This is a genomic window from Brachybacterium sp. J144, assembly GCF_036321705.1.
Classification (GTDB): Bacteria; Actinomycetota; Actinomycetes; order Actinomycetales; family Dermabacteraceae; genus Brachybacterium.
In genome coordinates, this window is sequence record NZ_JAZDCG010000034.1 from 1 (window position 1) to 221,876 (window position 221,876).

General features: G+C 72.3%; 209 protein-coding genes, 8 tRNA genes and 2 riboswitches. Of the genes, 137 read left to right on the forward strand and 80 right to left on the reverse strand.

Features of this window, described 5'->3' with window-relative positions:
• Window positions 1-44: 44 nt before the first annotated feature.
• From V1260_RS13375 to V1260_RS13420, 10 genes are all read right to left on the reverse strand, one after another.
• A complete protein-coding gene (locus V1260_RS13375; protein ID WP_329746494.1) occupies window positions 45-1,331 on the reverse strand; it encodes an ISL3 family transposase in 1,287 nt (428 codons plus the stop codon).
• A gap of 176 nt (window positions 1,332-1,507) precedes the next feature.
• Complete coding sequence (locus V1260_RS13380) at window positions 1,508-1,945, reverse strand: hypothetical protein (protein WP_329747323.1); 438 nt, start codon at window positions 1,943-1,945, stop codon at window positions 1,508-1,510.
• Between the two features lie 615 nt (window positions 1,946-2,560).
• Entirely contained in the window at window positions 2,561-3,187 is a 627-nt protein-coding gene (locus tag V1260_RS13385; RefSeq protein ID WP_329747324.1) for a hypothetical protein, read from the reverse strand.
• A gap of 95 nt (window positions 3,188-3,282) precedes the next feature.
• The gene (locus tag V1260_RS13390; protein WP_329747325.1) at window positions 3,283-3,750 is read right to left on the reverse strand and encodes a helix-turn-helix domain-containing protein; all 468 of its coding nucleotides are present in this window, start codon (window positions 3,748-3,750) and stop codon (window positions 3,283-3,285) included.
• Window positions 3,751-3,817: 67 nt separating this feature from the next.
• Entirely contained in the window at window positions 3,818-4,273 is a 456-nt protein-coding gene (locus V1260_RS13395; RefSeq protein ID WP_329747326.1) for a hypothetical protein, read from the reverse strand.
• A 348-nt stretch (window positions 4,274-4,621) separates the two neighbouring features.
• On the reverse strand, window positions 4,622-5,869 hold the full coding sequence (locus V1260_RS13400) for a tyrosine-type recombinase/integrase (RefSeq protein WP_329747327.1): 1,248 nt from the start codon (window positions 5,867-5,869) through the stop codon (window positions 4,622-4,624).
• A 13-nt stretch (window positions 5,870-5,882) separates the two neighbouring features.
• Window positions 5,883-6,311: a hypothetical protein gene (locus V1260_RS13405; RefSeq protein WP_329747328.1), complete on the reverse strand. Its 429-nt coding sequence runs from the start codon at window positions 6,309-6,311 to the stop codon at window positions 5,883-5,885.
• Window positions 6,311-6,613 (reverse strand): hypothetical protein, encoded by a 303-nt coding sequence (locus tag V1260_RS13410; RefSeq protein WP_329747329.1) that lies wholly within the window; start codon window positions 6,611-6,613, stop codon window positions 6,311-6,313. The genes V1260_RS13405 and V1260_RS13410 overlap by 1 nt, the downstream gene beginning before the upstream one ends.
• Window positions 6,610-8,109 carry a site-specific integrase gene (locus V1260_RS13415; RefSeq protein WP_329747330.1) on the reverse strand — a complete coding sequence of 500 codons (1,500 nt, stop codon included), beginning with the start codon at window positions 8,107-8,109 and terminating at the stop codon, window positions 6,610-6,612. Before V1260_RS13415 ends, V1260_RS13410 begins: the two co-directional genes overlap by 4 nt.
• Window positions 8,110-8,222: 113 nt before the next feature.
• A tRNA-Gly gene (locus V1260_RS13420) sits at window positions 8,223-8,296 on the reverse strand.
• A gap of 155 nt (window positions 8,297-8,451) precedes the next feature.
• Here V1260_RS13420 and dcd point away from each other — a divergent pair.
• Window positions 8,452-9,045 (forward strand): dCTP deaminase, encoded by a 594-nt coding sequence (gene dcd / locus V1260_RS13425; RefSeq protein ID WP_329747331.1) that lies wholly within the window; start codon window positions 8,452-8,454, stop codon window positions 9,043-9,045.
• Window positions 9,042-9,872, forward strand: coding sequence for a hypothetical protein (locus V1260_RS13430; protein WP_329747332.1), 831 nt, complete (start codon window positions 9,042-9,044; stop codon window positions 9,870-9,872). The genes dcd and V1260_RS13430 overlap by 4 nt, the downstream gene beginning before the upstream one ends.
• 76 nt (window positions 9,873-9,948) lie before the next feature.
• On the opposite strand, the gene V1260_RS13435 is transcribed toward V1260_RS13430, so the two are convergent.
• Window positions 9,949-11,319, reverse strand: coding sequence for an MFS transporter (locus V1260_RS13435; protein WP_329747333.1), 1,371 nt, complete (start codon window positions 11,317-11,319; stop codon window positions 9,949-9,951).
• A 156-nt stretch (window positions 11,320-11,475) separates the two neighbouring features.
• On the opposite strand from V1260_RS13435, the gene V1260_RS13440 reads away from it, so the two are divergent.
• Genes V1260_RS13440 through mnhG form a run of 6 tightly spaced genes read left to right on the forward strand, consistent with a single transcriptional unit; the run spans window position 11,476 to window position 18,393 of the window.
• Window positions 11,476-14,409 carry a Na+/H+ antiporter subunit A gene (locus V1260_RS13440; RefSeq protein WP_329747334.1) on the forward strand — a complete coding sequence of 978 codons (2,934 nt, stop codon included), beginning with the start codon at window positions 11,476-11,478 and terminating at the stop codon, window positions 14,407-14,409.
• Window positions 14,399-15,058 (forward strand): Na(+)/H(+) antiporter subunit C, encoded by a 660-nt coding sequence (locus tag V1260_RS13445; RefSeq protein ID WP_329747335.1) that lies wholly within the window; start codon window positions 14,399-14,401, stop codon window positions 15,056-15,058. Before V1260_RS13440 ends, V1260_RS13445 begins: the two co-directional genes overlap by 11 nt.
• A gap of 2 nt (window positions 15,059-15,060) precedes the next feature.
• Window positions 15,061-16,620 carry a Na+/H+ antiporter subunit D gene (locus tag V1260_RS13450; RefSeq protein ID WP_329747336.1) on the forward strand — a complete coding sequence of 520 codons (1,560 nt, stop codon included), beginning with the start codon at window positions 15,061-15,063 and terminating at the stop codon, window positions 16,618-16,620.
• Complete coding sequence (locus V1260_RS13455) at window positions 16,617-17,153, forward strand: Na+/H+ antiporter subunit E (RefSeq protein ID WP_329747337.1); 537 nt, start codon at window positions 16,617-16,619, stop codon at window positions 17,151-17,153. Before V1260_RS13450 ends, V1260_RS13455 begins: the two co-directional genes overlap by 4 nt.
• Window positions 17,150-17,803, forward strand: a complete 654-nt coding sequence (locus V1260_RS13460) for a monovalent cation/H+ antiporter complex subunit F (protein ID WP_329747338.1) — start codon at window positions 17,150-17,152, stop codon at window positions 17,801-17,803. The genes V1260_RS13455 and V1260_RS13460 overlap by 4 nt, the downstream gene beginning before the upstream one ends.
• Window positions 17,800-18,393 (forward strand): monovalent cation/H(+) antiporter subunit G, encoded by a 594-nt coding sequence (gene mnhG, locus V1260_RS13465; RefSeq protein WP_329747339.1) that lies wholly within the window; start codon window positions 17,800-17,802, stop codon window positions 18,391-18,393. Before V1260_RS13460 ends, mnhG begins: the two co-directional genes overlap by 4 nt.
• 88 nt (window positions 18,394-18,481) lie before the next feature.
• Here the strand turns inward: mnhG and V1260_RS13470 are convergent, their stop codons facing one another.
• Together V1260_RS13470 and V1260_RS13475 are read right to left on the reverse strand one after the other, a co-directional pair.
• Entirely contained in the window at window positions 18,482-20,158 is a 1,677-nt protein-coding gene (locus V1260_RS13470; protein ID WP_329747340.1) for a formate--tetrahydrofolate ligase, read from the reverse strand.
• 136 nt (window positions 20,159-20,294) lie between these two features.
• Window positions 20,295-22,622, reverse strand: a complete 2,328-nt coding sequence (locus V1260_RS13475; RefSeq protein ID WP_329747341.1) for an MMPL family transporter — start codon at window positions 22,620-22,622, stop codon at window positions 20,295-20,297.
• A 99-nt stretch (window positions 22,623-22,721) separates the two neighbouring features.
• On the opposite strand from V1260_RS13475, the gene V1260_RS13480 reads away from it, so the two are divergent.
• Window positions 22,722-23,315, forward strand: coding sequence for a MarR family winged helix-turn-helix transcriptional regulator (locus V1260_RS13480; RefSeq protein WP_329747342.1), 594 nt, complete (start codon window positions 22,722-22,724; stop codon window positions 23,313-23,315).
• Window positions 23,316-23,331: 16 nt separating this feature from the next.
• Here the strand turns inward: V1260_RS13480 and V1260_RS13485 are convergent, their stop codons facing one another.
• The 3 genes from V1260_RS13485 to V1260_RS13495 all read right to left on the reverse strand — a co-directional run bounded on the left by V1260_RS13485 (window position 23,332) and on the right by V1260_RS13495 (window position 24,737).
• Complete coding sequence (locus tag V1260_RS13485) at window positions 23,332-23,562, reverse strand: hypothetical protein (RefSeq protein WP_329747343.1); 231 nt, start codon at window positions 23,560-23,562, stop codon at window positions 23,332-23,334.
• 178 nt (window positions 23,563-23,740) lie between these two features.
• Window positions 23,741-23,816: transfer RNA gene (locus V1260_RS13490), tRNA-Phe, on the reverse strand.
• Window positions 23,817-24,374: 558 nt separating this feature from the next.
• On the reverse strand, window positions 24,375-24,737 hold the full coding sequence (locus V1260_RS13495; protein ID WP_329747344.1) for a metallopeptidase family protein: 363 nt from the start codon (window positions 24,735-24,737) through the stop codon (window positions 24,375-24,377).
• Between the two features lie 158 nt (window positions 24,738-24,895).
• Here V1260_RS13495 and V1260_RS13500 point away from each other — a divergent pair.
• Together V1260_RS13500 and V1260_RS13505 are read left to right on the forward strand one after the other, a co-directional pair.
• Window positions 24,896-24,968 (forward strand) — tRNA-Glu (locus tag V1260_RS13500).
• Between the two features lie 108 nt (window positions 24,969-25,076).
• A tRNA-Asp gene (locus V1260_RS13505) sits at window positions 25,077-25,150 on the forward strand.
• Between the two features lie 230 nt (window positions 25,151-25,380).
• Here V1260_RS13505 and V1260_RS13510 read toward each other — a convergent pair.
• Together V1260_RS13510 and V1260_RS13515 are read right to left on the reverse strand one after the other, a co-directional pair.
• The gene (locus V1260_RS13510) at window positions 25,381-26,064 is read right to left on the reverse strand and encodes a response regulator transcription factor (RefSeq protein WP_329747345.1); all 684 of its coding nucleotides are present in this window, start codon (window positions 26,062-26,064) and stop codon (window positions 25,381-25,383) included.
• Window positions 26,046-27,182 carry a sensor histidine kinase gene (locus V1260_RS13515; protein ID WP_329747346.1) on the reverse strand — a complete coding sequence of 379 codons (1,137 nt, stop codon included), beginning with the start codon at window positions 27,180-27,182 and terminating at the stop codon, window positions 26,046-26,048. Before V1260_RS13515 ends, V1260_RS13510 begins: the two co-directional genes overlap by 19 nt.
• Window positions 27,183-27,302: 120 nt before the next feature.
• Between V1260_RS13515 and V1260_RS13520 the strand changes: the two genes are divergently transcribed.
• The 4 genes from V1260_RS13520 (at window position 27,303) to V1260_RS13535 (ending at window position 30,851) form a co-directional block, all read left to right on the forward strand.
• Window positions 27,303-28,211 carry an ABC transporter ATP-binding protein gene (locus tag V1260_RS13520; protein WP_329747347.1) on the forward strand — a complete coding sequence of 303 codons (909 nt, stop codon included), beginning with the start codon at window positions 27,303-27,305 and terminating at the stop codon, window positions 28,209-28,211.
• The gene (locus V1260_RS13525; RefSeq protein ID WP_329747349.1) at window positions 28,208-28,942 is read left to right on the forward strand and encodes an ABC transporter permease; all 735 of its coding nucleotides are present in this window, start codon (window positions 28,208-28,210) and stop codon (window positions 28,940-28,942) included. The genes V1260_RS13520 and V1260_RS13525 overlap by 4 nt, the downstream gene beginning before the upstream one ends.
• Before the next feature lie 70 nt (window positions 28,943-29,012).
• Window positions 29,013-30,647 carry an alpha/beta hydrolase gene (locus V1260_RS13530; protein ID WP_329747350.1) on the forward strand — a complete coding sequence of 545 codons (1,635 nt, stop codon included), beginning with the start codon at window positions 29,013-29,015 and terminating at the stop codon, window positions 30,645-30,647.
• A gap of 128 nt (window positions 30,648-30,775) precedes the next feature.
• Window positions 30,776-30,851: transfer RNA gene (locus V1260_RS13535), tRNA-Thr, on the forward strand.
• Between the two features lie 56 nt (window positions 30,852-30,907).
• On the opposite strand, the gene V1260_RS13540 is transcribed toward V1260_RS13535, so the two are convergent.
• Entirely contained in the window at window positions 30,908-31,594 is a 687-nt protein-coding gene (locus V1260_RS13540; RefSeq protein WP_329747351.1) for a response regulator transcription factor, read from the reverse strand.
• Window positions 31,591-32,775, reverse strand: coding sequence for a sensor histidine kinase (locus V1260_RS13545; RefSeq protein WP_329747352.1), 1,185 nt, complete (start codon window positions 32,773-32,775; stop codon window positions 31,591-31,593). Before V1260_RS13545 ends, V1260_RS13540 begins: the two co-directional genes overlap by 4 nt.
• 109 nt (window positions 32,776-32,884) lie before the next feature.
• On the opposite strand from V1260_RS13545, the gene V1260_RS13550 reads away from it, so the two are divergent.
• Together V1260_RS13550 and V1260_RS13555 are read left to right on the forward strand one after the other, a co-directional pair.
• Window positions 32,885-33,334, forward strand: coding sequence for a Fur family transcriptional regulator (locus V1260_RS13550; RefSeq protein ID WP_329747353.1), 450 nt, complete (start codon window positions 32,885-32,887; stop codon window positions 33,332-33,334).
• A gap of 110 nt (window positions 33,335-33,444) precedes the next feature.
• A complete protein-coding gene (locus V1260_RS13555) occupies window positions 33,445-34,938 on the forward strand; it encodes a catalase (RefSeq protein WP_329747354.1) in 1,494 nt (497 codons plus the stop codon).
• A gap of 108 nt (window positions 34,939-35,046) precedes the next feature.
• Here V1260_RS13555 and V1260_RS13560 read toward each other — a convergent pair whose 3' ends face one another.
• Together V1260_RS13560 and V1260_RS13565 are read right to left on the reverse strand one after the other, a co-directional pair.
• Window positions 35,047-35,430 carry a universal stress protein gene (locus V1260_RS13560; protein WP_329747355.1) on the reverse strand — a complete coding sequence of 128 codons (384 nt, stop codon included), beginning with the start codon at window positions 35,428-35,430 and terminating at the stop codon, window positions 35,047-35,049.
• An 81-nt stretch (window positions 35,431-35,511) separates the two neighbouring features.
• Window positions 35,512-36,186, reverse strand: a complete 675-nt coding sequence (locus tag V1260_RS13565) for a lysophospholipid acyltransferase family protein (RefSeq protein WP_329747356.1) — start codon at window positions 36,184-36,186, stop codon at window positions 35,512-35,514.
• Window positions 36,187-36,412: 226 nt separating this feature from the next.
• Between V1260_RS13565 and V1260_RS13570 the strand changes: the two genes are divergently transcribed.
• The 4 genes from V1260_RS13570 (at window position 36,413) to nrdE (ending at window position 41,434) form a co-directional block, all read left to right on the forward strand.
• Window positions 36,413-37,900 (forward strand): Gfo/Idh/MocA family protein, encoded by a 1,488-nt coding sequence (locus V1260_RS13570; protein WP_329747357.1) that lies wholly within the window; start codon window positions 36,413-36,415, stop codon window positions 37,898-37,900.
• A gap of 717 nt (window positions 37,901-38,617) precedes the next feature.
• Window positions 38,618-38,875, forward strand: a complete 258-nt coding sequence (gene nrdH, locus V1260_RS13575) for a glutaredoxin-like protein NrdH (protein ID WP_329747358.1) — start codon at window positions 38,618-38,620, stop codon at window positions 38,873-38,875.
• 22 nt (window positions 38,876-38,897) lie between these two features.
• Window positions 38,898-39,296 (forward strand): class Ib ribonucleoside-diphosphate reductase assembly flavoprotein NrdI, encoded by a 399-nt coding sequence (gene nrdI, locus V1260_RS13580; RefSeq protein WP_329747359.1) that lies wholly within the window; start codon window positions 38,898-38,900, stop codon window positions 39,294-39,296.
• 5 nt (window positions 39,297-39,301) lie between these two features.
• Entirely contained in the window at window positions 39,302-41,434 is a 2,133-nt protein-coding gene (gene nrdE, locus V1260_RS13585; protein ID WP_329747360.1) for a class 1b ribonucleoside-diphosphate reductase subunit alpha, read from the forward strand.
• Window positions 41,435-41,517: 83 nt separating this feature from the next.
• Here the strand turns inward: nrdE and V1260_RS13590 are convergent, their stop codons facing one another.
• Window positions 41,518-42,534, reverse strand: coding sequence for a permease prefix domain 1-containing protein (locus V1260_RS13590; protein ID WP_329747361.1), 1,017 nt, complete (start codon window positions 42,532-42,534; stop codon window positions 41,518-41,520).
• Entirely contained in the window at window positions 42,531-42,866 is a 336-nt protein-coding gene (locus V1260_RS13595; protein WP_329747362.1) for a PadR family transcriptional regulator, read from the reverse strand. The genes V1260_RS13590 and V1260_RS13595 overlap by 4 nt, the downstream gene beginning before the upstream one ends.
• A gap of 294 nt (window positions 42,867-43,160) precedes the next feature.
• Here V1260_RS13595 and V1260_RS13600 point away from each other — a divergent pair, with 294 nt between their 5' ends.
• Together V1260_RS13600 and V1260_RS13605 are read left to right on the forward strand one after the other, a co-directional pair.
• Entirely contained in the window at window positions 43,161-45,038 is a 1,878-nt protein-coding gene (locus V1260_RS13600; RefSeq protein WP_329747363.1) for a ribonucleoside triphosphate reductase, read from the forward strand.
• Window positions 45,035-45,769: an anaerobic ribonucleoside-triphosphate reductase activating protein gene (locus tag V1260_RS13605; RefSeq protein ID WP_329747364.1), complete on the forward strand. Its 735-nt coding sequence runs from the start codon at window positions 45,035-45,037 to the stop codon at window positions 45,767-45,769. The genes V1260_RS13600 and V1260_RS13605 overlap by 4 nt, the downstream gene beginning before the upstream one ends.
• Window positions 45,770-45,786: 17 nt before the next feature.
• Here the strand turns inward: V1260_RS13605 and V1260_RS13610 are convergent, their stop codons facing one another.
• Window positions 45,787-46,707, reverse strand: a complete 921-nt coding sequence (locus V1260_RS13610) for a WXG100 family type VII secretion target (protein WP_329747365.1) — start codon at window positions 46,705-46,707, stop codon at window positions 45,787-45,789.
• Between the two features lie 100 nt (window positions 46,708-46,807).
• Here V1260_RS13610 and V1260_RS13615 point away from each other — a divergent pair, with 100 nt between their 5' ends.
• Entirely contained in the window at window positions 46,808-47,224 is a 417-nt protein-coding gene (locus tag V1260_RS13615) for a hypothetical protein (protein WP_329747366.1), read from the forward strand.
• Here V1260_RS13615 and V1260_RS13620 read toward each other — a convergent pair.
• From V1260_RS13620 to V1260_RS13630, 3 genes are read right to left on the reverse strand one after another with little or no spacing between them, the layout of a single operon-like run.
• Window positions 47,208-47,786: a hypothetical protein gene (locus V1260_RS13620; protein WP_329747367.1), complete on the reverse strand. Its 579-nt coding sequence runs from the start codon at window positions 47,784-47,786 to the stop codon at window positions 47,208-47,210. The genes V1260_RS13615 and V1260_RS13620 overlap by 17 nt on opposite strands.
• Window positions 47,773-48,288: a hypothetical protein gene (locus V1260_RS13625; protein ID WP_329747368.1), complete on the reverse strand. Its 516-nt coding sequence runs from the start codon at window positions 48,286-48,288 to the stop codon at window positions 47,773-47,775. Before V1260_RS13625 ends, V1260_RS13620 begins: the two co-directional genes overlap by 14 nt.
• Window positions 48,289-48,297: 9 nt before the next feature.
• Window positions 48,298-49,710, reverse strand: coding sequence for a DUF418 domain-containing protein (locus V1260_RS13630; protein ID WP_329747369.1), 1,413 nt, complete (start codon window positions 49,708-49,710; stop codon window positions 48,298-48,300).
• Window positions 49,711-49,928: 218 nt separating this feature from the next.
• Here V1260_RS13630 and nrdF point away from each other — a divergent pair, with 218 nt between their 5' ends.
• The 3 genes from nrdF to V1260_RS13645 all read left to right on the forward strand — a co-directional run bounded on the left by nrdF (window position 49,929) and on the right by V1260_RS13645 (window position 52,291).
• Window positions 49,929-50,897, forward strand: coding sequence for a class 1b ribonucleoside-diphosphate reductase subunit beta (nrdF, locus tag V1260_RS13635; RefSeq protein WP_329747370.1), 969 nt, complete (start codon window positions 49,929-49,931; stop codon window positions 50,895-50,897).
• Between the two features lie 203 nt (window positions 50,898-51,100).
• Entirely contained in the window at window positions 51,101-51,385 is a 285-nt protein-coding gene (locus V1260_RS13640; RefSeq protein WP_329747371.1) for a GlsB/YeaQ/YmgE family stress response membrane protein, read from the forward strand.
• 201 nt (window positions 51,386-51,586) lie between these two features.
• Window positions 51,587-52,291 carry a hypothetical protein gene (locus tag V1260_RS13645; protein WP_329747372.1) on the forward strand — a complete coding sequence of 235 codons (705 nt, stop codon included), beginning with the start codon at window positions 51,587-51,589 and terminating at the stop codon, window positions 52,289-52,291.
• A 37-nt stretch (window positions 52,292-52,328) separates the two neighbouring features.
• Here V1260_RS13645 and V1260_RS13650 read toward each other — a convergent pair whose 3' ends face one another.
• Window positions 52,329-52,982: an IMPACT family protein gene (locus V1260_RS13650; protein WP_329747373.1), complete on the reverse strand. Its 654-nt coding sequence runs from the start codon at window positions 52,980-52,982 to the stop codon at window positions 52,329-52,331.
• 120 nt (window positions 52,983-53,102) lie between these two features.
• Here V1260_RS13650 and V1260_RS13655 point away from each other — a divergent pair, with 120 nt between their 5' ends.
• Window positions 53,103-53,672 (forward strand): hypothetical protein, encoded by a 570-nt coding sequence (locus V1260_RS13655; RefSeq protein WP_329747375.1) that lies wholly within the window; start codon window positions 53,103-53,105, stop codon window positions 53,670-53,672.
• 75 nt (window positions 53,673-53,747) lie between these two features.
• Window positions 53,748-53,820, forward strand: a tRNA-Lys gene (locus tag V1260_RS13660).
• A gap of 97 nt (window positions 53,821-53,917) precedes the next feature.
• On the opposite strand, the gene V1260_RS13665 is transcribed toward V1260_RS13660, so the two are convergent.
• The 7 genes from V1260_RS13665 to V1260_RS13695 all read right to left on the reverse strand — a co-directional run bounded on the left by V1260_RS13665 (window position 53,918) and on the right by V1260_RS13695 (window position 59,365).
• Complete coding sequence (locus V1260_RS13665; RefSeq protein ID WP_329747376.1) at window positions 53,918-55,198, reverse strand: tyrosine-type recombinase/integrase; 1,281 nt, start codon at window positions 55,196-55,198, stop codon at window positions 53,918-53,920.
• A gap of 264 nt (window positions 55,199-55,462) precedes the next feature.
• Window positions 55,463-56,167: a hypothetical protein gene (locus V1260_RS13670; RefSeq protein ID WP_329747377.1), complete on the reverse strand. Its 705-nt coding sequence runs from the start codon at window positions 56,165-56,167 to the stop codon at window positions 55,463-55,465.
• An 880-nt stretch (window positions 56,168-57,047) separates the two neighbouring features.
• Entirely contained in the window at window positions 57,048-57,638 is a 591-nt protein-coding gene (locus V1260_RS13675) for a helix-turn-helix domain-containing protein (protein ID WP_329747378.1), read from the reverse strand.
• Entirely contained in the window at window positions 57,635-57,895 is a 261-nt protein-coding gene (locus tag V1260_RS13680; protein WP_329747379.1) for a helix-turn-helix domain-containing protein, read from the reverse strand. Before V1260_RS13680 ends, V1260_RS13675 begins: the two co-directional genes overlap by 4 nt.
• Window positions 57,892-58,200, reverse strand: a complete 309-nt coding sequence (locus tag V1260_RS13685; RefSeq protein WP_329747380.1) for a hypothetical protein — start codon at window positions 58,198-58,200, stop codon at window positions 57,892-57,894. The genes V1260_RS13680 and V1260_RS13685 overlap by 4 nt, the downstream gene beginning before the upstream one ends.
• Before the next feature lie 17 nt (window positions 58,201-58,217).
• The gene (locus V1260_RS13690) at window positions 58,218-58,505 is read right to left on the reverse strand and encodes a hypothetical protein (RefSeq protein ID WP_329747381.1); all 288 of its coding nucleotides are present in this window, start codon (window positions 58,503-58,505) and stop codon (window positions 58,218-58,220) included.
• Window positions 58,506-59,155: 650 nt separating this feature from the next.
• Entirely contained in the window at window positions 59,156-59,365 is a 210-nt protein-coding gene (locus V1260_RS13695) for a helix-turn-helix transcriptional regulator (protein WP_329747382.1), read from the reverse strand.
• A gap of 498 nt (window positions 59,366-59,863) precedes the next feature.
• Between V1260_RS13695 and V1260_RS13700 the strand changes: the two genes are divergently transcribed.
• The 3 genes from V1260_RS13700 to V1260_RS13710 all read left to right on the forward strand — a co-directional run bounded on the left by V1260_RS13700 (window position 59,864) and on the right by V1260_RS13710 (window position 63,597).
• Window positions 59,864-60,241, forward strand: coding sequence for a hypothetical protein (locus tag V1260_RS13700; protein ID WP_329747383.1), 378 nt, complete (start codon window positions 59,864-59,866; stop codon window positions 60,239-60,241).
• A 572-nt stretch (window positions 60,242-60,813) separates the two neighbouring features.
• Entirely contained in the window at window positions 60,814-61,110 is a 297-nt protein-coding gene (locus tag V1260_RS13705) for a Dabb family protein (protein ID WP_329747384.1), read from the forward strand.
• Window positions 61,111-61,542: 432 nt separating this feature from the next.
• Window positions 61,543-63,597 (forward strand): HNH endonuclease, encoded by a 2,055-nt coding sequence (locus V1260_RS13710; RefSeq protein WP_329747385.1) that lies wholly within the window; start codon window positions 61,543-61,545, stop codon window positions 63,595-63,597.
• Here V1260_RS13710 and V1260_RS13715 read toward each other — a convergent pair.
• The 3 genes from V1260_RS13715 to V1260_RS13725 all read right to left on the reverse strand — a co-directional run bounded on the left by V1260_RS13715 (window position 63,505) and on the right by V1260_RS13725 (window position 66,785).
• Window positions 63,505-64,419 carry a carbohydrate ABC transporter permease gene (locus tag V1260_RS13715; protein WP_329747386.1) on the reverse strand — a complete coding sequence of 305 codons (915 nt, stop codon included), beginning with the start codon at window positions 64,417-64,419 and terminating at the stop codon, window positions 63,505-63,507. The two genes, V1260_RS13710 and V1260_RS13715, sit on opposite strands and share 93 nt — an antisense overlap.
• A complete protein-coding gene (locus tag V1260_RS13720; protein WP_329747387.1) occupies window positions 64,416-65,384 on the reverse strand; it encodes a carbohydrate ABC transporter permease in 969 nt (322 codons plus the stop codon). The genes V1260_RS13715 and V1260_RS13720 overlap by 4 nt, the downstream gene beginning before the upstream one ends.
• Before the next feature lie 120 nt (window positions 65,385-65,504).
• On the reverse strand, window positions 65,505-66,785 hold the full coding sequence (locus tag V1260_RS13725) for an ABC transporter substrate-binding protein (RefSeq protein WP_329747388.1): 1,281 nt from the start codon (window positions 66,783-66,785) through the stop codon (window positions 65,505-65,507).
• A gap of 101 nt (window positions 66,786-66,886) precedes the next feature.
• Between V1260_RS13725 and V1260_RS13730 the strand changes: the two genes are divergently transcribed.
• Window positions 66,887-68,230 (forward strand): ROK family protein, encoded by a 1,344-nt coding sequence (locus V1260_RS13730; RefSeq protein ID WP_329747389.1) that lies wholly within the window; start codon window positions 66,887-66,889, stop codon window positions 68,228-68,230.
• The gene (locus V1260_RS13735; RefSeq protein WP_329747390.1) at window positions 68,227-69,369 is read left to right on the forward strand and encodes a Gfo/Idh/MocA family protein; all 1,143 of its coding nucleotides are present in this window, start codon (window positions 68,227-68,229) and stop codon (window positions 69,367-69,369) included. The genes V1260_RS13730 and V1260_RS13735 overlap by 4 nt, the downstream gene beginning before the upstream one ends.
• A 109-nt stretch (window positions 69,370-69,478) precedes the next feature.
• Here the strand turns inward: V1260_RS13735 and V1260_RS13740 are convergent, their stop codons facing one another.
• The 4 genes from V1260_RS13740 to V1260_RS13755 form a co-directional block, all read right to left on the reverse strand.
• Window positions 69,479-70,390: a hypothetical protein gene (locus V1260_RS13740; protein ID WP_329747391.1), complete on the reverse strand. Its 912-nt coding sequence runs from the start codon at window positions 70,388-70,390 to the stop codon at window positions 69,479-69,481.
• 86 nt (window positions 70,391-70,476) lie between these two features.
• Window positions 70,477-70,878, reverse strand: a complete 402-nt coding sequence (locus V1260_RS13745; RefSeq protein WP_329747392.1) for a hypothetical protein — start codon at window positions 70,876-70,878, stop codon at window positions 70,477-70,479.
• Between the two features lie 10 nt (window positions 70,879-70,888).
• On the reverse strand, window positions 70,889-71,686 hold the full coding sequence (locus V1260_RS13750) for a YibE/F family protein (RefSeq protein WP_329747393.1): 798 nt from the start codon (window positions 71,684-71,686) through the stop codon (window positions 70,889-70,891).
• A gap of 36 nt (window positions 71,687-71,722) precedes the next feature.
• Window positions 71,723-72,055 carry a hypothetical protein gene (locus V1260_RS13755; RefSeq protein WP_329747394.1) on the reverse strand — a complete coding sequence of 111 codons (333 nt, stop codon included), beginning with the start codon at window positions 72,053-72,055 and terminating at the stop codon, window positions 71,723-71,725.
• A 39-nt stretch (window positions 72,056-72,094) separates the two neighbouring features.
• Here V1260_RS13755 and V1260_RS13760 point away from each other — a divergent pair, with 39 nt between their 5' ends.
• Window positions 72,095-72,676 carry a 4'-phosphopantetheinyl transferase family protein gene (locus tag V1260_RS13760; RefSeq protein WP_329747395.1) on the forward strand — a complete coding sequence of 194 codons (582 nt, stop codon included), beginning with the start codon at window positions 72,095-72,097 and terminating at the stop codon, window positions 72,674-72,676.
• Here V1260_RS13760 and V1260_RS13765 read toward each other — a convergent pair.
• From V1260_RS13765 to V1260_RS13800, 8 genes are all read right to left on the reverse strand, one after another.
• Window positions 72,591-73,901, reverse strand: coding sequence for a M1 family metallopeptidase (locus V1260_RS13765; protein WP_329747396.1), 1,311 nt, complete (start codon window positions 73,899-73,901; stop codon window positions 72,591-72,593). The genes V1260_RS13760 and V1260_RS13765 overlap by 86 nt on opposite strands.
• On the reverse strand, window positions 73,898-77,767 hold the full coding sequence (locus V1260_RS13770; RefSeq protein ID WP_329747397.1) for a Pls/PosA family non-ribosomal peptide synthetase: 3,870 nt from the start codon (window positions 77,765-77,767) through the stop codon (window positions 73,898-73,900). Before V1260_RS13770 ends, V1260_RS13765 begins: the two co-directional genes overlap by 4 nt.
• Before the next feature lie 202 nt (window positions 77,768-77,969).
• Window positions 77,970-78,266 (reverse strand): hypothetical protein, encoded by a 297-nt coding sequence (locus V1260_RS13775; RefSeq protein WP_329747398.1) that lies wholly within the window; start codon window positions 78,264-78,266, stop codon window positions 77,970-77,972.
• Window positions 78,263-78,871 (reverse strand): hypothetical protein, encoded by a 609-nt coding sequence (locus V1260_RS13780; protein ID WP_329747399.1) that lies wholly within the window; start codon window positions 78,869-78,871, stop codon window positions 78,263-78,265. The genes V1260_RS13775 and V1260_RS13780 overlap by 4 nt, the downstream gene beginning before the upstream one ends.
• 195 nt (window positions 78,872-79,066) lie before the next feature.
• Window positions 79,067-79,372, reverse strand: coding sequence for a hypothetical protein (locus tag V1260_RS13785; RefSeq protein ID WP_442878162.1), 306 nt, complete (start codon window positions 79,370-79,372; stop codon window positions 79,067-79,069).
• A gap of 142 nt (window positions 79,373-79,514) precedes the next feature.
• Complete coding sequence (locus tag V1260_RS13790; RefSeq protein ID WP_329747400.1) at window positions 79,515-81,572, reverse strand: S9 family peptidase; 2,058 nt, start codon at window positions 81,570-81,572, stop codon at window positions 79,515-79,517.
• A gap of 172 nt (window positions 81,573-81,744) precedes the next feature.
• Window positions 81,745-83,757, reverse strand: coding sequence for a heavy metal translocating P-type ATPase (locus tag V1260_RS13795; protein ID WP_329747401.1), 2,013 nt, complete (start codon window positions 83,755-83,757; stop codon window positions 81,745-81,747).
• Between the two features lie 30 nt (window positions 83,758-83,787).
• Complete coding sequence (locus V1260_RS13800; protein ID WP_329747402.1) at window positions 83,788-84,027, reverse strand: heavy-metal-associated domain-containing protein; 240 nt, start codon at window positions 84,025-84,027, stop codon at window positions 83,788-83,790.
• Window positions 84,028-84,194: 167 nt separating this feature from the next.
• On the opposite strand from V1260_RS13800, the gene V1260_RS13805 reads away from it, so the two are divergent.
• Complete coding sequence (locus tag V1260_RS13805; protein WP_329747403.1) at window positions 84,195-84,965, forward strand: Crp/Fnr family transcriptional regulator; 771 nt, start codon at window positions 84,195-84,197, stop codon at window positions 84,963-84,965.
• Here the strand turns inward: V1260_RS13805 and V1260_RS13810 are convergent.
• Window positions 84,966-85,041, reverse strand: a tRNA-Arg gene (locus V1260_RS13810).
• A gap of 77 nt (window positions 85,042-85,118) precedes the next feature.
• On the opposite strand from V1260_RS13810, the gene V1260_RS13815 reads away from it, so the two are divergent.
• Complete coding sequence (locus tag V1260_RS13815) at window positions 85,119-86,504, forward strand: nitrilase-related carbon-nitrogen hydrolase (protein WP_329747404.1); 1,386 nt, start codon at window positions 85,119-85,121, stop codon at window positions 86,502-86,504.
• The gene (locus tag V1260_RS13820) at window positions 86,501-87,130 is read left to right on the forward strand and encodes a copper resistance CopC family protein (protein WP_329747405.1); all 630 of its coding nucleotides are present in this window, start codon (window positions 86,501-86,503) and stop codon (window positions 87,128-87,130) included. Before V1260_RS13815 ends, V1260_RS13820 begins: the two co-directional genes overlap by 4 nt.
• 107 nt (window positions 87,131-87,237) lie before the next feature.
• On the opposite strand, the gene V1260_RS13825 is transcribed toward V1260_RS13820, so the two are convergent.
• A complete protein-coding gene (locus V1260_RS13825) occupies window positions 87,238-87,411 on the reverse strand; it encodes an antitoxin (protein WP_329747406.1) in 174 nt (57 codons plus the stop codon).
• 171 nt (window positions 87,412-87,582) lie between these two features.
• Between V1260_RS13825 and V1260_RS13830 the strand changes: the two genes are divergently transcribed.
• The 5 genes from V1260_RS13830 to proC all read left to right on the forward strand — a co-directional run bounded on the left by V1260_RS13830 (window position 87,583) and on the right by proC (window position 95,175).
• Window positions 87,583-88,392: a DeoR/GlpR family DNA-binding transcription regulator gene (locus tag V1260_RS13830; RefSeq protein ID WP_329747523.1), complete on the forward strand. Its 810-nt coding sequence runs from the start codon at window positions 87,583-87,585 to the stop codon at window positions 88,390-88,392.
• 26 nt (window positions 88,393-88,418) lie between these two features.
• A complete protein-coding gene (locus tag V1260_RS13835; RefSeq protein ID WP_329747407.1) occupies window positions 88,419-93,008 on the forward strand; it encodes a hypothetical protein in 4,590 nt (1,529 codons plus the stop codon).
• Window positions 93,005-93,217 (forward strand): hypothetical protein, encoded by a 213-nt coding sequence (locus tag V1260_RS13840; protein WP_329747408.1) that lies wholly within the window; start codon window positions 93,005-93,007, stop codon window positions 93,215-93,217. Before V1260_RS13835 ends, V1260_RS13840 begins: the two co-directional genes overlap by 4 nt.
• A 115-nt stretch (window positions 93,218-93,332) precedes the next feature.
• The gene (locus tag V1260_RS13845; protein WP_329747409.1) at window positions 93,333-94,307 is read left to right on the forward strand and encodes a DUF368 domain-containing protein; all 975 of its coding nucleotides are present in this window, start codon (window positions 93,333-93,335) and stop codon (window positions 94,305-94,307) included.
• Window positions 94,308-94,335: 28 nt separating this feature from the next.
• Window positions 94,336-95,175 carry a pyrroline-5-carboxylate reductase gene (gene proC / locus V1260_RS13850; RefSeq protein WP_329747410.1) on the forward strand — a complete coding sequence of 280 codons (840 nt, stop codon included), beginning with the start codon at window positions 94,336-94,338 and terminating at the stop codon, window positions 95,173-95,175.
• Between the two features lie 256 nt (window positions 95,176-95,431).
• On the opposite strand, the gene V1260_RS13855 is transcribed toward proC, so the two are convergent.
• Together V1260_RS13855 and V1260_RS13860 are read right to left on the reverse strand one after the other, a co-directional pair.
• Window positions 95,432-96,097 carry a potassium channel family protein gene (locus V1260_RS13855; protein WP_329747411.1) on the reverse strand — a complete coding sequence of 222 codons (666 nt, stop codon included), beginning with the start codon at window positions 96,095-96,097 and terminating at the stop codon, window positions 95,432-95,434.
• 121 nt (window positions 96,098-96,218) lie between these two features.
• On the reverse strand, window positions 96,219-97,601 hold the full coding sequence (locus V1260_RS13860) for a TrkH family potassium uptake protein (protein WP_329747412.1): 1,383 nt from the start codon (window positions 97,599-97,601) through the stop codon (window positions 96,219-96,221).
• A 91-nt stretch (window positions 97,602-97,692) separates the two neighbouring features.
• Here V1260_RS13860 and V1260_RS13865 point away from each other — a divergent pair, with 91 nt between their 5' ends.
• From V1260_RS13865 to V1260_RS13880, 4 genes are all read left to right on the forward strand, one after another.
• Window positions 97,693-98,943, forward strand: a complete 1,251-nt coding sequence (locus tag V1260_RS13865; RefSeq protein ID WP_329747413.1) for an acetoin utilization protein AcuC — start codon at window positions 97,693-97,695, stop codon at window positions 98,941-98,943.
• A 13-nt stretch (window positions 98,944-98,956) separates the two neighbouring features.
• Window positions 98,957-100,687 (forward strand): dynamin family protein, encoded by a 1,731-nt coding sequence (locus V1260_RS13870; protein WP_329747414.1) that lies wholly within the window; start codon window positions 98,957-98,959, stop codon window positions 100,685-100,687.
• Complete coding sequence (locus tag V1260_RS13875) at window positions 100,684-102,321, forward strand: GTPase (RefSeq protein WP_329747415.1); 1,638 nt, start codon at window positions 100,684-100,686, stop codon at window positions 102,319-102,321. Before V1260_RS13870 ends, V1260_RS13875 begins: the two co-directional genes overlap by 4 nt.
• 113 nt (window positions 102,322-102,434) lie before the next feature.
• Window positions 102,435-102,533, forward strand: coding sequence for a 30S ribosomal protein bS22 (locus V1260_RS13880; protein WP_019174583.1), 99 nt, complete (start codon window positions 102,435-102,437; stop codon window positions 102,531-102,533).
• Between the two features lie 94 nt (window positions 102,534-102,627).
• On the opposite strand, the gene V1260_RS13885 is transcribed toward V1260_RS13880, so the two are convergent.
• Both V1260_RS13885 and V1260_RS13890 read right to left on the reverse strand, forming a co-directional pair.
• Window positions 102,628-102,933: a glutaredoxin family protein gene (locus tag V1260_RS13885; RefSeq protein ID WP_329747416.1), complete on the reverse strand. Its 306-nt coding sequence runs from the start codon at window positions 102,931-102,933 to the stop codon at window positions 102,628-102,630.
• A gap of 73 nt (window positions 102,934-103,006) precedes the next feature.
• Entirely contained in the window at window positions 103,007-103,534 is a 528-nt protein-coding gene (locus V1260_RS13890) for a YceI family protein (protein ID WP_329747417.1), read from the reverse strand.
• A 119-nt stretch (window positions 103,535-103,653) separates the two neighbouring features.
• Between V1260_RS13890 and V1260_RS13895 the strand changes: the two genes are divergently transcribed.
• The 6 genes from V1260_RS13895 (at window position 103,654) to ccsB (ending at window position 108,886) form a co-directional block, all read left to right on the forward strand.
• Complete coding sequence (locus V1260_RS13895) at window positions 103,654-104,160, forward strand: MarR family winged helix-turn-helix transcriptional regulator (protein ID WP_329747418.1); 507 nt, start codon at window positions 103,654-103,656, stop codon at window positions 104,158-104,160.
• A gap of 134 nt (window positions 104,161-104,294) precedes the next feature.
• Window positions 104,295-104,942 carry a histidine phosphatase family protein gene (locus V1260_RS13900; RefSeq protein ID WP_329747419.1) on the forward strand — a complete coding sequence of 216 codons (648 nt, stop codon included), beginning with the start codon at window positions 104,295-104,297 and terminating at the stop codon, window positions 104,940-104,942.
• Window positions 104,939-105,520: a TlpA family protein disulfide reductase gene (locus V1260_RS13905; RefSeq protein WP_329747420.1), complete on the forward strand. Its 582-nt coding sequence runs from the start codon at window positions 104,939-104,941 to the stop codon at window positions 105,518-105,520. The genes V1260_RS13900 and V1260_RS13905 overlap by 4 nt, the downstream gene beginning before the upstream one ends.
• Entirely contained in the window at window positions 105,517-106,293 is a 777-nt protein-coding gene (locus V1260_RS13910) for a cytochrome c biogenesis CcdA family protein (protein WP_329747421.1), read from the forward strand. Before V1260_RS13905 ends, V1260_RS13910 begins: the two co-directional genes overlap by 4 nt.
• Window positions 106,293-107,861, forward strand: a complete 1,569-nt coding sequence (gene resB, locus V1260_RS13915; protein ID WP_329747422.1) for a cytochrome c biogenesis protein ResB — start codon at window positions 106,293-106,295, stop codon at window positions 107,859-107,861. The genes V1260_RS13910 and resB overlap by 1 nt, the downstream gene beginning before the upstream one ends.
• Window positions 107,858-108,886 (forward strand): c-type cytochrome biogenesis protein CcsB, encoded by a 1,029-nt coding sequence (gene ccsB / locus V1260_RS13920; RefSeq protein ID WP_329747423.1) that lies wholly within the window; start codon window positions 107,858-107,860, stop codon window positions 108,884-108,886. The genes resB and ccsB overlap by 4 nt, the downstream gene beginning before the upstream one ends.
• 63 nt (window positions 108,887-108,949) lie before the next feature.
• On the opposite strand, the gene V1260_RS13925 is transcribed toward ccsB, so the two are convergent.
• Window positions 108,950-109,270: a PLD nuclease N-terminal domain-containing protein gene (locus V1260_RS13925; protein WP_329747424.1), complete on the reverse strand. Its 321-nt coding sequence runs from the start codon at window positions 109,268-109,270 to the stop codon at window positions 108,950-108,952.
• A gap of 45 nt (window positions 109,271-109,315) precedes the next feature.
• Between V1260_RS13925 and V1260_RS13930 the strand changes: the two genes are divergently transcribed.
• On the forward strand, window positions 109,316-109,633 hold the full coding sequence (locus tag V1260_RS13930) for a DUF4229 domain-containing protein (protein WP_329747425.1): 318 nt from the start codon (window positions 109,316-109,318) through the stop codon (window positions 109,631-109,633).
• 14 nt (window positions 109,634-109,647) lie between these two features.
• On the opposite strand, the gene V1260_RS13935 is transcribed toward V1260_RS13930, so the two are convergent.
• The 3 genes from V1260_RS13935 to V1260_RS13945 all read right to left on the reverse strand — a co-directional run bounded on the left by V1260_RS13935 (window position 109,648) and on the right by V1260_RS13945 (window position 113,046).
• Window positions 109,648-110,532, reverse strand: a complete 885-nt coding sequence (locus tag V1260_RS13935; protein ID WP_329747426.1) for a 1,4-dihydroxy-2-naphthoate polyprenyltransferase — start codon at window positions 110,530-110,532, stop codon at window positions 109,648-109,650.
• A gap of 185 nt (window positions 110,533-110,717) precedes the next feature.
• A complete protein-coding gene (locus V1260_RS13940; protein WP_329747427.1) occupies window positions 110,718-112,076 on the reverse strand; it encodes an AMP-binding protein in 1,359 nt (452 codons plus the stop codon).
• A 1-nt stretch (window position 112,077) separates the two neighbouring features.
• On the reverse strand, window positions 112,078-113,046 hold the full coding sequence (locus tag V1260_RS13945; protein ID WP_329747428.1) for a 1,4-dihydroxy-2-naphthoyl-CoA synthase: 969 nt from the start codon (window positions 113,044-113,046) through the stop codon (window positions 112,078-112,080).
• 226 nt (window positions 113,047-113,272) lie between these two features.
• On the opposite strand from V1260_RS13945, the gene V1260_RS13950 reads away from it, so the two are divergent.
• The 4 genes from V1260_RS13950 to V1260_RS13965 all read left to right on the forward strand — a co-directional run bounded on the left by V1260_RS13950 (window position 113,273) and on the right by V1260_RS13965 (window position 118,785).
• Entirely contained in the window at window positions 113,273-114,592 is a 1,320-nt protein-coding gene (locus V1260_RS13950) for a DUF4352 domain-containing protein (RefSeq protein WP_329747429.1), read from the forward strand.
• A 157-nt stretch (window positions 114,593-114,749) separates the two neighbouring features.
• Entirely contained in the window at window positions 114,750-115,727 is a 978-nt protein-coding gene (locus tag V1260_RS13955) for an o-succinylbenzoate synthase (RefSeq protein WP_329747430.1), read from the forward strand.
• A gap of 14 nt (window positions 115,728-115,741) precedes the next feature.
• Window positions 115,742-117,418: a 2-succinyl-5-enolpyruvyl-6-hydroxy-3-cyclohexene-1-carboxylic-acid synthase gene (gene menD, locus V1260_RS13960; protein ID WP_329747431.1), complete on the forward strand. Its 1,677-nt coding sequence runs from the start codon at window positions 115,742-115,744 to the stop codon at window positions 117,416-117,418.
• A gap of 14 nt (window positions 117,419-117,432) precedes the next feature.
• On the forward strand, window positions 117,433-118,785 hold the full coding sequence (locus V1260_RS13965; protein WP_329747432.1) for a S1C family serine protease: 1,353 nt from the start codon (window positions 117,433-117,435) through the stop codon (window positions 118,783-118,785).
• Here V1260_RS13965 and V1260_RS13970 read toward each other — a convergent pair.
• A complete protein-coding gene (locus tag V1260_RS13970; protein ID WP_329747433.1) occupies window positions 118,746-120,050 on the reverse strand; it encodes an isochorismate synthase in 1,305 nt (434 codons plus the stop codon). The two genes, V1260_RS13965 and V1260_RS13970, sit on opposite strands and share 40 nt — an antisense overlap.
• A gap of 97 nt (window positions 120,051-120,147) precedes the next feature.
• On the opposite strand from V1260_RS13970, the gene V1260_RS13975 reads away from it, so the two are divergent.
• Entirely contained in the window at window positions 120,148-121,776 is a 1,629-nt protein-coding gene (locus V1260_RS13975; protein WP_329747434.1) for a cell division protein PerM, read from the forward strand.
• On the opposite strand, the gene V1260_RS13980 is transcribed toward V1260_RS13975, so the two are convergent.
• A complete protein-coding gene (locus tag V1260_RS13980) occupies window positions 121,754-122,164 on the reverse strand; it encodes a hypothetical protein (protein ID WP_329747435.1) in 411 nt (136 codons plus the stop codon). The genes V1260_RS13975 and V1260_RS13980 overlap by 23 nt on opposite strands.
• 75 nt (window positions 122,165-122,239) lie before the next feature.
• On the opposite strand from V1260_RS13980, the gene purN reads away from it, so the two are divergent.
• The 3 genes from purN to ppk2 all read left to right on the forward strand — a co-directional run bounded on the left by purN (window position 122,240) and on the right by ppk2 (window position 125,531).
• Window positions 122,240-122,812, forward strand: coding sequence for a phosphoribosylglycinamide formyltransferase (purN, locus tag V1260_RS13985; RefSeq protein ID WP_329747436.1), 573 nt, complete (start codon window positions 122,240-122,242; stop codon window positions 122,810-122,812).
• A riboswitch (ZMP/ZTP riboswitch) is annotated at window positions 122,809-122,885 on the forward strand. Its footprint overlaps the gene before it by 4 nt.
• A gap of 35 nt (window positions 122,886-122,920) precedes the next feature.
• A complete protein-coding gene (purH, locus tag V1260_RS13990) occupies window positions 122,921-124,546 on the forward strand; it encodes a bifunctional phosphoribosylaminoimidazolecarboxamide formyltransferase/IMP cyclohydrolase (RefSeq protein WP_329747437.1) in 1,626 nt (541 codons plus the stop codon).
• A gap of 79 nt (window positions 124,547-124,625) precedes the next feature.
• The gene (ppk2, locus tag V1260_RS13995; protein ID WP_329747438.1) at window positions 124,626-125,531 is read left to right on the forward strand and encodes a polyphosphate kinase 2; all 906 of its coding nucleotides are present in this window, start codon (window positions 124,626-124,628) and stop codon (window positions 125,529-125,531) included.
• A gap of 99 nt (window positions 125,532-125,630) precedes the next feature.
• Here ppk2 and V1260_RS14000 read toward each other — a convergent pair whose 3' ends face one another.
• On the reverse strand, window positions 125,631-127,199 hold the full coding sequence (locus tag V1260_RS14000) for an aspartate ammonia-lyase (protein ID WP_329747439.1): 1,569 nt from the start codon (window positions 127,197-127,199) through the stop codon (window positions 125,631-125,633).
• A gap of 82 nt (window positions 127,200-127,281) precedes the next feature.
• On the opposite strand from V1260_RS14000, the gene V1260_RS14005 reads away from it, so the two are divergent.
• From V1260_RS14005 to galK, 3 genes are read left to right on the forward strand one after another with little or no spacing between them, the layout of a single operon-like run.
• Window positions 127,282-127,572, forward strand: a complete 291-nt coding sequence (locus V1260_RS14005; RefSeq protein ID WP_329747440.1) for a DUF3017 domain-containing protein — start codon at window positions 127,282-127,284, stop codon at window positions 127,570-127,572.
• A gap of 28 nt (window positions 127,573-127,600) precedes the next feature.
• On the forward strand, window positions 127,601-129,028 hold the full coding sequence (locus tag V1260_RS14010; RefSeq protein WP_329747441.1) for a threonine/serine ThrE exporter family protein: 1,428 nt from the start codon (window positions 127,601-127,603) through the stop codon (window positions 129,026-129,028).
• A 45-nt stretch (window positions 129,029-129,073) separates the two neighbouring features.
• The gene (galK, locus tag V1260_RS14015; RefSeq protein WP_329747442.1) at window positions 129,074-130,273 is read left to right on the forward strand and encodes a galactokinase; all 1,200 of its coding nucleotides are present in this window, start codon (window positions 129,074-129,076) and stop codon (window positions 130,271-130,273) included.
• On the opposite strand, the gene V1260_RS14020 is transcribed toward galK, so the two are convergent.
• Entirely contained in the window at window positions 130,215-131,270 is a 1,056-nt protein-coding gene (locus V1260_RS14020; protein WP_329747443.1) for an adenosine deaminase, read from the reverse strand. The two genes, galK and V1260_RS14020, sit on opposite strands and share 59 nt — an antisense overlap.
• Before the next feature lie 13 nt (window positions 131,271-131,283).
• Window positions 131,284-132,555, reverse strand: a complete 1,272-nt coding sequence (locus tag V1260_RS14025; protein ID WP_442878163.1) for a pyridoxal phosphate-dependent aminotransferase — start codon at window positions 132,553-132,555, stop codon at window positions 131,284-131,286.
• A 233-nt stretch (window positions 132,556-132,788) separates the two neighbouring features.
• Here V1260_RS14025 and V1260_RS14030 point away from each other — a divergent pair.
• The 6 genes from V1260_RS14030 to V1260_RS14055 all read left to right on the forward strand — a co-directional run bounded on the left by V1260_RS14030 (window position 132,789) and on the right by V1260_RS14055 (window position 136,481).
• Window positions 132,789-132,861 (forward strand) — tRNA-Trp (locus tag V1260_RS14030).
• Between the two features lie 49 nt (window positions 132,862-132,910).
• Complete coding sequence (secE, locus tag V1260_RS14035; RefSeq protein ID WP_329747444.1) at window positions 132,911-133,198, forward strand: preprotein translocase subunit SecE; 288 nt, start codon at window positions 132,911-132,913, stop codon at window positions 133,196-133,198.
• Window positions 133,199-133,242: 44 nt separating this feature from the next.
• Complete coding sequence (nusG, locus tag V1260_RS14040) at window positions 133,243-134,193, forward strand: transcription termination/antitermination protein NusG (protein WP_329747445.1); 951 nt, start codon at window positions 133,243-133,245, stop codon at window positions 134,191-134,193.
• Window positions 134,194-134,364: 171 nt separating this feature from the next.
• Window positions 134,365-134,796 (forward strand): 50S ribosomal protein L11, encoded by a 432-nt coding sequence (gene rplK, locus V1260_RS14045; protein ID WP_329747446.1) that lies wholly within the window; start codon window positions 134,365-134,367, stop codon window positions 134,794-134,796.
• A gap of 5 nt (window positions 134,797-134,801) precedes the next feature.
• Complete coding sequence (gene rplA, locus V1260_RS14050) at window positions 134,802-135,521, forward strand: 50S ribosomal protein L1 (protein ID WP_329747447.1); 720 nt, start codon at window positions 134,802-134,804, stop codon at window positions 135,519-135,521.
• A 96-nt stretch (window positions 135,522-135,617) separates the two neighbouring features.
• Window positions 135,618-136,481, forward strand: coding sequence for a hypothetical protein (locus V1260_RS14055; protein WP_329747448.1), 864 nt, complete (start codon window positions 135,618-135,620; stop codon window positions 136,479-136,481).
• A gap of 124 nt (window positions 136,482-136,605) precedes the next feature.
• Here the strand turns inward: V1260_RS14055 and adhE are convergent, their stop codons facing one another.
• On the reverse strand, window positions 136,606-139,203 hold the full coding sequence (gene adhE, locus V1260_RS14060; RefSeq protein WP_329747449.1) for a bifunctional acetaldehyde-CoA/alcohol dehydrogenase: 2,598 nt from the start codon (window positions 139,201-139,203) through the stop codon (window positions 136,606-136,608).
• Between the two features lie 591 nt (window positions 139,204-139,794).
• On the opposite strand from adhE, the gene rplJ reads away from it, so the two are divergent.
• The 9 genes from rplJ (at window position 139,795) to tuf (ending at window position 155,468) form a co-directional block, all read left to right on the forward strand.
• Entirely contained in the window at window positions 139,795-140,310 is a 516-nt protein-coding gene (rplJ, locus tag V1260_RS14065) for a 50S ribosomal protein L10 (RefSeq protein ID WP_329747450.1), read from the forward strand.
• 120 nt (window positions 140,311-140,430) lie between these two features.
• Window positions 140,431-140,820, forward strand: a complete 390-nt coding sequence (gene rplL / locus V1260_RS14070) for a 50S ribosomal protein L7/L12 (RefSeq protein WP_329747451.1) — start codon at window positions 140,431-140,433, stop codon at window positions 140,818-140,820.
• 464 nt (window positions 140,821-141,284) lie between these two features.
• On the forward strand, window positions 141,285-144,773 hold the full coding sequence (rpoB, locus tag V1260_RS14075; RefSeq protein WP_329747452.1) for a DNA-directed RNA polymerase subunit beta: 3,489 nt from the start codon (window positions 141,285-141,287) through the stop codon (window positions 144,771-144,773).
• A gap of 97 nt (window positions 144,774-144,870) precedes the next feature.
• Entirely contained in the window at window positions 144,871-148,755 is a 3,885-nt protein-coding gene (locus V1260_RS14080) for a DNA-directed RNA polymerase subunit beta' (protein ID WP_329747453.1), read from the forward strand.
• A gap of 518 nt (window positions 148,756-149,273) precedes the next feature.
• Window positions 149,274-150,521, forward strand: a complete 1,248-nt coding sequence (locus V1260_RS14085) for a transglycosylase family protein (protein ID WP_329747454.1) — start codon at window positions 149,274-149,276, stop codon at window positions 150,519-150,521.
• A 551-nt stretch (window positions 150,522-151,072) separates the two neighbouring features.
• A complete protein-coding gene (gene rpsL / locus V1260_RS14090) occupies window positions 151,073-151,447 on the forward strand; it encodes a 30S ribosomal protein S12 (protein WP_329747455.1) in 375 nt (124 codons plus the stop codon).
• Window positions 151,447-151,917, forward strand: a complete 471-nt coding sequence (gene rpsG / locus V1260_RS14095) for a 30S ribosomal protein S7 (protein ID WP_329747456.1) — start codon at window positions 151,447-151,449, stop codon at window positions 151,915-151,917. The genes rpsL and rpsG overlap by 1 nt, the downstream gene beginning before the upstream one ends.
• Window positions 151,918-152,007: 90 nt before the next feature.
• Window positions 152,008-154,155 (forward strand): elongation factor G, encoded by a 2,148-nt coding sequence (gene fusA, locus V1260_RS14100; protein WP_329747457.1) that lies wholly within the window; start codon window positions 152,008-152,010, stop codon window positions 154,153-154,155.
• Window positions 154,156-154,280: 125 nt separating this feature from the next.
• A complete protein-coding gene (tuf, locus tag V1260_RS14105) occupies window positions 154,281-155,468 on the forward strand; it encodes an elongation factor Tu (RefSeq protein ID WP_329747458.1) in 1,188 nt (395 codons plus the stop codon).
• A 272-nt stretch (window positions 155,469-155,740) separates the two neighbouring features.
• On the opposite strand, the gene V1260_RS14110 is transcribed toward tuf, so the two are convergent.
• Window positions 155,741-156,682: a general stress protein gene (locus V1260_RS14110; protein WP_329747459.1), complete on the reverse strand. Its 942-nt coding sequence runs from the start codon at window positions 156,680-156,682 to the stop codon at window positions 155,741-155,743.
• Window positions 156,683-156,956: 274 nt separating this feature from the next.
• Between V1260_RS14110 and ngcE the strand changes: the two genes are divergently transcribed.
• From ngcE to rpsQ, 14 genes are all read left to right on the forward strand, one after another.
• Complete coding sequence (gene ngcE, locus V1260_RS14115; protein WP_329747460.1) at window positions 156,957-158,417, forward strand: N-acetylglucosamine/diacetylchitobiose ABC transporter substrate-binding protein; 1,461 nt, start codon at window positions 156,957-156,959, stop codon at window positions 158,415-158,417.
• Window positions 158,417-159,385 carry a carbohydrate ABC transporter permease gene (locus V1260_RS14120; protein ID WP_329747461.1) on the forward strand — a complete coding sequence of 323 codons (969 nt, stop codon included), beginning with the start codon at window positions 158,417-158,419 and terminating at the stop codon, window positions 159,383-159,385. The genes ngcE and V1260_RS14120 overlap by 1 nt, the downstream gene beginning before the upstream one ends.
• Window positions 159,382-160,248, forward strand: coding sequence for a carbohydrate ABC transporter permease (locus V1260_RS14125; protein WP_329747462.1), 867 nt, complete (start codon window positions 159,382-159,384; stop codon window positions 160,246-160,248). The genes V1260_RS14120 and V1260_RS14125 overlap by 4 nt, the downstream gene beginning before the upstream one ends.
• Window positions 160,249-160,649: 401 nt before the next feature.
• A complete protein-coding gene (gene rpsJ, locus V1260_RS14130; RefSeq protein WP_010550334.1) occupies window positions 160,650-160,958 on the forward strand; it encodes a 30S ribosomal protein S10 in 309 nt (102 codons plus the stop codon).
• 11 nt (window positions 160,959-160,969) lie between these two features.
• Window positions 160,970-161,650 carry a 50S ribosomal protein L3 gene (rplC, locus tag V1260_RS14135; protein WP_329747463.1) on the forward strand — a complete coding sequence of 227 codons (681 nt, stop codon included), beginning with the start codon at window positions 160,970-160,972 and terminating at the stop codon, window positions 161,648-161,650.
• A 5-nt stretch (window positions 161,651-161,655) separates the two neighbouring features.
• Window positions 161,656-162,594: a 50S ribosomal protein L4, sunset domain variant gene (gene rplD / locus V1260_RS14140; protein WP_329747464.1), complete on the forward strand. Its 939-nt coding sequence runs from the start codon at window positions 161,656-161,658 to the stop codon at window positions 162,592-162,594.
• The gene (gene rplW / locus V1260_RS14145; protein ID WP_329747465.1) at window positions 162,591-162,893 is read left to right on the forward strand and encodes a 50S ribosomal protein L23; all 303 of its coding nucleotides are present in this window, start codon (window positions 162,591-162,593) and stop codon (window positions 162,891-162,893) included. The genes rplD and rplW overlap by 4 nt, the downstream gene beginning before the upstream one ends.
• Before the next feature lie 46 nt (window positions 162,894-162,939).
• Window positions 162,940-163,776 (forward strand): 50S ribosomal protein L2, encoded by an 837-nt coding sequence (rplB, locus tag V1260_RS14150; RefSeq protein WP_329747466.1) that lies wholly within the window; start codon window positions 162,940-162,942, stop codon window positions 163,774-163,776.
• Window positions 163,777-163,791: 15 nt separating this feature from the next.
• Window positions 163,792-164,073, forward strand: coding sequence for a 30S ribosomal protein S19 (gene rpsS, locus V1260_RS14155; protein ID WP_010532528.1), 282 nt, complete (start codon window positions 163,792-163,794; stop codon window positions 164,071-164,073).
• A gap of 52 nt (window positions 164,074-164,125) precedes the next feature.
• Window positions 164,126-164,479: a 50S ribosomal protein L22 gene (gene rplV, locus V1260_RS14160; RefSeq protein WP_184324232.1), complete on the forward strand. Its 354-nt coding sequence runs from the start codon at window positions 164,126-164,128 to the stop codon at window positions 164,477-164,479.
• 12 nt (window positions 164,480-164,491) lie between these two features.
• A complete protein-coding gene (gene rpsC / locus V1260_RS14165; RefSeq protein WP_329747467.1) occupies window positions 164,492-165,331 on the forward strand; it encodes a 30S ribosomal protein S3 in 840 nt (279 codons plus the stop codon).
• A gap of 5 nt (window positions 165,332-165,336) precedes the next feature.
• A complete protein-coding gene (rplP, locus tag V1260_RS14170; RefSeq protein ID WP_329747468.1) occupies window positions 165,337-165,756 on the forward strand; it encodes a 50S ribosomal protein L16 in 420 nt (139 codons plus the stop codon).
• Entirely contained in the window at window positions 165,756-165,989 is a 234-nt protein-coding gene (gene rpmC, locus V1260_RS14175; RefSeq protein WP_329747469.1) for a 50S ribosomal protein L29, read from the forward strand. Before rplP ends, rpmC begins: the two co-directional genes overlap by 1 nt.
• Window positions 165,990-166,009: 20 nt before the next feature.
• Window positions 166,010-166,324 carry a 30S ribosomal protein S17 gene (gene rpsQ / locus V1260_RS14180; RefSeq protein ID WP_329747470.1) on the forward strand — a complete coding sequence of 105 codons (315 nt, stop codon included), beginning with the start codon at window positions 166,010-166,012 and terminating at the stop codon, window positions 166,322-166,324.
• Window positions 166,325-166,455: 131 nt separating this feature from the next.
• Here rpsQ and V1260_RS14185 read toward each other — a convergent pair whose 3' ends face one another.
• Window positions 166,456-166,863 carry a hypothetical protein gene (locus V1260_RS14185; protein WP_329747471.1) on the reverse strand — a complete coding sequence of 136 codons (408 nt, stop codon included), beginning with the start codon at window positions 166,861-166,863 and terminating at the stop codon, window positions 166,456-166,458.
• A 561-nt stretch (window positions 166,864-167,424) separates the two neighbouring features.
• Here V1260_RS14185 and rplN point away from each other — a divergent pair.
• The 21 genes from rplN to V1260_RS14290 all read left to right on the forward strand — a co-directional run bounded on the left by rplN (window position 167,425) and on the right by V1260_RS14290 (window position 182,658).
• On the forward strand, window positions 167,425-167,793 hold the full coding sequence (rplN, locus tag V1260_RS14190; protein ID WP_329747472.1) for a 50S ribosomal protein L14: 369 nt from the start codon (window positions 167,425-167,427) through the stop codon (window positions 167,791-167,793).
• A gap of 1 nt (window position 167,794) precedes the next feature.
• Window positions 167,795-168,181 (forward strand): 50S ribosomal protein L24, encoded by a 387-nt coding sequence (gene rplX, locus V1260_RS14195; RefSeq protein WP_329747473.1) that lies wholly within the window; start codon window positions 167,795-167,797, stop codon window positions 168,179-168,181.
• Window positions 168,181-168,753 carry a 50S ribosomal protein L5 gene (rplE, locus tag V1260_RS14200; RefSeq protein WP_329747474.1) on the forward strand — a complete coding sequence of 191 codons (573 nt, stop codon included), beginning with the start codon at window positions 168,181-168,183 and terminating at the stop codon, window positions 168,751-168,753. The genes rplX and rplE overlap by 1 nt, the downstream gene beginning before the upstream one ends.
• A 1-nt stretch (window position 168,754) precedes the next feature.
• On the forward strand, window positions 168,755-168,940 hold the full coding sequence (locus V1260_RS14205) for a type Z 30S ribosomal protein S14 (protein ID WP_329747475.1): 186 nt from the start codon (window positions 168,755-168,757) through the stop codon (window positions 168,938-168,940).
• A gap of 70 nt (window positions 168,941-169,010) precedes the next feature.
• Window positions 169,011-169,409 carry a 30S ribosomal protein S8 gene (rpsH, locus tag V1260_RS14210; RefSeq protein WP_329747476.1) on the forward strand — a complete coding sequence of 133 codons (399 nt, stop codon included), beginning with the start codon at window positions 169,011-169,013 and terminating at the stop codon, window positions 169,407-169,409.
• Window positions 169,410-169,431: 22 nt separating this feature from the next.
• Window positions 169,432-169,974 (forward strand): 50S ribosomal protein L6, encoded by a 543-nt coding sequence (gene rplF, locus V1260_RS14215; RefSeq protein ID WP_329747477.1) that lies wholly within the window; start codon window positions 169,432-169,434, stop codon window positions 169,972-169,974.
• A gap of 2 nt (window positions 169,975-169,976) precedes the next feature.
• Window positions 169,977-170,363, forward strand: coding sequence for a 50S ribosomal protein L18 (gene rplR / locus V1260_RS14220; protein ID WP_329747478.1), 387 nt, complete (start codon window positions 169,977-169,979; stop codon window positions 170,361-170,363).
• A 37-nt stretch (window positions 170,364-170,400) separates the two neighbouring features.
• On the forward strand, window positions 170,401-171,090 hold the full coding sequence (rpsE, locus tag V1260_RS14225) for a 30S ribosomal protein S5 (RefSeq protein ID WP_329747479.1): 690 nt from the start codon (window positions 170,401-170,403) through the stop codon (window positions 171,088-171,090).
• Entirely contained in the window at window positions 171,087-171,269 is a 183-nt protein-coding gene (gene rpmD, locus V1260_RS14230) for a 50S ribosomal protein L30 (RefSeq protein WP_329747525.1), read from the forward strand. The genes rpsE and rpmD overlap by 4 nt, the downstream gene beginning before the upstream one ends.
• 5 nt (window positions 171,270-171,274) lie before the next feature.
• Window positions 171,275-171,739, forward strand: coding sequence for a 50S ribosomal protein L15 (gene rplO, locus V1260_RS14235; protein WP_329747480.1), 465 nt, complete (start codon window positions 171,275-171,277; stop codon window positions 171,737-171,739).
• 157 nt (window positions 171,740-171,896) lie between these two features.
• Complete coding sequence (secY, locus tag V1260_RS14240) at window positions 171,897-173,201, forward strand: preprotein translocase subunit SecY (RefSeq protein ID WP_329747481.1); 1,305 nt, start codon at window positions 171,897-171,899, stop codon at window positions 173,199-173,201.
• Window positions 173,198-173,800: an adenylate kinase gene (locus V1260_RS14245; protein WP_329747482.1), complete on the forward strand. Its 603-nt coding sequence runs from the start codon at window positions 173,198-173,200 to the stop codon at window positions 173,798-173,800. Before secY ends, V1260_RS14245 begins: the two co-directional genes overlap by 4 nt.
• Window positions 173,797-174,645: a type I methionyl aminopeptidase gene (gene map / locus V1260_RS14250; protein WP_329747483.1), complete on the forward strand. Its 849-nt coding sequence runs from the start codon at window positions 173,797-173,799 to the stop codon at window positions 174,643-174,645. The genes V1260_RS14245 and map overlap by 4 nt, the downstream gene beginning before the upstream one ends.
• Window positions 174,646-174,911: 266 nt before the next feature.
• Entirely contained in the window at window positions 174,912-175,133 is a 222-nt protein-coding gene (infA, locus tag V1260_RS14255; RefSeq protein WP_010532507.1) for a translation initiation factor IF-1, read from the forward strand.
• A 21-nt stretch (window positions 175,134-175,154) separates the two neighbouring features.
• Window positions 175,155-175,268, forward strand: a complete 114-nt coding sequence (rpmJ, locus tag V1260_RS14260) for a 50S ribosomal protein L36 (RefSeq protein WP_010532506.1) — start codon at window positions 175,155-175,157, stop codon at window positions 175,266-175,268.
• 187 nt (window positions 175,269-175,455) lie between these two features.
• Window positions 175,456-175,830 carry a 30S ribosomal protein S13 gene (gene rpsM, locus V1260_RS14265; RefSeq protein ID WP_329747484.1) on the forward strand — a complete coding sequence of 125 codons (375 nt, stop codon included), beginning with the start codon at window positions 175,456-175,458 and terminating at the stop codon, window positions 175,828-175,830.
• Between the two features lie 100 nt (window positions 175,831-175,930).
• A complete protein-coding gene (gene rpsK / locus V1260_RS14270; RefSeq protein ID WP_329747485.1) occupies window positions 175,931-176,335 on the forward strand; it encodes a 30S ribosomal protein S11 in 405 nt (134 codons plus the stop codon).
• Window positions 176,336-176,458: 123 nt separating this feature from the next.
• Window positions 176,459-177,454 (forward strand): DNA-directed RNA polymerase subunit alpha, encoded by a 996-nt coding sequence (locus V1260_RS14275; RefSeq protein WP_329747486.1) that lies wholly within the window; start codon window positions 176,459-176,461, stop codon window positions 177,452-177,454.
• Window positions 177,455-177,484: 30 nt separating this feature from the next.
• Window positions 177,485-178,015 carry a 50S ribosomal protein L17 gene (gene rplQ / locus V1260_RS14280; protein WP_329747487.1) on the forward strand — a complete coding sequence of 177 codons (531 nt, stop codon included), beginning with the start codon at window positions 177,485-177,487 and terminating at the stop codon, window positions 178,013-178,015.
• Window positions 178,016-178,294: 279 nt separating this feature from the next.
• On the forward strand, window positions 178,295-180,358 hold the full coding sequence (locus V1260_RS14285) for an S-layer homology domain-containing protein (RefSeq protein ID WP_329747488.1): 2,064 nt from the start codon (window positions 178,295-178,297) through the stop codon (window positions 180,356-180,358).
• Window positions 180,359-180,396: 38 nt separating this feature from the next.
• Entirely contained in the window at window positions 180,397-182,658 is a 2,262-nt protein-coding gene (locus V1260_RS14290; RefSeq protein WP_329747489.1) for a polysaccharide pyruvyl transferase family protein, read from the forward strand.
• Between the two features lie 105 nt (window positions 182,659-182,763).
• Here the strand turns inward: V1260_RS14290 and purL are convergent, their stop codons facing one another.
• From purL to V1260_RS14305, 3 genes are all read right to left on the reverse strand, one after another.
• A complete protein-coding gene (gene purL / locus V1260_RS14295) occupies window positions 182,764-185,088 on the reverse strand; it encodes a phosphoribosylformylglycinamidine synthase subunit PurL (protein ID WP_329747490.1) in 2,325 nt (774 codons plus the stop codon).
• 114 nt (window positions 185,089-185,202) lie between these two features.
• Window positions 185,203-187,389, reverse strand: a complete 2,187-nt coding sequence (locus V1260_RS14300) for an acyl-CoA dehydrogenase family protein (RefSeq protein ID WP_329747491.1) — start codon at window positions 187,387-187,389, stop codon at window positions 185,203-185,205.
• On the reverse strand, window positions 187,386-188,117 hold the full coding sequence (locus V1260_RS14305; protein WP_329747492.1) for a TetR/AcrR family transcriptional regulator: 732 nt from the start codon (window positions 188,115-188,117) through the stop codon (window positions 187,386-187,388). The genes V1260_RS14300 and V1260_RS14305 overlap by 4 nt, the downstream gene beginning before the upstream one ends.
• A 94-nt stretch (window positions 188,118-188,211) precedes the next feature.
• Here V1260_RS14305 and V1260_RS14310 point away from each other — a divergent pair, with 94 nt between their 5' ends.
• From V1260_RS14310 to V1260_RS14320, 3 genes are read left to right on the forward strand one after another with little or no spacing between them, the layout of a single operon-like run.
• Complete coding sequence (locus tag V1260_RS14310) at window positions 188,212-189,534, forward strand: acetyl-CoA C-acetyltransferase (protein WP_329747493.1); 1,323 nt, start codon at window positions 188,212-188,214, stop codon at window positions 189,532-189,534.
• 41 nt (window positions 189,535-189,575) lie between these two features.
• Complete coding sequence (locus V1260_RS14315) at window positions 189,576-190,916, forward strand: 3-oxoacyl-ACP reductase (protein WP_329747494.1); 1,341 nt, start codon at window positions 189,576-189,578, stop codon at window positions 190,914-190,916.
• Entirely contained in the window at window positions 190,913-191,920 is a 1,008-nt protein-coding gene (locus V1260_RS14320) for a MaoC/PaaZ C-terminal domain-containing protein (protein WP_329747495.1), read from the forward strand. The genes V1260_RS14315 and V1260_RS14320 overlap by 4 nt, the downstream gene beginning before the upstream one ends.
• 9 nt (window positions 191,921-191,929) lie before the next feature.
• On the opposite strand, the gene V1260_RS14325 is transcribed toward V1260_RS14320, so the two are convergent.
• Entirely contained in the window at window positions 191,930-192,889 is a 960-nt protein-coding gene (locus tag V1260_RS14325; protein ID WP_329747496.1) for a nucleoside hydrolase, read from the reverse strand.
• 34 nt (window positions 192,890-192,923) lie between these two features.
• Window positions 192,924-194,045 (reverse strand): serine hydrolase domain-containing protein, encoded by a 1,122-nt coding sequence (locus tag V1260_RS14330; protein ID WP_329747497.1) that lies wholly within the window; start codon window positions 194,043-194,045, stop codon window positions 192,924-192,926.
• A 41-nt stretch (window positions 194,046-194,086) separates the two neighbouring features.
• Between V1260_RS14330 and V1260_RS14335 the strand changes: the two genes are divergently transcribed.
• Window positions 194,087-195,130, forward strand: coding sequence for a pirin family protein (locus tag V1260_RS14335; protein WP_329747498.1), 1,044 nt, complete (start codon window positions 194,087-194,089; stop codon window positions 195,128-195,130).
• Window positions 195,131-195,197: 67 nt separating this feature from the next.
• The gene (locus V1260_RS14340; RefSeq protein WP_329747499.1) at window positions 195,198-196,361 is read left to right on the forward strand and encodes a class I SAM-dependent methyltransferase; all 1,164 of its coding nucleotides are present in this window, start codon (window positions 195,198-195,200) and stop codon (window positions 196,359-196,361) included.
• 48 nt (window positions 196,362-196,409) lie between these two features.
• Here the strand turns inward: V1260_RS14340 and purQ are convergent, their stop codons facing one another.
• Together purQ and purS are read right to left on the reverse strand one after the other, a co-directional pair.
• Window positions 196,410-197,135 (reverse strand): phosphoribosylformylglycinamidine synthase subunit PurQ, encoded by a 726-nt coding sequence (gene purQ / locus V1260_RS14345; RefSeq protein ID WP_329747500.1) that lies wholly within the window; start codon window positions 197,133-197,135, stop codon window positions 196,410-196,412.
• Window positions 197,135-197,386, reverse strand: a complete 252-nt coding sequence (purS, locus tag V1260_RS14350; protein WP_329747501.1) for a phosphoribosylformylglycinamidine synthase subunit PurS — start codon at window positions 197,384-197,386, stop codon at window positions 197,135-197,137. The genes purQ and purS overlap by 1 nt, the downstream gene beginning before the upstream one ends.
• A 123-nt stretch (window positions 197,387-197,509) precedes the next feature.
• Between purS and V1260_RS14355 the strand changes: the two genes are divergently transcribed.
• The 4 genes from V1260_RS14355 (at window position 197,510) to V1260_RS14370 (ending at window position 202,284) form a co-directional block, all read left to right on the forward strand.
• On the forward strand, window positions 197,510-198,229 hold the full coding sequence (locus V1260_RS14355) for an MBL fold metallo-hydrolase (protein WP_329747502.1): 720 nt from the start codon (window positions 197,510-197,512) through the stop codon (window positions 198,227-198,229).
• A gap of 12 nt (window positions 198,230-198,241) precedes the next feature.
• A riboswitch (TPP riboswitch) is annotated at window positions 198,242-198,350 on the forward strand.
• Window positions 198,351-198,387: 37 nt separating this feature from the next.
• Window positions 198,388-199,122, forward strand: coding sequence for a YkoF family thiamine/hydroxymethylpyrimidine-binding protein (locus V1260_RS14360; protein ID WP_329747503.1), 735 nt, complete (start codon window positions 198,388-198,390; stop codon window positions 199,120-199,122).
• On the forward strand, window positions 199,119-199,808 hold the full coding sequence (locus V1260_RS14365; RefSeq protein WP_329747504.1) for an ECF transporter S component: 690 nt from the start codon (window positions 199,119-199,121) through the stop codon (window positions 199,806-199,808). Before V1260_RS14360 ends, V1260_RS14365 begins: the two co-directional genes overlap by 4 nt.
• 19 nt (window positions 199,809-199,827) lie before the next feature.
• Window positions 199,828-202,284: an ATP-binding cassette domain-containing protein gene (locus tag V1260_RS14370; protein ID WP_329747505.1), complete on the forward strand. Its 2,457-nt coding sequence runs from the start codon at window positions 199,828-199,830 to the stop codon at window positions 202,282-202,284.
• Between the two features lie 141 nt (window positions 202,285-202,425).
• Here V1260_RS14370 and V1260_RS14375 read toward each other — a convergent pair whose 3' ends face one another.
• Both V1260_RS14375 and purD read right to left on the reverse strand, forming a co-directional pair.
• Window positions 202,426-203,331 (reverse strand): phosphoribosylaminoimidazolesuccinocarboxamide synthase, encoded by a 906-nt coding sequence (locus tag V1260_RS14375; protein WP_329747506.1) that lies wholly within the window; start codon window positions 203,329-203,331, stop codon window positions 202,426-202,428.
• A complete protein-coding gene (purD, locus tag V1260_RS14380; protein WP_329747507.1) occupies window positions 203,328-204,608 on the reverse strand; it encodes a phosphoribosylamine--glycine ligase in 1,281 nt (426 codons plus the stop codon). The genes V1260_RS14375 and purD overlap by 4 nt, the downstream gene beginning before the upstream one ends.
• An 82-nt stretch (window positions 204,609-204,690) precedes the next feature.
• Between purD and truA the strand changes: the two genes are divergently transcribed.
• The 5 genes from truA (at window position 204,691) to cynS (ending at window position 208,870) form a co-directional block, all read left to right on the forward strand.
• The gene (gene truA, locus V1260_RS14385; RefSeq protein WP_329747508.1) at window positions 204,691-205,590 is read left to right on the forward strand and encodes a tRNA pseudouridine(38-40) synthase TruA; all 900 of its coding nucleotides are present in this window, start codon (window positions 204,691-204,693) and stop codon (window positions 205,588-205,590) included.
• Window positions 205,587-206,687: a hypothetical protein gene (locus tag V1260_RS14390; protein ID WP_329747509.1), complete on the forward strand. Its 1,101-nt coding sequence runs from the start codon at window positions 205,587-205,589 to the stop codon at window positions 206,685-206,687. The genes truA and V1260_RS14390 overlap by 4 nt, the downstream gene beginning before the upstream one ends.
• Before the next feature lie 347 nt (window positions 206,688-207,034).
• The gene (gene rplM, locus V1260_RS14395) at window positions 207,035-207,478 is read left to right on the forward strand and encodes a 50S ribosomal protein L13 (RefSeq protein WP_329747510.1); all 444 of its coding nucleotides are present in this window, start codon (window positions 207,035-207,037) and stop codon (window positions 207,476-207,478) included.
• 52 nt (window positions 207,479-207,530) lie between these two features.
• Window positions 207,531-208,031, forward strand: coding sequence for a 30S ribosomal protein S9 (gene rpsI / locus V1260_RS14400; RefSeq protein ID WP_329747511.1), 501 nt, complete (start codon window positions 207,531-207,533; stop codon window positions 208,029-208,031).
• 377 nt (window positions 208,032-208,408) lie between these two features.
• Window positions 208,409-208,870, forward strand: a complete 462-nt coding sequence (gene cynS / locus V1260_RS14405; RefSeq protein WP_329747512.1) for a cyanase — start codon at window positions 208,409-208,411, stop codon at window positions 208,868-208,870.
• A gap of 313 nt (window positions 208,871-209,183) precedes the next feature.
• Here cynS and V1260_RS14410 read toward each other — a convergent pair whose 3' ends face one another.
• Window positions 209,184-212,552, reverse strand: a complete 3,369-nt coding sequence (locus V1260_RS14410) for a DEAD/DEAH box helicase (protein WP_329747513.1) — start codon at window positions 212,550-212,552, stop codon at window positions 209,184-209,186.
• Between the two features lie 68 nt (window positions 212,553-212,620).
• On the opposite strand from V1260_RS14410, the gene glmM reads away from it, so the two are divergent.
• Complete coding sequence (gene glmM, locus V1260_RS14415; protein WP_329747514.1) at window positions 212,621-213,967, forward strand: phosphoglucosamine mutase; 1,347 nt, start codon at window positions 212,621-212,623, stop codon at window positions 213,965-213,967.
• Window positions 213,968-213,988: 21 nt separating this feature from the next.
• Here glmM and coaA read toward each other — a convergent pair whose 3' ends face one another.
• Window positions 213,989-214,945 carry a type I pantothenate kinase gene (gene coaA, locus V1260_RS14420; protein ID WP_329747515.1) on the reverse strand — a complete coding sequence of 319 codons (957 nt, stop codon included), beginning with the start codon at window positions 214,943-214,945 and terminating at the stop codon, window positions 213,989-213,991.
• A gap of 161 nt (window positions 214,946-215,106) precedes the next feature.
• On the opposite strand from coaA, the gene glmS reads away from it, so the two are divergent.
• From glmS to V1260_RS14455, 7 genes are read left to right on the forward strand one after another with little or no spacing between them, the layout of a single operon-like run.
• Complete coding sequence (gene glmS, locus V1260_RS14425; RefSeq protein WP_329747516.1) at window positions 215,107-216,975, forward strand: glutamine--fructose-6-phosphate transaminase (isomerizing); 1,869 nt, start codon at window positions 215,107-215,109, stop codon at window positions 216,973-216,975.
• A gap of 10 nt (window positions 216,976-216,985) precedes the next feature.
• Complete coding sequence (locus V1260_RS14430; protein WP_329747517.1) at window positions 216,986-217,432, forward strand: holo-ACP synthase; 447 nt, start codon at window positions 216,986-216,988, stop codon at window positions 217,430-217,432.
• The gene (locus tag V1260_RS14435; protein WP_329747518.1) at window positions 217,429-218,919 is read left to right on the forward strand and encodes an NAD(P)H-hydrate dehydratase; all 1,491 of its coding nucleotides are present in this window, start codon (window positions 217,429-217,431) and stop codon (window positions 218,917-218,919) included. The genes V1260_RS14430 and V1260_RS14435 overlap by 4 nt, the downstream gene beginning before the upstream one ends.
• A gap of 13 nt (window positions 218,920-218,932) precedes the next feature.
• The gene (gene alr / locus V1260_RS14440) at window positions 218,933-220,105 is read left to right on the forward strand and encodes an alanine racemase (RefSeq protein WP_329747519.1); all 1,173 of its coding nucleotides are present in this window, start codon (window positions 218,933-218,935) and stop codon (window positions 220,103-220,105) included.
• A complete protein-coding gene (gene tsaE, locus V1260_RS14445; RefSeq protein WP_329747520.1) occupies window positions 220,102-220,626 on the forward strand; it encodes a tRNA (adenosine(37)-N6)-threonylcarbamoyltransferase complex ATPase subunit type 1 TsaE in 525 nt (174 codons plus the stop codon). Before alr ends, tsaE begins: the two co-directional genes overlap by 4 nt.
• Window positions 220,626-221,306, forward strand: a complete 681-nt coding sequence (gene tsaB / locus V1260_RS14450; RefSeq protein ID WP_329747521.1) for a tRNA (adenosine(37)-N6)-threonylcarbamoyltransferase complex dimerization subunit type 1 TsaB — start codon at window positions 220,626-220,628, stop codon at window positions 221,304-221,306. The genes tsaE and tsaB overlap by 1 nt, the downstream gene beginning before the upstream one ends.
• 1 nt (window position 221,307) lies before the next feature.
• Window positions 221,308-221,805, forward strand: a complete 498-nt coding sequence (locus V1260_RS14455; RefSeq protein WP_329747522.1) for a GNAT family N-acetyltransferase — start codon at window positions 221,308-221,310, stop codon at window positions 221,803-221,805.
• Window positions 221,806-221,876: the final 71 nt, after the last annotated feature.

Genomic DNA, 221,876 nt, shown 5'->3' on the forward strand with positions numbered 1-221,876 from the left:
GGCTCTTCGCGGTTCGTGGTGAATGACCCTGCTGTGGCGGGTATTCACGCTACGGTTTTCGCGGCGCTGGTCAGCAGGATACGCATCCGGTAGTTCTCGGCGTTGCGGAAGCCACGGCCGATGCGTTTGATGTTCTTGATGCCGGTGTTCGCGGCCTCGACTCGAGCGGTGGTCGCGCCGGTGACGATGAGGACCTCGATCGCGTCCCACCAGGTCACGACGGTGTCGTAGAGCTTGGTCGCCTCGGGCATATTCGCGATCTGCACGAAGTAGCCCATCCGCATCCGTTCCTCCCAGGCCTGAGCCAGGGTGTCGGTCGCCAATAGGCGACGGAGCTGCTCCTTGATGCCCCAGGCGGCGGAGAGCTCGTCGGTGGGGTCATCGGTGCGGAACACCCTCTCCAACCGCTCCCACGCCCTCGGGGTGAGGGTGTCAGCGCCGCGCAGCAGGAGCATCCGGTGCGCCCAGGCCGGGTCATCCTTCCGACCCCGGCGACCGTGATGGGTGCGGGCTAGGCGTTGCCGCACGGCGGTGACCATGTCGTTCCCGAGCTTGACGAGGTGGAACTTGTCGACCGAGACCGCAGCGCGGGGCAGGTAGGTCCGCAGTGCTTTGCGGAACGCGGCCGAGGGATCGATGGCGACGATCTCGATCCGCTCCCGCCAGTCCTCAGAGCGCTGGGCAAGCCAGTCCCCGACGGCGGTGGAGTCCCGGCCGTCGACGACGCCGAGGACCTGTCCGGTGGTCAGGTCGACCAGGGTCGTCATCCATGGCTCGAACCGTCTCCAGGCACCTTCATCGGTGCGGAACCAGCGCACCGACCGGTAGCGGTGCTCATCGATGCCCAGGCGCGTCACTGGCACGTCCTCGGCGGCGGGGAGGACCACTGCGGCCGCCGCCAGCGCGGACTGGACCAGCCACCACGAGACGCCATGGGCCCGGGCGACCTCGGAGGCAGCCCGGCCCGAGGTGAGCACCGCGGAGACGACCTGATCCCGCAGCCGGGTCGTCGAACGCGCACGGTAAGGGACCTGATCGGTGGCTTCCCAGAACGTGCGCCGGGCGCAGGCCGGCTCGAGGCAGAACCAGCGCCGCTTGGCCCACACCACCTCCACCGCCCCGGCCACGGGGACGTCGCGCACCTTCTGGGACCGGCGGGAGTGGACCTTGGTCGCGAGCACCCCGCAGGACGGACAGCCCGGCGGCTCGATGGATTCGATCACCACTCGACGGCCTCCGTCGGGCAGGTCGATCGCGTCTGTGACGCGGTAATCGGGCAAGTTGAAGATCGTGCTCGCAGCATCACGCTGCGAACCAGTATTCTCGTGCACAGGCTCGTGGTCCTCTGAGGTGTGGATGTCTTGACAACACCCATCACAGCAGGACCACGGGCCGTTCTACGCCAGCGACGCGACGCTCTCCTTCACCACGAACCTTGAAGAGCCGGTGAACCGGGCTCGCCAGCGTCCCGACGGCAGCCTCTCGAGCTGTCCGAACTCGCGGCGGCTCATCGGTCCTCCCGGGGCCAGGGCTCGCGTCGGATCACGGGGCGCAGCGTGCCGGGATCGGTGACCAACGGCGACAGCGGCAGCGGGACCAGCCCGGGACGGGGCGGGTTAGCGCGGTCCAGGGTGCTGTGGCAGCTCGCGCACAGCGGCATGTAGTCCTCGGGGTCGCACGAGTAGCGCAGGCCGGTGCGCTCGCAGGTCTCGGCCTCGAGGGACGGCGGCAGTGCCCACTGAGCAGCGCGGGCAGGGCACAGCTCGCACCGGTAGCCGGCGGCGAGGCCATAGCGCTCCTGGGTGCGGGTGTGTGCGCCCATGTACCCCACGCGCTCGAGGGTCGGCGCACCGCGCCCGTCGGTCGCTCGAGCGCTGGGCGGTCCCAGGCGGCGGCGGGTGAGCAGGTAGTGCCGCCGGCACAGCGCCTGGGTCCGGTAGAGCACGGACGCGCAGCAGTCAGGCCAACGGCACGACACGGCGAGGGCGTAGCGGACTCTGGGGGAAGGGCGTGCCCGGCGCGATCCGTGCGGGGTCGGGCAGCTCTCGAGCCAGTGGACGTGATCGGGGATCATCGGGTCTCTTCCTTCGGAATCTGCTCTGATCTGCAGGGATACTCGGGGTGGCGAGGCGGCTGTCTCGGCCCCCTCGGAAAAGTCGACATGTCGGCTTTTTCTGAGAGCCTGGGGGAGGGAAAAGTCGGGCAGGCGCGGGGTGCCCAGGCGATCGCTCTCAGAAGAACGGACCCCGCCCCCTGGGGCCCTCGCCGCCGGGGGCGGGGGGCTCGGCGCGGCCGGCGAGCCTGTCGAGGCGTCGAGCTCGAGCACGTCGAGCCGCTCGCGCGTGCGCGCGTCGTAAGTTGCGCTGGCACGGAAGGATTGTGAGGTGAGGTTAGGTGCGGTGAGGTAGTGCCTGGGATTTCCGACAGGCAATCCGACACCCAATCCGACACCCAATCCGACAGGCAATCCGACACCCAATCCGACAGGTCCAGCGGCGCACTCATCCGGAGAATCCGACAGGCAATCCGACACCGAATCCGACAGGTCTCTGGACATGGCTCAGGCACCCCCGATCACGTGAGGGGCCAGGGCCAGGCGGTACCGGGCGGGGCGCTGTCCGCCGGCGGGGGTGAGCAGCTCGAGCAGGGGTGCTCGGCCGGCGCGGGGCCCGTGCTCTGTGCCGGGTGGCACCTCGCGGCACAGCTGTGCCATGGCCAGGATGACGGTCTCGCGGGTGAGGCCGCAGAGCATCGCCATGCGCCGATTGCTCACCTCCACTGTCTGGCCGTCGGTGGACAGCAGAGTCAGCACCGTGAGCACCAGGCGTGCGCTCAGCGTGAGGTCGAGGCGGGGGAGCAGGCACAGGGTGCCAGCGGCGGGGCGCTCCCAGTCCACGATGATCGTGTGTGGGGCGTCGAGGGCCGGCAGGGTGAGCCGGTAGGTGGCGCGTGCGCCGTTGCCGGCGCGGGTGACGCGGCGCAGGGCCGGGGTGCTGTAGGGCGCTCGCTCGCGCGGCAGCAACAGTCCACCGATTGCGGTGCTGAGGTCGGCGAGGCTCAGCGAAGTGAACGCGGCGAGGCGGTCGTGTCCCGGCGTCGTGGTCTCTTTGCCGGGGTGCGTGTCCGCGGCGATGCCCACCAGGGCGAGGCGCTGCATGGGGGTGTAGAACGGCAGGTGCGGGGACACGATGCTGAGCCAGGGGCGGGCCCCGTCCACCTCCAACAGGTGGGGGTCACGCTCAGGCGATGCGTCGCGGCCCGCGCTAGGTGCGGGCGTGGTCATCAGGCGATCCGGCCCGCCAGCGGCCCGCTGGTGGCCGGGCAGCTGTGCGCGTCGATCAGCGCGGCGATGTCGGCGGCGCGGTAGGTGAGGCGGCGTCCCATCCTCGCCGGTACGAGGCGCAGCGGCGGGACGGCGTAGGGGTGAGCCCAGGCGTCCAGAGTGGTCGTGCCGATGCGCAGCCAGTGGGCGGCCTCTTGCCGGGTCACACGCGCGCCGGCGGGGAGCCGGTGCACGGGCGTGGCCGGTGCGGTGCCGGTGGCGGTCGCTTCGGCGAGAGCCTCGAGGGCGGCGGCTCGCACCAGCACGCGGCGCTCGCCCAGGCGGACCGTGGGCAGGCGGCCGGCGGCGATCCACCGGTCCAGGGTGGTGACGTGACAGCGGGCGCGCTCAGCGGCGGAGAGCCGGTCGAGCAGCACCAGGTGGTCCGGGATCAGGAACGGGGTGAACGGAACGGAGGGGGTGGGCATCGCAGTGTCTCCCGGCCGCCAGTGGACGGGGAGCGTATGCCGGTGCGAGGTGCGGCCGTGCCTGCTGTCAGGCGGCCATGGGGACAGCGCAGCGCGAGCCGGGCACCGACGATGCGGTGGCCGGGGGCGCGGCAGTGAGAGTCGAGCGCGTCAGCGCCAGCTGAGCGGGTGCGGGCTCAGGGGGGCCGGCCCGGCGGCGCTGGGGTCCGGTGCGAGGTGCGGTCTCGCGCACCTCGAGCAGCTCCGACACGGCGGCGAGGATCAGCACGGAAAGCCAGTACATGGCGCGGGAGTGCCGGACGTTGACGGCAGAGAGTCGGTGCAGGTGCGCGGTGTGGTCGGCCTCGCGCTGGCAGTCCTCCTGCGTCGGCTCGGCGTGACCGGCGAACCACCAGCCAGCGTCAACGTAGCTGGTGCCACCATCGGCGGCGTGGCGGGCAGCAGCACCGCGGTGCTCGGCGGCCAGCAGGCCGTCCCGGCGCTCGAGCACGCGGCGGGGGGCGTCGGGCGGGAGGTGGTCCACGGGCCGGCGCAGGGTCAATCGCAGCCAGGCACGGGGTTCCTGGTCGTCCCGGGGATACGCGACGTGTGCAAGGGCGATCAGGTCCGCGCGCACAGACAGGGGCAGCGTGGCCCACCGGGCGCGAGTCACATCTGAGGCGAGCAGCGCGGCGCGGTCGCGCCAGTGCAGGCGAGTCCACGACGGCGCACCTCGGCGGGGGCGGCGCTCGAGAGCACCGCCCCTCGCGGAGGATCGCACCTGCTGGTCGCTATGCATGCCAGCAGGTTGCCACAAGTGCCGACGGGTCAGCGCTCCCCAACGCGCCGATCACACAACCTCGCACGATTTCCGACATGTCAGATTCTCGCCTCACGCGCTCGCACGGAGCCGGGACGGGGCCGGCAGCGGGGCGCGGCCCACGGCGTCCACCACGGACCACAATTCGTCCACGTCGAGACCCACGTAGCGCTGGGTGACGGTGGGGGAGCCGTGCCCTAGCAGGCGCTGCACGGCGTACAGGTCGCGGCTCGCGCGGTAGACGTTGGTGGCGAACCGGTGGCGCAAGGTGTGCAGGGTGTGGGTCGGCGGCAGTACCTCGGCGGCGAGCTTGCCGACGTGTCGGGCGGTGAGGTGGCCCTCGCCGTCGCGGGCGGGGAACAGGTACCCCTCGGGCAGGGTGGCAAGCAGGCGGCCCAGGTCCTCGGGGACGGGCACGATGCGCTCGCGGGCCCCCTTACCGTGCACGAGCAGCGCCATGCGCCCGTTCCGCTCGCGCAGGTCGCGGGTGTGACAGGCGGCGATCTCGGCGCGGCGTAGTCCCACCTCGGCGGCCAGACGCAGGATCAGCCGGCGGCGGGGGTCGGCGGTGTCGAGGGCGTCGGCCAGGGCATCGTCGGGGATCGGTCGGGGCAGCGGGTGCGGGGTGGCCACCTCGGGCAGCTCGGCGGCGGGCGAGGCGGTGACGTGGCCGGCGAGCAGCGCCCAGCTGTAGAACGCGCGCAGGGTCCCCCGTCGCTGTCGTCGGGTCTCGGGGGCCAGGTCGGCGTCGGCGCTGATGTAGGCGAGCAGGTCGGCCGGCGTGATCTGCCAGGGGTCGGTCTCAGGGTTGTGGCGGGCGAAGCGGGACAGCTCTTGCCGGCGCGTGGTGCGTGTGGTCTCGGGCCGGCCTCGCATGACCTGGTACGCGTCGAACAGCGCCAGCGGCTCGCGCCAACGGGCAGGCACACCGGCTCGAGGCGGGCCGGGCCGGCGGGCGGGGGCGGGGCCGGCGGGGGCGAGGTCGAGCGGGCGCGCGCCGGGCAGCGTGCCGGCGGGGCTCTGCTCGAGGTGGCCGGCGCGCACGGCCCAGCCGTAGAAGGCGCGCAGGGTGGCGCGGCGTGAGCGCCAGGTGGCAGGGGCGATCTGCTCGCGGGCGAGCCAGGCGAGCAGCGCGGCGTGGTCCAGTTCCCAGGGGGCGCGGCGCGGGTGCGCCTCGCGGAGCTGGGCGAGGATCGCGCCGTGCTTGCGCCTCGAGGTCTCAGCGGCGCCGCTGGTCGCCAGGTCGAGGTCGAACAGCAGCAGGTAGTAGCTCCACAGGTCGCGGGGAGCGAGGCGGGCGAGGTCGGCGGGGTGCGGCATGGCGAGGGGTCTCTCAGTGCTCGGGGCGCAGCAGGCGCAGCGGTGACGGGGCGATGGGGGCGGGCGGGGTCGGCAGTGGTGGGCCCTCGAGCACGCCTCGGGGGCATGCCCAGGCGGTGAACGATGCGAGGGCGGCCGGCAGCTGGGCGCGCTCGGCGGGGGTGAGGTCGGCGGCCTCGCCGGCCTCGGCCAGGTCGGCGGCGGTCGCGTCCAGCGGCGAGGGCTCGCCCAGGGCGCGCACGACGGCGAGCAGCACGGCGGGGTGCGGGCTCGGGGCGAGGACCAGGCCGCCGGGGCCCTCGCGCGGGGGCAGGTGAGCGTGGGCGTCGTGGTCCCAGGCGAGCAGGGCGACTAGCCAGGCGTGAGGGAAGGGGGCGGCGTGGCCGGGGCCCTCGAGCAGGACGGCTCGGGGCCGGTGCGGGCCGGTGGGGTGATCGGTCATCAGGGGTGCCTCGCTGTCGTCGGACGGGGTGGGCGATGGGTGGGCAGCTCGCCGCCGGCGGGCAGGGCATCGGCCAGGGCGAGCCGGTACAGGTGCCAGTGGTACAGGTCCAGGCCCAGGGCGTCGAGGGCGGCCAGCAGCTCTCCGGGGCCCGCCCGCTCAGGGCTGAGGTGGGGCAGCTGGTCGGCGACGGCCGCCAGCGCCCGGCAGCGCCGGGCAGCGAGGGCCGGCGCGGTGCCGGCGGCGGCGTATCGGACGGCCAGGCGCTCGCACAGCGCCGTCCAGCTCGGCGCGGTGCTCATGCGGACCGCACCAGGGACAGGTGGGCACGGGAGCGTGCCGGGCGGGGCGAGGGCACGGCCGGGGCGGGGGAGGGCTCGAGCGGCTCGGGCTCACGCTCGGCCGGTGTCAGTGCCGGTGCCGGTGCGGTGGGCAGCGGGGCCGGCGGTGTGGGCTCGGGTCCGGCGGGGGTGGGGGCGGCGAGGGCGTCGAGCTGGTCGGCGATCCATCGGTCACGCTCGGAGCGGGCGTGCTGGTAGATCGCGGCGGCGCGGGTGCTCGAGTGTCCGATGCGGGCCTGTAGCTCGGCCTGGGTCGCCCCGGCGATAGCGGCGAGGGTCGCGCCGGTGTGGCGCAGGTGGTGCCACGTCATGTCCGGCCGTTCGATCCGCTCCCGGGCGGCGCGCAGCACGCGGGAGCGCTCCCCGGAGCGCACCGGCCCGCCGGCGCGAGTGGTGAACACCAGCGCCTCGGCCCCCTCGCCGGTGTGGGCCTCGAGGTGCTCGGCCAGCGTGGCGGCGACCGAAGCGGGCAGGGACACGGTGCGGGCCCCGGCGCGGGTCTTGGGCGGCCCGTAGCTCACGGGGGCACCGGGCATGTCCACCATGGCGCGGCGCACGGTCACGGTCCGGGCGGCAGCGTCCACGTCGGCGCGGCGCAGGGCGAACAGCTCCCCGGGGCGCAGCCCGGACCAGGCGGCGACCAGCACGGCGGCACGGAACCTCGCGGGCACGGCCTCGGCGAGGGCGCTCACCTGCTCGGGGGTCAGCGGCAGCCGCTCGGCGTGCTGCACGGTCGCCGCGCCCTTCACCTTGCAGGGATTGGACGGGATCAGCCCGTCCGCCTCGGCCTGGGCGAGCATGGTCCGCAGCAGCCGGTAGGCCTGGGCGGTGACGGTGCGGCCGGCGCTGTCGTCCACCTGCTCGCCGGGGTGCCCGGGGGAGCCGGCGGCCTGCCAGGCCTCGAGCACGGCGGGGGACAGGCGGCCGGTCGCGGCGACCTCGAGCCCCTCGGCCAGGGCCCAGGCGCGGGCGGGGTGGGCGCGGGAGCGGCGGCGCACCTCGCGCCGGCGGGCGGCCTGCTCGGCGTGAGTGCGGGCCTGCTCGAGGGCGGCCGTGTGCCACTGACGGATCAGCGGCAGGGACAGGGCGGACAGTGGCAGCGGGCCCAGCTCTACGCGGTCCGCACCGGTGCCGACGGCGGGCAGCAGGTACCGGGCGGTGAGGCGGCGGTACAGGTCCAGGGTGCGGGGCCGCAGTGTGGTCGCGGCGGTGCGCAGGTACTCGGCCGCGTAGGCCTCGAGCGTGGTCATCGTCGGCACGACGGGGGCCACGTTGCCGGCGAGCAGCTCGGCGCGGGTGCGGGCGAGGTAGTCGGCCCCCTCGCGGCGCGTGGCGAAGGTGAGCGGGGCGGTGATCCGGCGGCCGTCGGGGCCGGTGAACCGGGCGCGCCAACGGCCGGAGGGGAGCTGGTCGAGCTGTCCGAACTCGCGCCGGGCGGGGCGCTTGGGCGGGGTCATGGCGGGGCCCTCCGTGGGGGTCAGTCCCACGATGTCCCACGGAATCGCCATTCCGGCGTGTCGGCCGGGTGTCCCCGGCCCGGTCACATTGGCTGTGACCAGGCTTTTCACTGTGGAGCGGGTGACGGGAATCGAACCCGCGCTGTCAGCTTGGGAAGCTGAAGTTCTACCATTGAACTACACCCGCGAAAGGCGGTCCCACCTGCGAGGAGATCCTTCTCGAAGGGCTCCGGTCCAGGAGGACGCGTGTCAGCATACCCTCCCGTCGGCGTGCTCCGCGAACCGGGGCCCGGGGGTGGGACGTCCTGTCCGCTCCCGGGGACGGCGGATAGGCTGGGTGCCGTGCTGCTGAGCGACCGAGACATCCGTGCCGAGATCGAGGCCGGGCGCGTGCGCCTGGATCCCTTCGAGGAGGAGATGGTCCAACCCGCGTCCGTCGACGTGCGGATCGACCGCTTCTTCCGCCTGTTCGACAACCACAAGCACGCGATGATCGATCCCGCCGTGGAGCAGGCCGACCTGACGCGCGAGGTCGCCGTCGCGCCGGACGACGCGTACATGCTCCATCCGGGCGAGTTCGTGCTCGCCTCGACCTATGAGCAGATCTGCCTGCCCGATGACATCGCGGCGCGCCTCGAGGGCAAGAGCTCCCTGGGCCGCCTGGGCCTGCTCACCCATTCGACGGCGGGGTTCATCGATCCCGGGTTCCGCGGCCACATCACCCTCGAGCTGTCGAACATGGCCACGCTCCCGGTCGCCCTCTGGCCCGGGATGAAGATCGGCCAGCTGTGCTTCTTCCGACTCTCGAGCCCGGCCGAGCGCCCCTACGGCAGCGAGGGCAACCTCAACCGCTACCTGGGTCAGCGGGGGCCGACCCCCTCGCGCTCAGCCCAGAACTTCCATCGCACCCGGATCCCCGTGGAGGACGGACAGTGACCCCCGCCGACGCCGCCCCGGCCCTCGTCGATCAGCGCACCCGGCATCGCCTGCAGCTTCCCCGCGACACCGCTCAGCAGGACGTCCTGCTGATGGTGCGCAACGTGCGCCCCGACGCCGAGCTCGACGACGAGGGAGCGATCGACCTGGGGGAGGGGGCCCGCCTGGTGCCCGACCGCTCACCGCGCGGGGCCGGCCGCTGGACCCTGGACACGCCGCGGGTGCGCGAGGAGGCCGACGGGGAGCAGCTCGGCGACTCCCACGGCTACGGCCGCGCCTTCCCGGACGGTCTCCCCTTCGGGCCCGAGCGCCGTGCCCTCGACCTCGCCTGGTCCCTCGGTCGCCGGCTCTACGGCGCGGTCGTGACCGACGGCGGCACCCGCCTCGAGCCGCATCCCTTCTCCGTCCGTGACCTCACCGTCGTGAGCACGCACGCCCTCGCCCCCGAGTCCTTCGCCCAGCTGCTGGCGCCGCTCGAGCCCGAGGCCGAGCTGGACCGCGCCCCGGAGGACTCCCCCCGCGCGGGCTACAGCCTGACCGTGCCGCTCGAGGCGGGGGACCGGCTGGAGATCCGCGTCGGCCGCGGCGGCCGGCACAGCGCCCTCGCCGCGATCAGCTGGCAGGAGCAGGCCGTCGACTACGAGCTGGTGCACCTCCCCGCCGACGACGAGGAGGACGCCCTCGAGGCCCCGGACGCCGAGACCGCCGCGCGGTGGTCCGCCGCGTACCGGCGCATCGGGCTGATCGCCGGGCTGCTCGTGGAGACCGTCGGCGGCTACGTGCTGGATCTCGAGGGCTTCCTGGTGGACCCGGCAGATCTCGCCTGATCCCGCCTGATCCCGCCCCGCTGACGCTTCGCCAGCGCGGCGCCCTCGCCGCAGGCGCGCCCCGCCGCGGCGCCGCTCAGGCTCCCGCGGCGGGCCGTCCTGCGGCTCCCAGACGGATCGGCAGGAAGGCCACGAGCCCGATCGCCATCACCAGCACGATGCCGAGGATGCCGGTGCGGGTGTCCTGGAAGACGGCGACCGTGATCGCGAAGGCGGCGGTGCCGAGGAAGCCGAGCGCCCGGCCGGTGGTCGCGTAGAGGCCGAAGTTCTCGGTCTCGCGGCCCGGCAGGGAGAGGCGGGTGAGCAGGTTCCGCGAGGCGGACTGCACGGGGCCGACGAAGAGGCAGATCGCCAGGCCCGCGGCCCAGAACACGACGGTCGCGGAGAAGGCCAGCACCACCAGCCCCAGCACGATGATGCCGAGGCAGCCGGCGATGATCACCGGCCGTGGCCCCACCCGGTCGTCGAGGCGTCCGCCGAGGAACACCCCGACGCCGGCGACCAGGTTCGCGGCGATGCCGAAGATGATCACCTCGGTCGTGGAGAACCCGTAGGCGTTCGCGGCGAGGACGCCCGCGATCGAGAAGACGGCGCCGAGCCCGTCGCGGTAGATCGCGGAGGCCACCAGGTACTGCAGCATCACCGGCTCCTCCTTCACGGCCCGGATCACGCGGCGGATGATGCTCGCGTAGCCCTGCCAGGGGGTCCACCGCTGCTCGGGGGCGGTGGCGGGGTGCCGCGGCGCCCAGATCATCAGCGGCAGGGTGCCGATCAGGATCCAGGCGGCGACGAAGAGCGGGATGGCGCGCAGGTTCCAGCCGTCCTCGGCCGGGAGGCCGAGCACCCCGGTGCCCGGCATCACGAAGAGCACCAGCACGAGCGCGAGGCACACGATCGAGCCCCAGTAGCCGACCGCCCAGGCGGTCCCCGAGACCCGGCCGCGATTCTCCGGGGTCGAGATCTCGGGCAGCACCGAGTTCACGAACACCCCGGCGAGCTCGCTGAACACCACGGCGAGGGCGATCAGCACCGCGCCCAGGACCAGGAAATCGCGGTCCAGGGCCACCAGCGGCATGAGCGCGACGACCGCGACGGTGCCGAGGGTGGTGATGCGCAGCAGTGCGTTGCGGGCGCCGCCGCGGTCGGCGAGGTTGCCGAGCAGCGGGGCGAGCAGGGCGATGGCGATCGCCCCGATCGACTGCCAGGTCGTCAGCACCTGCGATCCGTGGTCCTGGGCGGCCTTCCGGGCCGCGTCGCCGACGACGCCCTCGGCGGCGACGCCGCTCGCGACATAGGTGGCGAAGACGAAGGTGAGGATCACGGAGCTGAAGGCGGACATGCCGCCGTCCCAGGCCGAGAAGGAGGCGACGGCGCGGCGCATCTCGCGGGGGGAGAAGCGGGCGGAGAGCGGGGTCCCGGGGTCGGCCGGGGCCGAGGAGGTGGCCATGGGGTCACTGTACGGAGCGCCGGGGGTGAAGAGTCCAGTGGAGTCCAGGCGAGTCCAGTGGAGCCCGGAGGAGTCCAGGTGGACACAGATTCGGCGAGGGTCGGTCCCGTAGAATGGTCGAGGCCCCTTTCCCCACGCCCGCCGGACGGAGACCGCATGCTGTCGATGCTCCTCGCCCACCTAGCGGCGGCTCTTCTCGGGCCGTGGTTGGTGCGGACGATGGGGCGCAATGCGTTCTACCCCTTGGCCCTGGTGCCGGCGGGCTCCGCGATCTGGCTCGCGACGATCGACCCGCGCGCCCTCGCCGCGGCACCCGTCGAGGTCTCCGTCCCGTGGATCCCCGCTTTCGGGGTCGACCTCGCCCTCCGCCTGGACCCGCTGAGCTGGGTGATGGCGCTGATCGCCACCGGGATCGGCGCGATCGTGCTGTTGTACTGCGCGCGCTACTTCTCGGACACCGAACCGGGGCTGGGCCGCTTCGCGGGCGTGCTCACCGCCTTCGCCGGTGCGATGCTGGGGCTGGTCCTCGCCGACGACGCGATGGTGCTGTTCACCTTCTGGGAGCTCACCACCGTCTTCTCCTACCTGCTGATCGGTCACTACCAGGACAAGCAGGCCGCCCGCCGCGCCGCGATGAACGCGCTGGTCTCGACCACCGCGGGCGGCCTGTCGATGCTCGTGGGCCTGCTGATGATGGCGAGCTCGGCCGGCTCGATGCGGCTCTCCGACATCGTGGCGGACCCGATGTGGGCGCAGGCGGATCCCTTCCTGATCACGGCCATGCTGCTCGTGCTGGTCGGGGCGCTGAGCAAATCCGCGATCGTCCCCACCCACTTCTGGCTCCCCGGGGCGATGGCGGCGCCGACCCCCGTCTCCGCCTACCTGCACGCCGCCGCGATGGTGAAGGCGGGCGTCTACCTGATCCTGCGCTCGGCCCCCGCGCTCTCGCATCTCGAGACGATCAGCATCCTCCTGGCCGTGCTCGGCGCCGCGACGATGCTGCTCGGCGGCTGGCGCGCCCTCCGCCAGACCGACATCAAGCTGCTGCTCGCCTACGGCACCGTCTCCCAGCTCGGCTTCCTCACCGCGATCTCCGGGCTCGCGACCGAGGACGCCGTCCTCGCCGGGATCTCGATGCTCCTCGCCCACGCAGTGTTCAAGGCCCCGCTGTTCATGGTCGTCGGCATCATCGACAAGAAGTTCGGCACCCGCGACCTGCGCGTGCTGCAGGACGTCGGCCGGGTCGCCCCCGTCGTCGCGCTCATCGGCACGGTCTCGGCGGCGTCGATGGCGGCGATCCCCCCGCTGTTCGGCTTCGTCGCCAAGGAAGCGCTCTACTCGGCGCTCTGGTACGGGGAGACGTGGCATCGCATCCTGCTGATCGCCCTGGTCGCCGGGTCGGTCCTCACCGTCGCCTACTCGTGGCGCTTCGTGAAGGGCGCCTTCGGCCCCGCACCCGGTGCGCCGCCGTTGCCGCGCCCCACGATCCCCGTGCTCTTCTGGGCACCGCCCGCCGCGGTGGCCGTGCTGTCCATCGCGCTGGTGGCCGTGCTCGGGCCGCTCGAGGAGGTCCTCCGGGGCGTCTCCGCGGGGCTGCCGCCGAGCGAGGAGGGCATCCACCTGGTGGTCCTCCCGCATCTCGGGGTGCCGCTGCTGGCCTCCGCGGTGACGCTCGGGGTCGGTGCGCTGCTGGCATCGCGGATGCGCTGGCTGAACACCCTGCAGAAGCGCGTCTCGCCCCAGCGCTGGGCCCGTGAGGAGCTGCAGGACTGGCTCGACGCGGAGCGCCTGTTCCGCAAGCTGATGCGCGCGACCGACCTGCTCGCGATCGCGGTCACGCCGCTGTTCCAGCGCGGCTCCCTGCCCTACACCCTGGGCACGATGCTGCTGGTGCTGATCGCCCTGGTCGGCCCGGTGGCGCTGGTCGGCGCCCCGGTCCCGGACAACCTGGTGCTGATGCAGCACCCGATCGAGCTGCTCGTGCTGCCGGTGGTGGCGCTCGCCGCGATCGGCGCCGCCCGCTCCCGTCGACGGCTGCGCGCGGTCTTCCTGATCTCCGTGTCCGGCTACGGCATCGCCCTGCTCTTCCTCGTCGCGGGCGCGCCCGATGTCGCGACCACGCAGGTGCTCGTGGAGACCGCGATGACGGTCGTGCTGGTGCTCGTGCTGCGGCGCCTGCCGCTGCACTTCTCGCGGCGGCCGCTGCGGATCGGCGCCTGGGGACGCTGGGGGATCGCGATCTCGACCGCCGTGGTGCTGTGCGGCGCCGTGCTCTACGCGGCCGACGCGCGGTCCACCGACCCGCTCGGCCCCTCGCTGATCGAGCCCGCCTACGAGATCGGCGGCGGCCACAACGTCGTCAACGTCGCGCTGGTCGACGCGCGCGTCTGGGACACGATGGGCGAGATCTCGGTGCTGCTGGTGGTCGCCACCGGTGTCGCCTCGCTCATCTTCGTCACCCGTCGCGAACAGGGCATCTCGCGGGTCCGCGACCTCTCGGAGCGTCCCTCGATCTGGCGCCGCCGCGCCGATCCGGCGCTGCCGCAGAACGCGCTCGACTTCGACGCGCGCCCCGACGAGGTCGCGGGCGGCAACCGCTGGCGCACCTGGCTCTCGGCCGGGCTGACCCTCGCGCCCGAGCGGCGCATGGTGATCCTCGAGGTGGTCACCCGCATCGCCTTCCCGATGACGATGATGTTCTCGCTGTACCTGCTCATGGCCGGGCACAACCATCCCGGCGGCGGCTTCGCGGGCGGCCTGGTGGCCGGGCTCGCGCTCGCCCTGCGCTACATCGCCGGTGGCCGCTACGAGCTGTCCGAGGCGATGCCCGTGCAGGCCGGCTTCGTGCTCGGCAGCGGCATGGCGATCGCGGTCGTGGCCGGGGTGCTGCCGCTCCTGTTCGGCGGGACGATCTTCGCGACCGCTACCCCGGTGGTGGACGTGCCCCTGCTGGGCGAGCTGCACTTCCCGAGCGCGCTCCTGTTCGACGTGGGCGTCTACCTCGTGGTGGTGGGCGTGATGCTCGACTTCCTGCGCTCGCTCGGCGCCCAGATCGACCAGCACCAGGAGGCCGATCTCGATGCCCGTTAGTCTGCTGCTCCTGCTCACCGCGGGGATCCTCATCGCCTGCGGCGTGTACCTGGTGCTCGAGCGCACCCTCTCCAGGGTGATCCTCGGCTTCGTGCTGCTTGGCAACGGGGTGAACGTCCTGTTCATCGTCGCCGCCGGGCGGCAGGGCCTGCCGCCCTTCGAGGGCACGGGGGATCCCGCGGAGATGACCGATCCGCTGCCCTTCGCGATGGTGCTCACGGCGATCGTGATCGCGCTCGGCATCACGGCCTTCGGCGTCGCCCTGTCCTATCGCGCCTGGCAGCTGTTCGGCCACGACGAGGTCCCCGACGACGTCGAGGACCGCCGCGTGCTGCGCCGCCGTCGCCGTCGGTCGGAGGACGTCGAGGACCTGCCCTGGTCGCAGGCGCTCTCCGAGGAGACCCGCCGCGGCGCGCTGATGCACTCCCAGGGGCTCGGCGCGGAGGGCTCCGACGCTCTCGGCTCCGACCTCAGCAGCGCCGAGGACGTCCCGCAGGACCACACCGAGGCCGACGAGGGGGAGCCGAGCTCCCGGAGGGCTGCGCTGCGCCGCCGCCGCGACCAGCGGCACGGGGCGGCCGACGCCCCCGGCACCGCCCGCGCCTCCGACACCCCGCCCGCCCCCGACGTCCCCGAGGAGGATTCCTGAGCATGGAGCTCCTCCTGGCCCTTCCCGTGATGCTGCCGCTCGGCGGCGCCGCGGTGACCCTGCTGCTGCGCCACCACGCGCGCGTGCAGCTGTGGCTGACGATCCTCACCCTCGGCGCGATCCTCGCGGTCTCCCTCGTCGTGGGCTACCACGTCTCCGAGGTGGGCGGGGTGATGGTGCTGCAGATCGGCAACTGGACCCCGCAGCTGGGCATCGTGCTGGTCGCCGACCGGCTCACCGCGATGATGCTCGTGGTCTCGAGCGTGGTCACCCTCGCGGTGCTGGTCTACTCGAGCGCGCAGGCGGTCTCCGAGTCCTCGGAGCGGACCCCGGTCGCCATCTACCACCCCACCTACCTGACGCTCGTGGCCGGGGTGTCGATGGCCTTCCTCGCGGGCGATCTGTTCAACCTCTACGTCGGCTTCGAGGTGCTGCTGGCCTCGAGCTACGTGCTGCTCACCCTCGGCGGCTCGGCGAGCCGGATCCGCGCGGCGACCACCTACGTGATCGTCTCCCTGCTCAGCTCGGTGATCTTCCTGGCCGCCATCGCGGCGGTGTACACCGCGGTGGGCACCGTGAACCTGGCCGAGCTCGCGGTGCGGCTGGACGGCCTGGAGTCCGGCACCCGGATGATCCTCGAGCTGATGCTGCTGGTGGCCTTCGCAATCAAGGCCGCGATCTTCCCGCTGAGCGCCTGGCTGCCGGACTCGTACCCGACCGCCCCCGCCCCGGTGACCGCGGTCTTCGCGGGCCTGCTCACCAAGGTCGGCATCTACGCGATTCTGCGCCTGGAGACGCTGCTCTTCCCCGCCTCGCAGATCTCGAACCTGCTGCTCGCCGCGGCGGGGCTGAGCCTGTTCATCGGGATCCTGGGCGCGGTCGCGCAGACCGACCTCAAGCGCGTCCTCTCCTTCACCCTCGTCTCGCACATGGGTTACATGCTGTTCGGTCTGGGCATGGTCACCCAGACCGGCATGGCGGCGACGATCTACTACGTCGCCCACCACATCACCGTGCAGTCCACGCTCTTCCTCGCCGCGGGCCTGATCGAGCACCGCGGCGGGACCACGAACCTCATCAAGCTGGGCGGTCTGGCGAAGCTCGCCCCGGTGATCGCGGTGCTCTTCTTCATCCCGGCGATGAACCTCGCGGGCATCCCGCCCTTCTCGGGCTTCATCGGGAAGGTCGGGCTGATTGAGGCCGGCATCTCCTTCGACACCGCCGCGGGATGGATGCTCATCGCCGTCAGCGTGATCACGAGCCTGCTGACCCTCTACGCGATCGCGAAGATCTGGAACCGCGCCTTCTGGCAGGAGCCCGATCAGGAGATCGTCGAGCGCGACGTGCCGATCCCGCGCGTGATGCTCGGCGCCACCGGCGCGATGATCGGCTTCTCCCTGCTGCTGACCGTGCTGGCCGGGCCGATCATGGACTACGCCGACGAGGCGGCGCACGCGGTGCTGCAGCGCTCCCCGTACGTCTCGGCGGTGCTCGGCGACGAGGCGGCGGGGGAGCTGGTCTACCGGATCGACGACCAGGGGCAGCGGGTGGAGGAACGATGAGCCGGCGACTGGACGAGCTGCGCCGCTCCTGGTTGTGGATCCTGGCGGCGGTCCTGCTGTGGTGCCTCCTGTGGGGGGCCGTCGACCTGCGCACCCTGCTCGGCGGGGCCCTCGCGGCGATCTTCGTCTTCTGGCTGTTCCCGATGCCGCCGATGGGCCACGAGCTGACCGTCCGCCCGCTCTCGGCGGTCCACTTCCTGGTGCGCTTCCTCGTCGACCTGTGCGTCTCCGCGGTGCAGGTCGGCTGGTACGCGATCCGCCCGGCGCCCACGCCACCGGGCTCGGTGATCGCCGTGCAGCTCGCCTCGCGCTCCGACTTCTTCCTGACCATGACCGGGATCCTGTGCACCCTGGTACCCGGCTCGGTGGTGGTCGAGGCGCAGCGCGCCACCGGCATGCTGTTCCTGCACACGATCGGCCCGGGCACCGCCGAGGAGGTCGAGGCGGCGCGCGCTGACGTCCTCGCCCAGGAGGAGCGCCTGCTGCGCGCTTTCGCGCGCCGGGAGCTGCTCGAAGAGGCCGGTCTGCGATGAGCCCCTTCGAGATTCTGCTGCTGGTGTGCGGGGCGGTCCTCGCCCTCTCCTCGCTCGTGGTCGTCTACCGCATGATCGTGGGGCCGACGATCCTCGACCGCGCGGTGTCCACGGACACCTTCGTGGTGCTGCTGGTGCTCGGGATCGCCCTCTACACCGCGGAGGCGCGGGCATCCTGGGCGGGACCGGCGATGCTGACCCTGACGGGGCTGGCCTTCATCGGCACCGTGACCTTCGCCCGCTTCGTGGCCCGCGAGGACACGCTGCAGGGTCGGCATCTGCAGTCCGAGGAGCCGGACACCGTCACCGCCGAGCACGAGGTGATCCATGACGTCAGCGGGGACGGCGACCCGGGTCCGTCCTCGTCTCGCGCGGGAGCCGCGGGGCCCGGCGCGGCCTCCGGCGCCTCGTCCGCGAACACCGTCCCGACCGACCACGACGTCGAGCCGAGCGGCTTCGGCGGCGATGGCGCGGACCGCGGGTTCGAGGCGTTCGGGTCCGAGGACGACGAGCAGGACGATCGCGCCCGCCGCGCCGATGACCCGATGGGGGCCGACGGGTCCGCGGAGGACGCGCACGACGCGCAGGACGAGGACTTCGGAGCGGGCGACGGCTCGTTCGGGGCCGCGGACGAGGGAGGTCGAGGATGAGCGTCGCCGAGATCGTGGCATCGATCCTGATCGGGCTCGGGGTGCTGCTCGCGGTGCTCGCCGCGATCGGGCTGAACCGTTTCCAGGGGGTGCTGATGCGCCTGCACGCCGCGTCGAAGCCGCAGACCCTCGGGCTGATCCTGGTGTTCTCCGGCGTCTCGATCGCGACGGGCTCCTGGACCCTCGCGGCGCTCTTCCTCGCCGTGCTCCTCGCGCAGATGCTGACCGTCCCGGTCGCGAGCGTGATGGTGGGCCGGGCGGCCTTCCGGCGCGGCTTCGTGCGCGGCGGCGACTACGCGATCGACGAGCTCACCCCGCGGCTGGCCGCAGCGGGCGACGACGATGACGACGAGGACGGCTTCGTCGACGAGTCCGGGGACGACCACGAGGGCCTGGCGGGGGAGGGCGCCGAGCGGTTCCCGGAGAACGTCGTGGTCGCCGAGCACGAGGATGCTCTCATCGACCCCAACTGGGAGGAGCCGGAGGCCGGCGCCGAGGAGGTCGAGGACGAGGAGATCCTCGACATCGACCTCGACGACGAGACCGAGCGCGAGGCCGAGCAGGTCGCCGAGCGCGACGAGCGGCACTGAGCCGAATCCCGCCGAACGGAGGACCCGGCCGTCCGCCAGGCGTCCCGCCCGCCCGGCCGCCAGGCGACCCGGCCCCCGTCGGACGCTCTCAGAACAGCCCGACGGACTCCCCGGACTCGGTGACTCCCATGCGCAGGGCGGCCGGCTCCTTGGGCAGTCCCGGCATGGTCATGATCGCGCCGGTGAGGGCGACGACGAAGCCCGCACCGATCTTGGGCACCAGGTCCCGCACGTGCAGCACGTGCCCGGTGGGGGCGCCGAGCAGCGTCGGATCGTCCGAGAAGGAGTACTGCGTCTTCGCGACGCAGACGGGCAGGGTGTCCCAGCCGTTGCGCTGCAGCATCCGCAGCTGGGCGGGGGCGCGCTCGGTGAGCACCACGTCGTCGGCGCCGTAGACCTCGCGGGCGAGGGTGCGCAGGGACTCCTCGATCCCGCCCGCCGGGTCGTAGAGCGGGTGGTAGCCCTCGCCCTCCCCGGCCTCGATCGCGGCGAGCACCTGCTCGGCGACGGCCCGGCCGCCCTCGCCGCCGTCGGCCCACACCTCCGAGAGGGCCGCGCGGAAGCCCTGCTCCCGAGCCCAGTCGAGGACGGCGGCGAGCTCGGCCTCGGTGTCCGTGGGGAAGCGGTTCAGGGCGATCACCGGCTCGAGCCCGAACTTGCGCAGGTTCTGGACGTGGCGGGCGAGGTTCGCGGTGCCGGCGAGGGCCGCGTCGAGGTCCTCGGTGCCGAGGTCGGCCTTGGCCACCCCGCCGTGCATCTTCAGGGCGCGAACGGTCGCGACGACCACGGCGGCGTCGGGATGGAGACCGCCGAGGCGGGACTTGATGTCGAGGAACTTCTCCGCGCCGAGATCGGAGCCGAAGCCTGCCTCGGTCACGGTGATGTCCGCGAGGGAGACCGCGAGGCGGGTCGCGGCGAGGGAGTTGCAGCCGTGGGCGATGTTCGCGAAAGGCCCGCCGTGCACGAGGGCGGGCGTGCCGCCGAGGGTCTGGACCAGATTCGGCAGCAGGGCGTCCTTGAGCAGCATGGTGATCGCGCCGCCCACCTGGAGATCGGCGACGGTCACCGGGGTGCGGTCGCGGCGGTAGCCGACGACGATGGCGTCGATGCGGCGCTGCAGGTCCGCGAGATCTGTCGCGAGGCACAGGATCGCCATGATCTCGGAGGCGACGACGATGTCGAATCCGTCCTCGCGGGGGACGCCCTGCCCGGTCCCGCCGAGCCCGATGACGACCTGGCGCAGGGCGCGGTCGTTCACGTCGACGACCCGCTTCCACTGGATGCGGCGCGCGTCGATGTCGAGCTCGTTGCCCTGCTGGAGGTGATTGTCGACCAGGGCCGCGAGGGTGTTGTTCGCGATCTGGATCGCATGGAAGTCGCCGGTGAAGTGGAGGTTGATGTCCTCCATCGGCACCACCTGGGCGTGGCCGCCACCGGTCGCGCCGCCCTTGATGCCCATGATCGGGCCGAGTGCGGGTTCGCGCAGGGCGACCATCGTGCGATGGCCCAGCAGCGAGAAGGCGTCGGCGAGGCCGACGGTGGTGGTGGACTTGCCCTCGCCCGCGGGGGTGGGCGACATGGCGGAGACCAGGACGAGGCGTCCGGTCCGTCCCGTCGGCTCCATCGCGCGGACGTCCACCTTGGCCTTCGTCGTGCCGTAGAGGATCAGGGCCTTCTCGGGGATCCCGGCGCGTTCGGCGATCTCGCGGATCGGCAGCAGGGTCGCCGCCTGGGCGATCTCGAGATCCGGGTTCTGGGCTGACATCGTCGTCCTCCAGGGGATGGTCGGGTCCGGGGTTCTCCCGGGGATCCCCCTCAGCCTAGGAGGCGCGGCCGCTCGCCGCGGTCGCTCCGGGAGGACCTGCGGAGCGACCGCGGCGAGTGGTGGTGGAGCGCCCGGCTCACGGCTTCCCGCGTCGCCACAGCGCCGAGGGCCACCAGATGACCCGACCGAGGTCGAGGGCGAGGGCCGGCACCAGCAGGGTGCGGACCACGAAGGTGTCCAGCAGGACGCCGAGGGCGACGATGAACGCGATCTGGGCGAGGAACAGGATCGGGATCACCCCGAGGGCCGCGAAGGTCGCCGCGAGCACCAGGCCGGCGGAGGTGATGACCCCGCCGGTCACGGTGAGCCCGCGGACCACCCCGTCCCGCGTCCCGTGCCGCAGGGACTCCTCCCGCACCCGGGTCATGAGGAAGATGTTGTAGTCGATCCCGAGGGCGACGAGGAACACGAAGCCGTACAGGGGGACGGCGGGATCCGCGCCGGGGAAGCGGAATACGTGCTCGAACACGAGCGCGGAGATCCCGAGCGCCGTCGCGAAGGACAGCACCGTCGTGGCGATCAGCAGCAGCGGGGCGAGGATCGCGCGCAGCAGCAGCATGAGGATCACCGTGATCACCACGAGGACGATCGGGATGATCAGCGCGCGGTCGTGCACGGACGTCTCGTCCGTGTCCAGCGCGGTCGCCGTGGTGCCGCCGACGAGGGCGGGCAGATCCTGCGCCGCGAGCTCGCCGCGCAGCTCGCGGACCGTCTCCTCCGCCGCGAGGGAATCCGGCGCGCTGGACAGCGTCGCCTGCAGCAGCACCTGCCCGTCGACGACGGTCGGTTCGGGGGCGGGGCTCCCAGGCGGGCCGAGGGGCTGGATCCCGTCGGCGGTCACCGGGGCGGAGCCGCTGGGGGAGTCCGCGGCGGTCACCGCGACGGAGTCGATGCCGTCGGTCGCGGCGAGCAGATCCGCCGTGGCTTGCAGGTCCGTCTCCGGGACGAGCACCTGGACGGGGGAGCCGGCACCGGCGGGGAAGTGCTCGCCGAGCACGGCCTGCCCCTCCCGGGCCGAGGATTCCCCGAGCACCAGATCCGACTGCGGGACCCCGTCGGCCTCGAGCTGGACCAGGCCGATCCCGCCGACGGCGAGGACCAGCGCGGTCAGCACCCACACCGGGCGCGGGCGGCGGCGGACGGCGCGGGCGATGCGCTCCCAGACGCCGTGGCCCGACGTCCCGGTCTCGGCCCCGCCGTCGGAGGCGGACCCGCCGTGGGGATCGGCCCCGCCGTCGGCCCCGGTCTCAAGCCGCGGCCGACGGGGCCAGAACGCCGTACGGCCGAGGAGCAGCAGCGCGGCGGGGAGGAAGGTCAGGGCGGCCGCCATCGCGAACAGGATGCCGACCGCGGCGACCGGTCCGAGGGAGCTGTTGGAGCGCAGGTCGGAGAGCAGCAGGCACAGCAGTCCCGCGATCACCGTGCCGCCCGAGGCGAGGACGGGCTCGATCGTGCCGCGCAGGGCCCTCGTGGTGGCCGTCCAGCGGCTCGCGGTGCGGCGCAGCTCGTCGCGGTACCGGGCGACGTAGAGCAGGGAGTAGTCGGTGGCCGCGCCGATCACCAGGATGAACAGGATGCCCTGGGTTTGGCCGGACAGCAGCAGCACATCGGCGGCGGCCAGGTGCCAGATCAGCAGCAGCGCCGCGCACAGGGCGGACATGCTGGTGGCGAGCACGACGGCGGGCAGCAGCAGCGAGCGGTAGACCACCACCAGGATCAGCAGCACGGCAGCGAGGGCGACGCCCAGCAGCAGGCCGTCGATCCCGGCGAAGGCCTCGGCGAGATCGGCGGAGAAGCCCGCGGGCCCGGTGACGTACCCGGTGAGGCCCGGCGGCAGATCGGCCTCGAGCTCGGCCCGGATGGCGGTGGTCGCCTCGGCGAGGTCCGTCTCAGCGTCCAGCGGCACGAACACCTGGACCGCGAGTCCGTCCTCGGAGGTGATCGGCGGGGAGATGTCGCCGCGGACCTGCTCGAGCTGGGCCAGATCGGCGGTGGCCTGCTCGATCGCCGCAGAGGACTCCGCGTCGATCGCGGTGGGGGAGGTGATGACGATGATTGCGGGGATCGCATCGGAACCGGTGAACTCGGGGGCGAGCTGCGCGACGCGGGTCGCCTCGGAGGACTCGGGCAGATAGGCCGTGCGGTCGTTCGAGGAGACCTCGTCGACCCGCCCGAAGTAGGGGCCGCCCACCCCTGCGAGCGCGAGCCAGCCGACGATCAGCAGCGCCGGCAGCAGGATGCGCAGCGCCCGGGGCGTGCGGGGCAGGTCTCGGCGATGCCGACGCCCGCCGCTCTGCGGCGAGCCGGAGTGCGCAGAGGCTCCACCCGACGGGGCGCCAGGAGCGGCAGGGTCGGGGGAAGCGGGGGAAGAGGGCGAAGCGGGGGAGGAGGCGGAATGCGGCATGGTGTGTCCCTTCGCGGACGGAGTCGGCCCAGTCTCGCACACATTGCTAGCTTGGCTAGATATCTACCTCGTGAGAGAGGTGGGGCTACCATGCCTCCCATGGCAGCGGACCCCGGGAGTGAGCGAGAGCGGACCGACCCCGACCTCGGGACGTCGCTGTTCAGCCTCGCGGCGAGCGATCCCCGCGGAGAGCTCGTGGACCGCAGCGGACTCGCCGACGAGGACGTGGCCCAGATCGACGCGGTCATGGCCGCTCTTGTGCGTCTGCGTGCCGCCGAGAAGGCGCTCGCCGAGGCTTCGCTGCGCTACATGGAGCTGGGCGAGACCGACATGCGGGCTCTGCACGTGCTGATCGTCGCCGGGAACAGGGGGACGCCTGCCACCCCCGGTTCCCTCGCGCGTGCCCTCGGGATCTCCACCGCCTCGACCACCAAGCTGCTGGATCGCCTCGAGCGGGCGGGTCACGTGCGGCGCGAGCCCCATCCGTCGGACCGCCGCGCCACGGTGCTCGCGGTCCAGCCGTCGACCCGCGCCGCCGCCCTGCGCACGGTCGGAGCGCAGCAGGCCCGCCGGGTCGAGGCCGCTCGTCGGCTCGCTCCCGGGGAGCGCCGAGTCGTCATCGACTTCCTCGAGGACATGGCGCAGCGGCTCTCGATGGACGGGGTGGACTGGGCCGAGTCCGCGGAGGATTGACGCTCCGCCTCGGGGCTCAGCGCCGCAGGGAGCGGCCCCAGCCCGAGCGGGCGTGGAGCAGGGCGAGGGTCGCGAAGACCGGAGCGGCGAGCCCCAGCAGCACCATCGAGGGGATCGATCCGGTGGGCAGCGCCGAGCTGCCGAGGGCGATCGCGAGCCAGGCGACGGCGACCGCACCGCACAGGATCGCGAGGCGGCGATGCAGTGAGCGGGCCCGGGGCCCGTCGGGATCGGCATTGCGAGGCATGAGCTGCTCCTGCGGATCGGCCCGGCGTGACGGGACCATTCCACGGCACCCGTCGGTCGCGCGCCACGGGGAGGACTCCCCATCCGCCCGGGGGGCAGCCCCCAGAGGACGCGCCGCCGGAGGTCGAGCCGACCCCCAGGAACGACGAAGCCCCCTGGGTGACCAGGGGGCTTCGGGGTGGTGGCTCCGACCGGCGTCGATCCGGTGACCTTTCGATTTTCAGTCGAACGCTCTACCAACTGAGCTACAGAGCCGTGGCCGCCGTGGCGACCGAGGACCAGGGTAACAGCCGCGCGGGGCGTGCTCCCACCCGAGATCTCGCGGTGAGAGGCACGCCACGGCGGAGTGCTCAGGCGATGGTGATCAAGGCCTTGCCGAGATTCTCTCCGCGCAGCATCCCGACGAAGGCCTCGGGCGCCCAGGGTGAGGCTGCGGGAGAGCACCTGACCCATCAGGGCGCTGCTGCGGCCCGGGCCCTCGGGCAGCGCGGTCGCGTTGTAGCCCGCGGCGAGACCGCAGACGGGCGCCCGGGCGAACTCGTTCAGGAGCGCCGTAACCGCATCCCACACCGCCCCGCCGACAGTCTCGAAGCAGACGTCGATCCCGTCGCCACCGCGACGGTCTCGCCGGGCTGCGGACGACCGATCATGAGCAGTCCCGCATACGCGGTGAAGCCGGGCATGCCGAGCACGCCGAGCGCCGTCGTCACCGGGGCGGCCGAGGGGTCCAGGCGGCGCAGCCCCGACGCCCGCTCGACGCTGAACTCCTGCCAGCCGCCCCCGGGTGCGCAGCAGCACCTCGTCGGGGCCCGATCAGCCCCAGCCCAGCTCGTGGAGGCGGCGATCGCTCAGCCCGAAGAGGTGCCCCAGCTCGTGCAGGACCGTCACCGCGATCTGCTCGACGAGATGCTCACGGCTCCGCGCCATCCGCTGCAGCGGCCCGCGGAAGATGAGGATCCGGTCCGGCTCGGCGTACCCCGCGAAGACGCTGCGCTGATCGAGTGGGATCCCGACGTACAGGCCCAGCAGCTCGGTCCCGTCGGCGTGCGCGTCCGGCTCCTCCTCGACGAGGATCGCGACGTTCGCCTGCGCGATCGCTCGGGCGATCTCCTCGGGGAGCGAGTCCAGCGCGTCGTCGACGGCCTCCTCGAACTCCTCACGGCTGATGCGGATCATGCGCTCATCGAACCACGGGGCCCTGGGCGCTCCGGAGCGTCCCGGTCACGAGGTGGGCCGCCTCCGCTGCATGTCGCGTGCGCCGCATCGCCGGGGAACAAGGAGGCGGGCGAGCGGTGCGCGCGGTTATGCTCGTCCCCGGGCAGTTCCTGCCCCGGGCCCCCATCGTCTAGTGGCCCAGGACACCGGCCTTTCACGCCGGCGACACGGGTTCGAATCCCGTTGGGGGTACTGCTCTGCGGAGATGCGAGGCGGCTCACAGCCAAAGTGGTCGTGACCGCCAGGAAGCTCCGGTAGAGTTATCCGAGTCGAAAGGCCGAGAGGCAGATCGACGAGATTGGCCCTGTAGCTCAGTTGGTTAGAGTGCCGCCCTGTCACGGCGGAGGTCGCCGGTTCAAGCCCGGTCAGGGTCGCCCCCAGAGGAAGCCCCGGAACATCGTTCCGGGGCTTCTCGCATTCCCGGGCGCGGGAGCACCGTCCCCGCGCAGCCCCCGCGGCCGTTACCGGCGAGTTATGTGCAGCTGTGTTCCGTGGAGGGAACACAGGCGCACATGACCAGCGGGTAACGCGAGGTGAGGTGGGGTGGGGGATGGAGGGCGGCCCGGGCGCGGGAGGCCCCGGGGGCGGCCCCCGCCCCCGCGGGTCACTCCGGGGCGGCGTCGAGGTCGCTGAGGCCGGCCTCGTGGGCGATGATCGCGATCTGCACCCGGTTGGTCGCGTCGAGCTTCGCGAAGATCTTCGAGACGTGCGCCTTCACGGTCGCCTCGCTCATGAACAGCCGCATGCCGATCTGGGCGTTCGAGAGCCCTGCGCCGACCGCGCCGAGCACCTCGGTCTCCCGCTCGGTGAGCAGCTCCAGCCCGGGATGTCGGTCCTGGCGGCTGCCGGGGTTCGCCTCGGAGAAGTGGGTGAGCATCCGCCGCGTCACGGCGGGGGAAAGCATGGCATCGCCGCCCGCGACCACGTGCACGGCGCGGGCGAGGTCCTGCGGCGGGGTGTCCTTGAGGAGGAAGCCGCTGGCGCCCGCCTCGAGCGCCTGGAAGACGTACTCGTCCATGTCGAACGTGGTCAGCATGATGATTTTCGGCGGGTTCGCCAGGGCGCTCACCGCGCGCGTCGCGGCGATGCCGTCGAGCTTGGGCATGCGCACGTCCATCAGCAGCACGTCGGGCCGGTGCTTGTGCACGAGCGCCACGGCCTCGGCGCCGTCGGACCCCTGCCCGACCACCTCGATGCCGGGGTCGGCCCCGAGGATCATGGCGAGGCCCGCTCGCACCAGGGAGTCGTCATCGATCAGTCCCACCCGGGTCACGGTGCCGTCGGCCATGGGATCACCGCCTTCACTTCGAATCGTCCGTCGTCGGTGGGGCCGGACGTGATCGTCCCGCCCGCATGGGTCACCCTGGTCTCGATGCCGGACAGCCCCATCCGCGCCCCCGGCAGATCGGTGGTGAACCCCTTGGGGAGCACATTACTGATCTCGACGACCAGGTCGGTGCCGGGCTCGCCGATGAGCGCCACCCTCGCCCGGGTGTGCAGGGCGTGCTTGTGGATGTTGGTCAGCCCCTCCTGCACCACCCGGTAGACGGTGCGGGCCAGCGGATCGGGGACCGGGTCGTCGATGAAGTCGAAAAGCTCAACCGAGATGCCGGCCTCCTGCGAGGTGACGACGAGGCGTCGCACGTCCTCCCAGGTGGGCTGCGGGGCGAGCGGTGCCTCCTCGCCGTCGCCGCGGAGCACCCCCAGCACCTCCCGCAGCTCGGAGAGGGCGGTCGTGGCCGTCTCCCGGATGAGCGCTGCGGACTGCTGGACCTGCTCGCGGTCGAGGGAGGGGTTCACCTCGAGCGCCCCCGCCTGCAGGGCGACCAGGGAGATCTTGTGGGCGACGATGTCGTGCATCTCGCGGGCGATGCGCGTGCGCTCGGCCCGGCGGGCCTGGTCCTGGGCGACGGCCTGCCCCGACTCGGCCTGCTCCGCGCGCTGGCGCAGCTGGGCGAGGAGCATGCGCCGCGTCGCGGTGTACATGCCGGTCGCGGCGGAGGCCGCGACGATCAGCACGGTCAGCGCGGCGCCCGTGGCGCCGACGAGGTGGTCGTCGCCGAGCTCGGTCCAGGTGAGCGGGGCGAGCCCGGAGAGGGCCGTGAGCACGGCCACCAGGAAGGTGGGCAGCCGGCGCGGCGAACGTGTCGCGTAGGCGTAGGGCACGATCACCAGCAGCACGATCGACCAGGCGAAGGCGTTGAGCACCAGCAGGACCGGGAGCATCCAGTGCCAGTGCCGGTGCCGCCACAGCAGGGCGACCCCGCCTGCGCCGATCGCGGCGGACTGCAGCAGACCGACCCACGAGCCGGCGAGCAGGGCGGAGACCACCGTCTCGGCGAGCACCGCCACGAGCAGGAGCACCTCCTGCCAGCGTCTGCGCTCCGGCGCCCCGAGTTCGTCCACGTCCGCCAGCCTAGCGGCGCTCACCTGCGCCGATCGGCGCTGCGGGGACCGACGATGGTCGACTCCTCCGCTGGCCCTCGGTCCCTGGGCGCGCCGGCCGCCGGGGTCGATCGTGGAGCCATGACCTCCAGCACCGCCGTGCCCCTCGAGGTGCGGGGCCTCGTGAAGACCTACGCCGGCAGCATGGCCGTCGACGAGCTCGACTTCCGCTGTCGTCCCGGGACCGTCACCGGCCTCCTCGGCGCGAACGGCGCTGGCAAGACCACGACCCTGCGGATCCTCACGGGTCTCACCGCCGCCGACCGCGGCGAGGCCCTCGTCGGCGGTCGTCGCTACCGGGACCTGCCGCGGGCCGGGCGGACCGTCGGCGTGATGCTCGACGCCCGCTCCCTGCACGGCGGGCGCACCGGGATCGAGACGCTCCGCCTCGCCGCCCGCACCGTCGGCGTCCCCGTCGAGCGGGCCGAGGCGGTCCTGGAGCAGGTCGGGCTCGAGGAGGCCGCGACCCGACGGGTCAGCGCCTACTCGCCCGGCCTGCTCCGGCGGCTCGGCATCGGGGTCGCGCTGATCGGCGACCCCGCCGCGCTCGTGCTCGACGAGCCCGCGAACGGACTGGACCCCGAGGGGATCCGCTGGCTGCGCCGCCTGCTGCGCTCCTTCGCCGACGCCGGCGGCACCGTCCTGGTCACGAGCCACCAGCTCCGGGAGGTGCAGGCCGCCGTGGACCGCCTCGTGGTCATCTCCCGCGGTCGGCTCGTGCGCGAGGGGACCCTCGAGGAGATCAGCCTCGAGCGCGGGACCCGCGTCGCCGCGACGGACATGCTGGCGCTGCGCGCGGCGCTCGACCGCCACGGCATCGCCTCGGAGCCGCGCGCCGACGGGCAGCTCGCGGTGTCCCTCGCTGCCGAGGACATGGGCCGGCTCGCCCTGCGCGAGCAGCTCGTCCTCACATCCCTCGGCGATCCCGACCATGCGGGGCTCGAGGACGTCCTGCTCGCCCTCACCGCGCCGACGGGGGCGCTGCGGTGAGGCCCGATCTCGACCTCCGCGCCCACCTCGACACCCGCGGCGGCGGTCTCGTCCTCGCCCTCTCGTGCGCGCTGATCGTGCTGGTGGCCACCACCGCGGGCCTCGCCCAGCCCCTCGTGTCCCCGACCCGCGTCTCCGAGGCGGGGCTCACCCTCGCCGCCGCCCGGTCGGCGCTCGGCCTGGTGCTCCCCGTGCTCGCGGTGACGGTCATCGCGGGCGGCTGGTCCGACGGGTCGATCCAGCAGAGCGTCCTGCTCCGCCCCGGTCGCCTCGGGCTGCTCGGCGGGCGGCTCCTGGCGGGTGCGGGCCTCGGCGCGGCGGTGAGCCTCCTCGCGCTGCTGCTCTCCCTGCTGATGACCTGGGCGGGCGGGACGCTGCTCGGGGACGGCGCCGACTTCGCGCAGGTCGGCGGGATGCTGCGGGTGCTCGGCGCCGTGCTCGCGGCGCAGCTCCTGCTCGGCCTCGCCGCCGGGGTGCTGCTGCAGTCCGTGCCCGTCGCCCTCGTCGTCGCGATCGCGCTGCCGATCGTGGTGGCCCTCGCCGGCTCCCTCGCCGCCCTGACCGGCGTCGAGGCGCTGCAGACGCTGGTGCGGGCGCTGGACCTGCCCGGCGCGGCGGTCGCCGCGGTCTCCGGCACGGCCGGGGCCCCCGAGGCGGTCGCCGTGCTGCTCCTGGCGGTCGCGCCGCTCGTCGTCGGCGCGCGCCGCTGGTGCCTCCGCGAGATCCCCTGACCGGGCGCGGTCCGGGGTCGGCCTCTAGGATGGCGCTCGCCCCGCGCACCCCTCCCCAGGAGACCCACGCATGCCCCGTCCCGCCGCTCGCCGTCGTCGGCTCGCCTCCCTGCTCGCCGTCGCCGCCGCCGGAGCGCTCGTGCTCGGGGGGTGCACCCGCGGGGCGGACCCCGGGGCCTCCGACGGAGGCGGACAGGAGACCGGCGGCGAGACCGCCACCGCGTCCGGCGGGCCCGAGCGGACCGAGGTCGGCGCCTCCCACGCCGCGGACCTCCCCGCGGATCCCGCGACCGATCCCGCCTACGCCGCGTATTACGAGCAGGAGATCGAGTGGGGCGAGTGCGAGCAGGCCAACGACCCCCGCAAGGAGTGCGGCACCCTCACCGTCCCGCGGCTGTGGGACGACCCGTCGGCCGGCGATCTCGAGATCGCGGTGGCGCGCATCCCGGCGACCGGCGACGGCGGGAAGGCCCTGGTCATGAATCCCGGCGGGCCCGGGGCGTCCGGCACCGACTACGTCGACACCATGGCCACGATCGTCTCCCCGCAGGTGATGGAGACCTACGACCAGGTCGGCTTCGATCCGCGCGGCGTGAACGGCTCCGAGGGCCTGGACTGCCTGAGCGATGCGGAGACCGATGCGTACCGCGCCGACACCCTCACCGCGACCGACCCGGCGGAGATCCGGGCCGGGGTGCTCGAGGGGGCGGAGCGGCTCGCCGCCGGCTGCGAGGCCGACGACGCCGAGCTCCTGCCCGCCCTCGACACCGCCTCCGTCGCCCGCGACATGGACGTGCTCCGCGCGGCGCTCGGCCAGGAGAAGCTGGACTACTTCGGGTACTCCTACGGCACCTTCCTCGGCGCGCTCTACGCCGAGCAGCAGCCCGGGCGCGTGGGCCACATGGTGCTCGACGGGGCGGTCGACCCGACCCTCACCCTGGACGAGTACGCCGCGGGGCAGGCCGACGGCTTCCGCCGCGCTCTCGACGCCTTCCTCGCCTCGTGCCTCGCCGCCGGCACGGACTGCCCCTTCGAGGGGGACGCCGACACCGCCCTCCAGCAGCTCGCGGACCTGCTCGCCGACATCGACGCCGAGCCCCTGCCGACCTCCGACCCCGACCGCCCGCTGACCGGCGCCCTCGCCCGCTCGGCCCTCATGAGCCTGATGTACTCGGACGCGCTGTGGGAATTCGGCCGCTCCGCGCTCGCCGACGCGGCCGACGGCGACGGCACGCAGCTGCTGACCTTCGCCGACCAGTCCGCGCAGCGCCGCTCGGACGGCAGCTACCGCACGAACTCGAACGAGGTCATGTCCGCGATCAGCTGCCTGGACCGCCCCGCGGTCACCGACCCCGCCTGGCAGGACGAGCGGGCCGCCGAGCTCGCCGCCGCCGATCCGGTGTTCGGGCCCGGCTTCGCCCACTCCGGGACGGCCTGCTCGGTGTGGCCCGTCCCGCCGCTGCGGGAGAGCGCGCCGATCAGCGCCGCGGGCACCGGGCCGATCCTGGTCCTGGGCACCACGGGCGATCCCGCGACCCCCTATGCCTGGTCCGAGTCGCTCGCCGGGCAGCTCGAGGGCGGGGTGCTGCTGACCTTCGAGGCGAACGGGCACACGGCCTACGGACGCTCCGGCGGCTGCATCGAGCAGCACGTGGACCGCTACCTGCTCGACGCGGCGGTGCCCGAGGAGGGCACGGTCTGCTGACGGGGCCCGCGCTCCTCCCCACGCCGGTCGGGGCGGGGCGGGCAGGGTGACGCGGATCGCGGCGGGACGCTTTGCGCCCGTCGCCCGGCCTCCCGTACAGTGATCCGGTCCGCCTGCGTGCAGGCGACGCCGCCTTAGCTCAGTCGGCAGAGCGATTCACTCGTAATGAATAGGTCGCGGGTTCGATTCCCGCAGGCGGCTCCACAGGTCAGGCCCGGTCCTCCCGCAGGGGAGACCGGGCCGTCCGCATCCTCCGGGTCTCAGGCGCCCGGCTGCGGGGGCTCGACGAGTCCGCGCTCGAAGGCCGTGAGCGCCACCTGCAGGCGGGAGCCGCAGTCGAGCTTCGCCATGAGCGAGGAGATGTGCGACTTCACCGTCGACTCCGAGAGCGTTAGGGCGCGGGCGATCCCCGCATTGGACTCCGCCCCGCACAGCAACGTGAGCACCTGCATCTCCCGCGCGGTGAGGCACAGCTCGGCGATGAGGTCCTCCGCCGACGGCGCCGTCAGCACCCCGCGCGGCCGGTAGGCGCCGGGTGACGCCGCGAGGCGCGCGGCGAGCTCGGGGGTGATGACGGTGCCGGCCTCGGAGCGGGCGGCGCGGATCGCGGCCGCGAGCGCCTCGGGGGAGGAGGACTTCAGCAGGAATCCGGCCGCGCCCGCGCCGAGGGCGCGGCGCAGCTGCTCGTCGGTCGCGAAGGTGGTCAGCATGACCACCGTCGTCCCCGGGTGCCGCTCGCGCACGAGACGGGTCGCGTCGATGCCGTCCATCCCCGGCAGGGCGAGATCCATCAGCACCAGCTCCGGCGGGTCCGCGGCCAGGACCTGCAGCGCCTCGTCGGCGGTGCCGACGGACGCCACCAGCTCGAGGTCGTCCTCGCGGGACAGGTAGGCGGCGAGGGCGGAGCGGACGATCGGGTCGTCGTCGCAGAGCATCACGGTGATCATCGGGAGGGGGTCATCTCGTCGGAGGCGGGGACGGTCAGGCGGGTGAGGAAACTGCGTCCCTCCTGGCGGACGGCGAGGGTGCCGCCGATCGCGGTGAGGCGCTCGCGCATGCCGTCGAGTCCGGCTCCACCGCGCGGGCCCCGCCGGTCCGAGGCCTCCACACCGTTCCACACGGCCAGGTCGACCTCGGGCCGGGGCGGGCCGGGACGTTGCTCGACCATCACCGTAACCGGGGTGCTGCGGCTCGCGTGACGGACGAGGTTCGCGCGGATCTCGCCGAGGCAGCGGCGCAGCACGCCCGTGCGGTCCACCAGCTCGAGCTGCTCGGAGTCGATCGCGAGCCGGGCGGCGAAGCCCTCCTCGGCGAGCTGCGTGCGGAACTCCTCGAGCAGGGCGGTGACCGAGGGCTCCGCGTCCCGTCGGGCGGGAAGCGGCCGCTCGTCCTCCTCGCGCAGGCTGTCCAGCAGCCCGCGCAGCTCCTCGGCGGCATCCCGGGAAGTGGTGGCGATGCGGGCGAAGTCGGCGGCGTCGGGTGCCGCGACCCCTTCGCGCCGGCTCGCGTTCTCGGCGAGCATCACCACCTGGGTCATGGCCCGCACGCCCGTGTCGTGGAGCTCGCGCGCGATCGCCCGACGCTGCTCGGCGAGATCCGCGATGCGGCGCTCCCGCTCGGCGAGGGCGCGGTCGAGCATCGTCCGGCCCCAGGTGCCGGCGAGCACCGCGGCGGTCAGCACGACCACCCGCAGCATAGTCTCCGAGACGATGTACTCCGGGGAGGAGCCGCGCAGCGCGGCGCTGATGACGGGCGGGCTGACCAGCCACACGGAGAGCAGGATCGAGCACAGCAGGCGCCCGTGGGCGGCGCACGAGACGATCGCGACGAAGCTGGCGATCAGGCCCGTGCTCGCGGGGGCGGGCGTGTGGCCGATCCCGGCGGTGAGGACGAGGGCGATGCCCGCCGAGGCCAGCAGCGGCCGGTGGAGGGAGAGGCCGGCGGCGAGGCTCAGCAGGACGCCGACGACCACCGCGCGCGTGCTGGCCCAGGAGGCCAGCGGCAGGACAGCCACGAGCATGAGGCCGGAGAGCGCGGCGCTGACCGCCCAGCCGCCGAGGCGGGGGACCATGAACCAGGCGCGGCCGCGAGCGGCCGGGGGCGGCGGCGCGGCGCGGGGGTCGATCACCGGTACAGGCTAGCGCCGCGGGGTCCGACGGACAGGGGCCTCATCACCGGGCGAACTGGCCCCACCCCTTTTCTTGATCTTGTCCAGAGAATGGGGATAGGGTGGCGGCATGCCGAGCATCGACCACACCGCCGCCCTCCGGGGCGCCGGTCTGCGCGTGACCGCTCCGCGGCTCGCGACGCTCGACGCGGTCACCGAGCATCCGCACGCCGATGCCGACACGATCGCACAGGCCGTCCGCGAGCGGCTCGGCACCGTCTCGCGGCAGGCCGTCTACGACGTGCTCAACGCGCTCTCCGATGAGGAGCTGCTGCGGCGGGTGTCCGTCGGCGGCCGCAGCATGCAGTACGAGCTGCACCGGCACGACAACCACCATCACCTGGTGTGCCGCGAGTGCGGCCGCCTCGAGGACGTGCCCTGCGCCGTCGGCGCCGCGCCCTGCCTGCTCCCGCACGAGGACCACGGCTTCGCGATCGAGGTGGCCGACGTCGTCTATCGGGGCCTCTGCTCCGACTGCCTCGCCCGCCACCGGGCCGAGAGCGTCCCCGGGACCGCCTGACCCCCAGTCCCCCTGAGCCGCCGCCCGTCGGTGCCCCAGGACCCCCAGCCACCCGTCCGTCAGAAGTTCGTGACACCAGTCAGGAACTCCGCCGAATCCAGGAGAAGATGATGACCGAGTTCGACCCGTCCCTCCCGTCCACGACCGAGTCCGGAGCGCCCCGCGAGTCCGACGCGCACTCGCTGAGCGTCGGCGCCGACGGCCCGCTCATGCTCCACGACGTCGCGCTCGTCGAGAAGCTCGCCCGCTTCGATCGCGAGCGCATCCCGGAGCGCAGCCCCCACGCGAAGGGCTCCGGCGCCTTCGGCGAGCTCGAGATCACCGAGGACGTCTCGCAGTACACGAAGGCCGGCCTGTTCCAGAAGGGGACCAAGACCCCGATGCTGGCCCGCTTCTCGACCGTCGCCGGTGAGCTGGGCTCACCCGACACCTGGCGGGACGTGCGCGGCTTCGCGCTGAAGTTCTACACCCAGGAGGGGAACTTCGACATCGTCGGGAACAACACCCCGATCTTCTTCCTGCGCGACCCGATGAAGTTCCCCGACTTCATCCACTCCCAGAAGCGCCTGCCCGACTCCGGCCTGCGCGACAACACCATGCAGTGGGACTTCTGGACCCTCTCCCCGGAGAGCGCCCACCAGGTCGCCTACCTCATGGGCGACCGCGGCCTGCCCAAGACCTGGCGCCACATGAACGGCTACTCCTCGCACACCTACCTGTGGGTCAACGAGGCCGGCGAGAAGTTCTGGGTCAAGTACCACTTCCTCACCGAGCAGGGCCTCGAGTTCCTCTCCAACGAGGAGGCCGGCGAGCTCGCGGGCTCGGATGCGGACTACCACCGCCGCGACCTCTTCGAGGCCATCCAGGGCGGAGACTTCCCCTCCTGGAAGCTCGAGGTCCAGGTCATGCCCTACGAGGAGGCGAAGGCCTACCGCTTCAACCCCTTCGACCTCACCAAGACCTGGTCGAAGAAGGACTACCCGCGCATCCCCGTCGGCCGGTTCACCCTGAACCAGAACCCGACCAACCACTACGCGCAGATCGAGCAGGCCGCCTTCAGCCCCTCGAACACCGTGCCGGGCACGGGCGTCTCCCCGGACAAGATGCTGCTGGGCCGCGTCTTCTCCTACCCGGATGCGCAGCGCAACCGCCTGGGCACCAACTTCAACCAGCTGCCTGTGAACCGCCCGGTCGTCGTCACGAACTCGTACGACAAGGAGGGCGCGATGCAGTTCCTCCACAGCGGCGACGCGCCGGTGTACGCGCCGAACTCCTTCGGTCGGGCGTACCAGGACGAGCAGGGGCCGGTCGACAATGGCTGGGAGGCGGACGGCGCCATGGTCCGCTCCGCCTACACCCTCCACGCCGAGGACGACGACTTCGGCCAGGCCCACACCCTGATCCGTGAGGTCATGGACGAGGCGGCTCGCCAGCGTCTGATCGAGACCGTCTCCGGCGCCCTCTCCACCGTCGCCGAGCCCGTGCTCTCGAACGCCTTCCAGTACTGGAAGAACATCGACCAGGAGGTCGGGGCGGCGATCGAGGCGGCGGTGACGGCCGGCCGCGAGGAGCAGGTCCCCGGCGCCGATCCGGTCGACGAGTGATCCGAGCCCTCGGCTGAACGACGGCGGCCCGCCTCCTCCGGGAGGCGGGCCGCTGTCGTTGGTCGGCGCGTCGGTCGGGGCGGGGCGCTCGGAGGAGCGGCCCGTCGCTCAGACCACCAGCACGTCGCTCGGGGAGGAGAGCAGGAGTCGCTGCACGGTCAGCCCCAGCAGGTGGCGGGCCAGGTCGTTCTGCCGACGGATGCCGAGCACGAGCACCTCGGCCCGCTCCTCGGTGACGACGCGCAGCAGCGTGTCGGCGATGTCCTCCTCGGTCCGCTCCTGGCGGATCTCGACGCGGACACGGGCCTTGCGCAGCTGGTCGCGGGCGATCTCGAGCTGCTGCTCGTCGGCATGGCGGGGGTCGTCCTCGACCCCGTCCCGCACGACGTTGACGACCACGAGGGGGCCGCCGCGCAGCTCGGCCTCGGTGCGGGCCGCCGCGAGCGCGGCGAAGCCCACCTCGGTGGGGATGAATCCGACGACGACCGCCATGTGCACTCCTTCCGGCCGGGACCCGACCCCTCGAATCCTACGGGCACCCGACCGTCGCCGGGGCCGCGCCGGTCCCGGCCCTCAGATCCCGGTGGGGGAGTCGGGGGAGGGCTCGTCGGAGCGGCGCTGGCCCGAGAGCGCCTGGATCTCGTCCATGATGCGTGCCGTCATGAGTCGGCGGCGCAGCCCCTTGGAGGCGGCCGGGTCGAGGTCGGAGAAGTCGATCGGGGCACCCACGCGGATGCTGACGGAGCCGCGGCGGGCCCGGCCGGGCCCGAAGAGCTCCTGGGTGCCCTTCACCCCGACGGGGATCACGGGGCAACCGGACTCGAGGGCGAGCCAGGCCGCGCCCTGCTTGCCGGGGTGGAGCAGGCCGTCCTTGGAGCGCGTGCCCTCGGGGTAGATGCCGAAGCCGTTGCCGTCCTGCAGGATCGAGAGCGCCGCCTGCATCGCGCCCTTGCCGGAGGCGAGCGCCTCGCGGTCCACCGGCACGGCCTCGACCTGGGTGAAGAAGAAGCGCAGGATCGCCCCGAGGGGACCCTTCTGCGTCCACAGCGACTCCTTGGCCACGAACCGCACCTTGCGCGGCATGACCACGGGGACCAGGAAGCTGTCGACGTTGGCCAGGTGGTTCGACGCGATGAGGAAGCCGCCGGTGCGCGGCACGTTCTCGAGCCCGGTGACCCGGGGATTCCAGACCAGACGGACGAAGGGCCGCACGAGACCGCGGGCACCGAAGTAGAAGGCGTTGGACACTGACGTTCTCCTGGGTGGGGCGAGGCTGCGCCCCACGATAGCCGCCGCTTTCCACCGGTCGTCCGGACGCCCACGTGGCACCGCAGGTGGGGGCGGGAAGGACCCGGGCCCGTGTGGTAGAACAGGCATGCGTCGGCCGCTGATCCGTGGCGCGCCGACGGCGGTGCGCGCGCCGGACCGGACGGTCCGCCGCAGCGCCCCGGTCCTGGATCCCGAGGAGCCCTCGATGCCGAAGATCGTCAACATCGCCGTGATCGGCGCCGGAACCATGGCGCAGGCGGTGCACCTGCCCGTGCTGCGTCGGCGCTGGGACCGCTTCTCCATCGCCGCGCTGGTCGACCACTCCGAGCGCCGTCGGCGCGAGTCGGCCGAGTCCTGGGGCCTCCCCGAGGAGAAGCGGTACGAGGACGTCGCGGCGCTGATCGCCGCGATCCGCGCCCGCACCGTCACGATCGACGCCGCGGTGCTCTCGACCGACGGCCTCCATGTCGAGGACCTGATCGCGCTCCTGCGCCGCGGCATCCGGGTCCTGGTCGAGCCGCCGCTGGGCTACTCCGCCGAGGAGATCGACCGGGTCGTCGAGTTCGAGCGGCTGACCGGCCGCAACCTCGTGATGATGGCGTACCCGCAGCAGTACGACGAGTCGGTGGCGCGCATCGCCGAGCAGATCGCGGTCAAGGACGTGCGGATGGTCGACCACGAGGTGCTCATGCCCGCCAGCCAGCCGCTGTTCGGTGGCGCGCACGTGACCACCTCCGCCTACGACCTGCCCTCGGAGGTGCGGGCCGAGCGGCGCAACGCGCTGCAGGCCGCGGTGAAGGCCGGCTCGGGGGAGGCCGCCACTCAGCGCGACCGGGACCTCTACGTCAAGGGCCTGCTGACCGGGGTCGCCCACCAGATGGCGGTGCTCGAGGCGGTCTACGGGCCGATCGCCCGCCTGAGCGCGGTGCGCCAGTGGCCGAAGGGCGTCATCCCCGGCTCGCTCGAGATCCTCGGCGAGCTCGAGGGCGGGGCCCATGTGCGGCTCGTGTGGCACTACCTCCCCTTCGCGCCCGAGTACGCGGAGCGCTTCTCGGTGCTCTCCGCGCGCCGTCGCCTGCTCGTCGAGCTGCACGCCCCGTCTCACGGCGATCGCCGCTCGACGCTCTCGCTGCGCGAGAAGAAGTCCGGCGTGGTGCAGGAGCTCGAGACCGTCGCCGGGCTCGGCTCGGCCGAGGCGATGTGGGAGGCCTTCCACCGTTTCGTGGAGAAGGGGGAGGCCCCGATCGCCGGCTCCCGTTCGGCGCGCACCCAGGTGACCCTGCTGCGGGAGGTCCTCGCCGCGGTGGTGGAGGCCGACGGCCGCAGCCTCGAGGCGGATCCGGAAGAGGCGCCGGCGGAGGAGCCGACGGCGGAGGAGTCCGTGGCGGAGCGCCCGGCGGTGGCACCGGTCGTCGTGGCCGACTCCGACCCCGCGCCCGACTCCGACCCCGCGCCCGACTCCGACCCCGCGCCCGACTCCGACCCCGCGCCCGACTCCGACCCCGCGCCCGAGTCCGACCCCGCGCCTCGGGCCGAGGCGGCGCCCGCATCGGATGAGCCCGCCCCGTCGGAGCCGTCCCCGGCTGACACGGACGAACCCGCCGCTCCCGCCGCCGCCCCGCTCCCGCCCGAGCACACCGGCGAGATCGTCGACGTGTGGTCCGTCGAGGAGCCGCGCGACCCCACACGCTGACCGCAAGGCCCGGCGACCGCTCGCCGCCATGCCGCTCGACCCCCGCCGCCCTCGGGCCGCGGGGGTCGCGTCGTCTCCGGGCGTTGTCCCCCGGATCGTCCGCTCTGTCCCCGGACCGTCCGGGAGCGCCGTCGCCCGACCGTCCGGGAGCGCCGCGCCGCGACACGCCCGGGCGCTCTGGGGACACGCCGGGGACGGACTGTGGGACACGCCGGGGGACACGCCGGATCGACCCGAGATCGGAGTCATATCCGGACCTCCGAGAGGCCCGGATCGGCACTCTGCGCGGTCCGTCGTCCACCGGCCCGGAGGGCTGTCGGACCCCTCGTCCACACTGGTTTGTGCACGGTGCCTCGGCGTTCGTGCGGGGAGGGCGTCGTCCGTCCCCATCGGTCCCGATCCGTCCACAGCCCGTCAACAGCGCGTTGTGGATGACAGTGTTGTAACTCAGTACATCTTGTGGTCGCTGCGTCGACCCACCACTAGGTGTAGTGTTGGAGAGGTCGCGGCGGTCCGGTCTTCACCGATCCTCACCGATCCTCACCGGGTCCGTCCGGGGAACCGCCACCGCATCGGGAACCATCGATGCGGAGGTGGGCGGGCACTCCCGGAGCGCGGCGACCAGGCTCCTCGCGAGCCGCTCACAACTCCCTGCACGTCTCCGACACTCCCCTTCCACGCGCCGTCGGCGCGGCGCTCGAGAAAGGCCACCTTCCCGTGGACATCACCGTGTACTCCAAGCCCCTCTGCGTGCAGTGCGATGCCACCAAGCGCGCCCTCAACAAGGCCGGCGTCGCCTACGACGTCGTCGACATCACCGAGGACGCCGAGGCCCTCGCGCGCATCAAGTCCATGGGCTACGTGCAGGCCCCCGTGGTCATCACCGGGCAGGACCACTGGTCCGGCTTCCGCCCGGACAAGATCAAGGCGCTCGCGGGCGCCGGCGCCGAGCAGCGTCGCGCCACCGCGATCTGATCCGGCCGCGGGAGGTGTCGGCGTGACCCGGCTCGTCTACTTCTCCTCGGTCTCGGGAAACACCCACCGCTTCGTCGAGAAGCTCGGGATGCCGGCCTCGCGCATCCCGCTCTACGCCCAGGACGAACCCCTCGTCGCCGACGAGGAGTTCGTCCTGGTGGTCCCGACCTATGGCGGGGGCAACGGCCGCGGCGCCGTACCCAAGCAGGTCATCAAGTTCCTCAACGACGAACGCAACCGGTCCCTGATCCGGGGCGTCATCAGCGGGGGCAACACCAACTTCGGGGAGGCGTACTGCCTGGCGGGGGACATCATCTCCGCCAAGTGCAGCGTCCCCCACATGTACAGATTCGAGCTGTTCGGAACCCCGCGCGACGTCCAGCGGGTCCACGACGGATTGGAAGAGTTTTGGCGACACTGACCGAGATGCCCCCCCTCGAGCACAACAAGCAGCTCGACTACCACGCGCTCAACGCGATGCTGAACCTCTACGGAGCGGACGGCAAGATCCAGTTCGAGAAGGATCGCCTCGCCGCCCGCGAGTACTTCCTGCAGCACGTGAACCCCAACACCGTGTTCTTCCACTCGCTGCGCGAGAAGCTCGACTACCTCGTCGAGAACAAGTACTACGAGCCCGAGGTCCTCGAGCGCTACAGCTTCGACTTCATCAAGTCGCTCTCCGAGCAGGCCTACGAGAAGAAGTTCCGCTTCCCGACCTTCCTCGGCGCGTTCAAGTACTACACCTCGTACACGCTGAAGACCTTCGACGGCAAGCGGTACCTCGAGCGCTTCGAGGACCGCGTGGTCATGGTGGCGCTCACCCTCGCCGAGGGCGATGAGCAGCTGGCCCGCGACCTGGTCGACGAGATCCTCGACGGTCGCTTCCAGCCGGCGACCCCCACCTTCCTCAACGCCGGCAAGGCCCAGCGCGGCGAGCTCGTCTCGTGCTTCCTGCTGCGCATCGAGGACAACATGGAGTCGATCGGCCGCTCGATCAACTCCGCGCTGCAGCTGTCCAAGCGCGGCGGCGGCGTGGCGCTGCTGCTCTCGAACATCCGCGAGTACGGCGCCCCGATCAAGCACATCGAGAACCAGTCCAGCGGCGTCATCCCCGTGATGAAGCTGCTCGAGGACTCCTTCTCGTACGCGAACCAGCTCGGGGCCCGTCAGGGCGCCGGCGCCGTGTACCTGCACGCGCACCACCCGGACATCCTGCGGTTCCTGGACACCAAGCGCGAGAACGCGGACGAGAAGATCCGCATCAAGACCCTCTCGCTCGGCGTCGTGATCCCCGACATCACCTTCGAGCTCGCCAAGAACAACGAGCCGATGTACCTGTTCTCCCCGTACGACGTGGAGCGCGAGTACGGCAAGCCCTTCGCGGACGTCAATGTCTCCGAGGTCTACCACGAGATGGTCGACAACCCGCGGATCGCGAAGAAGAAGATCAAGGCCCGCGACTTCTTCCAGGTCCTCGCCGAGATCCAGTTCGAGTCCGGCTACCCGTACATCATGTTCGAGGACACCGTGAACCGCGCGAACCCCATCGCCGGCAAGGTCACCCACTCGAACCTGTGCTCCGAGATCCTGCAGATCTCCACGCCCTCGACCATGAACGTGGACCTCAGCTACGACGAGCTGGGCCGGGACATCTCCTGCAACCTGGGCTCGCTGAACATCGCCAAGACCATGGACTCGGCGGACTTCGCGCGCACCATCGAGACCGCGATCCGAGGCCTGACCTCGGTGTCGGACCACTCGGACATCGAGTCGGTGCCGACCATCGCCGAGGGCAACCGCCGCTCGCACGCGATCGGCCTGGGCCAGATGAACCTGCACGGCTATCTCGCCCGCGAGGCCATCCACTACGGCTCCGACGAGGGCCTGGACTTCACGAACATGTACTTCTACGCGGTCACGTACCACGCCATCAAGGCGTCGAACCGGATCGCGAAGGAGCGCGGGGAGACCTTCTACGACTTCGAGAAGTCGACCTACGGCACCGGCGCGTACTTCGACAAGTACATCGACCAGGTGTGGGAGCCCCGCACCGAGAAGGTCCGCGGCCTGTTCGAGAACTCCTCCGTGCACCTGCCCACCCAGGACGACTGGAAGCAGCTGCGCGAGGACGTCCGCGCCCACGGCATGTACAACGCCTACCTGCAGGCGGTGCCGCCCACCGGCTCCATCTCCTACATCAACCACTCGACCTCGTCTATCCACCCGATCGTCTCCAAGATCGAGATCCGCAAGGAGGGGAAGATCGGCCGGGTCTACTACCCCGCGCCGTTCATGACCAACGACAACCTCGAGTACTACGAGGACGCGTACGAGATCGGCTACGAGAAGATCATCGACACCTACGCCGAGGCCACGAAGCACGTGGACCAGGGCCTGTCGCTGACGCTGTTCTTCCCGGACACCGCGACCACGCGCGACGTCAACAAGGCGCAGATCTACGCCTGGCGGAAGGGCATCAAGTCGCTCTACTACATCCGCCTGCGCCAGATGGCGATCGAGGGCACCGAGGTCGAGGGCTGCGTCAGCTGCATGCTCTGACCCGAGCTCCCGGCCGACGGCCGACGCTCACGCCGACGGGCGGGTCTCCCTACGGGGAGGCCCGCCCGTCGGCGTTCCGGGTCTCAGGCGCGGCGGGCCGGGGACCGCTGCGCGTCGTCCGACGAGCCGATCGCCGCGCTCAGCGACCACAGGCCCCCGTAGAGCACGCCCGCAACCGGCCAGACCACCCAGGTGATGCCCCAGTCCCCGGTGAGGAAGCTCCAGCCCAGGAAGATCGCAGCGGCGACGGGCCAGTACAGTGCGGCGATCGCGCGGATCGCGGGGGAGCTGCTGGTCGCGGCGAGATCGTCCTCATCGGCCTCCTGCAGTAGGGTACCGGCGGCGGTCTCCGACCAGCCCGAGCGCAGCACGACGAACAGGCCGAGAGCGACCATCGCGAGCGTCCCGCACACGCCGTAGAGCGGAGCCGTGGAGTCCGGGGCGGACAGCACCCCTGCGAGGATCACCGGCACCGCGGCGAGGATCCACAGCAGGATCGCCGCGCCGAGGGCGAGGGCGCGCTCGCGGCGATGCTCCCGGCGCAGTGAGGAGGCGAGCTCCCGCACGGCCGGGGTGAGGGTGAAGCGGCCCTCGGTCACCTCCGCGTGCTCCTCCATCCGACTGCCGTGGAGCACCAGGAGCAGTACGCCACCGGCGACGAGCACCAGCAGCGTGGTCAGTCCGACGCCGAGCGCCCAGCCCGTCGGCGACTCTCCGCTGACGGCGATGAGGAACAGCAGCGGCAGCGCGGCGAGCACGAACATCGGGATCGCGACGGCCGGGACCCAGCGGCCCCGGCGCATCGCCTCGACGTACCGCTCGGCCTGCTCGCGATCGAGGGCGGGGTCCGCGGCCGGCTGCGCGCCGCCGGAGCCGCCGCTGAGCTCGGCGCCGATCCCGAGCTCGGCGGCGACCTCCTCGAGGCTGCCGAACTCGGCGATGACCGCGCCGACGGCCTGGGACTCGGTCCGGCCGGCGTCCATCAGCGCCTGCTGCTGGTCCTCCATGAGCGCCCGCAGCTCGGAGCGCGCCTCGCGCATCCGGGGAGTGTCGGGATAGGGGGCGAACAGGGTGTCGAGGTAGGAGTCGATGACGGTCATGACGGGGCCGGTCCTTCCGTGAAGCGGTCGACGAGCGCTCGGGTGCTGCGCCATTCGGAGCGCTTGGCCGCGAGCTGCTCGCGGCCCGCGGGGGTCAGGGAGTAGTAGGTGCGGGGTTTCCCGGAGGGGGAGAGGTCCTCCCGGGAGGTGAGCAGGCTCTGACCCTCGAGGCGCTTCAGTGCGGTGTAGAGGGTGGTCTGCTTGATGGCGTACTCGCCGCGGGACCGCTCGGTGAGGATCCGGGAGATCTCGTAGGCGTAGGAGGGGTCCTCCTCGAGGACCGCGAGCAGGATCAGGTCGATGTGACCGCGGATCGCATCCGCTCCGATCATGGGCTCCTCCCCTCTCTGTGTTTCGCCCAACGTACTACGGCACGCGTAGTACGGCAAGAGGGGCAACGTCGGCTGCCCGGGCCCGTGTCGAGCGGGCGCCCGGCGGGACGGAGGTCCCGATCTCGCGGACCACGGCGCCGACGACGCCACATCATGTCGTGGTGTCGGCGCGCCGTGACCACTACATGTGGTGGTCGCCCGCCTACGGTGAGGCCACCGCCCCGCGAGGGCGGCCGCCCGGGACCCCTCCCGGGTCTCTCCCCACTCCGACCCCGTCGTCCCAGGAGTGATCCCATGCCCACCACCCCGCAGTCCGCCCTGCCCGCCGCTGCGTCCGCCCCGCCCGCCGCTGCATCCGTGGCGGATCCCGTCCCCGCGCGCACCCTCGTCGACCCCGTCGCGACGATCACCGAGTACGTCGACCGTGCCGACTGGCGCGTCAACGCGAACGCCAACCAGGGCTACTCCGTCGGCGGCCTGATCCTCAACGCCGCCGGGAAGATGATCGCGAACCACTGGCTCGACGAGGTGTTCAGCCCCGCGGCGGGCCGCGCGCACCGCGAGGGCGACCTGCACATCCACGATCTCGACATGCTCACCGGATATTGCGCCGGCTGGTCGCTGCGGGCCCTGCTCGAGGAGGGCTTCACCGGCGTCGGCGGCGCGATCGGCTCGCGGCCGCCGCGGCACCTGTCCTCCGCGTGCGGGCAGATCGTGAACTTCCTCGGCACCCTCCAGAACGAGTGGGCGGGCGCTCAGGCGTTCTCCTCCTTCGACACCTGCCTCGCGCCCTTCGTGCGCCGGGACGGACTCACCTACGAGGAGGTCCGTCAGGAGATGCAGCAGCTCATCCATGACCTCAACGTCCCCAGCCGCTGGGGATCCCAGTGCCCGTTCACGAACCTCACCTTCGACTGGGTCTGCCCGGAGGACCTCCGGGCTCTGCATCCGGTGATCGGCGGGGAGGAGCAGGAGTTCGCCTACGGCGACCTGCAGGCCGAGATGGACCTGATCAACCGCGCCTTCCTCGAGGTGATGAGCGGGGGCGACGCCGACGGCCGCGCCTTCACCTTCCCGATCCCCACGTACAACATCACCCCCGACTTCGACTGGGAGGGCGAGAACGTCGAGGCGATCTTCGCGATGACCGCGAAGTACGGCCTGCCCTACTTCCAGAACTTCCTGAACTCGGACCTCGACCCGGGGATGATCCGCTCGATGTGCTGCCGGCTCCAGCTGGACCTGCGCGAGCTGCTCAAGCGCGGCAACGGCCTGTTCGGCTCCGCCGAGCTGACCGGTTCGATCGGCGTGGTCACCGTGAACATGGCGCGGCTCGGACACCGCTTCGCCGGCGACGAGGCGGCCCTGATCGTGGAGCTCGACCGCCTGCTGGAGCTCGGGAGGGACACCCTCGAGCGGCGCCGCGCCACGGTGCAGGAGCTGATGGACGGCGGGCTCTACCCCTACACGAAGCACTACATGGGCCACCTCGGGAACCACTTCTCGACCCTCGGGGTGAACGGCATGAACGAGATGGTGCGGAACTTCCACGGGGATCGGCATGACCTCCGCGACGCGGCGGGTCAGGAGATGTGTCTGCGGATCCTGGACCACGTGCGCGCGCGCATGGTGCAGTTCCAGGAGGAGACCGGGAACCTCTACAACCTCGAGGCCTCGCCCGCCGAGGGGGCCACCTACCGCTTCGCGAAGGAGGACCGGGCCCGCTACCCCGGCATCCTCACCGCGGGCACGGCGCGGAACCCGTATTACACGAACTCCTCGCAGATCCCCGTCGACACCACCGAGGACCCCTTCGAGGCGCTCGAGCTGCAGGAGGAGCTGCAGGGGAAGTACACCGGAGGCACGGTGCTGCACCTGTACCTGCAGGAGGCGATGAGCTCGCCGACGGCGTGCCGGGAGCTGGTGCGGCGGGCGCTGACCCGCTTCCGTGTCCCGTATCTGACGGTCACCCCCACCTTCTCGATCTGCCCCGTGCACGGCTACCTCTCCGGGGAACATCCGCGGTGCGAGCGGTGCGGGCAGGAGTGCGAGGTGTGGACGCGGGTGATGGGCTACTTCCGCCCCGTCGCCTCCTTCAACATCGGCAAGCGCGGCGAGCACGAGCAACGGCGCTTCTTCACCGAGCAGGCCGCCGCGGCGGCGCTCGCATGAGCGGGGGCCGGGCCGGGGCGGGGGAGCTGCAGATCGCCGGACTCGTGCCGTTGTCCACCGTCGACTGGCCCGGCCGCCTCGTCGCCACCGTGTTCTGCCAGGGCTGTCCCTGGGTCTGCAGCTACTGCCACAACCGCGAGATCCTCGATCCCACCGTGCCCGGGCGGGTGCCGCTCGCCGCGCTCCTCGACCTGCTGCGGCGGCGCCGCGGGCTGCTGGACGGCGTCGTGTTCAGCGGGGGAGAGGCCACCCGGCAGCACGCCCTGCTGCCGGCCGCCGCGGAAGTGCGGGCGGCAGGCTTCGCCGTCGGGCTCCACACCGGCGGCGCGCATCCGGCACGGCTCGAGGCCCTGCTCGCGGCGGGACTGGTGGACTGGGTCGGCTTCGACGTGAAGGCCGCTCCGGGCGACTATGCCGCGCTCGTCGGCCGCGCGGGAGCCGCCGAGCGGGCAGGGACGTCGCTCGCCCTCCTGCAGGCCTCGGGCGTGCCCCATGAGCTGCGTACGACCCTCATCCCGGCCCTCCTGCCCCAGCTGCCCGCCCTGCTCGAGCATCTCGCGGGGACTGGTGCCGGTCAGCTCGTGCTGCAGCGAGCCCGGGCCGACGGCGCCGCCCCCGCCGTCGCGGCCGAGCTCGCCGGGGTGCCGGACTGGCCGGAGGTCTTCGCCGCCGCGGCCGCTGCGGCCCGGGCCCGGGGTCGGGAGCTGGGGATCGAGGTCGGCGTGCGATAGCCCCGGCGGCGCCGGGGTCAGTCGAGGAAGGTGTCGATCACGGAGTCGGCCAGGGTCGCGCCGACGTAGCTGCCCACGACGTCCCCGACGATCCCGCCGATCACGCCGCCGGCCGCCGCGCCTCCGCCGCCGCCGACGACCGCACCCGGCACGGCCCCGACGCCGGCCGCGGGCGCCCCGGCGGCCGCGCCTCCGCCGCCGCCGAACAGGCCGCCGATCGCTGCACCGGCTGAACCGCCGAGCCAGCCCCCGACGTAGCTCCCCGCCATCGAGCCGCCGAAGTTCACCGCGCCGTCGAGGAAGGCCCGCCCGATCCGCTCACCGGTCGAGAGGTCGCTCCGGCCCGCATCGTCGTTCCAGCGGTCGATCCCGGCCATCACGCCGGTGAAGGCGTCGCCGATGACGGGGATGAAGGCGGGGACGGTGCCCTTGCCGAGCGCGAACTCGCCGAAGTTCTTGGCGAAGCTGTGGGTCGCGGAGATGATGCCGCCGGCGCTGTCCACGCCGTCGATGCCGATGTTCTCCTTCAGGTTCTGCCAGAACTCGCCGAAGGAGACATCGCCCCAGTCCGCGCCGAGGAAGGAGGAGGACTGCGCCGAGGAGCTCCCGCCCCCGGGGCCGCCGCCTGGGCCACCGCCCGGGCCGCCCGCGCCTCCGCCCGCAGGGTCCGAGGCGCCGTCCTGCTCCTCGACGTGGCCCTCGAGATCGCTGCCCCGGGTGCGGAGCGACTCGGCGGCGGAGGTCAGCTGCGGGCGCACGGAGGAGTCGAAGGCGGCCGCGAAGCCGTCGGCGTCGGGCCCGATCCAGTCGGTGCCGACCAGAGCCCCCACCTGGGAGGACAGCGTCTCGAGCAGAGTGTTCAGCGTCTCGGCGCGCTCGGTGAACCGGCCCGCGAGGTCCGTGACCTCGGCGGTGTCCATCCCCTGGAATGCGTTCATGGCTCCTCCACGTGTGTCGACCCTGCTCGCTGACGGTACCGGCCGCCGCGCGCGGGCGACATGGGGAGAGGTCCCCATGGGGCGATGGGAGGATGTCGGCATGGACCCCGTACTCCTCCTGCTCGCCCTGGTGCTGCTCCTGCTCGGGGCCGGACTCTCCGTCCTGGCGCTGCTGTTCCGGGCGGGGCGGGGGAGGGTCTTCCGCTCCTGGGCGGGACCCGAGGACGTCGGTCCGGGCCGGGGGTTCCGCTACGTGGAGGGCCTCGTGCTCGTGGTCCTGCCGCTGTGCGCGCAGGCGCTGCTGGTGGCGGCCCCCCTCGCCCTGCTCGCCGCGATCGACGCGCTGCGGGAGCTCACGACGGCGGTGCTGCTGCCGGTCGTGGTGATCCTCGAGGTGATCCTCTGGGTGATGCTGCTGCTCGCGACCAGCTACCGGTCGATCCTGCCGCTGTGGATCTATCCGGGGTGGCTGCGCCCGCAGCGCCGCCGCGAGCGGGAGATCATCCGCGAGCGGTGAGCAGGGGACGCAGCAGGGCGCGCGCGGCGTCCGTCGGCGTGGCTCCGACGAGGCGCCCGGCGCTCGCCGGGTCCGCCGCCAGGTAGCGGCCGCGCAGCTGGACGAGCACCGCCCCCACATCGCCCTCGGCGCGCCGGCGGACCAGGTGGATGGCGCGGGGCGGGGCCGCCTCGAGCGCCGGGTCGGTGGGGTCGGGCAGGGCCCGGGCGGCGTCGAGCGCGCGTGACCAGGCCGCCTCCCGGAGCGCGTCGTCCGCGGCGGCGAGCTGGTCGAGCAGCTCCTCCGGGAGATCCAGGTCGCTGCCTTCCGGCGGGCTGCCGAGCGGGGCGATGGCCGCGAGACGCAGCAGCACCCCGGGGAGCGCGGCGGTGGGATGCACCCCGAGCTGCTCGGAGCGCTCGACGTCGCGGGGATCGCGGCTGCGGCGCAGGATCCCCGCGCGGGAGAGGGTCAGGGTGTGCTCGCTGAGACGGGTCGGTGCGGAGAGACGCACCTCGATCTCCCCGCGCGCGGAGGCACGGATCTCGTCGACGAGGGCGGTGTCGAGGTCAGGAGTCGGCATCGGGGGTCCTCTCACGGCTCGGCGGACCGGGGGCCCAGGTGGCGGCGATCCGGTCGAGCTCCGCACCGTGCTCGGCATCGACGAGGGGCAGGGTGGTGAGGGTCAGCGTGAGGCCCGTCCCCTCCCGCACGAGGCTCCACGAGCGGACGAGGAGGGTGGCGCCCTGCGGGTCGGTGAGGACCGAACTGGTGTGCCACAGCTCCTCGCCGCCCGTGCCGGGCACGGATCGGTCCTCGAGGATCTGCAGGTCGGGGAGGGTGGCGAGGCGCTCCTCGCGGACCGCGGCCTGCCAGGACGCGAGCGTCCCTCCCGGGACCGGGTCCGCCGCGGTCAGCACGATGTTGGTCTCGATCGCGGGGCTGAGGGTGCGGCCGTCGGAGAAAGCGGCGAGGGCCGGCGCGGGGGCGTCGACGGTGCTCCAGGTCGCGGGGAGCTCGAGAGTCGTCGCGGTGCCGGGCCGATCAGGGCGGGCCGCCGGGACGGGGCGGAGGGTCACGGGCATGGACCCACCCTAGGCCGAGGTGCTGGTGCGCGTCGCCTCCGGGCGGAGGGCGCGGGTCTGCGCGTCGATCGGCCCGTAGGTCATCCGGCGCAGCAGCCGCTCGGCCGGGCCGCGCATCCCCCGCGCCCCCATCCACGCCGCGATCGGCAGGGAGAGCAGCCACACCGCGAACGCGATCGCGAGCGCCGGCGCGGTCGAGAGCACGCCGCCGAGGCCCAGGCCCCAGGACGCCATCAGCGGGGCGAGCAGCAGCGACTGGAACAGGTAGAAGGTCAGCGAGCGCTGGCCGACGGCCGCGAGGGTCCGTTCGAGCAGCCCCGCCTCCCGGGTCCGCTCCGGCACGAGCGCGGCCGCGGGGACCCCGTAGGACCGCTCGGCCGCGGTGAGGGCGGCGTCGTCGAACCGGCCGGGCGTGTCGCTGCCGTCGGCCGTCGTGCCGGGACCACGGCCCTCCCAGCGCGCCGCGATCAGGCCGAACAGCGCCGCATAGCCGACGCCGCAGGCGACGCCGGTGAGGGAGGTGAGGCCGGTGAGCATCCACGGCGCCGCGGCCGGGAGGTCATAGATCCCGGTGATCGCGAGGGCCTCCGGCAGCCCGCCGAGCCAGCCGATGGCGATGCCGATCACCGCGGTGCGGCGCAGCAGGTCCACGTGGCGCCACGGTTCGTCGAGGATCCGGCGGCGGCCCGCGAGCCAGCCCAGCAGGATCGGCAGCGCGGCGCCCAGGATCGCTGCGGCCGGCAGGGCGAACGCCCACATCCCGAGCCGGTACAGGATCGAGACGAGGTACGGGGTGTCGTACGCGAGGCCGCGGGTGAAGCCGAGGTCGGAGCCGGCGGAGGCCGCCTCGATCTCAGCGAGCGCCTCCTCCGGGACGAACAGGGCCATGGCGAGTCCCGAGGCGATCGAGAACAGGGCGAACAGCAGCATCAGCGCGGAGATCACGATCGCCCAGATCTGCAGCGTCCGCGTGCGTCGGCCGAAGAACCACCACACCAGCACCAGCGCGGAGACCGCGTAGACGCCGAGGATGTCGCCGAAGAAGAGCAGCGCCGCGTGCAGCGCGCCGAGCAGCAGCATCGCCCAGTGGCGGCGCCGCAGCATCCGCCGCACCGCGACGGGCTCGAGGCCGCGGTCGATCCGCGAACGGTAGAACTGCACCATGCCGTAGCCGAACAGGAACGCGAACAGCGGCATCGCCCGGTGGTCGACGGCGATCGTCATCACCACCTGCGCGACCGTGTCCAGCGGCCCGTTGGCGGGGATGTGCGGGGTACCGCCGACGGAGGTCGACGCGCCCCACAGGTACCAGGAGACGTTGGCGATCGCGATGAGGGCGAGCATCAGCCCGCGCGCCACATCGGGGGCCAGCGAGCGGGCCGGGGCGGAGGGGAGGTGTCCGGGAGCATCGGAGGAGGTCACGGTGGGGCCTTCCGGTCAGGCGGGCGACGTGCTCCTCACGCTAGTGCGGGCACCCACCTCGCGTCCCACGACGAAAGTCAGGGGTCCGGTGCGTTATTCCGCTCCCTGCGGTGGCTCTCGCCACCGCCGACCCGGCGGGCCGCGCGGCGCGGCGGACCCGCGCGATGCCTAGACTGGCTCGGACTGCTCTACCCCCGATTCTCGACAGTGAGGCTGCGGTGAACGACCACCTGAAGACGACGGTCCAGGCGATCAACTGGAACCGGATCCCCGATCCGAAGGACCAGGAGGTCTGGGACCGCCTGACGGGCAACTTCTGGCTGCCCGAGAAGGTGCCGCTGTCCAACGACATCCAGTCCTGGAACCGGCTGCCCGAGCAGGAGCAGAACCTCACCATGCGGGTCTTCACCGGCCTGACCCTGCTGGACACGGTGCAGGGCACCGTCGGTGCGGTCTCCCTGATCCCCGACGCGATCACCCCCCACGAGGAGGCGGTGTACACGAACATCGCGTTCATGGAGTCGGTGCACGCGAAGTCCTACTCGCAGATCTTCTCGACCCTGTCGAACACCAAGCAGATCGACGAGGCCTTCCGCTGGAGCGAGTTCAACGAGCCGCTGCAGAAGAAGGCGAAGATCGTCATGGGCTACTACCAGGGCGACGATCCGGAGAAGCGCAAGGTCGCCTCGACCCTGCTGGAGTCCTTCCTCTTCTACTCCGGCTTCTACCTGCCCATGCACTACTCCAGCCACGGCGAGCTGACCAACACCGCGGACATCATCCGGCTGATCATCCGCGACGAGGCCGTCCACGGCTACTACATCGGCTACAAGTTCCAGAAGGCGCTCGAGAAGGCCGACGACGCGCGTCGCGCCGAGCTCAAGGAGTACACCTTCGACCTCCTCAGCGATCTCTACGACAACGAGGAGGAGTACACCGAGGACCTCTACGACCCGGTCGGCTGGACCGAGGACGTGAAGACCTTCCTGCGCTACAACGCGAACAAGGCGCTGATGAACCTCGGCTACGAGGCGCTGTTCCCGGCGGAGTCCACCGAGGTCAACCCCGCGATCCTCGCCTCGCTCTCGCCGAACGCCGACGAGAACCACGACTTCTTCTCGGGCTCCGGCTCGAGCTACGTCATGGGCAAGGCCGTCGAGACCGAGGACGACGACTGGGACTTCTGAGCCCTCCCGCTCGACCCTGCTGACGGAGCCCCGGCGCCGCGGATCACCGCGGGCCGGGGCCCCGTGCGTCAGGGGGGTGATTCCCATTCGGGCGACCCGCGCGACGCGCGAGTTCTGCGGAACATCCCCGTTCCGCGGCTCCGGAGGCGCACACTGGGCATGCAGTGTTCCGACCCCTTCCCCCATATTAAGGAGCGTGCATCATGGGTCTTCTCTGGGCCATCATCTCGTGGATCATCATCGGCGGCCTGATCGGCCTCATCGCGCGGGCGGTCATGCCCGGTAAGCAGTCGATGAGCCTCGCCCTCACCATCGTCCTGGGCATCGTCGGCGCGATCGTCGGCGGCCTCATCGGCGGCCTGCTCGGCGGCCAAGGCGTCAGCGGCATCATGTCGAACCCGTGGAGCATCGGCACGATCCTGCTCGCCGTGCTCGGCGCGCTGATCGTCATGGTCATCTACGGCTTCGCCACCAAGGGCCGCGCCTGACCACAGCGCGCACGAGCCCTGCACGACACCCGCGCGGAGCCGTCCCCGATCCTTCCGGGGGGAGTCACGTTCGTCGGGCGAGAAGCCAGCCCAAACCACCCGCAAACTCTACACGGCCGCTCCCCCCCCCCACCCCCCCCCCCCCGCGTCCGTCGGTCCGGAGGCATTACCCGCGGGGCGCGCCGCGCCTACGCTGGCGGCGTGGCCCGCCACCGGCACCTCACCGAGCTGCAGCGGCGCGAGCACCTCGCGCTGCGCTTCGGCCTCGTGCTGCGCCGACCCGCGGGCCCGTCGGCCGAACGGCCCCGCCTCGGGCCCCCGCTGCGGCGGGCCCTCGCGCTGCCCTCCTACGGACTGCTCCACCACGGGAACGTGGTGCCCAGGGCGGCGCCGGCCCAGCGGGGACGGCTCCGCGAGGTGCTCGCGGTGCAGGTCCCGGCGCCGGGGTCGACGATCGACCAGGTGATCGAGGGGGCGGAGCGGATCGCCCGGGTGCTGATGGCCGAGCACGAGGCGCCGCGAGCCGTCTACTCCGTGCGGGCGGCCGACGGGGATCAGCCGACGGGGCGGCACCTGCTGGTCGTGGACGCCGCGGCGTCCGCGGGCGGGCCGATGGAGGTGCCGCTGCCGGACGGTGACCTCGACCCGCTGCTACGGTCACTCTTCCGCACTGTCGAGGACCGTGTGGGCGACCTCGCGATCGTGCGCGACCCGGTGGCGGTGCGGGAGGACCCGGGCTCGTTCTGGCGCTGGCTCGTCCCGCTGCGCGACGCGGGCTCCGCCGAGGATTTCTCGGAACTCCATCGCCGGATGTCCTTCGAGGTGCTGACCGCCCTGGTGGGCGCCGAGCAGCGGGAGCTGGCGCCGCAGAAGTCCGTGCCGAGCTGGTATCTCGCCCCGGAGTGATTCCCGCGGGCGCGGCGGCAGTCGGACCGACGGGGGCTCAGAGCGGCACGTCGGCCGGGCGGTGGCCGACGGGAGCGGCAGCGACCCGGCCGGAGGACCAGCGGGCCGCGTCGGCCTGGAGCGCGGGCAGCAGGTCCTCGGCGAGCAGCACCGTCAGCAGAGCTCGGCGCGACGAATACTGCGTCTCCTCGACCATGGCGCCGTGGGACGCCGCCCAGAGACGGACCGCGTTCTCCCCGACGCCCGCCTCCGCGAGCGGCACCTCCAGCTCGGCGACGGTGAGGAGGGTGCGACGGCGCATCTCCGCGGCCGCGACCGCCTGCTCGACCCCGGCGGTGTAGGCGCGGACCAGACCGCCGGCCCCGAGCTTCACCCCGCCGAAGTATCGGATCACGATCGCGAGGGTGTCGGTGAGACCCGCGTGGAGCAGGCCCTGCAGCATCGGCATCCCCGCCGTACCCGCCGGCTCCCCGTCGTCGTTGCTGCGGTGGACCTCCGCCGTCTCCTCCCGCGCCCCGATCACGAGGGCGGTGCAGTGGTGGCGGGCGTCCGGGTGCTCGCGCCGCGCCGCATGGATCAGGGCGTCGGCCGCGGCGACGTCCTCCACCCGATGCAGCCGGGTGAGGAAGCGGGAGCGCTTCTCGACCAGCTCGACCTCGACATCGGCGGCGAGGACGAGGGGATCAGGCATGAGGGGAAGTGTAGGCGGGGCGGGGAAAGGGTCGAAGGGCCCCCTCCCTCGGGAGGGTGCCGCGGACCGGGGACCGGAGGATAGCCTGGCCATGGCCATCCCGCTCCCCAGGAGGATCCCATGACCTACGCACCCCAGCCCTCGGCTCAGCAGTTCCCCGGCCCGGCGCCGGCACCGGCCAAGAAGGGCAAGGCGCCGATGATCCTCATGATCCTGGGCGGCGTGATCCTCGTGCTCAGCGTGATCGTGGGCATCGTGATCACGGTGATCGGCATCTCCTCGACCGCGGGCGGCTACAACGAGATCGAGGTGTTCGAGAGCGGCAGCGGCAGCGTCACCGCCGAGGCCGGGGACGTCCTCCAGTACTACGTGCCCGAAGGCACCGCGATCCCGACCTGCGACATCACCGCGCCCTCGGAGGCCGCGGTCGGCGAGGGCACCCCGCAGACCTCGAGCGTCAGCAAGGACGGCGTGACCTGGGAGTCCTTCGACTCCATCACCGCGAACGAGGCCGGCGAGTACACCGTCGACTGCCACGGCACCCCGGTCGCCGTCGGCCCGCCCGTCTCGATCGGCGGCATCTTCGGCGCTGTGGGCGGCATCTTCCTCGGCCTGGGCGGCGGCTTCGTCGGCTTCGTGATCCTCCTGGTCGGGATCATCCTCGCGCTCCTGCGGCGCCGGAAGGCCTGACCGATCGCGGTGCCGGGCGGGGGAGGAGCGACCTGCCCGGCGCGGCTAGGATGGGTGGGCCCGCTCGGCGGGTGAGGGCCTGTAGCTCAGTCGGCAGAGCATCGGACTTTTAATCCGCGGGTCGAGGGTTCGATCCCCTCCGGGCCCACGAAAAGGCCCCCTGACCTGGGAGGAAGCTTCTAGCTTCATCCCGGCCAGGGGGCCAGTCCGTTTCTATTCCGTTTGTTGGTCCCGCTGAGCCCTACTCAAGCGCTCGTGAGGACCAGTGCCGGGGCGGCGAGCACGGCCACGGGGACCGTGGTGCCGTCGGCGTAGTTGCTCCGGTTCACCCTCTCGCTGTGGCCGAGGAAGCGGGCCACCTCCGAGTCCGGGATCCCCTGGCGCTTCAGCTCGGCGGAGACGGTGCGCCGGAGGGTGTGGAACGTGGCCCACTTGAATCCCGCTCGGTCGAACAGCTCTCGCAGGTGCTTGTTGATGTTGTCCTGATCCGCATGGCGGCCGGTCTCCGAGAGGAACACGTACTCGTCTCGGATCCGCTGCACCTCGGGATCGGAGTGTCGGTCCATCTGGTCCCGCTCGTCGCGGCGACGGCGGAACATCATCGCCAGCTCGGTGGTGCGCAGCGGAATGGTGCGGGCACCTAGCACGCTCTTGGTCACCGGATCCCAGGTGAGGCCCTGACCCTTCACGCGGACCAGCTTCCCGGCGACCGTGAGTGTGGGCACCTCAGCCTCGAGGTCGAGATCCTGCCACCGTAGGGAGACCGCCTCGCCGATCCGCAGCCCCTGAGTGAGGCCGAGGAGCACGAGATCATCCAAGCCGAGGCGGCGAGCCTTGTCGTCCTGGGAGACCTTGCCCCACAGCTCGAGTGCCTCGGCCGGGGTGAGGGGCCGGTCCGTGTCGTGCGCCTCGCCGTTGCTGTAGACCCGCTCCTCCTTCACTCGCCGCGCCGGGATCTTTGCCGAGGCGGCAGGGTTGGCGTCGATCAGCTCAGCGTCCAGCGCCTCTTGGAACACGTGCGACCAGATGGCGCGCACGTGGCGGAGGTGGGACCAGGCCCCGGCGCCTGCGAGTGCTCGCAGCTCTCGGTTGAGATCTGCCACGGTCACATCAGCAAGCCGCATGTCGGCGACCGTGGATCCCGTGCGCAGCACGTCGTGCCGGATCACCGAGGCATAGGTCCGCACGGTCGCTGGGGCCTTGCCGAGGTTCCCGGACTCCAGCTCCGTGAGGTAGCGGCCGACGGCCTGCCGAACCGTGGCGTTGGCGTCGGCGGAGGAGCGGCCGGACTTCTTCAGCTCGGCAAGGCGGACCTTGACCCTGGTCTCCGCCCGCGCCTTGCTCGTGTCCTCGGCTGTAATCTCCTTCGGCCTGGGGGAGCTGCCGTCCTGGTAGCGAACCGTGGCGCGCCACTTGCTCGGCCTTGTCCCCTTCGGGATCTTCCCCTCAGCGGTCCACTTGCCGTCGACCATGCCGCGGTACGTGGTGCCGCTCGCCTCGCCTCGCTGAAGCCTTGCCCGTGCCATGTCCCTGTCCTCCGTGTCCGACTCCCTGATGGGAGGAAGGTAGCACGCAAAAAACGGAGCAGAAAGCGGTCCATCGGTGCAGTACAGGACCGGCCGAGGTCAAGCGTAGGCTAGTCGGGGTTAACGGGTTTGACCGACAGTGGATCTAGTGCAGCTCGAGCTGCGCACCCCCTGGGGGATGACCCCCTAGAGCGATCTCGCCGCCCCCGCCTCGGTATACCGCCCGAGGTCCTGTACGGGTTCCGATAGGCTCGCTGTGCAGAACTATTGGTGGCCTTTCGGGCGATCCTCCGGGGTTGGCGCCTTTCGGAAGGCCGAAGAGCTGCCGAAGTCGGTGTCGAGAAATCTGGCCTGCGGCCAAGTTGAAAGCACGAGGCTATCGAGTCGTCTTGCATACTCGAAAAGCAGAGAAGCGTTCTCGCGGATGGTCGAAATGTCTTCCAAGTTGCCAGTCACCGTGTATGTCTTGCCGTCTTTGGTGAATCGGGATCGTGCCAATCCGACGCCCGCCCAATGCCACCAGTACGAGTGGACAACGCTGTTCCTCTTCTGGGCAATTTCGCGCTTCTTCGACCAGTCGAGGATCCGACCAACCTGCTGGGAGAGCTCGTGGCTGCTGGAGGCTATGGCATCCAGCCGTGCGACCAGGGTGGACCAAGGCTTCTCGATGTGCTCGAAGGTCTCACCTTTTTCCTCGGCCACTAGGATTACGCGCTTCATTGCAGATTCGGCATGGCCGCTCGCGACCGTGACGGCGCCGATTGCAGAGTACAACTTATCTCTAAACGCATAGTCGTCTGCCGAATCTCCATTCAATCGGCCATAGCGGAATGAGGAAATGTCCGCCGACTCGCCATTTGGGGAAGCGGGAAGTGATACCTCGGCGACAATGGGGTTATCGAGGTGATCTAGATTCAGAGACATTCTATAGGTCATGATGTGCTTCGAGGGTGGCCATTGCTCAGTCATGCCGCGATTCTTCCATATGCTCGCATTCGCCGGTAGAAGTACCTACTGCCCCCTGCTCCATCCGCAGGGGGCAGGGAGAGTGATCAGCTCATAGGCATACCCACCACGGGTCGGTAAGGCTTCTGCCCTGCGAAGGGCTGTCGGGCCGGACTACGCTGTGCGGTCTGCTTCCGGGCGATGGTCTGCGTGCACTCGGGCGGGTTGGGGATCTTCTCCCCCAGGTCGGCCAGGCGGTCAGTGTCGACGATCAGGGATCCGGCCTCCTCCTCGGCGACCAGCTCGAGGTGCTTCAGCTACAGGGCGGCGATCTCGCTCCTGGCATCGGTGACAGCCTGCTCGGCCTCGGCGAGCTGGCGCTCAGCTTCAGCGACGACCGAGGACTCAGACTTGGGGTTGGTCTTGGTGTTGGCCATGTTCTTCTCCTAGGAGTTGGGGGCCGCTGCGCGGCCCTCTAGTTGTTGGCGTCAGCGACCGATGACTAGCTGTTGGTCGCTCGCTTCAGTGGCACCCCGGAGGGGGTGCCCAATCTCTTGGGGTCAGCCCTGGGGGCCGCTGCGCGGCCCACTCGCTGCTGGGCTCAGCGACCCAGGTCTTGCACTGGTCGCTGCCCCCAGCTCCTGCCGCCCGGCTCCTCCCGCCCCGGGAGGGGCGGAGGAGATCGGGGACCAGGTGCTCACTCCAGACGCTGGAGTCAGCCGCGCCCCCGCAGGGGCGCGCCAGCGCTCGCAGCCGGGCCGCTCATCGGAGGGTCGCCGCCCTGCTGGGGTCGTCGAACTAGGTAAGGGGGTAATGAGGGATTGGGTCCCCTCTGGGAGGGGGTAGTCAGCGGCTCGTGGAGGGGGTAGTCACGGAATCGACTGCCCCCTCTGGGAGGGGGTAGTCAGGACGGCGAGCCCTGCTCCCACTCCGGGAGCGTGAGCCGGTACTCGGCCGCTCGGCGATGCGGGACCGTGGTGCCCTCGCGGACCTTGACGACGTAGCCCTTTCGGATCAGCGAGGCGATCCGCTTGCCGATGTTGTCCTTGTTGCTCTTCGTCGGTGCGAGCCCCAGCTGTTCCACGAGCCGCGCATGGCCGGGGAAGATGTCGCCCAGCGTGGTGTTGTCGGCGTACTTCCACATGGCCATGAGGAGCCGGAACTCAGCATCGGTGAGATCTGGTCGACCAGCGGCCAGTGCCTCGGCGTACAGCAGCTTGCGGGGGACGGCGCTCATGGGCCCCGACGCCGGTTCACTCGAGGTCGCCGCGGCCTCCTCAGCCTCGATTGCGTTGCGCAGGAAGTCGGGAAGCTCCTCGTCGCCGGACTCAGGACTCAGCTCGGCGACCAGGACAGGCCTGCCGGAAACTTCGTCCATCTTCAGCGGCTCCCAGCTCTCGCCCCGTAGTTCCGGCCGATGCTTCGCCCCGTCGAACGGAACGCCCGTGCTGTGCCTGTTGCTCGCCCCCGTGGCGGGGGAGCCTGTCGCGGTCATCGGTGATCGTCTCCGTTCAGCCGATAGATGTTGGGTCCCTGCCCGCCGCCCAGGCGCGTGGTCCGCTCGATACTCAGAACTCCCGCGTCCTCCAGCTCATGAGTCCTCTTGCGCAGACTCGCCCGGTTCGCCCATCCCGTGGCCCGCAGCAGCTCAGCACTCGGCACCGAGACCCTGCCGTCATCGTCGGCGAGATCCCGCAGCACGTAGTACAGCAGCCGCGCCCCGGGATGCAGCCCGTAGGTTGCCGTGCTCATGCGGCCACCTCCCCGACCTCGGCCCCGGCCGCGCGACCGAACATGAGACGCAGCTCGGTTGTTCTGGAACCGGGAGCCAGTGCCCCCATATCCATCAGGCGCTCGAGGTGCTCCCATACCTCGTGCGAGCCCGCTCTCCCCTGGCCATCGCCGGCACACCAGCGGCGCAGCTCGCCCCGCTCGATCCGGGCCACGCCCTCGTCGTCGGCGAACAGCAGGGCGGCGAGCATAATCACTGCCTCAGGTCCCAGCCGCGGGTTCCCACGAGCGTGAAGGAGGGCCTTCACCTCGTCCTCGATCAGCACGACATCTCGTGTCCCCGTCATGCAGCATCCCCCGCGCTCGCCAGCACCAGGCGGCGCAGCGTCGATCCCTCGAGCAGCAGGCCCATGCGCACCGCGTGGACGAGTGCCACCTCGGCGTCGGCTTCGGAGCACACCTCCTCGTCGTTGGGGCGCGTCAGCGCCCGGCGGACAGCAGCCTTGGACGGCGTCTCCCAGACGCCGCCCTCTACGTGCGCCAGCGCCAGCAGTGTCAGCAGGAACGGCCGGAAGCCCCCGGCCTGTCGATACCGCTCGGCCAGCTCCTGTGCAGTCTTCTTGTCGATCATCTGTCGGTCCTTCGTCTCAGCGGGCACGCTCACGCCCGGGTAGTCATGGGAGGCCCTGTACGGGCTCTAGAAGCGACGCAGGGGTCTATGTGGACTCCGGGGGCACCCTGGCCCCAAAGTCCCTAGAATCGACGCCCTTGCGTCTCCTGTGAGCCGTTACGCCTGTTGTGCCGCTCGCCGTCGGCGGCGCACCTCGGCTCCGCCCTTGTGGTTGCACGAGCCGCACGACGGCCTCACGTTGTCGAGGCGATGGACTCCGCCGTCGGCCACGGCTACGGGGTAGTGGTCCAGCTCTTCGAACCGCCCATCGGCGCAGTGGGCACAGCGGTCCCCGTACGCAGCGACCACGTCCGCCCGGGTGAACGGCTCCACGATGGGCTCATGCCCAGCAGCTCGAGCACGCCGCCGGTAGTTCGCTGACCACACCTGTTCGGGGTGCGCCAGCTGGTACCACCTCTTGCGACGGCCGTCGCACGGCTTACACGCCGGGGCACTGCCCCAGAACTCAGCGAGGGGCAGGTGCCGTGCGCAGCGCTGGCACCAGCGATGCCCCTTCGCCGCTGGACCGCGAGGCAGGAACTCAGCGACGGAGCGCCAGGGGCTCCATGCGACTTCGTCGGATCCTGGGACCGGCCATCCCAAGAGGATGGTCACAGGCCCTCCCCTGCAGTCAGGGCGGCCATGTACTCGGCGAGATCCGAGGCTCGGTAACGGACCTGGCGACCGAGGCGAACGAACGGCGGCTGGCCCTGCTTGCCGGACGAGCGCCAGCTCCGCAGCGTCCCGGGCTCGAGGCCCAGCAGCTCGGCGGTCTCGGCCTCGGTGAGCAGGCGATCAGTGGTCAGGGTGGCAGTGGACATGGCGACTCCAGGGGTCGTGAAGGTGAGCCCTTGCGGGCGTGACATGGGTTCGCTCCTGAGACGCAGTCGTGCGTCCCGGGCGATGCCGCTCACGGGGCGCTAGTCGCGCCCCCGCACCCTGGCCCGGCAACTCTCGGTCCGTCTATGCGTCCGGTTGCCCTGCTCGGTCGTGCCAATCAGCGGTAGATCTACGGCCCCTTGAGGGGGCGCGGCGGAATGGGGTTCCGCGTACCGAACTGTGAAGTTTACCAGGATCCCTTGACATCAAGCAAATGACGCGCTAGTTGCCTGCTCGTTTCGGTGTGTCCGGCGTGTCGCGCAGGCCCGGGGTCGGCCCCGGCGCACCCCGGCACTATTTCCCTCTCGCTCGAGTTCGCGCATCTCCGAGGGTTGCTCGAAAGCAACCGTAGCCTGCACGTTCACTCGCCGGCCGATACCGACCGCCCCATCGGCGAGCACCAGGCTCGCCCTGGGAAGGGGCAGGACATGAAACCTGTAGTGAGCCTCTGGCGCGCGGCAATGGTGGACCTCGAGCACGAGATCGGCGTGGCGGTCGAGATCCCGCCGCCGTGCGACTGCGCTCCCTGCCTGCTCGCGTGGTGGGACGACCGCGCCTCCTGGGAGGGCGACCTCCTCTCCTACGGCGTGGCCGTGGTCGAGCTGCTCCCCGATGAGCCTGGGCGGCTTGCGTGCATGCACCTGGCCCTGTGCGAGGCCTGGGACGCCGACGGCCGCGAGATCGCCCTATGGACGCCGGACGGCCTGCCGATCCATAGGGGCGGCGCAGCGGCGGTAGGGGGACATCCTGTGCTCGCCGGACTGTGGGCCGCGCTCGAGGAGCTGGTGCGGGAGTTGGACGGCGCGGCGGCTCGGTGAGCCGCTCCGTTTCTACTCCGTCGCAACTCCGTTTTTTGCGATAGATGAGCGTGAATCTTAGTAGCTCCCAATCCATGCCATGACGATCTCGCCAGGCATAAGACTTCGAGTTCCCGCAGGCCCTCGAGACCCGACCCTAGAATCCGCGGGTCGAGGGTTCGATCCCCTCCGGGCCCACCGCAGGCGGCCGCGCGCCGCGTCCGCGACGCAGGGCCGGTGCACCCTCCGCGAACCACCGTCGGCCACCACATCCTTCTCGCCGATCTGTACGGCACCGCTCTCGTTCTCGAAGAGTGCGAGTGGATCGGCTGTGCGACGGGCTCCACGCCTACCAGGTCCGCAGCTCGCTGCGGGTGCAGTCCGAGGCCGTCCGCCGGGGCGATCGCGGTACTTTCCTCACCGACAGTGACACCCTCACGTCCGGCGCATTTACGGAACTCTTCCGCGCCCGCCCGCTGGCGGGTCAGATGCCGACGCCGACAGGAGAAGTGTTCCTAGCAGAGGGGTGACGCCGACGGCTCGCCATGTGGAACGTGCTAATTGCCACGGCCCGTCGGCCGTACGATCGGCGCATGATCCGCCACACCGTGTCCTTTACCCTCGTCCACCCGGCCGGCTCGGCCGAGGAGACCGACTTCCTCACCGCCGGCCCCGCGCTGCTCACCGCCATCCCCGGAGTCACCGACTTCGTCGTCTCGCGGCAGGTCTCGGCCAAGAGCCCGTTCGCCTTCCAGTTCGCGATGAGCTTCGCGGACCAGGCCGCGTACGACGCCTACGACGCCCATCCCGACCACCAGGAGTTCGTCGCCACCCGCTGGCAGACCGAGGTCGCCGACTTCGCCGAGCAGGACTTCGTCGTCTATCCGTGACCGTGTCACCGTGAGACTGGGGCGCGCTGACCGCGTGCCCCTCGCCGCGCCCCGATCCCGCCCTCCGGCGGGATCGGGGCGTCGTCGTCCCCGGGCGGATGGCGGGTGTGGCCCATGGTCGGCGGTCGCGGGTTGCCGCCGTCCCTCCCTGCTTCCCGGTGTTCCACCCGTCGCAGCGATCCGGAAATGGTTCTCCACGATGGGTTTTTTTCCACAGGGTTATCCACGAGGGTAACCTTTCCTCCCCAGGGCACGGTTGTTCACAGTCGGCGACGGAGCCACGGGGAGTGCAGGTCAGAGGCTTGGCCCTCGTCGGCGGTCGCGTCGTCGGACGACCTGTCGATCAGGGCTCGAGCGGGCGAGAAAGTTTTCCACAGATCTGAGAAAGCCCTTTCGATTCGCCGCCGGTCGTGAAAGGGTCGGATCATGCTGATGCAGTCGCCTCCGGACGGCTCGGTGGAGCCCGTTGCTCCCGAGGTGGCGCTCCATGCGCTGCGCGAGGCGGGCCCGCGGACCCTCGGTGAGCTGCTCGGGGACGTGGACTTCCTGCTCACCGCGATCGCTCGGGAACCCCGGGAGATGTTCACCCCGGGGCGCCGCGACCGCCGCGAGTACGCGACCCTCCTCGCGAGGGTGGAGGAGGCGCGCAGCTCGCTGGATGCTCTGGAGGCCCGGACCATCGTCGCCCTCGCGGAGGCGACGCGGCGGGACGAGGTCGCCGTCGCGCAGGAGCGGGCTGCGCAGGAGGAGGAGGCCGTCCCACCGCTCGATCTGCTCCATCGCCGTGCGGACGGGAAGACCGTGCGCGACCTGTCCCTGACCCTGAGGGCGGCCCCGTCGACGAGTCGCAGGTCCCTGGCCGCTGCCCGGCGCCTGGTCGACTCGATGCCGGCCACGCTCGAGGCCCTGGCCACCGGGCAGATCACCGCCGCCAAGTCGTACGCGGCCGCGAACGTGGCGGCTCCGCTGGATCCGGAGCGCCGGCGGGTTCTCGACGAAGCGCTCCGCCAGGCGATGCCGCAACTGGACGGTGCTGGGGTCGCGCAATGGCGGAAGGAGGTCGGGGCGCTGATCTCGGAGCTGGATCCCCAGGGGGAGACCGATCGTCACCGGACGGCGCGGCGGGAGCGCCACGTCACCCTCACCCCTGGCGAGCACGGGATGGCGACCCTCAGCGCGTATCTGCCCGCGCTCGAGGCGAACCTCGTGCGCAAGCGGCTCTCCCTCGAGGCCGAGCGTCGGCGGGCGGAGGGAGTGCGCGAGGGGCACTCGGCGCTCATGGCCGACGCTCTCGTTCAGACGCTGCTCGGCCGCGACGAGGCGATGGACCCGGTCACCCTCGATGTCGGCGTGGTCATCACGGACCGTGCCCTGCTCGACCCGCAGCGCGGTGATCCCGCGCAGATCGAGGGATACGGCCCGGTCCCGGTCGAGGCCGTGCGGCAGGGTCTGCGCGATGCGCTCACCGAGCCGGAGGATCCCCGCCGTGATCCGGATGGTCCCCACGGCCCGCAGCTCCGCGCCGTCCTGCGCCGCCTGTACACGCACCCTTCAACGGGCGAGCTGGTCGCCGTCGAGTCCCGGGCCGAGGCGTTCCCGCCCGCGCTCAAACGGTTCCTGCTCTGGCGCGACGGGAGCTGTCGCGCTCCGTATTGCGATGCGCCCGCGCGCCATGCCGATCACATCCACCCTCGCCGCGACGGCGGGCCCACCAGCATCGACAACGGCCAGTACCTCTGCGCCGCCTGCAACCTCGGCAAGGAGGACGACTCGCGGAGCGTCGAGCGGGTGGGGGACGCATCGCGCACGGTCGCGGGGCAGGATGCCGCCGCGGCCGCAGGTCCCGATGCGCCGGGGCGGGTGATCGCGGGCCGCAGCCTCGGCGGCGCCGTCCGCTGGACCGGCCACTCCGGGGTCTCCGCCGTGAGCGTCGCGCCCCGGCTGTCGAGGACCGTCGCAACGGTGCCTGCGGCCTCGGCGCGTCGTGCCGCAGAGTCGACGGAACAGGCACCCGAAAGCGCGCGGCCGGAGGCGACCGCTCTGACGGAGGCGCCAGCGTCTTCCGCCAGCCTCAAAGGCTCCGTCCACCCAGGGGCCGCGGGGGACTCCGCCCTCGCCGACATCGAGATCCACGGGACCGTCGACTCCACCGAGCCGATCGTCGCCTCCGACACCGTCGCCTGCGCTCCCGATCCGATCACGGTGGTGCGCAGAATCCCCGTCGGCGACGGCGCGGGCTCCGGCCCGCTCGCTGGCCGGAGCCCCCGCCCCGCCCGGCGTCGGCATCAGCGGCGAGGCGAACGCCCGTCGAGCGGGGCCGACGGCAGGTTGCCCACGAGCGCCGACACCGTCCGGCGCGGGGGAGGGGCCAGCGGTCTGCGATGTCGTCCGGCCCTACTTCACCGCGCCCTGGGTCAGGCCCGAGATCACCCACTTCTGCGTGAGGATGTACACCACGATCGCGGGTGCCATCGCCATCAGGTATGACGCGAACGCGATGTTGTAGTTGTTGCTGAACTGCGTCTGGAACATCTGCTGGAGCACCGGCAGGGTCTGCAGCTCGGGGTTGGTCGTGATCAGGCTCGGCATCATGAAGTCGTTCCACGAGCCGAGGAAGGCGAAGATCCCCACCGTCGCCGACATCGGGGCCAGCAACGGGAAGATCAACCGGACGAAGACCTGCCATGTGGTCGCGCCGTCCACCCGCATCGACTCCTCCAGCGAGATCGGGATGGACCGCAGGAACGCGGTGAACAGCAGCGTGTTGAACGCCAGGGCGAACACGATGTGCAGGATCGCGACACCGGCCGGATTGTCGAGCCCGACGAGGCCGGTGAGCTTCACCTGCGGCAGCGCGACGACCGGGAACGGAATGAACATCGCCGCCAGCAGGTAGTAGAACGACCAGCGGAACAGTCGACGATCCCAGTTGCGGACGATCGCATACGCCGCGAGCGAGGAGACCACGATCTCTCCCGCCACGGAGACCGCCGTGATCAGGGCCGAGATGGCGGGGCCGCGCGGGAAGTTGGTCAGCTGCCATGCCTCGAGGTACCCGGAGATCGAGAACGGATCCGGCAGGGTGAAGGCCTGGCCGTCGACCGCCTGGGCCGTCGTCTTGAGGGACATGTTGATCGTGACCAGCAGCGGCACCAGGACGGCGAGCGAGCACACGATCAGCGTGATCGTGAGCGGCCAGCTCGGCCGGTCCGAGCCGATGCCGGTCCGGGTGCGGGACCCGCCGGAAGACTTTCCGGTCGATGTTCCGGTCGAGGAGAAGGTCGATGTGGACTGCCCGATGGTGCTCATGCTCCGAAGCTCGCTCTCCCGGCGGTGAGCCGCAGTTGGATCGCCGCGATGATCACGGTGATGACGAAGAAGACGGCGGCGTTGGCCATTTGGTACCCGTAGTCGCCGCCGTTGAAGCCCTTGAAGATCGTCATCGCGATCGAGCGGGTCGCCGTTCCGGGGCCGCCGTCGGTCAGGCCGACGATGATGTCGTAGGCGTTGAGGTATCCCTTGAATCCGAGGATCGTGTTGATGAGGATGAAGCCGGAGACCATCGGCAGGGTGATCCGCAGCAGTCGCTGCCGGGCGGAGGCTCCGTCGATCGCCGCCGCCTCGTACAGCTCACCGGGGATCGTCACGAGGCCTGCGATGTAGATCAACATCGTCCCGGGAATTGTCGACCAGGCCGTGACCAGCACGATCCCGAGCCAGGCCAGGTTCTCGTTCGCGAGGATCGACTCCGAGAGCCAGCTGATGCCCAGCGCCTGCCCGAGGGCCGGGACCGAGTTCGACAGCAGGAACTTGAAGACGAAGGCGATGATGATGCCGGAGATGACCATCGGGATCACGAAGATGGTGCGCAGCGCCGTGCGGAAGCGGATGCGGGAGGTCAGCCCGACCGCGAGCGCGAAGGCGATCACGTTCACCACCACCACGGTGACCAGCGCGAAGCCGAGCGTGAACAGGTACGAGCTGAGGATGTTCGGGTCCTGAAAGAGCGCGATGTAGTTGCGCAGGCCGATGAACTCCCAGTCGCCGAAGCCGACCGAGTTCGTGAAGCTGTACACGAAGCCGATGACGGCGGGGAGCGTGATCGCCAGCGTGAAGATGATCAGCGCGGGGAAGAGGAACAGGAAGTAGGTCGGGTCCACCCGACGGCGGCCTGCCGCGCGGGGGCGGGTCGCCGCGTCGGGGCGGGATCCCTCCTGCGGGCGGGAGGCCACCCGCGGTCGGGGTGATGGATCGGAGTGTGTCGTCGTTGACATGTCACGTCCTCGGGATCGGGAACAGGGGAGTAGAGGCAGGGCAGCGGGAGCAGGAGGCAGGGGGCAGGTGAGCGGCGGGGGAGAGCAGCGAGAGCGCGGCAGAAGCAGGTCAGCCCGCCGTCAGGCGCGGTACGCGAGCCGCGACCACTCGGCATCCACCTGGGCCAGGATCGGCTCGGGGTCCGCGCCCAGCACCATCTCCTGGAGGTAGTTGCCGAAGGGGATCGTCGGCGGGATGAACTGGGAGGCACCCATGTAGAAGCGTCCGTCGTCGTAGTAGGGCTGCATCTCCGCGATCCGCGGATCGGTGACCGCGGGGCCGTCCTCGGTGGTGTTGAACGCGAGCGCCAGCTCGTTGTAGGGGTGCTGGATCTCCGGGAGCATCAGGTGCTGCAGGAAGGCCCGCGCCCCCTCGGGCTGGTCCGCCTGCTCCGGCACCCACAGCGACAGGTCCACGTTCACCCGGATCATCCGGTCGTCCGGATCGTCGGTGACGGGCAGCGGGAAGGAGCCCAGCTCGATGTCGGTCTCGCCCTTCTCGATCTCGACCAGTGCCCACGGCCCCTGCAGGTACATCGCGGCGCGGCCCTGGGCGAAGGCGGTGTTCCCGTCGCCGTAGGTGCGGCTCGCGGCGTCCTCGTTGTGAAAGGGCAGCAGCTCGAGCATCTGCCGGACAGGCTCGAGCAGGGTCCCCTGGAAGGAGACCTCCGAGTCCGGGCCGACCTCCTCGCCCAGCTCGCCGAGCCGGGTGAAGAAGTCCCGCACGTCCACGAGGCCGCCGATCGTGTAGTCGAACAGCCCCTGCGAGAGCGTCCACAGATCCGGGAACGTGCCGTAGATCGGGGTGACGCCCGCCCCGAGGAAGGTCTCGCAGGCGGCGATCAGCTCGTCCCAGGTGGTGGGGACCTCGACGCCGTGCTCCTCGAAGAGGCGCTTGTTGTAGATGACGGAGGCGGCCGCCACCGAGTACGGGATGACGCTCGTGCGGTCCTCGTACCCGGGGTACCAGTCGACCAGGTCGAGGACGACCGCGCGGATCATGCCCGCCTCCGGGAGGTCGGAGAGGTCCGAGAGCGCACCGCGCTCCATGAAGCGGGCCATCTCGAGGTTGTAGTTCAGCAGGGCGAGGTCCGGAGGGCTCGAGCGCACGAAGCCCGCCTGCAGGTTCGTGGCCATGTCGTGCACATAGGTGAACGCCGACTGCTCGGAGTTGTACGCGCTCACGAGCTCGCGGAAGTGGGGGACCACCTCGCGTTTCGCCTGGTGGAAGGTCACCTTCGGTCGACCGGAGCTGGAGCAGCCGGCGAGTCCTCCGGCGCTCAGCGCACCGACGGCGCCGAGGGCTCCGGCGGTGAGCAGGGAGCGCCGCGTGGGACGGGCCGCGGGGGTTCTGAGTGACATCGATGTCTCCTCGACGGCCTCGCGACTGATAAATTCAGTTGCTAGATCTAATGCGTGTCGAAAGTATGGTGCTCATCACAGTCCGCGTCAAGGAGGTGTGGATGGCCGTGCCGATGGGACCCCAGCGCCGGCTCAGCGCCGACGAGCTGCTGCGCGTCGCCCTGGACGCGGAGAGCTTCACCGCCGCCGAGGCGATGGACGCCACCGGTCTGACCCGCGCGACCATCCTCGGCCTGTGCGACGAGCTCGCCGCCGCCAGCTGGCTCGAGGAGCTCGAGGACAGCCGACGCGCAGGCCAGAGCCGCCGCGGTCGGCCCGCCCGCCGGCTGCGGCTGCATCGCGGTGCCGGGGTGCTGGTCGGCGTCGACGCCGGCCGGCGCGGATACCGCGCGCGAGCCGTCGACCTCCGCGGCAGGGAGCTCGCCGTCGCCGCGCGGGAGGTGGACCCGGCCGACATCGCCCCGGACGACGCCGGCCGCACCCGTCGGCGGGGGATCGTCCGCGAGATCGTCGACGAGGTGCTCCGTGTGGCCGCGGCCGAGATCGCCCCGACGTCCACCGAGCCCCTCGTCCCGCTGCTCACCGTGATCGGCATCCCCGCCCCGGTCGATCCGCACGGGGCCTCGCCGACGGGGATCAGCCCCTTCTGGTGGCTCATGAACGCGGACTTCCCCGAGCACCTGCCGGGTCGGGTCGTCGTGGAGAACGACGCGAACCTCGCCGCGCTCGCCGAGCACGCCCGGCACCCGACCGACAACCTCGTCACCCTGTTGCTCAGCGAGCGGATCGGCGCCGGGATCATCATCGACGGCCGCCTTCTGCACGGACGTCGCGGCGGCGCCGGCGAGATGCGCTTCCTCGACGCGGTGCTCCAGGACGACGTCGGCGCCGAGGGCGTCGCGCAGCTCGCGCGGCGCTGGGCCCTCGAGGCGCTGGACGCCGGCGACGGTCGGGACGCCGCCGCCGCGCGGGACGCCGCCGACGGTCATGACGCCACCGGCACGTCCGCCGACCCGGCCGCGGACGGGTCGACCCGGCCGTCCCCGCTCGCCGCGATCCCGCGCGACCGGCTCAGCGCCCCCGACATCTTCGGCGCCGCGGCCGTCGGCGATCCGCTCGCCCGCGCGGTGCTCGAGCGTATCGGCGAGCGGATCGCGCGCCTCTCGACCATCCTCCTCAGCCTCCTCGACGTCGACCGGATCGTCGTCGCGGGCGGCGTCTCCGCGGCGATGGGCCCGGTCCTCGAGCACGCCCGCTCGCGGCTGCCGCACCTCGTCCGCGCCCCGTTCCCCGAGCTCGTCGCGTCCGAGCTCGGCAGCGACGTCGTCCTCAGCGGCGCCGTCGAGCACGCCCGGGCGCTGCTCCGGGCCTCCCCCCTGGACCTCCTCGACCCGTCGCCGCGACGGGGCGGGAAGCACGACCCCCTCACGGAAGGACCACCATGACCCCTGACCCCACCGCCTCCGCCGCCCCCGGACCCGCGTCGGCCGCGGCCCCGTCGGACTCCTCGATCACCGCTCCCCGCCTGCGCGCCGGCGTGATCGGGCTCGGCTGGGCCGGGCAGCAGCACGTCGCCGCCTACGCCGCCCACCCCGACGTCGACCTCGTCGCGCTCTCCGCGATGGAGGAGCACCTGCTCACCCGCTTCGGCGACGAGCATGGCGTGGAGCTGCGCTACCCCGACTGGCGGCAGATGCTCGCCGAGGCCGAGCTCGACATCGTCTCCATCGCGACCCCCACCTTCCTGCACTCCACCATGGCGATCGCCGCGCTCGAGGCCGGGATCCACGTCCTCACCGAGAAGCCGATGGCGGAGAATGCCGCGAACGCCGAGGCGATGGTCGAGGCCTCCCGGCGCGCCGGTCGCGTGCTCGACGTGTCCTTCAACCACCGTCGCCGCGGCGATGTCACCGCGCTCGCCGGCGTCGTCGCCTCCGGGGTGCTCGGCGACATCTACTACGCGAAGACCGGCTGGATCCGTCGCCAGGGCATCCCCGGGCTCGGCACCTGGTTCACCAAGGCCGAGTCCTCCGGCGGCGGCGCGCTCGTCGACATCGGCGTGCACATGCTCGACATGACCCTGCACCTCCTCGGCGAGCCCGAGGTCCTCACCGCCTCCGCCTCGACCCACGCCGAGTTCGGCCCCCGCGGCCGCGGCGGCAGCGGCTTCGGCGTCTCCCAGCAGGAAGCGGGTGCGCCCTTCGAGGTCGAGGACCTCGCGACCGCCTTCCTCCGCCTCGAGGGCGGCTCGACGCTGCTCCTCGAGTCCAGCTGGGCGCAGTGGATCCCGCACGACCTCTGCTACGTCACCCTCTACGGCTCCGAGGGCGGCGCGACCCTCGAATGGGGCGGCGGCGAGGACCGCCTGATCATCCACACCGAGGTCGAGGGCATGCCCGCCGAGATCCGCCCGGCGATCGGGGCCGACGGGGGCCACGCCGCCGCGGTCGCGTCCTTCGTGGCCGACGTCCGCTCCGGCGACTGGGCCGGTCACGACGGCTCGCTCGCCCTGCGCCGGGCACAGGTGCTCGAGGCCTGCTACGCCTCCGCCCGCACGAGCGCCGAGGTGACGCTCCCCGCCTGACGGCCCCAGAACGGGGCCCGCCGCCGATCTCGGCAGCGGGCCCCGTTCTCGTCCTGCGGCGACTCGGGGACGAGGGGCAGCGCGCTCCTGACCGCGCCCCCGAGCTGGCTCACCCCTCGGTCGCCGGCTCCTCCCGCGGACCGTTGTTGCCCACCAGCAGTCCCCGGTCGTTGTCCACGAAATCGCCGGGCAGGACGCTCAGCGACCAGACCCCGCCGTCAGCGTCCCTCGCCTCGCACTCCACGGGCTCGAACTCGGTGAAGTCCATGGCGTCGGAGCAGGTCACCGACTCCCAGGCGGCGACCTCGTGCCACCGGACATAGGCGTTGTCCGAGGTCAGGACCTGCAGGGTGGACTCCCCGAGGTCATCGGCCGAGATCTCCTCCTGGCCGAAGGCCGAGCCCATGCCGAGCCCGGACACGTTCGAGCCCAGCACCCGCATCACGTCCTCGGACGGCGGCTCCTCCGACTGGACGAACATCAGCCCCGGCACGGTCCCGGACTCGTAGCCCTCGGGCGACATGATCTGCACGCCCACCGCGGTCCAGGGCACGATCTCCTCGCTCTCCGTGGAGGCGGGGCCCTCGCAGCTCTGCGACGCACCGCCGGTGAGCTCGAGCGGTCCCGCGCAGGTCGCCTCCGCGCCGAGGGAGGCCGACAGCTCCCCGGAGAGCTCGGACTCGGAGAGCACGTCCGTCGTCGGCCCGGCGGGATTCGGCGTGAACTGGATCCGCGGCGTCGCCCCGGCGGAGTCCTCGCCGTCCTCGTCGGCACCGTCGTCCTGGTCAGTATCTTCGCCGGTTCCTCCACCATCGGAGGCGCCACCGTCATCGTCGTTACCGCCCTCGGTGCCACTGCTCTCGCCGCCACCGTCATCGGACGCCCCGGACTCGGCGGCCGGCGGGGCCGAGTCGGTCTCCCCCTTGGCCCCCGTGCCCCCGGAACAGGCGGCGAGCAGCGCCGCTCCGGCGGCGAGTGCGAGCGTGGTGCGGATTCTCCTCGTGGTGCGGATCCAACTCATCGTGCGACCCCCTCATCGAGGCGCCGCCCCCTGCGGCACCGTCGCTCCACCGTCGCAGACCGACTGGCGCGGGACAAGCCCGCGGGTCAGACGCGCTGGTCGGGCGGTCCGCCGAGCGGATGCCCGGAGTCGTCGGCCGACGGGCCAGAGCCGGCGGCCGATGCGCCGGGATCGTCGGCCGACGTGCCGGGATCGTCGGCCGATGTGCCGGCGCCGGCGGATGATGTGCCGGGACGGGCGGCCCCGCGCGGATCCCCGTGCAGCGCGTCCTGGTAGGCGTCCTCGATCTCCTCCTCGGTGGGGCCGCCGCGTCGGCCGCGCAGGCCCAGCGCCACGCCGAGCGCCGCGCCGACCGCGAAGCCGATGCCCGCCCCGACGAGCAGGTCGTCGACGATCTTCAGCCCCACGCCGACGCCGATCATGAAGCCGACCATCATCCCGAAGGGCAGCCAGGTGGCGTCGAAGCGGCGGCGGGGGGAGGGGGACATGGTCAGGAGCCTAGTGGTGGGCGTGCGAGGTCGCGGACGGCGGAACGGGCGGGGCCGTGCTCGGCGCGGCCAGCGCGGCGGCGATCCCCGTGGTCAGCGGGATCGCGAGGACCAGTCCGATGGAGGCGACGAGGGTGCGGAACACCTCCGCCGCGATCTCCCCGGCGGTGAGCGTGCCCAGCAGCGATCGCTCGATCGTCGAGGCGAACAGCAGCACGGGCAGCGCCGAGCCGATGTAGGCGTAGGCGAGGGTGTAGACGGTCGAGGCGATGTGATCCCGGCCGATCCGCATCGCCGAGGCGAACACGCGTAGCCGGGACGCCTCCGGCATCGCCGCGCGCAGCTCCCACACCGAGGACGCCTGCGTGATCGTCACGTCGTTGAGCGCTCCGAGCCCCGAGACGATTACCCCCGCGAGGAACAGTGCGGACAGCGACACCTGCGGGTATGTGCCGGCCAGCAGCTGTGCCGCCTCGCCGTCGACCCCCGTCATACCCGCGGGTCTGCCCGCAGCGAGAGCGACCAGCACCGTCACGGCGACGCCGCCGAAGGTGCCCAGCACGGCCGTGGTGGTGCGCACCGACACCCCGTGCGCGAAGTACACGCAGGGGAAGATCATCGCCGAACCGGCGACGAGGGCGACGAGCACCGGCTGCTCCCCGGCGAGGATCGCCGGCAGCAGGAAGGCGACCACGATGCCGACGCCCGCGGCGAGGCCGAGGATCGCCCGCAGCCCCGCACCCCGGGCGACGATCGCCACGACCAGCAGATACACCACGAACAGCAGGCCCAGCGGCACGGTGCGCACATGGTCGAAGTAGTAGTACGGCTGCCCCTCCCCGGCCTACGCGACGGCGAGGACCCGGATCCGGTCGCCGGGGTGGATGCCGCCGGTCGCGACCTCCGGCGTGACCTCCACCTGGACCGGCTCGCCGTCGATCCCGCCGGAGACGCCCACGCCCTCCACCACGATGGCGGCGAGCGGGTCCACGGACTCCGGCACCTCCGTCACCTCGACGTCGAGCAGCTCGACGCCGGGCGCGAGCAGCTGCGCCCGCTCCGGTCGGTCCTCCGCGGAGGGCAAGAGGCCGATCACCCCCAGCACCGTGGCCAGCAGCAGCGCGGTGGTGAGGGCGAAGAGGATGCTGCGGGACGCGGGGGAGATGGTCGAGGCCATGGTCAGAGCCTACTTTCCACCCCGTCTAGACTGCGCCCCATGGACCCCTCGGTGCGCCGTCACTCCTCCCTCGAGGACGCGGACGCCATGCTCCGGCTCCACGTCGCGGAGCTGCTCGGGGTCCCGGCCGACGCGGTGCGCACCGGTCGGCTCTGCCCTCTGTGCGGGTCGAGCGGGCACGGCCGCCCCTGGGCGCGGGTCGACGACCGCCCGGACGACCTCGTCGTGAGCCTCTCCCGCTGCGGGGAGCATCTGGTCACCGCCGTCGCCCGCGGCGGGGCGATCGGCGTGGACCTCGAGTCGGTCGAGGCCGTGGACCGCGGCTGGGACGGGCACCTCGTGCTCCATCCCGCCGAGCCCGAGGACCCCGACCGTCGGGCGGCGGTCTGGGCCGGCAAGGAGGCGGTGCTGAAGATGCTCGGCACCGGGCTCACCGTCCCGATGACCGCGGTGCGCCTCGCCGATCATGACATGCGCGAGCTGCCCGCCCCGCCCGGGCACGTGCTCGCGCTCGCGCGCCGGGCCGTCCGATCCCTCAGCCCCGCACCGGGACCGGCAGCGGCGGCAGCGCCTTCTCCTCCAGCCACACCCGAAACAGGTCCGCGAGGTCCTCGCCGCTGACCTGCTCGGCGTGGGCGATGAACATCTCCGTCGTCACCGAGCCGCCCGTGTGCGCCGCGACCCAACTGCGGAGGATCTCGAAGAACGCGTCGTCGCCCACCCGGACCCGCAGCGCGTGCGCCGTCAGAGCGCCTCGCTTGTAGATCCGGTCGTCGAACATGAGCTTCGCCCCCGGATCCGCCATCAGCAGGTCCTGGGGGAGCCGAGCCAGCTTGGCGTGGTGGTGACGGGCCCACTGCTGCGCCGAGCGCGCGCCGCAGTGCTCGGACCACAGCCACTCCGCGTAGCAGGCGAAACCCTCGTGCAGCCAGATGTCCTTCCACGAGCTCGCCGTCACCGCATTGCCGAACCACTGGTGGGCGAGCTCGTGGGCGACCAGCCGCACCGCGTCCCAGTCCGCGTCCACGAAGTTCGCGCCGAAGGTCGACAGCCCCTGGGACTCGAGCGGGATCTCGAGGTCGTCCGCCGTGATCACCGCGGTGTACGAGGAGAAGGGATAGGGGCCGAAGAGCTCGGAGAAGTGCGAGACCATCTCCGCCTGCCGGCCGAAGCCCGCCGCGAAGTCCCGCTCGTTCCGCCGCGGCGGGGCGACCGTGCGCACCGGCACCGGCGCGCCGGGATGCTCGGACACCGCGTAGCGGCCGATCTGCACCGTCGCGAGATAGGTCGCCATCGGGACCGTCTGCTCGTAGGTCCACGTGGTCGTCGAGCCCGAATGGCGCAGATCGGTGAGCTCCCCGGAGGCCGCGACGTGGTAGTCCGAGCCGGTCGTGAGCGTGATCCGATAGGTCGCCTTGTCATCGGGCCGGTCGTTGCAGGGGAACCAGCTGGGCGCCCCGTGCGGCTGCGCCGCGACGATCACCCCGTCGGTCAGCTCCTCCCAGCCCGCGCTGCCGAGGGTCCGCGAGGGCACCGGTCGCGGCGTCCCGTCGTAGCGGATCCGCACCGCGACCTCCTCACCGGCGCGCAGCGGGTGACGGATCGAGAGCGTCGAGGCGACGTGGGTGAAGCGCGCCGCCCGGTCGTCGACGTGCACCTTCTTCGCGCGCAGCGCATGCAGGTCGAGCCGGAGGCCGGAGACGTCCGTGAGGGCGCGGCAGGTCAGCGTCGCCTCCCCGTCGAGCCGGTTCGAGACCAGCCGATACGTCAGGTGCAGGTCGTAGTGGAGGACCGCGTAGCCGCGGTCCCCGTGTCCTGGCACGTACGGGTCGCTCCCGGCTCTCATGCGTCGTCCTCCCACGGGCCGATCGGGTTCCCGATCCAGCGCGTGCGCGACGGTACACCCTCTCCGCGCATCACCAGCGAGGCGGGGCCGACGGTGGAATGGTCGCCGAGATGCGCGGCGGGCAGGATCACCCCGTTGGGGCCCAGCGTCGCGCCCTCCCCGATCTCCACGGCGTCGATCGCGAGCACCCGGTCGTGGAACAGGTGCGTCTGCACCACGCAGCCGCGGTTCACGGTCGCGCCGGCGCCGAGGCGCACCAGGTCCGTCTCCGGCAGCCAGTAGCTCTCCACCCAGGCGCCGCGACCGATGCGGGCGCCGAGCGCGCGCAGCCACCACACCAGGGCGGGGCTTCCCGTCGTCACCCCCGCGAACCACGGCGCGGCGAGCACCTCGGTGAAGGTGTCGGCGAGCTCGTTGCGCCACACGAAGGAGGTCCACAGCGCATGCTCGCCCTCCCGGTGCCGCCCCACGATCAGCCACTTCGCGAGCACCGCCACGAGAGCGGCCACCACCGATCCGGCCAGCAGCACGGGCCCGCCGAGCAGCACGGCGAGCAGCACGTCCCGCTCGAGCAGCAGCCACAGAGCGGAACCGACGGCGACCAGCAGCAGCGCGGCGGCGAGCAGGGACAGCACCCGGCCGGTCTCGACCAGGCCGCGGAGGACCTGCAGGCGGCGGGGCGGATCATAGGTGCGCGAGGAGCCCTGCTCGTCGGCCGTGCGGCGCAGGCTGCGCGGAGGGCTGCCCATCCACGAGCTCCCGGCCTTCGCCCGCTTGCGGCGCGGCGCCGCGGAGAGCACCGCGACCAGGGACTTCTTGGGGACCTTGCGACCGGGGGCGAGCATCCCGGAGTTGCCCACGAAGGCGCGCTTGCCGACCTTCACGCGCTCGACGCGGATCCATCCGCCGCCCAGCTCGTAGGGGCCGACGAGGGTGTCGTCGGCGAGGAAAGCGTGATCGCCGATGGTCACCAGGGAGGGGATCAGCAGCACCGTCGAGGCCTCCACGCCCGTCCCGACCTTCGCGCCCAGCAGGCGTAGCCAGAGCGGGGTCAGCGCCCCCGAGTACAGCGGGAACAGCCAGGTGCGGGCCTCGTCGAGGACCCGCAGCGTGCCCCAGATCCGCAGGCCCGCGGCGGAGCGCACCGGGACGTGCCCGGGACGCAGCCCGAGGCTTAGCAGCCGCACCAGGGCGAGCACGAGCAGCAGCAGCGCGAGATACCCGATGCCGGCCGCGAGCGGCAGCCACGGAAGGGCCGCGCGCAGCGCCTCCTGCGCCGACCCGGTGCCGCGCAGCGCGGGCAGCAGCACGCTCGCGCCGATCGCCGCGGCCACGGCCGGGAAGGCGGCGATCACCACGCCCAGCAGGCCGTAGAGCGGCAGCCAGAGCGGCGAGCGGCGCGGGGCGCCGTCCTCCCACGGACCACGGGCCTCACCCTGCGGCGCCGCGGGGGATCCGGACCAGAACTCGGCCGCGCCCACCGGGCCGGAGACCGCGGAGCCGGGGGCCAGCTCCGCCCCGCGGCCGATCGAGGTGCCGGGGCCGAGGGTCGAGCGGGCGCCGATCCGGGCCTGCTTGCCGATCTTCACTGTGCCGATGATCAGCCGGTCCCCGTCGACCCAGTGCCCCGCGAGGTCCACCTCGGGCTCGATCGAGGCGCCCGCCCCGACGGTCAGCAGTCCGGTGACCGGCGGCAGCGAGTGCAGGTCCACGGACTTCCCGATCCGGACGCCGAGCACGCGGGCGTACCAGATCATCCAGCCGGCGCCCGCGAGCGGGGTCGCCCGCAGCTCGTCCTGGCTGCGCTCGGCGAGCCACAGCCGCAGATGGGTGAAGCCGCCGCGCCGGTGCGTGCCGGGCCCGACGCCGAGCAGCAGCAGGCGTGCGAGCAGCGCCGCGAGGGTCATCCGCACGGGCGGGACGAGCAGCACCACCGCGGCGGGCAGCAGCACCGGCAGCGGGAAGGAGATCAGCCAGGGCAGGCCGGTGAGGGCCGCGCCGAGCGTCGAGCCGAGCATCAGCCAGGTCAGCCAGCGCAGCGCCGCGAGCGCCCGCAGCGGCACGAGCGCCACCAGCTGGGCGAGCTGGAACAGGGCTCCGACGGGTCGGACCGTGCGGTCGGTGTGCACGGTCCCGCCCTCGAGGGAGTCCAGCAGCCCGGCGAGCTCGCCGAGGGTGGGATGCGTGTAGACGTCGCCGACGGCGAGCTCCGGATGCTCGGTGCGCAGGCGCGAGACCACCTGCGCGGCGGTGAGGGAGCCGCCGCCGAGGTCGAAGAAGTCGTCCTGGGGCCGGGTCGCCGCGGCGCCGAGCACCTCCGCCCAGATCTCCGCGATCCAGGCGGCGGTGCCGGACAGCTCCGAGGCGCCGCCCGCCGCCGTGGGCAGCGGCCAGGGCAGGGCGTCGCGGTCGACCTTGCCGGAGGTGCGGGTGGGCAGTTCCTCGACCACGGCGAGGCGGGGCACGAGCGCTGCCGGCATCCGTTCGCGCAGCAGGGCGCGGGCGGCGTCGGCGTCGAAGCGCTCGTCGACCGTGAGGTAGCCGACGAGGAGCTTGTTGCCGGAGTCGGTGGAGCGTACCGCGGCCGCGGCCGAGACGACGCCGGTCAGCCGCAGCAGCTGGTCGTCGATCTCGCCGAGCTCGATGCGGCGCCCGCCGAGCTTGATCTGGTCGTCGGCGCGACCGCCGAACAGCAGGCCCTCCGGGTCGTTGACCACGCGGTCGCCCGAGCGGTAGGCCCGCTCCCAGCCGAGCGACGGCATCGGCGCGTACGCCGCCGCGTCCTTCTCGGGGTCGAGATAGCGGGCGAGGCCCACGCCGCCGATGATCAGCTCGCCCGTCTCGCCGACGCCGACGGGGACGCCGTGCTCGTCGACCACGGCGAGGTCCCAGCCGTCGAGCGGCAGACCGATCCGCACCGGGTCGGTGCCGTCGAGCATCGCGCCGCACGCGACGACGGTCGCCTCGGTGGGGCCGTAGGTGTTCCACACCTCGCGGCCGGGGGCCTGGAGGCGGGCGGCGAGCTCGGGCGGGCACGCTTCGCCGCCCATGATCAGCAGGCGCACGTCGACGAGCGACTCGAGCGGCCACAGCGCGACGAGGGTGGGGACGGTCGAGACGATCGTGATCCCGTTGCTCAGCAGCCAGGGGCCGACGTCGATGCCGGAGCGCACGAGCGAGCGGGGCGCGGGGACGAGGCACGCGCCGTACGCCCACGCCAGCCACATCTCCTCGCAGCTCGCGTCGAACGCGACGGACAGGCCGGCCATCACGCGATCGCCGGGTCCGATCGGGGCGTCCTGCAGGAACATCCGCGACTCGGCGTCGACGAACGCGGCGGCGCTGCGGTGGCTGACGGCGACGCCCTTCGGGGTGCCGGTCGAGCCGGAGGTGAAGATGATCCACGCGTCGTCGGTCGGCTCGACGTCGCGCAGCGGCGGCAGCTCGCCCGCGTCCGTCGCGGCCGTGGCCGTGATCGCGAGGCCGTCGCCGAGGATCGCCGCGACGCCCGCCTCGGAGAAGACGACGCGGGCCCGCTCGTCGGGGTCGTCGGCGTCGACGGGCACATAGGCGGCGCCCGCGTAGAGGATGCCGATGATCGCCGTGTACAGGTCCGTCGTGCCCGACGCGATGCGCACGCCGACGGTGTCGCCGGGGCGCACGCCCGCCTCCGCGAGACGGTCGGCCAGCTCGGTCGCGGCCTCGTGGAACTCCGTGTAGGTGAGGGTGTCGCGGCCGCTGTCGACCGCGGGGGAGTCCCCGGCGCGCTCCACCGTCTCCCGGAAGACGTCCACGAGGGTGCGGGGGGCGGGGGCGCGCTCGCCCGCGAGCAGCGCGGGCAGAAGGGCGGGACGCGAATCGTGCATCGGAGGATTCTCAGCCATTTCTTCTGTTCTGGCGACAAAAAGCCGCGTCGATGTACCCGACCTCTCAGCAGCGGGGATGCTCTGAGCTGGGTGGGCGCGGCCGAGTCGCGCCGCGGCCGCGCCCTGGACCCTACGGCGCGCGGTGGACCTGCCGACGGCGGCCCGGCGGCGCCGAGGTGAACAGACGGCTCGGGCGCGCGTCTCAACCGGCCTCGAGGGTGCGGATCCCGACGAGCAGGCCGGGGCGCCCGTCGGACAGGATCCCGGGGGCGACGAGGAGGTCCTCGAGGTCTCCGGCCTCGTCCCGCGCCTCGCACTCGACCGGGCGGAAGCGGGCCGGATCCATCCCCCGGGAGCAGGTCACCGACGCCCAGCTCGCGGCGTCCGCGACGGGGACCACCGCCTCCTCGGAGGTGGGGACCGCGAGGGACTGTGCGGCGAGCTCCTCGGCGGTGAGCGGCTCGAACGCGAGCGGGCGCTCGCCGGCGGGGGCAGTCACCCGTCGGCGGCCTGGTCGATGTCGTCGTCGAGCGGGCCTGCGGTGAGCATGACGTCCGCCGCCCGCATCTCGTCCATGGCGGCGGGGAGCTCGGTGCCGGAGGTGAGCAGGAGCGTCAGATGCGTCCCGGCGTGCAGCTCGCCCCCGGTCGGCACCTGCACCACCGTCGCGACCCACGGGGCGTCGTCGTCGAGGCTGGTCGGGCCGCCGGGGCCGGTGCACCGCTTCCAGCTCCCCTCGGGCTGCAGGACCAGGCCCTCCTCGCACTCGGCGTCGGCCTCCGGGGCGCCGAGCCCTGTGGCGAGGAATCCCGCGACCTGCTCGGCGGCCACGGAGGGGGCGCCGTCGCCGACCGTCCCGTCGAGACCGAGGTCGGGGAGCAGGAGGATCCTGGTGCGGTGCGCGCTCTCGGTGCTCCCGCCGCCGTCGGAGCCGCCTGGCCAGCCGTCATCGGTCGTGCCTGCCGCGGCGCCGCCCGTCGGCGGGGCGCACGCGGCGCGGGCGAGGAGCCCCGCGGCGGCGCACGCGAGCACTGCGCCGCGGCGGGATGGGCCGCGGCGGACGGATCTCACGCTGTTTCGGGCGTGGCTGGTGCTGCGGTGCATGGCGCCCCCTCGTGATGATCCCCGCGGCCCACTCTTCCAAGCCGCGGTGTGCGGGTCAAGGGCGGGGATCCCTCGCCGCACCGCCGCCCGACTCCCGTCGACACTGTCATAGTTGTCGGTATTCGCCCGGATACCGACAGCGGGTGCAGCGTCGACGAGCGCAGGGCAGCGCCGCGAGGGCCGCGGGTGCCGCCGTCAGGAGAGGAGCGCCAGCGCGTACACCGCGAACAGCAGCAGATGCACCCCGCCGTGCACCGCGGTGACCCGGGGCGACGCCGCGGAGACCGCCGGGACCGCGAGCGTCACGCCGAGCAGCAGCAGATTGCCGGGCGACTCGGCGAGCACGACGGGGCTGCCGGTCAGCAGCCCGATCACGAGCACCGCGGGGATCGTGAGGGCGAGGGTCGAGACGAGCGCGCCATGGCACAGGTTCACCACGCGCTGCACCTGGCTGGTCAGCGCGGGGCGGTCGAGGATGCGGATCCGGGGCGAGGGGATCATCGGGGCCTCCGTGAGGCCGTCCCCGTCGAGCTCCCGCGCACCGGGTCGTCCCGGCCGCGGCACCCTGCCAGCGTAGCCCGCTCCGACGGCCTCGGTCAGGCAGCGGTGGCCGACCTGACCGGGGCCGCGGCGGGCGCGGGGGTCACCAGGTGATCGCCTCGTCGGCGCTCGGACCGCCGAGCACGTGCTGCGCGCAGAAGGCGAGCACCGCCCGGTTCCACGCCGCGGCGTTGGACGGGGTGAGCACCCAGTGGTTCTCGCTGGTCAGCTGCAGGAAGCGGTGCGGCATGGCCTCCGGCTCGCCGTCCCAGCGGGAGACGAGGTCCCACCACAGGCGCAGCGCCTCGGAGACCGGCACCCGGTAGTCGCGGTTGCCGTGGGTGACGAGCATCGGGGTGGTGATCGCCGCGGCCGCACTATGTGGGGAGGAGGCCGCGTACCACTTCGGGTCCTCGTCCTCGTGGCGGTGCACCCGCATCTTGGAGGCAGCGGCGTCGGTGGTGCGGTGCTGCTGCGGCAGCGCCCACAGCCCGGCGTGGGAGACGATCGCGCCGAACCGGTCGCTGTGCCCCGCGATCCAGTTAGCGAGGAACCCGCCGAAGCTCGCGCCGAGCATCGCCGTGCGCGTCCCGTCCAGCTCCGGCCGCTCGAGCATCGCGTCCAGCAGCGCCTCGCACTCGCCGAACACCACCTCGGGCCGGCGCGGCCAGCCCCGGTTCAGACCCGTGTCGCCGTAGCCGGTGGACATCGCCGGATCCGGCATCAGCACCGCCCAGCCGTGCGCTACCGCGATCCACGGGCACCAGCGCCAGCTCCAGGAGTTGTACGACGCGTGCGGGCCTCCGTGGATCCACAGCATCACCGGGGCCGGATCCGCCGCGCTGGCGGCGGAGGGCACGCAGAGCCATCCCGGCACCCTGACCCCGTCGACCTCGGTCACGACCTTCTGGAGCGTGCCCGGCAGGGCAGCGATCCCGCCCGGGGCCTGCAGCTCGGCGACCGCGCCGTCGGCCGTGATCCGCACCGGCCGGGGCGGCGTCGCCACGTCGCTGCGCAGCGCGAGGACCGCGCCGTCCTCGGCGCCGGAGAGCGAGGAGAAGACCCCGCCGTCGGCGAGGGTGCGCACGGCGCCGGTCGCGGCGTCGACGGCGAGGATCGCACCCGAGGAGTGCAGGTCCCCGGCGGCCAGGAGCGTGCCGGGGCCCGCCCAGGCGAGATCGGTGGGGGTGAGGTCGCCGAGGTCGACGGGAACCACGTCGGCCCCGGCCTCGCCGCCGGTGCCGCGGATCTCGAGGCGGGGGAGGGATGTGGAGGCCGGGGTCGAGTGCGTCCAGCGGAGCACGGCGAGGCGGGTGCCGTCGGGCGAGAACAGCGCGGTGGAGACCTGGGACTCCTCGTCCGCCGCGAGGAGGGTACGGCGCTCGCCGGTGGCCACGTCGAGCAGCATCAGGTCGCTGCGGGTCTCCCCGCCCGGGACCCGCCGGGTCCAGGTGGTCGCGACGGTGCGCGCATCGGGGGAGAGGTCCGCGGAGGCCGAGGTGAGGGCGACGGTGCCGACGCCCGGCGTGAGGTCCGTGATCTCGCCGTCCGGGGAGACGAGCAGCAGGTGCCGCTCCTGGTCGCCGATCTCGTGGTCCCACTGGCGGATCGGCATGCCCGTGTGCCAGATGGTGGTGCGCTTCGCGTCCTTCCGGGCGGTGCGGCGCTCGGCGTCGTCCTCGAGGGTGCCGCCGGGCAGCACCGAGGTCGCGGCGAGCATCGTCCCGTCGTCCGCGACGGCGAGGAGCTCGAGCCCGCCGGGCGCCGACGCGACCAGCCGCGCCTCGCCCGCGACGGGCAGGCGCCAGATCGCGGCCCGGTCCTCCACCGAGCCGCCCTCCGGATCGGGCCGGGTGGAGGTGAACAGCACCGAGCCGTCCGGGGCGGGCCGCGGCCCGCCCTCGCCCTTCTCCGAGGAGGTGAGGCGGCGGGCGGGCGCCGTGCCCGCGGGGTCCAGCTCCCACAGGGCCGACGGGGTCCGCGCGCCGTGCTCCTCGGCCTGCTGGATCGCGGCGATCACGCGGCCGCCCGGGACGGCGGTCACCGCTGCGAGGCGCGACAGGCGCAGCACAGCCTCGGGGTCGGCGAACTCGGGGGAGGGGACGTCGGGGTCGGGGACGGAGCGGTTCTCGGAGGCGGTGTCAGCATCGGTGGCGGTCACCCCCGCCACGCTACCGCCCGGTCACGGGACGGGGGGACCGGGCGGGCGATCGGGTCGTGCCTCGTCCCGCTCCGCCAGCTCCCGCAGCGTGAGCGGTTGGCGCTCGGACGAGCTTGCGGCGTCATGGTCACCTCATCGGGGTCGGTCTCGGATGCCGCCACCGTCATCGGGATCAGGCGACGGCGGCAGTGCCCGCGGAGCGCGGCTCGGCTGCCGTGCGGGGCTCCGACGGGGAGTCGTCGACCGGTGGTGTCGACCCCTCGGGCCGACGCCGGCGCAGGAGCCGCATCGCATTGGCGATCACCAGCAGCACCGAGGCCTCGTGCACGAGCATCCCGATCGCCATCGTCACCCCGCCCGCGAACACCCCCGCGAGCAGCAGCGCCACGGTCGCGACCGCGAGGACGATGTTCTGGCGCATCACCCGCACGGTGCGGCGGGCGAGTCCGAGGGCCTCGGGCAGCCTCAGCAGGTCGTCCTGCATGAGGGCGATGTCCGCGGTCTCGATCGCGACGCCGCTGCCGGCCGCGCCCATCGCCACGCCGATGTCGGCCGTCGCGAGCGCCGGGGCGTCGTTCACGCCGTCGCCGACCATCGCGACCGTGCGGCCCTCGCGCTGCAGTGCCGTGATCGCCGCGAGCTTGTCCTCTGGCAGGAGCCCCGCGCGGACCTCGTCGATGCCGACCTGCGCCGCGACCGCCCGGGCCACGCGCGGATCGTCGCCGGTGAGCATCAGGACGCGGTCCACGCCCTCGCGGTGGAGGCGGGTGATCAGGTCGGCCGCCTCGGGCCGCAGCCGGTCCGCGACGCCGAGCACGCCGATCACCGTGCCGTCGAGCGCGACGGCCATCGGGGTGCGGCCGAGCGCGGCCAGGCGCGCGACCTCCTCATGCACCCCCGCGGGGACGAGGATCCCCTCGCGCTCCAGCAGCGGCAGGTTCCCGACGGCGACGCGCCGCCCCTCGATCGTGGCGACGATGCCCTGGCCGGGCACCGGCTCGGTGTGCTCGGGCAGGCTGCCGGGGACGACGCCCTCCGTCGCCGCGCCCTCGAGCACGGGACGGGCCAGCGGGTGCTCGGACCCGGCCTCCGCGCGGGCCGCCCAGCGCAGCACCGCGGTGCGGTCCAGGTCGGGGTCGAGCACGGTGACGTCGGTGAGATGCGGCCGGCCCTCGGTGAGGGTGCCGGTCTTGTCCAGGGCGACGGCGTCGACCCGCGCACTGGCCTCGAGGAACTCGCCGCCCTTGATGAGCAGGCCGTCCTTCGCGCCACGGCCGATGCCGGCGACGATCGCGACGGGGATCGAGATGACCAGCGCGCCGGGGCAGCCGATCACCAGCAGGGTCAGGGCGAGCACGACGTCGCCGGTGACCAGACCCGCGGCCAGGGCCAGCACGATGACGGCCGGGGTGTACCAGGTGGAGAAGCGCTCCAGGAAGGTCTGGGTGCGGGCCTTCGCGTCCTGCGCCTCCTCGACGCGGTGGATGATCCGGGCGAGGGTTGTGTCGGCGCCGACGCCGGTGGCGCGCACCTGCAGGAACCCGCCGGCGGAGACGGTGCCGGCGAACACGGCATCCTCTGTCCCCTTCGCGGCGGGGATCGACTCGCCCGTGATCGCGGCCTCGTCGATCGCGCCGGTGCCGGCCAGCACCGTCCCGTCGACCGGGACCTTCGCGCCGTTCTTCACGAGCACCGTCTCGCCGAGGCGCACCTCGGCCGCCGGGACCTCCACCTGCTGCCCGTCGCGCAGCACCACGGCGATGTCCGGGGCGGCGGCGACGAGCTCGGCGAGCGCCGATCGGGTGCGGTTCATGGTGCCCGCCTCGAGCGCGTGCCCGATCGCGAACAGGAAGGTCACCGCGGCGGCCTCCCAGTACTCGCCGATCACCAGCGCGCCGACGGCGGCGATCGTGACCAGCAGGTCGATGCCGATGGTCCGCACTCGGAGGGCGCGCACGGCGGCGATCAGGATCGGAGCGCCCGCGACGAGCGCGGCGAGCACCATCAGGGCGTCGGAGGCGAGGAGGAGGAGCGGGCGGTCGAGGTGCAGGCCGAGCTCGCCGTGCCCGGCGCCGAAGGGGTTCTCCCCGGCGCCGAGCGACAGCAGGGCGGCCAGCACGATCAGCGCCCCGGCGAGCAGCGGCGTGCTCCACGGGCCGCGCCACCAGTGCTGCAGGGCGGTCATGACAGGTCCTCTCTGTGGGGTGGGTCGGGGTCAGAACGCCGACGGCGCGGCCGTGTAGCCGGCCTTCGCGATCGCGGCGACGATCTGCTCGGCGGTGGCGACGGCGGGGTCGTGGTCGACCTCGACGCGGCTGGACGCGAACTTCACGGAGACGTCCTGGACGCCCGGGAGGCGGCCGACCTGCTTCTCGATCTTGGTGACGCACGAGGGGCAGCTGAAGCCCTCGGCGCGGAACACGGTGCGGGTGGTGGAACCGGTGGTGGCAGACATCGTGGGCGGCCCTTCCTGGGGTGGGGCGAGGGTCTCTCCCTCGCCGTCACCTCGACCGTAGGAAGGGATACGCGACCCCACCATGACGGCGATCAATCAACCGTAAGAGGTTTCTGACCAGGACCGATGTCCCGTCGGGTCATGCTGCGGCGGGCTATCCTCGCACCATGACCACCCCCGACGGGCGGCGCACCATCCCGCTCGCGGAGGTGACGCTGCCGCACACCTGTCCGGCCCCCGTGCGCCTCGGCGTCCTCGACCGCTCCGCCTACTTCCACGGCCTGAGCGAGGCCGCGCTCGAGCGGATCGACCGCCGCATGCGCACCCTCACGCTCCCGGCCGACGCGCCCGCCTTCCGCGCGGGCGAGCCCGCGGAGGCGCTGTACGTCGTCGCCGAGGGGCGCTTGCGGATCGCGGAGCCGACGCCGTCTGGCGCGCTCGCGGTCACCGACATCCTCGGGCCCGGCCAGATGTTCGGGGCGATGAGCAGCCTCGGCGAGCCGTTCCACCGCCGCACCGCGACCGCGCTCGTGGGCACCTGTCTGCTGCGCATCGGGCAGGAAGCCTTCCGGGAGGTGATGGTCGAGAACCCCGTCGTGGGCCTGCGGGTGGTCGATGATCTCGCCGCGCGTCTCTCCCGTGCGCAGACCGACCTGGGGACGCAGAGCACCGACACCGTCGAGCAGCGCGTCGCCCGCGCCCTGCTGCGCCTCGCCGACTCCCTCGGCGAGGACCGCGGCGCGCAGGGCCTGCTGCTCGAGGTCCCGCTCTCCCGCGCCGACCTCGCCGGGCTCGCGCGCTCCACGCCCGAGTCGGTCTCCCGCGTGATGAGCGCGCTGCGCCGCGAGGGGATCATCGACTCCGGAAGGCGCTGGACCTCGATCCTGGACCGGGACGCTCTCGAGGTGCGGGCCGCGGACGGCGGAGGGGAGAGGTGATGGTGCCCCCGGCAGGATTCGAACCTGCGACACCCGCTTTAGGAGAGCGGTGCTCTATCCCCTGAGCTACGGAGGCGCTGCGGTCGCGTCGCGGGATGTCGTCCCGTGACCGAAGGCCGCGGTCATCGTAGCGCTCCGTGACAGGATCGACCCATGTCGAGCCGCGCACACGTGCCCACCGCCACCGTGATCCTCGCGGGCGGTGCGTCCGCCCGTCACGGCGGGGTCGACAAGACCCGCGCCGAGGTGGGCGGGGCGAGCACCCTCGAGCGGGTGCTGCGGGCCGCGCCCGTCGGCTCCCGGATCGTCGTCGGTCCCGAGCAGGCCGACGGGGCCCGCCTCGCCGAGCGCTTCGGCGCCCGCTTCGTGCGGGAGGATCCCGCCGGTTCCGGCCCGCTCGCCGCCCTCGCCCGCGGCGCCGCGGAGACGGGCGACGAGCACGTGGTGCTCGTCCTCGGCGGGGACCTGCCGCTGCTGCGCGCCGAGACCCTCGACCGGCTCGTCGCTGCCGCTGCCCGCACCGGCCGCGTCCACTGCCTCGATCTGCTGATCGCGGCCTGGCCCGTCGCCCGGCTCCGGGCGGCCCTCGAGGAGGTGCGGGGCGCCGACGGCACCTGGACGGACCTGCCCCTGCGCCGCCTCTATGCCGCGCTCGACGAGACCGAGCTCGTGCGCGAGGAGCCCGTCGGCGCCGAGGGGGAGGACATCGACACCCCCGCCGAGCTGGACCGGGCCCGGGCCGCCGCCGGGCCGCGGATCGCCCTCGCCCAGATCATCGTCCACGAGGACCCGGAGCGGACCCTCACGGGCGTGCGCTCCGCCGTCGGCCGCGCCGCCGAGGCGGGCGCCGACCTGGTGCTCCTGCCCGAGGCGACGCTCACCCCCTTCGGCACCGACCTGCGCGCGGCGGCCCTCGCCCGTCACGAGGAGTTCGAGGACGAGATCCGCCGCCTCGCCGCCGCGCATCGCCTCGTGGTCGTCGCCGGTTCTTTCACCCCCACCGCGGACGGTCGCGTCCACAACACGCTCATCGCCCGCGGCGACGGCGTGGACGTCGACTACCGCAAGATCCACCTCTACGACGCCTTCGGTGCCCGCGAGTCCGAGACCGTCGCCCCCGGCGACCAGCTCGTCACCCTCGAGCTGCGCGGCACCTTGCTGGGCTTCGCCACCTGCTACGACGTCCGCTTCCCCGAACAGTTCACCGCCCTCGCCCGGCGCGGCGCCCAGGCGATCCTGCTGCCGCTCGCCTGGGCCGAGGGGCTGGGGAAGGTCGAGCAGCTGCGCCTCCTGCTGCGCGCCCGGGCCCTCGACTCCACGAGTCTCCTGCTCGCCGCCGACCAGGCCCCCGACCCCGCCTACACCGGTCGGGCCGCTCGCGGGGTGGGGCACAGCGCCGTCATCAGCCCCCTCGGCGAGGTCCGCCAGGAGCTCGGCCGGGAGGAGGGGATGCTGGTCACAGACCTGGATCTGACCGAGGTCGCCGCAGCCCGGGCGGCCCTGCCGGTCCTGGAGCACAGTGGTAGCCTGCCGGGGTGACTATCGCCCTCCGTCGCCCCCAGGTCCTGCTGTCCCTGCTCATCGTGGTCGTGATCGCCGCGCTCTCGCTGCTGCCGGCTCCGGCCCGCGCCCACGACACGCTCATCTCCTCCGACCCGGCCGACGGCGCGGCGGTCGAGACCTCGCCCGAGCAGATCACCCTGACCTACTCGGCGGACCTGCTCGACGTGAGCCCCGTGGTGCGGATCGTCGACGCCGACGGGGAGACGGTGCTCGAGGAGACGCCCACCATCGACGGCCCCACGGCCGTGCTCGATCTCGCCGAGCCGCTGCCCGCCGGGGAGTACGAGATCCAGTGGCGCGTGGTCTCCTCCGACGGCCATCCCATCGAGGGCACCCTCGCCCTCACCGTCGAGAACGAACCCGCCGCGGGCGACCTCGAGCCCGCCGGGGAAGAGACCGCCGGGGAGAAGACCACGGCTCCCGCCGCGAGCGATGCCCGATCCGATGCTCCGACCAGCGCGGAGACCACGTCCGAGGCGACCGCCGCGGAGGAGCAGCAGGGCTCCGGCGGCCTCCCGGCGCCGCTGCTGATCGGCATCGGCGTGGTCATCATGATCGCGGCCGGCGTCGGCGTCGCCCTCGCCACCCGCAGGAAGTCCTGACCCGGCGCGGCACGACACCTCGATAGCTCGACACCCCGAGACCCCGAGACGGAGCGAGGGCCCCGACGCGTTCGCGTCGGGGCCCTCGCGTGGTGCGGGTCCGGGGATCAGAGGCCGAACTTGTCCTTCGCGGCCTCCACGCCCTCGTCGACCTGACCGTCGACGTTGTCGGGGGTGCGCTCCTTGATCTGCTCGCCGGCAGCGTCGAGCGCCTGCTCGACCTGCTCCGGGTTCTCCTCGGCGAGACCCTTGGCCTTGTTCAGCGCGTCATCGAAACCCATGATGGACATCCTTTCGTTGAGCGGAAGCGCCCCGGTTCGAGGCGACGCCGCCAACGTACGACGGCCCCGATCGTGACTCAAACGAGACCTGGGAACTCGGCCTCGGAGTGATCGAACATGCGCATCGGGCGGCGATCCGGGCGGCGTCCGCGCAATACTGACTGCGTGACCATGCGCAGCGCCCCCGTCGGCAAAGACCGCTCCGCCCGCTGGGACCATGTCCTGGCGAGACTCTCGGAGCTCAAGCGGCTCAGCGTCGCCGAGGTGGCGAGCGATCTCGGCATCAGCGAGTCCACCGTGCGCCGCGACTTCGTGGAGATGGAGCGGGCCCAGCTCGCCCGCCGCACCCACGGCGGGATCGTCGCCGTGGACGTCGCCTACTCCCTCGCCACCGGTCCCCGGGCGACCGACACCTCCGGCGGCGACCGGGAGCGGATCGCGGAGCGGGCCGCGAGCCTCGTCGAGGCCGGACAGACCATCGGCTTCAACGGTGGCCGCACCACCACCTCGACGGCGCGGCGCGTCGTCTCCCGGCCGGACATCGACTCCCGGGACGGCATGCCCGGGCTCACCGTCGTCTGCGCCGCGCTGAACATCGCGACCGAGGCGGTGCTGCGCCCGCACGTGCGCACCGTCGTCCTCGGCGGCGTCGCCGAGCCCTACTCCTTCGAGCTCACCGGTCCTCTCGCCACCGCCACCATGCGCGACCTGTGGCTGGACACCATGTTCGTCGGCACCATCGGCCTGGACGTGCAGGCGGGGCTCACCTGCCACTCGGAGGCGGAGGCCGGCGTCACCCGGATCATGATCGGCCACTCCCGGCGCGTCGTGGGTCTCGCCACGGCCGACAAGATCGGCGAGCGCGCCCTCGCCGGGATCTGCCCCGTCTCCGTGCTGACCGACCTGGTCATCGCCGGGGAGATCACCGAGGAGCTGCGCGAGCATCTCACCGAGCACTCGGTGCGGCTCCACGAGGTCTGAGCCGCGCCCCGGTAACCTCGGGACCCATGATGTGGAACCTCCTGCGCGGCAAGAAGCGCCTCCCCGACCCGGCCGCGGAGGTCGAGCAGAACACCGACCCGGAGCCCGCCCGGCGGGACGACGCCGCCCGCACCGAGGAGCCGGCCGCCCGGACCGCCCCGGCGTCCCCGGCCTATGAGCTAGTCGTCGCGCGACACCTCGAGGAGGTCGGCGCCGGCATCGCCCCCGAGCAGGACGAGGAGGACCTCCTCCAGCAGCGGCGCGAGCACCGTCCACTGAGCCGGGAGGACCGCGTCGCCGATGCCCTGGACCGCTGGACCCAGGAGATCACCGGTGGCGGGACCGCCCCCTCCTTCCTCACCCAGATGCGGGCCGGGCCCACCGTCCTGGACCTCACCCACTCGCACCCCTCCGGCCTCGCCCAGCTCCTCGCCGGTCGCGGGCCGACGCGCCTGTCCTCCCTGGTGCGCGAGGTCGGCGCGCTCGCCGACGCCCGCGCCCACGCCCGCACGATCCGCGAGATCGCCGAGCGGCACGCGGAGGACGTGGGCCTGACCACCTGCCATCTCGGCATCGGCGAGGCGACCTGGCTGCCGGCCGACGGCTCGGCCCCGATCCATGCCCCGGTGCTGGTCCGCCCCCTCACGCTGCGCTTGCGCGGTAACGCCCGCGAGGACGTCGACCTCGAGGTCGACGCGACCGCGGACCTGAACCCCGTGCTGCTCCGCTCGCTGCGCGAGGCCGGGGTCGCGGTCGACGCCCGCGCGCTGCTCGCCACCACCGACGGCGCCCACGGTTTCGACCCGAACCCGGTCCTGGACGCCTTCCGCGCCCTCGGCCAGCCGCTGCCCGGTTTCCGCATCACCCATGCGCTCGTGGTCGGCAACCTCATGGACGCCGCCGGCTCCGTCGCCCAGGACCTCGCCGCGGATCGCACGGACTGGGCCGCCTCACCGCTGGTCGCCGCGCTCTCCGGCGACCCGGAGGCGCGGTCCGTCGTGCGCGGCGACGCGGAGAGCGACGTGCCCGCGATCGACGAGCAGGAGCTCGTCGCCGCCGTCGACCCCGACCACCTCGCCGTCCTCGAGCGGGTCCTCGCCGGCCAGGACCTCGCGGTCGCCGCCCCGCCCGGCGCGGCCTCCCTCGACCTGGTCGTCGACCTCGCCGAGGAGCTCAACGCGCGCGGCCGCAGCGTGCTGATCGTCTCCGAGCGTCGCCGCAACCTCTCCCGCCTGCTCGAGCTCGCCCAGTCCCGCGGCCTCGAGGAGCTGGTCTTCGACCTCTCCCCGGACCCGTCCCTGCAGCGCAACGCCTCCGCGGCCCTGCTGCGCAGCCTGCGCCAGGCCGGCTCCCACGGCCTCGGCCCCGAGGCGGAGGCCCCCGCCGAGCTCGCCGAGACCCGCGAGATCCTCGCCGGGCACGTCGAGGCGATGCATCGCGTGCAGGAGCCGTGGCAGGCCTCCGCGCACGACGCGATCTCAGCCCTCGCCGCCCTCACCCGGCTCCGCCCCGCCCCCCGCACCGCGGTGCGGCTGCGCTCCGACGTCGCCGCGTCGATGGTCGGCGAGGAGCGGGAGCGGTTCACCGCCCAGCTGCGCGAGGCCGCCGAGGTGGGCGTGCTCAGCACGGGGCCCGAGGAGACCGCCTGGTACGGCGCGCCGATCAGCTCCGACACCCAGGCGGAGCGGGCCCGCGAGCTGCTCGAGCAGTGGCGCGACGAGGTGCTGCCCCGGCTGCGGCGCGCGTGCGCCGCCTGCGGGGAGCAGCTGGGACTGCGCGAGCCGAGCACCCTCGAGCAGCTCCAGTCCCGCCTGGCCCTGCTCGACCGGGTGCGGGCGCTGCTCTCCGGCTTCCAGGCCGCCGTGTTCCGCGCGCCGCTCGCCGATCTCGTGGCCGCGACCGCCGAGAAGTCCTGGCGGGTCGAGCACGGGGTGAGCATGGGCTTCGGCGTGCGCCGCCGGCTGCGCCGCGAGGCCGCGGCCCTGCAGCGCCCCGCCTCCGTGTCCCCGGACCTGCATCGCGACCTCGTCGAGGCGCGCGCCGTCGCCGATGCCTGGAGCCGTGACGCGCTGACCGGCAACGGCACCCCGGCCCTGCCCGCGGATCTCGACGCCGCCCATCGCGCCGCTCAGGACGCCCAGCGGGTGCTCGACGAGCTGGCCGTGCTCCTGGACGGCACGCCCGCGGGAGCGGACCTGCCGCGCGCCGACCTCGACGAGCTCGAGCGCCGCGCGGAGGCCCTGCACGCCGACCGCGGTGACCTCGAGTCGCTGCCGCGCCGCACCGAGCTGCTGCGCCGGCTGTCCTTCGACGGCCTCGGCGAGCTGGTCGAGGACCTCCGCGCCCGCCGCGTCCCGGCCGAGCAGGTCGGCGCCGAGCTGGAGCTCGCGTGGTGGCGCAGCGTCCTCGAGCTGATCGCCGGCGCCGAGCCCACCATCTCCCAGTACGACGGCACCTCGCTGTCGCAGGTCGCCGAGCGCTTCCGCCGCCTCGACGCCGCGTATCTGCGGGAGTCCGCCTCGCGCGTCCACGCCGCCGCCGATGAGGCGCGGGTGGCGACGATGAAGACCTACCCGGACACCTCCCGGGCCGCGATCGCGGAGCTCGCCCGCTCCTCGACCGTCTCCATCCGGGACCTCGCCGCGAAGTACGAGGACATCCTCTTCCAGGCGCGTCCCGCCTGGCTCGCCTCGCCGTATCTCGTGCCGCAGGTGATCCCGCGCGGCCGCCACTTCGACGTGCTCATCGTCGCCGACGGCGGCCGGCTGCCGACCGCTGCGGCACTGCCCTCGATCGTCCGCGCCGAGCAGACCGTCGTGGTCGGCGACCCGCTCGAGTACGGCGAGGACTCCTCCTCGAGCCTGCTCGACGACATGCTGCGCATCGCCCCGCACGTCGAGCTGCGCCGCGATCCCCGGCCCGCCGCCGAGGGGCTGCGCGCCTTCGCCCAGCGCCGCGCCCTGAGCGGCGAGGTGGTCGCCGTGCCGCGGCCGACCGCCCCCGAGCCCGACCGGCTGGTGCTGGTGGAGAACGGGCGCGGCCCGGTCACCGAGTCGATGGAGTACGTCGAGAGCACCGAGGCCGAGCTGCGCCGGGTCACCGATCTCGTCATCGAGCACGCCCGCACCCGTCCCGAGCGCTCCCTCGCCGTGCTCACCTTCACCCAGACCCATGCCCGCCGGCTCATGGAGCGGATCATGAACACCGTCTCGGTGATCCCGGCGCTGCGCGAGTACTTCGACCCGGGCGCCCGCGAGGTCTTCACGGTGCTGCCGGTCGCGCAGGCCACCTCGATCGTGCGCGACGACATCATCGTCTCCGTCGGCTTCGGCAAGACCCCGCACGGCCGTGTGCTGCACCGATTCGGCCCGCTTTCGGAGTCCGGCGGCCGCAAGGCCCTCGCCACGGTGATCACCCGGGCCCGCGGCCGCACCACCGTCGTCTCCTCCCTCGACCTCGAGGACCTCGACCTCGGACGCCTGCGCAGTGACGGAGCGAGGGACCTCCGCGCCCTGCTCTGGGTGCTGCGCGGCGGGCCCGATGTGGAGGTGACCCCGCACGTCACCGCCCTCGCCGCCTCCGGTGAGGAGTCCGGCGCCGACGGGCAGGCGCGGGCCGACGGTCAGGCGCAGGCCGCGGCGCTCTCGGCCGAGGACGACGACCTCGACGCCGCGATCGCCGCCGCCCTCGGGGAGGGGGCCGCCACGGCCGCCCCCGCAGGGGAGACCTCGCGCACGGCTGCGGGCGCGGGCAGCGGCCACGGTGCGGACGTGGCCGTCGCCGAGACGGAGCTCGACGACCCCGCGGCGGAGGCCGCAGTGCGCGGCTCCGATCCGATCGCGGACGCCGGTGCCACGACGGAACCCGGCGCCGCCACGGACCACGATCCGGCGCAGGCCCCGTCGGCCGGTGAGAGAGAGGACCCCGCGGAGTCGGCGTCGGCCGTCGAGGCGCCCGCTCCCGCGGAGCCCGCCGACGATGCGGAGCCCGCCGAGGAGCCCGCCGCCCCGAGGACCCTCGAGACCGACGCCCTGGTGCGGGATCTCGCCGACCGCCTGTGGCGTCTGGGTCTGCAGGTCGAGCGCGACTTCGGCCTCACCTCGGACCGGATCGAGCTGGCCCTCGGCCATCCCGACATGCCCGGCCGACTGCTGCTCGCCGTCGACACCGACGGCGCCCGCTATGTCGCCACCGAGGGACAGCGCGAGCGCGACCGGCTCCGCGCCGAGCGCCTCGAGGCCGCCGGCTGGGCGACCGAGCGGGTCTGGTCCTGGGCGCTGTTCATCGACCCCGACGGCGAGGCGGAGCGGATCCGCCGGGCCGTCGAGCGGGCGCTGCGCCTCGTCCAGGAGGAGGAGCACACGGGGTCCCCGCAGGGTGTCGGCACGATCCGCCACCGTCTGCCGCGACCGCAGATCCCCGCCGGTCACCCGTTGTCCTTCTACTCGAGCGAGGACCTCGACGCGGTGGTCGAGTACATCTGCTCCGACGGCCGGGCCCGGCTCGAGGAGCACCTGGCCACCGAGGTGCGGAGCTTCCTCGGCTTCGAGCAGCGCTCGGTGCTGCTGGACGTCTCCGTCTCCAGCGCGATCCGCCGCTACCAGGAGCGGCAGTGAGCGGGAGGCGGGTCGTCATCTCCTCCGTGACCGGGAAGCCGATCGACTGGGAGGAGCGGGACGGGCCCGCCCCCGCCGCCACGCGCGGCGAGGCACCGAAGGTGCTGCCTGATCGCCTCGCCGAGGACGCCCCCGAACCCGGGGCCGACGAGTCCAACGACGCCCGTCTCGCGGGCGACGTGCCCCCGCACTGGGGTCGCGGCCGCTGAACCGGCGGGGAGGGGCCCGAGGGCCACGCCCGATCCGAGAACGCGAGCGCGGAGTCGGTCACTCGCCGCTGCGTCCGACAGGGGAGGGGGGATCCCCGCTCCGTAGGCTGGACTCATGACGGACACCGCCCCTGCTGCCGCGCCCGCCGACATCGCTCCCTCTCGCCACCGCAACCCGTTGGGGAACCTCCTGCGCGGTGCGCTGATCGGCCTGGTCGAGACCGTCCCCGGCGTCAGCGGCGGAACCGTCGCCCTCGTCACCGGGATTTATGACGAGCTGATCGATGCGGGCCACCGGATCGCCGTCGCCGGGCGGCGCCTGGTGACCGGTCCGGACCGCACCGCCGCGGTGCGGGAGCAGCTGCGCGGCGTGAACTGGCTGCTCGTGCTCCCGCTCGTGGTCGGGATGGCCGCGGCCGTTCTCACCGTCGCCGGCCCCGTGGCGGGACTCGTCGAGGAGCATCCCGAGACGATGCGCGCGCTGTTCCTCGGGCTCGTCGCCGGCTCCGTGCTGGTGCCGGTGCGCCTCTCCGGCGGAGCGTGGCGCGGAGCGGAGGTCGGGCTGTTCGGCCTCGGCGCGATCGGCGGGCTGCTGCTGACCTCTCTGCCCTCGACCTCCCTCGAGCCGAGCCCGTGGGTGGTGGCACCCGCCGCTGCGATCGCCGTGTGCGCGCTCGTGCTGCCCGGGGTCTCGGGGTCCTTCCTGCTGCTGAGCGTCGGCCTGTACCAGCCCACCCTGCAGGCCGTGGACCAGCGAGATCTCGGATACCTCGCCTGGTTCGCCCTCTGGGCCCTCGTGGGCCTCGTCGTCATCGTGAGGGTCATGCGCACCCTGTTGACCCGCCATCACCGCGGCACCATGGTGGTGCTCGCCGGCGTCATGATCGGTGCCCTGCGCAGCCTCTGGCCGTGGCAGGACGCTTCGGGCGCCCTGCAGCGGCCGAGCTCGGACTGGCCGCTGCTGCTGCTCCTCGCCGCCGGCGGTGCCGTGGCCGTCCAGGTGCTCGTCCTCGTCGAGTCCCGCATCGCCGCCCGGGCCGGGGCCGTCACCGCCCGGTCGGGACCGGGCATCCGGGACGGCGGGAGCTGATCCGCGTCACGCGCCGTACGCTGGCGGGATGACTGATACGAGCACCGGGACCATCGACCTCTCCTCCGTCCGCGTCGCCCTCATCGGCGCCGGGAACATGGGCGGGCCCGTCGGCCGCACCCTGCTCGACGCGGGCGTGCGCCCCGAGCATCTGCTGGTCGTGAACTCGAGCACGGCGAGCAGCGAGCGTGCCGCCGAGGAGCTCGGAGCGACTGCCGCCGCCTCCCGCACCGAGGCCGTCCGGCAGGCCGACGTCGTGGTGCTCGGCGTGAAGCCGTACCAGATCCTCGACCTCGTCGCCGAGCTGCGCGAGGACCTGCCGACGGGCGCGATCGTGCTCTCCCTCGCCGCGGGCGTGACCCTCGCGCAGATCGAGGAGGCACTCCCCGCCGGTGCCGCGGTGGTCCGCGCCATGCCGAACACCCCGATCTCGGTGGGGGAGGGGGCCGTGGGCCTCATGCGCGGCAGTGCCGTCACCGACGCGCAGCACGAGCTGCTCCATGCCCTGTTCTCCCGCGCCGGCGTCGCGGTCGACATCACGGAGGACCAGGTCCACGCCTTCATCGGCGCGGCCGGTTCGCTGTCCGCCTTCGTCTTCGCGATCATCGAGGCGATGACCGACGAGGGCGTGCGCCTGGGCCTGAAGCGCGATCTCGCCGCCACCCTCGTGCAGCAGACGGTGCGCGGCGCCGCCACGATGCTGACCGAAAGCGGGATGCACCCGGCCGTCGCGAAGAACGGCGTCTCGAGCCCGGGCGGCACGACGGTGCAGGGCCTCGCCGCGCTCGAGCGGGAGGGCGTGCGTGCCGGGGTCGCGGCCGCGATGGCCGCCTCCGCCGAGGCCTCCCGGGCGATGACCGCCGGCTGAGTCCCTGCGCGGCACCCCACACCCCACGCTTGCGTGGGTTACAGGCACGTCATGTGCGGCTGCGTTCCCTCGGTGGAACACAGCCGCACATGGCGTAGCGGTCACCGCACGGGTGTGGGGGCATGGGGTCCGCGGGCACGGTCTGGGCACGCCAGCGTGCACGAGAGCGGGCCCGGGGCCGGAGCCGGGACGGACCCGAGGGCAGGACCCCGGGGGCGCCTCCCGTCAGCGTCCAGCGGGCCACGACCCGTACCACCTAGGGCCGGTTGGAGAACCTCTCGATGAGGTGGGTGTCGCCCGAGACGATGATGACGTCGTGCGCGGCGACCATGGTCTCCGGCACCGCGTAGGTGAAGTCCTTGCCCGGGGACTTCACGCCCACCACGGTGACGCCGTGCTTGGCGCGGATGTCGGACTCGGCGAGGGTCATCCCTTGCACCTCGCGCGGGGGCCGCATCTTGACGATCGCGAAGCCGTCGTCGAACTCGATGAAGTCCATGAGCCGGCCGTTGACGAGGTGGGCGACGCGCTTGCCGGCGTCGGCCTCGGGGTAGACCACGTGGTGCGCGCCGATGCGCTGCAGGATCCGACCGTGCGCGGCGGAGATCGCCTTCGCCCAGATCACGGGCTTGCCGAGGTCCACCAGGTTCGCGGCGATCAGGACGCTCGCCTCGATGGAGGTGCCCACCCCCACCACGGCGAGGGAGAAGTCGCCGGCACCCACCTGGTCGAGCACCTCGGGCTGGGTGGCGTCGGCGCGGACCACGTGCGTCAGCTGGCCGGAGTACTTCTGGACCAGCTCCTCGTTCTCGTCGATGGCGAGGACCTGCGTGCCGAGCTTCTCGAGGGTCAGCGCGATCGCGGCCCCGAAGCGTCCGAGCCCGATCACCAGGACGCCCTCGTCGCGGGCGGTGCGTGCCATGTCTCCTCCTCGATGCGGTGCTCGGTCCGCAGCGGACGGGACCGGGCGGGCACAGTCTAGGCCCGGTGCGGCGAGCACTGATCGGGCCCCGCCGACGCTGCGCCTCAGCCGACGCTGCGCCTCAGCCGACGATCGGGCGCTCGAGCGGGAGCTGCAGCATGCGGGTGCGGTGGCGCAGGGCGAGCGCCGCGCCGAGGGTCATCGGCCCGAGACGTCCCACGTACATGCAGGCGATGATCACGACCTTGGCCTCGGTGGGCAGATGCGGGGTGATCCCCGTGGACAGGCCCACCGTGCCGAAGGCGGAGAGCGCCTCGAAGAGCGTCTGGTCGAGGGTGAAGGCCGTCATCCGCAGCAGCAGGAAGGTCGCGAGGAAGACCACCGCCGAGCTCATCACGAGCACGCCGATGGCCTGGCGGATGGTCTCCTGCGGGATGCGTCGGCCGAAGGCCTCGACGTCGGGGTTGCCGCGCACCTCCGCCCAGATCGACAGCACCAGCAGCGCGAAGGTGGTCACGCGGATGCCGCCCGCGGTCGATCCGGAGCCGCCGCCGATGAACATCAGCAGATCGGTGAGCAGGCGGGACTCGCCCGTCATCTGGCCCACGTCGATGTTCGCGAAACCGCCCGACCGCGGCATCACCGCGGTGAAGCCCGAGGCGAGGATCTTGGTGCCGATGCCGTGCGGGCCGAGCGTCGCCGGGTTCGCCCACTCGAGCGCGAGGTAGGCCGCCCAGGCGAGCACGAACAGCGCCGCGGTGGTGGTCAAGGTGAGCTTCGCGTGCAGGCTCCAGCGCCGCGGGGTCCGCAGCTTCTTGACCACCACCAGGATCACGGGGAAGCCGAGCGACCCCACGAGCACGGCGAGGCCGATCGGGATGGAGAAGAAGGGGTCGCCGAGGTACTGGGAGGTGCCTGCCGCCTCCGGCACGAAGCCGGCGTTGTTGAAGGCGCTGATCGCGTAGAACAGGCCGAGGAACAGCGACTCGCCGACCCCGTGCTCGGTGACGATCATGTACGGGGTCAGGGCGAGGAAGGTCGCGACCTCGAAGCTCGTCGAGGTGATGAGGATGACCCGGAGCACGCCGCCGACCTCGGCGAGACGCTCGGCGCGGGTCTCCTGCGCGGTGATCATCCGCTGTGCGAGCCCCAGGCGGTGCAGCACCGAGAGGCTCAGCAGGGACGCGAGGGTCAGCAGGCCGAGGCCGCCGAGCTTCACCGCGACCATGATCACGACCAGGCCGAAGCGCGACCAGTGCACGCCCGTGTCCACGGTGGTCAGGCCGGTCACGCAGATGGCGGAGACCGCCGTGAACAGGGCGTCGACGAAGGGGGTGCGGGTGCCGTCGGCCGTCGCGGCGGGCAGCGACAGCAGCACCGTGAACACCGCGATCATCAGCGTGAAGACGCCGAGCGCGATGCGCGCCGGGGTCGCCTTGGTGAGGGCCTGCAGGTAGACGCGCCACTTCGGGGTGGGGGCACGGCGGGACCAGTGCTTGTCCATCGTTCCCCTCCCTGCCCCGGCTCATCGTGTCCCCGGTCCTGTCCCCGGCTCGCGTCCGCGGCAGTCTACGACCCCGGCTACCCTTCGGGGCATGGTCGCCGACGCCGCCCTCCCCGCCGCCCGAACAGGCATCGTGTGGTCCGAGGCGCTGCGCGAGTACGACTTCGGCCCCTACCACCCGATGTCCCCGATCCGTCTCGAGCTGACCCGGGAGCTGGCGCGCTGCGCGGGTCTGCTGGATCGTCCGGGCGTGATCGACCTGGACCCGCCCGTCGCGACCGATGCCCAGCTCACCGCCGTGCACGATCCCGAGTACGTCGCCGCGGTGCGCACCGCCTCCGAGCGCGACGGCCTCTCCGAGTTCACCGCGGAGGAGCTCGATGCGCTGATCGCCTTCGGGATCGGCGGCGACGACGTCCCGCCCTTCGCGGGCATGCACGCCGCCTCCGCCCGCATCGCCGGCGGCTCCCTCGCCGCGATGGACGCGATCCTCACCGGCAGGGTGCGGCGCGCCGTGAACGTCGCGGGCGGTCTCCATCACGCCCGGCCCCGCAGCGCCTCCGGCTTCTGCGTCTACAACGACGCCGCGGTCGCGATCCGCCACGCCCTCGCCGCTGGCGCCGAGCGGGTGATGTACGTCGACCTCGACGTCCACCACGGCGACGGCGTGGAGCTCGCGCTGTGGGACGAGCCGCGCGCGGTGACGCTCTCGGTGCACGAGACGGGGGAGCGGCTCTTCCCCGGCACCGGCTTCGTGCAGGACACGGGCGGTCCCGGCGCCGAGGGCTCCGCGATCAACGTCCCGCTCCCGCCGCGCACCACGGCCGACGGCTGGCTGCGCGCGATCCGCGCGACGGTCCCGGCGCTGGTGCGTGCGGTGCGGCCGACGGTGCTGGTCACCCAGCACGGCGCGGACACGCATCGGGCGGATCCGCTCGCCGACTTCTCCGTCACCCTCGAGGCGCACCGCGAGGCGATGCTGATCGTGCGCGAGCTGGCCGACGAGGTGTGCGACGGCCGCTGGCTCGCCCTCGGGGGCGGCGGGTACGCCGTGATCGACGTGGTGCCCCGTTCCTGGGCCCAGCTCATCGCGGTCGCGACGGGGGAGGCCCTCGACCCCGCCGAGTCCCTCCCGGCCTCCTACCTGACGACGGAGGGTCGGGCCCGCACGGCCCATGGCCTCTCCCCGGATCCCGCCATGTCCCGCTACGGCGACGGCCGGCCGCTCGCCGTGAAGGACTGGTCCGCCGGCTTCGACCCCGAGGACGACCTGGACCGGGCGGTGCAGGCCGCGCGACGCGTCGCCTTCCCCGAGTGGGGTCTGGATCCGTTCCTCGACTGACACACTGGGCCGCATGACCACCCAGCGACCCGCCGCTCTCGAGGACCTCGCCGAGCACCTCCGCGCCCTCGAGCTGCCGTTGCCCCTCGACGGCGCCGAACAGGCCCGCGCCGAGGTCACCGCCGCCCTCACCCAGCTGGGCGACCACGTCATCCCGCGCCTGGACTCCCTCGACGCCCCGCTGCTCGCCGTGATCGGCGGCTCGACCGGCGCGGGCAAGTCCACCCTGGTGAACTCCCTCGTCGGCGCCGTGGTGAGCCGCTCGGGCGCGATCCGCCCCACCACCCGTCGACCGGTGCTGCTGCACCACCCGCAGGACCGCGCCTGGTTCACGGGCACCCGGATCCTGCCCGGCCTCGCCCGAGTCACCGGCGGGGAGGTCGAGTCCACGACCGGCGACCTCACCCCCTCCACCTCGCTCGAGCTGCGGGCCGAGGAGCGGATCCCCGCGGGCCTCGCGCTCCTGGACGCCCCTGACATCGACTCCGTCGCCGCCGGCAACCGGGAGCTCGCCCGGCAGCTGCTGCGCGCCGCGGACCTGTGGCTCTTCGTCACCACCGCCAACCGCTACGCGGACGCCGTGCCCTGGGAGGTGCTGCGCAGCGCCGCGGAACGCGATGTCACCGTGGACGTGGTGATGAACCGGATCCCCGACCGCCCCGGCGTCGCCGAGGAGCTCTCCGAGGATCTCCGCGCGATGCTCGAGCGGCAGGGCCTCGCCCCGGACCGCCTCTTCCTGGTCCCCGAGTCGGAGCTCGACGCGGACGGCCTGCTGGCCCCCGAGCGGATCGCCGAGCTGCGCGCGCACGTCCAGTCCCTCGCGGAGGACGGCGAGGCCCGCTCCCGCATCGCCCGCCGCACCCTCGCCGGCGCGATCACCTCCCTCGCCGGCTCCGCCCGCACCCTCGCCGAGCAGGCGCGCGCCCAGGACGCCGAGCGCCAGCGCCTGCGCGACGAGGCGATCGAGGCCTTCTCCGGCTCCCGGGAGCGGATCGACGCGGCCCTCGGCGACGGCTCCCTGCTCCGCGGCGAGGTGCTCGCCCGCTGGCAGGACGTGGTCGGCACCGGCGAACTGTTCCGCAGCCTGGAGAGCATGGTCTCCCGCGTGCGGGACCGCATCGGCCTCGCCCTCACAGGTCGTCCCGCCCCGGCGATCGCGGCCGAGCAGGCGCTCGGCACCGGGCTCGTGCACGTCGTGATCGACGAGACCGCGCGCGGCGCCGAACGGGCCGACGCCGCCTGGCGGGCCGGCCCCTCCGGCCGCCTCCTCGCCGAGGGCCGGGACCTCTCCCGGCTCCCCGAGGGCTACGTCGACGAGGTCACCGCCGAGATCCGCGCCTGGCAGGGCGAGGTGCTCGAGCTGGTGCGCACCGAGGGCGCCGATCGTCGCACCCGGGCGCGACTGCTCTCCCTCGGGGTGAACGCCGTCGGCGTCGCCCTGATGATCGTGGTCTTCGCCTCGACCGCCTTCGTGCCCACGGGCCTCGAGGTGGGCGCCGGCGCCGCGACCGCCGTGGTCGGTCAGAAGCTGCTCGAGACGATCTTCGGCGACGAGGCCGTGCGCCGCATGGCCCGCATCGCCCGCGAGCGGCTCGGCCAGCGCCTCGACGCCCTCGTCGCCGGGCGCTCCGCCCCCTTCCTCGACCGCCTCGACGCCCTCGGCGAGGTCGGCACGGGGGAGCTCCTCGCGGCCGACGCCGACGCCCTCGACGCGCTCGCCGACGAGGTCAGGAGCGGCGCATGAGCCTCTTCTCCCGCTCTTCCGGCTCCTCCCGTCGTTCCCGCCGCGACGGTGCCCCGCTCGCGGACCGCCTCGACGCGCTCGCCCGGGCCGCCGACGCCCTCGCCCCGGTCGCCCCGGGCGGGGACGTCTCCGCGGCCCAGGAGGTCGTGGGCCGCATCGACCGCCGCCGCGCCCTCTCCGCCGAGCACACCGTGGTGGGGCTCTTCGGGGCCACCGGCTCCGGGAAGTCCTCCCTGCTCAACGCGCTCGTCGGCCAGGAGGTGACGCGCGCCGCGGTGCGCCGCCCCACCACCTCCGCACCGGTCGCCGCGGTCTTCGGCGGTGCGGGCAGCGACCCGCTGCTGGACTGGCTCGAGGTCGAGGACCGCCACCACCTCCCCGGCGACTCGGGCCTCGTCCTCCTCGACCTGCCGGACCTCGACTCGGTCGAGCTCGGCAACCGGGCGATCGCCGAGCGGCTCACGGGCCTCGTGGACGTGCTGGTGTGGGTCACCGACCCGCAGAAGTACGCCGACGCCGTCCTCCATCAGGACTTCGTGCAGCCCTTCGCGGGGCACGACGCCGTCACCGTGCTGGTGCTGAACCAGATCGACAGGATCCGGTCCGCGGAGCGGGAGGGCGTGCTCGCCTCCCTCGAGCAGCTCGCGCGCCGCGACGGCCTCGAGCGGGCGCCTGTGCTCGGCGTCTCCGCGGAGACCGGGGAGGGCATCGAGCCGCTGCGGGACCTGCTGACCGAGGTGGCCAGCGGACGCGAGGCCGTCGCCTCCCGCCACCGCGCCGATGTGCGCGCGGCCGCCGAGTCCCTGCGCTCCGCCGCCGACCCGGCCGGGCTCCCCGCCCGCAGCGCGGAGGCCCAGGTCTCCGAGCTCGTCGACGACCTCGCGGTCGCCGCGCGGGTCGAGCCCGTGGCGAGCGCCGTCGGCGGCTCCTACCGGCACCGCGCGGCGGGCCGCGTCGGCTGGCCGCCCGTGCGCTGGCTGCGTCGCTTCCGCGCCGACCCCCTCGCCCGCCTCGGACTCGGCCGCGAGCGCGCCGACGAGCAGGTGCACCGATCGTCCCTGCCCGAGGCCGATCCGGCGACCCGGGCCCGTGCCGCCGGCGGCGTGCGCCGCTTCGCCGACGCCGCCTCGGCGGGCGGCACCGATCCCTGGCGCGCCGCGATCCGCACCGCCGCCCGCTCCCGCGAGGACGAGCTGCCCGATGCGCTCGACCAGGCCGTCGCGGGCGCGGACCTGCGCTCCCGGGAAGCCTCCTGGTGGTGGCCCGTGCTCGACGTGCTCCAGTGGCTCGCGCTGCTGACGGCGGTGGTGGGCCTCGGCTGGCTCGCCGCCAACGCCGCCCTGGCCTTCGCCGGGATCCCGCCGCTGCCGCTGCCGATGCTCGAGGGCTTGTGGATCCCCGTCCCGCTGCCCACCGCGCTGATCGTGCTGGGCCTCGCGGCCGGCCTGCTGCTGGGCCTGCTCGGCACGGCGCTCGCCGCGCTCGCCGCCGCAGCCCGCACCCGACGGGCACGCCGACTGCTGCGCGAGCGGGTCGCGGAGGTCGCGGACTCGCTCGTGGTGCGGGAGGTCGACGAGGAGCTGCGCCTGGCCGCGGGGGCTGCGACGGATCTCGCACTCGCCCACGGGGAGTGACGTGTAGAATGGTGCGTCGATCGTGGCGCCGGCCCCGGGGTCTCCTCGAGGGAGCACCTCCGTGGGCCGCGCACTCATGAACCTTTCACCACCATGAAGATCTGAGGCCATCTATGGGTTCTGTCGTCAAGAAGCGACGCAAGCGCATGTCCAAGAAGAAGCACCGCAAGCTGCTTCGCAAGACGCGTCACCAGCGCCGCAACAAGAAGTGATCGCGGTCTGACCGCGAGAGAGGGCCCCTGTCCACGCGGACAGGGGCCCTCTCATCGTCCGGGGCGGCGCGGGCCGAGAGCGCGCCCGCGGGCCTCAGGCGCGGCCCGTGAGGCGCTTCCACCAGGGGCGTCGGGCGAGCGCGGAGCGGAGCTCCGCGGCGTCCACCCGGTATTTCGCGTGCACGGCGCCGTCGACGATGACGACCGGCACGTCGTAGGTCCAGTCGGCCCGCAGCGCCTCGTCCTCGTCGATGTCGCGCACCTCGACCGAGGTGCCGGCGCGATCGGCCTCGGCGCGCACCACCGGCAGGGCGTCGTCGCACAGATGGCAACCCTCACGGGTCAGGTACACCACGCGGGCGTTCGGATCGAAGGGGGAGGGGATGCGGGGCGTGCTCATGGGCGGCACTGTAGCGAGCACGACGACGGGCCGCCCGTGGTCTGCGGACGGCCCGTCGAGGGTGCGGGGGCGATCAGGCCGAGGTGGGAGCGGTGAACTCCGCCTCGATCGAGATCTTGACCTCGTCGGAGACCAGCACGCCGCCGGCCTCGAGCGCGGCGTTCCAGGTGAGGCCGAAGTCCTTGCGGGAGATCTTGGTCGCGGCGGTGAAGCCGGCGCGGTAGATGCCGAAGGGGTCGGTCGCGGCGCCCTCGTAGGTAAAGTCGAGCTCGACGGGCTTGGTCACGCCGCTGATGGTCAGCTCACCAGTGAGGGTGTCGCCCTGGTGGCCGGTGGAGCGGAAGGTGATCTCCGGGTGGGTCTCGGCGTCGAAGAAGTCGCCCGAGCGGAGGTGGTTGTCGCGGTCGGAGTTCGCGGTGTCGATCGACGCGGTCTTCAGGGTCGCGGTGAAGGCGAGGTCGCCGCCCTCGGCGACGACGAGGGAGCCCTCGACATCGGTGAACTGGCCGCGGACCTTGGAGATGCCCGCGTGACGGACGGTGAAGGACGCGGAGGTGTGGGTCGCGTCGAGGGTCCAGGTGCCGGGGGTGAGGTCGTTCATGAGGGTCTCCTTCTCGGGGTCGGTGTCGCAGGATCTCGTCGAGACCGATGCGCTTGCTTGAAAGATAAACTATGATCGATCCCGACACAACCGCGAGTTACGAGGAACAGGAGAACGTGATGCACGACACGGAGTCAAGCCCTGAGGGTCTCTGGCTGACGCACGAGGAGCAGCTGGCCTGGAGGCGCTTCCTCTACGCCACGACCCTGCTCACCGACCGCCTCACCGAGGCGCTGCAGTCCGATCCGGAGATCGACCTGACCCTCGGTGAGTACGAGATCCTGGTGCGCCTCTCCGAGGAGGAGCACCGCTTCCTGCGCATGTCCGAGCTCGCGGACCGCGTCGTCCACTCGCGCTCGCGCCTGACCCACACCATCTCCCGGATGGAGAAGCGGGGCCTGGTCGAGCGGGTGCGCTGCAGCTCCGACGGCCGCGGGCGCCAGGCCCAGCTGACCGACGCCGGCATGGCGCTCCTCGAGCGCGCCGCACCGCTGCACGTGCGCTCCGTGCGCGAGAACCTGCTCGACGTCGTCGGCCATGCGGACTTCCTCGAGCTCGGCCGGATCCTCGGCGGGACGCTCCCCGAGGACGCTCCCATCGCCGTGCGTCCCGCGACCGCGGACTGAGCCCCGCGGGCGGTCGGCGGACGTGATGCCCGCCGCGCCCGCCGCCCCGCGGACGGGGTCGTCCCAGTCGCGGTTGGTACCGTGAGGCTGCTCTGCCAGGAGCAGCGGGACCACCAGGGAAGGAGCCGGCGCCCATGAGCACGACCGCGGTCCACCTCGTCCGCCACGGCGAGGTGCACAACCCCGAGCGGATCCTCTACGGCCGCCTGCCCGGCTACCGCCTCACCGAGCGCGGCGAGCAGATGGCGGAGCTCGTCGGCGCCCACCTCGCCGAGCACGACGTGGCCCTCGTGCGCGCCTCCCCGCTGCTGCGCGCCCAGCAGACCGCCGCACCCATCGCCGCCGCCCACGGCCTCGAGGTCACGAGCGACCCGCGGCTGATCGAGTCCGGCAACCGCTTCGAGGGGCAGCGCATGGGCCACGGCGAGGCCCGCTTCACGGACCCCCGCAACTGGCGCTGGTTCGCGAACCCCTTCCGCCCCTCCTGGGGCGAGCCGTACCGGGAGCAGGTCGCCCGCGTCGCCGCCGCCGTGCACCAGGCCCGCGCCGAGGCGGAGGGCCACGAGGCCGTGCTGGTCCTGCACCAGCTGCCCATCTGGCTCGCGCGGCGCAGTGCCGAGGGCCGCCCCCTGATCCACGATCCGCGCCGTCGGCAGTGCGCCCTCTGCTCGGTCACCACCCTGCGCTTCGACGGGGACAGACTCGCGGGGGTCGACTACGCCGAGCCCGCCGCCTCGCTCTCCGCGCACGCCGTCGACGCCACCGGAGGCAAGCTCACGTGACCACCCGCCGCACCCTGCTCGCCGCCGCCGGCGGGCTCTCGCTCACCGCCGTGCTCGCGGCCTGCGGGACCGACACCTCGGGCCGCTACTCCTCGGGGGACGCCGGCTACGTCTCCGGCGACGGCGTGACCACCGAGATCCCCGCGGACCAGCGGGACGAGCCGCTGGACTTCTCCGGCACCACCTACGACGGCGAGGACCTCGCGAGCGCCGACCTCCGCGGCGAGGTGCTCGTGCTCAACGTCTGGTATGCCTCCTGCCCGCCCTGCCGCAAGGAGGCCCCCGACCTCCAGGCGATCTCCGAGGAGTACGCCGAGCAGGGCGTCGCCTTCCTCGGCGTGAACGTCCGCGACGCTGCCGGCCCCGCGCAGGCCTTCGAGCAGACCTACGGCATCACCTACCCGTCCCTGCCCGACACCGACGCGCAGATCATGTACGCCCTGCGCGGCCAGGTCGCCCCCAACGCCGTGCCCTCCACCCTCGTGCTCGACCGAGAGGGACGGGTCGCCGCCCGCATCTCCGGCGCCGCGGACCCGTCCGTGCTGCGCGCGATGCTCGACACGGTCCTCGCCGAATGACCGGGGCCGACCTCGGCGCAGCCTTCCAGGCCACCGCCCTGAACGGATCGCTGCTGCTGGCCCTCGCGGTCTCCGCCGCCGCGGGCCTCGTCGCCTTCCTCTCGCCGTGCGTGCTGCCGGTGGTCCCCGGCTATCTCGGCTACGTCTCCGGCCTCGCCGGGCAGCGGGAGGGCGGCCGGCCCGACACCCGTCGGATGCTGCTGGGATCGCTCCTCTTCGTCGCCGGCTTCGCCGTGGTGTTCATGGTGCTGGGCGGATTCGCGGGGGCGCTCGGCTACCTCCTGCAGGCCCATGCGGTGTGGATCAACCGGATCGCGGGCGCGATCGTGATCCTCATGGGCCTGGTCTTCCTCGGGGTGTTCCCCGGGCTCGGCGCCAACCGGCCCGTGACCTCCAAGCGGCCCGACGCCGGACTCCTCGGCGCCCCACTCATGGGCCTCATCTTCGGCCTGTCCTGGACCCCCTGCATCGGCCCCACCTACGCCGCGATCGCAGCGCTGTCCCTCGACGGCGGCGGTGACGGCGCGGTGATGCGCGGTGCCGTCCTGTCCCTCGCCTACTCCCTGGGCCTCGGGATCCCCTTCGTGCTCTTCGCCCTGCTGTTCGACCGCGCCCTCGGGCTGAGCCGTCGGCTCTCCCGGCATCGTCGGGCGATCGGACTGCTCTCCGGGGCGCTGCTGATCGCGATCGGGGTGCTGCTGATGACCGGGGTGTGGACCGCCTGGATGGGCTCCCTGCAGGGCCTGATCGCGACCTTCGAGCCGGTGGTGTGATGAACGAGCACGATTCCTGGAGCAGCAAGGTCGAGGCGACGAGCCGTCCCTCCCTCGGGCTGCGCGGCACGCTGCTGTTCCTGTGGCGGCAGCTGACCAGCATGCAGACCGCCCTGATCCTGCTGATGCTGCTCGCGATCGCCGCGGTGCCCGGCTCGCTGTACCCGCAGCGCAGCGTCAACCCGACCCTCACCGAGCAGTTCCTCGAGGAGAACGGGCGCTGGGGCGAGATCCTGGACACCCTGGGCTTCTTCGAGGTCTTCTCCTCGCCGTGGTTCTCGGCGATCTACCTGCTGCTGTTCATCTCCCTGATCGGGTGCATCGTGCCGCGCGTCGGCGTGCACCTGCGCCAGCTGCGCTCGCGTCCCCCGCGCACCCCGTCCCGGCTCACCCGCTTCACCGGATACACCCGCGTGGAGCTGCCGGAGGCCGACGCCGACGCGCTCCTCGAGACCGCGCACCGCCGCCTGCGCCGCGGCCGCTACCGCGTCGAGCGCCGGGGCGACTCGCTGAGCGCCGAGCGGGGCCTGCTGCGCGAGACCGGCAACCTGCTCTTCCACATCGCGCTCGTGGGCGTGCTGATCTGCGTCGCCGGTGGCCAGCTCACCCGCTACCACGGGCAGATCACCGTCGTCGAGGGCGGCGGTTTCTCCAACTCCCTCACCCAGTACGACTCCTTCCAGTCGGGGGCCTGGTTCGACCCCGCCGACCTGCCGTCCTTCCGCTTCACCCTCGAGGAGTTCCGCGCCGAGTACGTGCTCGAGGGCGATCCCTCGAAGGTCGGCCAGCCGACGAGCTTCGAGGCCGATGTCGCGGTGACGGGCGGGGACGGCGCGGTGCAGGAGCGGACCGTGCAGGTCAACAAGCCGCTCCACGTCGACGGCGCCTCCATGTACCTCCTCGGCAACGGCTACGCCCCCGAGATCACGGTCACCGACCCGGAGGGGACCGTCGTCGCCGAGGGCCCCCTGATCACCGTGCCGCTCGGCGATGTCGGCTACACCTCGCAGGTGGTGCTCAAGGCGCCCGACGCGAGCCCCGAGCAGACCGCCGTCGTCGGCTACTTCCTGCCCACCGGCGTGATCGACGAGAACGGCCCCCACTCCCAGTACCCCGATCTCGTCGACCCGCAGCTCGCGCTCACCGTCTACCGGGGCGACCTCGGCCTCGACGACGGCATCCCGAAGAACGCCTACGAGGTCGACCTCTCCACCCTCACCCCCGTCACCGACGAGAGCGGCAACCCCGTGCTGCTCCGCCTCTACCCGGGCCAGGAGTACGAGCTGCCCGACGGCACCACCATCAGCTTCGACGGCATCAAGCGCTTCGCCGCCTTCGACGTCGCCTACGACCCCTTCGAGCGCTGGGTGCTGGTGAGCGCCCTGACGGCGGTGACCGGCCTGATCCTGTCGCTGTTCGTGCCCCGCCGACGGGTGTGGGTGCGCGTCGGATCCGGGGGAGTGCTCGAGGTCGCAGGTCTCGCGCGCAGCGATGACCCGGATCTGGAGGATGATGTGAGGACCCTCGCCCGCCGACTCGTCGAGTCCACCGAAGGAAGTGCCCCGTGATCGATCAGCAGCTGGCCGAGATCTCGTCCCTCGCCATCATGGTCACCATCATCCTGTACGTCCTGGCCCTGATCGGGTTCGCCGCGGATCTCGCGTCCACGTCGCAGCGGCGCAGCGACGCGAAGCTCGCGCAGAGGGAGCAGCGGGAGCTGGTCGCCGCGGGCGGCGCGTCGCTCGCGTCGGCCGATGCGGCCCGGGCGGACGCGGCGGAGCCGGCGGGGCAGGACCCGTCGGCGGGCCCGTCGGCCGGCACGCCCGGCACGATGTCCGCGCAGACCTTCGCGTTCGTCCTCGTCGGGATCGGCACCGCGCTGCACCTGGTCGGCGTCGCGACCCGCTCGGGCGCCACGAAGGAGGTGCCGTGGACGAACATGTACGAGTTCGCGACGACGAGCACCGCCATCGTGATGCTCGCCTTCCTCGTCTTCTCGATCCGCCGCCGGGAGCTGAGGGTGCTGGGCACCTTCGTGCTCGGGCCCGTGCTCGTCGCGCTCATGCTCGCGCAGCTGGTGTGGATCGTGCCGGCCGCCGAGCTGACCCCGAGCCTGCAGAACTCGCACTGGATCTACATCCACATCGCCGTCGCCGTGCTCGCGACGTCCCTGTCGATCCTCGGCGCCGTCGTCGCGTCCCTGCAGCTGCTCCAGGCCCGCCACGAGCGGGCGGGGGAGGGTCGCTGGGGGGCTGTCGGCCGGGTGCTGGACCGCCTGCCGAGCTCGACGGTGCTCGAGGGGCTCAGCTTCCGGATCCACTCCGTCGGCTTCGTGTGCTGGACCTTCACGCTGATCTTCGGCGCGATCTGGGCCCGCGAGGCGTGGGGCCGCTACTGGGGCTGGGATCCCAAGGAGGTGTGGACCTTCATCATCTGGGTGATCTACGCCGCCTACCTGCACGCCCGCACCACGGGCGGCTTCCGCGGCTCCCGCGCCGCGTGGCTCGCCCTCGCCGGCTTCCTCGCCGTCGTCTTCAACTACACGATCGTCAACACGGTGATCAACGGCCTGCACTCGTACTCGGGGCTGTGAGCCGCGGGGCCTGATCGCTGACCGCTTGCTCCGGCGCCGGCGCCGGGAGACCCGGGGGAGCGGTCACTCGGAGGAGGAGCCGTCCTCGCCCCGCGAGCGCCCCTCGCGACGCTCCCGGCGGATGTCCTCGTCGAGCCGGCGCAGGAAGTCGGGGTCCTCGTCGGGCGCCAGCGGGCCGCTGCGCCGCGGCGGCTGGGTGTTCCACGGGCGCTCCTTGCCCACGAACAGCCAGGTGAGCGGTCCGACCCAGGGAATCAGCACGATGAGTACGATCCACGCCCACTTCGGGATGCCGCGGACCTTGTCGTCGGTGGTCTGCACGCAGTCCGCGAGGGCGAAGATCGTCAGCGCGATGGAGAGGACGACCGAGATTCCGCGGAGCATGCAGCGAGTCTAGGTTCTCGGGCTGGGAGCAATACCATGGTCCCCATGCGCAACGTCCTCGGCTACGCCATGATCCGCATCGCTCTGTGGCTGGTGCTGTGGTACCTGCTCGCCCTCGCGGGCGTGGGCGTGATGCTCGCCGGGGTCCTCGCCGTGCTCATCGCCATGATGATCTCGTTCCTGTTCCTCGGGAGGGTGCGGGAGAAGGCCGCGGCGGGTCTGCAGGCCGCCGACGAGGCGCGGGTCGAGCGCCGCGGCCCGGTCCGAGACGAGGACGCCGAGGCCGAGGATGCCGCCCTCGACGAGGCGGAGGACTCCCGCGACGACGAGCAGGACGCTCGCAAGGCCGGGGCGGGGGACTAGTCAGCGCAGGGGGCTCAGAGCACGAGACCCGCGAGCAGCAGCAGCGAGAACACCAGCTCGAGACGGCCGGCGGCGCCGAGCACGGGGATGAGCGACCTGCCCTCCGCCCCGGAGAGCACCACGCGCGCGGGCAGCAGGGCGAGCGGCAGCGCCGGCAGGACGAGCAGCACCGGCCACTGCACGACCATCACCGGCACCATCAGCGCGAAGGGCAGGAGCACCGCCGCGGAGAAGGCCCAGCGGGTGCCGCGATCGCCGAGACGCACGGCGAGGGTGATCTTGCCGCTCTCGCGGTCGGTGGGGATGTCGCGCAGGTTGTTGGTGAGCATGATCGCGACGGCCAGCAGCCCGATCGCGATCGAGCACAGCAGCGCGACCCAGGTGAAGGACCCGGTCAGGGCGTAGGCGGTGCCGTTCACCGCGACCAGGCCGAAGAACACGAAGACGAACAGCTCGCCCAGCCCGAGGTAGCCGTAGGGTCGCTTTCCGCCGGTGTAGAACCAGGCCGCGGCGACCGCGGCGACGCCCACGGGCAGCGCCCACCAGAGTCGGGCGAGGATGATCAGCACGATTCCCGCGAGGGCGCCCAGGGCCAGCGCGCCGATGGCGGCCCGCTTCACGGCGGCCGGGGCGGCGGCGCGCGAGCCGGTCAGGCGGAAGGGGCCGACGCGCTCGTCGTCCGTGCCCCGGATCCCGTCGGAGTAGTCATTGGCGTAGTTCACGCCGACCTGCAGGGACACGGCGATGAGAAGGGCGAGCCCCGCGCGGAGCAGCAGGGTGGGCCAGTGGACGGACTCGAGCTGCCAGATCGCGGCCCCGGTGCCGGCGGCGACGGGGGCGAGAGCGGCAGGGAGGGTGCGTGGGCGGGCGCCCTGCACCCATTGAGACCAGCTGGCCATCGTGCTCCTTCGGAGGTCCGCGGCCGACGGGACTCGGCCCCGTAGAGCTTACGCCGCCCCCGCTCCCGCCCCGGGATCCCCGCAGAGTTGGGCTTATAGGGACCGAATTCCCCCAAGTCTGTGGGGGTTCTCGGACGGATGGGCGGCGCGGGGTTTCTCGGGCGGACCGGAGGCGCGAGATCCCCTCAGCCGCGGGCGATGCGTCGGGCGGCGGCGCGATCGACCTTGCCGATGCCCAGCAGCGGTAGCTCGTCCACGGCGTGCACCCGCTTCGGGATCATGTGCGCGGGGACCTCGGAGGTGCGCAGCGCGGAGCGGACCAGGGCGGTCGCTTCCTCGGCGCGGGCGCCGTCCTCCAGGGTCACGAGCGCCTCGATCCGCTCTCCCCACTCGGGATCGGGAACGCCCACCACGACCGCGGCGCGCACCAGGCCGCGGAGCATGAGGGAACGGTCGATCGCGCGCTCGACGTCCTGGGGGAGGACCTTGCGACCGCCGGTGATGATCACGTCGTCGGCGCGGCCGAGGACCCGCAGGGTGCCGTCGGCGCTGATCTCGGCGAGGTCGGAGGTGACCAGCCGCCGCGGCGCGGTCCCGGAGAACGCCGAGGAGTCGACCCCGCCGTCGGCCGTGAGATAGCCGAGCGCGAGCGTGGGGGAGGCGATCAGCAGCCGCCCCGTGCTCGTCTCGCCTGCCGCGACCGCATTGCCCGCCGCGACCGCATCGCCTGCGTGGCCCGGCTCGCCCGACGCTCCCGCGCCGCCCGCAGTGTCGAGGGACAGCTCCACGCCGGGCAGGGGGCGACCGTCGTAGACGCAGCCTCCCGCGGTCTCGGAGGAGCCGTAGGTGGTGCGCACGGGCAGGCGCAGGCCGCGGGCCCGCGCGAGGACGTCCGGAGCGGTCGCGGCGCCGCCGACGAGCACCGCCGAGAACCTCTTCAGCAGGGCGCGGGCCCGGGCGTCGGCCCCCGTTGCCCCGGTGACGAGCCGGGTGAGCTGGGTCGGGACGAGCGAGGTGAAGGCCGGGAGTCCCGCCTGCTCGGCCTGCGCGAGAGCGGGTGCGGCGAGCTGCGCGAAGGCTTCCGCGTCGAAGTGACCGCGCAGGTCGGGCTGCGGATCGGAAAGGGCCGGGGCCGACAGACCGAGCACCTGCGCGGTGCGATGGGCGCGCGCGAGGACCTGGACACCGGCGATATGGGTCGGCGGCAGCAGCGGCAACCAGAACCCGTGCCCACCTGTGGTCCCGGCCGAGCGCCCGGCGAGATGCTCCGCGGTCGCGTCCTGCGAGGCCTGCAGGGCCGCGAGGCTCAGCGCGACGGCCTTCTGCGCGCCGGTGGATCCCGAGGTGGGGACGACGAGCGCCGTCTCCTCGAAGCCCGCGGGCAGCTGCTCGGGTGCCGGGAACGGGCCGAGCCAGAGGCGGGCGCGGCCGGCCATCATCGCGCCGACCGCCGCGACGTGCTCCGCGAGGGACGCGGCGGAGGCGTCGTACGGCGCGGGCGTGATCCAGGGCAGGGCGTCGCCCGGCGTCGAGGGCGTGCTCATCTCAGCCCTGCGGGTGGGGGAAGGGCGACCAGTCGGGGGCACGCTTGCCCAGGAAGGCGTCGCGGCCCTCGGCGGCCTCGTCGGTCATGTAGGCCAGGCGCGTCGCCTCCCCGGCGAAGACCTGCTGGCCCATGAGGCCGTCGTCGGCGAGGTTGAAGGCGAACTTGAGCATGCGGATGGCCTGCGGGGACTTCGTCGCGATGGTCGCCGCCATCGCGAGGGCCTCCTCCTCGAGCCGTTCGTGGTCGACGACGCGGTTCACGGCGCCCCAGTCGTAGGCGTCCTGCGCGGAGTACTCCTCGGCGAGGAAGAAGATCTCCCGGGCCCGCTTCTGTCCGACCTGCTTGGCGAGATAGGCGGAGCCGTAGCCGCCGTCGAAGGAGCCGACGTCGGCGTCGGTCTGCTTGAAGCGGGCGTGCTCGCGGGAGGCGATCGAGAGGTCCGCGACCACGTGCAGCGAGTGACCGCCGCCCGCGGCCCAGCCGTTGACGACCGCGATGACGACCTTGCCCATGGTGCGGATCAGGCGCTGCACCTCGAGGATGTGGAGACGCCCGGCCGAGCGGGTGCGCACCGCGGACGTGTCCTCGAGCGCCTCCTCCTCGGCGTACTCGTAGCCGGAGCGGCCGCGGATCCGCTGGTCGCCGCCTGAGCAGAAGGCACGTCCGCCGTCCTTGGGGGAGGGGCCGTTGCCGGTCAGCAGGATGACGCCGACGCCCGGGTCGAGGCGGGCGTGATCGAGGGCCCGGTACAGCTCGTCGACGGTGCGGGGCCGGAAGGCGTTGCGCACCTCGGGCCGGTCGAAGGCGATGCGCACCGTGGGCAGGTCCGCGCCGGCGGGGTCGACGGCCCGGTGGTAGGTGAGGTCCGTGAGCTCCGGCCCGCCGAGCTCCGCGGCGCTCACCGCGCGCCAGCGGGTGGGGTCGAAGAGGTCTGAGACCGGGCGGGGGGAGTCGGGCGCGGAGGTCATGAGGGCCAGGGTAGTCCGCGACGGGAGGGCGGCCGACGGGCCCGCTGCGCGGGATGGTCGTCACATCTGCCCTGCGCAGGGCAGCGGAGGGCGTTTCGCGCCGAAGGTCCCGCTCGTTTGTCGGGCCCCATTCCTAGGGTCGTTCTCGACAGCTCGGACGGGCGCCGCACTGGTGCGGTTCCCGCTCGGGAGGTCCATCCCCCTTCGTGAACAACCAGGAGACGAGTTGACCACTGGTCCGACCTCGCCCCAGGGAGTCGATCCCCGCGACTCCCACGGCACCCCGTCCGCACCGGGCGGGCAGAGCGCGCAGCACGGCGCTCCCCAGCAGCCCTACGGGGCCCCGCAGCAGCCTTACGGGGCGCAGCAGCCGTACGGGGCACCGCAGCAGCAGTCGCCGTACGGGGCTGCCCAGCAACAGTCCCCGTACGCGGCCCAGCAGTCGCCGTACGGTGCCTCGCCGGCGCCCTACGGCTCACCGCAGCCGGCTCCCACTCCGTACCCGGTGGCGAGCCCGTACCCGGCCCCCGGCGTGGCGAGCCCGTACGCGGCGCCTACCGCCCAGCAGGCGACCTGGGCGGCGGTCCCGGGCGGTCAGGTCCCAGGCGGTCAGCCCCTGTACGCTCAGGCGCCCGTCGGTGTGCCCCAGAAGTCCTTCCTGGTGACGTGGCTGCTCTCCTATTTCCTGGGCATCTTCGGCGTGGACCGCTTCTACCTCGGCCAGGTGGGTCTCGGTCTCGGCAAGCTGTTCACCCTGGGCGGCTGCGGCATCTGGGCGCTGATCGACGTGATCCTGCACCTCGCCGGAGCGAGCCGCGACAAGTACGGCCGCCCCCTCGCGGACCGCGACCGGTACAAGCTCATGGCCTGGATCGTGACCGGCGTGCTGGTCCTCCTCAGCCTCATCTTCCAGGGCACCGTGGTGGGCGGCGGATCGGACTCCGCGTCGCCCGAGCCGGATCCCGTCGTGGCCGAGGAGGTCGTGGAGCAGGAGGCGACCGAGGAGGCTGCGGCCGAGGAGCCCGCCGCCGAGGAGGCTCCCGAGGAGGATGCCCCGGCCGAGGAGGCGCCCGTCGAGGACGCCGCCGCGACCGAGGACGCTCCCGCGGAGGAGGCCGCCGCGACCGAGGAGGCCCCCGCCGAGGAGGAGGCTCCCGCCGTCGCCGGCATCGGCGAGGTCGTCCAGGCCGACGACGTCCAGCTCACCGTCACCTCGGTCGAGCGCGGTGTCGAGAAGATCGGCATCGAGTACCTGGAGGCGGAGCCGCAGGGCGAGTTCGTGCTCGTGACCGTGGAGATCCAGAACACCGGCGCCGAGGAGGTCACCGCCTTCTCGAGCGACTTCGTGCTGGTCGGTGACGCGGTCGAGTACTCCACCTCCGACGACGCCTGGTACCACGACGGCGCCCTCGTCCTGGAGAGCGTCAACCCGGGCAACACCTACACCGGCGTGCTGGTGTTCGACATCCCCGAGGGCGCGACCATCAGCACCCTCGAGATGACCCCCGGCTGGTTCGGCGACACCGCCGTGGTCTCCGTCGCCTGACGGATCCCGCCCCGCCCGCACCCTCCGCCCCGGACCGGGACGGAGGGTGCGCGCCGTCCCAGAGGATGCGCGCCGTCCCGGATGGTGCACCCAGTCCCAGACCCTCCGCGGCGCTAGCCTGGAGAGCCCGCCCTCGGACCCTGGAGAGCCCCCGCCCATGCAGATCCCCGCCCCGCTCCGCGACCTCGGCATCGACCGCGCCCACGCCTGGGCGATCCCGATGACCACGCGCTTCCGCCGGATCGAGGTGCGCGACGGCCTGCTCCTGCACGGGCCCGCCGGCTGGGCCGAGTTCTCGCCCTTCTGGGACTACGACGCCCCCGAGTCCTCCGCCTGGCTGCGCGCCGCGCTCGAGGACGCGACCCTCGAGCGGCCCGTGCCGCTGCGCGAGGAGATCGAGGTCAACGCCACGATCCCCGTCGTCCAGCCGGCCCTCGCCGCGCGCATCGCCCGCGTCGGCGGGGCCCGCACCGCCAAGGTCAAGGTCGCCGATCCGGGCAGCGATCTCGCCGCCGACGCCGCCCGCCTCGAGGCGGTGCGGGACTCCCTCGGACCCTCCGCCCGGATCCGGATCGACGCGAACGCCGCCTGGACCCTCGACGAGGCCCGCGCCGCGCTGCCCCTCCTGGACCGGGCCGCCGGCGGGCTCGAGTACGCCGAGCAGCCCTGCGCGGCGCTCGAGGACCTCGCGGCCCTCCGCCGCGAGCTGGACGTGCCGATCGCGGCGGACGAGTCGGTGCGCCGCGCCGAGGACCCGCTGCGCGTCGCCCGCGCCGAGGCCGCCGACCTGCTGGTGATGAAGGTCCAGCCCCTGGGCGGAGTGCGACGCTGCCTCGAGCTCGCCGAGCAGGCCGGCCTGCCCGTCGTCGTCTCCTCCGCGATCGAATCGAGCCTCGGCCTCTCCGCCGGGCTCGCGCTCGCCGCCGCCCTCCCGCGCCTCGAGCACGCCTGCGGGCTCGGCACAGCGACCCTGCTCACCGGCGACCTCGTCACCGACCCGCTCCGCGCCCGGGACGGCCGGATCCCCGTCGAGAGGCCCGTCCCCGACGAGGACCTGCTCACCCGCCACGCGGCCCCGCCGGCGCTCGCCGCCGCCTGGGAGCAGCGCCTCGCGGAGTGCGCGGACCTGCTCTGACCTACGCTCATCCCATGCCCGAGCCCCGCGTCCCCGATGCCGTGATCCCCGCCCCCGACCCCACCGGCTCCGGAGCGGTGGACGCCGCGACGGCCCTGTGGACGGCCCTCGCGGAGCTCGGCGTGCGCGAAGCGGTGCTCGCCCCCGGCTCCCGCTCCGCCCCGCTCGTCTACGCGCTCGCGTCCACCCCGATCGCCGCACGGATCCGGGCGCACGTGCGGATCGACGAGCGGGCCGCCGCCTTCACCGCCCTCGGCATCGGCCGCCACGATCCGGCGCACCCGGCCGCCGTGTTCACCACCTCCGGCACCGCGACCGCGCATCTCCTCGCCGCCGCGATGGAGGGTCACCACTCGCGCATACCGCTGCTGCTGCTCACCGCCGACCGGCCCGCCGAGCTGCGCGGCACCGGCGCGAACCAGACCACGGTGCAGACCGGACTGTTCAGCCCCTTCGTGCGCTTCCAGGCCGATCTGCCCGCCCCCACGGCCGCGGCGGCCACCGACGCCGAGCTGCGCACCGTCGTCTCCACCCTCGCCCGCGCCCACGCCGCCGCGACCGGGGAGCATCCCGGGCCCGTGCACGTGAACCTCGGCTTCCGGGACCCGCTCACCCCGCGTCCCGAGCAGGCCCCCGCCCCGGGGAAGCGGCCGTCCCTCGTGATCACTCGGCGCCTCCCCGCCCCCGCCCCCGCCCCGCAGCCGGTGCCGGTGTCCTCGCGCACCGTGGTCGTCGCCGGGGACGGCGCGGGCCCCGCCGCCCGCGCCCTCGCCGAGGAGCACGACCTCCCGCTGCTGGCCGAGCCCAACTCCGGCGCCCGCGGCGGCGACAGCCTCGTCGTCGGCTATCCCGCCCTGCTCGCCGAGGTGATGGCCGATCCGCAGCATCCGCTGCGGCCCGAGCGGGCGATCGTCCTCGGCCACCCGACGCTCTCCCGCCCGGTGCTCGGTGGACTGCTCGGCGCGGAGGACGTCGAGGTGATCGTCGTGGACCGCCACTCCGACTTCGCCGATGCCGCCCGGCGCGCCCGCCTCGTCGTCCCCGCCGCCCGGGGCGAGCGGGTCCCCGACGACGGTCCCTCGCTCCGTGACGCCTGGCAGCGGGCCGCCGCGGAGCGGACCCCGGCCGATGGACCGACGACCTGGCAGGCGCGTGCGGCGCTCACCGTGTGGGAGGCGAGCGGCGCCGAGGACGTGCTGGTGCTCGGCTCCTCGAGCCTGGTCCGCGACCTCGACCAGCACGCCGGCCCCACCGCGGCCAGGGTCCTCGCCAATCGCGGCCTCGCCGGGATCGACGGCACCGTGTCCCTCGCGGGCGGGCTGTCCCTCGCGCGCCGGGACACCCCCGGGAGGGTGCGCGTGCTCCTCGGCGACCTCACCGCCCTCCACGACCTCACCGGGCAGATCATCGGACCCAAGGAGGTGCGGCCCGACCTCGACGTGATTGTCGTCGACGACGACGGCGGCCGCATCTTCGGCGGCCTCGAGCATGCCGCCGCCCCGCCCGAGGTGCTGCGCCGCTTCTTCACCACCCCGCACGGCACGGACCTCGCCGCCGCGGCCCGTGCCCTCGGCGCCGAGGCGCACCGGGTCGACGTCGACAGCCTGCGCACAGCTCTGGTACAGCCCGCACAGGGTCTGCGGGTGTTGGTTGTCCGAGAAGGGTCCGTACCGGATCCGAGGAACACGTAGTCGAAGGAGAGCCGATGGACGACCTGACCCCGCCCGCCCCGCAGCCCCAGCCCAGGCCCCAGCCGCAGCCCACGCCGGAGCAGCAACCGCAGCCCACGTCGCCGCTGCAGCCGCAGCAGCTCGCGACGTGGCAGCAGCAGCCCGTCGGCCCCGCCACCGAGCCGCTGAGCCCGGTCCCGGCCCTCGCCGCCTCCCCGGTCCCCGACCCGGCCGCCGCTTCCGCCGCAGCCCCGGCCCCCGCCCCGCGGCGCCGCGGTCCGGGATGGGGCGGCGTCGTGGGACTCGTCGCGGCGGGCATGATCCTCTCCAGCGGGGCGACGCTCGGCGGGGTCATCGCCTACGACGAGCTGTTCGCCGACGAACCGGCCCCGACCACCGCCTCCGCCCCGGCCGACGGCGCCACGGCGAGCCCGGTCGCCTCCGCCTCGACCGCGCAGGACCCGGACTGGACCGCGATCGCCGAGCAGCTCTCCCCGAGCGCGGTCTCGATCCAGGTCGCGACCCAGGGCGGCACCAGCCAGGGCACCGGCATCGTCCTGGACGCCGACGGCACGATCCTCACCAACGAGCACGTCGTCTCCGGCGGCAGCCGGATCCAGGTCACCACGAGCGAGGGGCTCAGCTACGAGGCGGAGCTGGTGGGCTCCGACACCTCCACCGATCTCGCCGTCATCCGCCTCCTCTCCCCGCCGGACGATCTCGTCCCCGCGACCTTCGCCGACTCCTCCACCGTCGAGGTGGGCGCACCGGTGATGGCGCTCGGCACCCCGCTGGGCCTGGAGAACACCGTCACCACCGGCATCGTCTCCGCCGTGGACCGCCCGGTGACCGCGACCGGCGAGGACCCCTCCGGTTCCGACACCAGCTACACCTCGGCGATCCAGACCGACGCCGCGATCAACCCGGGCAACTCCGGCGGTCCCCTCGTCGACGCCTCCGGGCAGGTCATCGGGATCAACTCGGCGATCGCGGGGATCCCGAACAGCGAGGGGCAGGCCGGGTCGATCGGGCTCGGCTTCGCGATCCCCTCGAACACGGCGATGCTCATCGCCGAGCAGCTCCTCGAGGACGGCTCCGCCGATCACGCCTATCTCGGCGTGACCACGACCGATGGCAGCGCGACGGTGGGGGAGACCACCTATCGCGGGGCCGAGGTGGTGGCCCTCGAGCCGGACGCCCCCGCCGCTGCCGGCGATCTGCGCGATGGCGACCTGATCACCCGGGTCGACGACACGCCCGTCGGCAGCGCTGCGGCGCTGACCGGGGTGGTCCGCGGCCTCGAGGTGGGCAGCACCCACACGCTCACCGTGCTGCGCGAGGACGAGCTTCAGACCCTCGAGGTCACGCTCGGATCCCGCTCGGCCTGATCCCCGCGCAGCGCGCGCAGCATCGGCCGGCACTTGGCGAGCACCTCCGCGTGCTCGGAGACCGGATCGGAGGCGGCGACGAGACCGCCGCCGGCCTGCAGCACCACCTCGTGGGGGCCGCGCAGGTGCGCCATCCGGAGCGCGATCGCCCACTGCCCGTCCCCGTCGGCGTCCATCCAGCCGACGGGGGAGGCGTAGCCGCCGCGGTCATGCGGCTCGAGGCGCTCGATGATCGCGTCGGCCTGCTCCCGCGGGGTGCCGGAGACGGCCGCCGAGGGATGCAACCGGGCGGCCACGTCGAGGCTGGTCACGCCGTCGCGCAGGCGGGCGGTGACGTCCGAGGCGAGATGCTCCAGTCCCGGGAGGCGGAGCACGAACGGCTCGGGGGAGACCTCCACGTCCTCCGCGAGGTCGACGAGGCGTTCGACCACCGAATCCGCGGCGTAGGCGTGCTCGGAGAGCTCCTTGGCGTCGGCGCGGAAGGCGCGACGGTCGGCCTCGTCGAGCTCGCCGTCGTCGGCCACCGGGCGGGTGCCGGCGAGCACGCGGGAGAACACCCGGCCCTCCTCGGTCTGGGCGAGCATCTCGGGGCTGGCCCCGATCACGTCCTCGAGGTGGTAGACCCACGTGCTCGGATAGGCGCGGGCCAGGCGCGCGAGCAGCAGCGCGGGCTCGAGCGGGGTGGCCGAGCGCACCGCGGTCCGCTCGGAGAGCACGACCTTCCCGGCGCGGCCGGCCGCGATCTCCGCGACCGCCTCCTGCACCAGCGCCTGGTACTCGTCGGGCGTGTGGTCCGGCTCGATCTCGAGATCCTCGCCCTCGCCGAGGGGGCCGACGGGGGTCGAGGGGAACAGGTCCCGCCACGAGGTGGGCAGAAGCGGCTCCTCGCCCATCGCGGTGACCGTGAGGAACGCCTCGCCGTCGTGCACCCCGAGGACGGCCCGGGGGACGAGCAGCGTCGAGGGGCGGGGCGAGCCGGCGGCGTAGGAGAAGGATCCGAGCGCGATCAGACCCGAGGTGCGGGTGCGGACCTCGTCGTCGACGCGGGCCGTCGCCGCGAGCGCGCGGAAGGCCGAGCTGGCGGCGCCGAAGCGGTGGGGGCCGGAGGTCTGCACCGACCAGGTCGACCCGATCGCGACCACACCCTGCCCGTGGCGCAGCCACGCCCCGCTGAGCCCGCGAGGAAGGTGGCCGAGCAGGTCGACGTCCTCCTCGAGGCGCACGGTGCGCACGAGGATCTCGGGGCTCGGGCTGTGGTCGGACATCCGTGTCATTATGCGGCACCCAGGGGTCGCGAGGTGCGACCATGGGGCGGCGGCGAAGGCCGCGGACCGTGTGCAGTGGGCGTTCGAGGAGCAGTGCGTGAGCAACCAGACCGAGAGCATCGCGACACCCCTGGTCCGGGGAGCGCTCGCGGCGATCGTGTCCCTCGGCACCGCCCTCGCGCTCGTGGTCGTGCCGGCTCTCGCCGCCCAGGTCGTCGCCACCCGCTCGTCCGCGACGGCGCTCGACGCGATCCTCATCGCGCTGAACCTCCTCGTGCTCGGCCACGGCGGCGGTCTCGTGCTGACCACGGGCGCGATCGACGGCGCCGTCACCCTCACGCCCCTCGGCCTGCTCCTGGTGCTCGTGGTGCTCTGCGCCGCCGGGATGCGGCGGGTGGGCCGCGCCCTGCTGCTCGTGCGCGAGGACGGGGTGCTGCGCGATCGGGCGCTGCGCGATGCGGGTGGAGCGCTCGGGATCTACGTCCTCGTCTACGCGATCGGCCTCGCCCTCGTGGCGGCGATCGGTCGCAGCGCCCTGGTGAGCCCGGTGCTCCCCTCCGCCCTGGTGTCCGGGGCGCTGGTCGCGATGCTCGGCGGGCTCGCGGGCCTGCTGTGGTCCCTGCGCCGCGAGGCGACGGCGACCGTGCCGGGGGTGCGGGTGCTCGAGCTGCTGCCCCGCCCCTGGGGCTCGGTGGCGCGCGCCACGCTGCTCGCGGTGGCGGGCCTCCTCGCCCTGGGACTCGCGACGGTGCTGGTGATGCTCCTGCTGTCCGTCCCGGCGCAGTCCGCGCTCTTCGCCCAGCTCGACCCGGGTCCCGTCGGCGGGCTCGTGCTGTCCCTGATCCAGCTCGCCCTGCTGCCGCTGCTCGCCGTGTGGGCGCTCGTGGTGCTCTCCGGCGGCACCGTCGAGCTCGGCACGTCCACCGGGATCTCGCTCGACGGCGCGGAGACCGGCGTGCTGCCCGCGCTCCCGATGCTCGGCGCCCTCCCGCAGCCCGGCGACTTCCCGGACGCCGTCTGGGGGCTAATCGTGCTGCCGGCCGTGCCGGTGGTCCTCGGCGCGGTGCGCCTCGTGCGCGACCTCGAGGACCTGCCCTGGCGCGAGCGCGTCACCGCGTGGATCGGCTACCCCGTGGCGGTGCTCGTGGGGACAGTGCTCATCGTGGGCCTGGCCACGGGAGGGGTCGGCGAGGGCCGGTTGCGCCATCTCGGCCCGGTGCTCGACGAGCTGCTGCTGCCGCTCGCCCTGATCGTGCTGGTCCCGACGGTGCTCGTGATCGGGGTGCTCGGCAGTGGCCTGATCCCCTGGCTGCGTCAGCGCGTCGAGCGGGCCGAGACCGCCGAGCGCGCCGAGCTCACGGGGGAGGGGAGCCGCTCCGCGGGCGGAACCGCGGGGTCCGGGGCCGACGGCGGTTCCGGGGCCTACGGAGGCTTCGCGGCCGACGGCGGCTCCGGGGCCGGCGGCGGTGCCGCCTCCCGCCTGGAGCGGGTCCGCGGAGCCCTCGCCGCCCGCCTGCCGCGGCGGGCGGCGGCGAGTCCGGAGTCGGCGCGGGACGCGGCAGGAACCCCCGCGTCGGAGGCATCGGCCGGATCGGCGCGGACCCCTGCCTCCGCAGGAACCGCCGCCTCGCCGGGAACTGCGGCCTCACCCGCGTCCCCGACCCCCGCCGCGACGAGCCCCGACTCCCCGGTGGAGGACGAGCTCAGCCGCCCACGACGGAGCTGACCCAGCTGACCATCGCGTCCTGCCCCTCGGCGGTGCAGGCCGCGCGGGCCTGCTCGGTGATCGCCTCGGCCCGGCACGCCTCGAGCTCGGCCAGGGGCTGGTAGAAGAGCGCCGAGATCGCCGCGCCCGCGATGATCAGCAGCGTCGCGGGCACCCCCACCACCAGGCCGAGCACGCCGAGGGCGACCCGTCGGCGGCGGAAAGCCTCGATCGACAGCAGCACCAGCAGCACGAGCGCCGCGAGCCCGGTCAGCCCCGACCCCAGTGCGAACGGGAGCGGCGCCATCATCAGCAGCCAGGAGGCGAGCATCGCCACGGTGAGGGCGGCGAGCAGCCGACGATGCCGCTCGAGGGGACGGTCCTGGGGGCGCGGGGGCTGCTCGCTCATCACCCCATTCTGCCCGTCCGGTCCGAGAGCTGCCCGTCCCGGCGGCGGGGCGAGCTCCCGGACTACCCTGGGCGGGTGACCAGCACCCCCGTCGTCGTCCTCATCTCCGGCACCGGCTCGAACCTCGCCGCGCTGCTCCGCGCGGCCCGCGAGGCGGACGCCCCCTTCCGCGTCGTCGGCGTGATCGCCGACCGGGAGGCCGCCGGCCTCGAGCACGCCCGGGCCGCGGGGATCCCCACCGAGATCGTCGCGCTCGCCGACCATCCGGACCGGGACTCGTGGGACCGGGCGCTCGCCGCGGCCGTCGCCGCGCACGATCCGCAGCTGGTAGTCCTCGCGGGCTTCATGAAGCTCGTCGGCGCCCCCCTGCTCGACGCCTACGGCGGCCGTCTCCTGAACACCCACCCGGCGCTGCTGCCCTCCTTCCCCGGGGCGCACGGGGTCCGCGACGCCCTCGCCCACGGCGTGAAGATCACCGGCGCCACCGTGATCGAGGTCGATGCCGGGGTCGACACGGGGCGGATCCTCGCCCAGGTGGCGGTCCCGGTCCTCGAGGACGACACCGAGGAGACCCTCCACGAGCGCATCAAGGCCGCGGAGCAGCCGCTGCTCGTCGACGTGGTGCGCCGCCTGACCGCGATACCCTGAGCGCACACGACTGGCGCAGGTGGGAGACCACCGGGGAGTGATCACGTGGACATCGACCGCCTGGGTGTCCACCGCAACGACCGCAGCACACCTGACCGAGGAGCCCTCGTGACCGCCACCGACCGTCGCCCGATCCGCCGCGCCCTGCTCTCCGTCTACGACAAGGACGGCATCGTCGACCTGGCCCGCGCCCTCGCGGACGCCGGCGCCGAGATCGTCTCCACCGGCTCGACCGCCGCGACCGTCCGCGACGCCGGGATCGCGGTGACCGAGGTCGAGACCGTCACCGGCTTCCCGGAGATGCTCGACGGCCGCGTCAAGACCCTGCACCCGCGGGTCCACGGCGGGATCCTCGCCGATCAGCGCCTCGAGACGCACCGCGCCCAGCTCGACGAGCACGGCATCGCCCCCTTCGACCTCGTCGTCGTGAACCTGTACCCGTTCTCCGACACCGTCGCCGCGGGCGGCAGCTTCGACGAGATCATCGAGAAGATCGACATCGGCGGCCCCTCCATGGTGCGCGGCGCCGCGAAGAACTTCGCGAGCGTCGCCGTGGTGGTCGAGCCCGAGGGCTACGCCGACGCGGCCCGGGCCGCCGCGGCGGGCGGCTTCACCCTGGCCGAGCGCCAGGAGCTCTCCGCGATCGCCTTCACCGTCACCGCGGACTACGACACGGCCATCTCCGAGTGGATGACCGCGCGGCTCTCCGAGGACGAGGAGCCCGGCGAGGGCGACGGTGCCGAGCCGAACCTGCTGGACCTCTCCGACGAGGACGCCGCCGCCTACGGCTTCACCCAGACCCTCCGCTACGGCGAGAACCCGCACCAGCGCGCCCGCCTCGCGGTCTCCGACGCGGACACCCCCGGTCTCGCGGGCGCGGAGCTGCTCGGCGGCAAGCCGATGAGCTACAACAACTACGTCGACGCCGACGCCGCCCTGCGCGCCGCCTACGACTTCGACACCCCGGCCGTCGCCGTGGTCAAGCACAACAACCCCTGCGGCATCGCGACCGTCACCGAGGGCACCGACATCGCCGCCGCGCACGCCGCCGCCCACGCGACCGACCCGGTCTCCGCCTACGGCGGCGTGATCGCCGCGAACCGGCCTGTCACCCTCGCGATGGCCGAGCAGGTCAAGCCCGTGTTCACCGAGGTCATCCTCGCTCCGGGCTACGAGGACGCCGCCCTGGAGCTGCTGCGCACCAAGAAGAACCTGCGCATCCTGCAGGTCGAGGATCGTCCCCGCACCGGTCTCGAGGTCCGCCACATCTGGGGCGGCACCCTGGTCCAGGACGCCGACGCGATCGACGCCGCGGGCGACGATCCCGCGCAGTGGACCCTCGCCGCCGGTGAGCCGGCCGACGCGGACACCCTCGCCGACCTCGCCTTCGCCTGGCGCGCGGTGCGCGGCGCGAAGTCCAACGCGATCCTGCTCGCCGCGGGCGGCGCCGCCGTCGGCATCGGCATGGGCCAGGTCAACCGCCTGGACTCGTGCCGCCTGGCCGTGACCCGCGCCAACACCCTCGGCGGGGAGGGCGTCGAGCGGGCTCGCGGCGCGGTCGCCGCCTCCGACGCCTTCTTCCCCTTCGCCGACGGTGCGCAGATCCTGCTCGACGCCGGCGTGCGCGCGATCGTGCAGCCCGGCGGCTCGATCCGCGACGAGGAGGTCGTCGAGGCCTGCCGCGCCGCGGGAGTCACGATGTATCTCACGGGCACCCGCCACTTCGCCCACTGACCGCAGCGCTGTTCACCCCCCGGCCACCGAAGGACCCTACGCTCGCGCCGACATCCCGCGACCCCATGGAGGAGAGACCGTGAAGATCCCCGACAACCAGTCCCTGCGCGAGTACATCGAGCACCTGCGCGAGGAGGGGTACACGGTCGCCGACGGGCACACCCCGGATCCGGATCTCATCGATCCCCAGGGCAACCCGGTCTACACCTGGCAGGAGGGCTACCCGTACGACACGCGCATGGACCGCGACGAGTACGAGCGGGAGAAGTACCACCTGCAGGTCGAGCTGCTGAAGTACCAGTACTGGCTCGAGGACAACGATCAGAAGGCGATCATCATCTTCGAGGGGCGGGACGCGGCCGGCAAGGGCGGCACCATCAAGCGCTTCACCGAGCACCTGAACCCCCGCACCGCCCGCACCGTCGCGCTCAACAAGCCCAGCGACCGCGAGCGCGGCCAGTGGTACTTCCAGCGCTACATCCAGCACCTGCCCACCGCGGGCGAGATGGTTCTCTTCGACCGCTCCTGGTACAACCGGGCCGGGGTCGAGCGGGTGATGGGCTTCGCGACGCCCGAGCAGTACGAGACCTTCATGAACCAGGTCCCGCACTTCGAGCGGATGCTGGTGGACTCCGGGATCCACGTCACCAAGTTCTGGTTCTCCGTCTCCCAGAAGGAGCAGCGGACCCGGTTCGCGATCCGCCAGCTGGACCCCGTGCGTCGCTGGAAGCTCTCCCCGATGGACCTCGAATCCCTCGACCGCTGGGAGGCGTACACGCAGGCCAAGGAGGAGATGTTCCGCCGCACGGACAAGCGCTACGCACCGTGGACGATCATCCGCTCCAACGACAAGAAGCGCGCCCGGCTCAACGCCATGCGCTACTTCCTCTCGCAGTTCGAGTACGACGGCAAGGACCACGAGGTCGTCGGCCAGCCCGATCCGAAGCTCGTCATGCGCGGAAAGCAGGAGGAGGCCGACGAGTGAGGCCCTCCGCGCGCTGAGCCGTGCATTGAGCCGCGCGCCGAACCGCCGACGGGCGGCACCCCCAGTGGGTGCCGCCCGTCGGCGTCTCCGGGGCGCGGTTCAGACGGTGCCGTGCTCCGCGTCGTGGGCAGACTCAGCGTCTTCAGCGTCCTGAGCGTTCTGCGCGGCCCCGGCGGTCCCGGCGCCCGACCCGGGCGGCGGGGCGACCTCGCCGGAGTCGAGCTCCTCGGCGAGGAGGGCGGGGATCGTGCCGGTGGCGGTGGGGCGCACCGGCGCGGTCATCGAGGCGGGGGAGAGCAGCCCCTCGAGGCGGCGCTCGTCCAGCAGACCCCGCTCGATGACCAGCTCCCGCACGGGGCGCCCGGTCCGCAGCGCGGTGGAGGCGATGTCGGTCGCCGCGGCGTAGCCGATCACGGGCACGAGCGCGGTGACCACGCCGATCGACCGGTGCAGGTAGTCCCCCAGGACGTCCTCGTTGACGGTGATCCCGGCGATGCAGCGATCGGCGAGGGTGTTCATCGCGCGGGTCATGATCCGGGTCGACTCGAGGATGTTGTAGCAGATCACGGGCTCGAAGGCGTTGAGCTGCAACTGCCCGCCCTCGGCCGCGAAGGTGACGGTGAGGTCGTTGCCGATCACCTCGAAGGCGACCTGGTTGACGACCTCGGGGATCACCGGGTTGACCTTCCCCGGCATGATCGAGGAGCCCGGCTGGACCGCGGGCAGGGTGATCTCCGCGAGGCCGGCTCGCGGGCCCGAGGAGAGCAGCCGCAGGTCGTTGCAGATCTTCGAGATCTTCACCGCGATGCGCTTGAGCACCCCGGAGAAGGTCACGAAGGCCCCGGTGTCGCTCGTGGCCTCCACCAGGTCGGCGGCGACCACGAAGGGCTGACCCGTGATCTCCGAGAGCTCCTTCGCGGCGAGCTGGGCATAGCGGGGGTCGGTGGTGATGCCGGTGCCGATTGCGGTCGCGCCCAGGTTGATCTCCCGGAACAACCGCGCCGTTCGGGTCAGCCGCTCGACGTCCTCGCTGATGGTGGTGGCCCAGGCGTTGAACTCCTGGCCGACCGTCATCGGGACCGCATCCTGCATCTGGGTGCGGCCCATCTTGAGCACCTGCGAGAACTCCTCGCCCTTCGCGCGCAGGGTCCCGATGAGATGGTCCATCGCATCGGCCAGAGCGGGGAAGGACAGCATCATCGCGAGGCGCACCGCGGTCGGGTACACGTCGTTGGTGGACTGGGCCAGGTTCACGTGGTTGTTGGGGTGCAGGTGGGCGTAGTCGCCCTTCTCCCGCCCCAGGATCTCGAGCGCGCGGTTGGCGATCACCTCGTTGGCGTTCATGTTCGTCGAGGTTCCGGCCCCGCCCTGGATCATGTCGACCACGAAGTGCTCGTGCAGCGCGCCGTCCGCGATCTCGGCGCAGGCCTGCTCTCTCTCTGCGGCGCGCTCTCCCTCTAAGACGCCGAAGGAGTGGTTCGCGCGCGCGGCGGCGCGCTTGACCTGGGCGAGGGCCTCGATGAGCCGGGGGAAGTGCGACAGCGGCACCCCGGTGATGTGGAAGTTCTCCTGGGCGCGCAGGGTCTGCACCCCGTAGTACGCGTCGGCGGGCACTTCGCGATCGCCGAGCAGGTCGTGCTCGAGGCGGGTCGCTCCGGGGGTGGTCATGGGGCTCCTCCAGATCGGGGCGGGGGCCGACGGCGCTGCCGGCCGCGGCCAGCGTAGCCGCCCCTGCCCGTAGCATGGGCCCGTGCCGACCGATCGCTCCCCGTTCACCCTGCGCGCCGCGTTCCGGCGCCAGACGGTCCTCGCGATCGCGTTGCCCGCCCTCGCGGTGATCGTCGCGGTCGGCGCGCTGTGGTCCGTACCGATCGCCGGGGCGATGCTGTCCGCCCTGCTGGTGGGTCTCGCGGCCGCGCGGGCGCTGCTGCCGGTGCGGGCCGTGGGGGCGCTCGCGGTGCGGCACCGGGCGGTGGACGTGGGCGTGTTGCTGCTGCTCGCCGTGGGCGTGGGTGTGCTCTCGCTGTCCCCGAACCTCTGAGCCCTCGCGGGTGTGGCACGATCGTCGCGTGCCCACCTCCTCCACCCGGCTCCATGCCGTGTTCGACCTCGCCATGCGGATCGGGGAGGGGCTGCTGACCAACGGTGCGGCCGCCTCCGAGGTGACCGCGACCGTCCTGCGGATCACCAGCTCCTCCGGTCTGCGCAACGTCTCCGTCCAGGTCACCTTCGACGAGATCACCATCTCGTACCTGACCGACGAGACCTCGACACCCTTCACCCGGGTGCGCTCGGCGAGCGCGCGCGTGCAGGATTTCGCGCGCCTGGCCGCCTTCGAGGACGTCACCCACGGGTACATCACCGGCGCGATCGGCCTCGAGGAGGCGCGACGGCAGGTCGAGGCGATCCCGCAGTCGCCGCCCGCCTACCGGCTCCCGCTCGTGGTCGCCGGCTTCGCGATGATGGGCGGTGCGGCCGCGCTCAGCTTCGGCGCCGGCACCCTGGTGGTGATCACCGCGACCCTCGCCGCCGGCCTGCTGATCGCGGCGATGGAGGTCCTCGCCCGCCGGCACATCCCGCTGTTCTACGCGCAGGCCCTCGGCGGCTTCGTCGCGGTCTTCGCGGCGGTGCTGGTGAGCCTCGTGAACCCGAGCGTGAACTCCTCGATCGTGGTGGTCTCGTGCATCATCGTGCAGCTCGCGGGGCTCACTTCGATCGGTGCCGTGCAGGATGCCGTCACCGGCTGGTACGTGACCGCGGCGGGCCGGATCCTCGAGACGCTGATGCTCACCGTCGGCATCGTCGCCGGGGTCCGGGCCGGGATGCTCCTCGCCGACCTGATCGGGGCGGACATCTCGGTGAGCGCCTCGATGCCGCTGTCGCTCACCACGGTCCTGGTGGTGATCGTCTCCGGGGTCGGGATGGGTCTCGGGTACGGCGTCGGCACCCAGGTGCCGTGGCGGGTGCTGCCCTGGATCTCGGTCGTCGCGGCGGTCTCCGGGCTCGTCGCCCACCTGCTCACCTCCCTCGCGCTCGAGCGCGTGTACGTGGTCGCGATCGTCGCCTTCGGGGCGGGCGCCCTCGCCGCCGTGCTCGGTGACCGGCTGCGCGCCCCCGCGCTCCTGTTCGTGATGGGCGGGATCATCCCGCTGGTGCCCGGCAGCCTCATCTACCGCGGGCTGCTCGCCCTCGGGGACGACGTCATGGGCGGCATCGGCGAGCTCTTCGGGGCGGGGGAGATCGCCGTCGGGATCGCCGCGGGCGCCGTGCTGGGCCAGCTCCTCGCCTCCCGGGCGCTGCCGCTGTTCCGCCGCTCGGGCATCGCCTACACCCCCAGCATCTCCTCCCCGTTCACGACCCTGCGCCGTCGGCGGCTGACGCTCGGCTCGCGGCGCTCCCGCCGCCGCGGCACCCCGGTGATCGAGCCGTCGACGATGACGGGGGAGATGACAGCCCTGAACCCGGCCCTGTTCGAGGACGAGGGTGAGGGCCGCTGACGGCTACACTGGCCGACGCCCTCTCACACCCTCGGAAGGACCACCATGACCTCGACCGCCGTCGCGCTGTCCGCAGCCCCCGCTCGCGAGGAGGCCGCAGCCCGCGCAGAGGCCCGGTTCGTCGAGTCCTTCGGGTATGCGCCCGACGGCGTGTGGTCCGCCCCGGGCCGCGTCAACATCATCGGCGAGCACGTCGACTACCAGGACGGGCTTTGCCTCCCGATGGCGATCTCGCACCGCTGCTTCGCCGCCGCGGCCCGCACCCCCACCGACCGGGTGCGCCTGCGCTCGGTGCAGGACGATGTGGTGCTCGACCTCGACGCCCAGCAGCTCGAGCCCGGCGCCGTCGAGGGCTGGCCCGCCTACGTGGCCGGCGTGCTGTGGGCGCTGCGCCCCTACATCTCCGGCGCCGTCACCCAGGGCATGGACATCCTCATCGACGGCCAGGTGCCGCTCGGCGCGGGCCTGTCCAGCTCCGCCGCCCTCGAGTGCGCCGCCGCCGAGGCGATCGAGGCGCTGCTCGGCCTCGGCACCACGCGCCTGCAGCGGGTGCGCGCCGCGATCACCGCCGAGACCGACTGCGCCGGGGCCTCGACCGGTGGCCTGGACCAGTCCGCCTCGGTGCTCTCCCGCGCCGGACACGCCCTGTTCCTGGACTGCCGTGACTTCTCCACCCGGCCCGTGCCGTGGGACCTCGCCTCCCAGGGGTTGGCCCTGCTGATCACCGACACCCGCGCCGAGCACTCCCACGTCGACGGCGAGTACACCGCGCGCCGTGCCGACAGCGAACGGGCCGCCGCCGAGCTGGGCGTCGCCACCCTGCGCGACGCCTCCGTGGCGGACGTCGAGAGGATCGCGGATCCGCTGGTGCGCCGCCGCGCCCACCATGTCGTCACCGAGATCCAGCGCGTGCGCGAGTTCGACGAGCTGCTCGCCGCCGGGACCGTCCGCGAGAACGTTGCGGCCCTCGGCACACTGTTGAACGCCTCCCATGACTCGCTGCGCGACGACTACGAGGTGACCGTCCCCCAGCTCGACGTGGCCGTCGAGGCCGCCCGCGCCGCGGGCGGCCACGGGGCGCGTATGACCGGCGGCGGCTTCGGCGGCTCCACCATCGCCCTGATCGAGGCCGACGCCGCCGAGCAGGTCGCGAGCGCCATCGCCGCGGCCTTCGCCGAGCAGGGCTTCACCGCTCCGCAGTTCTTCCTGGCCCTCCCGGAGGAAGGGGCGGGACAGGACCGCTGAGCCACTCCCGCACCCCGGCGAGCAGGCGCTCCTGCACGGCGGCCGGGGCGGCGGAGAGCCGGATCGAGGAGGCCGCGAGGGCGGCCAGACCCGCGTCGTCGATGCCCATCGCCCGGGCGATGCGGTACTGGTCCACAAGGCGCGAGCCGAACAGCAGCGGGTCGTCGGCGCCGAGCGCCACCTGAGCGCCCGCGTCGAGGAGGGCCCGCAGGGGGACCAGCTCCGGTGCGGCGACCACGCCGAGTGCGGCATTCGAGGCGGGGCACACCTCGAGGCCGATGCCGGCCGCGACGATCCGCTCGAGCAGCGCCGGGTCCTCCGCGGAGCGCACCCCGTGGCCGAGCCGGTGCGGCCCGAGGTGGTCGACCACCTGGGCCACGTGCATCGGTCCCAGCAACTCCCCGCCGTGCGGGACCGACAGCAGTCCCGCCTCGCGGGCGATCCGGAAGGCTCCGGCGAACTCGGCGGTCGCGCCGCGGCGCTCGTCGTTGGACAGGCCGAAGCCGACCACACGCCCCGCATGGCGCACGGCGAGGCGGGCGAGGGTGCGGGCGTCCAGCGGGTGGCGGGTGCGGGAGGCGGCGACGACGATGCCGAGGCTCACGCCCGTGGCGCGCTCGGCCCGCTCCGCCTCGTCCAGGACGATCTCGAGGGCCGGGGTGATGCCGCCGACGAAAGGGGCGTAGCTCGTCGGGTCGACCTGCAGCTCGAGCCGCCCGGAGCCCTCCGCGGCATCGTCCTCCGCAGCCTCCCGCACGATGCGCCGCATCGCCGCCTCGGAGTCGACGACGGCGCGGGCCGTGTCGTACTGCCGCTGGAAGCGGAACCAGCCGCGACGGGTGGGCTCGACCGAGAGCGCCTCGTCGTCCGTGAGGGAGCGGGGCAGCCGGATCGAGCGCTCGGCGGCGAGCTCGCGCAGGGTCCGAAGGCGCATCGACCCGGTGAAGTGCAGGTGCAGATGCGCCTTCGGCAGCGCCGCGAGATCCCGGCCGGTCACTGGACCCGCGACGTCACTCGGAGAGCAGGGCGATGACCCGGTCGATGCCCGCGGCGAGATCCTCGTCGTTGAGCGCGTAGGAGAAGCGCAGATGACCGGGGGCGCCGAAGGCCTCGCCCGGCACGGCCGCGACCTCCGCCTCCTCGAGGATCACGGTCGCGAGCTCGGCCGAGGTGGTCACCTCGCGGCCGCGCACGGTGCGACCGAGCGCCCCGGAGACGTCCGGGAAGGCGTAGAAGGCACCGGTGGGCGTGGGGACCGTGAAGCCGGGCACCGCGGAGAGCTTCTCGACGATGGCGCGGCGCCGACGGTCGAAGGCGGTGCGCATCTCATCGACCGGCTCCATCGGCCCGGTGAGCGCCGCGAGCGCCGCCCGCTGCGCGATGTTGTTGACGTTCGAGGTGAGGTGCGACTGCAGGTTCGCCGCGGCCTTGATGACGTCCGCCGGACCGATCATCCACCCGACCCGCCAGCCGGTCATCGCGAAGGTCTTCGCGACGCCGCCGAGGATCACGGTGGTGTCGGCGAGCTCGGGGACCGCGCGCAGGATCGACGTGAACTCGACGCCGTCGTAGGTGAGGTGCTGGTAGATCTCGTCGGTGATCACCCAGATCCCGTGCTCGAGCGCCCAGCGGCCGATCTCGGCGAGCTGCTCCGCGCTGAGCACGGCCCCGGTGGGGTTGGACGGCGAGCAGACCAGGACAGCGCGGGTGCGCTCGGTGCGAGCCGTCTCGAGCTGCTCGAGGGTGGGGACGTACCCCTGGTCCACGCCGGCGAGCACCGGGACCTCGACGCCGCCCGCGAGGCGGATCGCCTCGGGGTAGGTGGTCCAGTACGGGGCCGGCAGGATGACCTCGTCACCCGGGTCGAGCAGGGTCGCGAAGGCCTGGTAGACGGCCTGCTTGCCACCGTTGGTGACGAGGGTCTGCGCCGCCTCGAAGGGGACCGAGGTGGAGGCGGTGGCGGCCTCGGCGAGAGCCTGGCGCAGCGCCGGCAGCCCGGCGGCGGGGGAGTAGCGGTGGGCGGCCGGATCCTGCGCGGCCTCGATCGCGGCATCCACGATGTGCTGCGGCGTGGGGAAGTCCGGCTCGCCCGCGCCGAAGCCGATCACGGGACGGCCCGCGGCCTTGAGTGCCTTCGCCGTCGCGTCCACCGCGAGGGTGGCCGAGGGGGCGATCGCGCCGACGCGCCGCGAGATACGGCGCGGGGCGGCGGGTGCCGCGGTGCTGAGCGGTGCGTCGGGGGAGCCGGTGGGGCTTGCGGGGTGCGCGTCGTCGGTGGTCACCGGCCCATCGTGGCAGAGGACGGCCCGGCGTGCCAGGCAATCACGAGGAGTGGGCGGGCGCGCGCCCCGAGCGCGCTCAGAGCGTCCCGGAGCGCGGCGGGACATCCCGCGATGTGATCTGCTTCCAGGCGATTCGCCCGCGGGCCGCTGGACTTGTATGCTGGTCGCTGGCCATAAACGCCGCCCCTCCTCGGAGGGTCGCGATCCTGGCTCGCGAGGGGTCTCCCCCGCGAAGGGCAGTGGCGCAATTGGTAGCGCAGCGGTCTCCAAAACCGCAGGTTGCAGGTTCGAGCCCTGTCTGCCCTGCCGGTCCGGCCGGGGTCACCCCCGGCCGGGCGCGGATGACCTCGACCAGATGGGACAGCCCCCTGTGAACTCCAGCCAGAACGCTCCGTCGACGCCCGCCACGGGTGACGCGCAGGGCTCCGGGTCCTCGAACCCGTTCCTGGCCATCGGACTGTTCATCCGGCAGATCCTCGCGGAGCTGCGGAAGGTCGTCGTGCCGACCCGGCGCGAGCTGCTGGTCTACTCGGTCACCGTCCTGGCCTTCGTCATCGTGATGATCGTGCTGATCTTCGGCCTCGACGCCGCGTTCAGCTGGCTGTCCCGGGTCGCGTTCACGGTCCCCGACGCGGGGCTCTGAGCCCCCTTCGTCCCCTACGCCGTCTGGAAGGCAGAAACCCGCTGATGAGCGAGCAGACCTCGACCCCCGATGAGTCCTACCAGGACGCCGACGACTCCCTGTCGTTCTCGGCGTCCGCGCCCGAGCAGTCGGCCGATGACGCGCTGGTCGACCTGGAGCCGTCGGATGAGGACCTGGCCGGCGCGGAGGATCCCTTCGCCGCCGAGCAGCAGGACGAGGCCGACGACGCCGAGCAGCCCGCCGAGTCGGAGGAGCCCGCTGCGGACGAGACCGACGTCGACGCCGACGAGACCGACGAGGCGTCCGACTCCGATGAGGCCGATGAGCCCGCCGACTTCGACGAGGCGTCCGATTCTGACGACGCCGAGGAGGATGAGGAGGCCGAGGTTGATCCGCTGCTCGAGCTGAAGATGCACCTCCGTGCCGCCCCCGGCGAGTGGTACGTCATCCACTCCTACTCCGGTCACGAGAATCGCGTGAAGACCCAGCTGGCCACGCGCACCGAGACCCAGGACATGGAGGAGTACATCTTCGAGGTCCAGGTCCCGATGGAGGACGCGACCGAGGTCAAGAACGGCCAGAAGAAGATGGTCCGCCGTGTGCGCATCCCCGGCTACGTGCTGGTGCGCATGGACCTGACCACCGAGTCCTGGCGTGTCGTCCGCGACACCCCGGGCGTGACCGGCTTCGTCGGCGACGCGACCGACCCGACGCCGCTGACCTTCGACGAGATCTACTCGATGCTCGCACCGTCCGTCGGCCTGCCCGAGAAGAAGCGCTCCGCGGGTGGTTCCGCCCCGAAGGCCGCCGCCGCGCAGAAGGTGCCCGACTTCCAGATCGGCGAGTCCGTCACGGTCATGGACGGCCCCTTCGAGACCATGCCCGCGACCATCAACGAGATCCACGCCGAGGCGCAGAAGCTGCAGGTGTTGGTCTCCATCTTCGGTCGCGAGACCCCGGTCGAGCTCGCCTTCGACCAGGTCGCCAAGATCTGACCGGTCCGCCGGTCCGCGGAGTACGACCAGGATCACGCCTGATTCCGGTCGACTCCCGCGCGGCGCGCTAGTAGCGTCGCACCCTGGGCCCTCCGTGAGTGCACGGGGGTCCGCAGTGGGAGGAGCCGTGATGAGCTCCGCCCGTACCACGTCCCAGAAGAGGAGGAGTCGATGGCTCCCAAGAAGAAGATCGCGAGCATCATCAAGCTCCAGATCCAGGCCGGCCAGGCCACGCCTGCGCCGCCCGTGGGTCCCGCGCTCGGCGCTGCCGGCGTGAACATGATGGAGTTCGTGAAGGCGTACAACGATCGCACCGCGGACATGCGCGGCAACATCGTGCCCGTGGAGATCACGGTCTACGAGGATCGTTCGTTCACCTTCATCACCAAGACCCCGCCGGCCGCCGAGCTCATCAAGAAGGCCGCTGGCCTGCAGAAGGGCTCCGCGACCCCGCACACGGTCAAGGTCGGCAAGCTGACCCAGGCTCAGGTCCGCGAGATCGCGGAGACCAAGATGCCTGATCTGAACGCGAACGACATCGAGGCCGCGGCGAAGATCGTCGAGGGCACCGCTCGTTCCATGGGCATCACGGTGGAGGGCTGATCCAGATGGCATTCCGTAGCAAGGCATACCGGGACGGCGCCGCCAAGATCGAGGCCGGCCGTCAGTACTCGCCGCTGGACGCGCTGCGTCTGGCCCGCGCGACCTCCCCGTCGAAGTTCGACGGCTCCGTCGAGGTCGCCATGCGCCTGGGCGTCGACCCGCGCAAGGCCGACCAGATGGTCCGCGGCACCGTCAACCTGCCCAACGGCACCGGCAAGACCGCCCGCGTCATCGTCTTCGCGACCGGTGCGCAGGCCGACGCCGCCCGTGAGGCCGGCGCCGACGAGGTCGGCGACGACGAGCTGATCGAGAAGGTCGCCGGCGGCTGGACCGACTTCGACGCCGCAGTGGCGACCCCGAACCTGATGGGCAAGGTCGGCAAGCTCGGCCGCGTCCTCGGCCCCCGTGGTCTCATGCCGAACCCGAAGACCGGCACCGTGACCATGGACGTCACCAAGGCCGTGAACGACATCAAGGGCGGCAAGATCGAGTTCCGCACCGACCGTGCCGCGAACCTGCACTACATCGTAGGCAAGACGTCCTTCACCGAGCAGCAGCTCGTGGAGAACTACGTCGCCGCCCTCGACGAGATCCTGCGTCTGAAGCCGTCCTCCTCCAAGGGCCGCTACATCACTAAGATCACCGTGTCCACCACCATGGGCCCGGGCATCCCGGTCGATGTGAACCGCACGCGCAACCTTCTCGAGGACACCGACGAGGCCTGATCGACGTTCTGCGAGTCCTCTCGTCCGATGCCCCGTCCACCATCACGGTGGGCGGGGCATCGTGCTGTCCGGGACTACGAGACCTACGGTGGTCGGGTGACCGATCTGCTCTCCCTGACCCGCAGCGACCTGACGCCGGAGGAGCTGGTGCGCTCGGCGGGGGAGGTCCTCGCCCGCTTCGACCACCGCACGCAAGACTCCGGGAACGTGGCCTGGCTGGTCAGGACGTCCTCCGGAGAGTTCTTCGTGAAGTCGGCGGGGGAGGAGATGCCGCCGATCGGCGCACCCGTGCCCGTGCTCGACAGGCCCTCGAGGGTGCACCTGCTGCGGACGGCGGTCGAGATCGCGCGCGGCATCGACCATCCCGCCCTCGCACGGCTCCGCACCGTGATCGAGGTCCCCTCCGGACCGGTCCTGGTCTACGACCGCGCCCCCGGGGAGCTCGTCGGCGTCCCGTCCGCACGTCGGGACGACCCGGACTCCTCCTACCGCCGCTTCGCCAGCGCTCCGCCGGCGGTCCGCCTCTCCGTCTTCGACCAGCTGCTCGAGGCGCATCGCGCTCTGGAGGTGGCGGGCTGGGTGGCCTGCGACCTGTACGACGGCTGCCTCATGGTGGATCTCGCCACTGGACACCTCACCCTGATCGACCTCGACACCTACCGCCGCGGTCCCTCCACCAACGACATGGGCAGGATGTTCGGATCGAGTCGATTCATGGCCCCGGAGGAGTTCACGAAGGGCGCGCCGCTCGACGCGCGCACGACCGTGTACACCCTCGGCCGACTGCTGCGGCACTTCGGGACCGGGCTCACCGAAGACCTCGAGGACTTCTGCGGAGGCTCGGCCCGAGCGGCAGTGGTGGAGCGGGCGACACAGCGGGAGAGAACGGTGCGGCAGGGAAGCGTGGGTGAGCTCGCCGCGGAGTGGACCGCAGCGCGAGACGCGGGCGCCGCACCCTGAGGGTGCCGGCGGTCCGGAGCACGCGGCTCGGTGCTGCCCTCGCCCACGCCGCGCCCGCGGAGACGCCCGCTGTGCCCCCAGACCGGGAAGCACAGCGGGCAATTCCGTCGGAGGGGTTGAGCGGTCAGCCCTCCCAGGCGGCCTCGATGATCTCCTTCAGCTCGCTGAGCAGCGGCTGCCGGGGGTTCGCCGGGGTGCACTGGTCCTCGTAGGCCCGGTAGGCGAGGTCGTCGATGGTGCGGTCCAGGTGCTCCCGGGTCACGCCGTTCGCCGCGAGGCTGAGCTGGATCCCCAGGTCCTCGGCGAGCTCGCGCACCGCCGCGATCAGGGACTCGACACCCTCCTCGGTCGTGGACGCCGGCAGCCCCGCGGCCCGCGCGAGGTCCGAGAAGTCCCGATCGGCACGGAAGGACTCGTACTTCGGGAAGATCGCGCGCTTCACGGGCCGGGACGCGTTGTACCGGATCACGTGCGGCAGGAAGATCGCGTTGGTCCGCCCGTGAGCGAGGCCGAACTCGGCGCCGCACTTGTGCGACAGCGAGTGCACGATCCCCAGGAAGGCGTTGGCGAACGCCATGCCTGCGAGCGCCGAGGCGTTGTGGACCCGCTCCTTGGCGACCGGGTCGTCCTCGAGCACGGCGGGCCGCAGGTTCGCCAGCAGCAGCTGCAGCGCCTGCACCGACAGGCCGCGGCTGAAGTCGCTGGCCATCGTGGACACGTAGCTCTCGATCGCGTGGGTGAGGGCGTCCATGCCGGAGTCGGCGGCGGTGCGCCGCGGCACCGTGTCCACGAACTGCGCGTCGACGATCGCGACCGACGGCGTGAGCGCGTAGTCCGCGAGCGGGTACTTCACGTGCGTCTCGGCGTCGGTGATCACCGCGAACGGCGTGCACTCGGAGCCGGTGCCCGCGGTCGTCGGCACCGCGACCAGCTGCGCCTTCGCCCCCATCGTGGGGAAGCGGTAGGTGCGCTTGCGGATGTCCATGAACTTCTGCTTCATCCCGAAGTAGCTCGCCTCGGGGTGCTCGTAGAACAGCCACATGCCCTTCGCGGCATCCATCGCCGAGCCGCCGCCGAGGGCGATGATGCAGTCCGGGCGGAAGCGCTCCATCTGCTGGGCGCCCTCGAACACGGTGGTCGAGGAGGGGTTCGGCTCGACGTCGGAGAACACGGTCCACTCCACGTCGCCGCGCCGGCGCAGCTGGTCCAGCACGATGTCGACGTAGCCGAACTGCACCATGCCCGGGTCGGTCACCACGAACACCCGCGAGATGTCGGTCATGTCCTGGAGGTACTGGATCGAGTACCGCTCGAAGTAGGTCTTCGGCGGGACCTTGAACCACTGCATGTTGTTCCTCCGCTCGGCGATGCGCTTGATGTTCAGCAGGTCGGCGGCGCCGACGTTGTGCGAGACCGAGTTGTGGCCGTAGCTGCCGCAGCCGAGGGTCAGCGAGGGCAGGAGCCCGTTGTAGACGTCGCCGATGCCGCCGAGGGCGCTCGGCGAGTTGACGATGATGCGGCAGGCCCTCATCCGCAGCCCGAACTCGCGCTCCAGCTCCGGATCGGTGGCGTGGAGGACCGCGGTGTGGCCGAGCCCGCCGAACTCGAGCATCTCCTCGCAGCGGTCGAGGCCCTCGGCCCGGTCCTTCACGGTCGCGACCGCGAGGACGGGGCAGAGCTTCTCGCGGGAGAACGGGTCCTGCTCGCCGACTCCGTCGATCGGGACGAGCAGCAGCGTCGTCCCGTCGGGGATCGTGAAGCCGGCCAGCTCCGCGATGGCGGCGGCGCTCATGCCGACCACCCCGGGCGCGATCATGCCCCCCTCGGTGACCATGACCTCCTGCAGCTTCTTCTTCTGCGCGGCAGTGACGAGGTGCGCGCCCTGGGCGGCGAACTCGTCGAGCACCGCGGTGCGCACGTCCCGGTGCAGGAAGATCGCCTGCTCGGACGCGCAGATCATGCCGTTGTCGAACGTCTTGGAGAGGATCAGGTCGTTGACGGTGCGGGCGATCGGCGCGGTGCGGTCGACGTACACGGGCACGTTGCCGGGGCCGACGCCGAGGGCCGGCTTCCCGGTGGAGTACGCGGCGCGCACCATGCCCGCGCCACCGGTCGCGAGGGTCAGCGCGACGCCCGGGTGGTTCAAGAGCTCGGTGGTCGCGCCGAGCGACGGCTCCTCGATCCACTGGATGCAGTCGGCGGGGGCGCCGGCGGCGACGGCCGCGTCCCGCACCACGCGGGCGGCCTCCGCCGAGCAGCGCTGGGCCGACGGGTGGAAGGCGAAGATGATCGGGTTGCGGGTCATCACGGCGATGAGCGCCTTGAACATGACCGTCGAGGTGGGGTTCGTGACGGGGGTGACCCCGGCGACGACACCGACGGGCTCGGCGATCTCGGTGATGCCGCGCTGGGTGTCCTGGGAGATGACGCCGACGGTCCGGTCGTCCTTCATCGAGTTCCAGACGTACTCGGTGGCGAAGAGGTTCTTCGTGCACTTGTCCTCGAAGAGGCCGCGTCCGGTCTCCTCGACCGCGAGCCGCGCGAGCGGCATGTGCTGGTCGACGCCGGCGAGGGCCATGGCGTGGACGATGGAGCGGATCTGCTCCTGGGTGTACGAGGCGTAGGCGGCCAGCGCGTGGCGTCCGCGCTGGGCGAGCTCGTCGATCATGGCGGCGACGGTGTCCTCGGTGGTGGGTTCCGTGGGGGTCGATGTGGTGCTCATGTCCCTGTCCTGTCCGCGGGACCGGTCGATCCCGTCACCTCGACAGTAAGTGGACTGGATCACGGCGTCCAGCACCCGCTCGCAGTGGAAAGTCTGCAGGTCAGAGCGTTCTTCGAGCTCTCCCGCGGCGATCGCGGGAGCTGGTGCCGACAGGGCTCGCGGGACCTCGTACCCCTTGCTGATCTGCGGGTTAGGCGGTGCACTGGAGGCTGGGGGAGGAGGCGGCGCAGCCGCCCCGTCGGCCGCGCGCGGAGGCCCGGAGGACCGAGGTCCCCCGATCTGCCGAGACCCCCCGACGTGCGCCACCCGGCGCGACCTCGATGTGACCGAGACCGCCGAGCGCGGCATGGCGCTGCCGCGGAGGCTGGTCTAGAGTTGTGCGTACCGAAGACCGCCGGTCGTCGCCCTCCCCCTGGAGAGCGACCGAAGCGCTCCCTCATGGGGCGGCCTGCGCAGGTGACCTGAAGCGATCCGCACGGATCCCGCCCTCGTGGCGACATCGTGCGCCTGGCCTCGACACCTGCGTGTCGAGGCCTTTCCTGTGTCCGGGGTGGTTCAGGCAGGCGGCGAGAGACCTCTGGAAGGAGGGCCATGGCGAAGCCCGAGAAGGTGGACGCCGTCGCCGAGATCGCGGAGCTGTTCCGTGCATCCGACGCCGCTGTCATCACCGAGTACCGAGGCCTCAGCGTGGGGGAGCTCAAGGAGCTCCGTCGCTCGCTGGGCTCCGAGACGACCTACGCCGTGGTGAAGAACACGCTCACGGAGATCGCCGCCCGCGAGGCCGGCATCACCGCTCTCGATGGCACGCTCAGCGGTCCGACCGCTATCGCCTTCATCAAGGGCGAGCCGGTGGAGCCTGCGAAGGCTCTGCGTGACTTCGCCAAGACCCACGACAAGCTCGTGGTCAAGTCCGGCTACTTCGAGGGCAAGCTGCTCTCGGAGGAGGACGTCACCAAGCTCGCGGACCTCGAGTCCCGCGAGGTCCTGCTGGCCAAGGCCGCCGGCGCCATGAAGGCGTCGATGTCCAAGGCCGCCGCCGTGTTCAACGCGCCGCTGTCCAAGGCAGTGCGCACCGTGGACGCGCTGCGGGCCAAGCAGGAGGCCTGAGGGGCCCCTGCCTCCCTCCCGGATCGGCTGCCTGAGGCCGACCGGACTGTTCGACCTGGCGCGTGAGCGCCGCACAACACCGCAGGGACCCCGGTCCCGCCAACAGGAAGGAACGCCACCATGGCGAAGCTCAGCAACGACGAGCTCATCGAGGCTTTCAAGGAGATGACTCTCATCGAGCTCTCCGAGTTCGTGAAGCAGTTCGAGGACGTCTTCGAGGTCACCGCTGCCGCGGCCGCCCCCGTGGCCGTCGCCGCTGCCGGCGGTGCCGGCGCGGATGCCGCCGCCGAGGAGGAGAAGACCGAGTTCGACGTCATCCTCGAGTCGGCCGGTTCCGCCAAGATCGCCGTCATCAAGGAGGTGCGCGGCATCACCTCGCTCGGCCTCAAGGAGGCCAAGGCTCTCGTCGACGAGGCTCCCAAGCCGGTCCTCGAGGGTGTCAAGAAGGAGGACGCCGAGGCTGCCAAGGCGAAGCTCGAGGAGGCCGGCGCGACCATCACCATCAAGTGATCCCGTGCGCGCGCTCCGGCGCGCGCCGCACCTGATGGCAGTCGCACTGCTCCGGAAGGGGGGTTCCGCTGATGTTGGGCGGAACCTCTTCCCATCCCGGGTCCTCGCATCCGGAGCCCGCGCCGCGCGTCCTGCTTGACTGTGACGAGAATTCCGGCCATTCTGTCTGCCGTACGGAGCCGTCCCTGCCGCATGTGCGCGGCGGTCGATCCCCTCGGGATCCCGCCCAGCCGGTCGAGCCAGACGGGCAGGGGGCGCCGACAGAACCTCCGCGCCAGGCATATGGCGGTCGACGCGGATGGACCGGTCGTTGCTGCGCCCTTGTGTCCATCCGTGTTCTTCGCTATGCTCGGTCCTTGCGCCATGCGACGCCCTGGGTTCTGCCGCTCCGGCACCTGCTCCACTGCCCTGACGGGTGTTCGCCGCGCCTGGGATTCCGTCATCGGCCTGTGGAAGGACCCCCCTTGGCTGCCTCGAGCACCGATCGCACCACTGACATCGCACTTCGCACCGCCTCTCCTCGCGTCACCTTCGCGAAGCTCGGCGACCCCATCGACGTTCCGGATCTGCTGAGTCTGCAGACCACTTCGTTCGACTGGCTGCTGGGCAACGAGCGCTGGCAGGAGCGTGCGGCCGAGGCCGCCGCCGCCGGCCGCGAGGACGTCCCGCAGACCTCGGGTCTGGCCGACATCCTCGAGGAGATCTCCCCGATCGAGGACTTCGCCGGCAACATGTCGCTGTCCTTCCGCGACCACACCTTCGACGACCCGAAGTACACGGTCGACGAGTGCAAGGAGAAGGACCTCACCTACGCCGCTCCGCTGTACGTCATCGCGGAGTTCATGAACAACGAGACCGGTGAGATCAAGACCCAGACGGTCTTCATGGGCGAGTTCCCGCTCATGACCGACAAGGGCACCTTCATCATCAACGGCACCGAGCGCGTCGTCGTCTCGCAGCTGGTCCGCTCCCCGGGCGTGTACTTCGAGGAGTCGATCGACAAGACCTCCGACAAGCACATCTTCTCGGCGAAGGTCATCCCCTCGCGCGGCGCCTGGCTCGAGTTCGAGGTCGACAAGCGCGACCAGGTCGGCGTGCGCATCGACCGCAAGCGCAAGCAGTCCGTCACCACCCTGCTGCAGGCCCTCGGCATGTCCCACAGCGACATCCTCGAGGAGTTCGGCGAGTTCGAGTCGATGCGCTCCACGCTCGAGAAGGACCGCATCACCTCGCAGGACGAGGCGCTCATGGACATCTACCGCAAGCAGCGCCCGGGCGAGCCGCCCACGCGCGATGCGGGCGAGGCCATGCTGAACAACCTGTACTTCAACGCCAAGCGCTACGACCTGGCGAAGGTCGGCCGCTACAAGATCGGCAAGAAGCTCGGCCTCGAGGGCAGCCTCTCCGAGTCGACCCTGCGCCTGCAGGACATCGTCTCGACCATCAAGTACATCGTCGCCCTGCACGACGGCGTCACCGAGTACACGAGCGTCGACGACCGGCCGGTCCGTGTCGAGACCGACGACATCGACCACTTCGGCAACCGTCGCATCCGCGCGGTCGGCGAGCTGATCCAGAACCAGGTCCGCACGGGTCTGTCCCGCATGGAGCGCGTCGTCCGCGAGCGCATGACCACGCAGGACGTCGAGGCGATCACCCCGCTGACGCTGATCAACATCCGTCCGGTCACCGCGGCGATCAAGGAGTTCTTCGGAACCTCCCAGCTGTCGCAGTTCATGGACCAGAACAACCCGCTCTCGGGCCTGACCCACAAGCGCCGTCTCTCGGCGCTGGGCCCGGGCGGCCTCTCCCGCGACCGTGCGGGCATGGAGGTCCGCGACGTCCACCCGAGCCACTACGGCCGCATGTGCCCGATCGAGACCCCTGAGGGTCCGAACATCGGCCTGATCGGCTCGCTCGCGACCTTCGCGCGGATCAACCCGTTCGGCTTCGTCGAGACCCCGTACCGCAAGGTCGAGAACGGCGTCGTCACCGACGAGATCGTCTACCTCACCGCCGACGACGAGGACCGCAAGGTCATCGCCCAGGCCAACGCGAAGATCGACGAGAGCGGCCGCTTCCTCGAGGAGGCCGTCCTCTCGCGCACCACCGGCGGCGAGCCCGAGCTGGTGCCGCCGACCGAGGTCGACTACATGGACGTCTCCGCGCGTCAGATGGTCTCCGTCGCGACCGCGATGATCCCCTTCCTCGAGCACGACGACGCGAACCGCGCGCTCATGGGCTCGAACATGCAGCGCCAGGCCGTGCCGCTGCTCCGCGCCGAGATGCCGCTGGTCGGCACCGGCATGGAGCGTCGCGCTGCGGTCGACGCCGGCGACGTGGTCGTGGCCCGCAAGGGCGGCGTCATCGAGGAGCTCTCCGCGGACCTGATCGTCGTGATGGCCGACGACGGCACCCGCCAGACCTACCCGATCGGGAAGTTCCAGCGCTCCAACGCCGGCAACTCCTACAACCAGCGCGTGCTCTTCGACGAGGGCGACCGCGTCGAGGCCGGCTCGATCCTGGCCGACGGTCCCTCGACCGACCAGGGCGAGCTCTCCATGGGCAAGAACCTGCTGGTCGCGTTCATGTCGTGGGAGGGCCACAACTACGAGGACGGCATCATCCTGTCCCAGCGCCTGGTCCAGGACGACGTCCTCACCTCGATCCACATCGAGGAGCACGAGGTCGACGCCCGCGACACCAAGCTGGGCAAGGAGGAGATCACCCGGGACATCCCGAACGTCGGCGACGACGTGCTGGCCGATCTCGACGAGCGCGGCATCATCCGCATCGGCGCCGAGGTCGAGCCGGGCGACATCCTCGTCGGCAAGGTCACCCCGAAGGGCGAGACCGAGCTGACCCCGGAGGAGCGCCTGCTGCGCGCCATCTTCGGTGAGAAGGCCCGCGAGGTGCGCGACACCTCGCTGCGCGTCCCCCACGGCGAGTCCGGCACCGTCATCGCGGTGCAGGTCTTCAACGACGACGAGGACGGCGACATCCTGCCGACCGGCGTCAACGAGATGGTCCGCGTGTACGTGGCCCAGAAGCGCAAGATCACCGACGGCGACAAGCTCGCGGGACGCCACGGCAACAAGGGCGTCATCGCGAAGATCCTGCCCGTCGAGGACATGCCCTTCCTCGAGGACGGCACCCCGGTCGACATCATCCTGAACCCGATGGGTGTGCCCGGTCGTATGAACATCGGCCAGGTCATGGAGACCCACCTCGGGTGGGTCGCCAAGTCCGGCTGGGACGTCGACTCGGACGATCCGATCGCCGAGGCGCTCCCGGACTCCGCCCTGCACGGCGAGCCGGGCACTCCGGTCGCTGTGCCGGTCTTCGACGGCCTCACCGCCGACGAGGTGACCGGCCTGATCAAGAACCACCGCCCCAACCGGGACGGCGTGCGCATGATCAAGGAGAACGGCAAGGCGCAGCTGTTCGACGGCCGCTCCGGCGAGCCGATCCCGGACTCGATCTCCGTCGGCTACATGTACATCCTCAAGCTCCACCACCTGGTCGACGACAAGCTGCACGCCCGTTCGACCGGCCCCTACTCGATGATCACGCAGCAGCCGCTGGGCGGTAAGGCCCAGTTCGGCGGCCAGCGCTTCGGCGAGATGGAGGTGTGGGCCCTCGAGGCGTACGGCGCGGCATACGCGCTCCAGGAGCTGCTGACCATCAAGTCCGACGACATCTCGGGCCGCGTGAAGGTCTACGAGGCGATCGTCAAGGGCGAGAACATCCCCGAGCCCGGCATCCCGGAGTCCTTCCGCGTGCTGCTCAAGGAGATGCAGTCGCTGTGCCTGAACGTCGAGGTCCTCTCGTCCGACGGCACCGCCCAGGAGGTCCGCGAGAGCGATGAGGAGGTCTTCCGCGCGGCGGAGGAGCTCGGCATCGACCTGTCCCGCCGCCCGCACGAGGGCGTCGGCTCCATCGAAGAGGTCTGAGCGACGGGGGCGCTCGCGGCGCTGACCGCCGCGGGCCCCCGCCCCAGGCCCCGTTCCCTCAGACACCACCTCTTTTCCGATCGAGAGAAGGACACCTGTGCTCGACGTCAACACCTTCGATGAGCTGCGCATCGGTCTGGCTACCGCCGACGACATCCGCGGCTGGTCCCACGGCGAGGTCAAGAAGCCGGAGACCATCAACTACCGCACCCTGAAGCCCGAGATGGACGGCCTGTTCTGCGAGCGCATCTTCGGTCCCACCCGGGACTGGGAGTGCTACTGCGGCAAGTACAAGCGCGTCCGCTTCAAGGGCATCGTCTGCGAGCGCTGCGGCGTGGAGGTCACCAAGTCCTCCGTCCGCCGTGAGCGCATGGGCCACGTGGAGCTCGCCGCTCCCGTCACCCACATCTGGTACTTCAAGGGCGTGCCGAGCCGTCTCGGCTACCTGCTGGACCTCGCGCCGAAGGATCTCGAGAAGATCATCTACTTCGCCGCGTACATGATCACCGCGGTCGACGTGGACGCCCGTCACGAGGACCTCCCCGACCTCCAGGCGCGTTTCGACCTCGAGATCAAGGAGCTCGAGAACGAGCGCGACGCCGCCGTGAACCAGCGCGCCGTCTCCGCCGAGAAGGACCTCGCCCAGCTCGAGCAGGAGGGGGCCAAGGCCGACGCCAAGCGCAAGGTCCGCGACTCCGCCGAGCGTGAGCAGGCGCAGATCCGCAAGAAGTACGACGCGGAGATCGACCGCATCACCCGCGTGTGGGACCGCTTCAAGGGCCTCAAGGTCGCCGACCTCGAGGGCGACGAGCAGCTCTACCGCGCCATGAAGCTGCGCTACGGCACCTACTTCGAGGGCGGCATGGGCGCCGAGGCGATCCAGCGTCGTCTGCAGGACTTCGACCTGGACGCCGAGGCGGAGCTGCTGCGCGAGATCATCGCGACCGGCAAGGGGCAGAAGAAGGCCCGCGCCCTCAAGCGCCTCAAGGTCGTTTCGGCCTTCCGCACCACCACCAACTCGCCGGTCGGCATGGTGCTGGACGCCGTCCCGGTCATCCCCCCGGATCTGCGCCCGATGGTGCAGCTGGACGGCGGCCGCTTCGCGACCTCGGATCTCAACGATCTGTACCGTCGCGTGATCAATCGCAACAACCGCCTCAAGCGGCTGCTCGATCTCGGAGCCCCCGAGATCATCGTGAACAACGAGAAGCGCATGCTGCAGGAGTCGGTCGACTCGCTGTTCGACAACGGCCGTCGCGGCCGTCCGGTCACCGGCCCGGGCAACCGTCCGCTGAAGTCGCTCTCCGACATGCTCAAGGGCAAGCAGGGCCGCTTCCGCCAGAACCTGCTGGGCAAGCGCGTGGACTACTCCGCCCGCTCCGTCATCGTGAACGGCCCGCAGCTGAAGCTGCACCAGTGCGGTCTGCCCAAGGGCATGGCGCTCGAGCTGTTCAAGCCCTTCGTCATGAAGCGCCTGGTCGAGCTGAGCCACGCCCAGAACGTCAAGGCCGCCAAGCGCATGGTCGAGCGCGCCCGCCCCGAGGTCTGGGACGTGCTCGAGGAGGTCATCACCGAGCACCCGGTGCTGCTGAACCGTGCGCCGACCCTGCACCGCCTGGGCATCCAGGCCTTCGAGCCGCAGCTCGTCGAGGGCAAGGCCATCCACCTGCACCCGCTCGTCTGCGCCGCCTTCAACGCGGACTTCGACGGTGACCAGATGGCCGTGCACCTGCCCCTGTCGGCGGAGGCCCAGGCCGAGGCCCGCATCCTGATGCTGTCCTCGAACAACATCCTCAAGCCGTCGGACGGCCGTCCGGTGACCATGCCCGCCCAGGACATGATCATCGGTCTGTACCACCTGACCACCGTGCGCGAGCAGGCGGCCGGCGCGGGCCGGGCGTTCGCCTCCGAGTCGGAGGCCATCATGGCCCACGACCGCGGCGAGCTGCACCTGAACGCCCCCGTCCGGATCCGCTTCACCGATGTGGTGCCGCCGAGCGACTGGGAGGCCCCCGAGGGCTGGAGCGAGGGCGACCCGATCACCCTCGAGACCACCCTGGGCACCGTCTACTTCAACGAGACGCTGCCGGAGGACTACCCCTTCGTGCAGGGCCAGGTCGGCAAGAAGCGCCTCGGCTCGATCGTCAACGCTCTCGCCGAGCGCTACGACAAGGGCCAGGTCGCCGCGTCCCTCGACGCCCTGAAGTCCTACGGCTTCTCGTGGTCGACCCGCTCCGGCGTGTCCTTCGCCCTCTCGGACGTCGTGACCCCGCCCAGCAAGGCGGAGATCATCGCGAAGTACGAGGCGAAGGCCGCCCAGGTGCAGGAGAACCGCGATCTGGGCCTGGTCTCCGAGGCCGAGCGCAACATGGAGCTCATCGACATCTGGACCGAGGCGACCAACGAGGTCGACAACGCCATGCGGGAGAACTTCGAGCGCTCCAACACCATCTTCCGGATGGTCGACTCGGGCGCCCGAGGCAACTGGATGCAGATCCGCCAGATCGCCGGTATGCGCGGCCTGGTGAACAACCCGAAGGGCGAGATCATCCCGCGCCCGATCCTCTCCAACTACAAGGAGGGGCTCTCGGTCCTGGAGTACTTCATCGCGTCGCACGGCTCCCGCAAGGGCCTCGCGGACACCGCGCTGAAGACCGCTCAGTCGGGCTACCTGACCCGTCGTCTGGTGGACGTCTCGCAGGACGTCATCGTCCGCGAGGACGACTGCGGCACCACCAAGGGCCTGACCCTGCCGGTGACCGTCGAGGAGGGCGGCGCCCTGGTGCCGGCCCCCAACGTCGACACCACGGTGCACGGCCGGATCCTGGCCGCCGCCGTGATCGGTGAGGATGGCGCCGAGGTGTTCCCCGCGGGCACCGAGATCGGTGACGTGCAGCTCGAGGCGATGGTGGCCGCCAACGTGCGGACCGCCAAGATCCGCTCGGTGCTCACCTGCGACTCCGTCGTGGGCACCTGCGCCCGCTGCTACGGCCGTTCGCTGGCCACAGGCCAGCTGGTCGACATCGGCGAGGCCGTCGGCATCGTCGCGGCCCAGTCCATCGGTGAGCCCGGCACCCAGCTGACCATGCGTACCTTCCACTCCGGTGGTGTGGCGAGCGCGGACGGCGACATCACCCACGGTCTGCCCCGTGTCCAGGAGCTCTTCGAGGCCCGTACCCCGGCCGGCTTCGCGCCGATCTCCGAGGTCGCCGGTCGCGTCGAGATCGAGGAGAACGACAAGCAGCGCAAGATCACCGTGACCCCGGACGACGGCACCGACCCGGTCGCGTACACCGTCTCCAAGCGTGTGACGCTGCTGATCTCCGACGGCGAGTCGATCGAGGTCGGTCAGCAGCTCACCCAGGGCTCGGTCGATCCGAAGCAGGTGCTGCGCATCCTCGGCCCCCGTGCGGTGCAGCAGCACCTCGTGGACGAGGTCCAGAAGGTGTACGTCTCGCAGGGTGTGGAGATCCACGCGAAGCACATCGAGGTCATCGTGCGCCAGATGCTGCGTCGCGTGACGATCATCGAGTCCGGCGACACCGACCTGCTGCCCGGCGACTTCGCCGAGCGGGTCTCCTTCGAGCGCGAGAACCGTCGGGTGCTCTCCGAGCAGGGTCAGCCGGCTTCCGGCCGTCCCGAGCTCATGGGCATCACCAAGGCGTCGCTCGCGACCGAGTCGTGGCTCTCGGCGGCCTCCTTCCAGGAGACCACTCGCGTGCTCACCGAGGCCGCCCTGAACCGCAAGAGCGATCAGCTCATGGGGCTCAAGGAGAACGTCATCATCGGCAAGCTCATCCCCGCGGGGACCGGCCTGTCGCGGTTCCGCCACATCGCGGTGGAGCCGACCGACGAGGCCAAGGCGCAGATGTACCAGGTGCCCGGCTACGACGAGCTGGACTTCTCCGGCTTCGGCGGGACCGGTGCGGTCAACCTCGACGACATCGACTACTCGGATCCGTTCCGCACGGACTTCCGCTGAGCCGATGAGCGCGTGAGCGCCTGAGCATCCCCGCCGACGGGCGGGGGAGCGAGACGGACGCCGCGGTGCCGCCCTCCGGGGAGTGCGCCGCGGCGTCCGTCGTCGTGTCCGGCAGTGGGCGGGTCGGCCGACGGCACGGCCGGCGGCGTGCGGGTCGGCCGACGGGACGGCCGACGGCAGGCGGGACGGCTGGCGGCGGCCTGGCCGGCGGGGGAGGGGCGGCGTGGTCCGCACCACGGGGCGCGGTGTCCGTTCCACCCGTTCCGTGAGCTGGCCGACCCGGAGGTTCACGAGAGGGTAAAGGCCTCGTGGCCGCTTGTCCAAGGTCGCGCCAGAGGCCTTACGTCCGCGCGCGGAGGACGGGAGCATGGAGACCGGCAGTTCCCGCGGTCTTCCCCTGCGCCCCTCCGGGCGGCGCCCGCGCCACGGAGCTGCAGATCCCCCTTCGGGCCGGGATCCCAGCTCAGGAACGACATGACGACCGCCGCGCCCGCGCGGCACAGGGAACAGGTGGAACAGTGAAGAAGACTCCGTGGATCATCGGCGCGGCGACCGTGGCCGTGCTCGCCGTCGGCGGTGGCGGCACCGCGTACGCGGTCTCCAACGAGGTCGCGGTCACCGTATACGGCGAGCAGTCCTCCGTGCGCAGCTTCAGCCCGACCGTGGCCGAGCTCCTCGAGGCGCAGGGCATCACGGTGCAGTCCACGGACCTGGTCATGCCGGGGCTCGAGGAGACCGTCACCGACGGCATGGAGATCCAGGTCATCCAGCGCCACCCGGTCACCGTGACGGTGGACGGCGAGTCGCAGGAGCTGCTCACCACCGGCGACACCGTCGAGGACGCGCTGGCTGAGGTCGACTACAAGGCCGAGGGCGCTGCCGTCACCCCGGAGCCGACCACCGAGCTGAGCGCCGAGGGCACCGACATCTCCGTCGTCACCCGCAAGACCGTCACGTTCGTCGGCCAGTACGGTCAGGACACCTTCGAGGTGACCGCGCTGACCGTCGACGACGCGATGAAGAAGGTCCTCGGCGACATCCAGGACTCCGACACCGCGTCCGTGCCGCGCGAGTCCCTCCTCGAGGACGGCGCCACCATCGAGGTGCACCGCACCCGCGTCGTCGAGCGCACCGAGACCGAGGAGATCGGCTTCGAATCCTCCACCGTCGAGGACGACGAGCTGCTCGAGGGCAAGACCAAGACCACCACCGAGGGCAAGAAGGGTTCCAAGGAGGTCGTCTACCAGGACACCGTCGTCAACGGCGAGGTCACCGAGACCGAGAAGGTCTCCGAGGAGATCACCGCCGAGCCGGTGGACGAGGTCGTCGCCAAGGGCACCAAGAAGGCGCCGGAGCCGGAGCAGCGCTCCTCGAGCTCCACGAAGTCCACCCGCAGCTCGGAGCGCGACTCCAGCGAGGACGAGTCCGATGACAGCGGCTCGAGCGACGACTCCGGCTCGAGCGACGACTCCGGCTCGAGCGACGACTCGGGCTCCTCGTCGGCGCCGACCGCTCCGTCCGGGTCCGTGTGGGATCGCCTCGCCCAGTGCGAGTCGGGCGGCAACTGGTCCATCAACACCGGCAACGGCTACTACGGCGGCCTGCAGTTCAGCGCCTCCACCTGGCGGGCGTACGGCGGCGGTCAGTACGCCTCCACGGCCGACAAGGCCTCCCGCTCCGAGCAGATCGCGATCGCCAAGAAGGTCCAGGCCGGCCAGGGCTGGGGCGCCTGGCCCTCCTGCACCAAGAAGCTCGGTATCCGCTGATCGACGTGCTGCGAGGCACGAGCGGCAGGAGATCAGCAGTCGGGTACAGCTGATCGATGTGCTGCGAGCGACGAGCGCGCCGTCCCCTCGGGGGCGGCGCGCTCGTCGCGTCCTAGGCCCGTACACGCCCCGTTCACCGGGGCGCAAATCTGCGGACACGGGGCGTCATGTGATCTGCGTCGGATGCCGGGGGAGGCTTTGACCGCGTACCACGGCCCTCAGTAGACTGTCGGGTGCGTCCGGAGTGCCCTCTGGTCGTGACCCGGGACGAGAGTCGCCGGCCCCTCGGGGCAGGCGGAGGGTGTCCCCCGCGAGGAGCGGATCCTCGCGGCGTGCCCGAATGTCGGAAGGCGGCCATGTCCGGCCCCTCTCGGCGGGCACCGATCACGGTTCTCCAGACGCCCGGCGGACGCCATCGTCCGACGGGCGGGTCGGAGCGCAGCGGTCCTCGGACATGGGGACGGCGCCTCGGGTCGCCGGCCGCGCGAGCGGTCGAAGAAGGTGATCCCCCGGTGCGAACAGCATCGAGGGTCGAAACAGGAAGAAGAGCTGTGCCCACTATTCAGCAGTTGGTGCGCAAGGGGCGGGACGTCAAGTCCTCCGCCTCGAAGACGCCCGCGCTCAAGGGTTCGCCCCAGCGCCGCGGTGTCTGCACGCGCGTCTACACCCAGACCCCCAAGAAGCCGAACTCGGCGCTGCGCAAGATCGCGCGCGTCCGTCTGTCGACCGGCGTCGAGGTCACCGCCTACATCCCCGGTGTGGGCCACAACCTGCAGGAGCACTCCATCGTGCTCGTCCGCGGCGGTCGTGTGAAGGACCTCCCCGGTGTGCGCTACAAGATCGTGCGCGGCTCCCTCGACACGCAGGGCGTGAAGGGCCGCCAGCAGGCGCGCTCCCGCTACGGCGCGAAGAAGGAGAAGAAGTAATGCCTCGTAAGGGCCCCGCTCCCAAGCGCCAGCTCGTGGTCGATCCCGTCTACGGCTCGCCGATCGTCACCCAGCTCATCAACAAGATCCTCCTCGACGGCAAGAAGACCGTCGCCGAGAGCATCGTCTACGGCGCCCTCGAGGGTGCTCGTGAGAAGAACGGCCAGGATCCGGTCGTCACGCTGAAGAAGGCGCTGGACAACATCCGTCCGTCGCTCGAGGTCCGCTCCCGCCGCGTCGGCGGTGCGACCTACCAGGTGCCGATCGAGGTCAAGCCGAACCGTGCGACCACCCTCGCGCTGCGTTGGCTGGTCAGCTACTCCCGCGCTCGTCGCGAGAACACCATGACCGAGCGTCTGATGAACGAGATCCTCGACGCCAGCAATGGCCTCGGCGCCGCTGTGAAGCGACGCGAGGACACCCACAAGATGGCTGAGTCCAACCGGGCTTTCGCGCACTACCGCTGGTGAGGTTGAGCGGGGCCCCTCCTCGCGGAGGGGCCCCGCTCCCGCCTCCCTGGCACGTCGACCAGACTCCGTCCTTCAGAAAGGCACAAGCCCGTGGCACTCGCAGTGCTCAGCGACCTGAACAAGGTCCGCAACATCGGCATCATGGCCCACATCGATGCCGGCAAGACCACCACGACCGAGCGCATCCTCTTCTACACCGGCGTGAACTACAAGATGGGCGAGACCCACGACGGCGCCGGCACGATGGACTGGATGGAGCAGGAGAAGGAGCGCGGCATCACGATCACGTCGGCCGCGACGACCTGCTACTGGCACGACAACCAGATCAACATCATCGACACCCCGGGCCACGTGGACTTCACCGTCGAGGTGGAGCGCTCGCTGCGCGTGCTCGACGGCGCGGTCGCCGTGTTCGACGGCAAGGAGGGCGTGGAGCCCCAGTCGGAGACCGTCTGGCGCCAGGCGGACAAGTACGACGTGCCCCGCATCTGCTTCGTCAACAAGATGGACAAGCTGGGCGCTGACTTCTTCTTCACCGTCAAGACCATCATCGAGCGCCTCGGCGCGAAGCCGCTGGTCATGCAGGTCCCGATCGGTGCGGAGAACGACTTCGCCGGTGTCGTCGACCTCGTCGAGATGAAGGCCTACGACTGGCCCGAGACCCTCGAGGAGGATCTCCCCGCGATCAACGCGAAGAAGGGCGATGCCGCCCTCGGTCAGTGGCAGCGCGAGATCCCGATCCCCGAGGATCTCGCCGAGCTCGTCGAGGAGTACCGCTCCAAGCTCGTCGAGGACGTGGCCGAGAGCTCCGAGGAGCTCATGGACAAGTACCTCGAGGAGGGCGACCTCTCGATCGAGGACCTCAAGGCCGGCATCCGCGCGATGACCGTGTCCTCGCAGGCCTACCCCGTGTTCTGCGGCTCCGCCTTCAAGAACAAGGGCGTCCAGCCCATGCTCAACGGCGTCATCGACTACCTCCCCTCGCCGCTCGACGTGCCCGCCATGGTCGGTCACAAGCCGAACGACGAAGAGGTCGAGCTGACCCGTAAGCCCGACTGGAACGAGCCCTTCTCGGCGCTCGCGTTCAAGGTCGCCGCTCACCCGTTCTTCGGTGCGCTCACCTACGTGCGCGTGTACTCCGGCCAGGTCAAGACCGGTGAGCAGCTGCTCAACGCGACCACCGGCAAGAAGGAGCGCGTCGGCAAGCTGTTCCAGATGCACTCCAACAAGGAGAACCCGGTGGACGAGGCCTTCGCGGGCCACATCTACGCGTTCATCGGCCTCAAGGACACCACCACCGGTGACACCCTGGCCGATCCCAGCTCCCCGATCCAGCTGGAGTCCATGTCCTTCCCCGAGCCCGTGATCTCCGTGGCCATCGAGCCCAAGACCAAGGGCGACCAGGAGAAGCTCGGCGTGGCCATCCAGAAGCTCGCCAAGGAGGACCCGACCTTCCAGGTCGAGCTCGACGAGGAGACCGGGCAGACCGTCATCAAGGGCATGGGCGAGCTGCACCTCGACATCCTCGTGGACCGCATGCGCCGCGAGTTCAAGGTCGAGGCCAACATCGGCAAGCCCCAGGTGGCCTACCGCGAGACCATCAAGCGGACCGTGGAGAAGTACGACTTCACCCACAAGAAGCAGACCGGTGGCTCCGGCCAGTTCGCGAAGGTCCAGATCACCTTCGGCCCCCTCACCGACGCCGAGGAGGGTGTGTTCTACGAGTTCGAGAACAAGGTCACCGGCGGCCGCATCCCGCGCGAGTACATCCCGAGCGTGGACGCGGGCATCCAGGACGCCCTGCAGTCGGGCATCCTCGCCGGCTACCCGGTCGTGAACGTCAAGGCCGAGCTGATCGACGGCGCGTACCACGACGTCGACTCCTCGGAGATGGCGTTCAAGATCGCCGGCTCCATGGCGGCCAAGGAGGCTCTGCGCAAGGCGCAGCCCGTCCTCCTCGAGCCGCTCATGGACGTCGAGGTCCGTACTCCGGAGGAGTACATGGGAGATGTCATCGGCGACCTGAACTCGCGTCGCGGGCAGGTTCAGTCGATGGAGGACGCGAGCGGGGTCAAGATCGTCCGTGCTCTCGTCCCGCTGTCGGAGATGTTCGGGTACGTCGGCGACCTGCGGTCCAAGACCCAGGGTCGCGCGATGTACACGATGCAGTTCCACAGCTACGCGGAGGTCCCGTCCAACATCGCGGACGAGGTCATCGCGAAGACCCGGGGCGAGTGAGTCGTCGGGGAGCAGGTAGAGTCCTTCTCCTGCTCCCCCCGCTTCCGTCGGACCGTCGCCCCTCGGGGCGGCGCCCGATCCCGATCCAGAAGTACCACGAGAAGAAGTCCTAGGAGGACACCACCATGGCTAAGGCCAAGTTCGAGCGGACCAAGCCGCACGTCAACATCGGCACCATCGGTCACGTCGACCACGGCAAGACCACGCTGAGCGCCGCCATCTCGAAGGTTCTGTACGACAAGTACCCGGACGTCAACGAGAAGCGTGACTTCGACACGATCGACAACGCGCCCGAGGAGAAGCAGCGCGGCATCACGATCAACGTCTCGCACATCGAGTACGAGACCGAGAAGCGCCACTACGCGCACGTCGACGCCCCCGGCCACGCCGACTACGTCAAGAACATGATCACCGGCGCCGCTCAGATGGACGGCGCGATCCTCGTGGTCGCCGCGACCGACGGCCCGATGGCTCAGACCCGTGAGCACGTCCTCCTCGCCAAGCAGGTCGGCGTCCCCTACCTGCTCGCCGCTCTCAACAAGTCCGACATGGTCGACGACGAGGAGATCCTCGAGCTCGTCGAGATGGAGGTCCGCGAGATGCTCGGAGCCCAGGGCTTCGACGAGGACGCTCCCGTCATCCAGGTCTCCGCTCTCAAGGCCCTCGAGGGCGATGAGAAGTGGGTCAAGTCCGTGGAGGAGCTCATGGAGGCTGTGGACGAGAACATCCCGGACCCGGTCCGCGATCTCGACCAGCCCTTCCTCATGCCCATCGAGGACGTCTTCACCATCCAGGGCCGCGGCACCGTGGTCACCGGCAAGGTCGACCGTGGAAAGCTCGCGATCAACTCCGAGGTCGAGATCCTCGGCATCCGCGAGCCGCAGAAGACCACGGTCACCGGTATCGAGATGTTCCACAAGCAGATGGACGAGGCGTGGGCCGGCGAGAACTGCGGTCTGCTGCTGCGTGGCACCAAGCGTGAGGACGTCGAGCGTGGCCAGGTCGTGGCCAAGCCCGGCACCATCACCCCGCACACCAACTTCGAGGCGCAGGTCTACATCCTGTCCAAGGACGAGGGCGGCCGTCACAACCCCTTCTACTCGAACTACCGTCCGCAGTTCTACTTCCGGACCACCGACGTCACCGGCGTCATCACGCTGCCCGAGGGCACCGAGATGGTCATGCCCGGCGACAACACCGAGATGACGGTCGAGCTGATCCAGCCGATCGCCATGGAGGAGGGCCTCGGCTTCGCCATCCGTGAGGGTGGCCGCACCGTGGGCTCCGGCCGCGTCACCAAGATCACCAAGTGATCGCGGCGGGGGAGACCCCGCGACGCTGACTGACAGCAGGACCTCGACCCGGGAGACCGGGTCGGGGTCCTCTGTCATTCCCGGGGCATCTGGCGTCGGCCGGCGCCCCACCCGGCCCTCGTGCTCCAACGCCCCCGTCCACCCCTCGGTTCCCACTGCGCGGCGGAAACAGCCCGACCGCCAGAGGCATGACGACGCCCCGCCACCCCGGCCGAACAGGGCGGCGGGGTGACGGGGCGTCGGCGGAGCTCAGCGGCGGCGGAGGAGCCTGCTCAGCGCCGCGAGTCGGGATCCTCGGCCGAAGGTGCGTCCGCATCGGGGGCCTCGGTGGTCGATGCCGGTCGACGTCCGTCGACCGGCCGGTCGGCCGGTGCGCTGCTCTCGCGCAGCGGCGTCCCGGCGGGCTGCCCGAACTGGGGGCGGTTCTGCGTCGATGATGCGGGGGCCGACGGTGCGGCATTCGGTGCCGGCTGGCCGTACGACGGCGCGGTGCGCTGTGACGCCGAGGGGTGAGCGGGCGTCGCCGGCCCGGCCTGTCCGAACGGGGCGGCTGCCGAGCTCTGGTGGTTCGCCTGCTGCGGGGGAGTCGCGTGCGGGTGTCCGGGCTGCGGGCTCGCGCCGTAGTGCCCGGCCGCGCCGCCCACGGAACCTGCTGCGCCGCCGACGGAACCGGCCGCGCCGGCCCCGTGCGTTGCCGGTACGCCGACGGTGCCGCGCTGCGGGGCCGCCACGCCCTGCTCGGCGAGGATGCGGCGGGCCTCCCCGGAGTGCTTGTGCTCGACGAGCAGCTCGTACTGCATCGGGATGGTCGCGGTCATCGAGGTGAAGTCCCGCTTCCCGCCACTCATCGCGTAGCCGATCACCGACCACACGGTGAAGAAGACGATGCCCATGAGCACCGCCGAGATCACGACGCCGATGTTGCCGGGGCTGAGGAACATGAGGATGAGTCCGACGAACAAGCCCATCCACACACCCGAGAGCACGCCCTGGCCGATCACCCTGCCCCAGGTGCGCCGTCCGGTGACGCGCTCCATCAGTCGCAGATCGGTCCCGACGATGAGTGTGGACTGCACGGGGAACTGCCGGTCCGCGAGCGTGTCAACGACCGACTGCACCTCGGAGTAGGTGGAGTACACGCCGAGCGAGTGGGGGTACTCGAGGTTGAACAGTCGGGCTGTGTGCGGGGAGACGGATCCGGAGGGCTGGCTCATGGGGCCAGGGTAGACCGCGACGTTCCGCGTGACCTGCACGGGCGCCGGGCGTTGCCGGGGGATCCGCTGATCGGCGGCTGGACGAGGGGCCGGGACGCCCTCCGAATGCTCGGTCGGTGGAGCGCGCCGGTCACGTCGCGTATATCGAACCGTGATCTTTCGGTGCGTGAAGACGACCGTTTAGGGGGCCGGACGAGCGTAATGTTGCGGCCACCAACGGCGAGGGCGCCGACCACGGGGCCCAGCCATGCCATCCCGAAGGAGTGCTGGAGCCATGGAAGAGCCCACGAAACTCACCGTACCGGAGACCCCGGCGGATCGTCTCGGCGCCTCGCGTCGCCTGTTCCTCGGCCTAGCCGGCGCCTCCGCCGGTGCCGCGGCCCTGAGCGCCTGCGCCGCCGGAGGGGGCGGCGGAGGTGAGGAAGGCGGCGGCGCCGTCCCCGAGGGCGGGGGAGAGGTCAGCGACGACAACCCCTTCGGCATCGATACGGCGGGCACCGTCGACGTCGTCATCTTCAACGGCGGCTACGGCGATCAGTACGCGAAGGACGCCGGGACGAAGTACAAGGAGCTGTACCCCGACTCCGACCCGCAGGTCACCTCGACCGTCAACATCCAGCCGGACCTGCAGCCGCGCTTCATCGACGGCACCCCTCCCGATATCTTCGACAACTCGGGCGCGCAGTCGATGAACGCCGGAGCGCTGATCTCCGAGGGCTCCCTCGCCGACATCACCGCGCTGCTCGAGGCACCGTCCCTGGACGGGGAGGGCACCGTGGGCGACACCCTGCTGCCGGGGGCACTGGACCCGGGCACCTACTCGGGCACGGTCTACGCCCTGAACTACGTCTACACCGTCTACGCCCTCTGGTACTCGGGAGCCCAGTTCGAGGAGAAGGGCTGGGCGCCGCCCACCACCTGGGACGAGCTGATGACCATCGGCGAGGCCGCGAAGGGGGAGGGGCTCGCGCTCTTCCCGTGGGGCGGCCAGAACGCGTCGAACTACTACCAGGAGCTCGCCATCTCCATGGCGATCAAGGAGGGCGGCGACGAGATCCGGACGAAGATCGACTCCCTGGCGGAGGACGCCTTCTCCCAGGACGCCGTGGTCGCCGCCTATGCCGCGATCGAGGAGGCGGTGACGGCCGGCTACTTCCTCTCGGGCGGTGCGAGCATCAAGCACACCGAGGCGCAGACCCAGTGGGTGACCGGCAAGGCGGTGATCTACCCGTCGGGCTCCTGGATCGAGAACGAGCAGCGGGACACCACTCCCGAGGGCTACCAGATGATGGCGTGCCCGGTGCCGCTGCTCTCCTCGGGCGCCGCCCTGCCGCTCGAGGCGATCCACGGCACCGCCGGCGAGCCGTTCTTCATCCCGTCCCAGGCGGCGCACGGTGCCGGTGGGCTGGAGTTCCTGCGGGTCATGCTCTCCAAGGAGCAGGCGGAGAACTTCTCCTCGATGACCTCCTCGCCCACCATCGTCAAGGACACCATCCCGGACGACGCCTTCGGGTCCACGGCACTGGCCTCCACCAACGAGATGATCAAAGCCGCGGGAGAGAACACCTTCCACTTCAACTTCCGCGACTGGTACGGGCTCGGCCCCGACTCCGTCACGCTGTGGACGGAGTTCCTCAACGGCGACATCACCGCCGATCAGGCACGCGAGCGGGAGCAGGGCCTGATCGATGCCGTGCGCGAGGACGACAGCATCGACAAGTTCGACGTCGTCTGATGGCAGCTGTCCCCGTCGCCGGCCCGTCGGGTGCCACCTCCGGCACCCGACGGGCCCGCGCCCGTCTGACCCCGTCCCGCCTGCTCTTCTTCGCTCTCTTCCTCGGTCTGCCGCTACTGCTGTACGGCCTCTTCGTGGTGTGGCCGGTGCTGCAGGCCGTCGTCTTCTCCTTCACGAACTGGCGCGGCTACGCGGCTGCCCCGGAGTTCATCGGCCTGGACAACTACATCCGCCTCTTCAAGGACGACACCTTCCTGCGGGCCCTGCGCAACAACCTGATCCTGCTGGTCGCGCTGCCCACCGTGGTCATCTCCCTGGCCTTCGCCCTGGCGGTGCTGGTCACCGTCGGCGGCGATTCGAAGGGCGAGATCCGCGGAGTCCGCGGCGCGAGCATCTATCGCGTCGTGAGCTTCTTCCCGTACGTGATCCCCGCGGTGGTCGTCGGCATCCTCTTCGCCTTCGTCTACTCGCCCAACGGCGGACTGCTCAACGGCATGCTCGGACTGATCGGCCTCGACCACGGGATCGGCTGGCTCGGCGACCGACGCTTCGCCCTCGCGGCGATCGTCGCGGCCGTGGTCTGGTCGCTCGTCGGCTTCTACATGGTGCTCTTCGTCGCCGCGATCAAGGCGATCCCGTCCGAGGTGGTCGAGGCGGCGCGCCTCGACGGCTGCGGCCGGGTCCGCCTCGCGGTGCAGATCATCCTGCCGATGGTGCGGGAGAACGTCTCCACGGCCGTGGTCTACATGGGCATCATGGCGCTGGACATGTTCGTCTACATCAACGTCATGACCCCGAACGGCGGCACCGGCAAGTCGACCGAGGTCATCTCCCGCTATCTCTACGAGACCGCCTTCCAGAAGTCGCAGTTCGGGTTGGCCTCCGCGATGGGCGTCGTCCTGGCCCTGGTCACGATGCTGATGGCCGTGATCGTGCTCTTCGGCGTCGGACGGAAGGGAGACGCATGAGCACCGCCCTCGAACGCCGCCCTCCCCGCCGCACCGCCGGCGACCGGATCTTCGGCACGGTCGCCCACGTGGTCCTCACGGTCTGGGCGCTGCTGGTGATCCTGCCGCTGATCTGGACCGTGTACAGCTCCTTCAAGGGCTCCCGGGAGATCCTCACCTCGCCCTTCGCTCTGCCGGAGCGGTGGCGGCTGGACAACTTCGTCACCGCCTGGCAGGAGGCCGGCATCGGCCGGTTCTTCGGCAACACGCTGATCGTCGTGGGCTCGGCACTGTTCCTGGTGATGCTGCTGGGTTCGATGTGCGCCTATGTGCTGGCGCGCTTCGAGTTCCCGGGCCGACGGGCGATCTACTACGCGCTCATCGCCGGGCTCACCTTCCCGCTGTTCCTCGCGGTGGTGCCGCTGTTCTTCGTGCTGCAGTCGATGGGACTGCGGGGCACCTACGTGGGGCTGATCCTGTCCTATGCGGGCTTCGCGCTCCCGTTCACGGTGTTCTTCCTATACGCGTTCTTCCGGCAGCTGCCCGAGGAGATCGCCGAGGCGGCCGCGATCGACGGCGCCGGGGACTTCCGCACCTTCTTCCAGGTGATGATCCCGATGGCGGGGCCCGGCCTCGCGAGCGTCACGATCTTCAACTTCCTGGGGCTGTGGAACCAGTTCCTCCTCCCGGTGGTGCTGAACTCCGACGAGGAGAAATACGTGCTCGCCCAGGGCCTGGTGAACCTCCAGGCCCAGCAGGGGTACCAGTCGGACTGGGGCGCGATGTTCGCGTCCGTCACGATCACTATCCTGCCGGTGCTGATCGTCTACGTGATCTTCCAGCGCCAGCTGCAGGGCGGGATCGGGCCGTCGACGAACAAGTAGGCACAAGCAGGGGCACGGACACGTCGGGGCAGCTACGTGCCAGTACGGACCGGCCGACGGGGCGCCCCGGGAGCATCCTGTGACGGGGTGCACCCGGGGTCCCCTTGTGAGTACCTTCCGATCTCTGGCAGACTGGTCGAGTTGTCTGCGCGGGCCGACATGCCCGGTTCCGTTCTCCGAGGGTCTTCCTCGGCGAATGATCACCGGATGAGGTCCGACCCGAGGATGCGAACGATGCCCATGCATCGAGCGCGCATCGTCAGAGGGATATGCGCAGTACGCAGCCGGTCCTCGGCGGCCTCCTGCTGGGCTCATGCGCCCCGCGGAGGGCGACACGCCCGTCCTCGGGTGTCGGGGGAGCGGCTGTATTCATGCCAGACGAAGAAGAGAGACAGGACGCCATGGCGGGACAGAAGATCCGCATCCGGCTCAAGTCGTACGACCACGAGGTGATCGACAGCTCGGCGCGCAAGATCGTCGACACGGTGACCTCCGCGGGCGCGACTGTGGTGGGCCCGGTGCCGCTGCCGACCGAGAAGAACGTGTTCGTCGTGATCCGGTCGCCCCACAAGTACAAGGACTCCCGTGAGCACTTCGAGATGCGCACGCACAAGCGACTGATCGACATCGTCGATCCCACGCCGAAGGCCGTGGACTCGCTCATGCGTCTCGACCTGCCGGCGGACGTCAACATCGAGATCAAGCTCTGAGGGTGGTGGAGATGAGCAACGAACTGACGGGCCAGAGCGCCCGACCCGTGTCCGGCGTGCTCGGCACCAAGCTCGGCATGACCCAGGTCTGGGACGAGAACGGCAAGCTCGTGCCGGTGACCGTCGTGCAGGCGGCCGGCAACGTCGTCACCCAGATCCGCTCCGTCGAGACCGACGGCTACGACGCGGTCCAGATCGCCTACGGGCAGATCGACCCCCGCAAGGTCTCGCAGCCGCTCAAGGGCCACTTCGAGAAGGCCGGCGTGACCCCGCGCCGTCACCTCGTCGAGCTGCGCACCCCGAACGCCGCGGAGTTCACCCTCGGCCAGGAGATCGACGCCTCGATCTTCGAGGCCGGCCAGAAGGTCGACGTCGTCGGCACCTCCAAGGGCAAGGGCACCGCCGGTGTCATGAAGCGTCACGGCTTCGCCGGCGTCTCCGCCTCCCACGGTGCGCACCGCAACCACCGCAAGCCGGGCTCCATCGGCGGCGCGTCCACCCCGGGCCGCGTCTTCAAGGGCCTGCGCATGGCGGGTCGTATGGGCAACGCCCGTACCTCTGTCCAGAACCTGACCGTCCACGCGGTCGACGTCGAGAAGGGCCTCGTGCTCGTCAAGGGCGCCGTTCCCGGCCCCAAGGGCGGCCTCGTGCTCGTCCGCTCGGCGGCCAAGAGCCCCGTGAAGGAGGCCTGAGCCCGATGGCAGCCAACCTGACCGTCGACGTGCTCGATCCGGCCGGCAAGAAGTCCGGCTCCGTCGAGCTGCCCGCGTCGATCTTCGACGTGCAGACCAACGTCCCCCTGATCCACCAGGTCGTCGTCGCCCAGCAGGCGGCGGCCCGTCAGGGCACCCACCAGGCCAAGACCCGCGGCGAGGTCCGCGGCGGCGGCAAGAAGCCCTGGAAGCAGAAGGGCACCGGTCGTGCCCGTCAGGGCTCGCTGCGCGCCCCGCAGTTCACCGGCGGCGGCACGGTCCACGGCCCGGTGCCGCGCGACTACAGCCAGCGCACCCCCAAGAAGATGAAGGCCGCCGCGCTGCGCGGTGCCCTCTCCGATCGCGCCCGCAACGGTCGCGTGCACGTGGTCTCCTCGCTCCTCGCGGGCGACGCCCCGTCCACCAAGGCCGTCCGCGTGACCCTGTCCCACGTCTCCGACCGCCGGCACCTGCTGGTCGTCGTGTCCCGTGACGACGATCTGGGCGCGCTGAGCTCGCGCAACCTGCCGACCACCCACGTCCTGTACGCGGACCAGGTGAACACCTACGACGTCATGCTCTCCGACGACGTCGTGTTCACCGCCGGTGCGCTCGAGGACTTCGTGGCTCAGGCGACCCTGGCCCTGCCCACCTCGTCCTTCGCCGCCGCTCGCGCGGCGTCCGCCGCCCCGGCCCCGGCCGCTGCGGTGGAGGAGGGCCCCCACGGCGCGGGCTCCGCGGCCCCCCTGGCCGACGGCTCGGCTCCCGAGGGCTTCGACATCAAGGGCAACCAGGGCTCGATGAAGTTCCACACCCCGGACTCCCCGTGGTACGGCCGCACCAAGGCCGAGGTCTGGTTCGCGACCGAGGAGGCCGCCAAGGCCGCCGGATTCGTGAACGCTGTCAAGGAGTCCGCCTCGTCCGATGAGGAGGCCGCCAAGTGAGCGCGCTGAACAAGGATCCCCGCGACATCCTGCTGGCCCCGGTCGTCTCCGAGAAGAGCTACGGCCTGATGGACGAGGGCAAGTACACCTTCGTCGTCGCCGGCGATGCGAACAAGACCGAGATCAAGATCGCCGTCGAGAAGATCTTCGACGTCAAGGTGGCCTCGGTGAACACGATCAACCGTCAGGGCAAGGCGCGTCGCACGCGCTTCGGGATGGGCAAGCGCAAGGACACCAAGCGCGCCATCGTGACCCTGAACGACGGAGCCATCGACATCTTCGGAGGGTCGGTCGCCTGAGGCGGCCGACATCCGAAGAGCCGAAGAGAGTCTGAGGGAAACCCACATGGCAATTCGTAAGAGCAAGCCGACCACTCCCGGTCGTCGCGGCTCGAGTGGCTCCGACTTCGTCGAGGTCACCCGGTCCACGCCGGAGAAGTCCCTGGTGCGTCCGCTGTCCAAGAGCGGCGGCCGCAACAACAACGGCCGCATCACGTCCCGTCACCGGGGCGGCGGTCACAAGCGCGCCTACCGCGTGATCGACTTCCGTCGTCACGACAAGGACGGCGTGAACGCCAAGGTCGCGCACATCGAGTACGACCCCAACCGCACCGCGCGCATCGCGCTGCTGCACTACGCCGACGGCGAGAAGCGTTACATCCTCGCCCCGGCCAAGCTGCGTCAGGGCGACTGGATCGAGAACGGTCCTGCCGCGGACATCAAGCCCGGCAACAACCTGCCCCTGCGCAACATCCCGCTGGGCACCGTGATCCACGCGATCGAGCTCCGCCCCGGCGGCGGCGCGAAGATCGCGCGCTCGGCCGGCGCCTCCGTGCAGCTCGTCGCCAAGGAGGGCCCGTACGCCCAGCTGCGTATGCCCTCCGGCGAGATCCGCAACGTCGACGCCCGCTGCCGCGCCACCATCGGCGAGGTCGGCAACGCCGAGCAGTCCAACATCAACTGGGGCAAGGCCGGCCGCATGCGCTGGAAGGGCAAGCGCCCCCACGTCCGTGGCGTGGTCATGAACCCGGTCGACCACCCGCACGGTGGTGGCGAGGGCCGCACCTCCGGTGGTCGTCATCCGGTGTCGCCCTGGGGTCAGCCCGAGGGCCGTACCCGAAAGCCGGGCAAGGAGAGCGACAAGCTCATCGTGCGCCGTCGTCGGACCGGCAAGAAGCGCTGATAGGGAGAATCACCAATGCCTCGCAGTATCGCCAAGGGCCCGTTCGTCGACGATCACCTTCAGAAGAAGGTGGACGCTCAGAACGAGAAGGGCACCAAGAACCTGATCAAGACCTGGTCGCGTCGTTCGGTCATCACCCCGGACTTCCTCGGCCACACCTTCGCAGTGCACGACGGTCGGAAGCACGTCACGGTGTTCGTCACCGAGTCGATGGTCGGCCACAAGCTCGGCGAGTTCGCCCCCACGCGGACTTTCAAGGGCCACGAGAAGGACGACAAGAAGGGCCGTCGTCGCTGACCTCCGGTCAGCAGCGACTGCGCTTCTCGAATTCGAGAGAAAGCAGGAAGCAATGGAAGCCAAGGCGCAGGTGCGGTACCTCCGCATGTCGCCCATGAAGGCTCGCCGCGTTGTCGACCTGATTCGTGGCAAGAGCACGGCCGAGGCCCTGGACACCCTGCGGTTCGCCCCGCAGGCAGCCAGCGAGCCCGTCCTCAAGCTCGTCGAGTCCGCGATCGCCAACGCGCGGGTGAAGGCAGACCAGGCGGGGGAGCGCTTCGACGAGCGCGAGCTCGTCGTGTCCGCCGCCTATGTCGATGAGGGTCCGACCATGAAGCGGTTCCAGCCGCGAGCTCAGGGTCGTGCCTTCCAGATCAAGAAGCGCACCAGCCACGTCACCGTGGTGGTCGCTCCCGTGAACAAGTAAGGAGCCAAGCGAATGGGCCAGAAGGTCAATCCGAACGGGTTCCGCCTCGGGATCACCACGGAGCACAGCAGCCGGTGGTTCGCCGATTCCACCAAGGAGGGGCAGCGGTACCGCGATTACGTGAAGGAAGACGTCGCGATCCGCAAGCTCATGTCCGAGGGTCTCGAGCGGGCCGGCATCTCCAAGGTCGAGATCGAGCGCACCCGTGATCGTGTCCGCGTGGACCTGCACACCGCCCGCCCGGGCATCGTGATCGGTCGCCGCGGCGCGGAGGCCGAGCGCCTCCGCGGTGAGCTCGAGAAGCTCACCGGCAAGCAGATCCAGCTGAACATCCTCGAGGTCAAGAACCCCGAGGCCGACGCCCAGCTCGTGGCGCAGGGCATCGCCGAGCAGCTCGCTGCTCGCGTGTCCTTCCGCCGCGCGATGCGCAAGAGCATGCAGTCCGCTCAGCGCGCCGGCGCCAAGGGCATCCGCGTGGCGGTCTCCGGCCGCCTCGGCGGCGCCGAGATGAGCCGTAACGAGTTCTACCGCGAGGGGCGCGTGCCGCTGCACACCCTCCGCGCGAACATCGACTACGGCTTCCACGAGGCCCGCACCGCCTTCGGCCGCATCGGCGTGAAGGTGTGGATCTACAACGGCGACGTCACCGCCAAGGAGCTCGCGGCCCAGGCCGCGGCGTCGCAGGGTCAGGGTCCGCGCGGCGGGCGCGGTCCCCGCGCCGAGCGCCCCCGCGGCCGTCGTAACGAGCGCAACGCCGGCGCCCGTCGGGAGACCACGGAGGCTGCAGCGCAGTCCACCGCTCCCGCCGAGCAGGCGGAGGCTCCCGCACAGCAGTCCGGAACGGAGGCCTGAGCGACATGCTGATCCCTCGCAGGACCAAGCACCGCAAGCAGCACCACCCGACCCGCAGCGGCATGGCCAAGGGCGGCACCGATCTCGCGTTCGGCGACTACGGCATCCAGGCGCTCGCGCCGGCCTACGTCACCAACCGCCAGATCGAGGCGGCTCGTATCGCCATGACCCGCTACATGAAGCGTGGCGGCAAGGTGTACATCAACATCTACCCCGATCGTCCTCTCACCAAGAAGCCTGCCGAGGTCCGCATGGGCTCCGGTAAGGGTTCGGTCGAGTGGTGGATCGCCAACATCAAGCCGGGACGGGTCATGTTCGAGATCGCCGGCGTCGACGAGGAGGTTGCTCGCGAGGCCCTGCGCCTGGCGATGCACAAGCTCCCCATGAAGTGCCGCATTCTGAGCCGAGAGGGTGGTGACATCTGATGGCAGCGACCAAGCTCACCGCCGATGAACTGGACAAGCTGGACGACGCCAAGCTGGCCGAGGAGCTGGCGAAGGCCAAGGACGAGCTGTTCAAGCTTCGTTTCCAGTCCGCCACCGGTCAGCTCGAGAGCTCCGGCCGCCTGCGGTCCGTCAAGAAGGACATCGCGCGGATCTACACGATCCTGCGCGAGCGCGAGCTGGGCATCCGTCAGGCCCCCGGCTCCGCCGAGTGACCGCGAAGCGAGGAACAGAGATGACTGAGAACACCCCTGAGGTCGAGGAGCTCCAGAAGGACGGCGCCCACGCCTCCTCCCACGAGCGCCCCTACCGCAAGACGATCCGCGGCTACGTGGTCTCCGACAAGATGGACAAGACCATCGTCGTCGAGGTCGAGGAGCGTGTGAAGCACGCTCGTTACGGCAAGGTCACGACCAAGACCAACAAGTTCAAGGCTCACGACGAGGAGAACTCGGCCGGCATCGGCGACCGCGTGCTCCTCATGGAGACCCGCCCGCTGTCCGCTTCGAAGCGGTGGCGCCTGGTGGAGATCATCGAGAAGGCCAAGTGATCCGACCGTCGTCCTGACGACCGACTGATCGCTACGACGGGCCGGTCCGTCCCCTGCGGGGGAGGGACCGGCCCGTCGGCGTCTCCGGGATGTCCTGCGTCGTCCGGGACGTCCTGCGTCGCGGGCTGCGCTCAGGCGGAGAGCGTCACCAGCAGCGCCCCGGCCAGGGCGTCCTCCGCGCGGGGGGCTGGGATGGTCCGCTCCTCCCCGCCGGGCAGGCGCACATCGACCGCGAAGCCGCCGTCGTCGGTGCGGCGCAGGGCGCGGAAGGCGGGGCCGAGGGCGGATCGCAGCTGGTCCTCGCGGGGGAGCCACACCGCCTCGTGCTGCTCGACCGAGTCGAGAGCCCATTCGGTGGTGCCGTTGAACCGGAGCACCGCGGTGCCGGTGCGGCCGCGGGCGCGCTCGACCACCATCGAGGCGAGGAGGAAGGACTCCTCGCGGAGATCCTCGGTGTCCAGGGCGAAGCGGTCCCCGTCCTCGGGCTCCCAGGGCAGGCCCGCCTCGCGGAGGCGGAGGGCGACGTCGATGTCGATCATGCGGAGAGTCTAGGCGCCAGGAGGAGGTCGCCATGGCGGTCGACGCCGCGGGCGAGCCCCTGCCGGGCACCGACGCGATCCCCGTCGTCGACCTCGACGACGAGCAGCGCGGCCAGCTGGCCGGGAGCGTCTGAGTCGCCGCGGCAGCGGCACCGGTGATCGTCCCGAGGACGGCCGACGGGGTGACGGGTAAGCAAGCCCACACCCGTCAGCCGCCCTCGACGGGGTGACACGCCGCAGCCCGGAGGCGTACGCTTGGACGGTTGCCGGACGACCGCGTCCGCTCGCCCCGCGAGCGCCCGTGTTCGTCCGCGACAGGATCCGGTGCCACCAGATCCGTCCTCGTCGGAGACCTCGCACCTACGGCGAACGCCCCGCGTTCATCCTGCCAGTGCCTGAGTCCGGCCGAGGGTTTTTTGGTGCCCGGGACCGGTCGACGGCGACGTCGCCGATCGGATCCCGATCGGGACGGCATCGGGCACAGTCCACATTCCGTTCCGCCAGGCTCGGCCGGCCCGCTCCGCGGGTGGGAAGAGAACCGGTGAGACGATAGGAGATCGAGTGATTCAGCAGGAGTCGCGACTGAAGGTCGCCGACAACACCGGTGCCAAGGAGATCCTGTGCATCCGTGTTCTCGGTGGCTCCGGTCGCCGTTACGCCAGCATCGGCGACACCATCGTGGCGACCGTCAAGGACGCCATCCCCGGTGGCAACGTCAAGAAGGGCGACGTCGTCAAGGCGGTCGTCGTCCGCACGTCCAAGGAGCGTCGCCGTGCCGACGGTTCCTACATCCGCTTCGACGAGAACGCGGCGGTGATCCTCAAGGCTGACGGCGAGCCGCGCGGGACGCGCATCTTCGGCCCGGTCGGCCGCGAGCTGCGCGACAAGCGCTTCATGAAGATCATCTCGCTGGCACCGGAGGTGCTGTGACATGGCAAAGATGAAGATCAAGAAGGGCGACCTGGTCCAGGTCATCAGCGGCCGCACCAGCGACGCCGACAAGGCCGCCAAGCGCGGCCTCGACGCCGGTGACAAGGGCAAGCAGGGCCGTGTCCTGCAGGTGTTCCCCGACACCCAGCGCGTGCTGGTCGAGGGCGTCAACCGTCGTACCCACCACGTCAAGCCCAACCAGGCCGGCGGCGCGGGCGGCATCGAGCAGCGCGAGGCGCCGCTCCACGTCTCCAACGTGGCGCTCGTCGACCCCGAGGACAACAAGCCCACCAAGATCGGCTACCGCGTCGAGACGGTGGAGCTCGAGAACGGCCGCACCAAGCAGGTCCGCGTCCGCTTCGCCAAGCGCTCCGGGAAGGACATCTGATGTCTGAGACCACCATCACCGAGGTGCCCACCCCGCGCCTCAAGACGAAGTACAACGAGACCATCAAGGCGCAGCTGACCGAGCAGTTCAGCTACTCCAACGTCATGCTGGTCCCCGGTCTGACCAAGATCGTCGTGAACATGGGCGTCGGCGACGCCGCTCGCGACTCGAAGGTCATCGACGGTGCGATCAAGGATCTCACCGCCATCACCGGTCAGAAGCCGCAGGTCACCAAGGCCCGCAAGTCCATCGCGCAGTTCAAGCTGCGCGAGGGCATGCCGATCGGCGCGCACGTCACGCTGCGCGGCGCCCGCATGTGGGAGTTCCTGGACCGCCTGCTGTCCACCGCGCTCCCGCGCATCCGCGACTTCCGCGGCATGTCGCCGAACCACTTCGACGGCAACGGGAACTACACCTTCGGTCTGACCGAGCAGGTCATGTTCCACGAGATCGATCAGGACAAGATCGACCGCGTCCGCGGTATGGACATCACGGTCGTGACCACCGCGAAGACCGACGACGAGGGACGCGCGCTGCTGAAGCTGCTCGGCTTCCCCTTCAAGGAGAACTGATATGGCCAAGACAGCCCTGATCAAGAAGTCGGAGCGCAAGCCGAAGTTCGCGGTGCGCGCCTACACCCGGTGCCAGAAGTGCGGTCGCCCGCACTCGGTGTACCGCAAGTTCGGTCTCTGCCGTGTCTGCCTGCGCGAGATGGCCCATCGCGGCGAGCTCCCCGGCGTCACCAAGAGCAGCTGGTAAGGACTATCGCCACAGGTCCCAGGGAGCCGCGAGGCCCTGAGGGAAACCAGGTGAGGAAGAAGCAACTGACATGACCATGACCGACCCGATCGCGGACATGCTGACGCGGATCCGGAACGCCTCTGGGGCGTACCACGAGACCGCGTCCATGCCGTACTCGAAGCTGAAGAGCCGTATCGCGGACATCCTGAAGGCCGAGGGCTACATCCTGGGCTGGCGCGAGGAGGAGGCCGAGGTGGGCAAGAACCTCGTCCTCGAGCTCAAGTACTCGGACAGCCGTGAGCGCGCCATCTCCGGGGTGCGCCGCATCTCGAAGCCCGGCCTGCGCGTGTACGCGAAGTCCACCAACCTGCCCAAGGTCCTCGGCGGCCTGGGCGTGGCGATCCTGTCCACGTCCTCCGGCCTCCTGACCGACAAGCAGGCTGCCAAGAAGGGTGTGGGTGGGGAAGTCCTCGCCTACATCTGGTGAGCGGGAGAGGAGACCACTAGCTATGTCCCGCATCGGACGCCTGCCGGTCGCAGTGCCGGCCTCTGTCCAGAACGTCACCATCGAGGGCTCCACCGTCACGGTGACCGGCCCCAAGGGCGAGCTCTCGCACGACGTGCCCGCGCCCATCACGGTTACCCGTGGTGAGGACGGCAGCATCGTCGTCGACCGCCCCGACGAGGAGCGCACCAGCCGTGCCCTGCATGGCCTGACCCGCACCCTCATCAACAACATGGTCCTCGGTGTCACCGAGGGCTACACGAAGAAGCTCGAGATCGTGGGCACCGGTTACCGCGTGGTCGCGAAGGGCTCGGACCTCGAGTTCGCCCTCGGCTTCTCCCACCCCGTCGTCGTGAAGGCCCCCGCCGGGATCACCTTCGCCGTCGAGTCGCCCACCAAGTTCTCGGTGAGCGGCATCAGCAAGCAGCAGGTGGGCGAGGTCGCCGCGAACATCCGCAAGATCCGCAAGCCCGAGCCCTACAAGGGCAAGGGCGTGCGCTACGCGGACGAGACCGTGGTCCGCAAGGCCGGAAAGGCTGGTAAGTGATCATGGGGTACGCACTCAAGCACACCAAGGGCAAGGCCGGCTCCCGCCTGCGTTCCCGCGGGCGTCGCCACCTGCGCGTGCGTCGCCGTGTCGTCGGCACGGCCCAGCGTCCGCGCCTGGTCGTCACCCGTTCGGCCCGTCACGTGTTCGTCCAGGTCGTCGACGATGCGCTGGGGAAGACCATCGCGTCGGCCTCGACCATGGAGAAGGACCTGCGCGGCACCGAGGCGTCGAAGTCCGACAAGGCCCGCACCGTCGGCACCCTCGTCGCCGAGCGCGCCAAGGCCGCCGGGATCGACTCCGTCGTGTTCGACCGCGGCGGCAACAAGTACCACGGCCGCGTGGCCGCCGTCGCAGACGGCGCCCGCGAGGCCGGCCTGGCGCTGTGATCGCCGCCCGGACCCAGGACGAGAAGAGGATCTGAACATGGCTGCACAGCAGCGAAGCAACGGTCCCGCGGCCTCCGGCCGACGGGGCGAGAACTCCACGAGCAACGACGATCGCGGCGGCCGCCAGGGCGGCGACCGCGGGGGTCGTCAGGGCCGCGGCCGCGGCGCGCAGCAGGAGGCCGAGAAGTCGGCGTTCCTCGAGCGCGTCGTGAGCATCAACCGCGTGTCCAAGGTCGTCAAGGGCGGCCGTCGTTTCTCCTTCACCGCCCTCGTGGTGGTGGGTGACGGCGACGGCACCGTCGGTGTCGGCTACGGCAAGGCCAAGGAGGTGCCGGCGGCGATCTCCAAGGGTGTCGAGGAGGCGAAGAAGAACTTCTTCCGCGTCCCCCGCATCCAGGGAACCGTCGTCCACCCCGTCCAGGGCGAGGATGCGGCAGGCGTCGTCCTGCTGCGCCCGGCCGCTCCGGGTACCGGCGTGATCGCCGGTGGTCCGGTGCGTGCGGTCCTCGAGTGCGCCGGCGTGCACGACGTGCTCTCCAAGTCGCTCGGCTCGACCAACGCGATCAACATCGTGCGGGCGACCGTCGACGCCCTCAAGCGGCTCGAGGAGCCGGAGGCCGTGGCCGCGCGCCGTGGTCTCGCGGTCGAGGACGTCGCCCCGGCGGCGCTCCTGCGCGCCCAGGCCGAGGGTCGCGCCGCGGCCCGCGCCGAGAAGGTGGGTGCCTGATGCAGATCAAGGTGACCCAGATCCGTTCCGAGATCGGCGGCACCCAGAGCCAGCGAGCCACCCTGCGAGGCCTCGGCCTCAAGCGCATCGGTGACTCGGTGGTGAAGGAGGACCGCCCTGAGATCCGCGGCATGATCCGCGCCGTCACCCACCTGGTGACGTTCGAAGAGGTGGAGTGATCTCTATGGCAGACCAGTCCGATAACCAGAACCCGCTGAAGCTGCACGACCTGCGCCCGGCTCCCGGCTCCAAGACCGCACGCACCCGCGTCGGCCGTGGTGAGGCGTCCAAGGGTAAGACCGCCGGTCGTGGCACCAAGGGCACCAAGGCCCGCTACCAGGTGCCCGTCGGCTTCGAGGGCGGCCAGATGCCGATGCACATGCGCCTCCCGAAGCTGCGCGGCTTCACCAACCCGTTCCGCGTCGAGTACCAGGTCGTGAACCTGTCGACCCTGCAGGAGCTGTTCCCCGAGGGCGGCACCGTCACGGTCGAGGACCTCGTCGCGAAGGGCGCCGTGCGCAAGAACCAGCCCGTCAAGGTGCTGGGCACCGGTGAGGTGAGCGTCAAGCTCGACATCACCGCGCAGAAGTTCTCCGCGTCGGCGGAGCAGAAGATCGCGGCGGCCGGCGGGTCCGTCACCACCGCGTGACTCGTTTTTGACGGGGCATCGCGGCGCAGAATATTCTGTGCCGCGGTGCCCCGTCGTCGTATGCGGGGCCGGTCCGAAAGCCGCGGCGCAGCCGCTGGCGCCGGGACGGACCGGGACGCCTATGGTCCTGTCCCCGGACCTCCAGGAGGGAAAACTCGTGAACTCGTTCGTGCGCGTCCTGCGCACTCCCGAGCTGAGGGCGAAGATCCTCTTCACCCTGGGGATGATCGCGATCTATCGGATCGGCGTCTTCATCCCCACCCCGGGCTTCGATGCCACCAACGTCATGGTGTGCGCGGACCAGGCGCTCGGCGCTGGGGGCGGCGGCGCGCTGGGCATGGTCAACATGTTCTCCGGCGGCGCGCTGCTCCAGCTGTCCATCTTCTCGCTGGGCGTGATGCCGTACATCACCGCCTCGATCATCGTGCAGCTGCTGCGCGTGGTGATCCCGCGGTTCGAGGCGCTCCACAAGGAAGGCGCGGCCGGGACCCAGAAGCTCACGCAGTACACCCGCTACCTGACGATCGGTCTCGCGATCCTCCAGGCCACCACGATCATCACCCTGGTCCGCTCGGGCCAGTTCTTCGTGGGCTGCAGCCTGACGCTGGTCCCCGACCAGTCGATCCCGGCGCAGCTGCTGATGGTCCTCACCATGACCGTCGGCACCGTGCTGATCATGTTCATGGGCGAGATGATCACCGAGCGCGGCATCGGCAACGGCATGTCCCTGCTGATCTTCACCTCGATCGCCGCGTCCTTCCCGGGCGCCATGGGCCAGGTCTGGCAGCTGCAGGGCTGGATGACCTTCTCCCTCGTGATCCTCGTGGCCCTGCTGGTCATGATCGGCATCGTCTTCGTCGAGCAGTCCCAGCGCCGCATCCCCGTGCAGTACGCCAAGCGCATGGTGGGCCGCCGCATGTACGGCGGGACCTCCACCTACATCCCGATCAAGGTCAACCAGGCCGGCGTCATCCCCGTCATCTTCGCCAGCTCGATCCTCGCGCTGCCGCAGATGGCCGCGAGCTTCGGCGACCCCTCCGCGGGCTGGGTCCAGTGGGTCAACGCCCACCTGGTCATGGGCATCTCGTTCTCGTGGATCTACGCCGCGGTCTACATCGCCCTGATCGTCTTCTTCGCCTTCTTCTACACGTCGATCACCTTCAACGCGGAGGAGATCGCCGACAACATGAAGAAGTACGGCGGCTTCGTGCCCAACGTGCGCGCGGGCCGACCGACCGAGCGCTACCTGCGCTATGTGATCAACCGGATCCAGACCCCCGGTGCGATCTACCTCGCGGTGATCTCCGTGATCCCGCTCCTCGCCCTCGTCTACCTGGGGGCCTCGCAGAACTTCCCGCTGGGCGGAGTCTCCGTGCTGATCATCATCGGCGTCGGCCTCGACACCGTGAAGCAGATCGACGCGAAGCTCCAGCAGCACCACTACGAAGGGATCCTCCGGTGACCACCCCCGACACCTCCGCCGAGACCACCGCCCGCCGCCTGCTCATCGTGGGCCCGCCCGGGGCCGGCAAGGGCACCCAGGCCGCGCGCCTCGCCGCCGAGGCGGGGATCCCCGCGATCTCCACCGGCGACATCTTCCGCGCGAACGTCGCCGGCGAGACGGAGCTGGGTCTCCTCGCGAAGTCCTACATGGACAAGGGCGAGTACGTGCCGGACTCGGTCACCAACGACATGGTCCGCTCCCGCCTCGCCGAGGCGGATGCCGCGGACGGCTTCCTGCTGGACGGCTACCCGCGCACCCTCGACCAGGTCGACGCGCTCGACGGGATCCTCGCCGACCTCGGCGCCGCCCTCGACGCGGTGCTGTTGCTCGAGGCCGATGACGACACGGTCGTCGAGCGCCTCATCGAGCGCGGCCGCGCGTCCGGTCGCAGCGACGACACCGAGGAGACCATCCGCCACCGGCTCTCGGTGTACGCGGCGCAGACCACCCCGCTGATCGACGTGTACGAGGCGCGCGGGCTGGTCCGCCGCGTCGACGGCATGGCGTCGATCGACGAGGTCACCGCTGCTCTGCGCGAGGCGCTGCGCACCCGATGAGCATCCTCCCGGAGCGCGTGGAGCTGAAGACCCCCGAGCAGATCGCGGTCATGCGCCGCAGCGGTCATCTGCTGCACCGGGTCCACGACATGCTCGCCGAGCACGTGCGGCCGGGAGTGACCACGAAGCGTCTGGACGAGCTCGCCCACACGATGATCCGCGACGAGGGCGCCGTGCCGAACTTCCTCGGCTACCAGGGCTACCCCGCGACGTTGTGCATCAGCGTCAACGAGGTCGTCGTGCACGGCATCCCCGACGACACCGTCCTCGCCGAGGGCGACGTCGTCTCCATCGACGGCGGACTGATCATCGACGGCTGGCACTCCGATGCCGCGCGCACGCACATCGTCGGGGAGCCGCGCTCCACGGCCGACGAGGACCTCGTGCGGATCGCCCGCGAGGCCCTGTGGGCCGGCATCGCCGCGCTCGCCACCGCGCAGCGGGTCGGCGACGTCGGCGCCGCGATCGAGGACCTCGTCGAGGCCGAGGCGGGGGAGACGCTCTCCCACCTCGAGGGCTTCGGCGGCCACGGCATCGGCACCGCCATGCACCAGGCCCCCGACGTCATGAACTACCGCACCCGCACCCGCGGCCCGAAGATCCGCCCCGGCCTCTGCGTCGCGATCGAGCCGATGCTCATCCAGGGCGACGGCGCCTGGGAGATGGACGAGGACGAGTGGACCGTCCGCGCCCTCTCCGGCGGCCGCGCCGCGCACTGGGAGCACTCCGTCGCGGTCACCGAACAGGGACTGCTGGTGCTCACCGAAGGCGACGGCGGCGCCGAGGAGCTCGGCCGGCGCGGGATCCGGGCGGCCCCCGACCCGCTCACGGCAACCGGAGCGTGACGGGCATCATCGCCCTGCACTCTCGCCCCTGCGGCGAGCCGCGTGTACGCTGGACGACTGGGTGTGCTCCGCGCGCGTTCCTCGCATGCGGTCGCGCAGACCCGTCGCCACGACCCCCGTTCCGGCACGTCCGGTCCGGGGACCGACGTCGACGCTGCGCCTCGGCCCGCCCGTGACCTCGACCTGCGCCATCCGGCGGGGGAGGGTCAGGACCAGGAATGCGGAACTCGGTCCCCGGTGCGCCGGGGACGAGAGATTGGGGAGGCATGGCCAAGAAGGACGGCGTGATCGAGGTCGAGGGCACGGTCACGGAGGCGCTCGCGAATGCGCGTTTCCGCGTCGAGCTCGACAACGGGCACAAGGTGCTCGCGCACATCTCCGGGAAGATGCGCCAGCACTACATCCGCATCCTTCCCGAGGACCGCGTGGTCGTCGAGCTGAGCCCCTATGACCTCGACCGGGGCCGCATCGTCTACCGCTACAAGTGATCGTCCCGGGAGAAGGAAGCTATGAAGGTCAAGCCGAGCGTCAAGCCGATCTGTGACAACTGCAAGGTGATCCGTCGCCACTCGCGCGTCATGGTCATCTGCTCGAACCCCCGTCACAAGCAGCGCCAGGGCTGAGTCCAGCCGCGGCACCGCCGTGACCGCCCCTCACGAGGGGCACAGCCCGCCCAGCGGGCACCACACAACAGAAGAGACGACACCACCGGCACGGCCGGTCACCCGCAGTCGGAGGCTGCGGCGCCACGGGAGCAGCCCGCGGCGAGGTGTCGGATCAGGCCTCCGAGACAAGTAGGAGAGAACTGCTATGGCACGTCTGGTGGGAGTGGATCTTCCGCGCGAGAAGCGGGTCGAGATCGCCCTGACGTACATCTTCGGCGTGGGTCGTACCCGTGCCCTGGAGACCCTGGCCGCCACCGGGGTGTCCGGCGACAAGCGTGTGAAGGAGCTGACCGACGAGGAGCTCGTCCAGCTGCGTGATCACATCGAGGCGAACTACATGGTCGAGGGTGACCTCCGCCGCGAGGTGGCCGCCGACATCCGCCGCAAGGTGGAGATCGGCAGCTACCAGGGCCTGCGCCACCGCCGTGGTCTGCCCGTGCGCGGCCAGCGCACCAAGACCAACGCGCGTACCCGCAAGGGCCCCAAGCGCACCGTCGCCGGCAAGAAGAAGGCCCGCTGATCCACGGCTCCTGCCGTCGGAGCGCGTCTTCGCACCCCGTTAGCACCTCGCGCCGCTGAGGGATCCGGCGCCCCACACACCACCAGAGGAGTTCTGCCGCATGGCAACCAAGACCCGTCAGGCCGCAGCGCGCAAGCCGCGTCGCAAGGACAAGAAGAACGTCGTCAACGGCCAGGCCTACATCAAGAGCACGTTCAACAACACGATCGTGTCGATCACCGACCCCACCGGCGCCGTCATCTCCTGGGCCTCCGCCGGCCAGGTCGGCTTCAAGGGCTCGCGCAAGTCGACCCCCTACGCCGCGCAGATGGCCGCCGAGGCCGCTGCCCGCCGCGCGCAGGAGCACGGCATGAAGAAGGTCGACGTCTTCGTGAAGGGCCCGGGCTCGGGCCGCGAGACCGCGATCCGCTCGCTCACCGCGACCGGCCTCGAGGTCGGCTCCATCCAGGACGTCACCCCGCAGCCGCACAACGGCACCCGTCCGGCCAAGCGCCGCCGCGTCTGACCTCGCAGACGGCGGTGCCGGGCCCGGAGCCCGCACCGCCGTCGGCACCTGGAACCATCCACCTCTAGGCCCACCGCCCCCTTCTGAGCGTCATATGGCGGACGCTCGCGGAAAGGATCACCAGTGCTCATTGCACAGCGCCCCACGCTGACCGAAGAGGTCGTGTCGGACAACCGCTCCCGGTTCGTCATCGAGCCGCTCGAGCCGGGCTTCGGCTACACCCTCGGCAACTCCCTGCGCCGCACCCTCCTGTCCTCCATCCCCGGCGCCGCGGTCACCTCGATCCGCATCGACGGCGTGCTGCACGAGTTCAGCACCGTCCCCGGGGTCAAGGAAGACGTCACCGAGGTCATCCTCAACATCAAGAACCTCGTCGTCTCCTCCGAGAACGACGAGCCCGTCGTGATGTACCTGCGTCGCGAGGAGTCCGGCCGCGTCACCGCCGCCGACATCACCCCGCCCGCCGGTGTGGAGATCCACAATCCCGACCTGCACATCGCGACCCTCAACGAGAAGGGCCGCCTGGAGATCGAGCTGATCGTCGAGCGCGGTCGCGGCTACGTCTCCGCCGCGCAGAACAAGGGCATCGACGGCGAGATCGGCCGCGTCCCGGTCGACTCGATCTACTCGCCGGTCCTCAAGGTGACCTACAAGGTCGAGGCGACCCGTGTCGAGCAGCGCACCGACTTCGACAAGCTCATCGTCGACGTCGAGACGAAGCCCGCCATCTCCCCGCGCGATGCCATGGCCTCCGCGGGCAAGACCCTGGTCGAGCTGTTCGGCCTGGCCCACGAGCTGAACCAGGAGGCGGAGGGCATCGAGATCGGCCCCTCGCCGACCGATCAGGCCCTGGCCGCCGATCTGGCCCTGCCGATCAACGACCTGAACCTCACGGTCCGCTCGTACAACTGCCTCATGCGCGAGGGTGTGCACACCGTCGGCGAGCTGACCGCGCGCTCCGAGGCCGACCTGCTCGACATCCGCAACTTCGGGCAGAAGTCCATCGACGAGGTCAAGGCGAAGCTCGCGGAGCTCGGGCTGTCGCTGAAAGACTCCCCGGCCGGGTTCGACCCGTCCGCGCTCGAGTCCTACTCGGACGACTTCGGCGACCAGTACTGACCTTCACACTTATCCACTAGGAGAACGACCATGCCTGCACCCACCAAGGGCGCGCGCCTCGGCGGGTCCCCCGCGCACGAGCGGATGATCCTCTCGGGCCTCGCCACCGAGCTGTTCCGCCACAAGGCGATCACCACCACCGAGACCCGGGCCAAGCGCCTGCGTCCCGTCGCCGAGCGCCTGATCACCCAGGCCAAGAAGGGCGACCTCGCCTCCCGTCGCCGCGTGATGCGCAGCATCCGCGACAAGGGCGTCGTCTACTCGCTCTTCGAGGAGATCGCCCCCACCTTCGCCGAGCGTCCCGGCGGCTACACCCGGATCACCAAGGTCGCGCCGCGCAAGGGCGACAACGCCCCCATGGCCGTGATCGAGCTGGTCCAGGAGGCGTACTCGCCGAAGCAGGCCGTCGTCAAGGAGGCCGAGGGCGCCGCGAAGAACGCTGCGAAGCCCGCCGCCGAGGATGCCGACGTCACCGCCGAGGAGACCCCGGTCGTCGAGACCGCGGAGGAGACCACCGCCGCGGAGGAGACCGCCGCCGCCGAGGAGACCGACAAGGCCTGAGGCCCGGTCGAGAACCGCTGCACCGCCGAGGGCGGGTCGAGGGAGTGATCCCCCGACCCGCCCTCGGCGCATCTCGCGGGGCGCCGGCCCGGGATGGCGGCATGGGATGGCGCCACGAAGTGGCGGGGACTTCCGGCAGTCTGTCCGGAAATGTTCTGGAACAGGTGGGGAGATCGTGACCATATGGTCATCGAGACCCCTCCCGGGGTGGTCTACGGTGGACGGCGGGCCCCGTCCCGAGGGTGCCCGTCCGCAGTACGTAGACACCCGGAGCTCATCATGTCCCAGCGGTCGCTTCCCCCCGCCTCCGCCCCCCAGTCCTCGACGTCCGCGCTCAGCCGGCGGGGCCTCCTCGCCGCCGCGGCCGTCGCCGTCCCCGGCGCCTCCCTCGCCCTGAGCGCCGCGCCCGCGAACGCCGATCCCGCCGTCACCGGCGGGGAGACCCGCGTCGTGGACGTGCCCCTGTCCGAGGCGGAGCTGATCGAGGTGGACGGCGCCCCCGTGCGCGACCTCCCGCAGCAGCCCGCCACGATGGTGGGCGTGACCTGGCCCGCGGCGGCGGACGCGCCGACGGTGCAGGTGCGCGGGCTGCAGTCGGATGGGTCCTGGACCGCGTGGGAGCTGCTCGAGACCGCCGAGGACCCGCAGACGGGCGAGGACGCGCCCGGCACCGAGGTGGCCTGGATCGGGGTGGTCCAGGCGCTGCAGGTCCAGGTCGAGGTCGACGGTGCCGATGCCTCCGAGCAGGCCGTCGCCCACCTCGTCACCACCTCGGCCGCCCCCGATGACGAGAGCGTCGCGGAGGAGGCGGTCGCCGCCGCGGAGACGGAGGACAGCGGCGAGCAGTCCGGGACCAGCCCGAAGGCCGCCCGGATGACGACTTTCGCCGCCCCCGCGTCGACCTCCGCCGTCGGCCCGGGCGCCCCGACGATCACCTCGCGCGCCGCCTGGGGCGCCGACGAGTCCCTGGTGCGCGGCACGAGCGGTGCGAAGCGCCTCAAGGGCGTGGTGCTGCACCACACCGCCGGCACCAACAACTACACCTCGAGCCAGTCCGCGCAGATCGTGCGCGGCATCCTCACGTACCACACCCAGTCCCTGGGCTGGGCGGACATCGGCTACAACGTGCTCGTCTCCAAGTACGGGCAGATCTTCGAGGGCCGCCACGGCGGGCTGCACCGGAACATCATCGGCGCCCACGCCTACGGCTTCAACACCGGGAGCTTCGGCATCTCGGTGATGGGGAACTACTCCTCGGGCACGGTGCCGGCAGCGGCGACCTCCGCCGTCGCCCGGGTGGTGGGCTGGAAGCTGCTGAGCACCTTCCACACCTCCGCCACCTCGAGCGCCACCTGGACCCCGGGCTCCGGTACCAAGTTCCCCGCCGGGAAGACCGTGACCCTCCCCGTGCTCTTCGCCCATCGCGACGTGAACAGCACCGAGTGCCCCGGGGACTCGCTCTACGCGAAGCTCGCCTCCCTCCGCAGCGCCGCCCAGCAGCAGATCGACGGCGGCTGGAAGGAGCACCTGTGGGCCTTCCAGGGGGCGGGCGGCGAGGCGGTCCTCGGCACCGTCGTCGAGGGCGCCCACACCACCGGCGCGTACACGGCGACCCTGCTCACCAAGGGGCTCGTGCTCCAGAGCGGCGGGAGTGCCGCGGGCTACGCCACGCCCTTCGGGCCGGACTGGGAGGCGTCCTGGGGGCGCCCGACCAGCGGCGTGCACACGAACGGCTCGACCTTCTCGCAGGCCTTCGAGAAGGGCGTGGCGGTGTCCCGATCGGGAGCGGTCAGCTTCGGCGCCGCCCGCTTCGTGGACGTCCCCCCGGGGACCATGTACAAGGAGGAGATCGAGGAGCTCGCCGGTCGCGGCATCACCACCGGCTGGCCCGACGGCACCTACCGTCCGCTCTCCCCGATCCAGCGCGACGCGATGGTGGTCTTCCTCTACCGCGCGCTGGGGGAGCCCGCCTTCACCCCGCCCACCACCTCGCCGTTCACGGACATGCCGCGCAGCCGCATGTACTACAAGGAGGTCACCTGGGGCCGGGCCCGCGGCATCGTCGAGGGTTGGCCCGACCGCACCTTCCGCCCCACGGCGTCGATCGAGCGCGGGGCGGTCGCGGCTTTCCTGTACCGTGCTTCGGGGAGCCCGGCGGTCCGCGCCGGCAGCCCCTTCCGGGACGTCCCGGCGGACCACCAGTTCGCGCGGGAGATCACGTGGCTCGCGAGCACCGGCATCACCACCGGCTGGCCGGACGGCACCTTCCGGCCGAAGGATGCGATCGCCCGCGACGCGATGGCGGCCTTCATGGTCCGCTGGATGGAGTACCGCGGGCTGTGACGCGCTGAGCGACCGGCCCCTTCACGAAGGAGATGCCGGTGAGGGTCGCCCTGCTGTGCGATGTCGACCAGACCGTCTACCACGTCGGGGACGAGGCGATCGCGACCTCGACCACCCGCCGGCTCGAGGCGCGGGGCCTCCAGGTCACGCGCGTCAGCCGGCACGAGAAGTACGGCCCGGGCGGGCGGGCCGCGGCCCGCACCCTGCCCGCGCTCACCTTCCCCTGGCCGCTCGAGCAGCGGGCCGCCTATCTCGGCGAGATCCGACGGGTCCTCGCCGGGGAGCCGGGCGCCCTCCCGGCGGAGGACAAGCTCCACGCCATCCTCGAGCGGCTGCGGGAGGTCGACGCCCTCGTGATCGGCGGCGGCGGCAGCCTCACGTCTCGCTACGGCTGGCTGCTCGATGAGCGGATCGCGACCGCGGAGGCGGCCCGCTCCCTCGGCAAGCGCGTCGTCCTCAGCGGGCAGAGCCTCGGCCCCGAGCTCACCGACGCCGATCGCGCGGCGGTGCGCTCCCTGCTCGACTCCTGCGACCTGGTGGGGCTGCGGGATGCGCTGAGCGTGCGGATCGCCCGGCAGATCGCCCCCGATCATCCGGCGATCGTGCAGGTCCTCGACGACGCCCACGGGCTCGGCCTCCCGGAAAACGGCACGGCGCCCGAGCTCGATGAGCGGCTGCTCTCGGTGACCCTGGGCGGGGACGGCGACCCCTTCCCCCGCGAGCAGTACGCGGGCATCGCCGCGGCCCTGATCGACGCCGTGGTCGTCCGCACCGGCGCCCGGGTGCAGATGGTCCCGCACATGGCCGATCCGGACAGCGGCGGGGGAGACCTCGACCTGCACCGGGAGGTGGCGGCCCGGGTCGCGGCCGAGGTGGAGCTGCTGCCGATCGAGCTCGACACCGCCTCCGCCGCCCGTACCAGCGCGGCCGGCTGGGTCCTCAGCACCCGGTTCCACCCCGTCGTCTTCGGCGCCGCTGCCGGGGCCGCGGTCCTGGCGGTGCCGTTGAACCGCTACGGGGCCACCCGCATGGACGGCGCCCTGCGCGCCCACGGTCTCGCGGGAGGCGCCGTGCCGCTCGCGGCACTCTGGGATCCGATCTCCGGCGGACCCTCGGCGCTGGTGGACGAGGTGGCGGACGCCCTCGTCGCCGCCCGTCCCGCCGAGCGCGAGCACCTGCGCGCCCGGGCCGGCGGCCTGCGCTCCGCGGGGGAGTCCTGGTGGGACGGGGTCGTCGACGTGCTCTCCGGCGCACGGACCGCGTCCGAGGTCGCCGCCGCCGTGGAGCCGGGGCCGGCGCCGCGGCAGCGCTGGCCCGAGCCGCTGCGCCGCGCCCTCGCGCCCTACAGCACCGCGGTCGAGGCGGCGCCCGCGCCGTCGGCCGCGATCATCCTCCGCACCCGCGACCGGCTGCGCCTGCTGGACCGCGCGATCCAGGACGTCCTCGCCCAGACCCGGCAGGACTGGGAGCTCGTGGTCGTCGACGACGCGGGCGATGCCGCCGCGGTGGACGCGGTGCTCGCCCGCCATGAGGGCGAGGCCGCCGGGCGGATCCGGGTCCGCCACCGCGCAGCGTCCACCGGGATGGAGGCCGCGAGCAACGAGGGCCTGCGGGCGAGCACCGCGCCGCACATCGCCGTCCATGACGACGACGACACCTGGCACGCGACCTTCCTGCAGGAGACCCTCGCCCACCTCGGGGCGCATCCCGAGCAGGAGGCGGTCGTGGTGCGCACCCTGATCGTGCACGAGCACGAGACGGCGACCGGCTTCGTCGAGGACGAGGTGTTCCCGTCCTGGCCCGAGATCGCCGGGGTGCGGCTGGTCGACTACCTGGCCGTGAACCGCAACGTCCCGATCGCGATGCTCCACCGCCGCCGCGTGCACGAGGCGATCGGGGAGTACGACGAGTCGCTGCCCGTCGTGGGCGACTACGCATTCCACCTCGCGCTGCTGCAGCACGCCGAGGTCGGCTTCCTGGATCGTCCGCTCGCGCAGTGGCGCCATCGCCGCCAGGCCGCGGGGGCGAGCAGCAACTCGATGTACGCGCTGAGTGACGGCCACCGGCACTACGACGCCGTGCTGCGGGAGCGCGCGCTGCGCGAGTGGACCCGCGAGAACGGGATCGGCCTGCCGCTGTTCCTCGCCCGGAACACCGAGAGCACCGTCGAGCGCAGCGAGGAGCGCATCCTCGAGGAGCTGCGCGCGCTGCGCGAGGAGGTCGCCGAGCTGAGGGCCCGCCGGTCCCCGCTCGAGGAGCTGGGCCGACGGGCCTATCGGAGGGTGCGGCGCGGCCGCTGATCCGGCGGCCGCTGCGCCGTCGGCCCCAGTGCGGGCGGCACCGGAGTCGGCGGCGGCTGAGCCGACGGCGGCAGGCCGGACCCCGCGGGGCCCGGCCTCCCGGGATCAGCCGAAGTAGCGGGGCAGGGTGCCCTCGCGCAGCTCCCGCAGCTCGGCGAGGCGGAGATCGGCCAGGCCCGCGAGGGAGAGCGCGTCGCCGCCGGTCGTGCCCAGCCGTAGCACCGGCACCTCGTGCTCTGCCGCGAGGGCCGTCAGCGCCTCGAGGCGCTCCGCGGGGACGGCCACGAGAGCACGGGCCTGCGACTCGGAGAACAGCGCCGTGGCGAGGTCCACGCCGTCGCGCTCGAGCATCGGGCCGAGGTCGATCGCGGCGCCGGTGCCGAAGCGGGTAGCGGACTCCACGAGGGCCTGGGCGAGGCCGCCGTCGGAGAGGTCGTGGGCGGCGACGCCGAGTCCCTGCTCCGAGGAGGCGATGAGCACGCGCGCGAGCGCCCGTTCGGCCTCGAGGTCCACCTGCGGGGGGAGTCCGCCGAGGTGCTGGTGGACTACGTCGGCCCAGGCGGAGCCCGAGAGCTCCTCGCGCGTGGTGCCGAGCAGCAGCACCGCGAGGCCCTCGCCCTGCCAGCCCGAGGGCACACGACGGACGACGTCCTCGAAGACGCCGAGCACGCCAACGACGGGGGTCGGGTGGATGGCGGAGTCGATCCGCCCGGGCTCGCCGGTGGAGTTGTACAGGGAGACGTTGCCGCCGGTGACGGGCACCTCGAGGGTCTCGCACGCCTCGGCGAGGCCGCCGATCGCCTCGACCAGCTGCCACATCGGGCCCGGATCCTCGGGGGAGCCGAAGTTCAGGCAGTCGGTGATCGCGAGCGGCACCGCGCCGGCGGTGGCGACGTTGCGGTAGGCCTCGGCGAGGGCGAGCTGCGCCCCGGCGCGCGGGTCGAGCTTGGTGTAGCGGCCGTTGGCGTCGGTCGCGAGGGCGATGCCGCGCCCGGTCTCCTCGTCGATGCGCAGCACGCCCGCGTCGTCGGGCATGGCGAGGGCGGTGTTGCCGCCGACATAGCGGTCGTACTGATCGGTGATCCAACCGGTCGAGGCGAGGTTCGGGGAGGCGATCAGGGTGCGCAGCTGCGCGATGACCTCCTCGGGGGTGCCGGGCCGGGGGAGCGCCTCGGCGGCGTCAGCCTGGAGGGCGTCCTGCCAGTCGGGCCGGGCGTAGGGGCGGTCGTAGACGGGGCTGTCGATCGCGACGGTCGCCGGGTCCACGTCCACGATGCGCTCGCCGTGGTGGTCGATCGTGAGCCGCCCGTCGCCGGTGACCTCGCCGATCACGGCGGCCTCGACGTCCCAGCGCGCGGTGATGGCCTGGAACTCGGTGAGCTTCTCGGGGCTCACCACCGCCATCATCCGCTCCTGCGACTCGCTCATCAGGATCTCGCCCGCGGTGAGGGTGGGATCGCGCAGCAGCACCTCCTCGAGATGGATGTGCATGCCGGAGCCGCCGTTGGCGGCGAGCTCGCTGGTCGCGCAGGAGATGCCGGCGGCGCCGAGGTCCTGGATGCCCTCGACGGTGCCCGCCGCGTACAGCTCGAGGCAGCACTCGATGAGGACCTTCTCCATGAAGGGGTCGCCCACCTGGACGCTGGGCCGCTTGACGGGGCCGTCCTCCTCGAAGGTCTCCGAGGCGAGGATCGAGGCGCCGCCGATCCCGTCGCCGCCGGTGCGCGCGCCGAAGAGCACCACCTTGTTGCCCGCGCCGGTGGCGGAGGCGAGGTGGATGTCCTCATGGCGCAGCACGCCCAGGGCGAGCGCGTTGACCAGGGGGTTGGACTGGTAGGAGGCGTCGAAGACGGTCTCGCCGCCGATGTTCGGCAGGCCCAGGGAGTTGCCGTAGCCGCCGACTCCGGAGACCACGCCGTGCACCACGCGCGCGGTGTCGGGATGGTCGATCGCGCCGAAGCGCAGCTGGTCCATCACGGCGACGGGCCGGGCGCCCATGGAGATGATGTCGCGCACGATGCCGCCCACGCCGGTCGCGGCGCCCTGGTACGGCTCGACGAAGGAGGGGTGGTTGTGGGACTCGACCTTGAAGGTCACGGCCCAGCCGTCGCCGATGTCGACGACGCCCGCGTTCTCGCCCATCCCCACCAGGAGCTTCTCGCGCATCTTCGCGGTGGTGTGCTTCCCGAAGGTGCGCAGGTGCTTCTTGGAGGACTTGTAGGAGCAGTGCTCGGACCACATCACCGAGTACATGGCCAGCTCGGCGTTGGTGGGGCGGCGGCCCAGCAGCTCGCGGATGCGGGCGTACTCGTCGTCCTTGAGCCCGAGCTCCGCGTACGGCTGGACCTGGTCCGGCGTCGCGGCCGCGTTCTCGACGGTGTCGGACTCGCCGACGGGGCCGGCGGGGGAGGTCGTGGTCTCAGCGGTCATCGCGGGGTGGGGTCCGTTCGTCACGAGGGCTGGGGGAGCATCGGGCGCTGAGGCCCGATGCCCGCCCAGTCTACGGTCGTCCCGCGATCGGGGTCAGGGCGGTCCGCCTCTCCCTCAGCGCCGACGCGAGGACTGCTTCGCGACGTCCCGCAGCGCCTTCTCGCTGACCGGCGCGTCGCTGCTCGCGCGCTGGGCGCGGAAGTACGCGGCGGCCTCGTCCTGGCGCTCCTGCTCCCCGCCGAGCGCGATCGGCGCGCGGACGTGACCGGGGCGGATGTCGAAGGCCGCGACGAGGTCGAGCACGTGCGGGCGCAGGCGCCACAGCAGGCGGCGGAGGTCGGCGCCGATCTGCCGGCCGCGCTGCGGGGAGATCATCCCCGAGAGCAGGAACCAGGCGAGGTCGTCGTGGATCGCGGTGAGGCCGAAGAGGTCCCGCACGTCCGTGAGCACGGCGCGGCTGCCCTCGGCGCCGGGCCCGTCGAGCGCCTCGATCCCGGCGGTGAAGGCGCGCCAGCGGACCAGGTCCGCGTGAGCGCGGGCGGCGTCGAGCATCTCGACCTGGTGCTTGTTGACCTCGGCGGCGGCGTCGGCCGGGCTCATCCTCGCGGTCGGGCGGAGGGCGAGCGCAACCTCCTCGACCTTGATCCGGGCGCGGTCGGCGAGCATCTGCTCCTGGAACTCGGCGCTGCGCATCGAGTCGAAGGCGCGGCGCGGATCGCCGCGGTCGGCGAGGTCCTGCCCGAGCCGCGCCCAGGGGGTGTGGCGCTTGGCGAGCACCTCCGCGCGCTGGGCGATGAAGCGGCCGATCCCAGCCCGGTCCACGCTCCTCAGCTCGGAGGTGTAGTCGGAGAGCAGGCGCTTGGCGACGAGCTGGAGCAGGATCGTGTTGTCGCCCTCGAAGGTCGCGTACACGTCGAGGTCCTGGTGTAGCCCCACGAGCTGGTTCTCCGCCATGAAGCCCGAGCCGCCGCAGGCCTCGCGGCACTCCTGGATGGTGTCCAGGGCGAGCCGCGTGGAGGTGGGCTTGAGGGTCGCGGCGAGGGTCTCGAGGTCCTCGCGCGCCTCGGGCGTGTCCCCGCGGCCGGAGAAGACGTCGTCGAAGGCCTGGAGCAGCTGCTCGTGCGCGAAGGCGCCCGCGTAGGTCGCGGCGAGCTTGGGCAGCAGGCGGTGCAGGTGCGCCTGGTAGTCCATCAGCACGGTCTCGCGGGTGGGATCCGCGGCCGTGAACTGGCGGCGCTGGGTCGCATAGGTGATCGCGATGTGCAGCGCGAGCTGCGAGGCGCGGATCGCCGAGCCGTCGAGCGAGACGCGGCCCTGCACGAGCGTGCCGATCATCGTGAAGAAGCGGCGCCCGGGGGACTCAATGGGGGAGGAGTAGGTGCCGTCGGGGGCCACGTCGCCGTAGCGGTTCAGCAGGTTCCGGCGGGGCACGCGCACGTGGTCGAAGGCGAGGCGGCCGTTGTCGATGCCGTTGAGGCCGCCCTTCTCGCCGTCGTCCTCGCTCGAGACGCCGGGCAGCAGGTTCCCCTCGGCATCGCGCACGGGCACGTAGAAGCAGTGCACTCCGTGGTCGACGCCGTTCGTGATCAGGCGCGCGAAGACGGTCGCGGCGCGGGCGTGGATCGCGGCGTTGCCCAGGTAGTCCTTCCACGCGGCGCGGAACGGGGTGTGGAGGACCCACTCGCCGTCCTCGCCGCCGTCGGGGTCGAAGGTCGCAGTGGTCGCGAGGGACTGCACGTCGGAGCCATGCCCGATCTCGGTCATCGCGAAGGCGCCGGGGGTCTCGAGGCTCATCGCGCCCGGGACCCAGGCCTTCTGCTGCTCCTCGTCGCCGAGCTGCACGATCGCGGAGGTGAACAGGCCCCATTGCACGCCGGCCTTGATCTGCAGGGACGGGTCGGCGACGACGAGCTCTTCGAAGGCGGCGACGTTCGCGCCGTTGTCGTTCGGGCCGCCCAGGTGCTCGGGGAGCATCGGCAGGGACACCTGCTGGTCGGCGAGTTCCTGCAGCTGGGCGTAGACGCGCTCGCGGTGCTCGGCGACGCTCGCGTCGAGGGGGCGGTGGAACGCGGGCAGCGCGGCCCGGTCGCGGGAGACGCGGCGGGCGTCGGCCCAGCGGCCCAGGAGCGCCTCGGAGACCAGCTCGACGTCGAGGCGCGCGCTGCCGTCGACGGGGACGGGGATCGGTCCGGTGGGGGTCGTGGTGCCGGGGGCGGTGCTGTCGTCGGTGGCGGTCGCGGTGCGGGTCCCGGTCTGGGCGGTTCGCGCGGGGCGGGTGGGCTGTGCGGGCTGTGCGGTCATCGGGTCAGTCCCTTCATGAGCCAGGTGACCAGGTGGGTCACGAGCTGATCGGCGGTGATCGGGTCGGCGTGAGGTGAGGTGGTCGCGGGGATCCCGGAGCGGTCGGGTGCGGGGGTGTCGGCGGCCGACGGGTCGGTCGGGTCCGTCGGGGCCGACGAGTCCGTCGGGTCGGACGCCGCGGAGCGGTCCGCGCGCTCGACCGCGACCATCCAGCTGTCGACCGCGCGCTCGACGAAGCCCACGGCGCCGTGGGCCCAGACCTGGGGCGCGGGGGTCTCGACGGGCAGGAAGGTCGCGACGAGACGGGTGACCGCGGCGAGGAAGTGGCTCAGTCCGTCGCTGGGCCGGGTGACGAAGCGGTACACCCCGGGGGAGCGCTGCGCCGTCTCGACGTAGGCGGCGATCATGGCGTGGATCCGCTCCTCGGGGGAGGGCTCGCGGCCGCTGCGCCGCTCGAGCTCCCGCAGCTCCGCGAGCAGCTTGCGGTGCATCGCCGAGAGGATCGCGCGGCCCAGCTCGCGCTGCAGGTGCGCCTTGTCCTCGAAGTACCGGTAGACGATGGACTTGGACGTGCCGGAGGCCGCGGCGATGTCCTCCATCGTCACGTCGGGGCCGCGCTCATGGATCAGGTGGCGGGCCACGTCCAGCAGCTCGGTGCGCCGCTGCTCGCGGTGCCGGGCCCATCGGGCCGAGCGCCCGTCGACAGGGGCTTGCGTCGTCGCATTCACGGAACCTAGGGTATCAAGTACCGCTGGTTCTATGTAAAGTCCCTCCCGGGACCTTCGCAGTCCGCGACCCCACGACCACGAAGAGGTGCACCCCGTGACCCACCCCGATGCTCCCCGCGACGCCCTCGTGCTGGGCGGCAACCGCATCCCGTTCGCCCGCTCGGGCGGCCCCTACGCCGGGATCTCCAACCAGGACCTGCTCACCGCCGCCCTGGACGGTCTCGTCGCCCGCTACTCCCTGCAGGGCGAGAAGCTCGGCGAGATCGCCGGCGGCGCCGTGCTGAAGCTCGCCGGCGACCTCAACCTCACCCGCGAGAGCGCGCTCGGCACCCCGCTGGATCCGCGCACGCCCGCGATCGACCTGTCCAAGGCCTGCGCCACGAGCCTCGAGACCGTGCTGCACGTCTCCAACAGGATCCGGCTCGGCCAGATCGACTCCGGCATCGCCTGCGGCGTCGATTCCGCCTCGGACGCTCCGATCGAGGTCTCCGTGCGCCTGCGCCGCATCCTGCACCGCGCCGCCGCCGCGAAGACGCCGGTGCAGCGCCTCAAGGCCCTCTCCGCGATCCGCCCCGCCGATCTCTCCCCGCTCCCGCCCCGCAACAGCGAGCCCCGCACCGGGCTGTCCATGGGCGAGCACCAGGCGCTCACCACCGCGCAGTGGGGCATCACCCGCGAGGCCCAGGACGAGCTCGCCCTCGCCTCCCATCGGAACCTCGCCGCCGCCTACGACGCCGGCTTCCTCGACGACCTCGTCACCGGCTACCGCGGCCTCGCCCGGGACCAGAACCTGCGCCCGGACTCGAGCCTCGAGAAGCTCGCCTCCCTCAAGCCCGTCTTCGGCGTCTCCTCCCCGCAGGTCGCCGAGCCGAGCATGACCGCCGGCAACTCCACCCCGCTCTCCGACGGTGCCTCGAGCGTGCTGCTGGGCAGCGCCGACTGGGCGGCCGAGCGCGGGCTCACCCCGCTCGCCCGCGTGGTCGACGCGCGCAGCGCCGCCGTCGACTTCGCCCACGGCGACGAGGGCCTGCTCATGGCCCCCGCCTACGCCGTGCCCGAGCTGCTCGACGCGCACGGTCTCGCCCTGCAGGACCTCGATCTCTATGAGATCCACGAGGCGTTCGCCGGGACGGTGCTGAGCACCCTCAGGGCCTGGGAGTCGGAGGAGTTCTGCCGCACCCGGCTCGGCCGCTCCACCCCGCTCGGCGCGATCGACCGCTCGCGCCTGAACGTCTCCGGCTCCTCGCTCGCCGCGGGCCACCCGTTCGCCGCGACCGGCGGCCGGATCGTCGCGACCCTCGCCAAGCTGCTCCACGAGCGGGCCCGGGAGACGGGCCGCACCCAGCGCGGCCTGATCTCCGTGTGCGCCGCGGCCGGGCAGGGCACCGTCATGCTGCTCGAGTCCGTCACGGCCTGAACCCAGATCAGAGCAGCAGACCAGCCGACCAGGAGGAACCGATGACCGACACCTACACCCGCCTCGTCCGCTCCGGCCCCGGAGGGATGCTCGCCAAGCAGCTGGGCCTGCCCCGCCCCTCGCGCCTGCTGCGGCGCCACGACCGCCCCGAGCCGGTGCTCGGCCCGGTCGTCGTGCTCGGCACCTCGGCGGGGGCCGACGCAATCGCCCGCCGCCTTCTCGCCGAGGGCGCCGATGTGCGGCGCCGCCTCGAGGACCTGCGCACCGTCGGCTCCGTGCTGGTGGTGGCCGACGAGCTCGCCGCCCCCGCCGAGCTCGGAGGGCTGGTCCTGCCGCTCGCCGGCGCGATGCGCTCGCTCGTCCCCGGCGCCCGCGTCGTGACGATCTCGCGCCCCGCGACCGGTGAGGACCCCGCGCGCGACGCGGCGAGAGGCGGCGTCGAGGGCTTCGTCCGCTCCCTCGCCCACGAGATGCGCGGCGGCGCGACTGCCAACGGCGTTCTCGTGGCCGACGGGGTCGGGCTCGACGCGCCCGGCGTCGTCGGCGCCCTGCGCTTCCTGCTCTCCGCCCGCAGCGCGTTCGTGACCGGCCAGCTCCTGACCGTCTCGACCGCGGACGGCTCCGCGACGGAGGACCTCTCGCGGCCCCTCGCCGGCCGCACCGCCCTGGTCACCGGCGCGGCCCGCGGCATCGGCGCGGCCATCGCCCGCACCCTCGCGGCTGACGGTGCGTCGCTCGTCGTCCTCGACCTGCCCGGCGCCGGCACCGAGCTGTCGCGCCTCGCGAACGAGCTGCGCGCGATCCCGATCCAGCTCGACGTCACCTCTCCCGGCGCGGGGGAGCGGCTCGTCGCCGCGCTCCGCGACAGGGGCCTGACGCTCGACATCCTCGTGCTGAACGCGGGCATCACCCGCGACAAGCTCTTCGCCAACATGACCCCGGACCGCTGGGACCCGGTGCTGAGCGTGAACATCACGAGCCAGATCGCCGTCACCGAGGCGCTGCTCGCGGCCGGCGACATGTTCGGCCCGAAGCCGCGCGTCGTGTCGCTCGCCTCCACGAGCGGCATCGCCGGCAACCGCGGGCAGACCAACTACGCGGCCTCCAAGGCCGGGGTGATGGCGTTCGTCGACGCGCTCGCCGGACGGCTCGAGGCCGCCGGCGGCACCGCGAACGCCGTCGCGCCCGGATTCATCGAGACCGAGATGACGGCGAAGATGCCGCCGCTGACCCGCGAGATCGCCCGGCGCGTGAACTCGCTCCAGCAGGGCGGGCTGCCGGTCGACGTCGCCGAGGCGATCGCGTTCCTCGCGTCCGATGAGGCGGGCGGCATCCAGGGCGAGACCCTGCGGGTGTGCGGACAGAACATGGTGGGCCGATGAGCGCGCGGCGCACGGCGCCCGCGCACGGAGCCGCCGGGCGTCCGTCGGCCGACGGGGAGCGGATCCGCGATCTCGCCGACGTGCCGTCCTTCCCCGCGATCTACGCCGCCGCGCTCGACCCGCGCGGGGCGCGCCGCGGCGGCGGGGAACCGCGCCTGCCGGAGATCGCCTACCGGGTCCGGGCGGTGCGGATCGACGGGGAGCGGGCCCGTGACTTCGATCATCTGATGGGCGGGGCAGCGACCGACCTGGTCCACCCGGGCGTGCTCCACGTCCTCGCCTTCCCGGTCTCGCTCGCGCTGATGGCCCGACGCGACTTCCCCTTCCGCCTGCTCGGCCTGGTGCACCTGCGCAACCAGGTGCTGCAGCACCGCCCGGTGCGCGTGGGCGAGCTGGTCGATGTCGAGTGCCGGGTGCGGGACCTGCGCCCGCACCGCAGGGGCCGCACCTTCGAGGCGGTCTCGACGATCCTCGGCCAGGACGGCGAGATCGTCGCGACGGACGTGTCCACCTATCTCGTGCGCGGCGGCGGGGGAGCCGACTCCGGTGCGGGTGCCGCGGCGGATCCGCGGTCGGGCGCTGACGGCACCGCGCCCCCGCGCGAGGAGGCCGCGCCCGTGCGCGAGGAGTTCGCGCCCCCACGCCCCACGGGCCGCTGGCGGCTCGGCGCCGACACCGGTCGGCGCTATGCCGCGGTCTCCGGGGACGTGAACCCGGTCCACCTCTCGGCCCTCAGCGCCCGCGCCTTCGGATTCCCGTCGGCGATCGCCCACGGCATGTACACCGCCTCCCGCGCCTTCACCGAGGCGCGGGTGGACCTGTCGCGGCCGCTGCGCTGGGACGTCTCCTTCGACGCCCCGGTCACCCTGCCCGGATCGCTGCTCGTCGCCTTCGAGGACGATCCGGCGACGGGAACGGTGTGCTGCGTCGGCTGGCGCCCGGGCCGCGGCGAGAAGGGTCCGCGCCGGTGCCTGGAGGTCGAGGTCACGACCCTCGAGCGGTGAGCGGAGGGCTCAGCGCAGCCCGGCCTCGAGCGTGCTGAGCAGATGCTCCACGAAGGCGTCGGCCTGCACGTGGGTGAGCAGGTCGACGGTCGGCTCCCGGCCCCAGCGGCCCAGCTCGTCGCCGACGGTCTGGCCGCGGGTCAGGGTGCCCGTGAGCTCGACGTCCACCGCGAGCGGGCGGGTCGAGGCGAAGTCGCCCGTGACGGCGTGCGCCGCGACCAGCGGGTCGTGGACGTGCGCGCTCCAGCCGAATCCGTCGGACTCGTGGAACTCGAAGTAGAATCGCAGCGCGTCGGCGAGGATTCGCGCGACCGGGTTCCCGGACGTCCCGGCGAGCTGCTCGACCCGCTCGAGCACCTCGCCGTGGACGTGCACCGACTCGGTCGCCTGCAGGGCGCCGAGCACGGGAAGACGCGGCGCGCTCGCGAAGGCCGCCAGCACCCGCTGCGCCGCCTCCGGATCCACGGCGATGTTCCACTCGCTCGTCGGGCCGGTGTTGCCCCGGTGATGGATCGCGCCGCCCATCACGTGCAGACGTCGCAGCAGCCGCGGCAGCTCGGGCTCGATCGCGAGCGCGAGGGCGAGGTTCGTGTGCGGGCCGAGCACGAGGCCGACCAGCTCGCCCGGACGCTCCCGCGCGAGATCCACCCACAGCTGCGCCCCCGAGCGCGGATCTTCCGCGCGCGTCGGCTCGGGCAGCACGGCATGGCCGAGCCCGCCGGGGCCGTGGGTGTCGTCGGCGAACATCGGCGGCTCGACGAGCGGCCGATCCGCGCCGAGCGCGACCGGGGCATCGATCCCGAGCAGCTCCGTGAGCACGAGGTTGTTGCGGTGGACCACCGCGGCGGGGACGTTCCCGCCCGTCGAGACCACGCCCGCCATCTCGACGTCCTCCCGCAGCGCGAGATAGGTCAGGGCGAAGGCGTCGTCGATGCCGGTGTCGCAGTCGACGAGGAGGGCGAGCGTCATGGGGTCAGCCTACGGAGCGGTGCGCGGGCTGGGATCAGCGTCGCGGCGCGGACAGCCGCTGGAACTCGTCGATCAGCCCCATCAGCTCCGTTCCCATCTCGACCTGCACCAGCAGCAGGCCGATCGTCCCGTCGGCCGCGACGAAGAAGTCCGTGCCGAACCCGCCGGACCAGCCCCAGCTGCCCTGACGCTCCCCGCCCGTGACGACCGCGACGCCGCAGCCCCAGCCCGTGCCGTCCCAGAATCCGGGGAAGAACGAGTCCTCCTGTTTGGCCGCCGCGGGCACCAGGTCCGAAGCCAGCAGCGCGAGGTGCTCCGCGGAGAGCAGTTCCCCGTCCCGCAGCGCCCGCAGGAAGCGCAGGTAGTCCGCGGCGGTGGAGACCAGCTCGCCGTGCGACACGTCGTGCGGAGGAGGGCCGACGAGCGGGCCGCGGCCCGCCGGCTCGACCTCCCCGAGAGCGCCGTCGTCGATCCGGAACGCCGGCGGCAGCCGATGCGCCTGCGCCGCGGGCACGAAGGAGCCGGTGTCGACCATCCCCAGCGGATCCAGCAGGTCAGCGCGCAGGTGCTCCTCGAGCGTCTGGCCCGTCAGCCGCGAGAGCAGGATGCCCAGCACACAGAAGGAATGGTGATAGCGCCACACCGATCCGGGCTCGCCGACGAGCGGCAGACCGCCCAGCGCGGCGAGCCACTCGTCGGCGCCGAGGCTCCACGGCGCCGAGCCCGCCTCGAGGCCGGCGTCGGCCATGGCCCGCTGCAGCGGTCCCTCCGCGGTCGCGATGCCGAGACCGGAGGTGCAGGTCAGCAGGTGCTCCACGGTGATCGGGGTGGCGGAGGGTCGGGCGGCCTCGAGCGGCGCGAGGGGGTGCGGGAGCACGCGCGGGGCGGCGAGCTCCGGCAACCACTGCGCGACCGGTGCGTCGAGCGCGAGCTCGCCCCGCTCGATCAGGCGCAGCGTCGCCACGGCCGTGATCACCTTCGTCATCGACTGGATGCGCAGGATCGCGTCGGCGGGGAAGGGCGGTCCGCCCGGCGCGACCCGGCCGCGGGCGACCGGCTCGGGATCAGCCCCGTGCGCGATGATCCCGCCCGGCACCATGCCGGCGCGGATCGCGGACTCGAGCAGGCGGACGGCGGGCGAGGTCGGCGTCGACATGGCCCCAGAGTAGGGCGACCGGCGCCGCCTACACTCGGCCCATGAGCACGTTCTCGGACTTCGTCCGCCTGGAACCGCGCGAGGTGCCGCTCGGCGGACCGCGCGGGATGACCGTGCACCGCACCCTCCCCGCCCGCCGCACCTCCCTCCTCGGCGCCTGGTGCTTCGTGGACCATTTCGGCCCCGATGATGTCTCCGCGACCGACGGGATGCGTGTCGCCCGCCACCCCCACACCGGCCTCGCCACCGTGTCCTGGCTGTTCGACGGCGCCATCACGCACCGAGACGCGCTTGGCAACCACGCCCTGGTGCGCCCCGGCGACGTCGACCTGATGGTCGCCGGCGCCGGCATCACCCACTCGGAGTTCTCCGCACTCGACACCACCGTGCTCCACGGCGTGCAGCTGTGGTTCGCCCTGCCCGATGCCACACGCTTCCGCGAGCGGGAGTTCACCGTGCACACGCCCGCCGAGGTCGCGACCGGCACCGCCCGCGCCCGGGTGGGCCTCGGCAGCCTGAGAGCCGTCGACGGGCAGGGGGCGCCGCTGGAGGACGCGAGTCCCGTTGCGACCGACACCGAGCTCACCATGGTGCAGCTCGACCTCGACGCGGGCGGCACGCTGCGTCTCGCGCTGGACCCTGCGCACGAGCACGGTGTGCTCGTGGACCTCGGCGCCGCGCTGCTGCGGGCGGGGGAGCGGGAGACCGCCGTCGCCGAGCGCGAGCTGATGGTGCTGCCCGACGGCGCGGACCAGCTCGAGATCCGCGCCGTCGGCGACGGGCCGCTGCGGCTGATGCTGCTGGGCGGCGAGCCGCTCGGCGAGGACATCGTCATGTGGTGGAACTTCGTGGGCCGCTCCCACGAGGAGATCGTCGCCTTCCGCGCCCGCTACCAGGCGGAGATCGGCGTGGAGCTCGCCCTCGAGGACGCCCCGATCGCGCCCGTGGCGCGGGAGCGCGGAGGTCTCCCCGACGACGCCGAGCAGTTCGGCCCCTTCGCCCCGCACACCCCCGCCGCCCTGCCCGCCCCGGAGCTTCCCCACGGCCGGCTCCGCACCCGCGGCCGCCGCGGCCTGCCCGACTGACCGTCCCGACCGCGCCGGGCCCGCACGTGCGGCCGCCGGGCGCGCCCCCTTTCCCCGAGAGAGCCCCATGACCAGCACCGACGCCCTCCCCGTCCTCGACCAGACCGAGCGGGTGATCCTGCGCGCCGCCGAGGAGGAGGGCGGGCTCGGCTGCCCCTGCGACCTGCTCGTCGTCGGGGACTCCACCGGCGCGCTCACCGCCGCCGCCCTCGAGCTCGTCGCCGAGCATCCCGACGCGAGAGTCCACTCCTGGAGCGCCTCGCGGGCGGAGACCGCCGCACTCGCCGAACGACTCCCGGAGGCCCTCGCCGCGGGGCGCCTGGTGCTGCCGACGGGGACCGAGCCCGCACCGCTCGAGGAGTTCGCGGCCGGGGCCGAGGCGCACCTGGTGCTCGCGCGGCTGCCGAAGTCCCTCGCCGGCCTCGAGGACCTCGCGCGGCGCGTCGCGGTGCTCGCGGCGCGCAGCGGGAGGGAGGACCTGACCCTGATCGCGGGTGGGCGGGTCAAGCACATGTCCCGCTCGCAGAACGACGTCCTGGCCAGTGTGTTCGGCGAGGTGCACGCCTCACGCGGCCTCGGCAAGTCCCGCTCGCTCGTCGCCGCCTCGCCGCGGCCGGGGGTGGAGGTCGGCACGGCGGCCACCGGCGCCGTGCGCGTGGCGGTGCGCGGCACGGAGCGCGAGCTCGCCCTGCGCGGGGCCGGCGGGGTCTTCGGCGGGGCGAGGGCCGACGTCGGCTCGCTGCTGCTGCTCGCGGCGCTGGACTCAGCGCTGGTCGCGGGGGAGCTCGCGCCGGAAAGGGAGACCGTCCTCGACCTCGGCTGCGGCAACGGCCTGCTCACCGCGTATCTCGCCGCGGCGCTCCCGTCGGCGGAGGTGCTCGGCAGCGACGACGACGCGGACGCCGTCGCCTCCACCCGCGCGACCCTCGCTGCTTCCGGGCTGGAGCGCGCCGGGGTGCAGGTCGCCTGGGATGAGTCCCTCTCCCGGGTCGCCGACGGCAGCACGGACCTGGTGCTGCTGAACCCGCCCTTCCACGACGGCACCGCGGTCGACGCGACGCTCGTGCAGGCCCTGCTCGACGCGGCCGCGAGGGTGCTGCGCCCTGGCGGTCAACTGTGGGTCGTGCACAACTCCCACCTGCGCTACCGGCCGGAGGTCGAGCGGCGCGTCGGACCGGTGCGCGAGCGCGCCCGCGACCGCCGCTTCACCGTGCTCAGCGCGACGCGGTAGTCAGTGGGATAGGGCGGCGGCCCGGCCGCAGGCGCAGGCGCCCGGGACTCAGGCCACGAGGCTCGTGAGCACCGAGGTGAACATCGCCAGGCCGTCGGTGCCCGTGCGCGTGCCCTGACCGGGCTCGTCGGGGCCGAAACCGGCCTCGACCGCGTGCTCGGGGTGCGGCATCAGCCCCACGACATTGCCCGCGGCATTGGTGATGCCAGCGATGTCGCGCTGCGAGCCGTTGGGGTTGTCCTCGAAGCCGGCCGGTCCGTGGGTGGCACCCGCGACGTAGCGGAACACCACGCGGCCCTCCGCCTCGAGCTCGTCGAGGGTGCGGGCGTCGGCCATGTACTGGCCGTCCTGGCTCTTCAACGGCACGCGGATGACCTGGTCCTGGGCGTAGCCGGAGGTCCAGGCGGTGCGCGCATTCTCCACCCGCAGCGGCTGGTCGCGGCAGATGAAGGAGCGGTGGGCGTTCTTGATCATCGCGCCGGGCAGCAGGTGGGTCTCGCAGAGGATCTGGAAGCCGTTGCAGATGCCGAGCACCGGCATGCCGCCGTTCGCCGCGTCCACGACCTTCTCCATGACGGGCGCGAACCGGCTGATCGCCCCGGCGCGCAGGTAGTCGCCGTAGGAGAAGCCGCCGGGCAGCACCACGGCGTCGACGTCCTGCAGGGAGTCCTCGCCGTGCCAGAGCGCGACCGGCTCGGCCCCGGCGAGCCGCACGGCCCGCAGCGCGTCCCGGTCGTCGAGCGTGCCCGGGAAGGTGACCACACCGATGCGCATCAGGCGTCCTCGACCTCGAGGGCGACGACGTCCTCGATCACGGGGTTCGACAGCAGGGTCTCGGCGGCCTCGCGCAGGGTCGCGAGGACCTCCTCGGTCACCTCGCCGGCGACCTCGAGCTCGAACCGCTTGCCCTGGCGCACGGAGGCGACGCCCTCGAAGCCCAGACGGGGCAGGGCCGCCGCGACCGCCTTCCCCTGGGGGTCCAGGATCTCGGGCTTCGGCATGACGTGGACCACGACGCGTGGCATGGGCGCTCCTCGGGGGCGGGCGGGGCAGGGACCTGCGGGCCATCCTACCGAGCGCGCCGGACCCGGACGCGGCCGGTCCAGGGGCGTACGGTCGGGGGACCATCGCCAGCTCCGGGAGTCGCCATGAGGATCCGCCATCTCGTCCATTCCTGCCTCCTCGTCGAGGTCGCCTCGCGCCGCGTGCTGATCGACCCGGGGCTGTTCAGCGTCGACGCGGTGCGCGCCGTCGACGGACCGATCGACCTGGTCGCGATCACCCACCAGCACGCCGATCACGTGCAGCGAGCCCTCCTCCTCGAGGTGCTCGAGCGGCATCCGGGCGCGCAGGTCCTCGCCGAGCCGGAGACGGTCGCACTGCTCGCCCAGGCCGCCGCCGGCCCTATGGGCGAGGGACCCGCGATCCCGGCGGAGCGGATGCGGGCGCTGCCCGCGGGGGAGTCCCACGAGCTGCCCGCCGTCGGCGGCCGATCGCCGCTGCGGGTGACCGCGGCCGGCGGGGCGCACGCCGTCATCCACCCGGACATCCCGCGGGTCGGCAACACGGGCCTCGTGCTCTCGGCGGGGGACGGGCCGCGCCTCGGCGTCACCGGCGACAGCCTCGAGCCGCTCGCCGAGTTCCAGGGCATCGACGTGCTCGCGTTCGCAGTCGTCGCCCCCTGGTCGAAGATGTCCGAGACGATCGAGTTCCTGCGCGCGGTCCGTCCGCGGCTCGCCCTCCCGGTGCACGATGCGGTCGCGAGCGCCGGGGGCCGCGCGATCTACGTCCGCCAGGCGACGGCGCTCGCCGCCGAGGGCACCGAGGTGCGCGACTGGGTGGACCCGGAGCGCTCGATCGAGCTGTGAGCGGGTAGGGTGCCGGGCGTGCACGGGAGTCCGGTGAGCCGGGCTGAGAGGGAGTTCTCCAACTCCGACCGTAGAACCTGATCCGGATCATGCCGGCGCAGGGAGCTCCGCCAGGCGATCGTCGCCGCGCGCCCGTGCCCACTCGAAAGGCATGGACCGTGACCACACCGCCCGCAGCCCCCACCGCCCCGGCCGATCCGTCCGCGACACCGCTCGGCTTCGGCGTCGGCGCCCGCGTGACCGCCGCCGTGATGAGCGCGGACTACGCCCGGATCCTCGTCGGCGCCCTCTCCGCCCTCGACCTGACCGGGCTCGTGCGCGAGACCGGGGACGTCTCCACCTATCTGGGCGGCCACGAGACGCACCTGCAGCGCGCGCTGATCGACCTCGGCGAGGCGCTCGCCCGCACCGAGCACCACGCGACGATGTCGGTGCTGCTCTCGCGGGGCTGCCCCGGGGAGGTGGCCTGCGAGCTGCCCGGTGGGGCGGGACCGCGCGTCACCGCCGTGCCGCCGCCACGGCGCACCGGGCGGTTCGCGAGCGCCGAGTGGGCGCTGTACCCGCTGGCCGACGCGGTCGCCGAGGACGGCACCCCGCCCGACCACATGCGCGACGTCTACGCCGCGATCGACCACGCCCGCGAGCTCGGCACCTTCCGCGGCTCCGAGCACTTCGTCACCCGCCTCGAGGGCGACCTCGGCGACGTGATCGCGACGGCCGTCGCCGGCTGGGTGCTCGTCGGTCGCGGCGTCCAGCACGTCACGAGCCACCTGACGATCTCCCTGAACAGCCCGTCCCATGATCTGCGCGAGCTGCTTGATGCGCCCGCTGAGATCTCTCCGGGCGCGACCGCGGGGACCGGGCCGGACGCGTCCGCGGAGGAGGTCCGATGAGCGCCGAGCCGCAGAGCCCCGACTCCCGGGAGGCCGCGGCGCCGCAGACCGCGCAGACCTCTCCCGAGACTGGCGCCGCGCGCCCCCGCCGCGCTCCGCTGGCCCTCCGGGAGCTCGTGCTGGTCGTCGTGCTCGGCGTCGTGTTCGGCTTCCTGTACTGGGCGTTCGTGCAGGCCTGGAACCTGCTCGCGATCGCGATGGGACCCGCCGGCGACCTCGCCCAGCACGTGCTGTTCGGGTCCTGGCTGCTGGTCGGGCCCATCGCCATCGCGATCCTGCGCCGCCCCGGCGTGGGCATCCTCGCCGAGATCCTCGCGGCGGTGATCGAGGTGGTCTTCCTCGGCAGCCCCGTCGGCCCGCTGCTGCTGCTCTCCGCCGCGCTCCAGGGCCTCGGCTCCGAGCTGCCCTTCGCCCTGACCCGCTACCGCCGCTACGGCTGGGGCGTGTTCGCCGTCTCGGGAGCGCTCGGTGCGAGCCTCGTCTTCTTCTGGACCGCCTACCGCATGGGCTGGTACGGGCAGGACCTGCTCGCGCTCCGCCTCGGGATGCAGATGCTCTCCGGGGTCCTGCTCGGCGGACTGCTCGCCCGCGTGATCGTGCGGGCGCTCGAGCGCACCGGGGTGCTCGCCGACTTCGCGATCGGGGCCGCCGGTGCGGCGGCGATCCCCGAGCGCCGTGTCCGCTGAGGCGGTGACGGCGCGGCCGGTGAGCATCGCGACGACCGACCCGAGCCCGCTGGTCCGCGCCGAGGCGCTCGAGGTGGTGCTGCCCTCCGGGGCGGGCGTGGGCCCCTGGACCGGGGAGATCCACGACGGGGAGCAGGTGCTGCTGCTCGGCCCCTCCGGCTCGGGGAAGTCGACGCTGCTGCGCACGCTCGCCGGAGCGATCCCCTCCCACCAGCGCGGGCGGGTCCGCGGCAGCGTGCGCCTCGCGGGCGGGGTCGACCCGGTCGCGGGCGGGGTCACGGCCGCCGCCCCGCTCGTGGGCCATCTCGGTCAGGATCCGGCCGACGGGGTCTGCCTCCCGCAGATCGCCGAGGACGTGGCGCTCCCGCTCGAGAGCGCCTGCACCCCGCCTGAGAGGATCGGGCCCCGCGTCCATGCCGCGCTCACCGCGACGGGCACGGCGGACCTCGCGCACCGCCGCGCCGCGACGCTCTCCGGCGGGCAACTGCAGCGCGCCGCGCTCGCCGCCGCGGTCGTAGCCGAGCCGCGGCTGCTGCTGCTCGACGAGCCCACCGCGATGCTCGACGCCGAGGGGGTCGCCGCGGTGCGACGCGCGGTCGACGCGGCCGTCGACGCGACGGGATGCGCCGTGCTGCTGGTCGAGCACCGGCTCGACGAGTGGGCGGGGGAGGCGGGTGTTGCCGGGCTCCCGGCCCGGACCATCGCCCTGGACCGCTCGGGGCGGGTACTCGCCGACGGGCCCACCGCCCGGGTGCTCGCGGAGCACGGGGAGCGGCTGCGCGCGGAGGGCTGCTGGCTGCCGCGGGAGATCGAGCGGCGGCTCGAGGACGGGGCCGGTGCGGGCGGGATCTCCCCAGCCCCGGACGATACGGCGCACGTCGAGGCGACGGGCGCGGCCCCTCGTCAGACGGCCGGGACCCCCGCGCCCGCCCCGACCCCGCTGTTGCGCCTGCGCTCGGCGACCCTGGGACCGGAGGGGCGAGACGTGCTGACCGGCGCCGACCTCACCGTCCGGGCCGGTCGGGTGCTCGCCGTCGTCGGCCGGAACGGCGCCGGGAAGTCGACGCTGCTGGGCGCCCTCTCCCGGCTGGACCCGCTGCGCACGGGGACGCTCGAGGGCGGCGCCGCCGCGCTCGTGCTGCAGCGTCCCGAGTCCCAGTTCGTGGCGGACACCGTCGTCGGGGAGCTCGCCGCGAGCGGGGCCGGGGAGCAGGCCCGGACGGAGCTGCTCGCCCGCCTCGACCTCGGCGACCATGCGGACCAGAGCCCCTACCGGCTCTCCGGCGGGCAGCAGCGACGGCTCTCCCTCGGCGCCATGCTGCTGACCGAGCGGCCGGTGCTGCTGGCCGACGAGCCGGGCTACGGCCTCGACCGCGCCGCGCAGGCCGAGGTGCTCTCGCTGCTGCGCGAGGTGGCGCAGGAGGGACGCGGGGTGGTCCTGACCACCCACGACCTCCGCGCGATCGAGGCCGCCGACGAGGTCGTGGTGATCGCCGGGGGCCGGCTCGTCGGCCCCCTCGCCCCGGCCGCGCTGCTCGCCGACGGCGAGCTGCTCCGTCGTGCCGGGCTGCGCGCCGGGGAGGCGGCGGACCCGGCGGGCGGCACGACGGGGGAGCGGGAGCCGGGGCGCCCTCCGCGGCCCGGGTCCGCGCCCGCGTCCGTGTCCGCATCAGTGTCCGTGTCCGCCGAGGACGGGACGGACCGGCCGCTTACCGCGCTCGAGGACCCGCCGCGGCCCCGCGCCCTGCTCGCCCGCCGGGATCCCGCGGTGCTGTTGGGACTGCTGACGGCGCTGAGCGTGGTCTGCATCGCCCTGACCGATCCGATCCCGCTGCTCCTGCTCCACCTGCTCCTCGCGAGCGGCGCGATGATCGGGCTGCGGATCGGGCCGCTCGCCCTCCTGCGCGCGCAGGCCCCGTTCCTCCCCTTCGCCGCCGGGGTGCTCGTGGTCAACGTGCTCAGCCGTCCCGGGCACGAGCCGTGGCCGGATCTGCCCGTGCGGGTCACCACCGAGGGGATCGTCCTCGGCAGCGCCCTCGCTCTGCGGGCGCTGGTCATCGGGCTCGGAGCCGCAGTGGTGCTGCGTGCCTCGGATCCCGGGCGCACCCTGACCAGCCTGCGCGTACACGCCCGGTTGCCGGCCCGCATCGCCCTCGCCCTCCTCGCGGGGCTGCGACTGCTCGAGGACCTGCCCCGGCGCTGGTCGACGATCCTCCGCGCGCACCGCCTGCGTCGGCCGTCCGCCCCGGACGGGAATCCCGCGCGACTCGGCCCGCGCGCGCTGATGACCTGCGCCTTCGCGCTGCTGGTCGATGCGATCCGCTCCTCGGCCCGGATCGCCTTCGCCCTCGAGAGCCGGGGCGTCGCCGCGGGGGAGCGGACCTGGTGGCGCAGCGCCCCGCTCGGCGCGGGCGATGCCGCGCTGGTCCTCGCGATCGCGGGCATCGTCACCGCGGTGCTGCTGCTCAGCGGCTGAGCGAAGGACTGCGCCGCCGGTGCCGTCGAGGGGCGGGCCTTAGCGGCGGAGCGCGGCGGGGCTCCGCACGGCGACGACGTCCTCCTCGACCTGCTGGATCCGCGCCCCCCGTGCGTGTCCCGTCGCCCCCGCGCGCGCGGCTCAAAAGCTGGTGCCGGTCAGGCGCTCGTAGGCCTCGACATAACGGGCCCGGGTCTGGGCGACGACCTCGGCGGGCAGCTCGGGCGGCGGGGTGTTCGAACCGCGGTGCCAGCCGGAGGCGGGGGACGTGAGCCAGTCCCGCACGAACTGCTTGTCCAGGCTCGGCTGGACGCGGCCCTCGACGTAGGTGTCCGCGGACCAGAAGCGGGAGGAGTCGGGGGTGAGCACCTCGTCGCCCAGCAGCAGTCTCCCGTCGGTGCGCGAGTGCCCGAACTCGAGCTTGGTGTCGGCGAGCAGGATGCCCCGCTCGGCCGCGACGGCGCGGGCCCGCTCGTAGACCGCGAGGGTCAGCTCGGCCAGCTCGTCCGCTAGCTCCTCGCCCAGCAGGTCGCGCGCCTGAGCGACGGTGATGTTCTCATCGTGCGCGCCGGCCTCCGCCTTGGTCGACGGGGTGAACAGCGCCGGATCCAAGCGCGAGGCCTCGACGAGACCCGTCGGCAGCACGTGGCCGCCCACCGAGCCGCCGGCCCGGTAGTCGGCGAGGCCCGAGCCGGTGAGATAGCCGCGGGCGATGCACTCCAGCGGCACCATGTCCAGGCCCCGGCAGCGCAGGGCCCGGCCCGCGACGGCGTCCGGGACGTCGGTCGCGGAGAGCACGTGATGGGGGACCAGGTCCTCGAGTTGGGCGAACCAGAAGACGCTGATGCCGGTGAGCAGCCGCCCCTTGTCGGGGATGCCGGGCTGCAGCGAATGGTCGTAGGCGCTGATCCGGTCCGTGGCGACGACCAGCACCTCCTCCGCGGCCTCGGGCGCGACGCCCGCGGGGACGTACAGCTCACGCACCTTGCCGGAGACGACATGGTCCCATCCGGGCAGCGCGGGGGCAGTGATCAGAGGGGTGCTCATGCGCGGGCCTCCTCGTCGGCGGCGGCGCGGGCGATGTCCCCGCGATGGTGGGAGCCCTCGAGCTCGATCGCGCGCGCGCCCGAGAGGGCGATCTCCCGGGCGGCGGCGAGCGTCGGCCCGGTGCCGACGACGGTCAGCACGCGGCCCCCCGCACTGCGCAGCACGCCATCCTCCCCGCGGCAGGTCCCGGCGTGCAGGACGTGCGCGCCGAGCGCCTCGGCGGTCTCGATCCCGCCGATCGGGTCCCCGGTGCGGGGCGCCGCGGGGTAGCCGGCGGAGGCGACGACGACGGTCACGGCCGCCTCGTCGCTCCAGACGGGGGCATCGACGGCGGCGAGCTCGCCGCGGGCGGCGGCGTGCAGCAGCGGCGCGAACGGGGTCGTGAGCCGCTCGAGGACCACCTGGGTCTCGGGGTCGCCGAAGCGGGCGTTGAACTCCACCACCCGCAGGCCGCGGGAGGTCAGCGCGAGACCGCAGTACAGGATGCCGACGAACGGCGTGCCCCGGCGGGCCAGCTCCGCGATCGTGGGCCGGGCGACGTCGGCGACGATCTCGTCGACCAGGCCCTCCGGCGCCCAGGGCAGCGGCGAGTAGGCGCCCATGCCGCCGGTGTTCGGGCCCTCGTCTCCGTCGAGGGCGCGCTTGAAGTCCTGGGCGGGCGCGAGAGGCACCACGTCGGTCCCGTCGCTCACGCAGAACAGGGACACCTCCGGGCCGTCGAGGTACTCCTCGAGCACCACCTGGCCGCCCGCGGCGAGCACCGCCTCGCCGTGGGCGAGCGCGGCGGCGTGATCGGCGGTGACGACCACGCCCTTGCCGGCGGCGAGACCATCGGCCTTGACCACGAAGGGCACGTCGCCCAGCGGGTTCACCCGGTCCAGACCCGCGGGGAGGCCCTCCGGGGAGGTCACGGTCACGGAGGCGGCGGTGGGCACGCCCGCGGCGGCCATGATCTCCTTCGCCCAGGACTTGCTGCCTTCGAGGCGGGCGGCCTCGGCCGACGGGCCGAAGACGTCGATCCCCGCCTCCCGCAGGCGGTCCGCGGCCCCGGCGACGAGCGGCGCCTCCGGTCCGACCACCACCAGGTCGACGCCGAGCTCGCGGGCCAGGACGACCTGGCCGTCGAGGTCGTCGAGCGCGACGGGATGGCAGGTGGCGAGCTGCGCGATGCCGGGGTTGCCGGGGGCGGCGTGCAGCTCGGGGGCAGGGCGGTCGGCGGCGAGGCGACGGGTGATCGCGTGCTCGCGGCCTCCGGAGCCGATGACGAGGATCTTCACGCGGCACAGGGTACCGACGGCCCCGGCGGCCCCGCCGAGGTGCCCAGGGGGCGGTCCCCGCACCGCCGCTACGATCGCTGACATGCCCGATCCCGCGACCCCCACCACCCGGCTGCGGCTGGATCTCTCCTACGACGGCACCACCTTCCACGGCTGGGCCGATCAGCCCGGTCAGCGCACCGTCCAGGGGGAGCTCGAGCAGGCCCTCGCCCGGATCGCCCGGGTGCCGGTGCGGGTCACGGTCGCGGGTCGCACCGACGCCGGGGTCCACGCCCGCGGCCAGGTGTGCCACCTCGACCTGCCCGATGCCGTGCTCGCCACCCTCCCCGGGCGTTCGGACCGGGCGCCCGAGGAGGCGCTCGTCTCCCGGCTCGAGGGTGTGCTCCCGGACGATCTCGTGGTGCATCTGGCCCGCGAGGTGAGTGACGAGTTCGACGCCCGCTTCGGGGCGCTGTGGCGCCGGTACCGCTACCGCATCTCCGACGGCCCGACCGCCCACGACCCGCTGCGACGGGACGTGCTGCGGCACCGTCGGCCCCTGGACGTCGCCGCGATGGCGCGCGCGAGCGCCCCGCTGCTCGGCGAGCACGACTTCCTCTCCTTCTGCCGCCCGCGCGTCGGCGCGACCACCGTGCGCGAGCTGCGGGAGCTGACCTGGGAGCGGCCGGGGGAGGGGCGGGCCGACGAGGGCCTCGTCGTCGCGACCGTCGTCGCCGACGCCTTCTGCCACCACATGGTCCGCTCCCTCGTCGGGGCGCTTCTCGGCGTGGGGGAGGGGCGGCGTCCCGAGACCTGGCCCGCCGAGGTGCTCGCCGCGCGCACCCGCGAGTCAGCGACCCGGGACAGTGCGGGGGCGGCGCCGCTGTGCCCGCCGCAGGGGCTCACCCTCGAACACGTCGCGTATCCGCCGGACGAGGAGCTCGCCGCCCGCGCGCATCTCGCCCGCGCGCGGCGGGGGCCCGTGAGATCCTCGACCTCATGACGGGGGGGACGACGACGGGCCGGCAGTACCTCGAGGCGCTCGCGGAGCATCGCGCGGTGGCCGCGAACCGTCGCCCGCCCAGCGCGGCCGATGCCGTCCCCGGCGCGCCGCCCGTACCCCGCCACCCGTTCATCGACGTGGCCCTGGAGACCCTCGCGCGCCGTGCCGCCGCGATCGAGTCGGAGAGCGCCGACGATCCGCTGTGCGCGGTGCGGCAGCTCGACCGGCCCTACCGGTTCACCCGGCGCGTGGCGACCATGGTCCGCACGGGACGTCCCGGCGGGGTCGGGAACCCGCCCCTGCTCTCGGACCTCGGATGCCTGCTGCTGGCCGGCGGGCTGCTCGAGGTGGCGGACCTCGAACGGGCCGCGGAGGGGTCGCGGGAATCGGTGGCGGAGTGCTTCGGCCGCGCGATCGTCCACCGCCACCTCGCCGACGGCGACCTGGAGGCCGCCACCGCCGCCGCGGCGCATCCCCGTCTGGCGAGCATGCCGGAGATCGGCTGGCGGGCGATCGGAGACCACCACGCCCGGCGCGGCGACGCCGAGGCCTTCCTCGCGCTCTGGACCCGCTACGACACCCGCACCCAGAAGCAGTGGATCCAGGAGGCACGCCGCACCCTGGTGGAGCAGGTCAGCCGGCATCACGGCTGGCGCGACGGACTGGCGGCGGCGCACCGCCCGCGGATCAGCACCGCCGGGACCCGCGACGAGCTGATCCGCGTCGCCCTCGGTCCCCTCGCCGAGTCCGTGCGCGAGCCGGAGCTGGTCGAGCTGCTGGACAGCGCGCCCGAGCTCGCCGAGGTGGGGGCGCTCGACCGGCTCGACCTGCGCGTCCGCTCCGTGCGCGCCCATGGCGAGGACCGCGCCCTCCACACCGACCACCCCGCACTGCGACCGCTGCTCGACGAGGTGATCGCCGTGGACCCCACGACCTCCCGGAACGTGATGCGCCTCCGGGACCGGATGCTGGTGGACCTGTGGCCCGCCGTCGGCACCGCGCCGAGGCTCGCCGAGCTGCGCCGAGCCCTGCGGACCCCCTCCTGGAAGCGCGAGACCGCCGTCCTGCACGACGACATCAAGCCGCCGTCGGCCTGAGCCGGAGCGGGGTCGAGCCGAGCGGAGCGGAGTCGGGCAGAGCCGGGCGGATTCTGGCGCAGATCACAGCCGGAGGGCCGGCCCGCGCGTTGACGCTCGTCATCGCGGCCCCGTACGATGAGCGGTCGTTGTGCCTTGGTGCGTGCCCACCTCTGCAGCCGAGATGAGATCTCCGGCGCGAGGAGGGGTCTCACCCGCACCCAGGACCGTCGCCGCGTCGTAGGCGGAACGGGACGGGCACGACGTGTGAGGCCATGCTTTTTCCGAGGAAGCGTGTCCACGGTCCATCGAACCGTGCCCGCGAGCCCAGTGCTCGCAGGGCACTCTGACGAGAGAAGAAGGCACGAGTGCGTACGTTCACCCCGAAGCCCGACGATGTCGAGCGTTCCTGGTACGTCATTGACGCAACCGATGTCGTCCTCGGCCGGCTCGCTTCCCAGGCTGCTCAGCTGCTCCGGGGCAAGCACAAGCCGGTCTTCGCACCCCACGTGGATGCAGGCGACTTCGTGATCATCATCAACGCCGACAAGGTGGCGCTGACCGGTAACAAGCGGGAGACCAAGCTGGCCTACCGCCACTCCGGCTACCCCGGCGGCCTCCGCGGGGTCCCCTACTCCGAGCTGCTCGAGAAGCGCCCGGAGCGTGCGGTGGAGAAGGCCGTCCGCGGCATGCTCCCCAAGAACAAGCTCGCTGATCAGCAGATCAAGAAGCTGAAGATCTACTCGGGCTCCGAGCACCCCCACGGTGCGCAGCAGCCCGTCCCCTTCACCATCGACCAGGTGGCGCAGTAAGCGGGGGCGTCCCGCCACTCCGCCCTGCCGCACGGAAAGTTCTAGGAGAACCGTGACTGAGACCACCCCCGACATCCTCGAGGCCGTGACCGACGAGGATGCCCCGTCGAGCTACACCACCGAGTCCACCGGCGAGGCCGCGGTCGGCGCCGGCCAGTCGGCCACCGCGCCGGGCTACGGCACCGGCCGCCGCAAGCGCGCCATCGCCCGCGTCCGCCTGATCCCCGGCTCCGGCCAGTGGACCATCAACGGCCGCACCCTCGAGGACTACTTCCCGAACAAGGTGCACCAGCAGGAGGTCAACGATCCCTTCACGGTGCTCGACCTCCAGGGTCGCTTCGACGTCATCGTCCGCCTCACCGGCGGCGGCCCCTCGGGCCAGGCCGGTGCGGTGCGCCTGGGCGTGTCCCGCGCGCTGAACCAGATCGACGAGGAGCACAACCGCCCGACCCTCAAGAAGGCCGGGTTCCTGCGCCGCGACGCTCGCATCATCGAGCGCAAGAAGGCCGGCCTCAAGAAGGCCCGCAAGGCGCCGCAGTACTCCAAGCGCTGATCGACCGCGGAGCCCTCGCTCCGCCGCGATCCCGCTGTGCGCACGATGCCCTCGACCTCCGGGTCGGGGGCATCGTCGCGTGTGGGGGCTGGGGTGGCCGGGTCCTGTGCAGTTCAGGTGGGGCAGGAACGCGGTGGGGATTGGTCAGTGACCGGCGCGTAGCGTACCAGTACGGATATATAGCCGTACTGATACGCCAGACGCCAGTACTCGACCATGGCCGCGACCAGTCCGGCACCCGTCGCGGACCGGGCACCCCGTCACCGGACCGGGCACCGCGTGACCGGACCGTGACGGAGCGACTCGGAGCCCGGACCTCCGCCGTCCTGGCCGCTGCAATCGGCAAGCCTGTCCCCACCACCACGAGAGGACGGGCCATGGACCTGATCGAGAAGCGGACCGCCGGCGAGATCATCGACGCACGGCGCCGGGAGAAGGGGCTGACCTGGGCGCAGCTCGCCGAGGCCACCCGGCGGCCGGTGGTGTGGCTGACCTCGGCGGTGCTCGGCTCGCACCCGGTGCCCGCGGAGGTCGCGGCGACCCTCGCGGAGCAGCTGGAGCTCGAGGACGAGCTGGTCGAGGCTCTGCGTCGGCAGCCGTATCGCACGATCGACCCCGAACTGCTCTCCGACCCCACCATCTACCGCTTCCAGGAGCTGATCCAGGTCTACGGCCCGGCGCTCAAGGCCCTGATCCACGAGGAGTTCGGCGACGGGATCATGAGCGCGATCAACTGCTCGATCGACCTGCGCCGAGGCAGCCACCCCGGCGGCGACCGCGTGGTCCTCACGATCGACGGGAAGTTCCTGTCCTACGACTGGGCGGCCAGCGAGGGGTGAGCCGCTCGGGGCAACGGCCCCGCGGTGCAATGCGATCGTCCGCATCGTGCCGTGATCCCGCCGGCCGCCCCGTCGAAGGAGACCCTGTGGCCGTCGCCAGCCCGCCGCGCGTCTCGGCGCTCTCGCTCCTCGCGACGGTGCCCTTCTACCGCGGCACGGCCGCGGCGTTGTTCCTCTCCGGGCTCGGCTTCTCCGCCGCCGCCCCTGCTCGTCGACGGGCGGACGATCGCACGGGACGTCTGGGAGTACGGCGCCGCCGCGCCCGCCTTCGCGGACCGAGCGGGCTCCGGCACGGGGCGCGACTGCGGTCCGGTCAGCTGAGCAGCTCGCGCAGGTCCTCCGCGGTGACCGCGGTGCGGAAGGCCTCGCCGCCATCGGTCAGCGCGTCGAAGAGCTCGGCCTTCCGGCGCTGCAGGGCGAGCACCTTCTCCTCGATCGTGTCCTCCGCGATCATCCGGTACACCATCACCGTGCGGTCCTGGCCGATGCGGTGCGCGCGATCCACGGCCTGCGCCTCCGCCGCCGGGTTCCACCACGGATCCAGCAGGAACACGTAGTCCGCCTCGGTGAGGGTGAGGCCGAAGCCGCCCGCCTTGAGCGAGATGAGGAAGACCGGGGCCGTCCCCTCGCGGAAGGCGGAGACCACCCCGTCACGATCCCGGGTCGAGCCGTCCAGGTGCGCGTAGTCCACGTCCCAGCGGTCCAGCTCCGCCGCGACCAGGTCGAGGTACGAGGTGAACTGGCTGAACAGCAGCACGCGGTGCCCGTCGCCGATCACCTCGGCGAGCCGGTCGAAGAGGGCCTCGAGCTTCGTGCCCGGCGCCTCGGCATGGTCCTCCGGATCCACCAGCCGCGGGTCGATCGCCATCATCCGCAGCAGCGTCAGGGAGCGGAACACGATGAACCGCGAGCGCTCGAGGTCGGTGTCGATCAGCCCCAGCACCTTCTTCCGCTCGCGCTGCAGCACGGCGTCGTAGGCGGCACGGTGCTCGGGGCTCAGCGTGACCGTGAGGATCTGCTCCTGCTTGGGCGGGAGCTCCGCGGCGACCAGCTCCTTCGTGCGACGCAGCAGGAAGGGCCGCACGCGGCGGCGCAGCTGCGCCATCCGCTGCGGATGCTCCCCGGTCTGGATCGGCAGGGTGTATCGCTGGCGGAAACCGGTCGACCCGCCCAGCAGCCCCGGCGCCACCAGGTCGGAGATCGCCCACAGGTCGTCCAGGGAGTTCTCCATCGGGGTGCCGGTGATCGCGAGGCGGAACGGGGCGGGGACGCGCTTCGCCGCGAGATGGGTGCGGGAGCGGCGGTTCTTCACGAACTGCGCCTCGTCCAGCACGAGCCCCGCGACGGGATGGTCGGCGAAGGCCTCCTCGTCACGGCGCAGCACCGCATAGCTGGTGACCACGAGATCCGCGCCGAGCATCTCGGCGGACAGCTCCGTGCCGCGCGCCGCGGAGGTCGCCTCGAGCACCCGCACACGCAGTCCCGGCGTGAACCGCTCCGCCTCGCGCCGCCACACCGGCAGCACCGAGGACGGCGCGACCACGAGGAAGGGCGGGGCCGACGGGGTCAGCTCGCGGGCCCGCGCGATCAGCGCCAGGACCTGGAGGGTCTTGCCGAGGCCCATGTCGTCGGCGAGGATCCCGCCGAGTGCCTGCTCGTGCAGGAAGGACAACCAGGTGAACCCCTCCCGCTGGTAGGGACGCAGGTCCGCCTGCAGGCCCGCGGGCAGCGGCGGCTCGTGGATCGTCTCGAGATCGCGCAGGGCGCCGACGCCCCGGGACCAGCTCGTGGCGGCCTCCGCCTCGTCGGCCATCTCCTGCAGCTCATCCCACAGGTCCACCTGGAAGCGCGAGATCCGCTGCACCTCCGGCTCCCATTCGGCGAGGGCCTCGCCCTCGCGGATCAGCTCCCGCAGCGTGTCGAAGGCCGGATGGTCGAGGGAGAAGTAGGTGCGGTCCGGCATGAGCAGCCGGTCCTTGCCGCGGGCGAGGGCCACGAACAGGCTCGGGAAGGGGATCTGGCGGCCGTCGATCGTGATCTCGAAGCCGAGGTCGAACCAGTCGTTGCGGCCTGGGGTCTGCCACTGGGTGACGCGCACCTGCGGGGCGCCGTCCAGCTCGCGGTAGGCGTGGCGGGTGCCGCCCAGCTCGACCTCCACGTGGTCCATCGCGTCGAGGCGGTCCAGCACGTGCTCGGAGAAGCTCGCGGTGTCCGCCCCGCTGAGCAGCTCGGGGGTGGCGGAGCCGGCCGTCGGCCACAGCGTCATCGCGGCGGCGATCACCTCCTCCTCGTGGGCGATGTCGCGCCGCGCCCCCTGCCGCTGGTCGATGGGGAGGCTGCGCTCGGGATCGTGGTAGCGCCAGGACCAGCGCAGGGTGAGCCGGTCACCGTCCGCGTAGGAGGCGAGCAGGTGCAGGGTGGGGCGGGGTGCGGCGGGCAGGTCCACGCTGCCGTCACCGCTGGTCACGGAGGTGAGGGTGCGCAGCTGCGGGTAGGCGACCTCGACGAAGGCCGCCCGGTCCGCGGCGGGCACGGCGAGCGGGGTGCGGCGCTGCAGCAGGCCACGCAGCTCGCGGGGGATCGCGGTGGGCAGCGGGGCGAGGCGCAGCGCGAGCGCGGCGTCGTGGGCGCGGACCTCGAGCACGCCCGCGCCGCCGAGCAGTCGCGCCTCCGGGGCGGGCTCGCCGTCGAGGGTGATCCGGGGGAGCACGTGGAGGTCGCCGCCCGGCTCCGCCTCACCGACCGGCTCCGGCGACCCCCCGGTCGCGCCGTCCGCGTCCCCGGCCCCGTCCGCGCGGGCCTCGGAGGTGCGGAGGTCCAGGCCCGCCTCAGCGGAGGTCAGCAGGGTGACGGCGGTCAGCCCCTCCCCGGGCAGCAGCTCGACGCCCGCGTCGACGGCGTGGGCGAGGGCCTGCCACAGCAGGGGCGAGCTGATCGAGTTCAGCCACAGGTGCTCGACGGCCCCGCTGGTGTAGGTGCGCTCGGTGCCGGCGGCGGCGAACACCCGGGCGAGGGCCTCGGCCTGCACCGAGTCGAGGTCGCGCGAGGCCGTGCGCGACTCGAAGGTGCGCCAGGAGAGGTCGCCCTGGATCCAGGTGCCCTTCGAGCCGCGGGTCACGGGCCGCAGCCCCACCCAGAACTCGTCCCCCGCGGCGACGTGCGCGGGCGTCGCAGTCTGCCGCTTGCCGCGGGAGGCGGCGGACCCGGCCGGCCCCGCCTCGAGGTCCACGCGCACCGCCACCGGGCGCACCGCCGACGTCGTCGCGGTGCCGCGCAGCAGCGGCCGCAGCACGCTGCGCCACTCCGCGGGCGGGGCCTCCTGCTGCGCCCGGTCGGCGCGATCGTTGAGGTGGTAGAGCAGCGCCGCGACGTGCGCGCATCCCTGGCCGGTCGGGCAGGTGCAGCGGTCTGCGCTCGGCCGCCAGAGACCGCCGGGGGAGGGGCGCTGGAAGCGGCGGGAGACGGCGTCCTCCGCGTACTCGGCGAGCTCGACCCTCGGGGCCCGCACCGCGCCGTCGTCGTCGGTGACCGTCGCCGAGACCGTCATCGCGCCGGCATCCCAGGCGAGGGACCGGACCCGGCCCTCACGGGCGCGCGCGAGCCCGCGACCCGCCGTCCGATCACCGACGTGGTGGCTGATGGCGGAGGGCAGCACGCGGGGGAGGAGGGCGTCGTCGGGCATACCCTCCAAAATATCCGCCACCGGGTACTCTCACAGCGGATCACCGACCCCCCTGTGAGGAGAACCCTGTGGCACGACTCTTCGGCACCGACGGAGTGCGCGGACGCGCGAACGGCGACATCACCGCGGAGCTCGCGGTGGAGCTCTCGGTGGGGGCGGCCCATGTGCTGGGCACCCTCGGCGCCTTCGGCGGCACCCGTCCCCGGGCGATCGTGGCGCGGGACACGCGTCCCTCGGGTGACTTCCTCTCCGCCGCGGTGTGCGCCGGCCTCGCCTCCGCGGGCGTCGACGTCGAGGACGCGGGTGTGCTGCCCACCCCCGGCCTCGCCCACCTCGTCCAGGCCACCGGAGCGGACCTCGGCGTGATGATCTCCGCCTCCCACAACCCCGCCCCCGACAACGGCATCAAGTTCTTCGCCCGCGGCGGCACCAAGCTGCCCGACGAGGTGGAGGACGCGATCGAGGCGCGGCTGCACGAGGAGTGGGACCGCCCGCAGGGAACCGACGTCGGCACCATCACCCGCTACGAGGGCGCGATCGAGCAGTACGTCGCCCATCTCGTCTCCACCCTGGACCGCTCCCTCGAGGGCCTCACCGTCGTCGCCGACTGCGCCAACGGTGCCGCCGCCGTAACCGGCCCGGAGGCGCTGCGCCGCGCCGGCGCCACCGTCCACGTGATCGGCGACTGCTCCGACGGCGGGCTGATCAACGACGGCGTCGGCTCCACCCACCTCGGCCCGCTGCAGGCCGCGGTGCGCGAGCACGGCGCCGACATCGGCGTCGCCTTCGACGGCGACGCGGACCGCTGCCTCGCGGTCGACGCCGCCGGCGAGGAGATCGACGGCGACCAGATCATGGCCATCCTCGCCCTCGACCTCAAGGAGCGCGGGAAGCTGCACGACGACACCCTGGTGGTGACCGTGATGAGCAACCTCGGCCTCAAGCTCGCCATGCGCGAGCACGGGATCGTGCTGGGCCAGACCGGCGTGGGCGACCGCTACGTGCTCGAGGAGATGAACCTCGGCGGCTACTCGATCGGCGGCGAGCAGTCCGGCCACGTGATCCTCGCCGAGCACGCGACCACCGGCGACGGCGAGCTCACGGCCCTCCACCTGCTGCAGCGCATGGCCGAGACCGGCCGCAGCGCCGCCGAGCTCAAGGCCGTCATGACCCGTCTGCCGCAGGCGCTGATCAATGTCAAGGACGTCGACAAGGCCAAGGCCACCATCGACCGCGGGGTCGCCGACGCGATCGCGGCCGCGGAGGCGGAGCTGGGCGAGTCCGGCCGGGTGCTGCTGCGCCCCTCGGGCACCGAGCCCGTGGTGCGGGTGATGGTCGAGGCGCCGAGCGACGAGCAGGCGACCGCGATCGCCGAGCGGCTCTCCGTGGTGGTGCGCGAGCGCGTCGGCCTCTGAGCCGGCGGGCGCCCGCCCCGCTCACACCTTCCGCATCAGCACCGAGTGCACCCGGTGCTCGGCGTCCTTCCGCAGCACCAGATCCGCGCGGCCCCGGGTGGGCAGCACGTTCTCGGTGAGGTTCGGGCCGTTGATGGTGCGCCAGATCCTCGACGCGGTCTGGCGCGCCTCCTCGTCGGTGAGCTCCGCGTAGCGGCGGAAGTACGAGCGTGGATCGGCGAAGGCCGTGGCTCGCAGCGCGAGGAAGCGGTCGACGTACCAGCGCTGGACGTCCTCGACCCGTGCGTCGACGTACACCGAGAAGTCGAAGAAGTCCGAGACGGCCATGCCCAGCCGCCCGTCGCGGCGCGGCCGCGCGGGCTGGAGGACGTTGAGCCCCTCGACGATCAGCACGTCGGGGCTCTCCACCACCACCCGCTCCTCCGGCTGGATGTCGTAGGTCAGGTGCGAGTACACGGGGGCCTCGACCCGCTCGTGCCCGGCTTTGACGTCCGAGACGAAGCGCAGCAGCGAGCGTCGGTCGTAGCTCTCGGGGAAGCCCTTGCGGTGCATGATCCCGCGCCGCTCGAGCTCGGCGTTGGGGTGGAGGAAGCCGTCGGTGGTCACCAGCTGCACCCGCGGGGTGTCCGGCCAGCGCGCCATCAGCTCCCGCAGCAGACGCGCGGTGGTCGACTTGCCGACGGCGACCGAGCCGGCCACGCCGATCACGTACGGGGTCCGCTGCTGGTGCTGGTCCAGGAAGTGCTCGCGCGCCCGCCGCAGCCCCTGCGCGGAGGCGACGTGGATGTTCAGCAGGCGGGAGATGGGCCGGTACACGGCGTCGACCTCGTGCAGGTCCATCCCGTCGCCCAGGCCGCGCAGCCGGTCGACGTCCTCCGCGGAGAGCGGCAGCGGGGTCTGCTGGGAGAGCCGCGCCCACTCCTCACGGGGGATCTCCGCGAACGGGGTGACGGTGCTCGACGTCGGCGCAGCCTTCATGCGGACGATTCTCGCCCATCCCGGGGTCGTGCGCGAACGTGACCGGTGCCGATCATGATCGGCCAGGGTCCGCCAGCACCCCCGGCGGGCGTGATCCATGACTCGCCCGCCGGGGGCCGCGAGCCGGGCGAGCGCGCTCCTCGTCCCCTAGGTTGAGCCCCATGTGTGGAATCGTCGGATACGCAGGCCCGCAGGCCGCAGCCCCCTCCTCCCGTCCCGTGGACGTCGCCCTCCAGGGCCTCGCCCGCCTCGAGTACCGCGGGTACGACTCCGCGGGAGTCGCCGTGATCGATGACGGCGCCGTGCGCGTCGAGAAGCGCGCCGGCAAGCTCGCGAACCTCCGCGAGGCCCTCGACGGCGCGACCGAGACCAGCGGCCGGGTCGCCATCGGTCACACCCGCTGGGCCACCCACGGCGCACCCACCGACGACAACGCCCACCCCCACCTCGGGGGCAAGGACGACGAGCTCGCCCTGGTGCACAACGGCATCATCGAGAACTTCGCCGCACTCCGCGCCGAGCTCGAGGCCGACGGCTACACCTTCCGCTCCGAGACCGACTCCGAGGCCGCCGCCCATCTGGTGGCCCGCGAGATGGCGACCGCCGGCGACCTCACCGTCGCCCTGCGCGCCGCCGCGAACCAGCTCGAGGGCGCCTTCACCCTCCTCGCCGTCCACCGCGACCAGCCCGACCGCGTGGTCGCCGCGCGCCGCAACTCCCCGCTCGTCGTCGGCCTCGGCGAGGGCGAGAACTTCCTCGGCTCCGACGTCGCCGCCTTCGTGGACAACACCCGCGAGGCGCTCGAGATCGGCCAGGACCAGGTCGTCACCGTCACCGCCGACGACGTGGTCGTCACCGACTTCGCCGGCACCGAGATCACCGAGCAGAAGCGCTACTCCGTCGAGTGGGACGTCACCGCCGCGCAGAAGGGCGGCTTCGAGTCCTTCATGGCGAAGGAGATCCACGAGCAGGCCACCGCCGTCGCCGACACCCTCCGCGGCCGCATCGACTCCGGCGCCCTGCACCTGGACGAGATGAGCATCGACGAGTCGGTGCTGCGCAGCATCGACAAGATCATCGTCGTCGCCTGCGGCACCGCCGCGAACGCCGGCAACGTCGCCAAGTACGCGATCGAGCACTGGTGCCGGATCCCCACCGAGGTCGAGCTCGCCCACGAGTTCCGCTACCGCGACCCGATCGTCACCGAGAAGACCCTGGTCGTCGCGATCTCCCAGTCCGGCGAGACCATGGACACGCTGATGGCCATGCGTCACGCCCAGGAGCAGGGCGCGAAGGTCGTCGCGATCTGCAACACCTACGGCTCGACCATCCCCCGCGAGGCCGACGCCGCGCTGTACCTGCACGTCGGCCCCGAGATCGCGGTCGCCTCCACCAAGGCGTACCTCGGCCAGATCACCGCCTGCTACCTGCTGGGCCTCTACCTCGCCCAGGTGCGCGGCAACCTCTTCCCCGACGAGATCGCCGCCCTCATGGAGGACCTCGAGCAGCTGCCGGCGCACGTGCAGACCGTGCTCGACGGCGCCGAGTCCGTCGAGCAGCTCGCGCAGGAGATGAAGGACGCCACCAGCGTGCTCTTCCTCGGCCGTCACGTGGGCTACCCGACCGCGCTCGAGGGTGCGCTCAAGCTCAAGGAGATCGCCTACATCCACGCGGAGGGCTTCGCCGCCGGCGAGCTCAAGCACGGCCCGATCGCCCTGGTCGACGAGGGCCAGCCGGTGTTCGTGATCGTCCCGTCCCCGCGCGGCCGCGACTCGCTGCACTCCAAGGTCGTCTCCAACATCCAGGAGGTCCGCGCCCGCGGCGCCCGCACCCTGGTGATCGCGGAGGAGGGCGACGACGACGTCCTGCCGTACTCGGACGTGGTGCTGCGCGTGCCCGCCACCCGCACCCTATTCGCCCCGCTGCTGACCGTGATCCCGCTGCAGATCTTCTCCTGCGCCCTCGCCACCGCGAAGGGTCTGGACGTGGATCAGCCGCGCAACCTCGCGAAGTCCGTCACGGTCGAGTGATACTGCCGGGATGAGCATCGTCCCGCCGCCCGCGCCCGACCCCTCCGAGTCCGCCGACTCGTTCGGGGGCCGGGCGTTCGGCGTCTCCGAGCGTTCGCTGATCGCGGGCACCGGCATCGACGTGGTCCACATCGAGCGACTCGCCGGCATGATCGAACGCACCCCGGCCCTCCTGGACCGTCTGCTGACCCCGGCCGAGCGGGGGCTGTCCGACGCCTCGCGCGCGGCGCGGGTCGCGGCGAAGGAGGCGGTCGGCAAGGCGCTCGGCTCGCCGGGGGAGTTCTCCTGGCAGGACGTCACGGTCGAGCGCGCCGCCTCGGGCCGCCCCCACCTGCGTCTGCGCGGCGCGACCCTGCGCGCCGCCGAGCAGCAGGAGGTCGAGCACCTGCACCTGTCCCTCTCGCACGACGGGGACGTCGCGACAGCCATCGTGATCGCCGAGCGGGGCCAGTCATGATCCGCGCGCACGGGGCCGCGGCGGTGCGCGCCGCCGAGGAGCCGCTGCTCGCGGCGGGCGAACCGCTCATGCTCCGCGCGGCTGAGGGGATCGCCGCCCGGGTGCGGCTGCGCGGCGCCCGCCGGGTGCTGGTCCTCGCCGGGCGGGGCAGCAACGGCGGCGACGGCCTCTGGGCGGCGGCGCTGCTGCGGGCCGACGGGGTCCGCGCCGAGGCGCTCGCCGCCGCCGGGACCGTCCACGAGGGCGGGGCCGACGCGCTCCGCCGCGCGGGCGGCACGGTGCACTCGCCCGAGCCGGAGCAGCTCGAGGAGACGCTCGCCGCGCTGCTCGAGGGTGCCGACCTGGTGCTCGACGCGATCGTCGGCCTCGGCGCCCGCCCCGAGGCGCCCGCGACCCTGCGCCCCCTGCTCGCGGCGGTGCGCGCCGCGCGCGTCCCGGTGCTCGCCGTCGACCTGCCGAGCTTCGTCGACGCCACCACCGGCGAGGCCGACCCGGACGCGCTGATCGCCGCGGAGACCGTGACCCTCGGCGCCGTGAAGACCGGCCTGCTGCTGCCCGGCGGGGCGGAGCGGGCCGGATCCGTCCACCTCGTGCCGCTGGGGCTTGCCGCGCACCTGCCGGCCGCCGCCGAGGTCGAGCGGCTCGAGGACGCCGAGGCCGCCGCGCTCTGGCCGCACGCCCGCCCCGAGGACTCGAAGTACCGCCGCGGCGTCGTGACCCTGCTGGCCGGCAGCGCCGAATACCCCGGCGCCGCGGTCCTCGCCTGCTCGGGCGCCGCGCGCGCCGGCGCGGGCATGGTGCGCCTGCTCGCCCCCGAGTCCGTGCGGGAGCTCGTGTGGCGCGCCCGCCCCGAGGTGGTCGGCCATCCCGTCGCCCCCGCGGAACTTCCGCGCACGGACGTGCTCGTCGTCGGACCGGGGCTCCCGCCGGACGACCCGCGGGCCGAGCGCGGCCTCGCCCTGCTCTCCGTACCCTCCGGGGCCGACGGCGACGGACCCGTCCTCCGCCGCGGGGTGCTCGACGCCGGGGCGCTCGACGCGATCGGTCCCGAGCACGCCCTCGGCCCCGAGGTGGTGCTCACCCCGCACCGCGGCGAGGCGGAGCGGCTCGCCCGCCGGCTCGAGCTCGACCCGGACCTGCCCGGCCCGGAGCTGTCCCGCGCCCTCGCCGCCGCGACCGGGGCGACCGTGCTGCTCAAGGGCGCGATCACCCTGATCGCCCCGGGCGGCGGCGGGCCGCTGCGCAGCCAGGCCGACGGTCCCGCCCAGCTCGCCACCGCCGGCACCGGGGACGTGCTCGCCGGGATCCTCGGCGCCCTCCTCGGCGGCGGGCTGACCGGCCCCGACGCCGCCGCCCTCGCCGCGCTGATCCACGGCCGCGCCGCGCACCGCGCCTCCCTCGGCGGGCGCGTGCCGCTCGTCGCCCTCGACGTCGCCGACGCCCTCCCGCACGCCCTCGGGACTATCCTGGCGAGCGCCCAGCCGTGATCCGAGGAGCCCGATGACCATCCCGATCCCCGCCGAGGACCCTCGGCACCAGCCCAATCGCGCCGTCATCGACCCCTCGGCCATCACGCAGAACACCCGCACCCTGACGGGCCTGCTCGAGGAGCACACCGCCCTCATGGCCGTGGTGAAGGCCGACGGCTACGGGCACGGGATGCTCACCGCCGCCCGGGCTGCGGTCGAGGGCGGAGCGACCTGGCTGGGCGTCGCCCATCCCGCGAGCGCGCTGGCGCTGTCCCGTGCCGGCTTCGAGGTGCCGATCCTGACCTGGCTGTACGAGCCGGAGACGGCCGAGGCGATGATGCACGAGGTGATCGCCGCGGGGATCGACGTCTCCGTCGGCTCGCGGGCGATGCTCGAGCTCGTCTCGCGCGCCGCGCGCGCCGCCGACCGTCGCGCCCGCGTGCACCTCAAGATCGACACCGGCATGGGCCGCGGCGGCGTCATGCCGCATGACCTGCGAGCTCTCGCCGCCGCCGCCCAGGAGGACGACGTGATCCAGATCGTCGCCGCCTGGACCCATCTGACCTCGGCCGACGATCCCGCGGACCCCGCGACCGACCAGCAGGTCGAGATCTTCGACTCCTCGGTCGAGGCGCTCGAGGAGGAGGTCGGCCCGGTGCCGCTGCAGCACCTCGCGAACTCCGCGGCCCTGCTCACCCGGCCCGATCTGCACCGCGACATCGTGCGACCCGGCATCGCCCTGTACGGCTGCCCGCCGGTCACCACCGACGTCCAGCTCCGCCCCGCGATGACCCTCACCAGCCGTCTGGCGATGGTCAAGGAGGTGCCCGCCGGGCAGAGCGTCGGCTACGGCCGCACCTATCGCACCGAGACGCCGACCCGCCTGGGTCTGGTCCCGATCGGCTACGCCGACGGCCTGCACCGGGCCGCGAGCGGCGGCGTGGACGTCGTCGTCCGCACCGCCTCCGGCGACCGCCGGGCCCGCCAGGTGGGCCGCATCAGCATGGACCAGATCGTGCTCGACCTCGGCCCGGACTCCTCCGCCCGCGCGGGCGACCGGGTGTTCCTCTTCGGTGACGCCAAGGGCGCCCCGAACGACCCCGCCGCCCCCACGGCCGAGGACTGGGCGCGCGCCGCCGGCACCATCCCCTACGAGGTGCTCACCTCCGTCTCCGGTCGGGTCTCGCGGGAGGTGCGCGCATGAGCGCCCTCGTCGTGCGGACGGCCGACGCCGACGGCACCCGCGCCGTCGCCCTCGCGCTCGCCGGCGCCCTGCGCGCCGGGGACCTGCTGGTCCTCGACGGCCCCCTCGGCGCCGGGAAGACCACCTTCACCCAGGGGCTCGGCACGGGCCTCGGCGTGCGCGGCCCCGTCGCCTCCCCGACCTTCGTCATCGAGCGCGTGCACCCCTCGCTGAGCGGTGGCCCGGATCTCGTGCACGTGGACGCCTACCGGCTCGGCGGCGAGGGCGAGATCGACGACCTAGATCTCGAGGCCGATCTCGAGACCGCCGTGACCGTCGTCGAATGGGGCCGGGACCGGGTCGAGCACCTCGCCCCCTCGGTGCTGCGGATCGAGCTGCAGCGCCCCGACCGGGTCGAGGACCCCGAGGACCCCGACGAGCCGCGCACCCTGCGGCTCGTCCCGAGCGGCCCGCGCTGGGACCTCGCCGCGCTGCGGCAGGTGCTCGCGGAGGCCGGACTGACCGTGCAGGAGGAGAGCTGATGCTGCTGGGGATCGACACCTCGGGGGCGGTGAGCGTCGCCGTCGCCCGCGAGGGGGAGGTGCTCGCGGTCCGCACCGACACCCGCGCCCGCCACCACGACGAGGTGCTGCTGGCGCTGGTCGACGAGACGCTGCAGGCCGCCGGTGCGAGCCGTACCGAGCTCACCGGCGTGGTCGCCGGCCGCGGGCCCGGGCCCTTTACCGGACTGCGCGTGGGCCTGGTCAGCGCGCGCACGATCGCCTCCGTGCTCCAGGTGCCCCTGTACGGGCTGTGCTCCCTCGACGCGCTCGCGCACCAGGCGCTCGCGGCACATCCGGGGGCGGAGCCGCTCACCGTCGGCGTCGCCCTCGACGCCCGCCGCCGCGAGGTCTACCACGCCCGCTACCGCCGCGCGGAGGACGGCCGCCTCGAGCGGATCGACGGTCCCGCCGTCGCGGCGCCCGCCGACGTCACCGCCGATCTCACCGCCTGCGACCTGCTCGTCGGCTCCGGGACGGCGCTCTACCCCGACCTGCTGCCGGCGACGGACCCGCTCGAGCACGTCGACGCCGGGCACCTGCTGCGCGCCGCCGTCGAGCGCCTCGCCGCCGGGGAGGACCTCTCCGACACCGCGCCTCTGTACCTGCGCGAGCCCGACGCCGCGAAGCCGACCGCCCGCAAGTCCGCCCTGGGGCGCTGAGATGTCGGTGGCGGGAGAGGACGACACGGGCGGTGTCCTGCGGCGCGGCTGGGCGCTGCGCCCCGCGACCCTCGAGGACGTCGAGGAGATCGCCTTCGCCGAGCTCGAGCTGTTCCCCGAGGAGGCGTGGAACGTCTTCCAGGTCGCCGCGGAGATCGAGCATCCCGATCGCCGCTACGTGATCGCGGCCGCCGGGGAGGAGGCCGAGCGGGGGTTGATCGGCTACGCCGGGATCATGCTCGCCGGGGACACCGCGGACCTCCACACCATCGGCACCCGGCGCCCCGGGGAGGGGATCGGCCGGGCGCTGCTCGGGTGGTGCGAGGAGCAGGCCCGCAGCGGCGGCGCGGCACGGCTCCTGCTCGAGGTGCGCGAGGACAACGACCGCGCCCGCGCCTTCTACACCACCGCCGGCTACGAGGAGATCGGCCGTCGGCGGGCCTACTACCGGGTGCGCGACGGCTACGTCGACGCGATCGTCATGCAGCGCGAGCTCTGAGCGGCCGCTGCCGACTCGCGTCCGTCGTGCGCGAGTCTGTATCGGTACACCCACCCCCCAATGGTTCCTTC

Excerpts from the sequence above, each read along its gene's own strand:
- V1260_RS13415 (WP_329747330.1), bottom strand. The coding sequence starts at position 8,109 with ATGACCCCGCCCAAGCGCCCCGCCCGGCGCGAGTTCGGACAGCTCGAC.
- V1260_RS13765 (WP_329747396.1), bottom strand. The coding sequence starts at position 73,901 with ATGAGAGCCGGGAGCGACCCGTACGTGCCAGGACACGGGGACCGCGGC.
- V1260_RS14390 (WP_329747509.1), top strand. The coding sequence starts at position 205,587 with ATGACGGGGGGGACGACGACGGGCCGGCAGTACCTCGAGGCGCTCGCG.
- V1260_RS13670 (WP_329747377.1), bottom strand. The coding sequence starts at position 56,167 with ATGACTGAGCAATGGCCACCCTCGAAGCACATCATGACCTATAGAATG.
- V1260_RS13970 (WP_329747433.1), bottom strand. The coding sequence starts at position 120,050 with ATGTCCGACCACAGCCCGAGCCCCGAGATCCTCGTGCGCACCGTGCGC.
- V1260_RS13755 (WP_329747394.1), bottom strand. The coding sequence starts at position 72,055 with ATGGCCTCGACCATCTCCCCCGCGTCCCGCAGCATCCTCTTCGCCCTC.
- rpsH (WP_329747476.1), top strand. The coding sequence starts at position 169,011 with ATGACCATGACCGACCCGATCGCGGACATGCTGACGCGGATCCGGAAC.
- V1260_RS13410 (WP_329747329.1), bottom strand. The coding sequence starts at position 6,613 with ATGAGCACCGCGCCGAGCTGGACGGCGCTGTGCGAGCGCCTGGCCGTC.
- cynS (WP_329747512.1), top strand. The coding sequence starts at position 208,409 with ATGGACCTGATCGAGAAGCGGACCGCCGGCGAGATCATCGACGCACGG.
- galK (WP_329747442.1), top strand. The coding sequence starts at position 129,074 with ATGACCTCGACCGCCGTCGCGCTGTCCGCAGCCCCCGCTCGCGAGGAG.
- V1260_RS13555 (WP_329747354.1), top strand. The coding sequence starts at position 33,445 with ATGACCGAGTTCGACCCGTCCCTCCCGTCCACGACCGAGTCCGGAGCG.
- V1260_RS13480 (WP_329747342.1), top strand. The coding sequence starts at position 22,722 with ATGGCAGCGGACCCCGGGAGTGAGCGAGAGCGGACCGACCCCGACCTC.
- V1260_RS13825 (WP_329747406.1), bottom strand. The coding sequence starts at position 87,411 with ATGGGTTTCGATGACGCGCTGAACAAGGCCAAGGGTCTCGCCGAGGAG.
- rplL (WP_329747451.1), top strand. The coding sequence starts at position 140,431 with ATGGCGAAGCTCAGCAACGACGAGCTCATCGAGGCTTTCAAGGAGATG.
- V1260_RS13485 (WP_329747343.1), bottom strand. The coding sequence starts at position 23,562 with ATGCCTCGCAATGCCGATCCCGACGGGCCCCGGGCCCGCTCACTGCAT.
- V1260_RS13595 (WP_329747362.1), bottom strand. The coding sequence starts at position 42,866 with ATGATCGGAGCGGATGCGATCCGCGGTCACATCGACCTGATCCTGCTC.
- V1260_RS14430 (WP_329747517.1), top strand. The coding sequence starts at position 216,986 with ATGAGCATCGTCCCGCCGCCCGCGCCCGACCCCTCCGAGTCCGCCGAC.
- V1260_RS13845 (WP_329747409.1), top strand. The coding sequence starts at position 93,333 with ATGACGGACACCGCCCCTGCTGCCGCGCCCGCCGACATCGCTCCCTCT.
- V1260_RS14325 (WP_329747496.1), bottom strand. The coding sequence starts at position 192,889 with ATGACGCTCGCCCTCCTCGTCGACTGCGACACCGGCATCGACGACGCC.
- V1260_RS13400 (WP_329747327.1), bottom strand. The coding sequence starts at position 5,869 with ATGCCGCACCCCGCCGACCTCGCCCGCCTCGCTCCCCGCGACCTGTGG.
- tuf (WP_329747458.1), top strand. The coding sequence starts at position 154,281 with ATGGCTAAGGCCAAGTTCGAGCGGACCAAGCCGCACGTCAACATCGGC.
- rpsM (WP_329747484.1), top strand. The coding sequence starts at position 175,456 with ATGGCACGTCTGGTGGGAGTGGATCTTCCGCGCGAGAAGCGGGTCGAG.
- mnhG (WP_329747339.1), top strand. The coding sequence starts at position 17,800 with ATGAGCGTCGCCGAGATCGTGGCATCGATCCTGATCGGGCTCGGGGTG.
- V1260_RS13895 (WP_329747418.1), top strand. The coding sequence starts at position 103,654 with ATGCACGACACGGAGTCAAGCCCTGAGGGTCTCTGGCTGACGCACGAG.
- secE (WP_329747444.1), top strand. The coding sequence starts at position 132,911 with ATGGGACAGCCCCCTGTGAACTCCAGCCAGAACGCTCCGTCGACGCCC.
- V1260_RS13655 (WP_329747375.1), top strand. The coding sequence starts at position 53,103 with ATGACCTACGCACCCCAGCCCTCGGCTCAGCAGTTCCCCGGCCCGGCG.
- V1260_RS13540 (WP_329747351.1), bottom strand. The coding sequence starts at position 31,594 with ATGATCACCGTGATGCTCTGCGACGACGACCCGATCGTCCGCTCCGCC.
- V1260_RS13730 (WP_329747389.1), top strand. The coding sequence starts at position 66,887 with ATGGCCGTGCCGATGGGACCCCAGCGCCGGCTCAGCGCCGACGAGCTG.
- rplQ (WP_329747487.1), top strand. The coding sequence starts at position 177,485 with ATGCCTGCACCCACCAAGGGCGCGCGCCTCGGCGGGTCCCCCGCGCAC.
- V1260_RS13460 (WP_329747338.1), top strand. The coding sequence starts at position 17,150 with ATGAGCCCCTTCGAGATTCTGCTGCTGGTGTGCGGGGCGGTCCTCGCC.
- V1260_RS13720 (WP_329747387.1), bottom strand. The coding sequence starts at position 65,384 with ATGTCAACGACGACACACTCCGATCCATCACCCCGACCGCGGGTGGCC.
- V1260_RS13875 (WP_329747415.1), top strand. The coding sequence starts at position 100,684 with ATGAGCCTCTTCTCCCGCTCTTCCGGCTCCTCCCGTCGTTCCCGCCGC.
- alr (WP_329747519.1), top strand. The coding sequence starts at position 218,933 with ATGACCATCCCGATCCCCGCCGAGGACCCTCGGCACCAGCCCAATCGC.
- V1260_RS13800 (WP_329747402.1), bottom strand. The coding sequence starts at position 84,027 with ATGTCTGCCACCACCGGTTCCACCACCCGCACCGTGTTCCGCGCCGAG.
- V1260_RS13885 (WP_329747416.1), bottom strand. The coding sequence starts at position 102,933 with ATGAGCACGCCCCGCATCCCCTCCCCCTTCGATCCGAACGCCCGCGTG.
- rpsK (WP_329747485.1), top strand. The coding sequence starts at position 175,931 with ATGGCAACCAAGACCCGTCAGGCCGCAGCGCGCAAGCCGCGTCGCAAG.
- V1260_RS13935 (WP_329747426.1), bottom strand. The coding sequence starts at position 110,532 with ATGGCCAGCTGGTCTCAATGGGTGCAGGGCGCCCGCCCACGCACCCTC.
- V1260_RS13445 (WP_329747335.1), top strand. The coding sequence starts at position 14,399 with ATGCCCGTTAGTCTGCTGCTCCTGCTCACCGCGGGGATCCTCATCGCC.
- adhE (WP_329747449.1), bottom strand. The coding sequence starts at position 139,203 with ATGAGCACCACATCGACCCCCACGGAACCCACCACCGAGGACACCGTC.
- V1260_RS14120 (WP_329747461.1), top strand. The coding sequence starts at position 158,417 with ATGGCAGCTGTCCCCGTCGCCGGCCCGTCGGGTGCCACCTCCGGCACC.
- V1260_RS13435 (WP_329747333.1), bottom strand. The coding sequence starts at position 11,319 with ATGGCCACCTCCTCGGCCCCGGCCGACCCCGGGACCCCGCTCTCCGCC.
- V1260_RS13495 (WP_329747344.1), bottom strand. The coding sequence starts at position 24,737 with ATGATCCGCATCAGCCGTGAGGAGTTCGAGGAGGCCGTCGACGACGCG.
- resB (WP_329747422.1), top strand. The coding sequence starts at position 106,293 with ATGAACGAGCACGATTCCTGGAGCAGCAAGGTCGAGGCGACGAGCCGT.
- V1260_RS13715 (WP_329747386.1), bottom strand. The coding sequence starts at position 64,419 with ATGAGCACCATCGGGCAGTCCACATCGACCTTCTCCTCGACCGGAACA.
- V1260_RS13945 (WP_329747428.1), bottom strand. The coding sequence starts at position 113,046 with ATGACCTCCGCGCCCGACTCCCCCCGCCCGGTCTCAGACCTCTTCGAC.
- V1260_RS13815 (WP_329747404.1), top strand. The coding sequence starts at position 85,119 with ATGTCGAGCCGCGCACACGTGCCCACCGCCACCGTGATCCTCGCGGGC.
- V1260_RS13550 (WP_329747353.1), top strand. The coding sequence starts at position 32,885 with ATGCCGAGCATCGACCACACCGCCGCCCTCCGGGGCGCCGGTCTGCGC.
- menD (WP_329747431.1), top strand. The coding sequence starts at position 115,742 with ATGCCCGAGCCCCGCGTCCCCGATGCCGTGATCCCCGCCCCCGACCCC.
- V1260_RS13620 (WP_329747367.1), bottom strand. The coding sequence starts at position 47,786 with ATGCCGACTCCTGACCTCGACACCGCCCTCGTCGACGAGATCCGTGCC.
- V1260_RS14110 (WP_329747459.1), bottom strand. The coding sequence starts at position 156,682 with ATGAGCCAGCCCTCCGGATCCGTCTCCCCGCACACAGCCCGACTGTTC.
- rplJ (WP_329747450.1), top strand. The coding sequence starts at position 139,795 with ATGGCGAAGCCCGAGAAGGTGGACGCCGTCGCCGAGATCGCGGAGCTG.
- V1260_RS13745 (WP_329747392.1), bottom strand. The coding sequence starts at position 70,878 with ATGTCCCCCTCCCCCCGCCGCCGCTTCGACGCCACCTGGCTGCCCTTC.
- V1260_RS14125 (WP_329747462.1), top strand. The coding sequence starts at position 159,382 with ATGAGCACCGCCCTCGAACGCCGCCCTCCCCGCCGCACCGCCGGCGAC.
- V1260_RS13640 (WP_329747371.1), top strand. The coding sequence starts at position 51,101 with ATGGGTCTTCTCTGGGCCATCATCTCGTGGATCATCATCGGCGGCCTG.
- rplK (WP_329747446.1), top strand. The coding sequence starts at position 134,365 with ATGGCTCCCAAGAAGAAGATCGCGAGCATCATCAAGCTCCAGATCCAG.
- V1260_RS14455 (WP_329747522.1), top strand. The coding sequence starts at position 221,308 with ATGTCGGTGGCGGGAGAGGACGACACGGGCGGTGTCCTGCGGCGCGGC.
- V1260_RS13440 (WP_329747334.1), top strand. The coding sequence starts at position 11,476 with ATGCTGTCGATGCTCCTCGCCCACCTAGCGGCGGCTCTTCTCGGGCCG.
- V1260_RS14320 (WP_329747495.1), top strand. The coding sequence starts at position 190,913 with ATGAGCGCGCGGCGCACGGCGCCCGCGCACGGAGCCGCCGGGCGTCCG.
- rplE (WP_329747474.1), top strand. The coding sequence starts at position 168,181 with ATGTCTGAGACCACCATCACCGAGGTGCCCACCCCGCGCCTCAAGACG.
- V1260_RS13615 (WP_329747366.1), top strand. The coding sequence starts at position 46,808 with ATGGACCCCGTACTCCTCCTGCTCGCCCTGGTGCTGCTCCTGCTCGGG.
- rplA (WP_329747447.1), top strand. The coding sequence starts at position 134,802 with ATGGCATTCCGTAGCAAGGCATACCGGGACGGCGCCGCCAAGATCGAG.
- V1260_RS14365 (WP_329747504.1), top strand. The coding sequence starts at position 199,119 with ATGAGCGCCGAGCCGCAGAGCCCCGACTCCCGGGAGGCCGCGGCGCCG.
- V1260_RS13860 (WP_329747412.1), bottom strand. The coding sequence starts at position 97,601 with ATGGACAAGCACTGGTCCCGCCGTGCCCCCACCCCGAAGTGGCGCGTC.
- V1260_RS13605 (WP_329747364.1), top strand. The coding sequence starts at position 45,035 with ATGAGCGGGGGCCGGGCCGGGGCGGGGGAGCTGCAGATCGCCGGACTC.
- V1260_RS13510 (WP_329747345.1), bottom strand. The coding sequence starts at position 26,064 with ATGGCCGACGGCACCGTGACCCGGGTGGGACTGATCGATGACGACTCC.
- purL (WP_329747490.1), bottom strand. The coding sequence starts at position 185,088 with ATGACCGCTGAGACCACGACCTCCCCCGCCGGCCCCGTCGGCGAGTCC.
- V1260_RS13770 (WP_329747397.1), bottom strand. The coding sequence starts at position 77,767 with ATGCACGATTCGCGTCCCGCCCTTCTGCCCGCGCTGCTCGCGGGCGAG.
- glmS (WP_329747516.1), top strand. The coding sequence starts at position 215,107 with ATGTGTGGAATCGTCGGATACGCAGGCCCGCAGGCCGCAGCCCCCTCC.
- V1260_RS13910 (WP_329747421.1), top strand. The coding sequence starts at position 105,517 with ATGACCGGGGCCGACCTCGGCGCAGCCTTCCAGGCCACCGCCCTGAAC.
- V1260_RS13455 (WP_329747337.1), top strand. The coding sequence starts at position 16,617 with ATGAGCCGGCGACTGGACGAGCTGCGCCGCTCCTGGTTGTGGATCCTG.
- V1260_RS13570 (WP_329747357.1), top strand. The coding sequence starts at position 36,413 with ATGCCGAAGATCGTCAACATCGCCGTGATCGGCGCCGGAACCATGGCG.
- V1260_RS13680 (WP_329747379.1), bottom strand. The coding sequence starts at position 57,895 with ATGAGCACGGCAACCTACGGGCTGCATCCCGGGGCGCGGCTGCTGTAC.
- V1260_RS13600 (WP_329747363.1), top strand. The coding sequence starts at position 43,161 with ATGCCCACCACCCCGCAGTCCGCCCTGCCCGCCGCTGCGTCCGCCCCG.
- V1260_RS14000 (WP_329747439.1), bottom strand. The coding sequence starts at position 127,199 with ATGACCACCCCCGGAGCGACCCGCCTCGAGCACGACCTGCTCGGCGAT.
- rplF (WP_329747477.1), top strand. The coding sequence starts at position 169,432 with ATGTCCCGCATCGGACGCCTGCCGGTCGCAGTGCCGGCCTCTGTCCAG.
- infA (WP_010532507.1), top strand. The coding sequence starts at position 174,912 with ATGGCCAAGAAGGACGGCGTGATCGAGGTCGAGGGCACGGTCACGGAG.
- V1260_RS13940 (WP_329747427.1), bottom strand. The coding sequence starts at position 112,076 with ATGAGCACGCCCTCGACGCCGGGCGACGCCCTGCCCTGGATCACGCCC.
- V1260_RS13650 (WP_329747373.1), bottom strand. The coding sequence starts at position 52,982 with ATGCCTGATCCCCTCGTCCTCGCCGCCGATGTCGAGGTCGAGCTGGTC.
- rpsG (WP_329747456.1), top strand. The coding sequence starts at position 151,447 with ATGCCTCGTAAGGGCCCCGCTCCCAAGCGCCAGCTCGTGGTCGATCCC.
- V1260_RS14335 (WP_329747498.1), top strand. The coding sequence starts at position 194,087 with ATGAGCACGTTCTCGGACTTCGTCCGCCTGGAACCGCGCGAGGTGCCG.
- rplD (WP_329747464.1), top strand. The coding sequence starts at position 161,656 with ATGGCAGCCAACCTGACCGTCGACGTGCTCGATCCGGCCGGCAAGAAG.
- V1260_RS13475 (WP_329747341.1), bottom strand. The coding sequence starts at position 22,622 with ATGCCGCATTCCGCCTCCTCCCCCGCTTCGCCCTCTTCCCCCGCTTCC.
- V1260_RS13530 (WP_329747350.1), top strand. The coding sequence starts at position 29,013 with ATGCCCCGTCCCGCCGCTCGCCGTCGTCGGCTCGCCTCCCTGCTCGCC.
- coaA (WP_329747515.1), bottom strand. The coding sequence starts at position 214,945 with ATGAAGGCTGCGCCGACGTCGAGCACCGTCACCCCGTTCGCGGAGATC.
- rpmJ (WP_010532506.1), top strand. The coding sequence starts at position 175,155 with ATGAAGGTCAAGCCGAGCGTCAAGCCGATCTGTGACAACTGCAAGGTG.
- rplC (WP_329747463.1), top strand. The coding sequence starts at position 160,970 with ATGAGCAACGAACTGACGGGCCAGAGCGCCCGACCCGTGTCCGGCGTG.
- V1260_RS14285 (WP_329747488.1), top strand. The coding sequence starts at position 178,295 with ATGTCCCAGCGGTCGCTTCCCCCCGCCTCCGCCCCCCAGTCCTCGACG.
- rpsS (WP_010532528.1), top strand. The coding sequence starts at position 163,792 with ATGCCTCGCAGTATCGCCAAGGGCCCGTTCGTCGACGATCACCTTCAG.
- V1260_RS13835 (WP_329747407.1), top strand. The coding sequence starts at position 88,419 with ATGATGTGGAACCTCCTGCGCGGCAAGAAGCGCCTCCCCGACCCGGCC.
- V1260_RS13735 (WP_329747390.1), top strand. The coding sequence starts at position 68,227 with ATGACCCCTGACCCCACCGCCTCCGCCGCCCCCGGACCCGCGTCGGCC.
- nrdE (WP_329747360.1), top strand. The coding sequence starts at position 39,302 with ATGCCCCCCCTCGAGCACAACAAGCAGCTCGACTACCACGCGCTCAAC.
- V1260_RS13870 (WP_329747414.1), top strand. The coding sequence starts at position 98,957 with ATGACCACCCAGCGACCCGCCGCTCTCGAGGACCTCGCCGAGCACCTC.
- V1260_RS13625 (WP_329747368.1), bottom strand. The coding sequence starts at position 48,288 with ATGCCCGTGACCCTCCGCCCCGTCCCGGCGGCCCGCCCTGATCGGCCC.
- V1260_RS13560 (WP_329747355.1), bottom strand. The coding sequence starts at position 35,430 with ATGGCGGTCGTCGTCGGATTCATCCCCACCGAGGTGGGCTTCGCCGCG.
- V1260_RS13695 (WP_329747382.1), bottom strand. The coding sequence starts at position 59,365 with ATGTCCACTGCCACCCTGACCACTGATCGCCTGCTCACCGAGGCCGAG.
- nusG (WP_329747445.1), top strand. The coding sequence starts at position 133,243 with ATGAGCGAGCAGACCTCGACCCCCGATGAGTCCTACCAGGACGCCGAC.
- V1260_RS13470 (WP_329747340.1), bottom strand. The coding sequence starts at position 20,158 with ATGTCAGCCCAGAACCCGGATCTCGAGATCGCCCAGGCGGCGACCCTG.
- V1260_RS13405 (WP_329747328.1), bottom strand. The coding sequence starts at position 6,311 with ATGACCGATCACCCCACCGGCCCGCACCGGCCCCGAGCCGTCCTGCTC.
- rplO (WP_329747480.1), top strand. The coding sequence starts at position 171,275 with ATGGCAGACCAGTCCGATAACCAGAACCCGCTGAAGCTGCACGACCTG.
- V1260_RS13890 (WP_329747417.1), bottom strand. The coding sequence starts at position 103,534 with ATGAACGACCTCACCCCCGGCACCTGGACCCTCGACGCGACCCACACC.
- V1260_RS14435 (WP_329747518.1), top strand. The coding sequence starts at position 217,429 with ATGATCCGCGCGCACGGGGCCGCGGCGGTGCGCGCCGCCGAGGAGCCG.
- rplP (WP_329747468.1), top strand. The coding sequence starts at position 165,337 with ATGCTGATCCCTCGCAGGACCAAGCACCGCAAGCAGCACCACCCGACC.
- V1260_RS13900 (WP_329747419.1), top strand. The coding sequence starts at position 104,295 with ATGAGCACGACCGCGGTCCACCTCGTCCGCCACGGCGAGGTGCACAAC.
- tsaB (WP_329747521.1), top strand. The coding sequence starts at position 220,626 with ATGCTGCTGGGGATCGACACCTCGGGGGCGGTGAGCGTCGCCGTCGCC.
- V1260_RS13610 (WP_329747365.1), bottom strand. The coding sequence starts at position 46,707 with ATGAACGCATTCCAGGGGATGGACACCGCCGAGGTCACGGACCTCGCG.
- V1260_RS13930 (WP_329747425.1), top strand. The coding sequence starts at position 109,316 with ATGCGCAACGTCCTCGGCTACGCCATGATCCGCATCGCTCTGTGGCTG.
- purS (WP_329747501.1), bottom strand. The coding sequence starts at position 197,386 with ATGCCACGCGTCGTGGTCCACGTCATGCCGAAGCCCGAGATCCTGGAC.
- V1260_RS13675 (WP_329747378.1), bottom strand. The coding sequence starts at position 57,638 with ATGACCGCGACAGGCTCCCCCGCCACGGGGGCGAGCAACAGGCACAGC.
- V1260_RS13865 (WP_329747413.1), top strand. The coding sequence starts at position 97,693 with ATGGTCGCCGACGCCGCCCTCCCCGCCGCCCGAACAGGCATCGTGTGG.
- rpsQ (WP_329747470.1), top strand. The coding sequence starts at position 166,010 with ATGACTGAGAACACCCCTGAGGTCGAGGAGCTCCAGAAGGACGGCGCC.
- V1260_RS13925 (WP_329747424.1), bottom strand. The coding sequence starts at position 109,270 with ATGCTCCGCGGAATCTCGGTCGTCCTCTCCATCGCGCTGACGATCTTC.
- V1260_RS13520 (WP_329747347.1), top strand. The coding sequence starts at position 27,303 with ATGACCTCCAGCACCGCCGTGCCCCTCGAGGTGCGGGGCCTCGTGAAG.
- rplR (WP_329747478.1), top strand. The coding sequence starts at position 169,977 with ATGGGGTACGCACTCAAGCACACCAAGGGCAAGGCCGGCTCCCGCCTG.
- V1260_RS14315 (WP_329747494.1), top strand. The coding sequence starts at position 189,576 with ATGACCGACACCTACACCCGCCTCGTCCGCTCCGGCCCCGGAGGGATG.
- V1260_RS13980 (WP_329747435.1), bottom strand. The coding sequence starts at position 122,164 with ATGAGCGAGCAGCCCCCGCGCCCCCAGGACCGTCCCCTCGAGCGGCAT.
- V1260_RS13590 (WP_329747361.1), bottom strand. The coding sequence starts at position 42,534 with ATGACCGTCATCGACTCCTACCTCGACACCCTGTTCGCCCCCTATCCC.
- V1260_RS13710 (WP_329747385.1), top strand. The coding sequence starts at position 61,543 with ATGCAGTCGCCTCCGGACGGCTCGGTGGAGCCCGTTGCTCCCGAGGTG.
- V1260_RS14355 (WP_329747502.1), top strand. The coding sequence starts at position 197,510 with ATGAGGATCCGCCATCTCGTCCATTCCTGCCTCCTCGTCGAGGTCGCC.
- tsaE (WP_329747520.1), top strand. The coding sequence starts at position 220,102 with ATGAGCGCCCTCGTCGTGCGGACGGCCGACGCCGACGGCACCCGCGCC.
- V1260_RS13965 (WP_329747432.1), top strand. The coding sequence starts at position 117,433 with ATGGACGACCTGACCCCGCCCGCCCCGCAGCCCCAGCCCAGGCCCCAG.
- map (WP_329747483.1), top strand. The coding sequence starts at position 173,797 with ATGAGCATCCTCCCGGAGCGCGTGGAGCTGAAGACCCCCGAGCAGATC.
- V1260_RS13830 (WP_329747523.1), top strand. The coding sequence starts at position 87,583 with ATGCGCAGCGCCCCCGTCGGCAAAGACCGCTCCGCCCGCTGGGACCAT.
- V1260_RS14340 (WP_329747499.1), top strand. The coding sequence starts at position 195,198 with ATGACCAGCACCGACGCCCTCCCCGTCCTCGACCAGACCGAGCGGGTG.
- V1260_RS13785 (WP_442878162.1), bottom strand. The coding sequence starts at position 79,372 with ATGATCCCCTCGCCCCGGATCCGCATCCTCGACCGCCCCGCGCTGACC.
- rpsC (WP_329747467.1), top strand. The coding sequence starts at position 164,492 with ATGGGCCAGAAGGTCAATCCGAACGGGTTCCGCCTCGGGATCACCACG.
- rpmC (WP_329747469.1), top strand. The coding sequence starts at position 165,756 with ATGGCAGCGACCAAGCTCACCGCCGATGAACTGGACAAGCTGGACGAC.
- V1260_RS14330 (WP_329747497.1), bottom strand. The coding sequence starts at position 194,045 with ATGTCGACGCCGACCTCGCCCGCCGTCCGCCTGCTCGAGTCCGCGATC.
- rplB (WP_329747466.1), top strand. The coding sequence starts at position 162,940 with ATGGCAATTCGTAAGAGCAAGCCGACCACTCCCGGTCGTCGCGGCTCG.
- V1260_RS14410 (WP_329747513.1), bottom strand. The coding sequence starts at position 212,552 with ATGCCCGACGACGCCCTCCTCCCCCGCGTGCTGCCCTCCGCCATCAGC.
- V1260_RS13855 (WP_329747411.1), bottom strand. The coding sequence starts at position 96,097 with ATGGCACGCACCGCCCGCGACGAGGGCGTCCTGGTGATCGGGCTCGGA.
- rpsJ (WP_010550334.1), top strand. The coding sequence starts at position 160,650 with ATGGCGGGACAGAAGATCCGCATCCGGCTCAAGTCGTACGACCACGAG.
- V1260_RS13805 (WP_329747403.1), top strand. The coding sequence starts at position 84,195 with ATGACCACCCCCGACGGGCGGCGCACCATCCCGCTCGCGGAGGTGACG.
- V1260_RS13450 (WP_329747336.1), top strand. The coding sequence starts at position 15,061 with ATGGAGCTCCTCCTGGCCCTTCCCGTGATGCTGCCGCTCGGCGGCGCC.
- rpsE (WP_329747479.1), top strand. The coding sequence starts at position 170,401 with ATGGCTGCACAGCAGCGAAGCAACGGTCCCGCGGCCTCCGGCCGACGG.
- V1260_RS13880 (WP_019174583.1), top strand. The coding sequence starts at position 102,435 with ATGGGTTCTGTCGTCAAGAAGCGACGCAAGCGCATGTCCAAGAAGAAG.
- purQ (WP_329747500.1), bottom strand. The coding sequence starts at position 197,135 with ATGCGCATCGGTGTGGTCACCTTCCCGGGCACGCTCGACGACCGGGAC.
- V1260_RS14185 (WP_329747471.1), bottom strand. The coding sequence starts at position 166,863 with ATGATCGACATCGACGTCGCCCTCCGCCTCCGCGAGGCGGGCCTGCCC.
- rplV (WP_184324232.1), top strand. The coding sequence starts at position 164,126 with ATGGAAGCCAAGGCGCAGGTGCGGTACCTCCGCATGTCGCCCATGAAG.
- V1260_RS13780 (WP_329747399.1), bottom strand. The coding sequence starts at position 78,871 with ATGCACCGCAGCACCAGCCACGCCCGAAACAGCGTGAGATCCGTCCGC.
- V1260_RS13665 (WP_329747376.1), bottom strand. The coding sequence starts at position 55,198 with ATGGCACGGGCAAGGCTTCAGCGAGGCGAGGCGAGCGGCACCACGTAC.
- truA (WP_329747508.1), top strand. The coding sequence starts at position 204,691 with ATGCCCGATCCCGCGACCCCCACCACCCGGCTGCGGCTGGATCTCTCC.
- V1260_RS13390 (WP_329747325.1), bottom strand. The coding sequence starts at position 3,750 with ATGCCCACCCCCTCCGTTCCGTTCACCCCGTTCCTGATCCCGGACCAC.
- V1260_RS13725 (WP_329747388.1), bottom strand. The coding sequence starts at position 66,785 with ATGTCACTCAGAACCCCCGCGGCCCGTCCCACGCGGCGCTCCCTGCTC.
- ngcE (WP_329747460.1), top strand. The coding sequence starts at position 156,957 with ATGGAAGAGCCCACGAAACTCACCGTACCGGAGACCCCGGCGGATCGT.
- proC (WP_329747410.1), top strand. The coding sequence starts at position 94,336 with ATGACTGATACGAGCACCGGGACCATCGACCTCTCCTCCGTCCGCGTC.
- V1260_RS13760 (WP_329747395.1), top strand. The coding sequence starts at position 72,095 with ATGGACCCCTCGGTGCGCCGTCACTCCTCCCTCGAGGACGCGGACGCC.
- V1260_RS14205 (WP_329747475.1), top strand. The coding sequence starts at position 168,755 with ATGGCCAAGACAGCCCTGATCAAGAAGTCGGAGCGCAAGCCGAAGTTC.
- V1260_RS13955 (WP_329747430.1), top strand. The coding sequence starts at position 114,750 with ATGCAGATCCCCGCCCCGCTCCGCGACCTCGGCATCGACCGCGCCCAC.
- V1260_RS13705 (WP_329747384.1), top strand. The coding sequence starts at position 60,814 with ATGATCCGCCACACCGTGTCCTTTACCCTCGTCCACCCGGCCGGCTCG.
- V1260_RS13795 (WP_329747401.1), bottom strand. The coding sequence starts at position 83,757 with ATGACCGCCCTGCAGCACTGGTGGCGCGGCCCGTGGAGCACGCCGCTG.
- V1260_RS13690 (WP_329747381.1), bottom strand. The coding sequence starts at position 58,505 with ATGATCGACAAGAAGACTGCACAGGAGCTGGCCGAGCGGTATCGACAG.
- rplX (WP_329747473.1), top strand. The coding sequence starts at position 167,795 with ATGGCAAAGATGAAGATCAAGAAGGGCGACCTGGTCCAGGTCATCAGC.
- V1260_RS13740 (WP_329747391.1), bottom strand. The coding sequence starts at position 70,390 with ATGAGTTGGATCCGCACCACGAGGAGAATCCGCACCACGCTCGCACTC.
- V1260_RS14300 (WP_329747491.1), bottom strand. The coding sequence starts at position 187,389 with ATGACCGCACAGCCCGCACAGCCCACCCGCCCCGCGCGAACCGCCCAG.
- V1260_RS14375 (WP_329747506.1), bottom strand. The coding sequence starts at position 203,331 with ATGAGCACCCCTCTGATCACTGCCCCCGCGCTGCCCGGATGGGACCAT.